The organism is Azospirillum soli (genome assembly GCF_017876165.1).
GTDB lineage: Bacteria > Pseudomonadota > Alphaproteobacteria > Azospirillales > Azospirillaceae > Azospirillum > Azospirillum soli.
The window spans coordinates 1-222158 of the sequence record NZ_JAGINQ010000007.1 but is presented as its reverse complement, the minus strand read 5'-3'; the positions used below and the strand labels follow the sequence as shown (position 1 = coordinate 222158).

Here is a 222158-nt window from a genome sequence, read left to right as displayed (position 1 = left end):
AACATCGACGACGGGATGATCAAGCGCCAGGAGGCGATCATCTCCTCGATGACCAAGGCGGAGCGCAAGAACCCCGACATCATCAAGGCGTCGCGCCGCAAGCGCATCGCCGCCGGCTCCGGCACCAGCGTGCAGGAGGTGAACAAGCTGCTGAAGCAGTTCGACTCCATGCGCGGGATGATGAAGCAGGTGCAGAAGATGGGCAAGAAGGGCCTGATGCGCGGCGGCTTGCAGAATCTTCTGCCGAAGAATTTCCGGGGGTTCCAGTGACCCCTGGCTTTTTCACCGCGCGATAAGCGCGATCACTTTTAACGTCTAACCAGGAAAGCAGTTCGACCCATGTCCCTGAAGATCCGTCTCGCCCGTGGCGGCGCCAAGAAGCGCCCGTTCTACGCCATCGTCGTCGCCGATGCGCGCAGCCCGCGCGATGGCCGCTTCATCGAGAAGATCGGCACCTACAACCCGATGCTGCCGAAGGATCACGAGCAGCGCATCGTCCTGAACGCCGAGCGCGCCAAGCATTGGCTGTCGGTCGGCGGCCAGCCGACGGACCGCGTCGCGCTGTTCTTCGCCAACGCCGGCCTGATCGCCAAGCCGGAGGTCCGCGAGACCCCGAAGAAGTCCGCCCCGAAGGCGAAGGCCCAGGAGCGTCTGAAGGCCGAGGCCGCCGCCAAGGCCGCCGCTGAAGGCGCCGAGGGCTGATAAGGCTTCCGTGGGTTGGGTGGCGCCGACGGCAAAACCCGACCCATGGGCCCGAGCGATTCTCTCATGTCCGCAAAAGTCTGTGTCGGTCAGTTCGCGGGGTCGCACGGCGTCCGGGGCCTGGTGAAGCTGAAGAGCTTCACCGGCGATCCGGCGGCGGTGGCCTCCTACGGCCCGCTCTCCGACGAGCGGGGCGGGCGCCTGTTCCGTCTGTCGCTCCAAGGCATGGCCAAGGATCTGTTCCTGGTCCGCGTCGAGGGTATCGCGACGCGCGAACAGGCGCAGGAGCTGGCCGGCGTACGCCTGTACGTGGACCGCTCCGCCCTGCCGGAGACGGAGGACGAGGACGAGTTCTACCACGCCGACCTGATCGGTCTGCGCGCGGAACTCGCCGACGGGTCCGTCTACGGCACGGTGAAGGCGCTGTATGACTTCGGGGCTGGCGACGTGCTGGAAATCCGCACGGAGTCGGGCTCGCTGGAAATGCTGCCCTTCACCAAGGCGTGCGTTCCGGTTGTCGATGTGAAGGGCGGCCGCGTCGTGGTCGACCTTCCGGCGGTGATCGAAGCGCGCGAAGGGAACGAAGACGCTGAGGAAGGGGAGGTCCAGCCGTGAATCACGGCGCGACCGGCCCGCTCGTCTGGACGGCCAAGGTCCTGACGCTGTTTCCGGAAATGTTTCCGGGCCCGCTGGGTCACAGCCTTGCGGGGAAGGCGTTGGAAAATGGAGTCTGGGCGCTGGAATCAGTGGACATTCGCTCTTTCGCGCGCGATAAACACCGCTCCGTCGATGACGCCCCCTTCGGTGGAGGGGCCGGCATGGTCATGCGGCCGGATGTGCTGGACGCGGCTTTGGCCGCGACGGCGGGTCCGCCGGATGCTCCGGGACGCGGCAGGGCGATCTACTTGTCGCCGCGCGGCCGGGTGCTGGACCAGGAACTGGTCAAGGAGCTGGCGGCCACCCCGGTGGTCACGCTGCTCTGCGGCCGGTACGAGGGGGTGGACGAGCGGGTGCTGGATGCGCATGGCCTTGAGGAAGTCAGCCTCGGGGACTTCGTGCTGTCCGGCGGCGAGGTCGCCGCGCTCTGCCTGATCGACGCCGTGGTGCGCTTGCTCCCCGGTGTCATGGGCAACGTGACGACGGCGGACGAAGAGAGTTTCGAGAGGGGATTGCTCGAATATCCCCACTACACCCGGCCGGCGGTCTGGACCGATGGGCAGGGTGTGGAGAGGTCGGTTCCGGACGTTCTTCTGTCCGGCCACCACGAGAAGGTTCGTGCCTGGCGGCTTGCCGAGGCGGAGCGGATCACACGGGCCCGGCGGCCCGACCTGTGGTCCCGCTACGAGGCGGTCCGAAAGGCCGAGGGTCAGAATGTTGGGAAACAGGGTCGCCGGCGCGGCCCAAAACCGGAGTGACGGTCCGCCGCGAGGCGCACCGATGGAAAGGGGTAGTGTCATGAACCTGTTGCAGCAGCTCGAGCAGGAGCAGATCGAGAAGGCCCTCGGCGGCAAGACCATTCCGGAGTTCTCGCCGGGCGATACCGTCCGCGTGAACGTGAAGGTGGTCGAAGGCACGCGTGAGCGCGTCCAGGCCTACGAGGGTGTCGTCATCGCCCGCAAGAACGCTGGCGTGAACTCGTCGTTCACGGTCCGCAAGATCAGCTACGGCGAGGGCGTGGAGCGCGTGTTCCCGCTGTACTCCCCGCGTCTGGAGTCGATCGAGCTGGTCCGCAAGGGCGCCGTTCGCCGCGCCAAGCTGTACTACCTGCGCGACCGTCGCGGTAAGTCGGCTCGTATCGCCGAGCGCACGACCGGCCGCGGCATGAACGAGAAGGCCGCCGCGGAGTAATCCGGCGCCCCTTTCGTCAAGAAGGTTTCCAGCACCCGCCCGGAGTGATCCGGGCGGGTGTTTGGCGTTGGGGGCGGCGCAAAGCCCCTCACCCCACAAGGGGAGAGGGGTAAACGCTGACGTGGCAACATCCCTTTGGCCTGCGGCCACCCCCTCATCCCAACCCTTCTCCCACACAGGGGGAGAAGGGCTTTAAGCCCGCATGGTCGTGACGATGCCGGCGCCGATCAGGGCGACGGCGATCAGCACGCCGGCGGTCAGCGGTTCGCCCAGGAAAGCGGCGCTGAGGAGAAGGGCGGTGATGGGGACGAGGCAGGCGATCTGCCCGGCCTGGCTGGCCGGCATGGCGGTCAGCGACTTGGCCCACCACCAGTAACAGAGCCCCGTCGCGACCAGCCAGTTGAAGGCCAGCACCGTGGACAGGGCGGGCGTCCAGTGGATGGGGCGCGCGTGCTCCGTGCCCAGGGCGAGCGGAGCGGTCACGACGGCGCTGACCGCGATCATCCAGAAGGTCTGGGTCCAGAAGGAGGTCTGCCAGCGGCCATGGCGGCGGTAGAGCGTCGCCCCCAGCGCCCAGCTGACCGCGCAGGCCAGCAGCAGGCCGTTGCCGAGCAGAACCTGGGTGTCGCTCCAGTCCAGTAGGGCCGGGTTGAAGAACACCAGCACGCCCGCGAACGTCAGCAGCGCGCCGGCCACCCGCCATTTGGTGAAACGCTCGCCGGCCAGCAGGACACCCAGCGGCAACGCCCACATCTGCATGGTGTAGGCCAGCACCGCCGCGCGACCCGGCGGTACGACCCGCAGGCCGATGGCGCTGAGGTCAAGCATGCCAGCCACCTGCAACAGCCCGATGATGGCGAGCGGCCAGCGCTCCCCACGCTGGGGCAGCAGTGGGAAGCGCAGCACGGATGACAGCAGGGCCAGCACCGCCGCTGCCCCCGCGAAGCGCAGGGTGCAGAAGGTCAGCGGCCCGATGTCGGCCAGCGCCGTCTTCATCAGCGGCCAGTTGGCGCCCCAGAACAGCACCATTCCAGCAAGTTGCGCGTACACCGCCGCTCCGGGGGCGGGGCGCGTCATGGCTTCATTTGCCATGGGTCCTCCCAAGTTTGCCGGCATGGTAGGGCGCCAAATGGTTGGGGAGGTCTGCTTTCCTTTGACAGCAGCCGCGCGTGTCGGCACCATCGGTTCCGTTCCAGGGGGGTCCCGTAGGGGGCTGAGATACCACCGGCTGATGCTTCGATCCGAAGGCGGCGACGTGGTGACCCTTAGAACCTGATCCGGGTCATACCGGCGAAGGGAGGAATTTCGCACGGGCAATCCGTATTTTCGGGCGCCCCAGGACCGTCATGGGTCTGCGTTCCATCGCCTCCGTCCGCACAGTCCCGGGTTTGTCCGGCAACATCGTGACGGAGAAACCCCGTGCCCAAGGACCCCAACTTTCAAGATATTGGCCAAGCCTCTATCCGTATCTCGACCGGCCCGCTGCCCGCCTCGCGCAAGGTGCATGTGCCGGGACCGCGCACCCCCGACCTGCGCGTCGCCATGCGCGAGATCTGCGTCGGCGGGGGCGAGCCGCCGCTGCGCGTCTATGATTCCTCCGGCCCCTACACCGACCCCGACGCCGCCATCGACGTGCATGCCGGCTTGCCAAAGCGGCGTGAAGCCTGGATCGAGGCGCGCGGCGACGTGGAACCGACCGCCAGCGGCGCTCTGCGCGCCAAGCTTGGCAAGGCGGTGACGCAGATGGCCTACGCCCGCGCCGGCATCGTCACGCCGGAGATGGAGTACATCGCCGTCCGCGAGAATCTGGGCCGCTTGGAAGCGGCGAAGACGGAGCGCGACGGCGAGGATTTCGGGGCGGCCATTCCCGACCTCGTGACGCCGGAGTTCGTGCGCGACGAGGTGGCGCGCGGTCGGGCCATCATCCCGGCCAACGTCAACCACCCCGAATCGGAGCCGATGATCATCGGCCGCAACTTCCTGACCAAGATCAACGCCAACATCGGCAACTCCGCCATCACCTCCTCCATCGAGGAAGAGGTCGAGAAGATGGTCTGGTCGATCCGCTGGGGCGCCGACACCGTGATGGACCTGTCCACCGGCAAGGACATCCACCAGACCCGCGAGTGGATCCTGCGCAACGCGCCGGTTCCCATCGGCACCGTGCCGATCTATCAGGCGCTGGAGAAGGTGGGCGGCAAGGCCGAGGACCTGACCTGGGAGCTGTTCCGCGACACGCTGATCGAGCAGGCGGAGCAGGGCGTCGATTACTTCACCATCCACGCCGGCCTGCGTCTGGCGCACATCCCGCTGACCGCCAAGCGCGTCACCGGCATCGTGTCGCGCGGCGGCTCGATCATGGCGAAGTGGTGCCTGACCTATCACCGCGAGAATTTCCTCTACGACCATTTCGAGGAGATCTGCGACATCTGCCGCGCCTACGACGTGGCGCTGTCGCTGGGCGACGGGCTGCGGCCGGGCAGCCAGGCCGACGCCAACGACGCCGCCCAGTTCGCCGAGCTGGAGACCCTGGGCGAGCTGACCAAGATCGCTTGGGCGAAGGACGTGCAGGTGATGATCGAGGGGCCGGGCCACGTCCCGCTGCACAAGATCAAGCACAACGTCGATATCCAGCTGAAACTGTGCGGCGAGGCGCCCTTCTACACGCTGGGTCCCATCGTGACGGACATCGCCCCCGGCTACGACCACATCACCAGCGCCATCGGTGCCGCGATGATCGGCTGGTTCGGCACGGCGATGCTCTGCTACGTCACGCCGAAGGAGCATCTGGGCCTGCCGGACCGCGACGACGTGAAGGCGGGCGTGATCGCCTACAAGATCGCCGCGCACGCCGCCGACCTCGCCAAGGGGCACCCGGCGGCGCGGGCGAGGGATGACGCCATGTCGCGGGCGCGCTTCTCCTTCCGCTGGAAGGATCAGTTCGCTCTGGCGCTCGACCCCGACACGGCGCAGGCGTACCACGACGAGACCCTGCCGGCGGAAGGCGCCAAGACGGCGCACTTCTGCTCCATGTGCGGGCCGAAGTTCTGCTCGATGAAGATCACGCAGGAGATCCGCGATCAGGCGGAAGCCGGCATGGCCGAGATGTCCGAACGCTTCCGCGAGGGCGGCGGGGAAATTTACCGGCCGCAGGCGTAAGTCTGTTGGGTTTCGCTTTGCTCAACCCGACCTACGACGTCCTGTAGGTTGGGTTGAGCCGCAGGCGAAACCCAACATCACCTCACATGAACAGGATCTGTGCGCCCAGCCATCCGACCACCACCAGCACGACCAGCATCACCAGCGCGGTCGCGATGGCGATGTTGGACTGGCGGATGCGCCGGCAGTTCGGGCAGGACGGCTCGCTCGCCGGGTAGCGTTTGTCGCAGCGTTCACAGCGGACGGTCTGGTCCGACACGGGAATTCCCCTCGTTTCAAGAGTGGCGGGACGCTAGCACAGGGTGGCTCCGGCTTCCACCGGCGGCATGGTGTCGCTGTGACGGATCGCGCCTTTGCGGGGCAGGGTTGCAGCGGCACAAGCGATGGGCGTTCTACCTCATAGGGTGAGACCCATGCTCCGCAAGTTTCTGCCCCTGTCCGCCGTGCTCCTCGCCGGTGCCTGTGCCGCCGGCCAAACCATCGAAGTGCCGGTGACCGGCTCGCTCGGCGAGAAGGCTCCGTTCAGGGGCGTTGCCCGTGCCAGCACCAACAGCCCGCTCGGCGTCTATCTGGTGCAGACCGCCGATGAGCGGCTGACCTGCCACGGCTCCTACAACGCCGCCGACGTGACGCCGCGCATCATCGTCGCGGTGTCCTGCCAGGACGGTCGGTACGGCGCCATCGAGCTTCTGCGCAGCATCGACCTGATGTCCGGCACGGGCAAGGGCATGCTGAACGACGGCACGCCCGTGCGCGTGGCCTTCGGTGAGAAGGCCGGCGGTGAAAAGGCGGGCGGCGAAAAGACAGGCGGCTGAGAGATACTTTCTTGCGGGCTAGGCCCCGGTTGCGGAAGACGGTTAGCCATACTTGTCCCCCGCGCGACACAACGCTATTGTGCCGCCTCCGGGCCGCCCACCCCGTTCGTCCGTTTGGCCCGACGCCTGTGAGAGAGAGCTTACGATGTCCAAGCCGCGCACCCTCTTCGACAAGATCTGGGACAGCCATGTCGTCCACCGCCAGGACGACGGCACCTGCATCCTCTACATCGACCGCCATCTGGTCCACGAGGTGACCAGCCCGCAGGCGTTCGAAGGGCTGCGCGTCGCCGGCCGCAAGGTGCGCCGTCCGGAGGCCACTCTGGCCGTGCCGGACCACAACGTGCCGACCACCGACCGCTCCAAAGGCATCGTCGAGGAAGAGAGCCGCGTCCAGGTCGAGACGCTGGACAAGAACGCGCGCGATTTCGGCGTCCGCTACTTCCCGATGGACGACATCCGCCAGGGCATCGTCCACATCGTCGGGCCGGAGCAGGGCTTCACGCTGCCGGGCTGCACCATCGTCTGCGGCGACAGCCACACGGCGACGCATGGTGCCTTCGGCGCGCTGGCCTTCGGCATCGGCACGTCGGAGGTGGAGCATGTGCTGGCCACCCAGACGCTGCAGCAGAAGCCGGCCAAGAACATGCTGGTCCGCGTGGACGGTGAACTGCCGCCGGGCGTGACCGCCAAGGACATCGTGCTGGCGATCATCGGCAAGATCGGCACCGCCGGCGGCACCGGCCACGTCATCGAATTCGCGGGCGACGCCATCCGCTCGCTGTCGATGGAAGGCCGCATGACCGTCTGCAACATGGCCATCGAGGGCGGCGCCCGCGCCGGCCTGATCGCGCCGGACGAGAAGACCTTCGAATACATCAAGGGCCGCCCGCTGGCCCCGAAGGCCGGCGCCTGGGAGCAGGCCGTCGAGTATTGGAAGACCCTGCCGTCGGATGAGGGTGCCGTCTACGACACCACCGTCGTGCTGAACGCCGCCGACATCGCCCCGCAGGTCACCTGGGGCACCAGCCCCGAGGACGTGCTGCCGATCACCGCGACCGTCCCGAACCCGGCCGACGTGGCCGACGCCGGCAAGCGCGCCGCCGTCGAGCGCGCGCTGGAGTACATGGGCCTGACGCCGGGTCAAAAGCTGACTGACGTGAAGGTGGACACGGTCTTCATCGGCTCCTGCACCAACGGCCGCATCGAGGATCTGCGCGCCGCCGCTGACCTCGCCAAGGGCCGCAAGGTCGCCGAGGGCGTGCGGGCGCTGGTCGTCCCCGGCTCCGGCCTCGTCAAGGAGCAGGCGGAGGAAGAGGGTCTGGACAAGGTCTTCACCGAGGCCGGCTTCGAATGGCGCGAGCCGGGCTGTTCCATGTGCCTGGCGATGAACGCCGACCGCCTGTCGCCGGGCGAGCGCAGCGCCTCCACCTCGAACCGCAACTTCGAGGGCCGTCAGGGCCGCGGTGGCCGCACCCACCTCGTCAGCCCGGCCATGGCCGTGGCGGCGGCGGTGACCGGCCATCTGGCCGACGTCCGCGAGCTGTAAAAGAAACGAGGGGGCCGAAAGGCCCCCTCGGTTTTTCTGGGGAGTTCAATCCCCCCGCGAGCGGTCCTTGCCCAGAAGGCCGTTCGGCCGGTAGATCAGGAACAGGGTCAGCAGGCCGAAGGCCACGATGTCCTTGTAGGCGATGGCGAAATAGGCCGACCAGAAGGTCTCGACCAGCCCCAGCAGCGCGCCGCCCAGCATGGCGCCGGGGACCGAGCCGATGCCGCCCACCACGGCGGCGGCCAGGGCTTTGAAGCCCACCAGATAGCCCGTGTAGAAGTTCACCCCGCCGTAGTAGAGCGCGATCACCGCACCCGCCGCCGCTGCCAGCGCGCCGCCGACCGCGAAGGTGGTGGCGACCGTGCGGTTCACGTCCACGCCGACCAGTTCCGCCGCCTCCACATCGTCGGCGCAGGCGCGGTGGGCGCGACCATAAGCCGTGCGCTGCATGATGGCCCAGAGAAGAGCGTAAAGGCCGGCGGTCATCAGCAGGATCACCGCCTGCGAGGTAAGGGCGGTGACGGTGAAGGAGCCGTCGCTCAGCAAATCATGCCGCTCGGCCAGGATTGGGGCGGGCCACCAGTCGCGGGCGCCGTGCAGCAGGCGCACGCCCTCCTGGTAGGCGAGCGACAGGCCGATGGCGGCGATCAGCGGCGTGTGGCTGTGCACGTTGCGCAGCCGGCGGAACACCAGCCGGTCCATGGTCCAGCCCTGCACGGCGGTGAGCGCCATGACGGTCGCCAGAACCCCGAGCACGGCCAGCGGCAGCGAGCCCAGCCCGGCCATGCCCAGCGCCGCCGCCCCCATGGCGGTCACCATGGCGCCGATCATGGTCAGCTCGCCCATGGCGAGGTTGATCTGGCCGAGGATGCCGTAGACCAGCGTGTAGCCCAGCGCCAGAAGCCCATAGACGCAGGCGACCGTCGCCGCGTTGATGACCTGCTGCACGAAGAAGAGAAGGGGCGCCCAGTCGGTGGGGCCGGACGGCTTTGCTCCAACGGCTTCCGGCGGCAGGCCGATGCGGGCGGCGGGCAGACCGGCCCAGACCCGCAGCATGATGAACTGCATCTCGGTCAGCGGGCCGGTGCGGTCGGTGGTCACCGCTTCCAGATCGTGCCGGCGCGCGTCGAAGTAGCGGCCGCCGAAGCGGCAGTCAATCCAGTGCGGCTCGGCTCCGGCGCGGTAGGTCAGGCGGACGGTCTGGGCGTCGGCGGACGCCTGCGCCGCCTCGACCAGGGTGATCGGGGCGGATTCGAAGGCGGGGATCAGCTTGCGGCACAGCGCCACCTGCTCCGTGTCCACGCCGCCGCAGCCGGCCAGAAACAGCAGCGCGGCAGTCAACAGCAGGATCGGCAGGGCGATTCGGCGCACGGACAGCGGCCACCGGCCAATGGTTCGTCAGCCAGTCAATCCTAGCCGCAAATCGTAAGCCTGTCAGTAGCGCGCGGCGACGAAGTAGAGGCCGTCCGGCGGGGCGGTCGGTCCGGCCTTGGAGCGGTCGCGCGCCTCCAGCGCCCGGCGCACATCCTCGGCGGCCCATTTGCCGGCCCCGACCAGCTCCAGCGTGCCGACCATGTTGCGCACCTGATGGTGCAGGAAGGAGCGGGCGGCGGCGTGGATGCGGATTTCCTCGCCGATGCGCTCCACGTCCAGCCGGTCGAGCGTCTTCAGCGGCGACTTGGCCTGGCAGAGCGCGGCGCGGAAGCTGGTGAAGTCGTGCTGGCCGACCAGAACCTGCGCCGCGACGTGCATGGCCTCGGCGTTGAGCGGGCGCTGCACGTGCCACGCCCGGCCGACGTCGAGCGCCAGCGGGGCGCGGCGGTTGACGATGCGGTAGACGTAGGAGCGGCCGATGGAGGTCAGGCGGGCGTGGAAGTCCTCCGGCACCTCTTCGGCCAGCAGCACGGCGACGGGCGCGGGCTTGAGGTGGAAGTTCAGCGCGTCGCGCAGCTTCAGGCCGGTGAAGGGCTTCTCCAGGTCGACGTGGCAGACCTGGCCCAGCGCGTGTACGCCCGCGTCCGTACGTCCCGACGCGTGGACGCGTACGGTCTCGCCGGACAGGCGCTGCACCGCTTCTTCCAGCGTTTGCTGGACGGAGGGGCCGTTGTCCTGGCGCTGCCAGCCGACGAAAGGCCGGCCGTCATACTCGATGGTCAGCTTCCAGCGCTGCATGCCGCGTTTTCAAGAACGGTGCCCACGGGCAGCGCGCCGTGCAGGCCGCGCAGGTAGTCCGCGCCGCCGACCGGCGCCTTGCCCGGCCGCTGCACGGTGGTCAGGCGCACGGCGCCGTCGGCGCAGGCGATGGTCAGCCGGTCGTCCAGCAGGGTGCCGGGAGCGGCTTTGGAGGCATCCGCCACCACCGCTTTCAGCACCTTGATGCGTTCGTTGTTGGCGTCGAACCAGCAGCCGGGCCAGGGGGTGAGGGCGCGGACCTGCCGTTCGACGAAGGCCGCGTCCCTGGTCCAGTCTAGCCGGCCGTCCTCGCGGGTCAGCTTGGCGGCGTAGGTCACGCCCTCCTCGGGCTGCGGCTCGGCAGTCAAGCGGCCGGCGGCGAGGCCGTCCAGAGCCTCCACGATCAGGCGCGCGCCGATGTCGGCGAGCTGGTCGTGCAGGGTGGAGGAGGTGGTCTCCGGCGTGATCGGCACCGCGCCCTTCAGCAGCATGGCCCCGGTGTCGAGCCCGATGTCCATCTGCATGATGGTGATGCCGGTCTCGGCGTCGCCAGCGAGGATGGAGCGCTGGATGGGGGCCGCACCGCGCCAGCGCGGCAGCAGCGAGCCGTGCACGTTCAGGCAGCCCAGGCGCGGCGCGTCGAGGACCGGCTGCGGCAGGATCAGGCCGTAGGCGGCGACCACGGCGGCGTCGGCCTTCAGCTCGGCGAACTCGGCCTGGGCCTCGGCGTTGCGCAGGGATTTCGGCGTGCGCACGGGGATGCTGCGCTCGTCGGCGAAGCGGTGGACCGGCGATTTCTGCACCTGCTGGCCGCGCCCGGCGGGGCGGGGCGGCTGGCTGTAGACGCAGAGAACCTCATGCCCCGCCTCGACCAGCGCGCGGAGGCTGGGCACGGCGAAGTCCGGCGTGCCCATGAAGACGAGGCGGAGCTTGGTCATGTCGGTCGGTTCGTCCCGGTCAGGCGTTCTGGCGCTGCATCTTCTGCACCTTGCGCAGAATGATGCCGCGCTTCAGCGAGGACAGGTAATCGACGAACAGGACGCCGTTCAGGTGGTCGATCTCGTGCTGGATGCAGGTGGCGAGCATGCCGTCCGCGTCCATCTCCCGAACCTCGTTCTTCTCATCGAGGTAGCGGACGCGGATCGCCTTGGGGCGGGTCACCTCGGCGTACTGCTCGGGCACCGACAGGCAGCCTTCTTCGCAGACGGACTTTTCGTCGGACGTCCAGACGATTTCCGGGTTGGCGAGGCGAATGGGGTTCGGTGCCTCCCCCTTTTCGTGCACGTCCACGACGATGACGCGCTCCAGCACGCCGATCTGCGGGGCGGCGAGGCCGATGCCCTGGGCGGCGTACATGGTTTCCACCATGTCGTCCATCAGCTTGGCGACGCGCGCGTCAACCTTATCGACGGGCTTCGCCTTCTGCTTCAGCACGGGGTGCGGGGCGACGAGGATTTCCAGAACGGCCATGGGTGCTCGGCAACGGTGCGGGGGAGGTTACAAAATTCCAAAATATGCAGGGCGGGCCGTCCGGTCAAGGAAGGCCAATGGCCCGCCGTTGCAATCGATCAGAGCGGCGAGCGGGTAATCGACTTGATGGGGCCGCGCGGGTTGCCGGACATCTCGGCGATCTTGCGGTCCTGCTCCTCGATGAAGGCGCGGGCGGGCTCGTCGCCGTCCAGGCCGCCGACGAGGTTGCTCGGCACCTTGCGGTTGGAGGTGCGGGCGCCGTCCTGGTAGAAAACGTCGAACAGGATGAAGCCGTTGTCGGCGGGCTGCTTCTTGCGGGCCATGGGGGAATTGCTCCGGTGGCTGGGGTGGCTGGGAAACGCGCAACGGAAAGGGGCACCGGTTTCCCGGTGCCCCCTTCGTTCGGAACGGGTTCGGCGGATCAGACCGCCTTCAGGTTCTCCGCCGAGGTCTTGCCGCGCTTCGGGTCGCGCTGCTCCTCATAGGAGATCTTCTGGCCCTCGTTCAAGGTGCCGAGACCGGCACGCTCGACGGCGGAGATGTGGACGAACACGTCCGGGCCGCCGTTGTCCGGCTGAATGAAACCGTAACCCTTGGTGCTGTTGAACCATTTGATCGTGCCGACGGGCATGATGGTCCTCCGTTTCGTGTGAATGGCGCCGCATCGAACGGTACGGCGCATCAGACTGTGTCCAGGCATAGCGACGATCTGGGCACCCGAAGGCGTAGCAGGCCGGCAGTCCGAAGCAGAATGACGGAAGGAACGTGGGGACCCGGCCAGCCTTTGCAAGGCTAAAAAAGGGGCAGGGGATCCCACTTACGCTTCCACCCTCGCCCGAAGCTCCGGTGCCTGGAGGTGGCGCGGGGCGTGGTCGAGCGGCTCCAGCAGCGGGATCTCGGCGCCGTCCGGGGCGACGTGCAGGTCGCGGAAACGGCGCGCGCTGACCAGCACGCGGGCCTCCAGGCTGCCGACCGCGCCGTTGTAGCAGCCGACCGCCTTTTCCAGCTGGTGGCCCAGCCGCTCCATGTGGCCGCCAAGGTCGCACAGGCGCTTGTAGAGTTCGGCGCCGAGGCCGCTGATCTCGCGGGCGTTGTCGGCCAGCCGTTCCTGTCGCCAGCCGTAGGCGACGGCGCGCAGCAGGGCGATCAGCGTCGTCGGCGTGGCGAGGATCACGCGATGGTCGATGCCCGCCTCGATCAGGGTCGGGTCGTGCTCCAGCGCGGCGGAGAAGAAGTTTTCGCCGGGCAGGAACAGCACGACGAATTCCGGCGTGTCCTCGAACTGGTCCCAATAGGCCTTGGCGCCCAGCTGCTTCATGTGGTCGCGCACGTGCCGGGCGTGGCGGGACAGGCCGTCCCGGCGGGCGTCGTCGTCGCCCTGGATGCCGTCGAGGTAGCCTTCCAGCGGCGTCTTGGCGTCCACGACGATGGTCTTGCCGCCTGGCAGCCGGACGATCAGGTCGGGGCGCAGCTTGCCAGTGCCGGTCTCCATGCTGGTTTTGTCCACGCTGGCCTGCTCGAAGAAGTCGCAGTGGTCGAGCATGCCGGCCATCTCGCAGACCCGGCGCAGCTGGATTTCGCCCCAGCGACCGCGCGCCGCCGGGGTACGCAGGGCACGAACGAGGTTGCCGGTCTCGGCGCGCAGTTGGGTCTGGGTTTCGAGCAGGGAAAGCACCTGCTGCTTCAGCCCCTCGTAGGCGCCGGCCCGGGTGCGCTCCATTTCCTGGATCTGGCCGTCCATCTTCTCCAGCGACTGGCGGACCGGGGCGACGATTTCGGAAATGGCCGCCTGCCGCTTGTCCAGATCGCCCTTCGCCTGCTCCTGGAAGGTCGCCAGCGTTTCCTTGGCGAGGTCGAGGAAGCTCTGGTTGTTGGAGCGCAGGGCCTCGGCGGACAGGGCCTTGAAGCTGTCGGCCAGCGCGGCCTGGGCCTGTTCCAGCAGGGCCAGCTTCTCGGCGTGGGCGGAGCGTTCCTTGGCGATGGTGGTGGTCAGTTCGGCCTGACGCTCGCGGGCGGCGGCCACCTCGCCGGTCAGGCGGGCGATCTGATGGTCGCGCGCCTCAATATCGTCGCGGAGATCCCCCTCGATCCGCTCGGCGAGGTCGAGTCGGGTCGCCAGCTCCGCGTGGAGGGCGCGTGCCTCGGCCTCCGCGCGTGCGGCGAACACGCGCAGGATCGCGCCGGCGAGCACCGCCCCCAGCAGAAGCCCGAGCGCCACCGACATTCCGTCGAACGCGAACTGCATGAAATACCCCGAGGTTTTCAGACTGGAGGCGGAGGGTACAGGAACGAAAAGCGAAAGAGAACAGGTGATGAACATAAGCGCGGCTGTTCGGGTCACCTGCCGGGACGCTTGCCGGGTTCGGCCGTTCGCGCCATATCGGACGCATGTCCGAGGAGAACTCCCCGCAAGAACAATCCCCACAGGGCCCCCGCGTCCGCGGCATCCCGCCCGGCGAGGACCGCGAGCGGCTGATGTGTCCGGACTGCGGCTACATCGCCTACCAGAATCCGCTGATCGTGGTCGGGTCGGTGGCGGTGTGGGAGGACCGCATCCTGCTGTGCCGTCGCGCCATAGAGCCGCGCAAGGGCTTCTGGACCCTGCCCGCCGGCTTTATGGAGGAGCGCGAGAGCACCATGGAGGGTGCGGCCCGCGAGGCGTGGGAGGAGGCGCGGGCGAAGATCGAGATCGACTCGCTGCTCGCCGTCTACGACATCCCGCGCATCAGCCAAGTGCAAATGATCTTCCGCGCGCGGCTGGTCTCGCCCGACGTGTCCGCCGGCCCGGAAAGCCAGGAGGTCGGCCTGTTCCGCTGGGAGGAGATCCCGTGGGGCGAACTGGCCTTCCCGACCGTGCATTGGGCGTTGCGCGAACACCGCGCGCGACTGGGGCGCAGCGACTACGCGCCGGCCGTGAACCCGACGCCCGACGTGCTGGCGCAGTGGGAGCGGATGCTCTGACGGCGGATCGCCGGAAGCTTGTGTTTCCTATTCCACACGTCCGTGCACTAGGATGCCGCCCCCAAACGGCTCCCCGAAAAGGCAAGGACGGCGATGGACAGCGAGTTGAAGTGCCCCCAGTGCGGCTCCGAACATGTGTATCAGGATGGCAGCCTGTGGATCTGCCCGGAATGCGCGCATGAGTGGAACCCGGAAGCGACCGCCGAGTCCGGTGCGGAGGGCTCACAGGAGCAGGGCGTGCGCGACGCCAACGGGAACATGCTCGCCGATGGCGACAGCGTGACCGTGATCAAGGACCTGAAGGTCAAGGGCTCGTCGCTGGTCGTCAAGGGCGGGACCAAGGTGAAGAACATCCGTCTGGTGGACGGCGCCGACGGGCACAACATCGCCTGCAAGATCGACGGCATCGGCGCGATGAACCTGAAATCCGAGTTCGTGAAGAAGGCCTAACGGCGGATCGATATCCGCCAAGGAGCGGCCGTCAGAACTCAGCGAGGCGCGCCGCGACGAGAACGATGCAAGCCGCTGTGGGAAGCGCATCGATGATGGCGTCCAACCGGTCCTTGGCGGCGATCCCAACGCTTGTTCGCGAGCAACACAGCGGTGGCGTGCTCCACGCTCAGTTGCGGCATCTGGCCGAAATTCAGACAACGCAACCGCATCGCCGTACGCAATGCGGATTTCCCACAACCAAAACGGCTTTAACTCAACCTCAAGGTTCACGACCTACTCTGTATACAGTTTAACGCCTCGGCGGAATCGACAAATACGTACGATGGGGATAAGGATGGCGGCCAATAGAAACAAAGCGCAAATAGCTTCCGCTGCTGTCATTGCGGTCATTTCCATACATTCTCAGGGCTATGCGCTGCCGAGCGAACAGAGCGCCGTACCTTTCAAGTACGATCATGAAAGGGAGAAAAGCATCCGTGAAGAGGTCGCACGTTTACAAACCCAGTCGCCGCTATCGGAGGCGGACATTCGGGAAATTTCAAAAAGCTCCTGCTTTTTTGGCGCGATCTCTGCCCGAGAAAAAGTGCTCTCAGAGATAGTGAGCAACGCGCACAAGAAGGTGAATGGCGACCTGTCCAAGCTTTCCAAACAAGAGAAGGACGGATATGATTGGGCGGTGGTTCGCGTCGAGCTTTTAAAAAAGACAATCGATACGAACAACACGGCTATTACCGAAAAGCTGAACCAACTTGCCGCGTCGGGAGTTGATGCTGATGAGGTAAACAGCTCGGCCGGGGTTTGGGTGTCCAACGGATTTAATAAGGCGCTTGAGGTTGTTCAAAGCCAGAACCGAAACGTTGATGCCTATAGCGCAAGCAATGTTCCTGAAATTTGTAGCCAGCAGTTTGCGGCTAAACAGCATCCTCTTTGGAAGTATACAAAGGAGGGACAGGGTTCTAGGATCCGGATGATCGCCAGCAATCCTGAGATGAGGCAGATTATCGACGAGGAATCTCTTGGCAGTGCCAAGGGATTTGGTTTTATCGGGCTACTGGGAAGCAATACAAGCGCTGGCGATGTTTGCGTATTCAAGGCGAAAAGTGATGTGGTAAAAAGCCTATCGAGTGATTATGCAGACTTTTTAAACGGCAATGCATACTTCAGGAATGTGAGTGAACTTGACTATCTCGAAGAGTATGTATTTGGAAGCGATTTCAGGAATCTCAGCCGCTCCGATTTTGCCAAGCGCTATTTGGAAGAAGGAAACACGCGCTCTGAATGCTCGGTGGTTGTGGCGAGTGGCGGAAACCTCAATGTCATAAAGAGGATGATAGACAACAAGGGCATTAATTCTTACGTCCAAATCAGGTGGATTCCTATCGATAAATATGCCAGCGAGGAACAGAAGCAGGAGAACGAAGCAAAGCGAAAACAGGCGATCCGTGATCGTGAAGCGGAAGAATATAGGGCTGAACGTAAGATCGGCGAGTCTACTCCGATCGACGACGGCGCTGCGCAGAATCGATGCAAGCGTGAGTTGATCGATTCGACGAAAGGTGTGAGAGACATAAACCCCGGCGTGGACCTAAGTTTCAATCACGTAACGACCTTCAACATAGGTCTTGAGAAGACTGTGGTTTATAAAATCGTATCCAAATACGATGGCAGAGTGGTCGCGTCGAAGGATCATCGCTGCACCTTCAAAGGACGGTATCTGGACTCTATTGAAATGGAAGGGGCGCCGGGCCGCTGGGTTAAGATACAATAGAGTGTATCGATGGATGTGATGGGGTTGAGGTGGCGTTTCCTGGTGAGGACTGCTTTTCGATCATCCGTCCAGCATCAGACATAATGTATGATGGCTTGGGGCAACTGTCGGAAACCTTGAAAGGGGTTCAGGTGGTCGTCCTCCCGTAACGATTGCCGTATCGGTTATTTTCGTCCTCGCAAACCGCTTTGGCGGGTTCTGAAAGGCACGCCTAAGGAGCGTCGGCGGGGAACTTGGCGACCAATTCCTGGGTGCCCTTGGCGCGCTTGACGGTCAGGGGCAACCACGTGCCGGGAGCTTGGCGCTGCACTACGGCGGTAAGGTCGGAGGCTTGGCGCACCGGGGTGCCGGCCGCCGCGACGACCAGATCGCCGGCCGTCAGGCCAGCGGCGGCGGCGACGCTCCCCTCCATGACGGAGCGGACCTGCACGCCGCCTTGCCCCGGCTCCAGCATCACGCCCAGACGGGGACGCGGGACTTCGGCGGTCTGGATGCCGGTGCCGAGTCCGTACACCGCATCGGCCAGCTTTCCGTCCAGCGAGTCGCAGGGGCGGTCGGCATCCCAGGGCAACAGGACCAGGGCGTCATCAATGCCCAGCGCAGCCAACTGGTGGGGCACGCCGTCACGGCCTTCGACATGGCCCATGCCGAGGATGGCGACCACGGTACGGCCGGTGTCGCGGTGGGTGTCGGCGATGCGTTCGGCCATCGCGCGGTCCCAGACCGACTGCGCCTCGACGAAGCGCTGGAAACCCTGGGATTCGCGCTGGTTCGGGCCGTGGGCGGCCATGGCCTCCTGAAGCCGCTCCAAGTAGGAGGGCGGCGGCGGGGCCGGTTCACCGACGCCTTCCCGCTCGGCCGGCGGGATGGCGGCCCAGCCCTCCCGGGCGGTGCGGGAAACGAGGCCGCGCTCCACGTTCAGGGCAACCACAGGAATGCGGTTCATGCGCGCGAAGTGGAGGATGGGAAGGTAGAGCTGCGCGTCGTAGCCCCAAACCTTCTGCCACTCGCTTTCCTTCAGGAATTCCGACTCGGTGGTGGTCCCGGCGGTCCAGCGGTCGAGCGCCGGCTGGACGCGGCGCGGGAACATCTCCATGCCGATGGCGAGGTGCGGGTTCAGCGCGTACAGGGCGGCCAGCGTGTGCAGCTGCCAGCGGTGATGCTCCGGGCTGTCGTGCCGCTCGCCCAGCAGGACGGCGGGGGCCTGGGCGGCGCGGCGCAGCAGGTCGCTCGTGTCCACGGGGCGGGCGGAGGCGTTGGCCCAGCCGCCCGGCGCCACGCAGATGCCGGCGGGCAGCGGCTCGCCGGGCGGAGTGCCGGCCGGGGTGCTGGTCGGGGCCGCGTTCAGGGCGTGCGGCGCGGCGGCACAGCCGGCGAGCAGAAGCATGGCCATCAGACGGGGGAGCACGTCGCGGATCCTCCTCATAACCCTTCAGCCCGACATCTTACCCGAAGCCCTGAAGGTTGGGCGCGCATCGGTGAGCGTCAACCTCACGGGGCCGCTGGCGCCGCGCGGGGAAGCGCGCTATCGTGCGCGTTATGCCGCACCGTAAGACCGTCATCCTGACCGGCGCGAGCCGGGGCATCGGCCACGCCACCGTCGAGCGCTTCAGCGCCGAGGGCTGGCGCGTGATCTCCTGCTCGCGCGAGGACGTGCCCGCCCATTGCCGGCGCGATCCCAACTGGACCCACCACATCCCGACCGACCTGTCGGACCCGGAAAGCCGCGCCCACTTTGTCGAGGAGGCGAACCGCGCGCTGGACGGCGAGCCGCTGCACGCGCTGGTGAACAACGCCGGCATCTCGCCCAAGACGCCGATCAAGGAGCGGCTCGGCTGCCTGAACGGCGCCATCGAGGGCTGGCACCGGGTGTTCGAGCTGAACTTCTTTGCGCCGCTGGTGCTGGCGAGGGGCTTCGCGGCGCCGCTGTCGAAGGCCAAGGGGGCGATCGTCAACGTGACCTCCATCGCCGGGCACGCGGTTCACCCCTTCGCCGGGTCGGCCTATTCGACCTCGAAGGCGGCGCTGTCGGGCCTGACCCGCGAGATGGCCGTGGAGTTCGCCGAGATCGGCGTGCGCGTCAACGCCGTGGCGCCGGGCGAGATCGAAACCGCCATGACCGGGCCGGAATACGACGTGCTGATCCCGCGCATCCCGCTGAAGCGCATGGGCACGCCGGAGGATGTGGCGGCGGTGATCTTCTACCTGTGCGGGCCGGATTCGGGCTACGTCACTGGGACCGAGATGTTCATCACCGGCGGCCAGCATCTGTTCTGACGGGGTGGTTGCTCCTTGACGGGCAACAGGGATACACGGATTTCGCGGATTAAAGACACAGATTACACGGATTTTTTGATGCTCGGCCAGTCGTGACCTTTTGAAAAGGCGTGTGCTGAGCGAGCTCAAAAGAAAAATCCGTGTAATCTGTGTCTAAATCTGTGAAATCCGTGGAAAGTTGGTTGCCCGCCGAGAATCCAGCACTCAGCCGAGATTGTACTTCGCCACCACCGCCGCGAAGTCCTCGCTGAAATGCTCGCCGACGCGGATGACCGACACGCCGTGCGGGATTTCCTTCAGCGCTGGGTTGTCCAGGTTCATCGAGGTCAGCAGGGCCATCGGCACGTCGCGGGTCACGCTCATGGCGCGCAGGCCCCGGATGAGGTCGAGGCCCGACAGGCCGTCCATCACCATCGACGCGATCAGCATGTCCGGCGGCACGCGCACGGCAAGGCTGATCGATTCGATGGGGTCGTTGACGGTCATGGTGCGGAAGCCGCAGGCGCCCAGCTCCGTCCCGACCTTCTTGGCGACGACCTTGGACGGGGTGACCAGCATGATCTCGACGTTGCGAACCTCGACGTCGGTGACCTCGAACTGATAGCGCACCGGCAGGGCGCGGATGATCTGGTTGGTCTCGGCCAACTGCGGCTGGTCGGGGCGGTCCACCAGCTCGGCGATGCGGTCCACGAAGATCTGCGCGTCGGAGAGCTGCTTGGCGTTCAGCTCCTTCAGGCCAGCCAGATAGTCTTCCAGGCGGTGCGCGACGAGGCTGACGGTGGGGTAGCCGAAGCTCGTCCCCATGCCCTTGAAGTTGTGCGCTTCCAGCCGCAGCACGCCGATGACGGAGGCTTGGTCGCGGGTGCCCTTGGCCGCGCCGTCCAGGGCGTGGTTCATGACCTCCAGCCGGTCGCGCGCATCGTCCATGAACTCGACGCGCAGGCGGTCTTCAAGATCGTCGGACGACAGCACAGAAGCCATGGGACGTTTCCGGGTTGGTGTGATGGAATTCGTTACAATCCCAACGGTACACCAGAACCCGAACGCGAAACAAACGCTCGCGTATGAGCGGGATAAAACGCCGCGCCGGCTGCCGGTTGAAATGAACGCGTCGGAAACTACAGGCGGGACAGCAGGCCGTTGAACCAGGCCAGCCGTTCCTCAGCCTGCGCGATGTCGTGGTCGAGCCAATCGGCGAAATGGCCCTCAGTGTTCGCGTTGGCGCGCTTCAGGTCGCCCAGCCGGGCCAGTTCGGTCTCACACAGGGAGGCGAGGTGGTCAATCTGGTCCTTCTGCGACTCGGTATCCAGCAGATGCAGGAAACGCAGCTTCAGCGCGATGACCAGTTTGTTCAGCCCGTCGGCGGACGGAGCGCGCACGTTGGCGCGCATCAGCGTGCCGAACTCCGCACGGCCGGCCTCGGTCGCGCCGAGCAGGGCGTTGTCCTCCATGCCCGTGCCATCCAGAGCCTCGATCAGGCCCTCGTAGCGCAGCATTTCCAGCGAGGTGCCCATCAGGTCGAGCGACGGCCCGACGATTCGGTCGAGGAAGTGGCGGAGCGAGCCGGCCAGATCGGCGTAGCGTTGCGGCCCCGCCTGGATCAGCGTGCCCAGGACGGCGAGGCGCACGGCCTCCTTCGGCATCAGCGAGTTGTCACGGTACATGGCAATCTCCTGGGCGAACAAACCCTGAGCGTTGACGGACTGCCCTTAAGGTAAGGCCATGTGGGGGCGAAGTCCAGGAGGCTGGTTGGGATATCCGGAGGGGAGCGGTTTCCGGGGGAACGGCGGTACCAAAGGGCCTGTTGGTCCCGGCATGCGTTCCGTCCGTACAAGAGGGAAACTTACCGTGATCAAGCTTGCAGCAATCGCCGCCGTGCTGGCGTTGGCCTCCGCGCCGGTGGCGCTGGCGCAAAGCCAGGGGCAGCTCGAAGTTCAGCAAGGGCAGATGCCGCGCACCCCGGCCGACGCCACCCACGGCACCGACCGGAGCTACAGCGGGGCGGAGAAGGGCGTGGGCGAGCAGCATGGGCAACCAGCCGGCGACCGGCTAGCGCGGCCGGCCGATCCGTCCAAGCCGACCCAGGGCGACCCGACAAAGCCTTCGACCGAGCGCGGCAGCACCGCCGCGACGAACGCCAAGCCGGGCGAGGTGTTGACGGACGACAGCCGGACGCGGCCGCAGTCGGCCGAACGCCCGCCGTCCGCCGGGCAGCCGACCCTGGATCGTAGCCACAACGTCGATCCGGGCGGGCGCACGCCGATCAAGCGCGCGGATGACGGGCGGAACAACCCGCCGCCCGATCCGAAGAAGTGATCTGCTTTTGGAAAGGTGGTTGGGGTGGGCCCCCACCCCGGCCCTCCCCCATCTTCGACGGGGGAGGGGGAGATGAAAAGCCCTCCCCCGCCGTCAAGTGGGGGAGGGTTGGGTGGGGGCTCTCCGTGTGACTGTTACGCCGCCAGACGCAGGTCCAGGCGGCTCCACACGTCGAGCATGGCGTCGACGAGGCGGGCCATTTCGGCGTCGCCGTGCAGCGGGGTCGGGGTGAAGCGCAGGCGCTCGGTGCCGCGCGGCACGGTCGGGTAGTTGATCGGCTGCACATAGATGTTGTGCCGCTCCAGCAGCTCGTCCGAGGCGCGCTTGCAGCGGTGGGCGTCGCCGACCATCACCGGAACGATGTGGCTGGCGCTGGGCATCACCGGCAGGCCAGCCTCGGCCATCAGGCGCTTCAGCGTGGCGGCGCGCTCCTGGTGGCGGTCGCGCTCGGTCTGGCTCTGCTTCAGGTAGCGGATGCTGGCCAGCGCGCCGGCCGCGAGCACCGGCGACAGCGAGGTCGAGAAGATGAAGCCCGCCGCGAAGCTGCGGATGCAGTCCACCAGCGCGGTCGAGCCGGTGATGTAGCCGCCCTGCACGCCGAAGGCCTTGCCCAGCGTGCCCTCGATGATGGTCAGGCGGTCCATGGCGCCGTCGCGCTCGGCCACGCCGGCGCCGCGCGGGCCGTACATGCCGACCGCGTGCACCTCGTCCAGGTAGGTCATCGCGCCGTACTTGTCGGCGACGTCGCACAGGTCATGGATCGGGGCGATGTCGCCGTCCATGGAATAGACGCTCTCGAACGCCACGACCTTGGGCCGGTCCGGGGCGATCTGCGACAGCAGCTCGTCCAGGTGCTTAGGGTCGTTGTGGCGGAAGATGTGCTTCTCGGCGCCGGAATTGCGGATGCCGGTGATCATGGAGTTGTGGTTCAGCGCGTCGGACAGGATGACGCAGTTGGGCAGCAGCTTGCCCAGCGTGCCCAGCGTCGCGTCGTTCGACACGTAGCCCGAGGTGAACAGCAGCGCCGCTTCCTTGCCGTGCAGGTCGGCCAGCTCACGCTCCAGCAGCACATGGTAGTGGTTGGTGCCGGAGATGTTGCGCGTGCCGCCGGCCCCCGCGCCGACGCCGTCGATGGCGTCGTGCATGGCCTTCAGGACGGCCGGGTTTTGGCCCATGCCGAGATAGTCGTTGGAGCACCAGACCGTGACCGCCCGCTCCTTGCCGGAGGCGTCGCGGTAGGTCGCCTTCGGAAAGTTCCCCGCGTGGCGTTCCAGGTCGGCGAAGACCCGGTAACGGCCATCCTGCTTGAGGGTCGCGATCTGGGTGCGGAAGAAGCTTTCGTAATCCATCGCGCGTGTCCGTTCGCGGTAGTCTGGTGATCGGGGTGCCCGGATTGGCCAGCGTGCTCGGCCATCAGTCCTAGCACAACGGGAAGATGGCATGATTGACAGCGTCTTGCCACCCGCCATGCCATTCCGGCATTGACCGAGGTCAAAAAACGGGACGGGGATGTAAGTGGCCGGGCGGACAACTTCCGCCGCCCGGCCACCGTGAACAGGGCTGTGTTTAACGTCTCAGCACATTACCCTTTCAACACGGGCAGGGCCGCGTCCAGGGACTTGGTCAGACGGTCGAACATCGCGTTGATGTCGGCCTCGTCGATGATCAGCGGCGGGCACAGCGCGAGGCTGTCGCCCATGGCGCGGGTGATCAGGCCGTTCTCCTGCGCCAGCGCGCTGACCATGGCGCCCGCGCGGCCCACCGGGTCGAACGGGGTCTTGGCCGCCTTGTCGGCCACCAGCTCGATGGCGCCGATCAGGCCGACGCCGCGCGCCTCGCCGACCAGCGGGTGATCGGCCAGGGCCTTCAGCCGGCGCTGGAACAGCGGGGTGACGCTGCGGACATGGCCGACGATGTCGCGCTCCTCGTAGATCTTCAGCGTCTCGATGGCGACCGCCGCCGCCACGGGATGGGCGGAGTAGGTGTAGCCGTGGCCGAAGGTGCCGATCTTCCGGCTCTCGTCCACGCAGGCCCGGTAGACCGCGTCCGACACCAGCACGGCGGAGATCGGCAGGTAGCCCGAGGACAGCTGCTTGGCGCAGGTCAGGATGTCCGGCTGGATGCCGAAGGTCTGGCTGCCCCAGAAGTTGCCGGTGCGCCCGAAGCCGCAGATCACCTCGTCGGCGACCAGGAGGATGTCGTACTTTTTCAGGACCGCTTGGATCTTCGCGAAGTAGGTCGCGGGCGGGACGATGACGCCGCCGGCGCCCATCACCGGCTCGGCGAACATGGCGGCGATGGTGTCCGGCCCCTCGGCCAGGATGAACTTTTCTAGGCTCTCGGCGAGGCGGGTTGCGAAGGCCTCCTCGCTCTCGCCGGCCTCGGCGAAGCGGTAGTGGTGCGGGCAGTCGGTGTGCAGGATGCGTGCGATCGGCAGGTCGAAGTCGCGGTGGTTGTTGGGCAGGCCGGTCAGGCTGGCGGTCGCCACCGTGACGCCGTGGTAGCCCTTCACGCGCGAGATGATCTTCTTCTTCTCCGGCCGGCCGAGCGCGTTGTTGTAGTACCACAGCAGCTTGACGACCGTATCGTTCGCCTCGGAGCCCGAGTTGGCGAAGAACACCTTGGACATCGGCACCGGGGCCAGCTTGATGAGGCGCTCGGCGAGGTCGATGCCCGGCTCGTGGCTCTTGTGGCCGAAGACGTGGTAGGTCGGCAGCTTGCGCATCTGCTTGGCCGCGGCCTCGACCAGACGCTCCTCGCCCCAGCCAAGCGACACGCACCACAGGCTGGCCAGGCCCTCAATGTACTCCTTGCCGCTGTCGTCGAAGACGCGCACGCCCTCGCCCCGCTCGATGATCAGCGGACCCTGGGTCTCGTGCAGATCCAGGTTGGTGTAGGGGTGCAGGAAGTACGCCTTGTCGCGGCTTGCCGCCGAGTTGCCGAGTTCGGTCATCGTTGCCTTATTCCCTGTTTCGTTTCCTGGCCAATGTTCGCCGATGTGTGTTGAAAATGTTAAACGGCCGCCCCGATCATACGCACACCGGAGCGTTGCGACAAACCCGCAGAGCGGGCATCCCCGCTATGCGCCCCACGGGTGCCGCTGGACAGCCGGGCAGACGCGGGCTATCCGGAAGATGCGCCATCAGAGGGGGTAAGGGGGAGTGATGATTACGCTCTACGGCATGCCGAGCACCGCCAGCATGGCGCCGCACATCCTGTTGCGTGAGATCGGGCTGCCGTTCGACCTGAAGCTGCTGAGCCGCGAAAAGGCCGAGCACAAGTCCGACGACTATCGGCGCCTGAACCCCAACGGCCGTGTGCCGACGCTGGTGGACGGCGATCTCGTGCTGTTCGAAGCGGCGGCCATCTGCCTGCATCTGGCCGACTCGTACCCGGCGGCCGGCCTCGCCCCGGCGCTGGGCACGGCGGAACGCGCGCATTTCTACAAGTGGCTGGTCTACCTGACCAACACGGTGCAGGCCGACATGCTGGTCTACTTCTACCCCGAGCGCCATGCGGAGGGGGAGGCGGCCCAGGCCACGGTGAGGTCCATGGCCGAGGAGCGGCTTTTCGGGCAGTTCGTGCTGCTGGACCGGGAGCTCGGCGGCAATCTCTGGTTCCTGGGCGAGCGCTACAGCGCGGTGGACCCGTACCTGTTCATGCTGGCGCGCTGGACCCGCTTCATGACGAAGCCAGCGCGGACCTTGCCGAACCTGGGGCCGTATCTTGCCCGCGTGCTGGCCCGTCCGGCGGTGCAGGCGGTTTTCGCGGCCGAGGGGCTGAGCGACCCGTATTACTGACGGGGGCAGGGAGGCTCAGGCCGGTTCGGCCAAGGCCCGGTGCAGGGCGCCGACGAGCGTGCGAACGGCCAGTTCCTGGCGGTCGAGCGACAGGCCGACGCGGCGGGGCTGGCCGGCGACCTGCTCCGGCAGGGGAGGCATGTGGACGAAGCCCATGGGCAGGTCGAGGCCGCGCGTCTCGATCAGGTGCCGCGCCCGGAAGAACAGGTGGTTGCAAACGAAGCCGCCCGCGAAGTCGCTGAAGGTCACCGGCAGGCCGGCGAAGGCCAGTTCCTGCATCAGCTTCGGGATCGGCAGGCCGGAGCCGTAGCAGGTCGGCCCGTCCGGCACGATGGGAGTATCTTCGCGCACCACGCCAGCGTTGTCGGGCTGCTCGCTCTCGTCGCGGTTCCAGGCGATGCGCTCAATCTGGATGAAGTCGGTGCGCACCGACAGGCCGAAGCAGACGGTGGCGAGCGGCTGGTGCCGGTCCACCAGAGCTTCGAAGACCTCGCCGCAGACGTCGTATTCGACCGGCAGAACCGCCGTGACGACCCCCGGCGACCCGGCCAGCCGTTCCATCAGCGCCGCCGTCGGGTTGATGGCGTGCTCGCCGAAGGGCTGAAAGCCGGTGAGCAGGATCGGGGGTGTCACGGGAGGACTCCTGTCTTACGGACGGAGGAGGCCGATGATGTCCTTCACGTCCGACAGGTTCTTCTCGGCGATGGCCGCCGCGCGCTCCCCGCCCTTGCGCAGCAGGCGGTCGATCTCGGCCTTGTCGGCGAGAAGCTCCTTCATGCGCGTGGTGATCGGGGCGAGCTTGGCGACCGACATGTCCACCAGCGCGGCCTTGAAGCCGGAGAACTGGGCACCCGCGAACTGCTGCACCGTCTGCTCGCGCGTCTGGCCGGCCAGCGCGGAGTAGATGGTGACGAGGTTGTCGGCCTCGGGACGCTTTTCCAGGTCGGCGACGGTGTCCGGCAGCGGCTCCGGATCGGTCTTGGCCTTGCGGATCTTGGTCGCGATGGTGTCCGCGTCGTCGGTCATGTTGATGCGCGAATATTCGGACTCGTCCGACTTGCTCATCTTCTTGGTGCCGTCGCGGAGCGACATGACGCGCGTCGCCTCGCCCAGGATCTGCGGCTCGGGCAGCGGGAAGAACTCGGAGTCGTAGCGGCGGTTGAAGGCGCCGGCGATGTCGCGGGCCAGCTCAAGATGCTGCTTCTGGTCCTCGCCCACCGGAACGTGGGTGGCCTTGTACAGCAGGATGTCAGCGGCCATCAGCACCGGGTAGGAGTACAGGCCGAGGTTGGCCATGTCCTTCTGCTTGCCGGCCTTTTCCTTGAACTGCGTCATGCGGTTCAGCCAGCCCAGCGGCGTGTGGCAGGACAGGATCCAGCCCAGCTCCGAATGCGCCGGGACGAAGGACTGGTTGAAGAGGATGTTCTTCTCCGGGTCGATGCCGGCGGCGATGTAAGCGGCCGTGACCTCGCGGATGTTGTTGCGCAGGACCTCGGGGTCCTGGTCGATGGTCAGCGCGTGCAGATCGACGACGCAGAAGATGCATTCGTACGCGTTCTGCAGATCGACCCAGTTCCGCAGCGCCCCCAGATAGTTGCCGAGGTGAAGCTGCCGGGTCGGCTGCATGCCGGAGAAGATGCGGTTCACGGGTTTCTCTCGCTCGAAACTTCTGGACGGGCGGTGTTATCGCCCCTGGATCGGGGCGGGTCAAGACGCGCGCGGCGCCGATTCCGGGGTGTCCTTCTTCAGGAACGTCTTGATGTCGGCCAGTTCGGTCGCGCCCAGCAGTTGCGCCAGACCGGCGAAGGCCGCCATGCCGCCGCTGACCAGAAGGCCGAGTGCGGCAAAGCGCGTCAGCGTGGCGGGGGCTTCCAGCCAAGGCGCAAGGGCCGCCGCCCCGAAATAGAGGCCCGCCCCCATGCCCAGCGCCGCCAAGGCGATGCGCGGGGCGCGGCGCTGGAAACGCTCGTCGAGGTGCAGGAAGCCGCGCCGCCGCAGGGCCAGCACCAGCAGGGCGAGGTTCAGCCACGCCGTCAGGCCGGTCGCCAGGGCAATGCCCACGTGCTCAAGGACGGGCATCAATGCGAGGCCGATGGCGAGGTTGGCGACGGTCACGACGATGGCAACACGTACCGGAGTCGTCGTGTCCTGGCGGGCGAAGAAGGCGGCGTTCAGCGCCTTGACGATCACATGGGCGGGAATGCCGATGGCGTAGGCGGCCAGCGCCATGGCGGTCGCCTGCGCCTCGGCCGGGCCAAAGGCACCGCGTTCGAACAGGACGGAGACGATAGGCGCCCCGGCGACACCCAGCGCAACGGCGGCCGGCAGGCCGAGCAGAAGGCTGAACTCCAGCGCGCGGCTGAGATAATGGCGGACCATGCGCTCGTCCCCCCCGGCCGCGTGGCGGGCCAGCACGGGCAGGAGCGCCGTGCCGATGGCGATGCCGATGACGCCCAGCGGCAACTGGTTCAGCCGGTCGGCGTAATAGAGGAAGGACACCGCCCCGGACGGCAGCAGCGAGGCCAGGACGATGTTCAGGAACAGGTTGATCTGCATGACCCCGGCGCCGAGCGCCCCCGGCCCGACCAGCCGGAACAGGCGCCGCATCCCCTCGGTCATACGCGGCGGGGTCAGGCGCAGGGTCACGCCGGCCGCGCGGCAGGCCCAGACCATCCAAACCAGTTGCACGACGCCGGACAGCGTCACCGCGGCCGCCATGGCGTTGCCGGGCTCGAACCCTAGGCGGGGGGCGGCCAGCAGAGCGGCGATCAGCGTCAGGTTGAAGGCCACCGGCGCCGCCGCGAAGGGGCCGAAACGGTCCAGCGCGTTCAGGATACCCCCGAACAGCGCCACCAGAGACACCAGCATCAGATAGGGAAAGGTCAGCCGCGCCATGTCTACGGCGAGGTCGAACTTCGCCGGTTCGTCCGCGAAGCCGGGGGCGAGGCCGTGCATCAGCCAGGGCATGGCCGTCATCGCCAGCACGGTGAAGGGCACCAGCACCGCCAGCAGCACCGCCATGGCCTGTTCGGCGAAGGCGATCGCGGCGGCCCGCCCGTTTCGCTGAAGCTCCGCCGCGAACAGGGGCACGAAGGCGACGCCGAAGGCGCCCTCGGCAAAAAGACGGCGGAAGAAGTTGGGCAGCTTCAGCGCCACGAAGAAGGCGTCCGCCACCGGCCCGGCGCCGAGCACGGCGGCGGTCAGGATGTCGCGGGCGAAGCCGGCAAGGCGGCTCAGCAGGGTCAGGCTGCCGACGGTGGCGATGGCGCGGGCGAAACTCATCGAACGGCGTATACGCGCCTGAAACGTCGCTGGGAAGAGTGTCGAAAGCGCATGCAAAAACTGTTTAGAACCAATCCAATCGGGCGAGTGGCGTCACAGGGCATATCCATTGCGTGGATTTGCCCATTATTGCATGCTGCCCACGCGGCAGAGGTCGAGGACGGATGTGGGAAAGGGCTCGGGCTTTTCGCGAGGCGTGGACGCTTGGCTGATCCTTCCCGCCGTGGCGGTGGCGATGGGCATCGCGGCGCTGTGGTGGAACCTGTTCGACCGCGTGCAGCGGGAGGAGCGTTTCCTGGAAACGAACACGCTCCAGAGCACCGCCGTCATGGCCCAACTGGTGGAAGAGCACGCGATCGCCACCTTCCGCCGGCTGGATGATCTGCTGTTCGACATTGAAGCCCATGTGGAACGGGACATTCCCCTGCTGGTCCCGGCCCGGCGGTCGTTCGAAGAGGGGCTGACCGCCGCCATCCGCGTCTATGACGCGAACGGCGTGATGACGATGGCGCTGGGGCGGTCCACCGCCCGCGATCCGGCCGTCGAGCGCGACGAGTTCGGGCTGCACAAGGCGAAAAACCACAAGGACGGGGTGCGCGACAGCTTCGTCATCGGCCTGCCCTTCATCACGCCCGGCACGCGCGACGTCTTTATTCCCGTGTCGCGGCGCCTGAACGGGGCGGAGGGTGCGTTCCTCGGTGTCGCCGTCGCCGACGTCCCGGTCGACACCTTCGCGCGCTTCTATGGCGGCCTGAACCTGCCGCCCGGCAGTTCGGTGACCCTGACCCGGACCGATGGCCCGGTTCTGGCGCGGCACGCGTTGCAAGAGCGGATGATCGGGCACACTTACGCGGCCTCCCCGAATTGGCCGACGGTGTCCAGGTCACCCATTGGCCAATATCGCGGGACCAGCGCGATCGACGGGGTCGAGCGCCTTTTCTCCTACCGGACCGCCGGCAGCTATCCTGTGATCACCGTGGTGGGCGCCTCGACCGAAGCGATCTTCGGTCCCTGGCGGCGGCACTCCCGCGTCTACGTCGCCTGGACCGCCGGCACGACCGTGGTGGTCCTGCTGTTCACCACCGCTTTCATCATCGAGTTGCGGCGGCGGCGCATCCGCGACCGCGCCTTGCGCATCCGCGACCGCGCCATGGGGTGGAGCGGCGACGGCATCCTGATCGCCGACGCCGTTCGGCCGGGCATGCCGGTCGTCTACGCCAACCCGTCCTTCGAACGGCTGATGGGCCTGGCACCGGACGAGGCGATGGGGCGGGACGTGCTGCGCATCCTGGAAGGCCCGATGCCCGACCCGGCGATCTTCCATCCCTTGCGCGACGCCATCGGTGCGGCCCGCGACGTCCGTGTGGAATTCCTGCGCCCATGCCGCGACCGGGGGCCCCAGGCCATGCTGGGCAAGGCCGGCGGCGTATGGCTGGAACTGCGCGCCTCGCCCGTGCGGGATGAGGTCGGGCGTCTGGTCAGCGTGATCGCCATTGTCCGCGACATCTCCGCCCACAAGAACGCCGAGGCGGCGCTGGCCGAGGCGCGGGGCGAGGCGGAGCGCGCCAACATCGCCAAGTCCAAGTTCCTGGCTGCCGCCAGCCACGACCTGCGCCAGCCGGTGCAGTCGCTGATGCTGCTGATGGAGGTGCTGTCGGGCCGCACGAAGGACGACGCCACGCGCAACGTGCTGGGCACCATGGACCGGGCGCTCAGCGCCTTGAAGATGTTGCTGGACGGACTGCTGGACGTTTCCCGCCTTGACGCCGGAGCGGTGCAGCCGGCGGTGTCCGTCTTCCCGGTCTCCGATCTGCTGGAGCGCACCGCCGCCGCGAGCCGGCCCGTGGCGGTGCGCAAGGGCCTGATCCTGCACATCGTGCCGTGCCGGGCGCACGTTACCAGCGATCCGATGCTGCTGGGCCGCATCCTGCAGAACCTCGTCGAGAACGCGCTGCGCTACACCGAGAAGGGGCGGATTCTGGTGGGTTGCCGGCGGCGCGGTGCCCATCTGCGGATCGAGGTGTGGGACACGGGCATCGGTATCCCAACCGACCGTCAGGAGGACATCTTCCAGGAATTCGTGCAGGTCGGCAACGCCAGCCGCGACCGCGACCAGGGCATGGGCCTGGGGTTGGCGGTGGTGCGCCGGCTGGCGGAAATGCTGGGGCATCCCCTGTCCCTGCGCTCCGAACCCGGCCGGGGATCCATCTTTACGGTGGAGGTCCCGCTGGCCGAAGCGCCCGCCCAGGCCGAACCGACCGTTCAGCACGACGACGCGCGCCGGGCCACCGTTCTGGTGATCGAGGACGACGTGATCGTGCGCGAAGGGCTGCGGGTGATGCTGGCCGAACGGGGGCACCGGGTACTGGCCGCCGGGTCCTGCGGGGAGGCGCTGGCCTTGCTGGGAGACGGCACGGTTCCGGATGTCATGGTTGCCGACTATCGCCTGCGCGACGGAGAGACCGGTACGGAGACCATCCGCGAGGTCCGCCGCCGGCTGGGGCGTGCGCTGCCCGGCATCCTGGTGACCGGCGACACCGCGCCGGAACGGCTGGCCGAGGGGGAGGCCGGCAACTTCCGCGTCCTGCACAAGCCGGTCGTCGCCCAGGATCTGCACCGCGCGATCGCCGACGCGCTGGATACGATGGAGCGGCAGCCCGCCCTCAACTGACGCCCTGCCATGCGCCGCACGGCCGGCAGCCCCGAGACGTTTCGCCTTGCATGGGACAGAAACGTTTGATGGTGTGCGCGCCTCCGACGGTTCGGTGGCTTGACCGCCGTCCGATAAGAACGATTGTTGCTCAACAAAAAACGAGGAGACAACCACATGATGCGCGCGAAATTGGCGATGACCGTCGCCGCCGTGAGCCTCGGCGCCGGCCTGTGGACCGGAACCGCCCACGCCGACATCACCATCGCGCTTGCCGGCCCGATGACCGGCGCCGCCGCCGCCTATGGCGAGCAGACCCGCGCGGGCGTCGAGGCCGCCGTGGCCGACATCAACGCCAAGGGCGGGCTGCTGGGTCAGAAGCTGGTGCTGACCGTGGCCGACGACGCTTGCGACGCCAAGCAGGCGGTGGCCGCCGCCAACAAGCTGGTCGGCCAGAACGTCGCCGCCGTGATCGGCCATGTCTGCTCCGGCGCGTCCATCGCCGCGTCGAACGTCTATGGCGAGGAAGGGATCGTCATGATCTCCCCCACCGCCACCAGCCCGCAGCTGACTGAGCGCGGCCTGAAGAACGTCTTCCGCGTCTGCGGCCGCGACGACCAGCAGGGCGAGGTCGCCGCGAAGCTGATCGCAGACCGCTTCAAGGGCAAGAAGGTCGCGATCATCCACGACAAGCAGGCCTACGGCCAGGGCCTCGCCGAGGATGTGAAGCGCCGCCTGAACGCCGCCGGCATCACCGAGACGGTCTTCACCAGCATCAACGCCGGTGAGAAGGATTATTCGTCGTTGGTCACGCGCCTGAAGTCCGAGGGCGTCGACGTGCTCTACTACGGCGGTTACGACCAGGAGCTGGGACTGATTGTCCGGCAGGCGGCCGACCAGCAGTTCCGCCCGCAGGTCATCGGCGCGGACGGCATCCAGCCGCAATCCTACTGGAACATCGCTGGCGACACGGCGGAAGGCACGATGTTCACTTTCTCCCCCGACCCGCAGCGCAACCCCAGCGCCAAGCCGGTGGTGGAGGCCATGCAGGCCAAGAACATCCGCACCGACGGCTTCACCCTGTTCGCCTACGCCGCCGTGCAGACCTACGCCCAGGCGGTCCAGAAGGCCAACAGCACCAAGTCGGCGGACGTGGAGAAGGCGTTGCGCGCGAACCCGTTCGACACCGTCGTCGGCAAGCTGGAGTTCGACGGCAAGGGCGATCTGAAGCAGCCCGGCTACGTCGTCTGGGCCTGGAAGGGCGGCGACAAGGTCCAGATGGACTGATAGGTCCATCCGGCGTGTGTGGAAAAGAAAAAGGCGCCGCAAGGCGCCTTTTTTGATTCCAAGGGCCGAGAGCCCCTGGCGGGTGGGTGTGGGAGGGTGGAGCCCTCCCACGATCCCTTTTTAAAATCAGACGTCCAGCAGGAGCCGGCGCGGATCCTCGATGCACTCCTTGATGCGGACGAGGAAGGTGACCGCTTCCTTGCCGTCGATGATGCGGTGGTCGTAGGAGAGCGCCAGGTACATCATCGGGCGCACCTCGACCTTGCCGTTGACCACGACCGCGCGGTCCATGGTCTTGTGCATGCCGAGAATGGCCGACTGCGGCGGGTTGATGATCGGCGTGGACATCAGCGAGCCGTAGACGCCGCCATTGGAGATGGTGAAGGTGCCGCCGGTCAGCTCCTCCATGGAGAGCTTGCCGTCACGACCCTTCTTGCCCAGCTCGGCGATCTTGCCCTCGATCCCGGCGAAGCTCAGCTTGTCGGCATCGCGGACGACGGGAACCACCAGACCCTGCGGCGTGCCGACGGCGACGCCGATGTCGTAGTAGTTCTTGTAGACGATGTCGGTGCCGTCGATCTCGGCGTTGACGGCCGGGATCTCCTTCAGCGCCTGGATGGCGGCGCGCACGAAGAAGGACATGAAGCCGAGGCGCACCTTGTGGCGCTTCTCGAAGTAGTCCTTGTACTCGGCGCGGAGCGCCATCGCCGCGCTCATGTCCACCTCGTTGAAGGTGGTCAGCATGGCGGCGCTGTTCTGCGCTTCCTTCAGACGCTCGGCGATGCGCTGGCGCAGGCGGGTCATGCGGACACGCTCTTCCTGCGCGGCGCGCGGACGGTCACCGGCGGTGCCGGCGGCCCACTGGTACTTCTGCGGGGCGGCGGCTGGAGCCGCAGCCGGGGCCGCGGCGGGCTTCGCAACATGGTCGATCACGTCACCCTTGGTGACGCGGCCACCCTTGCCCGATCCTGCGATCTGCGAGGCGTCGAGGCCCTTTTCCTCGATCATCTTGCGGGCGGCTGGACCGGCGTCGGCCACGGCGGCACCAGCACCGGCGGCAACCGGGGCAGGAGCGGCGGCGGCGGGAGCCGGGGCAGCGGCAGCCGGAGCGGCGGCCTTGGCCGGGGATGCTGCAACGGCACCGCCCTCGCCGATCACGCCGAGCAGGGCGCCGACGCCGACGTTGGAACCGTCCGGAGCGACGATCTCGGACAGCGTGCCGGCGGCCGGCGCGTTGACCTCAAGCGTGACCTTGTCGGTCTCCAGCTCGACCAGCGGCTCGTCGGCGGCGACCGGCTGGCCGACCTGCTTCAGCCAGCGGGCGACGGTCGCTTCGGAGACGGACTCGCCCAGCGTGGGGACCTTGATTTCCGTAGCCATGGATTCCTCGTTTCCTTTTTCTTCTACGCTTGGGCGTTAGCGGACGGTCAGTGCATCGTCCAGGAGCTTGGCCTGCTCCTGGTTGTGGCGCTTCAGCAGGCCGGTGGCCGGCGACGCGGCGGCCGGGCGGCCGGCGTAGCTGGGGCGGCGCGCCTTGTGGTCGATCGCGGTCAGGCAGCCTTCCAGGCGACGGTCGATGAAGTACCAGTAGCCCTGGTTCTCCGGCTCCTCCTGGCACCACACGACGTCGGCGTTCGGGTACTTGGCGAACTCCTCAGTCAGAGCGGAGCGCGGGAACGGATAGAGCTGCTCGACGCGGATGATCGCCACATCCTTGGCGCCCCGGCTGGTGCGCTCCTGCAGCAGGTCGTAATAGACCTTGCCGGTGCAGACCACGACGCGCTTGATCTGGTCGTTCGGCAGCAGGTCGGTCGCCGTCTCCGGCAGGACGCGGCGGAAATGCGTGCCCTCGGCCATCTCCGCCAGGTTGGAGACGCACAGCTTGTGGCGCAGCAGCGACTTCGGCGTGAACAGGACCAGCGGCTTACGGAACGGCCGGCGGATCTGACGGCGGAAGGCGTGGAACAGGTTCGCCGGGGTCGTCAGGTTGCAGATCTGCCAGTTGTCCTCGGCGGACATCTGGAGGAAGCGCTCCGGACGGGCCGAGGAGTGCTCCGGACCCTGGCCTTCGTAGCCGTGCGGCAGCAGCATCACCAGGCCGGACATGCGCAGCCACTTCGACTCACCCGACGAGATGAACTGGTCGATGATGGTCTGGGCGGTGTTGGCGAAGTCGCCGAACTGCGCTTCCCACAGGGTCAGAGTGTGCGGCTCGGCCAGCGAGTAGCCGTATTCGAAGCCCACCACGGCGGCCTCGGACAGCGGGCTGTCGTGCACCTCGAACGGACCCTGGTCGGGGCGCAGGTGGTTCAGCGGGATGTACTTTTCCTCGGTGTTCTGATCGTACATCACCGCGTGGCGGTGCGAGAAGGTGCCGCGGCCGGAGTCCTGGCCGGACAGGCGGACGCCGTTGCCCTCGACCAGCAGCGTGCCGTAGGCGAGCGCTTCCGCCGTGGCCCAGTCGATGCCCTCGCCGGACTCCAGGGACTTCTTCTTCGCCTCAAGCTGGCGGGCGATCTTGGAGTTGATCGCGAAGTCCTTCGGGTACTCGCAGAGCTTCAGGCCGACGTCCTTGAGGATGTCCAGCTTGACGCCGGTGTTGCCCTTGCGCTCGTCGTCGGTCTTGGCGGCCTCCAGGCCCGACCACTTGCCTTCCAGCCAGTCGGCCTTGTTCGGCTTGTAGGTCGCCGACGCCTCGAACTCGCCCTCCAGCTTCTTCATGAAGTCCTGGACGATCTGGTCGGACTCGGCCTGGGTGACGACGTTTTCCTCGACCAGCTGCTTGGCGTACAGCTCGCGCGTGGTCGCGTGGCCACGGATCTTCTTGTACATCAGCGGCTGGGTGAAGCCCGGCTCGTCGCCCTCGTTGTGGCCGTGGCGGCGGTAGCAGACCATGTCCACGACGACGTCCCGCTTGAACTTCTGGCGGAACTCGATGGCGATGCGGCTGACGTGCACGACCGATTCCGGATCGTCGCCGTTCACGTGGAAGATCGGCGCCTGCACCATCTTCGCCATGTCGGAGCAGTAGATGCCCGAGCGCGAGTAGTGCGGGTTCGTGGTGAAGCCGATCTGGTTGTTGATGATGAAGTGCATGGTGCCGCCGGTGCGGTAGCCGCGCAGCTCCGACAGGCCCAGCGTCTCGGCCACGATGCCCTGGCCGGCGAAGGCCGCGTCACCGTGGATCAGCACGCCCATGACCTGCTCGCGCTCCTGGTCGTGGCGCTGCGCCTGCTTGGCGCGCACCTTGCCCAGCACGACCGGGTTCACCCACTCCAGGTGCGAGGGGTTGGCGGTCAGCGACAGGTGGACGATGTTGCCGTTGAAGTCGCGGTCCGACGAGGTGCCCAGGTGGTACTTCACGTCGCCCGAGCCCTGCACGTCCTCCGGCGAGGACGGGTTGCCCTGGAACTCCGAGAAGACGGCGGCGAAGGGCTTGCCCATGAAGTTGGTCAGCACGTTCAGACGGCCGCGGTGGGCCATGCCGACGACGACTTCCCGAAGGCCGAGTTGGCCGCCGCGCTTCAGGATCTGCTCCAGCGCGGGGATCATCGACTCGCCGCCCTCAAGGCCGAAGCGCTTGGTGCCGGTGTACTTCAGTTGCAGGAACTTCTCGAAGCCCTCGGCGGCGACGAGGCGCTCGTAGATGGCGCGCTTGCCGTTCACCGTGAAGTCGGTGTGGTTGCGGCCGCCCTCGATGCGCTCCTGAATCCAGGCCTTCTCTTCCGGGTCCTGGATGTGCATGAACTCGACGCCGATGTTCCCGCAGTAGGTCTTCTGCAGGATGTCGAGGATCTGGCGAAGCGTCGCCGTCTCCAGGCCCAGCGAGTAGTTCAGGAAGATCGGGCGGTCCATGTCGCCCGGACCGAAGCCGTAGGTCGCCGGATCGAGTTCCGGGTGCGGCTCGCGCTTCTCAAGACCCAGCGGGTCGAAATGCGCGTTCATGTGGCCGCGCACGCGGTAGACGCGGATGAGCATCAGCGCGCGGATGCTGTCCAGCGTGGCCGCGCGGAGCTGCTGGTGGCTGATGCCGCCGTACACCTGCTGGGCGTGGGCGACGAGGCCGGCGCTGCCGTTGCCGCCGGCGGCCGGAGCACCGCCTTCGAGCGACGCCGCGACGGGATCGAGCGCGCCGTTGCCCAGGAGGCCGTCCTCCAGGCTCCAGGACGGCCCGTTCAGCTCGTTCAGCACGGCGCGCGAGTCGTCGTCCAGCTCCTTGAAGAAGCCGTTCCAGCTCGAATCCACCGAGGAGGGGTCCTTCAGGAAGCGCGCATACAGCTCGGCCACATATTCGGCGTTCGAGCCGAACAGGAACGAGGTCTTCTCCAGATTAGCCGACATGTCCATTGCCTCGGGCGCGTTTTCGCCCGGTTCCCTCTGAGAATTTTTATCGTTCTGCCGGAGCGGGATGGGGCACGGGGGGCCGTGAGGCCCCCCGCGCTTACCCATCAGCCCTTGAAGATCTTGAGCATGGTGGAGCCCAGGCTGGCCGGGCTGTCCGCCACGGCGATGCCGGCACTCTTCATGAACTCGATCTTGTAGTCGGCAGTGTCGTTGCCGCCCGAGATGACCGCGCCGGCATGGCCCATGCGGCGGCCCGGGGGAGCGGTACGGCCGGCGATGAAGCCGACGACCGGCTTCTTGGTGCCGGAGTCCTTGATGAACTCCGCACCCTTGACCTCGGCGTCGCCGCCGATCTCGCCGATCATGATGATGCCCTCGGTCTCCGGGTCCTTCAGGAACAGCTCGAGGCTGTCCACGAAGTTGGTGCCGTTGACCGGGTCGCCGCCGATGCCGATGCAGGTGGTCTGGCCGAGGCCGGCCGCCGTGGTCTGCGCGACGGCCTCATAGGTCAGCGTGCCCGAACGGGACACGATGCCGATCTTGCCGCGCTTGTGGATGTGGCCCGGCATGATGCCGATCTTGCACTCGTCCGGGGTGATGATGCCCGGGCAGTTCGGACCGATCAGGCGAGTCTTGGAGTTGGCCAGCGCGCGCTTGACGCGGACCATGTCCAGGACCGGGATGCCTTCGGTGATGCAGACGACCAGCGGGATCTCGGCGTCGATCGCTTCCAGGATCGCGTCGGCCGCGAACGGGGGCGGGACGTAGATCACGGAGGCGTTGGCGCCGGTCTTCTCGACGGCGTCGGCGACGGTGTCGAACACCGGCAGGTCGAGGTGCTTGGTGCCGCCCTTGCCCGGGGTGACGCCGCCGACCATCTTGGTGCCATAGGCAATGGCCTGCTCGGAGTGGAAGGTGCCCTGGGCTCCGGTGAAGCCCTGGCAGATCACCTTCGTGTTCTTATCGACGAGAACAGCCATCTTACGCGGCCTCCTTCACGGCCTTGACCACCTTCTCGGCGGCGTCGGCGAGGTTGTCGGCCGACAGGATCGGCAGACCGGACTCGCTGAGGATCTTCTTGCCCAGCTCGACGTTCGTGCCTTCCAGGCGGACGACCAGCGGAACGTGCAGATGGACTTCACGGGCGGCGGCGACAACGCCTTCGGCGATGACGTCGCAGCGCATGATGCCGCCGAAGATGTTGACCAGGATGCCTTCGACGTTCGGGTCGGACAGGATCAGCTTGAAGGCCGCGGTGACGCGCTCCTTCGTGGCGCCGCCGCCGACGTCGAGGAAGTTGGCCGGCTCGCCGCCGTACAGCTTGATGATGTCCATGGTGGCCATCGCGAGACCCGCGCCGTTCACCATGCAGCCGATGTTGCCGTCGAGCTTGACGTAATTGAGGCTGTGCTTGGCCGCCTCGATCTCCGCCGGATCCTCTTCGGCCTCGTCGCGCAGCTCTTCCACGTCCTTGTGGCGGAACAGCGCGTTGTCGTCGAAGCTCATCTTGGCGTCGAGCGCCAGGATGTCACCCGCGCCGGTGACGATCAGCGGGTTGATCTCGACGATGGCGCAGTCCAGGTCCACGAAGGCCTGGTAGGCGGCCACGATGAACTTGGCGGCGGCGCTGACCTGCTTGCCTTCCAGGCCCAGGCCGAAGGCGACCTTGCGGGTGTGGTAGCCCTGCACGCCGGTGACCGGGTCGATGGAGACCTTGATGATCTTCTCGGGGTGCTTGGCGGCGACCTCCTCGATCTCCATGCCGCCTTCGGTCGAGGCGATGATGGTGACGCGGCCGGTGGCGCGGTCGGTCAGCAGGCCGAGGTACAGCTCGCGCTTGATGTCGGCGCCTTCCTCGACGTAGATGCGCTTGACTTCCTTGCCCTCGGGACCGGTCTGCTTGGTCACCAGGACATGGCCCAGCATCTCGCCGGCGTTCTTGCCGACCTCTTCGATGGACTTGACGACGCGGACGCCGCCCTTGCCCTCGGGGTTGTCCTTGAAGCGGCCAGCGCCACGGCCACCGGCGTGGATCTGGGACTTCACGACCCACACCGGACCGCCGAGTTCACGGGCGACGGTCTCGGCTTCCTGGGGGGTGTAGGCGACGCCGCCGCGGGGAACCGCGACGCCGTACTTCTTCAGCAGGCCTTTGGCCTGGTACTCATGGATATTCATCGGGCGTCCATCTGTTTTTTTGGTCGGCTGACGATGGGCGGATTAAGGGCAGGCGTTTCCTGCGTGGCCGTGCGCCGCGGCGAAAGTCTTTGGGAAGTCTTACGCCGACAGGCGCATGGCGGCCGCGGCTACTGTACCACCTGGGGCGGGCGGTTCAACCGTCCGCCCCAGGCAATAAAGCCGCAGGCCGCGCGCAGGAAAGACCGGTCGCCTCTTAGGAGGCGGCCTTGTCGGCCTGCTGCTTCTTGACCACCTCGACGAGCTGCTTCACAGCGTCGACCGAGTGATCGAACATCTTCTTCTCTTCGGCGGAGAGATCGATCTCGATGATCTTCTCGACGCCACCGGCGCCGATGATCGTCGGGACGCCGACGTACAGGTCGTTTTGGCCGTACTGGCCGGTCAGGTAGGCGGCGACCGGAACGACGCGCTTCTGGTCCTTCAGGTAGGACTCGGCCATCTGGATGGCGGAAGCGGCCGGGGCGTAGAAGGCCGAGCCGGTCTTCAGCAGCTTGACGATCTCAGCACCACCGTCACGGGTGCGCTGAACGATGGCGTCGAGCTTCTCCTGCGTGGTCCAGCCCATCTTGACCAGATCCGGCAGCGGAATGCCGGCGACGGTCGAGTAGCGGACGAGCGGGACCATGGTGTCGCCGTGGCCGCCCAGCACGAAGGCGGTGACGTCCTCGACGGAGACCTTGAACTCTTCGGCCAGGAAGTAGCGGAAGCGGGCCGAGTCGAGCACGCCGGCCATGCCGACCACGCGCTCCGGGGGCAGGCCGGACGCCTGCTGCAGCACCCACACCATCACGTCCAGCGGGTTGGTGATGACGATGACGAAGGCGTTCGGGGCGTACTTCTTGATGTTCTCGCCGACGGTCTGGCAGACGCCGGTGTTGATGCCGATCAGGTCATCGCGGCTCATGCCCGGCTTGCGCGGCACGCCGGCGGTGACGATCACGACGTCGGCACCTTCGATCACCGAGTAGTCGTTGCCGCCGCTGAGCTTGGCGTTGAAGCCTTCGACCGGCGAGGTCTCTGCCAGATCCAGGGCCTTACCTTCCGGCATGCCTTCCGCGATGTCGAACAGGACGACGTCGCCGAGTTCCTTCTGGGCAGCGAGCAGAGCCAGCGTGCCGCCAATCTGGCCGGCGCCGACGAGCGCAATCTTCTTGCGAGCCATGGAGCGTTTCCCTAAGCGTGAGCGTCCCCCATTCAGCGGAGGACAGAACCGATTGAGTCTAGCGTCCTAGGGATCCAGCGCCCTGAGATTTCAGGGCGGTTCCTAGCGCGATTCCAGGCCGAGGGCAAGCGTGACCGCAACCACGGCCCGGAACTCTGCATCGATTACGGCGAAAGGGCGGAACCGCAAACAAGAATCGTGCGTTCCCCGTCCGGCGTTTTTGCGATGTGGAATGGGGAGAAGGCGCGCATGGTCCGCTTTGCACGGGCGTTTTGCCCAGCATTTTGCCTGTCCGCGACGCTGGTCTTCGGCGGCGGCGGGACCGCTCTGGGACAAACCGTCGCAGACTATCAGGCGGCCCTGGCGGCTGCCCCGATCACCCAGAACCAGCCGCTGGTGAGCGAGGCCTATTGCCGGCCGGTACTGAACTACGTCTTCACCTCGGTGCCGTCCGGCGAGCGGTACGGGCTGGTCCTGCCTCTGGTGGCGCTGGGCGGCGCCGGCGACCCGGCGGTGGAGCAGAAGCGGGCGATCTGCGAACAGGTGCGCCGGCAGGCGGTGATCCAGTTCGACGCGGGAACCGGCGAGGAGATCGTGACCCCGCCGCAGGCGACCGATGGGTCGGGGTCGTCGGGTCCGTACTATCCGGACCTGCCGCAGATGGGCAGCGACCGTCCGCCCGTGCCGGGCTCGCCGGCGCAGAGGCAGCGGCAGCGGAGCGTGGAGCCGGTCGAGGTGCGGTAGCGTGCCTTACGCTCTCACCCCATAGCGGGCCAGATGGCGCGCCATGTCGGAGGGGGTGAGGGGGAAGGCCGTGCCCTCGCGGGCGTTCAGCATGGCGCGCGGCGGGATGCCGGCGGCGCGCGCCTGCACCTGCATGGCGCAGCGCATTGAGAAGCCGGCGCGCCAGACCAGGGCCGTCACGGCGCGGGCATCGAGGGAGGCCAGGATCTCGTCCACCAGGACGGGCCGAACGGCGGAGCGGAGCGCCAGGGCGGCGCGGACGAAGCCCACCTCGTTCCAGGACAGGGCGTCGCCGATGGCGGTCTCGTCCAGCGTGCCCTGGCGGTGCAGGCGCACGGCGCGGCGCTCCGGCGTTTCGCCGGGGGCGCAGGCTTCGATCCAATCGACGCGGCGGCGGGTGGCGGCGGCGATCTCCGCGACGGTGGCGTCGTCGAAATCGGGGCGGGTGCGCAGAACCTCGACCACCGAACTGTCCACGAAGTCGGCGAGGCGGACCGCCAGACGGCGGGGCAGGGCCGGGCGGTGGGCGAGCTTGGCCTGCCAGTCGCGGTTTTCGGCCGCGTCTTCGACCAGCTTTTCCAGCGTGTCCTCGGGGATCACCGCGCCGTTGTTGTCGAGCAGGACGCCGCTCGCCTGGGTGTCGCCAGCATCGACGATGGCGGAGGACACCGGCGCGCTGACCTGATGGCGCCGGGCGATGGCCGACAGCGCCCAACTGGTGGGCTGGTTGGCGATGATCGCCAGCAGGTCGGCGTCGGTCAGCGTCGCGCAGTAATGCAGAACCGGTTCGGCGACGGAACGCTCCACGTCCCGGGCGAGTTTCTTCACCACGGCGGGCGGGGCGCAGGCGATGTCCTTGACGGCGGTGGCCAGCGCCTCGCGCACATGGGTGACGTGGTCGCGGGCCAACTCCTCCAGCGCGCGCAGGGCGACGGTGGTCACCTTGTCGCGTCCGTCCGGGGGAAGGTCGGGGAGCAGGCGGCACAGCTTGCGCGCCAGCATCGCCCGCACGCCCGCGTCGCCCATGCCGGCCAGCCGCGATTCCACGAGCGCGTCGCCGACACGGCGGCCGATGTCGGCGGGGGGCTCTTCGAAGAGATAGCCAAGCAGTTCGGGGGCGACACCGTCGTCCGGGCCGTGGAGGGTGGAGGAATTGGGCAGCAGCCGTTGTGGATGAGTCGGCGCGCGACCGGTGTCGCGGGGGGGCGACTCGGCGGAGGCTCCGGCCATCGGTTGGGGGCGCGGCACTTGTGCCTTGCGTGGCTGCATGCGGTCATTCAACGCGCGCGCGGTTAACGGGCGGCTAATTCGGGTGCCCAACTCGGGCGCGTTGTCACGGGAGCCGCTGACCGGCGGGGGCGATCCGGGCAAGAAAAAAGGCCGCTGCCCACACGGGGCGCGGCCTTGAGAGTTTAGGGAGGAAACGCACTGCAAAAGCAGTAACGAGAACAGACATTACGCCTCGGATTACGACCTTGGTATTACCAAAACCGAATTGGTGCGGTGCGATATGCGCATGGCAATAGGAGACTTTGGGGGTTGAATGCCTAGGTGATGGGCAGGAATTCGGGGGTATGCACGGTTCCGGGCACAGAAGATAAATGATGGATTGGCTGATGATCTGTTGCGGAAGCCGTAACGGCGAGGCGGAGACTGGGCGATGACCGGACGAAGTGAGAAGGACAAGATGCTGGCGGGCGAGTTGTACCGCGCCACCGGACCGGAGATCGTCGCGGATCAAAGGCGGGCCGGCCGGCTGCTTCACGAATACAACGCGACGACCGTGGACGAGGCGGAGCGGCGGAGTGCCATTCTGCGGGAACTGCTGGGTGCGGTCGGCGACGACACGGTGATCCGGCCGCCGTTCCACTGCGACTACGGCTACAACATCCGCCTGGGGCGCGGGGTGTTCCTGAACTTCGGCTGCGTGTTTCTGGACGTGGTGGGGATCGAGGTCGGCGACCTCTGCCAGATCGGGCCGGGCGTGCAGGTCTATGCGGTCGACCATCCGCGCGACCCGGCCTTGCGGCGCGATGGCTACGAGTTCGGCCGGCCGGTGCGGATCGGGCGGAACGTGTGGATCGGCGGCGGCGCGATCATCCTGCCGGGGGTGACGGTGGGGGATGACGCCGTGATCGGCGCAGGCAGCGTGGTGACGCGCGACGTGCCGGATGGCGCGACGGTGGTGGGGAATCCGGCGCGGGTGGTGAATTCCCCTCTCCCGCCCCCGGCGGGAGAGGGAGGGGCCCGCGAAGCGGGAGGGTGAGGGCTGGGTTTATCGGACAGACCTAACCCTCACCCTCCCAAGGCTTTGCCTTGGGTCCCTCCCTCTCCCAGCGGGGCTGGGAGAGGGGATTTTCGTTACGCCGCCAGCTTTTCGCGGATCAGGGCCTTGGTCTCGTTGAGGCCGTAGAGCTGGATGAAGGAGCCCATGCGGGGGCCGGTGGTCTGGCCCAGCAGCACTTCATACAGGGCCTGGAACCACGCGCGCAGCTCGGTGAAGCCGTGCTCCTTGCCGACCGCGAAGACCTCGTTCTGGATGACGTCGGCCGCAGCGTCGGCGGGAACGGTGTCCAGACGCTTCAGCAGATCCTCCAGCGCGGCGCGCTCGGCGTCGGTGGGGGCGCGGTACTGCTTGGTCGGCTTCACCTGATCCTGGTAGTAGCGGACGGCGTAGCCGACCAGTTTGTCCAGGAACGGGCTGTTGGCCGGCGTCGCCTCGGGCGCGTAGCGGCTGATGAAGCCCCACATCACGTCCTTGGTCTCGGCGTTGGCGGCACCCGCGAGGTTCAGCAGCAGGTTGAAGGACACGTCGGAGCGGACCTCCGGCGCCTTGCCGTTGTGGATGTGCCAGGCCGGGTTCTCCAACTGCTTGGACGGCTCCTCCACGGGGAGCTTGGCGACGAAGGCCAGATACTCGTCCACCGCGCGCGGGATCACGTCGAAGTACAGGCGCTTGGCCGACTTCGGCTTCTGGAACATGTAGAGCGCGAGGCTCTCCGGCGGGGCGTAGGCCAGCCATTCCTCCATGGTCAGGCCGTTGCCCTTGGACTTGGAGATCTTCTGACCCTTGTCGTCCAGGAACAGTTCGTAGTTGAAGCCCTCCGGCGGGGGGCCGCCGAGGATCTTGACGATCTTGCCGGCCAGCTCAGCGGACGGGATCAGGTCCTTGCCGTACATCTCGTAATCGACGCCCAGCGCGTACCAGCGCATGCCCCAATCCGGCTTCCACTGCAGCTTGACGTGGCCGCCGGTGACGGGGACCTCGACCTTCTTGCCGTCCTCATCCTGGAAGACGATGGTGCCGGCGTCCACGTTGCGCTCCAGCACGGGGACCTGGAGGACGCGGCCGGAGGTCGGGGAGACGGGCAGGAACGGGCTGTAGGTTGCCTGCCGCTCCTCGCCAAGGGTCGGCAGCATGACCGCCATGATCTCGTCGTAGTTGCGCAGGACGCCGAGCAGCGCCTCGTCGAAGCGGCCGGACTTGTACCAGTCGGTGGAGGACTGGAACTCGTACTCGAAGCCGAAGCTGTCGAGGAAGGCGCGCAGGCGCGCGTTGTTGTGCGCGCCGAAGCTCTCGTGCGTGCCGAACGGGTCGGGGACCTGGGTCAGCGGCTTGCCGAGGTTGGCGGCGACCAGTTCCTTGTTCGGGACGTTGTCCGGCACCTTGCGCAGGCCGTCCATGTCGTCGGAGAAGCAGAAGAGCTTGGTCGGGATGTCGCTCATCCGCTGGAAGGCTTGGCGCACCATGGTGGTGCGCGCCACCTCGCCGAAGGTGCCGATGTGCGGCAGGCCCGACGGGCCGTAGCCGGTCTCGAACAGGACGTAGCCTTTGGCCGGCGGCGCTTTTGCGAAGCGCGCGACCAGTTTGCGCGCCTCCTCGAACGGCCACGCCTTCGCCTGCAACGCCAAATCCCGCTCGCCGGTCATGGTTGGAGCCCCTTCAACAAACACACGTGTCGGAAAGGCCGGACCCTAGGGCGGGCGGGGAAAAAACGCAACTAGTCGAGCGATTCGTCGCGGAAACGGCGCTGAATCTCCTCCACCGCCTCCATCTGGGCGGCAAGCGCCTCGACACAGGCGGGGTCGAACTTGGACCCGGCCTTCTCGCGCAGGAAGGCCAGGGCGTCGGCGTTGCTCCAGGCGGTCTTGTAGGGGCGCACGCTGGTCAGCGCGTCGAACACGTCGGCGACCGTGGTGATGCGGCCCTCGATGGACACCGCGTCGCCCGAGAGGGCGCGCGGGTAGCCGGAACCGTCCACCGTCTCGTGATGGTGGGCGATGATGTTGGCGAGGAGCTGGCCGTAAGGGAGCCCTTGCAGGCCGTGGTCGCGGCGCATGCCGTCCACGATCTCCAGCCCCTTCTGGACGTGGGTCTGCATGACCGCGAATTCCTCCGGCGTCAGGCGGCCGGGCTTCAGCAGGATGTGGTCGGGCACCGCCACCTTGCCGATGTCGTGCAGCGGCGCGTACTGGAACAGATACTCCAGGAAGGCGTCGGACAGGCCGTGCGGCACGGCAAGGCGCCGGGCGATCAGCTGGGCGAAATGGGCCATGCGCTCCAGATGGCCGCCGGTCTCCTCGTCGCGGTGGCGGCTCATGGTGCGGGCGGTGTGGACGGCGCCGAGCATGGCGTGCATCAGCGCCAGTTCCCCCGCCACCATCAACGTGATGACGCGCCGGTGGGGGACAAGGCGGGCCAGAACGTCCGGCGTGAAATAGCCGGGCTGCGTCGAATTGAAGAAGAGGAACCCGTACAGCACGCCCTGCCGCCGGATGGCGGTGACATAGCGCGAGCGCATGCCGAGGTCCGCGAGGCGGCGGGTCTGCTCGCCGCCGGTCGCCGCGGCGCGCAGATCGCCGACGATCAGCGGCCGCCCGGTGCGGGCCACCGAGGACAGGCCCGGCAGATCGTGGAGGTGGGCGGTGTAGCGACCAATGGCGTTCGGGCCGTCGCTGGCGTGCAGGAACGTCTTCACCGTGTCGTTCTTCGGGTCGTACACGGCGGCGGCGATGCGGGTGATGCCGGCCAGCAGCGGGTCGGCACGCATCTCCCGATACAGCGCGTTCAACTTTTCGGCGAGGTCGCCGTCGCCGAGGACCAGATCGTCGTCGCTGAAGGATGCGCCGTCTTGCACGCCGTTTGGCTCCGGCCGGAAGGGAAGGGGGGCTAGCGCCATGGCGGGATTTCTGGTCCGGAGGTTTGGAGATGCGCTTCTCATTCATACATCGGGACTACTTCCTTGTGCATAGCGCATTCTGACGCGGGGCGGGTGGTGCAAGCCGGCGCTTGCCCGTTTGGGGATGAGCGCGCACATCTGAAGGGCATTTTCCCGAGGACCGGAATGAGCTGGCTCTACCTGACCATCGCCATCGTCTTTGAAATCGTCGGCACCACCGCCATGAAGATGTCCGACGGCATGACCCGGCTGTGGCCGGGCGTGACGGTGGTGGTCTGCTATCTGGCAGCCTTCGTGCTGCTGGCGCAGGCGCTGAAGGACATCGAGGTCGGGGTCGCCTACGCGATCTGGTCGGCGGTCGGCACGGCGGCCATCGCGGCCATCGGCATCTGGGTGTTCGGGGAGTCGGCCAGCCTGCTGAAGCTGGCGGGGATCCTGCTGATCGTCGCGGGCGTGGTGAGTCTGCGGATGGCCGGGGGTAGCGCCTAACGCACGCACCCCGCCAGCCCTTCCCGCTCCACCACCGCCATGCGGCGTTCGATGACGCTCGCGCGGCGAGCGACGTAGGCGCTGGGGGTGGACGGCGACCAGCGGCGGGGGCTGGGAAGGACGACGGCGAGAAGGGCGGCTTCGCGGCGGGTGAGGGACGAGGCCGGCTTGTTGAAATGGTGGCGTGATGCTGCCTCCGCGCCGTAGACGCCGTCGGCCCACTCCACGATGTTCAGGTAGACCTCCAGGATGCGGCGCTTGGGCCAGAGAGTTTCGATCAGCAGGGTGAAGTAGGCCTCCACGCCCTTGCGGACCCAGGTACGGTCGGGCCAGAGAAAGGCGTTCTTGGCGGTCTGCTGGCTGATCGTGCTGCCGCCCTTCAGGCGTCCGCCCTCCTCGTTGTCCTCCAGCGCCTCGCCGATGGCGGCCCAGTCGAAGCCGCCGTGGCCGCAGAACTGCGAGTCCTCCGCCGCGATCACCGCGCGGGCGAGGTGGGGGGAGATGGTCGACAGCGGCACCCAGTCCTTCTCCAGGCCGCTGCCCCCGGCGGCGCGGATCAGCATGAGGGGCGTGGCGGGGACCGGCGCAACGCGGTAGAGCGCCGCCCAGCCGACGCTGAAGGCGGCCAAGGCAAACGCGATCGCGACCGCCAAGCGCAGCAGACGCCGTACCGAAAACCGCATGCCGTTCGTCTCCCTCCATGTGGGGTTGGGGCGGGGTTGGGGCCGGGGCGCCACTTTCGGGTGGGACAAGCGGATCGGTCAACACGGCTGTGCTCGCTTTGCGCGGGCGGGGGCCTTTATACTGCGCCGCATGGATATGACTGCGGTCCCAGCCAACAGCTTCCGCCTCGACGACGCGCCGACCCTCGTGGCCGGCGCGCGTCATGTCGTGGCGCTCAGTCCCGACGGCGAGGTGGAGGAACTGTCCCGCGACGCGGCCGTCCGTCTGGTGCGCCGGCAGCCGCCGCTGGTCTGCCATGCGCGGGCCATGGCGCGGCGGCTGGGGATCGAGCCGTTCGCGGCCTTCGACGTGCTGGAGCTGTTCGCCTTCGTGAAGCCGGCGAGCTTCTGCGTGCCGACCCCGCGCGGGCTGGCCGAGGCGCTGGACGTGCCGACCCCCGATGGGCTGGAGGCGGACGCCGTCGCCCTCCAGCGGGCGGTGCGGCGGTTGCTGGGGCTGCTGGGCACGCCAGGGCGGGAGGAGGCGTCCGATCCCGTGGCTTTCGCCTGGGAGATGGGGCGCGCGGGCTGGCCCTGGGCGCCGGCCGTGCTGGCGGCGTTGGGCAAGCCGGAGGGGCCGGACAAGGGGGCGGCGCGGGCGGGGCTGCGCGTGTGGATGCGCATCAAGGAATGGCAGGACGGCCCACCGGAACCGCCGCCCGCGCATCACCCTGTGGAGCCGGATGAGGCACGGCGGCGGCTGGCCGAGATGCTGTCGGCGACGGTGCCCGGCAAGCAGGCCGAACCGCGCCCGCAGCAGGCCGACTATTCCAGCGCGGTGTCGGCGGCCTTCGCACCCCGGCCCGCACCGGACACGCCCAATGTGGTGCTGGCGGAGGCGGGAACGGGCGTCGGCAAGACGCTGGGCTACCTGGCGCCGGCCACGGTCTGGGCGGAGAAGAACGGCGGGCCGGTGTGGATCTCCACCTACACCCGCAACCTCCAGCACCAGATCGACGCGGAGCTTGATCGCCTCTACCCCGACCCGGCGACCAAGGCGCGCAAGGTCGTGCTGCGCAAGGGGCGCGAGAACTATCTGTGCTTGCTGAACTTGGAAGAGGCCGTGCGCGGCATGCCGATGCAGCCGCACAACGCCGTGGGTGTAGGCCTGATGGCGCGCTGGGCGGCGGCGACGCGCGACGGCGACATGACCGGCGGCGACTTTCCGGGATGGCTGGTGGACATCGCCGGGCGGGCGCGGACGCTGGGCCTCGCCGACCGGCGGGGTGAGTGCATCTATTCGGCCTGTGACCACTACGCCCGCTGCTACATCGAGAAGAGCATCCGCCGCGCCCGCAAGGCCGACGTGGTCATCGCCAACCACGCGCTGGTCATGGTCCAGGCGGCGCTGGGCGGCGGGGAAGAGCCGACCTTGCCGACGCGGTACGTGTTCGACGAGGGGCATCATGTGTTCGATGCGGCGGACAGCGCGTTCGCGGGGCATCTGACGGGGCGGGAGACGCAGGAGCTGCGGCGCTGGCTGCTGGGCGCGGAGGAGACCGGGCGCAGCCGGGCGCGCGGGCTGAAGCGGCGGCTGGAGGATCTGGTCGCCAACGACGACAAGGCGCTGGAACTTCTCGATGCCGTGCTGCTGGGCGCGCGGGTGCTGCCGGCGGACGGCTGGGCGGCGCGACTGGCCGGCGACAACCCGCAGGGGCCGACCGAGCGCTTTCTGCTGACCGCGCGGCATCAGGTCTACGCGCGGACGGCGGGGCAGGGCGGGCCCTACAGCCTGGAGGCCGACAAGGCCTATCCGGTGGACGGGCTGCTGGAGGCGGCGCAGGCTTTGGAAGAGGCGCTGGTCCGGCTGTCGGAACCGCTGGAGGGGCTGTCGCGGCGGCTGGCGAGCCGGCTGGAGGACGAGGCGGCGGAGCTGGACAGCGACCAACGGCGGCGCATCGACGCCATGGCGCGCAGCCTGCACCGGCGCGGCACGCTGACGGTGGAGGCGTGGCGGTCCATGCTGAAGACCCTGCCCGTGGAGACGCCGCCGCAGTTCGTGGACTGGTTCGCGGTGGAGCGCATCGACGGGCGCGATGTCGATGTGGGCCTGTACCGGCACTGGATCGACCCGACCGTTCCGTTTGCGGAAGCGCTGGCCGGACCGGCGCACGGGATGGTCGTCACCTCGGCGACGCTGACCGACGGCACGGGCGACGTGGAGCAGGACTGGCGCGCGGCGGAGGACCGCTCGGGCGCGTCGCATCTGCCGAAGCCGGCGGTTCGGGCGCAGGTGCCTTCGCCGTTCGACTATCCCAACCGGACGCGGGTGATGGTGGTCACCGACGTGCGCAAGGACGATCTGGGGCAGGTGTCGGCCGCCTATCGCTCGCTGTTTCAGGCGGCGGGCGGCGGGGGACTCGGGCTGTTCACGGCGATCAGCCGGCTGCGCGCCGTCTACGACCGGATCGTGGAGCCGCTGGATGGGGCGGGCGTACCGCTTTACGCGCAGCATGTGGACCCGCTGGACGTGGCGACCCTGATCGACATTTTCCGGGGTGAGGAGCACGCCTGCCTGCTGGGCACCGACGCCGTGCGCGACGGGGTGGACGTGCCGGGGCGGAGCTTGCGGCTGATCGTGTTCGACCGCGTGCCGTGGCCCCGGCCGGACATCCTGCACCGGGCGCGGCGGGACGCCTTCGGGCGGCGGCGCTACGAGGACATGATCGCGCGGCTGCGGCTGAAGCAGGCCTTTGGGCGCTTGGTGCGGCGGGCGGACGACACAGGCGTGTTCGTGCTGCTCGACCCCATGATGCCGAGCCGCCTGTTTGGCGCTTTCCCGGAGGGCGTCGAGGTGCGGCGCGTCGGCATCAAGGAGGCCGTGGAGGAAACGGCGGAGTTTTTGCGGGGCTGGTAGGGGGAGGCGGTCGGCTGCCGTCAGGCCGCGTCCGCTTGCCCGATCCGCGCGATGTCGAACGGCGTCGTCTGGTAGATCTGGTTGATCCAGTTCGCGAACAGCAGATGGGCGTGGCTCCGCCACCGGTTCTCGGGCGGGCGGGTCGGGTCGTCGTCCGGAAAATAGCCGTGGGGAAGCGCCGTGGTCTCGTCCTTAGCGGCGTCCCGCACATACTCGTTCCGCAGCGTGTCCGAATCGTATTCGATGTGGTTGAACATGTGCAGGGAGCGGTGGGCGGGATCCTCCAGCAGGCAGAGGCCGATCTCCGGCGAATCCATCAGCACGCGCAGGCCGCCGTCGGGGGGAAGATCCTCGCGGCGCACCTCGGTCCAGCGCGAGACCGGGATGGAGAAATCGTCCGAGAAGCCCCGCAGATAGGGTGACGCGGGCGCCAGATTGCGGTGCCGGTACACGCCGAAGGCCTTCGCCGGAAGGATGTGCTTCGGCACGCCGTGGAAGTGGTGGACGGCCGCCTGCGCCGCCCAGCAGATGTTCAGGCAGGAATGGACGTGGCTTTGCGTCCAGTCGAAGACCGCGCACAGCTCGTCCCAATAGGAGACCTCCTCGAACGGCATCTTCTCGACCGGCGCGCCGGTGACGATGAAGCCGTCGAACGTCTCCCGGCGGACGTCCTCCCACGCCCGGTAGAAGGCGCCCATGTGGTCCGTGGAGGTGTTGCGCGGCACATGGTTGGTGATCCGGATCAGCGAAAGCTCCACCTGGAGCGGCGTGGCGCCCAGCAGGCGGGCGATCTGCGTTTCGGTCCGGATCTTGTCGGGCATCAGGTTGAGCAGCCCGAACCGCAGGGGGCGGATGTCCTGCCGGACGGCGTCGGTTTCGCGCATGATCACGACGCCTTCGGCCTGAAGTGCCGCGCAGGCGGGGAGATCGTCGGGTATCTTGATGGGCATGTGCCGTTCTGCTCCGCTGTCCAACGCATCGAGCGGAGCAAAGATTATGGCGAGACCCGTTTGGTTGCCGGTTCGGCCACATCCCCCTTCGGGACGCCACCTTGCTCGGGAAGCAGGTTGGCGTTGAGCGTCCGCTCAACTCTTGATGCGCGGCGCAGTCTATACGGCGGGCGGAGCCTTGACAAGAACCGCGGGCGGGGCGGTTTCGCCCGAGCGGCGTGACGGAAAGCGCCGGTTCATTGCGCGGGTGCGTAGATCGCCAGCAGCGCCGACAGCGTCACCACGCTGAGGATGGTGGAGGCCAGGATGGCGGAGGAGGTGCGCTCCACGTAGATCTGGTACTGCGAGGCGACGACGAAGGTGAGCGCGCCGGTCGGCAGGCCGGCCAGGATGATCGCCGAGCCGGCCCAGAACGGGTCCAGCGGGAATAGGGTTTGGATCAGCAGCCACGCCAGGGCCGGCTGCACGACAAGCTTCAGCGCGCTGATCCAGCCGACCTCGATCAGGTTTGCCTTCAGGCTCTGCGTGGCGAGGAACAGGCCGATGGCGAACAGGGCGCAGGGGCCGGCCGAGGCGCCCATCAGCTCGCAATAGGTGGCGATGGGGCGCGGCACGGGGACGCCGGGCAGGAACACCGACCAGCCGATGCCGACCGCCGTGGAGACGATCAGCGGATTTTTCGCCAGCGCCCGGCCCACGTCGCGCAGGGCCTTGCCCAGCCCGTGGCCGTGATTGTTGGCGAATTCCAGCCAGATCACCGCGATGCCGACCATGATCGCGCTCATGATCACGGTGGCGAGGATGGTGGGGGCGAGGTGGTCCGGGCCGAAGGCGGCCAGGAATAGGGGAATGCCCATGTAGCCGGTGTTGGAGAAGCAGGCGTTCAGCCCCTGCATGCACAGGATCTGCGACCGCTCCCGATGGATCAGCCACCCGAGCAGCGCACCCAGCGCGTAGACCAGCAGCATGGATCCCAGGAACGCGCCGATGAAGGGGCCGTTGAAGATCTCCGGCAGGGAGCGGCGCGCGGTGCCCAGGAACAATACCGGCGGCAGGGCCATCCAGTAGACGAACTTGTTCAGCGCCTCCGACGAGGCGGGGCCGAGAATCTTCGCCTTACCGGAAAGGACGCCCGCCAGGATGATGGCGAAGACGGGGAGCGCCACATTGAGGACAACCGACATGGGATGCGACCTTACGGGGTGGCCGTGCCCCCTGTCGAGCGGGGCACCTCCCCGTTTGCGGCATGGCTCCCTTGACGGAGCGATGGCGGCGGGCAAGATTGGCAGTGGCTTTGCCCAAGGAGATTCGATGATCAACCATCACAGCGCGCTCATCTACGTCATGGTGCTTGTGTCGGCCTGCGACGGCGACATGACGGACGCGGAGCTTGAGGCGATTGGCGAGAACGTTCGCTACCTGCCGGTCTTCCAGGATTTCGACATCGAACGGCTGACCGACGTGACACGTGAGTGCACCGGTCTGCTGTCCGACGCGGACGGGCTGGAGACCACCTTGCAGATCATCAAGGAAGCCATCCCGCACAAGCTGGCCGAGACGGGCTACGCGGTCGCCTGCGACATCGCCGCCGCCGATCCCTCCGCCTCGCAGGAGGAACTGCGCATGCTGGAGATGATCCGGCACAAGCTGGGGGTGGACCGGCTGTGCGCCGCCGCCATCGAACGCGGCGCCCGCGCCCGGCACATGCGCCTGTGATCGTGGAACCATGATGGACGATCTCACGGGACGGACGGTCGGCTTCATTGGGCTCGGCCTGATGGGACGGCCGATGGCGCGCAATCTGGCGAAGGCCGGCGCGTCGTTGGTCATCCACAGTCGCAGTCCGGGGCCGATCGAGGAACTGGCGAAGGAAGGCATGAGCCCCGCCGCCAGCCCGGCCGAGGTCGCGGCCCGCGCCGACGCCGTGATCCTGATGCTGTCCGACACGGTGGCGGTGGAAACGGTCGCGGAGTCTCTGCTGGAGTCGCTGCGGCCGGGTCACCTCATCGTCGACATGGGGACGACGGCGGTCGCGGCGACGCGGCGGATCGCGGAAGCCGTGCGCGCCAAGGGTGCCGAGTGGGTGGACGCTCCGGTGTCCGGCGGGACGGTGGCGGCGGAGGCCGGCACCTTGACCATCATGGCGGGCGGCGGCGAGGATGCCTTCGCCCGCGCCCTGCCTCTGTTCGGCGTGCTGGGGCAGCGCATCACCCATGTGGGCGATGTCGGGGCCGGGCAGGTCGCTAAGACTGCCAACCAGGTGATCGTCGCGCTGACCATCGGGGCCGTGGCGGAGGCCTTGGCTCTGGCGAAGGCCGCCGGGGTGGACCCGGCCAAGGTGCGCGAGGCGATCCGCGGCGGCTTCGCGGAGTCGCGGATTTTGGAACTGCACGGACAGCGCATGGTGACCGGCGACTTCACGCCGGGCGGGCGCGTGGCCACCCAGATCAAGGATTTGCGGCAGGCGGAAGAGCTGGCCGAACAGGCGGGCATCCAACTGCCGGCGCTGGGCTTGAGCTTGGAACTGTTCGAGATGCTGGCCGAGCAGGGCGACGGCGGTTTGGACCACGCCGCGCTGTATCGGCTGTTCGTGCGATAGGTGTTGTTGCCCCCCTCCCGTCCATGGCCCAGCCGCGGACGGGAGGGGGGCCGCATTCCTTACTTCAGATAATCCTGGGCCAGCAGTTCCGCGATCTGCACCGCGTTCAGCGCGGCGCCCTTGCGCAGGTTGTCGGACACGCACCAAAAGGACAGGCCGTTGTCCACGGTGTAGTCCTCGCGGATGCGGCTGACGAAGACCGGATCGTCGCCGGCCACCTCGACCGGGGAGACGTAGCCCTCGTTGGCGCGGTGGTCGATCACCGTCACGCCGGGGGCGTTGCGCAGAACCTCGCGCGCCTCGTCGGCGGTGATGGGCTCCTCGCATTCGATGTTGATCGATTCCGCGTGGCCGATGAAGACCGGGACGCGCACGCAGGTGGCGGTCACCTTGATCTTGGGGTCGAGAATCTTCTTCGTCTCGACGTTCATCTTCCACTCTTCCTTCGTGTAGCCGTCGTCCATGAACACGTCGATGTGCGGGATGACGTTGAAGGCGATCTGCTTGGTGAAGGCCTGCTTCTCCACCGGGTCGTTCACGTAGATGGCGCGGGTCTGGTTGAACAGCTCGTCCATGCCGTCCTTGCCGGCGCCGGACACGGATTGATAGGTGGAGACGACCACGCGGCGGATCTTGAAGCGGTCGTGCAGGGGCTTCAGCGCCACCACCATCTGAATGGTCGAGCAGTTCGGGTTGGCGATGATGCCCTTCTTCTCATAGCTGGCGATGGCCTGGGGGTTCACCTCCGGCACGACCAGCGGCACGTCCGGATCCATGCGGAAATGCGAGGTGTTGTCGATCACCACGGCACCGGCCGCCGCCGCGCGCGGGGAATGGATCGCCGACACCTTGGCGCCCGGCGAGGACAGCACGATGTCCACACCCTTGAAATCGAACTTGGCGAGATCCTGGACCTTGAGGATGTCGTCCTCGCCGAAGGAGACCTCCTGGCCGATCGACTTCTCCGACGCCAGCGCGATCACCTCGTCGACGGGGAAGTTCCGGTCGGCGAGCGTGGTCAGGATTTCCCGTCCGACGTTGCCGGTGGCGCCGACGACCGCGACTGTGTAGCCCATGGCGGTGAATCCCTGTCCTGAAATGCTGTGAAGAGGGCTTCAGGTATGCGGTTTCCAATGGAATTGCAACGCCGCCCGCGATGTGACACGGTGCGGCGGCCGTTCCATTGACCGTGACCTTGTGCATTGGGCCATGCCGACCCCCCTGGAAGACATCATCGCCAAGGCGATCAAGGATGCCGACAAGTCCTTCTTCAACGAGGACTACACGAAACAGGCGCGGTCGGTGATGAGCGCCCTGAAGAAAGCCGGCTATGAGGTCGCGCCCATCAAGCCGCCCGAAGGGCTGGTGGAGTGGGCCAAGGAGAACATTCCCTTCGGCCGCCTGCGCCCAGCGGAACTGATCACTCAGATGTACTCGATGATGGTTGAGAACGTTCGTCGATTCGACAAGTAGGCGTTTTTAATCAGAAATTTTCCTCATCGCTACAGAAGCGCTCTGGCGTATTCGATCCATTTGTAAAGCTCGTTGCCGGCCGCACCCGATACCGATCCTTTTCCGAGGATGTCGAGGAGGTGGGTGAAGACCGATGTGTCTTTGTTTTTGATCTCGATAATCGCCTTCTTGATATCTTCTATGTTGTTGTGGTCGACGCCATTTTTGATAGTGTCCTTGATGTCTTCGACAAGCTGGGAAACCGAGGGGGAAAGCTGCTGCGTCGCCGTCCTTTCCAGCAAGAGGACGACCTTGTCGGTCACGTTGACGACACTGGATAAATTGTGCCCCATGCTTCGGTATTGTTCGCTGACGATGTTTTCGAGATTTGCGACGCGATCCTCCAAGGCGCTGCGCTGTCGCTCGGAAATCCTCAGTATTTCTTCCTTCTGCCGGATTTCAAGTTTGGCTATCTCCAGCTTGTGCTTCAATTCCATGATGTGAAGCGGGTTTTCGAAAAAATCCTCCGGCTTGATCTTGTCGGTTACGACCTCAACGTACCCTTCTAGCGTTTTCTCGACGATCTCTTTCGAGCCTTCCGGCGTTTCGATGATCATCCTTATCACCGATTCGGATTGCTCGATCTTGATGCAGGCAATGACCGAGGGCTGCTTCTGCTTCAGCACGTTCGCGAAGTAGGAGAGAATGGAGATGCCGGCCTGCTTGTGCGTCTCGGAAAATTCGAGCTGCCGAATGATGGAGGTTGCCGATGCGGCATCGATTTTCGCTTGGAGGTGGTTTCTGTAACGGGCTTGGGGCATGCCGTATGATGACAAAAAATCAATGGCCTCTTGGAGGTAAAGTTCGGAAAGGTGCAATATAATCAAGCTGGTGGTGTCGTAATCTTCATCAGAGAGCTTCTCCCCCAAATTCCTGAAGAATTCCTGATAGGTTTTTCCTAAAGCGTGTTCTTTGCTCCCGTTGTGGCTTTGATCTTCGATTAGGTTTATGATATTCATGAAGTGTGTCAGGACGACCTTCGAGCAGATCGAGAACACCGAATTCGCCCGATCGATGGTGTGGGGGCGAGCGTTCCTGGCATATTGTCCCTTGATTGCGGACAGGGCGACAACGGCGCGGGCGAGGCTTCCGTCCGATTTGCCGGGGCTGATCGCCGGGCGAACGCCGTCGAGCATTGCGCGGAGGGTTCTGTCGAACTCGCTCGCGAGCCGCTCGGCACTGAGGTGAAAATCGATCACCGGGGCCGATTCCGCTATGGGAATCATGTGCAGCCCATACATCAGGCTGACGGCTTCGGCCATGACGCTGATCGGAGCCCGTTTCGTGAAAAGGGTGCACGGTTCCCCGGACTCCTGGTCGCAGCCTTCGTTCCAATGCTTGTTCATGGTGTGGCGTATCGAGGTTGTTTGATCGGCGCGGCACACCCGAATGGGTTGACTGTTTCTCTTGATTTTCTCCTGATTGGTTGTTGGCCGTCCAGATCAATCGTATGGGGCGGTGTGTCGTGGGGGACTTGCGACGATCGGCGCGGACCACCGGTGGCGGAGGTCTGGCATCGCGCCAACGGAAACAATGGGTGGATTGCATGGTGTGACGTCGGAGGGACGATTGTCGTCGGGTCAGGCGTCGTTCCGGCGTTGACCGTAAAAACACCATGGCGCCTCTGGTAATACCAGATTTTGTAATCGCCCTTTGTTTTCAGCGACTTCCCGCAATGCGCCAAAATTCTCACGGCCCAGCCCCCGCCGTTGACTCGTGTGCGGGAGAAGCGTAATTCAATCCGCCAATCAAAGTAGGACCCGAACCTTCGGTCTCGCTCCACCCGCCGGCGCGGCAGCAGCCCTCCCTTGCCGAACCGGCCGCCGAACAGAGGACGACGCAATGGCAAACGGCAGCGGTCGGCCGCTCTCCCCGCACCTCCAGATCTATAAGTTCGAATGGACCATGGCGCTGTCCATCACGCACCGCATCACGGGCGTGGGGCTGGCCGTGGGCACGCTGCTGCTGACGTGGTGGCTGGTCGCCGCCGCCGCCGGGCCGGACGCCTTCGCGCGCGCGCAGAAGTTCATCGGTTCGGGCATCGGCCTGCTGCTGATGTTCGGCTGGACCTGGGCGCTGTTCTACCACCTCGCCAACGGCATCCGCCATCTGGTGTGGGACGCCGGCTATTCGTTCGAGCTGAAGAACGCCGAGAAGGGCGCCTACATCGTCGCCGGCGCCTCCCTGGGCCTGACGATCCTGGCCTGGATCGTCGGTCTGGCCGTGTGGTGAGGAGAGAGACCATGTCCGCCAACCTGTCCAACAAGTCCCTGCGCACGCCGCTGGCCGAGGTCCGTGGTCTCGGTTCCGCCAAGTACGGCACCGAGCATTGGTGGCACCAGCGCCTGTCGGCCATCGCGCTGATCCCGCTGACCGTCTGGTTCGTGTTCGGCGTGATCCGCCACTTGGGCGCCGACCACGCCGCCTTCACCGCCTGGCTGCAGTCGCCCTTCTCGGCCCTGATGATGGTTCTCACGATCGGCGTCACCTTCCACCACGCGGTGGGCGGTCTGCAGGTCGTCATCGAGGATTACGTCCACAATGAGTGGGCGAAGCTGGCGGCCATCATCGCCGTGAAGTTCCTGGGCTTCGCGCTGGCCGCTGCCGGCATCATTGCCGTCCTCAAGATTTCGTTCGGAGCCTGACGAGCCATGGCCGCCTACGATATTATCGATCACTCCTATGACGTCGTCGTCGTCGGTGCCGGTGGTGCGGGCCTGCGCGCCACCTTCGGCATGGCCGAGAAGGGCCTGAAGACGGCGTGCATCACCAAGGTCTTCCCGACCCGCTCGCACACCGTCGCGGCGCAGGGCGGCATCTCCGCCGCGCTGGGCAACATGAGCGAGGACGACTGGCGCTTCCACATGTACGACACCGTGAAGGGGTCGGACTGGCTGGGTGACCAGGACGCCATCGAGTACATGTGCCGCGAGGCAATCCCGGCGATCATCGAGCTGGAGCACTACGGCGTGCCCTTCTCGCGCACGCCGGAAGGCAAGATCTACCAGCGCGCCTTCGGCGGCATGACCGCGCATTACGGCAAGCAGCAGGCCTACCGCACCTGCGCGGCCGCCGACCGCACCGGCCACGCCATCCTGCACACGCTCTACCAGCAGTCGCTGAAGCACGAGGCGGAGTTCTTCGTCGAGTATTTCGCGCTCGACCTGATTATGGAAGACGGCGTGTGCAAGGGCGTCGTCGCCTGGAACCTGGACGACGGCACCATCCACCGCTTCCGCGGCCAGCTGGTCGTGCTGGCGACGGGCGGTTACGGCCGCGCCTACTTCTCCGCTACCTCGGCCCACACCTGCACGGGCGACGGCGGCGGCATGGTGCTGCGCGCTGGCCTGCCGCTGCAGGACATGGAGTTCGTGCAGTTCCACCCGACCGGCATCTACGGTTCCGGCTGCCTCATCACCGAGGGCGTGCGCGGCGAGGGCGGCTATCTGACCAACTCCAACGGTGAGCGCTTCATGGAGCGCTACGCCCCGTCGGCCAAGGACCTAGCGTCGCGCGACGTCGTGTCCCGCTCGATGACCATCGAGATCCGCGAGGGCCGTGGCGTTGGTCCGCAGAAGGACCACATCCATCTGCACCTGGAGCACCTGCCGGCCGAGATCATCCACCAGCGCCTGCCCGGCATCGCCGAGACGGCCAAGATCTTCGCGAACGTGGACGTCACCAAGGAGCCGATCCCGGTTCTGCCGACCGTGCACTACAACATGGGCGGCATCCCCACCAACTTCCGTTGCGAGGTCGTCAACCCGACCGCCGACAACCCGGACGCCGTGGTGCCCGGCCTGATGGCGATTGGCGAGGCGGCCTGCGTGTCGGTGCACGGTGCGAACCGTCTGGGCTCCAACTCGCTGCTCGACCTCGTGGTGTTCGGCCGTTCGGCCGCCATCCGCGCCGCCGAGATCGTCGAGAAGGGCAAGTCGGTGTCGGTGTCCGCCGCCGGTACGGACCTCGCGCTGGAACGCTTCGACCGCATCCGCAACGCCAAGGGCTCGATCAAGTCGGCCGACCTGCGTCTGGAAATGCAGAAGACCATGCAGAACAACTGCGCGGTGTTCCGCACCGGCGAGGTGCTGGAAGAGGGCGTCAAGCTCATCGACCAGACCTTCGCCAAGAAGGACGACGTCGCGATCACCGACCGGTCGCTGGTGTGGAACTCCGACCTCGTCGAGGCCATCGAGCTGGACAACCTGCTGTACCAGGCGGTCGCCACGCTCCACTCGGCCAAGAACCGGCCGGAAAGCCGCGGCGCGCATGCCCGCGAGGACTATCCGGACCGCGACGACGAGAACTGGATGAAGCACACCGTCATTTCGGTGTCGGACAAGGGTGAGACGAAGATCGGCTACCGTCCGGTCCATCTCTACACCCTGACCGACGAAGTGCAGGTGTTCCCGCCGAAGGCCCGCGTCTACTAAGGCGCAAGAGAGCAAGGCAAGGATACGAACCATGGTCGAATTCAACCTGCCCGCCAATTCCAAGGTCGGCGTCGGCAAGACCATCAACGCCGCCAACGGCGCCAAGCGGGCCAAGACCTTCAAGATCTACCGCTGGTCCCCGGAAGACGGCCAGAACCCGCGGGTCGACACCTACATCGTCGACCTCGACAAGTTCGGCCCGATGATCCTGGACGCGATCATCTACATTAAGAACAACATCGACTCGACCCTGACCTTCCGGCGCTCCTGCCGCGAGGGCATCTGCGGGTCCTGCGCGATGAACATCGACGGCACGAACACGCTGGCCTGCCTGAAGGCCATCGAGGACGTGAAGGGCGACGTGAAGATCTACCCGCTGCCGCACATGCCGGTGGTGAAGGATCTCGTCCCCGACCTGAAGCACATCTACGCCCAGCTGGCCTCGATCAAGCCGTGGCTGCAGACGCAGTCCCCGGCCCCGAGCCGCGAGCGCCTGCAGTCGCCGGAGGACCGCGCCAAGCTGGACGGCCTCTACGAGTGCATCCTGTGCTTCTGCTGCTCGACCTCCTGCCCCAGCTACTGGTGGAACGGCGACCGTTACCTCGGTCCGTCGATCCTCCTGCAGGCCTACCGCTGGATCGTCGACAGCCGCGACGAGATGACGGGCGAGCGCCTCGACAACCTCGAGGATCCGTTCCGTTTGTATCGCTGCCACACCATCATGAACTGCACCAAGGCGTGCCCGAAGGGTCTGAACCCCGCCAAGGCCATTGCCGAGATCAAGAAGCTGATGGTCGTGCGCCGCTGATACGCGGATCGCAAGGACAGCAAGAAACGGCGAGGCGCCCCACTGGGGCGCCTCGTTCGTTTTTGGGGCTGGTGTTTTGAAGGTTACGCGAAGTCCGGGTCGGTCGGCCGCGACGGCGCGATGTCGGAATCCGGAGTCGGCGGGATGCCGCGATCCTGCGGGCCGGGGGTGGGCAGGTCCGGGTTGTCGGTGGTGGGCGCCGGCGTCGGCAGATCCTCGTGCTGCGGCGGCTGCGGGCGGGGCGGGGCTGCGCGAAGCGGCTGCGGAGCGGGCGTCGGGGAAATCCAACCCATGGATCGAACCCTCCTCACTTTGTTTGCGGTGCGGAATATCAACCATCCACATGGCCCATCCGCGCCCGTTGACCGAGCGCGATGAGGGGGTATGCTTTTTGAGGGAGCAATCGACCCGATTGCGGCACACCGAAACGGAGAAGGTGATCATCATGGGGAACACGGCCGGTCAGGCGCTGAGCTACATCAATGGCGAATGGATCGCGGGCAACCCGCCGATCATCGGCCCGATGACGCACGCGATCTGGCTTTCCTCGGTCGTTTTCGATGGGGCGCGGGCCTTTCAGGGCGTCGCTCCCGACCTGGATCTGCACTGCGCGCGCGCCGTCCGGTCGGCGCAGGCCCTGGGGCTGGCGCCGATGCTGACCGCCGGCGAGATCGAGGAGCTGTGCTGGGACGGCATCCGCCGCTTCCCCAAGGACGCGGAGCTGTACATCAAGCCGATGTTCTACGCGGAGGAGGGCTTCGTCGCGCCCTCGCCGGAGACCACCCGGTTCGTGCTGACGCTGAACGAGGAACCGCTGCCGGGCATCGGCGGCTTCACCGCCTGCATCTCGACCCGCCGCCGGCCGGCCCCGGACATGGCGCCGACGCTGGCGAAGGCCGCGGCGCTGTACCCGAACGCCGGGCTGGCGCTGATTGAGGCGAAGGCGCGCGGCTTCGGCAACGCGATTATGCTGGACCCCATCGGCAACGTGGCGGAGTTCGCCACCTCCAACCTGTTCATCGCCAAGGACGGGGTGGTGCGCACGCCGGTCCCCAACGGCACCTTCCTGAACGGCATCACACGCCAGCGCGTGATCGCGCTGCTGCGCGACGATGGGGCCGTGGTGGAGGAATGCACGCTGAGCCCCCGCGACGTGCTGGAGGCGGACGAGGTCTTCTCCACCGGCAACTATTCGAAGGTCGTGCCGGTGACGAAGGTTGAAAACCGGGAGAAGGAAGCCGGACCCTTCTTCAAGCGGGCGCGTGCCCTGTATTGGGAATTCGCCTTCCGCTGAGATGGCCACTGAGGAGGTATGCGGCCCGGTATCGGGCTTGATGTGCGGCCCATCTGTGGGCATGATGATTCCGGATTGGCGGTGCCGGCGAAGGGCCGGTGCCGCCCTGAGGGGAAAGGACGAGGGTCATGCAGTTTCGCGAGCGGCGCCGGGTCATCCAGGTCATCCGGACCACCTACGACCCGGATTTGAAGCGGGGGCGGTCGGAGGTTGTCGGGAAGATTGACAAGGCGGCGCCCGCCGTGACCGACAAGCTGCAAAAGGCCTGCACGCCGGAAGAACTGTCGGAAATCGCCACCTACTTGGCCAACCGGCGGAACAGCCTGCGCAACGAGGCGGTGCGCGCCGGGGCGGAGACCCTGCCGGCGCAGATGCGCGCCGCCGCCGAGTATTTCCGCACCCATCGGGACGGCGAAGCGAAGATTTTCGCCACCGAGATCCGTTTGGCCTGGGACGAGCTGAAGGGCGCGCTGCGCAAGGCCGGCTTTTCCAAGAGCAAGGTGCTGAAGAAGGGCGGCGAGAAGGCCGCGCTGGTCGACGCGGAGACGGTGGGGGTGAACGAGGCGAAGCCCGCCGCTGCCCCGACCCCGAAGGCGGAGGTGGCTTCGAAGCCCGCTCCTGTGAAGAAGGCTGCGCCGGAGAAGAAGCCGGCGGTGAGAAAGGCTCCGGTGTCGAAGCGCACGGAGGCGGCGCCGGTCGCGCTGGCCGCGCAGTCGCCGGCTCCGGTGGTGACGGTCGATGCGGCGGCGATCAAGGCGGAGAAGCCGGCGTCGGGGGATTGAGGTTTGGGGTGGAGTGGTCGCGACGAGCCCCCACCCTAACCCTCCCCCACCTTGCGGCGGGGGAGGGGAGGCCCACCGCAGGAACAGGCGGCGTTGCGATGGTGCGCCAGGGTGGCCGACAGGCGGGACAGCCAGGGATCGGCCGGGGCACTGGAGGCGGGGAGGGTGGCGCGGCGGCGGGCGGTGCCGAGTCGCGCTTCGGCGGCCAAGCGAGAATGCAGGGCGAGACGGGCGGCGTGGGCCAGGGCCGCGCGGCGGGTTGCTCCACCCAGAATGGCGGTTTGCAAAGCCTCGGGCGGCAGTGGGCCGTCGTGGGAGCGGTGCAGGTCGTCGAGTTGGGTAATGGCCGAGCGATCCATGCGGAAGACGGTAGTCGCTTCCGCTGGATCAATCAAGGATAATTGTCCTAGGACAGGCTGCCCCTGCTGGGTTTGCCTTACTGGCTGGCCCAGACGATGCGGGCGATCCAGGCCACGTCGGTGCGCGGGATGCTGCGGTCGGGGTGGGCGCGGTTGATGGACAGCAGCTCGATCTTGGTCGCGGTTTCCCGAGCCAGTTGCTTGGCGAGAACCTCGCCGCCCTTGGTGCGCACCACGACGCGGTCGCCACGGCGGATCTGCGCGGCCGGCGAGACGATGATGGTGTCGCCGTCGCGGTAGACCGGGTCCATGCTGTCCCCGGAGATTTCAAGCGCGTAGGCGTGCGGGTCGCCGATGCTGGGGAACAGAAGCTCGTCCCAGCCGCTGCCGGCCGGGTAGCCGGCATCGTCGAAATAGCCGGCGCTGCCCGCCTGCGCGTAGCCGATGACCGGGACGCGCTGCACCGAACCGCCGGTGCCCGAATCGCCGATCAGGCTGACGAATTCCGATAGGGAGGCGTTCGTGGCCTCAAGGACCTTGGACACGCTCTCCGTCGAAGGCCAGCGCAGCTTGCCGTCCCCGGTGGTCCGCTTGCTTTTGTTGAACGTCGTCGGATCCAGCCCGGCGCGCCGCGCGAGTCCGGAGGCCGACAGCCCGTTCTGGGCCGCTAGGCGGTCGATGGCCCGCCAGATATCCGCGTGTTTTAGCATGGGACGATAATCTCATAAACGCCGCGCCCCGTCCCTAGGAAGCTTTTCATATTTTCCTTGACGGAGGAATATAATCAGAACATAACGCGAACAGATGTTCGCCGTGCCCGTGCATCGCCACCGCCGCAGGGCGGGAAAGGCGAAGGATGGCCGGCCGGCGAACCCTCGCGTGCATAAGCTTCCGGGAGACCCAGCATGGCCTGTCACCGCAATTACTCCATGGTCCTCGCCGACGCCGACGGGGTGCCTTTCGGCAGCGCCGAGGAGGCGTGGTTCTGGTCGGTCCAGGCGCAGGAGGCCAAGGCGGCCGGCGCGCGGGTGCAGGCGGGGCGGGGGCTGGTGCAGCGCCCGTGCGAACCCGGCGACGTGCTGCGCGCCGTGGACCGGCTGTACCGCCGCCGGCTGCTGGTGCGCGATCACCTGCATGTGCTGGTCCATTACGGCCGCCGCCTGCTGCCGCCGGACCCGGAGCGCCACCGCGAGCAGCGCGCCCACATCCTGTGGCGCGAGGCGTTCGACCGCATCAACCCCGTGCTGCGCGAAAAGGGCATCGTGCAATGAGCCGGATGCCCGCCGTTTCACCCGAGACCCCGCGCGCCTGGGTGGTGTTCCGGGGCGACGCGGAGCTGTGGTGGCTGCGGCTGCTGAAGCCCGGCTTTCGGCACTGCCTGGCGCTGCTGAACGATGGGCGGCGCTGGGTGATGGTCGATCCGCTGGCGACCTTCATGGACGTGGCGGTGCTCGACGTGGCGCCGGGCTGGGACCTGCCGGGTTGGTTCCGCGGGCAGGGGATGGAAGTGGTCGCGGCGCCGGTGCGCCGTGGCCTGACCCGCCCGGCGCCCTGGGGACCCTTCACCTGCGTCGAGGCGGTCAAGCGCGTGCTCGGCCTGCACGCTCCCTTCGTGGTGACGCCCTGGCAGCTGTACCGCCGCCTGACCCTTTCCCCATTCCGACAAGCCCCGATTCGAGAAGAAAGACCCGCCCATGGCCAATCTGTTTCAGACGCCGCGGCCGTCGTCGCCGCCACCTCCACCCCCGCCGCCGCTTCCTCCGCCGCCTCCGGTGGTAGCGCTGCCTCCACCTCCTCCCCCACCGCCACCGCCCCCATCGCCTCCTCCGCCACCTCCTCCGCCACCGCCCCCGCCGCCTCCACTTCCACCGCAGTACGACCCGCCGTGGTGGGTGACCTACCAGCCTCCACCTCCTCCTCCGCCGCCACCTCCCCCGCCGCCGGCCCCACCGACACCCACGAACCCGGCGCCGGAGGAGCAGGATCCCGCGAAGGTGGCCGAGACGGCCATGCAGCGGCGCACGCGCAGCCGCGCGGGTACGGTGCAGACCTCCTGGCGCGGGGTGCTGGACACCAACGCGGCGGCGCCAACGCGCAAGCGCCTGCTCGGGGAATGACGCGATGAGCGAGAAAGACAAATCCGTTGGGAAAGCGCTGTCGGAACCGACGGCTCTGCTGGAACGCTACCGCGTGGCGCGGGAGCGCCGGTCGGTCTGGGAAAGCCACTGGCAGGAATGCTACGACCACGCCCTGCCCAACGCCCGGCCGTTCCATGGCACCGGGACTCCGGGGGAGCGGCGCGTGGACCGGCTGTTCGACGGCACGGCACCCGATGCCGTGGAGCAGTTGGCGGCGAGCCTGCTGTCCCAGCTGACCCCGCCCTGGTCGCGCTGGTTCGGGCTTCAGCCAGGGCCGACCCTGTCGGATGCCGAGCGGGACCGGGTCGCCCCGATGCTCGACCGCGCGGCCGGCATCGTGCAGGCGCATTTCGACCGGTCGAACTTCGCGGTCGAGATCCATCAGGCCTTCCTCGATCTGGTGACTGTGGGCACCGCCTGCCTGCTGATGGAGGAGGCACCGCCGGGGGCCGCGTCCAGCCTGCGCTTCACCGCCGTGCCGCTGGCCGAGGCGGTGCTGGAGGAAGGGGCGGACGGGCGCCTGGACGGCACCTTCCGGCGCAGCGAGGCGACGCTCGCCCAGATCGAACGGCGCTTTCCCGGCGCCGAGATCCCCGAGGAGGTGCGGCGGCGCGGCAGGGACGAACCGGACAGCCGTTTCCCGGTGGTCGAGGCCGTGCTGCCGGACGGTGCCGCCTACCGCTGGGCGGTGGTGCTGGACAGCGGGCTGGCCGAGCCGAGCCGGCTGGCGGAGGGGCGCTTCGCGCAATCGCCTTTCGTCAATTTCCGCTGGCTGAAGGCGCCGGGAGAGGTCTATGGGCGCTCCCCGGTCATGAAGGCGCTGCCCGACATCAAGACCGCCAACAAGGTCGTCGAGCTGGTGCTGAAAAACGCGTCGGTCGCGGTGACCGGCATCTGGCAGGCCGACGACGACGGGGTGCTGAACCCGGCGACGATCCGGTTGGTGCCGGGGACGATCATCCCCAAAGCGGTCGGGTCGGCCGGGCTGACGCCGCTCGCCAATCCGGGGCGGTTCGACGTGTCGCAGCTGGTGCTGGACGACCTGCGGGCGCGCATCCGCCACGCGCTGCTGGCCGACCGGCTGGCGCCCCTGGACCAGCCGCGCATGACCGCGACCGAGGTGCTGGAGCGCTCCACCGAAATGGCCCGGCTGCTGGGCGCCACCTACGGGCGCTTGCAGGCGGAGTTGCTGACCCCGCTGGTGCTGCGGGCTGTCGGCATTCTGCGGCGACGCGGCGAAATCCCGGACATTACGGTGGACGGGCGGCTGGTCGAACTCCAGCACCGCTCGCCATTGGCCCAGGCGCAGGCACAGCGCGACGTTCAGGCGACGCTGCGCTGGCTGGAGACGGCCCAGCAGCTGGGGCCGGAGGCGCTGGCCACCGTGGACGCGGCGGCGACCGCGCGCTGGCTGGGCGAAGCCTTCGGCGTGCCCGCCAAGCTGGTGCGGGCGGAAGCACCGCCGCAGCCGGCCATGCCCCTGGGGGAGGCCGGTCATGGCTGAGCCCGCCGGTTGGGACTGGCTCGACGGCGTTGCGCCCGCGTCGAAGGAGGATGGTCCGGCGCCGAGCGACCCGGCATTGAGCTTTGGCCGCTGCTTCGCCGGGGCGGACGGGGCGCGGGTGCTGGGCGTGCTGAAGGCGATGACGCTGGAACGCACGCTCGCCCCCGACGCGCCCGAGCCGGCGCTGCGCCACCTGGAAGGCCAGCGCGCGCTGGTCGCCCTCATCCTCGCCCTGGTCGCGCGCGGCCAGGCGAACTGAATTTCATACCGAATGGAGACCCTGATGGCCGAAAATCTGCTGACTTCCTCTTTTCCGGGTCCGGACGGCCTGCCGCCGGTGCCCGAGAAGTTCCGCGATCCGGAGACGGGCGCGGTGCGCGTGGACGCCCTGCTGAAGTCCTATCTGGAGCTGGAGCGCAAGCTGTCCGCCCCCGCTTCCGTCCCTCCTTCCGCACAGGAGCCGGCGGACCGTCCGAGCCTGCTGAAGGCGCTGGGCGTGCCGGACGGTCCGGACGGCTACTGCATCGCCTGCGACCACGGCATGTTCCAGCCCGACCCGGACATCAACAGCCGCCTGCACGGCGCCGGCTTCACGCCGGATCAGGCGCAGCTGGTCTACGACCTCGCCGCCGAGCGGCTGGTGCCGCTGATCCAGGAGCTGGCCGCGGAGTTCCAGGCCGAGCGCGAGGTCGAACGGCTGGTCGCCCATTTCGGTGGCGAGGAACGCTGGCGGGAAGTGTCGCGCCAGCTGCTCGCCTGGGCCGGCAAGAACCTGCCCCCGGCGGCGGTGGAGGGGCTGTCCACGACCTATGAAGGCATCATGGCGCTCCACCGGATGATGACGGGCAACGAGCCCGCCGCCCTGTCCCTGCCGGCCGGCCGCGCGCCCGGCGGCGGCGAGGCGGAGTTGCAGACGTTGATGCGCGACCCGCGCTACTGGCGCGACCGCGACCCGTCGGTGGTCGCCCGCGTGACCGAAGGGTTCCAGCGCCTCTATCCTGGGCAATGATGGCGTGACGAAAGCCCCGGAACGGCGTCTGTTCCGGGGCTCTTCCGGCTTGGGGTCAAAATGTCGCAGGCCGTGCGGGAAAGCGCGAACAAGACGTAAGCTGAACCAATTGGGCGTTGCGCATTTGAAATAAAAAGGCGACGCTCCGTTTCCGATTGATAACCGGCCTTGCGTGACGCGGGGCCGGCTCGGGAGTGTCACTCAAGCGCCCATGATTCCACGCCGATGACCTTGCGCCGCAAGATCCGCTGGCTGACCTGGATCGGCCTGATCGGCTGCCTGATGGCGGCGATCCCGGCGCTGTACCTGCTGCGGCACGGGCTGATCACGGAGCGCGAGCGGCTGACCATGGCGCTGGTCCAGTCGGCGCACGCCATGCTGGGCGAGATGAACGCCGCCATCGACGCCGGGGCGCTGACGCGCGACGACGCGCAGTCGCAGGCGCGGCTGGCCTTGCGGGCCCTGGGGCGCGATCCTTTCCACGTCAGCGTCTTTACCGACGGGCAGGTTCCGGCGGGCTGGCCGGAGCCGTCGCACACCATCCGCAGCATGGCGATGTTCGAGCCCTGGGGCTGGGCCGTCGCCGCCGCCAGCGACACCGACGATCTGGACCGGGAATTCGCGATGGAGGCGCTGGCCTTCTCATTGTTCATCGCGGTTCTGCTGGTGCTGAGCTGGCCCCTGTCGATCTTCCTGTCGGAGCATGTGCTGGGTCCCATCGAGACGCTGTCCGCGCGCATGGAGCAGCTGACCCACGGCAACACCGACATCGACATTCCCGGCCGGGAGCGCAGCGACGAGTTCGGCGCCATGGCCCGCGCCATGGAGTATTTCCGCCGCGCGGCCGGCGCGCTGATCGAGCGGGACGAGCGGCTGTTCGGCATCATGAACAACGTCGGCGAGGCCATCGTGCTGGTCGGCGAGAACGGGCTGGTCGAGGAGCACAACCCGGCCGCCGTGGCGCTGTTCGGGGTGGCGGGCTCCGACCTGCCGGGGCGGCGCTTCACCGAGCTGTTCGCCGAATCCGACCGCGAGCGGGTCGAGCAGCTTCTGGGCGACCAGCATGACGACGCCGGCCGGACCGAACGGGCAGAGGCGCTGGGCATCGACCGCGCCGATGGGCGGGTGGAGGCGTCGTTGAGCGTGTCGTGCCTGGACGTGCACGGGCAGCGCAGCTACGTCTGCGCGCTCGCCGACATGACGCAGCGGCTGCGGCACGAGCGGGAGCTGCTGCGGCTGGCCACCCGCGACCGGCTGACCGGGTTGCCCAACCGGGCACTGGTCGAGTCGCTGCTTCAGTCCGCGATCGAGCGGGCGCGCCGCCACGCCCGGCACTTCGCCGTTCTGTGCATGGATCTGTCGCGTTTCAAGCTGATCACCGACACGTTGGGCCACCGCGCGGGCGACCTGCTGTTGCAGGAGGTGGCGGCGCGGGTCACCGCGACGGTGCGGGCCAGCGACACGGTGGGCCGCATCGGCACCGACGACTTCGCGGTCATCCTGGAGGAGGTCAACGACGCCGAGGAGGCGGCGATGATCGCCCAGCGCGTCCTGGCCGCCTTCGAGGAGCCGATCCTGCTGATGGGGACCGAACATTACGTCCGCCCCAGCATCGGCATCGCGGTCTTCCCCAAACACGCCGACGACGCGCACGAGCTGATCCGCGCCGCCGACACGGCGCTGTACGCGGCCAAGCGGATGGGCGGCAAGCGCTACGCCTTCTTCCGCAAGGAGCTGGCCGACCAGGCGCACCGCCATCTGGCGCTCGACCGCGACCTGCGCTCCGCCCTGGTCGGGCGGCAGTTCCGGCTGCACTACCAGCCGAAGGTGTCGCTGGTCGATTTCGCGCTGGAAGGGTTCGAGGCGCTTCTGCGCTGGGATAAGCCGGGGCACGGCATGATCCCCCCCGGCGAGTTCATCCCGGTGGCCGAGGACACGGGCTTCATCGTGCCGCTCGGCGACTGGGTGCTGGACGAGGCCTGCCGGCAGATGCGGGAGTGGCTGGACGCCGGCATGGAGCCGGTGCCGGTCGCCGTGAACATCTCGCCCCGCCATCTGCGCCACCGCTCGGCTGAGGATTTCCGCCGCATCATCGACCGGCACGGGCTGCCGCCCGAACTGGTCGAACTGGAAATCACCGAGGGTGCGGTGATGCAGGACATGGATCACGCGCTGTCGGTGCTAGCCGCGCTGAAGGCCATGGGCATCCGCGTGGCGGTGGACGATTTCGGCACCGGCCATTCGTCGCTGAGCTATTTGAAGAAGCTGCCGATCACGACACTGAAGATCGACCGCTCCTTCGTCAACGGCGTGCCGTCCGAGCGCGAGGACAACGGCATCGTGTCCACCATCATCGCCATGGCCGACATGCTGGGCCTGGACGTGGTGGCGGAGGGGGTCGAAAAGCCGGAGCAGGCCAATTTCCTGCGCCATCACAACTGCACGCTGGTGCAGGGCTGGCTGACCGGCCGCCCGGTCCCGGCGGAGCAGGCGACCGACCTGCTGGCGAAGCGCATCAAGCAGTTGGCGTGACATGCGGAAATCCCCTTCCCGGAGGGGAAGGGGATTTCCCCGGTTTCCCGAGGCGCTTACTGCACGGCGCCCTTGACGTCCTCGTACTTGCCCTGCTGCCACTTCTCCAGCTTGTTCAGCTGGCTCTTGCTCATGTCCAGGGTCAGCCGGTCGCCCTTCATGTGGAACTTGTCGAGCGGCAGGACGACGTCCTTGTTGCTGATGTCGGCGACGTGATCGACGTCGAGCACGGCGTAGGTCCGGTTGCCCTTACGGACGACGCCCTCGATCTCCGCCATGTCCTTGCCGTCGCGGCCATAGACGTTCTTGCCCTTCAGATCGCTGGCGTTCATGCGCGCCAGGGCCGGGTCGATGTGCTCGTTGGTAGCGGCGACCTGGGGCGAGGCCTTGGTGGCCGTCTTCGACACGTTGTCGGCGGCGAAGGTTGGAGCGCTGATCAGAAGCGCGGCAACGCCGCAGGTGGTCATCAGCATTTTCATGGTACGAACTCCCGAAAAGAGCCGTGGTGTATCGCCATCAACAGCTTGCATAGCGGACTATTCCGCGTCCCAGGCCGCATAGCCCCTTTGCGAAGGGAAATGCCGTTTTTAAAGGAAAATAATCTTGACAATGTTGGCGTAAAGTCCTAAATACCGTCTTGTCAACGCCCGACGTGTGTCTCCCCTCCGGCGGGCGCTGGCAACTCCCGAACTCCCCTCACGCCTGTCCTGAAAAGGGCTGGCCGGACAACCGAAACGCTCGCCGGTGTAACGCCGACGGGTGTCGAGGCCCGGCCAGCCCTTTTCTTTTTCGCGCTTCGCCCGCGGCCGGGCGCGCCGTTCCGCGCGCCTGACAACCGGGTGGCGGAATGCTCCCCGCCGGACGGGATCCCGCAAGAACGCGAAAGGAATTCTCTCACATGGCCACGACGGTCGCGCAGGCTTTCGTCAAGCAGTTCGAACGCGAAGTGCACGAAGCCTACCAGCGCATGGGCTCCAAGCTGCGCAACACGGTGCGCACCAAGAACAACGTCCAGGGCGCCTCCACCATCTTCCAGAAGGTCGGCAAGGGCACGGCCTCCACCAAGGCGCGCCACGGCGCGGTCCCGGTCATGAACCTGGACCACACGCCGGTCGAATGCGCGCTGTACGACTTCTACGCCGGCGACTGGGTGGACCGGCTGGACGAGCTGAAAACCAACATCGACGAGCGCCAGATCATCGCCAACGCCGGCGCCTACGCGCTGGGCCGCAAGACGGACGAGCTGCTGATCGCGGAGCTGAACAAGTCCACCAACTTCGCCGGTACCGACGCCGACGGCCTGACCAAGGCCAAGGTGCTGGAGGCGTTCGAACTGCTGGGCGAGGCCGACGTGCCGGACGACGGCCAGCGCTACGCCGTGGTCGGCTGGAAGCAGTGGAGCCAGCTGCTGGGCATCGAGGAGTTCGCCAGCACCGATTACGTCGGCGCGGACGAGCTGCCCTGGCGCGGCACCCAGGCCAAGCGCTGGCTGGGCACGCTGTGGATCCCGCATTCGGGGCTGAAGGCCACCGGCGGCGTGCGGCTGTGCCACTGGTACCACAAGACGGCGGTCGGCCACGCGGCCGGCGCCGACGTGAAGACCGATATCAGCTGGCATGGCGACCGCGCCGCGCACTTCGTCAACAACATGATGAGTCAGGGCGCCTGCCTCATCGATGCCACGGGTGTCGTCACGCTGCGCTGCCTTGAGACCTGATGCCTTGAGGCGCTGCATCGCAGCGTGACCGACGGTGGGGCGCCTCCGTCCAAATCCCTGTGCCGTGCCGGCCGTTCCATCCCTCCGGCCCTGGCGCGCGGGGGCGCCCCCGATCATCGACACGACACCCATTTTCACGGAGTTCCGTCCCATGGCTTACGCCTCGAAGGACCTGAGCGTGCTCGCCTACGCGAACGGCTTCACGCTCTGGCACTATACCACCACCGACCTTGCCGGCGAGGTGGACACCACCGGCTATTTCAACGGCGCGTCGGACCTGCTGCGCGTCGGCGACATGATCCTGGCCAACACCGACACGGACGGCACCGCCGCCGGTGGCGTGTTCGTGGTCGCCTCCAACGCCGCGGGCGTGGTGGACGTGACCAACATCGCGCCCTTCGGCGCGGCCAACACCGACTGAGGATCCGTCCCATGAGCGTGCTCACGACGGACAGCCGCGTCGCCCATGCCGCCGATGGCGTGGCGAAGGCGTTCGCGTATCGCTTCAGGGTGCTGGAGGCCGGCGACCTGAAGGTGGCCTTGCGCGACGCCGGCACGGGCGCCGAGACGCCGCAGACGCTGAACACCCATTACACGGTAACCGGCGTGGGCGCGCCCATGGGCGGCACGGTGGTGTTTCCGGCACCGCCGCCGATGGGGAAGCTGGTGGTCGTCGCCCGCGCCATGCCGGCCGGCGACCATGGCTACCCGGACCAACCGGCGGAAGCGGCCTTCGACCGGCTGACCCTGCTGGCCCAGCAGATTCAGGATCAGGCCAACCGCGCCGTGCGCTTTCCGGAGGGCGACAGCCCGTCGCTGTCCGCCCAGCTGCCGGCCAGTTCGGCGCGCGCCGGCAAGGCGCTGGCCTTCGACGGCTACGGCAACGTCACGCTGGTCTCTTTGGCCTCGCCGACCTTCGATTCCGGTATGGTGGAGTGGGCGGAGGTGCACAACACCCCGACCACGCTCGCCGGCTACGGCATCGCCGACGGCGCGCCGCTGAACCATGTCGGGGCGGGGGGCGGGGCGCACGCGCTGGCCTCGGCCAAGGGCGCCGGCTTTATGGCGGCGGCGGACAAGGCGAAGCTGGACGGCATTCCGGCCGGCGGCGGGCCGCATGTTTCCGTGAAGGCGTTCGGCGCGATCGGCAACGGGGCGGCCAACGACTTTGCCGCCATTCAGGCCGCGCTGTCCTCGGTCGCGGGCGGCGGTACGATTTTCTTTCCGGACGGCGTCTACCAGATCGGCGCCGCCCTGTCGGTGCCGGCCGGCGTCACGCTGCTGGGCGCCGGCGGACGGGCGGTGATCCGCCCCGCCGCGGCGCTGGAATCGCTGCTGCGCGTCACCGGCGACGGGGTGCGGCTGATCGGGCTGGGCTTCGCCAATGTGACCGGGCGGGCGCCGCGCGCGGTCCGGCTGGGCGACACGGGATCCCCGCCGGGGCGTCCGGCGACGGCGCGCGACGTGCGCATCCGGGACTGCCGGTTCCAGGACTTTGGACAGGCCATCGTCGTCTGGGATGTGGAGGACGTGTCAGTCGACGGCTGCTTCTTCACGGGCTGCGGAACGGCTTTCCGGGCGCTGGATAACGGGTCGGGAACGCGCTTCGTCGGCAACCTGATCCGGGGCGGGGCTCCCGGCATCGCCTTCGAGCGGTCGGTGGACGGCGGGCAGGCGGCGGAGGGCGTGGTGATCGCCCACAACCGCATCGAGGCCGGTGGCGGTGCGGGTGTGCTGGTGAAAGGCGGACATGGCTTCGTCATCGCCGCCAATGCCATCACCGAGGTCGGCGGTTGGGCCGTCGAGCTGGACGGTTCGGCCTGCGCGGTTGCCTCGATGCGGGTTGCCGACAACTGGATCGTCGGTGGGGGGGCCGGCGGCGGATCGGGCGGTGTCCTGCTGAGGGGCGACTGCCGGGGGGCGCGAGTCACCGGCAACAGCGTCGCCGGCTTCGCCGGGCACGGCCTGTCGGCGGTGGGGGCCGGCGTGGTCGATGCGCGCATCCTTCACAACGTCTTCGACCGCATCGCCACGGCCGACATCGACCTGGACGGCGCGCTGCGCACGGTGGTCAGCGGCAACGAGTGCCGGGCCAACGGCGGCGTGGCGGCGCGACCGCTGGTCGAGCGCGGCGACGCCACCCGCTCCATCGTGACGCACAACAGTTTCGGCGGGGCGGGGCCGCTGCGCTCGGCCGGCAGCCTGTACGCCGACAATTTCGGCGACGACTGGGGAGACGGCCCCGTCGGCGGGGTCGGGCGCGTGCGCGGGTGCCGGCTGTCGTTCGGCGGCAACCAGCCGGTCGAGCCGGGCGCCGACGTTCGGCTGGCCTGGACCGCCGTCGAGTGGGACAGCGACGGCGGACTCGACCCCACGCGGCCGGAAAGGATCCGCGTGCCCGCCTGGGCGCGGCTGGCCCGCGTCACGGCGCGTCTGGAGTTCCAGGGCGGCGGTGTGGTCGGCGGGCGGATCCTCCGCTGCAACGCCGAGGGCGAGAGCCCGGTCGGGGTGACGGTGTCGCGGGCGATGCCGTGGATTCCCGTCGCGCCCGGCGACTGGTTCGAGATCGGCGTGCGGAACGACGGGGAGGTGGCGCTGGAACTCGCCGGCTCCGGCGTCGGCTGGGTGCAGGTCGAGTTCGCCTGATCGTTCGCGTTTTCCCCATTCTGAAAGGATCATCCGATGGCACTGACCGCGATCGGGCTGTGCAGCCGCGCGCTCATCAAAATCGGGGCGACGGCGATCACCGCCTTCGACGAGGGCACGGCCGAGGCGGAAGTCGCGGCCTCCCTCTACGGGCCGGCGCGCGACGCGCTGCTGTCGGCCAACGCCTGGAGCTTCGCCACCCGGCAGGCCACCCTGCCGAGGCTGGCTGAGGAGCCGGTGGCCGACTACGCCAACGCCTTCCAGCTGCCGGCCGATTTCCTGCGGGCGCTGGGGGCGGGGGGAAGCGGGCGAGGTCGGGGGCTGGAGTACCGCATCACCGGCCGCACGCTGCACGCGGCGCCCGACACGCTGGTGCTGACCTACGTCGGCCGCCCGGCGGAGGAGGACTTTCCGGCCTTCTTCGACCAGGTGCTGATCGCCCGGCTGGCGGCGGAGTTCTGCATCCCGCTGACCGAAAATTCCAGCCGGGCGGAGCTGCTGTCGCGGCTGGCCGAGACGGAATTCCGCCGCGCCCGTCTGATCGACGCCCAGCAGGACAGCCAGCCGGGGTTCGAGGACTTCACCCTGATCGACGCGAGGGCGTGATGAGCCGGGTCCGTCAGGTCAAGACCAACTTCACGGCGGGCGAGATCGCCCGCCGGCTGCTGGGGCGCGGGGACCTCCGCGCCTACGACAACGGGGCGCTGTCCTTGCGCAACCTGTTCATCCACCCGACCGGCGGGGTGACGCGCCGCTCCGGCCTCGCCTTCGTGGACGAGGCGCGGGGCAACGGGCGGCTGGTGGCGTTCGAGTTCAACTCGGAGCAGACCTATCTGTTGGCCTTTTCCGAGGGGAAGATCGACGTCTATGAGGACGACGGGCGCGTCGCCACCGTGGACGCCCCCTGGACCGCCGCGCAACTGACGCAGATCACCTGGACGCAGAGCGCCGACACGCTGCTGGTCTGCCACCCGGACGTGACGCCGCGCAAGCTGACGCGCAGCGGGGCGACGGCGTGGAGCCTGTCCGACTGGTCCTACGTGACCGAGGACGAGCGGGTGCGCATGCCCTTCTACCGCTTCGGCGATCCGGAGGTGACGCTGACCCCGTCCGGCACCACGGGGGCGATCACCGTTACCGCCTCGGCCGCCGTGTTCGACCAACGCCACGACGGGTGCCGCATCCGCATCCAGGGCAAGCAGCTGCTGGTCACGGGCGTCGTCTCGGCCACGCAGGTCAACGCCACGGTGAAAGAGGCCCTGCCCAACACCAACGCGACGGTGAACTGGGACGAGCAGGCCTTCTCGCCCTTGCGCGGCTGGCCGGTGTCGGCGGCCTTTCACCAGGACCGGCTGGTCATCGGCGGGTCGCGCGACCTGCCGAACCGGCTGTGGCTGTCGCGCTCGGCGGACCTGTGGAACTTCGACCTGGGCACCGGCAAGGACGACGAGGCCATCGAGTTCGGCATCCTGTCGGATCAGGTCAACGCCGTCCGCGCCGTGTTCTCCGGCCGCCATCTGCAGGTCTTCACCTCCGGCGCCGAATACATGGTGTCGGGCGATCCGCTGACGCCGCAGAACATCCAGGTGAACCGGCAGACGCGCATCGGCTCCCCCGTGGACCGGGCCATTCCGCCGCGCGACGTGGACGGCGCCACGCTGTTCGTCTCGCGCAACGGCAAGGAAATCCGCGAGTTCCTCTACACCGACACCGAGGCCGCCTATCAGGCCAACGACCTCGCCCTGCTGGCCCGGCATCTGGTGGCGAGTCCGCGCGATCAGGATTACGACCAGAGCCGGCGGCTGCTGTTCGTCGTCATGGGCGACGGCTCGCTGGGCGCGCTGACCGTCTACCGGATGGAGCAGGTGACCGCCTGGACCCGGCTGGAGACGGACGGGGCGGTGCGCTCCGTCGCGGTGGTCGGGGACGAGGTCTACGCGCTGGTGGACCGCGCCGGCACCTGGACCATCGAGCGGTTTGACGACTCGCTGAACCTCGACTCCGCGCTGGTCGGCGATCACGACACGGCCACGGCGGTGTGGTCGGGGCTCGACCATCTGGAAGGGCGCAGCGTTGCGGTCGTGGCCGATGGCGTGGTGCGGCCGAACGTAACCGTGCAGGCGGGCAAGATCACGCTGAACCCGCCGGCCAAGCGGGTCGAGGCCGGGCTTTCCTACACTCATCTGGTGGAGCCGCTGCCGGCCAGCCTGCTGGGGCAGACGGGCGGGGCGGACGTGGTCCGCCTCGTCGCCGTGACCTTCCGGTTGGAGGACACGGCGGCCCTGCGCGCGGATCTGGGGCGGGGGCTTCAGGACTTGCCGCTGCACCGGGCCGGGCCGCAGCCGGCGGGCGGCGTGCCGCCGCGCGTGTCGGGCGACCGCAAGCTGCGGGCGCTGGGCTGGCGGCGCGACATCGACCGGCCGCTGTGGCGCATCCAGCAGGACGCGCCGCTGCCCTTCACGCTGCTCTCCGTGACCATGGAATTGAAGGTGAACGACTGATGGGTGGAATCACTCCCCTCTTTACGACGGTCCTGCCGGCCGCCAGCTCCCTCGTCAACGGCGTCAACCGTTTCGGTGGTTCGGCGGCCAACGGTTCGGCGGCCAGCGCGCAGCAGGACGCCGCGCGCCTGGAGGCCGAACGGCAGGCGCTTGAGCGCAAGTACCAGGAGGAGCGCGGCGCCGAGGAACGGCGCTACACCTACGAACAGCAGGGGCGCCAGGAGCAGGCGCGCGCGCAGCAGGACGCGCAGGCCCGCGAGTGGGCGCGCCAGGACGAGCTGCGCCGGCAGGAGCTGGAGCTGCAATACCGGAAGGACGAGCAGGCCCGCGCCCGCGAGATGGAGTGGCTGAGCCGTGGCCAGAATCAGGCGGGCGGGGACCTGCGCGCCAATCAGGAGGCGGCCTTGCGCGCCCAGGAGGCCGACGCGCAGAACCGGCTGGCCCAGCTGGCCGCGACGGCGGAGGCCGACGAGAAGCGGCGCGTCGATGCGCTGCGCCGGACCATGGCGCGCACCCGCGCGGCCATGGGCGCCAACGGCGTCAGCGCGGCCGACGGTTCCGGCGAGGCGATCCTGCTGGGGCTGGTCAACGACACCGACAGCGAACGCCAGGACGCGCAGAAGCTCGACCAGATCAAGCGTCAGGCGATCCAGCAGGAGGTGGACAGCGTCCGCCGCCGCAACCTGCTGGAACAGGCGCAGCTCGCCGAGCGGCAGAGGTTGGAGTTCCTGAGCAAGTTTTACTGAGAGAAGGGCTTTTGCCACAAAGACACGAAGACACAAAGACCGTCACGAAGGAGTTCGGCGCATCCCGCATCTGCGGGCGGCGTCGGCGCGTCTTAAAGCGAACTGTCGTTCGCTTTAGATTCACATGGCCTCACTTGCCGGCCGGGCTTCGGACGCATGAGCGTCCGGGCCCGCCGTCGCGGTCCAAAGCGGATTGAAATCCGCTCTAGTGAAATTCTTTGTGTCTTGGTGGTGAATCCCCGGCTCAGCGACACCTTTCCGGCCTTGCGGCCGCCCCCTCATCCCAAACCCTTCTCCCGCACCGGGGAGAAGGGCTTTTTGCTTTGGGGGTCATTGCGGGAGCCTTCCATGCCCACCCCGATCCAGATCCCGCGCGGAAACCCGCGCGTGCAGTATGTCGCCGACGGCGCGCAGACCGCCTTCACCTTTCCGTTCCCGATCTTCGCGGCGGAGGATTTGCAGGTCTTTCTGGGCGCCGCGCTCCAGTCCACCGGCTACACGGTGGCGGGGGCCGGGGCGATGGCCGGCGGGACCGTGAGTTTCGACACGGCGCCCGCTGCCAACACGGCGGTGCTGCTGCGCCGCCGCCTGCCCATCGAGCGCACCAGCGATTTCCTGGAAAGCGGCCCGCTGCCGGCCTCGTCCCTGAACCGGGAGTTCGACCAGCTGACCGCCGCGCTCCAGCAGGTGGCCGGCGATCAGGAACTGATGCTGCGCTACGCGGAGACCGACCTTCCGGCCTCCAACCTGCTGCCGGCGCGGGCGGCGCGGGCGGGGAAGCTGCTGGCCTTCGACAGCGCGGGCAGCCCGACCGTCCGCCCGCCGGTGGACGAGGAGGCGCTGTCCACCTACGTCCCGCCCGGCGCTGGCGCGGTCAGCCGGCCGGTGCGCGACAAGCTGGCCGACAGCGTGTCGGTGAAGGATTTCGGTGCGGTCGGCGACGGTACGGTGGACGACACCGTGGCGATCCAGGCGGCGCTGACCTCGGCCAAGGCGGTGTACGTGCCGCCAGGGACCTACCGGATCAGCAACACGCTGACCGTGGCCTATGGCAAGACGCTGGTCGGGGCGGGGCAGTCGTCCGTCATCGCGGGCGCGTCCGGGGCCTTCGACCTGATCCATCTGCCGGACGGCTACGCCACCGTGGCGCGGCTGCGGCTGGAGAACGGCCGGGCCGGGGTGCGGCTGTTCGGGCGCGACGGACCCTGCGTGCAGAACACGCTGGCGGACCTGACGCTGTGGGAGGCGCGGTATGGGCTGGTGCTGGACGGCTACGACGATCCGAACCGCCCCTGCTACTGGAACCATGTCGAGCGCGTGCTGGTCGCGCGGCCCGCCGTGCACGGCGTCTGGCTGACGCGCAGCGGGGCGGGCGACACGCCGAACGCCAACCGCTTCACCGGCGTGCGCGTCTACTCGCTCTCCGCCCCCATCGAGGGCAGCGGCTTCTATGTGGAGCAGGGCAAGTACAACAACGCCTTCGTGGACTGCGAGGCGAACCTGTCCACCATGGCGGAGGCCTGCTTCCGCGTCGGGGCGAACACCGACAAGACGCTGTTTGTGAACGTCTACGCGGAATCGCTGGGCGCCGTGCCGAACGTCCAGCTGGACGCGGGGTCGACGGAAACGGCGATCCTGAACCTGCTGTCCATGTCGGCTGGGCCGGCGATCCACGACCTGTCGGGCGGGCAGTACACGGCGCTCAACGCCGGTTATCCGGACAAGAACCGCCTCCAGCGCAGCCGCGTCACGCAGCTGACCGTCGAGGCGTTGCGCTTTGACACCGACTATGTGGAGCCGGAAGGCGGCGGGCTGGTCGAGCTGGATCTGTCCAGCTCCGTCTATTTGGTCAGTGCCTACGGCGGCGACGTGGAGGCGCGGCTGCCGGCGGCGGGGGCGGCCAACGGGCATTCGGTCACCATCAAGCGCACCGACGCCTCGGCCCACGTGCTGTCGGTGACGGAGGACGGTGGCCCGGGGCCAGATGGGCGCAAAGTGGCGCTCGGTAACCGCTACGACTTCGTCACGGCGGTGTCGAACGGCGCCAACTGGTGGATCGTCGGCGGCAACAGCCTGCCGGGCAACGCGCACCATCACGACAAGCCCGGTCTGTTCGAGCCGGACCTGAACCAGTCGCTCTATCTGGTCAGCGCCTATTCGGGCGCCGTGACCGTGCGCCTGCCGGCGCCCAGCGCCGCGCACGCGGTCGGGCGCACGGTGACCATCAAGAAGTCGGACGTTTCCGGCAACCCGGTCACCGTGACCCGGCAGGGCGGCGGCGGGCCGGACAACGAGGCCATCGCGCTGACCGGCTACGGCCACGCGCTGACGGTGATGTCGAATGGCGCCGGCTGGCATGTGGTGGGGCGGAACCCGTGACGGAAAAACCCAGAAAGGGCTTCTTCGCGTTCGTCCACGACTGGAACAAGCTGTCGGAACTCGCGACGCCGCGCCATCACCGGAAGATCGCGCTGTGGCTGGAGCGGCAATGCGCCGGCCCGGAAAAGCGCATGCTGCTGATGGCCTTTCGCGGGGCGGGCAAGTCGTCGCTGGTCGGGCTATTCGCGGCGTGGCTGCTGTACCAGGACCCGAACCGGCGGCTGCTGGTTCTGGCGGCGGACATGAAGCTGGCCAAGAAGATGGTGCGCAACGTCAAGCGGATCATTGAACGCCACCCCGACACCAAGGCGCTGAAGCCCCCGGCGAAGGAGCGCGACCAGTGGGCCGCCGACCAGTTCACGGTCCTCCGTCCGCAGGAACTGCGCGACCCGTCGATGATCGCGGCGGGCATCGGCGGCAACGTCACCGGCAGCCGCGCCGACGTGGTGATCTGCGATGACGTGGAGGTGCCGCGCACCGCCGACAGCGCGGGCAAGCGGGCATCCCTTCGCGAGAAGCTGTCGGAGATCGAATACCTGCTGGTGCCGGGCGGCGTGCAGCTCTACGTCGGGACGCCGCACAGCTACTACTCCATCTACGCGGGCGAACCGCGTGAGGAGGTGGGGGAGTTCCGCCCCTTCCTCGACGGCTTCGAACGGCTGGTCCTGCCGGTCTACGAGGAGGGGGCGGACGGCAAGCGCGTCTATGCCTGGCCCAAACGCTACGACGAGGCGCACGTCAACCGCATCCGCAAGGCGACCGGCCCCAACAAATTCACCAGCCAGATGCTGCTCCAGCCGGTGAACGAGGCGGACGGGCGGCTCGACCTGGAGAAGTTGGGCCGCTACGACGCGGAACTGGACTACCGGGAATCGCTGGGCAAGGCGGTGCTGACGTTGGACGGGGTGCGGCTGCTGTCCGCGTCCTGCTGGTGGGACCCGGCCTTCGCGCGGCCGGCGACGGAGGGTGGGAAGCCCGGTGATTCCAGCGTCGTCGCCGTGGTCTTCGGCGGGGATGATGGGCGCTTCTACCTGCACCGGGTGCTCTACCTGCGGGTCGATCCGAAGCAGGAGGTGAACGAGGCGGAGCAGCAGTGCCGTCAGGTCGCCCGCTTTCTGGAGGAGCACCACCTGCCGTCCGTGCATCTGGAGACCAACGGCATCGGCAAGTTCCTGCCGGGCCTGCTGCGCGACGCACTGAAGAAAGCGAATGTGGCGGCTTCGGTCATCGAGCAATCGAGCCGCACGACGAAGTCCGGCCGCATTCTGGAGGCCTTCGACGCGATCCTCGCCGGCGAACGTCTGCTCGCGCACGCCAGCGTGTGGAGCACGCCCTTCGTCCGCGAGATGCGCGAGTGGTCGCCCGACGCCGCCTACAAGGGCCGCGACGACGGTCTCGACGCCGTGGCGGGCTGCCTGCTGAGTGAACCGTATCGCTTTGACCGGGCGCCGTCGCCCGAACGCCGCCCCGACTGGCGGGCCACCGCCCCGGTGGTCGCCCCGGCGGAGTGGGATGTGTAGGGCGGGGCTTCGGCTCCGCCTTTTTCTTTTGCCTTTATCCGGAGAACCCCAATGCACGAGACCATCGATGTGGCCTGGTGGATCACGGCCGTGGAGCTGCCCGTCATGGGCGGGCTGTTCTGGCTGATCGCCCGGCTGCGCAAGGACGCGGAAACCGCGCTGGAGACCGTCCGCGCCCGCGCCGAATCCGCCCAGGCGCAGGTGCGCGAGAGCCTGGCCGCCTACAAGCTGGAGGTCGCCAAGACCTACGTCTCCTTCTCCACCTTGAAGGACGTGGAGCAGCGCCTGACCGACCATTTGCTGCGCATCGAGAACAAGCTGGAAGGCGGCTGCATCTCCTGCGCCGAGGGAGGTCGGCGATGAGGGCGCGCGCGCTCAAACCCGAACCGGACGCCGCCAACAGGACCAACGTCGCGCCCGCCGCCTTATCCGATGACGCGGTGGACACGCTGGCCCGCACCCTGTGGGGCGAGGCGCGCGTGGAGCCCGTGCGCGCGATCGAGGCGGTGGCCGCCGTGGTGATGAACCGCGTCCGCCGGGCGCGGGAACGCGGCGGCTGGTGGTGGGGCGGGGACGTGGTGTCCGTCTGCCGCAAGCCGTTCCAGTTTTCCTGCTGGAATCCGGACGACCTGCGCCGGGCGGATCTGCTGGCCGTCACGTCCGCCGATCCGGTCTTCGCCATCTGCCTGCGCACCGCGCGGCGCGCGGTGGCCGGCCTGCTGCCGGATCCGACCGAAGGGGCGACGCACTATCACCGGGCCGGAATCGATCCCTCCGTCTCCGATGTCTCGTGGGCGCGGGGGCGTTGCGCCTGCGCGGAGATCGGGGGGCTCCTATTCTACAACGACGTGGAATGAACCGCTGTCGCCGGAAAGGATCGGGGGAGGGAGGCTCAGGCGGCTTCGTTGATCATCGCCAGATAGATCTTCCAGGCGGTTTCGACCGACACGCCGCCGGCGCGCGAACCGGCGGCCAGCATCACGGCGGTCGGTTTCAGCGGGACGGGGGTGTGGCTCGGCTCGCTGAGCGTGCCGCGCGCCGCAACCGAAGAGTCGAGCGTGTGCTCGGCGGTCGGACGTTCATTCAGCGTCATGGCGAGAGCGTTCATGGTGGGTCCTCCTTTGGTCCCACTAACACAGCAAACCCGATGCCAAAGCGTGGTGACCTTTTGTTGTGCTGCCGTTTCCTTGCGGTTGCAGGGTTTCCCAGGCCGGCGCGGCGGCCGGAAGCCGGTGGATATGTGCAAAATGCCGTCCAGCGCCCGAGGACGCGTTTGCAAAATGCGAAGCATCCGGCGACGTGACCCGCCTTTCGGCTCCGATTGCTTTCGGGTAATGTCCGGACGCCATGACCGATCGGATCATCTTCCATATGTGCCGGGCCGAGGAGTGGGAGCGGGCGCTCTCCACCGGCTCCTACCCTGGTTCGTCGCAGGACGCGGCGGACGGTTTCATCCACTTCTCCACGGGGGCCCAGGTGGAGGAAAGCGCCGCCAAGCACCGCGCCGGGCAGGACGGGCTCGTCCTGCTCACCGTGGACGGTGACGCGCTGGGTGAGGCCCTGTGGTGGGAACCGTCGCGCGGCGGCCAGCTGTTCCCGCACCTCTACGGCGCGCTACCGGTCGCCGCCGTCCTGCGCGCCGACCCGCTGCCGCTGGGGCCGGACGGCCGCCACATCTTCCCGCCCGATTTCAAGGCCCCGAATTTTAAGGACATCGCCCCGTGATCGACCTGTTTCCCGTCGTCGGCCCGATCCTGCGCAGCCTCGATCCGGAGACCGCGCACGGCCTGACCGTCAAGGCTCTCCTCATGATGGAGAAGGCCCCCGCGCTGATGCCGGGTGGTGGGAAGGACGATCCCATTCTGCGAAGCCGGGTGTTCGGGCTGGACTTCGCCAATCCGGTCGGGCTCGCTGCCGGCTTCGACAAGAACGCCGAGGTGATCGATCCCATGCTGCGCCTGGGCTTCGGTTTCGTGGAGGCGGGCAGCGTCACGCCGCGCCCGCAGTCCGGTAACCCCAAGCCGCGTCTGTTCCGCGTGCCGGAGCAGGGTGCCGTCATCAACCGCATGGGCTTCAACAACGAGGGGCTTGATGTCTTCGCCCAGCGGTTGGAATGCCGGCTGGCGAGTGGCCGCAAGGCGCCGGGCATCGTCGGCGCCAACCTCGGCAAGAACAAGGACACGGCCGAAGCCGCCGACGACTATGTTCTGGGCGTGAAGCGGGTTGCCGCTCTGGCCGACTATCTGGTGGTCAACGTCTCCTCGCCCAACACGCCCGGCCTGCGCACCTTGCAGGGGCGCGACCCGTTGCGCACGCTGCTCGGCCGCGTGCTGGACGCGCGGGCGGACTGCAAGCTGTCGAAGACTCCCCCCGTCCTGCTGAAGATCGCCCCCGACCTGACGGACGAGGACAAGGCGGACATCGCCGCAGTTGCGCTGGAGTCGGGCATCGACGGGCTGATCGTCTCCAACACCACCATCGCCCGCCCGGCCGAAATTCCGGAGCCGCTGCGGTCGGAGGCCGGCGGCCTGTCGGGCAAGCCGCTGTTCGCGCCCTCCACCGCCGTGCTGGGGGAGATGTACCGGCTGACCGGCGGCAAGCTGCCCCTGGTCGGGGCCGGCGGTATCGCGTCCGGCGCCGACGCCTACGCCAAGATCCGCGCGGGCGCCTCGCTGGTGCAGCTCTATTCCGCGCTGGTCTATCACGGGGCGGGGCTGGTGGGGACGATCAAGACGGACATGGCCGCGCTGCTGCGCCGCGACGGGTTCGCATCGCTGGCCGATGCGGTGGGCGCGGACCACCGGTAAGGCGCGGGCGCATGACGATCCTGACCCACCTCGTCTACGCGCTGGCCTACATCGTCACGGGCGTTTCCATCGGGGCGACGCTGCCCTACATGCGGCCGGAGTCGGACGCGCTGACCGGGTGGCTGGTCGGCGCCGTCATCGTGCTGACCGGCGGCCTGATCCACGAGGCGGTGACCCGGCTGGAGCGCGAGCGCACCGCCGCCCGCCGCGTGGAGTCCCTGGAGGAAACCGTCGAGTCCCTGACCCAGGAGGTGGCCCGCCACCGCGCGATCATTGAGGAGACGCGGGGTGCCGGCGGCGGGCTCGCCAACTACGACACGGTGGTGCAGGAGGTGAAGCTCCTGCAATCCTTGGTCAGCCGCCTGACCGAAAAACGCCGCCCGTCCGCCGAACCGCCGCGCCCGCCAGCCGCCGCTCCGCGCAAGACGGTGGAAAGCGGCGCGCCCGTCGTCGCCCCGCAGGCGCCGCAAGCGGCGGCGACCACAAGCGCAGTGCCGCGCCCGATGGACGACGCGCTGGTGCTGGAGGCGGTGCGCGACGCGTTGCGGGCTGACCGCATCGACATCTATCTCCAGCCCATCGTCAGCCTGCCGCAGCGCAAGCACCGTTTCTACGAGGTGTTCTCGCGCGTGCGGGCCGGCGACGGCGCGCTGATCATGCCCGACCGCTATCTGGACATTGCCGAACGCGAGGGGCTGATCGCCACCATCGACAATTTGCTGCTGGTCCGCTGCATCCAGCTGATCCGCGAGACGGAGCGGCGCCAGCACGCCATTGGATTCGTCTGCAACATCTCGGCGGCGACGCTGAGCGACGCCGATTTCATGAAGCAGTTCCTCCAGCTGATGGCGCAGAACCAGGCGCTGGTGCCCAAGCTGGTGTTCGAGCTGAGCCAGCACGACCTGCGGGCGGGCGGGGCGGTGACCATGGGCATCCTGTCGCAGCTGGCGCGGCTGGGCTTCCGCTTCTCCATGGATCAGGTGGCCGATCTGGACATCGACGTGGACGCGCTGCTGCGCCACGAGTTCCGTTATCTGAAGCTGGACCGCGGGCTGGTGCTCGACCCCGACATGGCGCCGCGCATTAACGACCTGCGCCGCAAGATCGAGGGCGCACCTATCGACATCGTCGTGGAGAAGATCGAGACCGAGAGCCAGCTGATCGAGATCCTCGATACCGGCTTCGACTTCGGCCAAGGCTACCTGTTCGGGGAGCCGCGCCTGTCGCGCAAGCCCATTTGATGGTGCGAAACCGGGCCCGCCGCCCTTGACAGGGACGGCATTCCCATTAGAAGTTTCGCCTTCCGGCATTGGTCCGGTGCAACGCAACACAGTTTCATGGTGACTTCGGTGACGTCCAACATCGCCATCACGTTGCCCGACGGCAGCGTGCGGGAGTTCGACCGGCCGGTGACGGGGCTTGAGATCGCTTCGTCCATCGGGCCGCGCCTTGCCAAGGATGCGCTTGCCGTCAAGATTGACGGCGAGGTGAAGGACCTCACCACCACCGTCACCACCAACGCCAAGATCGAGATCGTCACGCGCAATCACCCCGATGCGCTCGACGTGATCCGCCACGACGCCGCCCACGTGCTGGCCGACGCCGTTCAGAAGCTGTACCCCGGCACGCAGGTCACCATCGGCCCGTCGATCGCCAACGGCTTCTATTACGACTTCGCCCGCGATGAGCCGTTCACGCCCGACGATCTGGAGAAGATCGAGGCGAAGATGCGCGAGATCGTGGCGAAGGACGTGCCCATCGTCCGCGAGGTGTGGAACCGCGACGACGCGGTGACCTACTTCAAGGACCTCGGCGAGCATTACAAGGCCGAGCTGATCGAGGCCATCCCGCAGGGCGAGGCGGTCAGCGTCTACCGGCAGGACGACTGGCTCGACCTGTGCCGCGGCCCGCACGCGCCGACCACCGGCAAGGTCGGGCAGGGCTTCAAGCTGATGAAGGTGGCCGGCGCCTACTGGCGCGGCGACAGCCGCAACCCCATGCTCCAGCGCATCTACGGCACCGCCTGGCGCGACGAGAAGGAGTTGAAGGCCTACCTGCACCAGCTGGAAGAGGCCGAGAAGCGCGACCATCGCCGCCTGGGCAAGGAGCTGGACCTCTTCCACATCCAGGAAGAGGCGGTCGGGTCGGTGTTCTGGCACCCCAAGGGCTGGACGCTGTTCCGCACGCTGGAAAACTACATCCGCACCAAGCTCCAGGCCGCCGACTATGTCGAGGTGAAGACGCCGCAGCTGATCGACAGCTCGCTGTTCAAGGCGTCGGGCCACTGGGACATGTACGGCGACAACATGTTCAAGGTCGAGGCGGACGGCGGCGAGAAGCAGCTGGGCGTCAAGCCGATGAACTGCCCCGGCCACGTGCAGATCTTCAAGCACGGCCTGCGCTCCTACCGCGACCTGCCGATCCGCATGGCGGAGTTCGGCGCCTGCCACCGCAACGAGCCGTCGGGCGCCCTGCACGGCATCCTGCGCGTCCGCGCCTTCACCCAGGACGACGCCCATATCTTCTGCACGGAAGATCAGGTGCCGACCGAGGCGGCGGAGTATTTCAAGCTCCAACTCGGCGTCTACAAGGATCTGGGCTTCGACCAGATCAACGTGAAGCTGGCGCTGCGCCCCGACGTGCGCGCGGGCACCGACGACGTGTGGGACCGCGCCGAGAACGGCCTGCGCCAGGCGCTCCGCTCCGCCGGCCTGGAGTTCGAGGAACTGCCGGGCGAGGGCGCCTTCTACGGTCCGAAGGTGGAATTCCACCTGACCGACGCCATCGGCCGGACCTGGCAGTGCGGCACGCTGCAGCTCGATTTCGTGTTGCCGGAACGGCTCGACGCCACCTACATCGGCGAGGACGGGTCCAAGCACCGTCCGGTGATGCTGCACCGGGCCATCCTCGGCTCGCTGGAGCGTTTCGTCGGCATGCTGATCGAGCATTACGCCGGCAAGTTCCCGATGTGGCTGGCCCCGGTCCAGGCGGTGGTGTGCACCATCACCAACGAGGCCGACGGCTACGCGGCGGAAGTCGCCAGCCTGCTGAAGCGCAAGGGGATCCGCGCCGAACTCGACGTCCGCAACGAGAAGATCAATTTGAAGGTGCGCGAGCACAGCCTTCAGAAGGTCCCCGTGCTGGTCGTGGTGGGCAAGCGCGAGGCGGAGGAGCGGACGGTCGCGCTCCGCATCCTCGGTGGTAAGGATCAGGAAGTTCTTGCCCTTGACGCCGCGCTCAATAAACTATCTGACGAGGCGAGGTCCCCTGCGGGCCCCGCCGTCTTCGATTCGCCGTTTTAACCGACCGCACCGTCGGGCGGACCCTTCCTCAGGGAGGCCGCGCCCCGGTGGGTTTCTAGTCATGGAGAAGCGTCCATAGCCAGGATTCCGTCCGAAGCCGCTCCGACCCGCGATGGACCGCGGGTGAATCGGGAGATCACGGCACGCTCCGTCCGTCTCGTCGGCGCCGATGGCGAGATGGTGGGCGTCGTTTCGTTGCGCGATGCGCTGCTTGCCGCCGAAGATGCGGGTCTCGACCTCGTCGAGATCGCCCCGCAGGCGGAACCGCCTGTCTGCAAGATCCTCGACTACGGCAAGTACAAGTTCGAGGCGCAGAAGAAGGCCAACGAAGCGCGCAAGAAGCAGAAGATCATCGAGGTCAAGGAGATCAAGCTCCGGCCGAACATCGATGACAACGACTACGACGTGAAGATGCGCGCGGCCCGCCGCTTCCTTGAGGACGGCGACAAGGTCAAGGTGACCATGCGCTTCCGCGGGCGCGAGATGGCGCACCAGGATCTCGGCATGAACGTGCTGGTCCGCGTGCGCGACGAGCTGGATGAACTGGCGAAGGTCGAGCAGATGCCCAAGCTCGAAGGCCGCCAGATGGTGATGGTCCTGGCCCCGAGGTGAGTCTCGGGGTCATGCGACCGCCTCTTCAAAAAGGCCCGCCGTAACCGGCGGGCTTTTTTGTTGGCTGATGACGTTCGTTGTGCTGGCGGCGTCCGTCGGTCTGGCCGTCTGGTGGGTTCCCGGCGGCTTTCGCGTGACGCCGCCCCGCCTTATTGCGGCAAATCGTTGAGGTGGACGACGCGGCATTGGGTCTTGGCGAACTTGGCGCAGCCTTCCAGGACGGCGGCCCGCGCCTCCTCCTCCGTGCGGCGGCCGGTGCGCCAACTGTAGGCACCGTCGCCGGACACCGCGAAGGCCTTGTTGGGCGCCGCCGCCAGATAGTCCTGGAAGGCCGCGCGGGCGCGCTCGGACAGGCCGGGCGGAGGCTCGACCTTCGGCAGCGCGATCAGGGTCTTGCGCGGGGTCAGCCCCTGCTCGGCCAAGAACTGGTCCACATAGGGCGTCCAGTGGGGAATGCCCGCCCCGGAGAACAGGTTGTGCCCGTCCTCGCCGAAGGCCGGGGCGGCGACGAAGCGGGCCTTGCCGCCGGCCTGGGTGAAGGCCGTCACGAACTCCTTCGCCAGGGGCGGCGCGAAGTAATGGTCGTTCTCCGTGTAGACCCACAGCGTGGGCAGGCGGGAGGTCTTGCCGAAGCGCCCGAAGGCGCCGATCAGGGCGGAGGGCGTGCACACCTCGTTTTCCGCCAGGGAGCCGCGACCGCCCGCGAAGCTGATCGCCGCGACCAAGCCGGGTGGCGGGTCGGCGGTCAGCGCCACAGTGGCGAAGCCCCCGGCCGACTGGCCGACGCTGATGATCCGCTTGGGATCGGTGTAGGGCCGGCTTGCCATGTAGCGGATGGCTTGGCGGATGTCCTCGGCGCTGCGCTCGCCGGACTGGACGTAATCCGGGCTCTTACAGGGGCCGCTGCTCTCCGCGTACTCGCCCTCCGACCCGCCGTAGCCGCGCCGCATGACGATCAGCACCGCCCAGCCGCGCCGGGCGAATTCGCGGGCCTGCGGCACGTAGGTCAGGGGCGTCATGGTCTCGCGCCGGGCGGCGTCGCGCGGAGCGCCGTGGTTGATGATGGCGATGGGGAAGGGGCCGGGACCGTCCGGCCGAACCACCAGCCCTTCCAGCGTCACCGCCCGGCCGCCGAACAGGCCGGCGAAGGTGGCCGGCACGCGCACGGCCTCCTGCATCAGCCCGTCGGCCCACGCGACGGAAGGTAACGCGACGGCCAGAACCAAGAACAGTCCCGCCAGAAAACGCGCAAGCATGCCGGCCTCACTCGAAAGACAATGTGCCTAAGTGGTAGGCGCGCAACCGGCGCGGGGCAAAGGGCAAAACGGCCGTCATGAAATTAGGTGGTATAGGATTGTGCACGGACGGCGGCGGGCCGACCTGTGGCGCGTCTCGCGCTCAACGAACGGCCTATGCCCCGACCTTCCTCCCTCCGCCGCATCGCTCTTTCGCTGACCCTTGGCCTGTCGCTGCTGGCCGCCGCTCCCGCCCAGGCGGTGGAGCTGTTCGGCGAGCAGTTCCGCACCGTGGACGACGTGCTGGCCCACAACCGGGGGCAGGGGGTGCGCTTCCTCGACCGGAAGGGGCGCTTCATCGGCTCGGCCGGGGAGGCCTACGGCGACACGCTGCCGCTGGAGAAGCTGCCCAAGCATCTGATCCAGGGGCTGATCGCCAAGGAGGACCGGCGTTTTCTGGAGCATGACGGCATCGACTACCAGGGGTTGGCCCGCGCGCTGGCCGTGGCGGTGACCTCCGGACGCTTCAGCCAGGGCGGCAGCACGCTGACCCAGCAGACGATGAAGATCATCTTCCTCAACGACTACGACCGCTGGTCGCGCAAAGCGTACGAGCTGTACAGCGCGAACGACTTCGAAGAGAAGATCGGCAAGAAGAACGTCCTCTATCTCTACCTGAACCGCGCCTATTTCGGGTCCGGCGCCTATGGCGTGGATGCGGCGGCGCGCGTCTATTTCGGCAAGCCGGCGACGCAGCTGTCGTTGAAGGAATCGGCGATGCTGATCGGGCTTCTGCCGGCGCCGTCGCGCCTCAACCCCTTCGCCGACATCGAGAAGGCGGAGGCGAAGGCGGCCATCGTGCTGGACGGCATGGCCGATGCCGGCTTCATCACCAGACGCACCGCGGAGCTGACCAAGCGCCAACGCCCTATGCTGGCCGTGGCGAACAAGGCGGCGGCGCAGGCGACCGGCCATTTCCGGGGAACCGCCAAGGCCCGTTTCGACCGCTTCGCCGGTGATCGCTACGCCGACGCGACGCGCCCCGGCCCGACCTTCACCGCGCGCACCACGCTCGACCGTGATCTCCAGGCCGCCGCCGTCCGCAGCGTGGACAGTGTGCTGAAGCGGCGGGAGAAAGCCACCGGAGACGCGGAGGTCGCGCTGGTCGCGCTGGACGGCGACGGCGAGATCCTGGCGATGGTCGGCGGGCGCGACTTCGCGGCCCGGCGCGACCACTTCAACCGCGCGATCCAGGCAGAACGGCAGCCGGGCTCGGCCTTCAAGCTGTTCGTCTTCCTGGCGGCGCTGGAACGGGGCATGACGCCCGGCTCGGTCGTGGACGGTTCGCGCATGGAGTTCGCCGACGGCCGGGCCATCCGCAACTTCGACGGCAAGTATCCGGACAAGCTGACGCTGGCCGAGGCCTTCGCCCACTCCACCAACACCGTCTCGGCTCGGCTGACTCAGGGCCATGCGAGCGAGGTCGTCGCCGTCGCTAAGCGGCTGGGCATCGAATCGCCCTTGGAACCCGACCTCGGCCTCGCGCTGGGGGTGAGCGAGACGACGCTGCTGGAGCTGACGCAGGCCTACGCGGCGGTCGCCAACGGCGGGCTGAAGGTGAACGCGCATCTGTTCCAGCGCATCGCCGACCCGCGTGGCCGCGAGATCTACAGCTATGGCCGCCGTGCGCCGGAGCGGGTGATCGACCCGCAGCACGCGGCGGCCATGAAAACCCTGCTGGCCGGCGTGATGAAGGAGGGCACCGGCAAGCTCGCGCGCGTGCCCGGTGCGGCGGGCGGCAAGACCGGAACCACCAACGACTATCGCGACGCTTGGTTCGTCGGCTTCGCGAACGGGATGACGGTGGGCGTGTGGGTCGGCAACGACGACAACAAGCCCATGAAGGGTGTCAGCGGCGGCAACGTGCCGGCGGAGATCTGGCGCGCCTTCATGACCCAGGCGGCGAAGGCGAAGCGGTGACGGAAACTCAGCGCTTCGCCGCGCCCAGCAGCGCGGCGCCGACGTAGCCCAGCGCGCGGCCCCGGCGGCCCACCTTGTACCAGCTGCCGGACACGCCCATGACCGTGACGGTCTCGCCATCCTCCAGCACGTCGCGTACCTTGGCGTCGCAGGCCGGGGCGACGCGCAGGTTGGCGTCGGCCAGCACCCGCGCGGTCGTGCCGACGGCGATGGAGGGGCGCCGGTTCTCCGGAATATCGTCGGGCAGCGCGCAGCCGCGATCCTCCTTCGAGGCCTTGGCGTAGGAGCCTTTGGCCGGCGCCGTGTCCGTCAGCAGCTTGGCCGACACGTAGCCCAGCACCGTGCCGCCGCGCGCCACGCGCACCCAGCCATCGGGCGCTTCGCCGACGACGTCCAATTTCTCGCCGTAGCTCAGCGCGTCCACCGCGCGGGCGGAGCGGGTGGGGCCGGTGCGGACATACACATCGTCCTTGACCCAGACCGTGCGTTGGCCGGCTTTCGGTTTTCCGGTCTGCGGTTCTTCGGCCTGGAACTTTTCCGGTTCCGGCGCGGGCTTTACGGCGGCGGGCGGCGGCTCAGCCTCCCGTTCCGGTTTGCGCGGGGGCAGCGGTGCTGTGATGGCCGCCACGTCGGCGGGCGCCACTTCGGCGGGCGGGGGCGCGGCCGGTTCCGGCTTGGTTGGTGGGATCACCGTCGCGGGCGCCGGCGGCGGGGCCGAAGGGGGCGGTGGTGCCTCCACAATGACCGGGATGGGCTTCGGCGGGGCCGGCGGCTGGCCCGGCACCGTCACGGGCGACAGCGGCACGGGCACGACCGGGGCGGGCCGCAGCGCGTCCCTCGCCTGCGGCGCGTTCTTGGCCGGTCCACCAACCGGGGCCAGCTTGGGCAGCACGGCGTTTGGCGCGGCGCGCGGGGTGAAATGCTCCGGCTCCTTGCCCGGCTGGGCCAGAGCCTCCGGCATCAGCGGCAGCAGCAGCGCCAGACCGGTGAGGAGCCTCCACGGCAGCTTGTGACGCCGCATCGGGTGCCTCAATCCAGTGTGATGCGCGCGATCAGCGTCGGCAGCGTCTGGCAGCGGAACAGCCCATCCATGGTCTGGTGCTCGGTCAACCGCAGGGTCAGCACGCAGCCGTAGGAGTTCACCGTCAATTCGGTCTGGGCCAGCGTGCCGACGGCGACGGACGGCTTGGCGATGCTGTAGCCGGGGGCGCCCATGCGGCCGGCGACGGCGCCGTTGACCGCGTTGAAGGACTCGATCTCCAGCGTCAGCGGGCCGAGGTTGTGCAGCACCGTTTCGGAATTGCCGTCCTCCTTCGTGGCGAACAGCAGCACGGGCAGCGCCTTCTTGCGGGCCAGCCAGTCCTTCAGCGCGAGGTTGGCGACGACCGGGTCGCGGCTCTGCAACGCCGCCTCCATGGCGATCTGGCGCAGCGCGGGGTCGTTGCCGCCCAGCGCCGCCTCGTAGGCCGCCAGCCGCGCCGTGCGGTCGCTGCCCAGCAGCTTGCCGCGCAGGTCGGTCACCTGGGCGACGCGGGCTTCGACCAGACGGCGTTCCCGGTCGGCGCGCTCGGCCTCGGCCTTGGCGGTCGCCGCCTGCTGGGCCATCAGCTCTTCCTCGCGCTGGCGGCGGGCCTGTTCCTCGGCGATGCGCTGCCTGGCGTCGCGGTCGATCTGCTCGCGCAGCTTCTTGGCTTCTTCCGAGCCCGCCACGACGGTGCGGCCGGGCAGTTCGCCGGCCGGCTTGCCGACGCCCTCCATCACCTCGGGGTTCTGCAGCTCGATCCGCAGCGTCCAGCCGGTGCCGGCGCGGGTGGCGAGCGCGGTCGCGGTCAGCGTCTTTTCCAGGCTGGTGTCGGCGGCCGGGCGGATGAAGGTGACCGGCCCTTCGCGGCTTTCCACGGTGAAGGTCGGCTTGGCCAGTTTCAGGCGCGCGCTGATCCGCGCGGCGGCCCGTGAATCGGGATCCTTTGGGGCGGGCTTGCCTTCGGGGACAGGGGCCGGCATCGGCTCGACCGTTACGTCCTGCACGGTCCACAGTGGCGGAACGAGGCGGGCGACCTCGGCACGGATCTGGTCGGCCGGGAGCTGGCTGGCCGGAGCTTCGGCCGCGCGCGTGGCGCCGGCCGCCGCCAATCCGGCCGTCAGCACCACCGCGAATCGCCAAAGACTGCGCCTGCCGGCCGGCCGCACCATACACTCGCTCTCCACCGGAAATCCCCAGATGAGTCCGTGCCCAGATGAGCATCTTTGGGGGCACTGGTATAGCGAACGACCCCAGATGTGAAGCGGGTTTTGCTGGGCGGGCGGTGGGATTTTCCGGGCCGGCCGGCTGCGCGTCCGGGGTTTTGGCGCCGCGCGCCGCGACCCCCGGTCGAAATTGGCTTGGAGCGCACACGCCGCTTGCAATATCTTCATACAAATGGATGTATGTACGCCGCAAAGGCGAATGGTTTTCTGCAACGGCTGAGGATCAGGCGGCACATGGCGCGTGAAGGCAGAAACAAGGAAGGGCCAGTCCTGGTCTGCCGCAACGTGAAGGTGAGCGGCCGGCGCACCAGCCTGCGCATGGAGCCTTACATCTGGGACTCGCTGAAGGAAATCTGCGAGCGTGAGGAACTGAGCCTCAATCAGATCTGCACGGAGATCGACCAGCGGCGTGGCGAGGCCAACCTGACGGCCTCCATCCGTGTCTTCATCGTCAGCTATTTTCGCAACGCCATCGGCAGCCAGGGCTTTTCCGAGGACGGGCCGTCGCCCATCCTGCGCAAGGCGATGGACGACGCGATCCCCCTCTTCGACGACGAAGACCAAGCCTCCTGAGATCCCGTCGTCCTGGGATCACCAGCGCAGGCTGGGCAGCGCGTAGGTCGGGCGGTGGCCGTTGGCCTCGGCCGCCGCGGCCAGCCTGACCGGATCGACCGCCTCGCCCCAGGCGCCGCCCAGCTCCTCCTTGTGAATGCCGCAGGTGACCAGCGCCACGTCGATGCCGGCGGCGTTGGCCCCCGCCACATCGGTGCGCAGGCTGTCGCCCACCGCCAGGATGCGGCGCTTGTCGGTGATGCCCATCAGCGTCAGGCAGCGGTCGTAGACGGGGGCGTGCGGTTTGCCGTGCCACGCCACGTCGCCGCCCATCGCCTCGTAACGCTGGGCCAGCGTGCCGGCGCAGATGACCATCTGCGGACCGACCATCACGATCAGGTCGGGGTTGGCGCAGATCATCGGCAGGCGGCGGCGAGCGCAGGCCTCCAGCGCCGGTTCGTAGTCCGCCAGACTCTCGCTGAAATCCACGATGCCGGTGTTCATCACAAAGTCGGCCTCGTCCGGCGACGGCACGGGCGTGTAGTCGAGCCCCTGATAGACGTCCACGTCGCGGTCCGGGCCGATGTGGTAGAGCCGCCGGCCGAGCGCCGCGTGCCACGCGTCGTCGCGCTGGCGCAGAGCCTCGTAGGTCGCCTCGCCCGAGGTCATGACGTGGTGGTAGCGGTCGCGCCCGAGGCCCATGCCCTCCAGCTTGGCGATCACGCCGCCGGTGCGGCGCGGCGCGTTGGACAGCAGGCAGATGACCTTGTCGGCCGCCTTCAGCCGTTCCAGGCAATCCGCCACGCCGGGATAGGGCTGTTCGCCGTCGTGGATGACACCCCACAGGTCGAGAATGACCCCGTCATAGCGGTCGATCACGGAGGCGATGCCGGGAAGCTGGGCGATGTCGGTCATGATGTCCGGAAGTCTTGAGGCTTAGCGGGCGTTTTGGCGGGGGGCGGGCTCGGCCAGCAGCTCGGCGTAAACGGCGAGCGTGTCGGCGCACATGCGCTGCTTGGTGTAGCGGTCGGCGACGAAGGCCTGGGCGCGGGCGCCGATGGCCTCGCGCTGCTCCTGCGTCAGGGACAGCGCCTCGTCCAGCGCCTTGGCCAGCGCGTCGGCATCGTCCGGGGGCACCACCCAGGCGGTCTCGCCGGGGATGACGGTTTCCTGATAGGCGCCGATGGAGGTGATGATCACCGGCTTGCCCATGGCCTGCGCCTCGACGATCACGCGGCCGAAGGCTTCCGGCTCGCGCGAGGCGGAGACGACCACCGTGGACAGCAGGTAGGCGGCAGCCATGTCGCTGCAATGGTCGGTCATGAGCACCGCACCGGCGAGGCCGGCGCGCTTGGCACGCTCCTCCAGCTCCTGCCGGTAGCCGGTGCGGCCCTGGTCGGAGCCCACCAGCAGGGCGCAGACGTCCTTGCGGCCCAGCTTCTCCAGCGCCTCGATCAGCACGGTCTGGCCCTTCCAGCGGGTCAGGCGGCCGGGCAGCAGGATGATAGGCTTGTCGTCGGGAAGGCGCCATTGCCGCGCCAGCTGGATCATGCGGGCCGAGCTGACCCGGTCCGGCGAGAAGACGAACGGGTCGATGCCACGGTGGATGGTGCGGATGCGCGCCGGATCGACGTCGTAGCTGTCCAGGATGTGGCGGCGGATGAAGTCGGAAATGGCGATGATCCGCTCGCCCCGCGCCATGACCGAATTGTACCAGCGCTTCAGCCCGCTGTTGAAATTGTAGGGGGCGTGGAAGGTGGTCATGTAGCGGGCGCCGGTGCGCTGGCAGGCCATCCAGGCGCTCCAGGCCGGCGCGCGGGAGCGGGCGTGCACGATGTCCACGCCCTCCTCCTTGATGATCGTCTCCAGCCGCTTGGCGTTCTTGCGGATCACCAGCGGGTTCTTGGAAGCCAGCGGCAGGGTGATGTGGCGGATGCCGGCGCGGTCCAGCTCGCGCACCATCTGCCCCCCCTGCGACGCCACCAGCGGCACGCCCCCGGCGTCGGCCAGGGCCAGTGCCATGTCGATGCAGCCGCGCTCCGCCCCGCCGGTGACCAGGGTCGGCACCACCTGCAGCACCACCGGCGGCTTGGGCCGCCCGGCAAAGCTTGGAGCCGGGCCATGGCCAGGGGCCGGGTTGCGCGTGGCATCGTCAGTGTTAAGGTGGGCGTCCAATTCCATATCCGTGCACTTCATCCTACCGTCCAGGCCACGAGGTAACCAACCATGACCGGACCCGCTGCCACCCCCACCTCTCCCGAGGGCGGCGCGCACCATAGCCTAGCGCGCGGCGCCGCGACCATAGCCTATCGCCACACCCCCGGCAGCGATCCGGAGGGCCGCGCCCCCGGCGTGATGTTCCTGGGCGGCTTCATGTCCGACATGACCGGCACCAAGGCGACCTCGCTGGAAGCCTGGGCGGTGCGCGAGGGGCTGGAGTTCACCCGATTCGACTATCAGGGCCACGGGGCCAGCAGCGGTCGGTTCGACGAGGGCACCATCGGCCTGTGGGCCGACGACGCGCTGGCCGTGCTGGACAAGGTGACCAGCGGGCCGCAGATCCTCGTAGGATCCTCCATGGGCGGCTGGATGATGCTGCTGACCGCGCTGCGCCGGCCGGAGCGGGTGGCCGGGCTGGTCGGCATCGCTCCGGCCCCGGACTTCACCGAAGACCTGATGTGGGACCTCTTCGACGAGTCCGTCCGCCACGAGATCACCGAGACCGGCCGCTGGCTGCGCCCGTCGGAATACGGGCCGGAGCCGCAGCCGATCACCCGCGCCCTGATCGAGGACGGCCGCAACCACCTGCTGCTGCGCGGACCCATCGCCTTCGACAAGCCGGTGCGCCTGCTGCACGGCATGAAGGACCCCGACGTGCCCTGGCAGGTCAGCCTGAAGCTGGCGGAGGCGCTGACCACCGACGACGTGCGCATCACGCTGATCAAGGACGGCGACCACCGCCTGTCCCGCGACCAGGACATCGACCTGCTGTGCCGCACGGTGGGCGATCTGGTGCGCGAAGTGGGTTAAAGCGGATTTCGATCCGCTTTGGACCGCGACGGCGGTCCCGGACGCCCATGCGTCCGAAGCCCGGCCGGCAAGTGAGGCCATATGACGCTAAAGCGAATGCAAATTCGCTTTAGCGGCGCCGCCTTCCCAGCATCCCCAGCACGACCAGCAGCAGCCCCAGCCCGCCCAGCACCAGCACGGCGGGCTGGAGCAGCACGGCGACGATTCCCGGATCCCACAGCTCCGGCCAGATGTACCGCTCCGTCACCGCGCGGGAGAGGTCGAGCGTGTAGGGCGACAGACGGAACCACAGTTCCCCCAGCGCCGACAGGCGAAAGCCCGAAGCCGGCGCGTGCGTCGCGTCCCAGGCCAGCGCGCCCAGCGCGGCGAGCAGGAAAACCGCGCCCAACAGCCGAAGCACCGCCATGTCAGCCCCCGAAATGCCTTTCGTATAAAATCGACATATAGGGTTTTTATGGGGCTTGCGCAGCGGCTTCGAGATGGCTATAACGCCGTCCTCCGCGGAGGGGTGGCCGAGTGGTCGAAGGCGCACGCCTGGAAAGTGTGTATACCCCAAAAGGGTATCGAGGGTTCGAATCCCTCTCCCTCCGCCATCTTCCCTTTCAGTAGGGAAGGATGTATTTGCCGCTTTCCTCTTAAAGCGGCAATAAGCATTTATGCGTGAGAGTGTCTTGCGCTTAAGAATGGCGATTTTGGGCGGTTGTGAGCGCGCTGAATGGTCATTGGAAAGCTGATGGATGCGGCGAGGGCCGGAGCCCTCGCCTTGGAGTGTCACTCAGCGGGAACCGTGTCCTTTTTGACCGCGGCTAATTCCTGCTGAAGGTGCAACACCACATCCGTTAATCGCTGTTTCTCGGCCATAAGCTTAAGCAACTCGAACTGGAGGTTGCCAAGCGCTTGGGCGAGAAGTGGGGAGAGATTGTCCTCCGGCATTAGACGTTAACCCAGCCGACCAATCCGTCAGCGCGGGCAACAAACCGCTTCAGCGAGCCGCCGATCGGGAACAGCACGTCCGTCTCGGTTACGGCGAAGATGTTCATTCCAGTCTTGGACGACTGCATGACGGTTTGCCCGTCCGCGAAGATGAAGCGATGAGCGCCGGTGGTCGTGTCGGAGCGGATGACGCCGCCGGGGCCGCCCGAGAACTTGATGCCGCCGGCGCCGCCGATCATGTTGATGTTGATGGCGCCGTTGATGGCGTGGTCAATCTGGATGCCATACTTGAAGCCCACCGCGTCAGCGGAGGTATTGTTTGTCTGACGTCCGACGACAATGCCGGCGTCCATGAAGGTGCCACTTCCCTTGCTGTTCAGAACGTCGATGACCTGAAGGCCGACCTTGCGCGTCACGTTTTGGCGGGCGTCAGTGTTCATCTCGGCGGCGACGATTTCCGCAGACGCGTGAGCACCCGCTAGAACCGCCGCCACGGCGTTCATACCGAAGGCGCTGCCCGAAGAGTTCTGGAGCACCGTGGCCTCGCCCATCACGCCGACCTGCATTGAGCCGGCAGCGGCGTTTACCACGTCCTGCTTGCCCTTGATCACCTCGCGGTGGGACCTGGACGGGCACTGGATGCCAGCAACCCCAGGGGCCGGCTGAACACCAATGCGAGAGTAGACCAGGAACGGGAAGCTGAAGCGATCCTCGTTTGGATTGTCAGTCGTTGTATCGTCATAGACTTGGATCCGCAATGCGCTGGGATAATTGGAAATGGGGCCGGTCGGCTGATAGGTGATGGCGACCGGCGGAGTGAGGTTTGTGGTCATTTTCTTCCCTTTCCTATGGTAGAGCCGTCGTTTGGCAAGACGCATTGATTTGAATGGCAACGCGGAACTCCCGCCGTCGAGGGTGCCGACGGGTGTGCCGTTGTGTCGTGTCGTCAATGCAGGATGCGAAGCGCGACCATTCGCAGTCACCCCCTCCGCCAGCTTTGAGCGGATGGGGTGTTGCGTCGGTTGTCTTCGCGAGGCGGGTGGAGCGTCAGCGGAACAGCGTTTTTGCCTGCGCTGTCGTGGAGGTGAGTCTTGCTTGGGTTGATGGGGGCCCAAAGCGACAAAACCCGCCGAGCAAATGCCGGGCGGGTTTCGTTTTGGATATAGCGGCTTCAGTGCGGACACACTTCTGGCGCTTCCGCCTCCTTATTTGCCTGAACTGGTGGTGCCTGTCAAGCCGTATTTTTTGTGGGCAAAGCGGGGGGCTCTCAAAGGTTCTTCGCCAAGGCCTGTCCACCGGTGTCGGGCTGGTACCCGAATCGGTCTGCGGTATGGCCTTCCTTGCTGGAGCGCGGGCGGGGGATCCGGCGCGCCTCTTAACGTGAACTCCCGGTGCCGGTTCCTAGGATTTCGTGGTGATGGGCCATCCGGTCCAGCAGGGCCGTTTGAAAGTTATGGTTGGCGAGACGTATGCATAAATCCGGGTAATCAAGTGGAAGCGCCGTTGGTCGTGGGATTGGCAAATGGCAGGTAACCGGGCCGATCCGGGCTGATGAAGCTCCTCCGCCCGACTCAGGTCACTGCCTCCAACTCGTTCATCGGATCGGCGGCGCCTTTACAGGACGGTCGCGCCGCTCCTGATGCAGACTCGGGCGACCTTGATGGCGGGATGGCACAATCGGCCTCAAGCCTCAGTGGCGAAACGTGTCATTCATGAATAGTCGTTATACGCGATTCCGATTGAAACCGTTTTCATGAGAATGGTCCAAGGTGCTCTGATTGGTTGCAGAAAATTTGTGCGCATACAGGAAAATAATCCGTCTTCAATGCGGCATTTCCACCTCACCCTGACTTTTCGTCGCATGTCGGTGGAGAAAGATAAAATGCTATATTTCCCGTAAATCAACCGCACCGTTCCGGGCTGCCGGCCGCTTCGGCGGCTTTCCTTGACCTCGTTCCTGAGGAGGTGCGGATCATCCTTGTGATTGGGCCAAGGACGCCATGCGCTTCTGTGACATCCGTGTGAGCCTGCGGGTTCATCTGCCGACCGTGTTGGCCATGCTTGGGCTGGTGCTGGTTCTTCTGATGGTGTTGTCCACCATTCACGGCCGCATGATGGAGGACCGGCGCACCAAGCTGCGCAACCTCGTGGAGGTCTCCACCGGCATCGCCGCCAATTTCGAGGCGCAGGAGCGCGCGGGCAAGATGACCCGCGATCAGGCCCAGCAGCTTGCCAGGGACACCATCGCCGCACTGCGCTACGAGGGTGACGAGTATTTCTGGATCAACACCGCCACCGACGCCACGCTGGTCGCCCATCCCAAGCGGCCGAAGGACGTCGGCAAGAGCATGTGGGACTTTAAGACGCCGGATGGCGACCACGTCTACCGCATGTTCGTCCAGGCGGCGAACGGGCCGGGCAAGGCCGGCTTCCTGTCCTATTCGCAGAAGCTGCCGAACAGCGACGAGCGGATGGAGAAGGTCTCCTACGTCAAGCTGTTCGAGCCGTGGGGCTGGGTCGTCGGTTCCGGCATCTACTTCAACGATGTGGAGGCGGCGCTGTGGTCCACCGGCTGGTCGGTCGGGCTCGGCATCGTGGTGATCGGCATGATTCTGCTGGCGGCGGCCACGCTGATCGGGCGCAGCATCACCGTGCCGCTGGCGCACTTGGTCGGGGCGATGAAGGAACTGGCGAACGGTAACCTGTCCGCCGCCGTGCCCGACCGCGACCGCCGCGACGAGATCGGCGCCATGGCCGAGGCGCTGGAGACCTTCCGCGAGCACGCCCAGGAGCGCGCCCGGTTGGAAGAGGTGCAGCAGCGCGAGGCCCAGGCGCGGGAGGAGCGCGCCACCCGCATCGACCGCATGACCGCGCAGTTCGAGGCGCAGATCCGCTCGTTGCTGGAAGAGCAGGTGAGTGCCGCCACCCGGCTGCGCGACACCGCGCAGTCGCTGACCGGCATGGCCGAAGACACCAGCCAGCGTTCGTCCGCCGTGGCGGCGGCGACGGAACAGGCCACCGCCAACGTGCAGTCGGTCGCCTCCGCCGCCGAGGAATTGAGTTCCTCCCTGCGCGAGGTCAGCCACACCGCCGGCGTCTCGCGTCAGATCGGCGTGGAAGCCATGGAGCGCGCCGCTCGCACGACCCAACTGGTCCACGGGCTGGAGGGCGTCAGCCGAACCATCGGGGACGTCGTGAAGCTGATCTCCTCCATCGCCGAGCAGACCAATCTGCTGGCGCTCAACGCCACCATTGAGGCGGCGCGGGCGGGTGAGGCCGGCAAGGGCTTCGCCGTCGTGGCCGGCGAAGTGAAGACGCTCGCCAACCAGACCGCCCAGGCGACCGAGCAGATCGTCCAGCAGATCGTCGAGGTGCAGCGCGTCGCACAGGAGACGGGCGAGGCCATCCGCGACGTGTCCGACATCATCCGCCGCATGGAGGAACTGTCCACCGATGTGGCTGGCGCGGTCGAGCAGCAGTCCGCTGCCACCCAGGAGATCGGCCGCAACACCATCGAAGCGGTGGCCGGCACCGAGGAAGTGGCGCGCAACGTCACCAGCATCCACGACGGCGCCAAGACCACCAGCGGCGCGGCCGGCGACCTGCTGAACGCCGCCCGCATGCTGACGCAGCAGTCGGAAACCCTGCGCGCGCAGGTCGGGCGGTTCTTGGAGGACGTGCGGGTGGCGTGAGAATTTTCACCACCAAGACACCAAGGCACCAAGATCCTGATGGGCAAGTTCAGGCCGCCGGGCTTGGGCAAGAGTTCCAAAACTGACGTTGGAAAGCTTGGTGTCTTGGTGGTGATTACGCCCTGAGCTTTCGCTGCCTCTTCGCCGTGATCTCCGCCAGGGTGATGGGGCGAAAGTTCCAGACGTCCACGCCGACGTCGATCTGGCGGGGCATGCCCTTCAACTGGCCGTGGCTGTGGCCGTGCAGGTTCAGGGCGCCCTTGTACATGCCGTTCCAGGTTCGGAAGGCGTAATGGCACATCACCAGATGCGTGTTCTCCACCATGATCTCGGCGTAAGCCTGCACGCTCGCCCAGCCGGGCAGGCGCAGGGTGGCAGGGCCGTCGTTGTTGCCGGTGATCAGGTGCTTGGTGCCGTTGAGGCGGCCGAGCAGAGCCGCCATCGCGTCCGGCTTCAGCCGAAGGGCGAAGTCGCCGAGGTGCCAGACCTCGTCATCGGGGCCGACCGTGGCGTTCCAGTTCGCCACCATGGCCTCGTCCATCTCGGACACCGAGGCGAAGGGGCGGCGGAAGCGGCCGAGCGCGCCGGTGTGCCCGAAATGGGTGTCGCTGGTGAAGAAGACCGCCATCGGTGGTCCTCAACGGAGCCCGCGCGCCGGGGTTCCCCCGCGCGGGCTCCGACGAAGCAGGCGTCAGTCGTGCTTGTGGCTGTCCGAGGTCGGGTCCAGGAAGCGGTGCAGGTGCACGATGAAATAGCGGGTGTGCGCGTCGTCGATGGTGGCGCCCGTCGCGCCGCGCCACGCCTTGTAGGCCTCCTCGTAGCCGGGGAAGATGCCGACGATGTGGAGCTTGGACGGATCGACGAACTGGTCGGTGTCGGGGCGCACCAGTTCACCGCCGAAGACGAGGTGGAGCAGCTGCTTGTCGGGCATGACGCTGAGATCCTTGTAGCGGGTTTTGCGGAACACATATCCGCCGTCCGGGCGATACTTCAAGTCCAATAACCAAGGTGTGACGCCTTGCCCATGCCGCATGGCCGCATTTCCACGGAAAGGCAAGCCAAATGCCCGAAATTCGGGCATAAAGAAGAGAAGAACAAAGCAAGCGAGGGCTGATCGATGGCTGGTGGTAATACCACAATTCGGGGCGCGGCCGTGCGCGATGTGCCGGTCTGGGACTTGCCGACCCGCGCTTTCCATTGGAGTTTGGTGGTTTTGGTGGCGGCTGCGATCGTCACGGCGAAGCTCGACCGGATGGACGTGCACATGCTCGCTGGCAAGGCGATCCTGGCGCTGCTCCTGTTCCGGCTGGTCTGGGGGCTGATCGGCAGCCAGACGGCGCGCTTCAACGATTTCGTGAAGGGGCCGCGCGCGGTGCTGGCCTACGCCGCCGGGCTGCTCCGGCCGGGCAAGGGCCGCCCCGTCCTGGGGCACAACCCGATGGGCGGGCTGATGGTGCTGGTCCTGCTGGCCGTGCTGATGGCGCAGGCGATCAGCGGGCTGTTCACCTCCGACGACATCCTGGTGGACGGGCCGCTGGTGCCCTTGGCCACGTCGGCGACGGTGAAGGGGCTCAGCACGCTGCACCGGCTGGTGGCCGACGGCATTCTCGTGCTGATCGGCGTCCACGTGGCGGCGGTGCTGGTTTATCTGGTCGTGAAGAAGGAGAACCTGATCCGGCCGATGATCACCGGGCGGAAGACGGTGCCGACAGGGGCGGACGTGGCGGCTCCGAAGCGCACGCCGACCGCTGTGGCGGTGGCCGTGCTGGCTGCCGCGGCCGGCGTGGTCGCGGCGGTGGTGCAGGCGGGGTAAAAAAAGCCATTCCCCGCGAGCGACCTCGCGGGGAATGCCGGGCGCCTTAATCGGCGCGGTAGCGCTCGTGGCAGGCCTTGCAGGAACCGCCTAGAGCGGCGAACTGCTTGGCCGTCGCGGCCTTGTCGCCGGTGGCGGCAGCGGCTTCCAGATTCTTGGCGGCGGTCTCGAAGTCCTTCGCCTTGGCGGCGAAATCGGCGGAGTTGGTCCAAATCTCGGCCTTGGCCTTGGTCTCGCCCTTCTCGCTGCCCGCCGGGAACAGAGTCGGCACCGACGCGGCGAACGCGCTGACGCGCTGGGCCACGGCGCCCACCGGGGCGACCTTGTCGGCTTCCAGCAGGCCCTTGATCTCGGCCATCGCCTTCTTGCTGGCGTCGAAGCCATCCTTGCGGGCCTTGATCGAATCCTGGGCCACTGCCGAACCGGCGACGAGCAGAACGGCGGCCGTCATGGCGATCGTGATGCGGGTAAGCATAAAGTCCTCCAGAAGCCCAGCGTATGGATTAGGTATTGCTGTCATACACACAAGGCTGATCGTACTGTCAAGCTCAAGCCCCACCGCGCGCATCGATGGTTGCGATACGGCTGCTTTCTGTTCGCCGGACAAATGAATGGCTGGCCGCTGGCACCGCCTGCGGCGTCGTCGTCCGCAACGTTGACCGGGGAGGGCGGGGGGATGGAACTTCGGCGCCATCGGCGGTTTCAGCCGCTTGCAAGGCCGTTGATGCGGAAGTAAGGTCCCGCGTCGCGTTAGAGCGAACCCATTTCGACCACCATCGCCATAAGGGCCAGCCCGCCATGTCGATCATCGCGTCCCGTCTGTCGCGCATCAAGCCCTCGCCGACCATCGCCGTCACCAACAAAGCCCGCGAGCTGAAGGCGGCCGGTCGCGACGTCATCGGCCTCGGCGCCGGCGAGCCGGACTTCGACACCCCGGACAACATCAAGGCCGCCGCCATCAAGGCCATCGAGAGCGGTGACACCAAGTACACCGCCGTGGACGGCACGCCCGCGCTGAAGAAGGCCATCTGCGCCAAGTTCGAGCGCGAGAACGGCCTGAAGTACGCGCCGGAGCAGATCTCGGTCGGCGTCGGCGGCAAGCAGGTGCTGTACAACGCCCTGATGGCGTCGCTGAACCCCGGCGACGAGGTCATCATCCCGGCCCCCTACTGGGTGTCCTACCCGGACATGGTGGAGCTAGCCGAGGGCACGCCGGTGTTCGTCTCCTGTCCGGCCGAGCAGGGCTTCAAGCTGCAGGCGGCCGACCTGGAGAAGGCGATCACGCCGAAGACCAAGTGGCTGATCCTGAACTCGCCCTCCAACCCGTCGGGCGCCGCCTACACCTTCGACGAGATGAAGGCCCTGACCGACGTGCTGGTGAAGCACAGCCACGTCTGGATCATGACCGACGACATGTACGAGCACCTGCTGTACGACGGTCTGAAGTTCGTCACCCCGGCCCAGGTCGAGCCGAAGCTGTACGACCGCACGCTGACCGTGAACGGCGTGTCGAAGTCCTACGCGATGACCGGCTGGCGCATCGGCTACGCCGGTGGTCCGAAGGATCTCATCAAGGCGATGGGCGTGATCCAAAGCCAGTCCACTTCCAACCCGACCTCGATCTCCCAGGCCGCCGCCGTCGAGGCGCTGAACGGCCCGCAGGACTTCATCAAGGAGCGGGCCGAGGTGTTCCGCCAGCGCCGCGATCTCGTGGTGTCGATGCTGAATCAGGCCAAGGGCATCAAGTGCCCGACGCCGGAAGGCGCCTTCTACGTTTACCCGTCCTGCGCCGGCACCATCGGCAAGAAGACTCCGGACGGCAAGGTGATCGAGACCGATGAGGATTTCGTCACCTACCTGCTGGAATCGGAAGGTGTCGCGGTCGTCCAGGGTTCGGCCTTCGGCCTCGCCCCGCACTTCCGCATCTCCTACGCCACCAGCACGGAAGCCCTGGAAGAGGCGTGCAAGCGCATCCAGCGCGCCTGCGGCAACCTGCGGGATTGATCCCACAGGGCTTTGCCGGTGTGATGTGAGCGTGATGTGACGAGCGGGGGAGCCGAAAGGCTTCCCCGCTTTTCGTTTTACGCGACCGGCGCCGGGGCGAACAGTTCCGCCAGATCGGCGGCGGTGTAGGTTGGGGCCTGGTACTCCTTCAGGTCGCCGCTCGCCGCGCGTTCGTCGATGATGTCGAGCGCGGCTTCCACGGACTCGAAGGGAACGCCCGCCATATCGTACAGCGAGTAGCGCCACCAGCGCGTGGTGAGCAGGCGCTCGATCACCGGGTCGGGGAAGCGTTTGCGCAGGGGCTTGGCCGGCGTTCCGCCGACGATGGTGTAAGGCTCCACGTCCTTGACGACCACCGAGCGTGCCCCGATGACCGCGCCGTCGCCGATCTTGACGCCGGACTTGATGAACACGCCTTGCCCGATCCACACGTCGTTGCCGATCTCGGTGATCGGGCACGCGCCGCTGTAGGGACGCCGCAGGGCGGAGGTCACGGCCGGGCCGCCGTCGCCGCAGAACTCATGCCATTCGTGCATCTGCGGAAAATGAGTGATCCGCGACGTGCTCAGCCAATCGACCGGGTGGTTGTGCATCCCGATCATCACCCCTGCGGCGATCGAGACGTAGCGGCCGATCCGGACATTTCCCATGGACCCGCCGGCCAGCGACGCGAAGGCGCCGACCTGAATGAGGGTGCCCGAGCTCAGCGTCGGCTGCGTCGAGCCGGGCGCCTCGAAGTGGCTGTCCGCCCTGAGCGACAGTTCACCCCGCGCCGCCGCGATCTTCAGGCCAAGCGGTCGGAGTTTCGCGGCGCCCGACGGGCCGAAATTGATTTTGATGACACTCATCCAGCACCCCTGGACAATAAACGGCAAAGCCGCTTCTTGAAAAAATCACCATCAGGCAGAATCCTCATCCCCGGCCTTCCACCTTGGCGCCACTGCTTATGGTGGATGGATGCAGCAGTGGGAAAATGATAAAGTTGTGACCGCAAAGGTATGGCTGTTGTGTCGCGCCATTGTTTGCAGGGAAGGCGCTAATTTGTTCGGGTCGTCCCGACAATAAACCATGAAATTAACGGTTTTATCGCCAAGGCCGCTCTTTCGATCGATGTGGCATCGGAGACAGGAGCGAGCTGCAATTACCCCGTATTCCTAAGGGTAGCACGACCTTTTCTCGCAAGCGGACTCAGCGGAAAGAGGACAAAATCCCATCACGCCGCTCTGGCGAAGATGCGAACGATGCCGGGTTCCAGCAGCGAGGACGACGGGCATGTCCAAGAAACAGAAGACCTTCGAAGACGTGGAGTTCACGCCATCCAAGCTCAAGCGGCGGGACTACGAAGCCGCGCTCGCGGAGCTGCATGTCGAACTGGTCAAGCTGCAACAATGGGTCGTCCACAAGGGCAAGAAGGTCTGCGTCCTTTTCGAAGGGCGCGACACCGCCGGGAAAGGCGGGACCATCAAGGCCATTACGGAGCGCGTGAGCCCGCGCGTGTTTCGGGTCATCGCCCTGCCGAGTCCGACCGAGCGCGAGAAATCGCAGATGTACATCCAGCGCTACCTGCCGCATCTGCCGGCGGCTGGGGAAATCGTCATCTTTGACCGGAGCTGGTACAACCGCGCCGGTGTCGAGCGGGTAATGGGCTTCTGTACGGAAGAGCAGGCCAAACGGTTTCTCGACACCGTTCCAAGCGTGGAAAAGGCGATCATCGAATCCGGCGTGATTCTGCTGAAATACTGGCTTGAGGTCAGCCCCGAAGAGCAGACGCGCCGATTGGAAGCACGCATCAACGACGGGCGGAAGATCTGGAAGCTGTCGCCGATGGACTTGAAGTCCTATGGCCGCTGGTATGACTACTCGCGCGCCCGGGACGACATGTTCGCGGCGACCGACAGTTCATGGGCGCCGTGGTTCGTTGCGCGCTCGGACGACAAACGGCGGGCGCGCTTGAACATCATCCAGCATATGCTGGATCACATTCCCTACGAAGAAGTGCCGAGGGACAAGGTGAAGCTGCCCAAGCGGCAGGACCCGGACGGTTACGAGGAGCCGGCCTATCCGTTCAAGTTCATACCGGAACGCGAATGGCCCACCGGATGAGGGCCGTCGCAGCGCGCGGAATCGAGAAAGGGTCGAATGTGGTCGCAACCATCCGCCCGCCGAGCGGGCGGATGGTTGCGTGACTTCTACTGTGCCGCCAGCATTTCCTTGCGGATCTCAACCGCCTTGTCGGCGGCCTTGCCGGTCAGCTCCTGCAGGCGCTCGAAGGTCCAGGTGAAGGTGCCGACGCCGAGCGACAGGCTGCGCAGCTCGACGATCAGGTCGTGCATCTCGGCCTGCGGCAGATAGGCCTTCACCTCGTCCCAGCCCTGCCAGCCGGGGCGCGCGTCATAGCCCAGGATCTGGCCGCGCCGCCCGCTGATCAGGCGCTGCACCTTCGAGGTGAAGTCGCTCGGCACCGCGATGGAGACGTTCAGGATCGGCTCCAGCAGCACCGGCTCGCAGCCCGGCAGCGCCTCGGTCATCGCCTGCCGCGCCACGGTCTTGAAGGCCATTTCGGAGCTGTCCACCGCGTGGAACTGGCCGCTGGTCAGCCGCACCGCGAAATCCACCACCGGGAAGCCGAGCGGACCGCGGACGGAGAACTCGCGCACGCCGGCCTCGACCGCCGGAATGAACTGGCGTGGAACGACGCCGCCGACGATGGCGTCCTCGAACTGGAAACCGCTGCCGCGCGGCAGGGGCTTCACCTCCACATGGATGTCGGCGAATTGCCCGTGCCCGCCGGTCTGCCGCTTGTAGCGGGCGTGGTGCGCGGTGCCCTTGCGGATCGTCTCCTTGTAGGGGACCTGCGGGGCGTGCCCCTTCACCGCCACGTTGAACTTGTTGCGCAGGCGGTCCATGGCGATCTGCAGATGGATGTCGCCCTGACCCCACAACACCAGCTCGCCCGTGTCGGTGGACTGCTCCAGCTTCAGGGCGGGATCCTCCTCCACCAGCTTCTGGATGGCGGCGGTCAGCTTGACCTCGTCGTTGCGGTTCTGGGCGTGCAGGGCAAGGCCGAAGACGGGCGGCGGCACCTCCGGCCACAGCTCCGGCTTGCCCAGGTTGCCCTTGTCGGTCAGCAGGTCGCCGGTCGCGGCCTTCTCCAGCCGGCCGAGCGCCACCACCTCGCCGACGTCGGCGCTTTGCAGCTTTTGCTGCTCATGCCCCATCATGCGGTAGACGCCGGACACGCGCTCCCCGCCCAGAGTCATGCCGTCGGCGACCGTGCCGCGCCAGACGCGCGCGAAGCTCAGCTTGCCGGCGTGGGAACCGTTGAAGGTCTTGAACACCTGGGCGGCGACCGTGGCGTCGGCCGGGATGCCGACACGCTCGGCGGAGGTGGCGACCTCCGGCCCCTCGTGGCGCAGGGCCTTCAGCAGGCGGCGGATGCCGTTGTCGTTCTCGGCGGAGCCGAAGAAGACCGGGACGATCAGGTCCTCCGCCAACTCCTTGGCAAGGCGGTCGTAGACCTCCTGCGTTTCGGGGGCCACGTCCTCCAGCAGCTTTTCCAGCAGGGTGTCGTCGTAGTCGGCGACGGCCTCCAGCATCTCCTGCCGCGCCTCGTGCTCGCGGTCCTTCAGGCTGTCCGGGATCTGGACGAGGTTGGAGGGCTTGTGCGGGTTGAAGTGCCAGGCCCGCTCGCTGACCAGATCGACGAAGCCGGTGATCTTGTCGCCCTCGCGGATCGGCACCTCGCGCAGCACCAGCTTGCGCTCCGACACCGCCTGATAGGCCTGGACCACGTCGCGCACCCGCAGGTCGCCCAGCGTGTCCACCTTGTTGATGAACAGCAGATGCGGGATCCGGTTGTCGTCCAGGAACTTGAACAGAGGGGCGAGCAGCACGGCCTTGTCCGGCGCGGCCTCGGCCACGATGACGGCGACGTCGGCGGCCATCAGGGCGTTCTGCGTCTCGCAGGACAGTTCCACCGACCCCGGACAGTCGAGGATGTTCCAGCGCTCGCCCAGGTACTCGAAGGAGGCGAGGTTGACCTCCACGCTCATCTGCCGGGCCTTGGCCTCGGCGGAGCTGTCGCCGACGGTGTTGCCGTCGCGCACGCTGCCCTTGCGCGTGGTGGCCCCGGCCGCGAACAGCAGGCTTTCCAGCAGCGTCGTCTTGCCGCTGAGATAGGGGCCGGCCAGCGCGGCGCATCGGGCCGTCTGGATCTGTGTATGGGGCATGCACACCTCCCGTTCGAATTCGGTTTTGGTGCCCGAGACTTTGGAGCCTTGGTCTTCTGGAGCTTGGAAAACAGCGCTCTTTCAAGGCGATGGTCCTCCCGCTCCGGGGGACCTGTCGATGGAAAAAAGGGGCGGCATGTCGTCACGCCGCCCCCTTGGGGAACCTCGTTCAGGGCGGCCCGCCGGCGTAGGGCGCCAGGGCCGCCGCGATCACCCGGTGGACGGGCGTGGGCACTCCGGCGTCCGCCCCCAGCTTCACCGCCGCCCCCGACAGCCAGGGCAGTTCCAGCCGCCCGCCGCGCTCTAGGTCGTTGAGCATGGAGGACTTCATCTCGGGCACGAGGCTGTCCATCAGCGTCTCGATCCGCGCCACGATGTCGAGGCCGAGGTCGATCTCGCGGGAGCGGGCCAGCCGTGCCACCTCGGCGACCGCGTCCAGGAACAGGGCGCGCGTCTCCGGCACGCGGCGGATCACGCCGACCGGCTGACGGGTCAGGGCGGTGACGCCGCTGAAGGGAGCAAGGAAGGCGAACTTCTCCCAGATCACCCGCAGGATCCCGTCGGACAGGATGGCGTCGAAGCCCGCCCGCGCGGCGAGACCATGGAAGGCGGACAGGCGAGCGGAGGCGGCTCCGTTCAGCTCTCCATAGGTCATGCGGGCCAGCGTGCCGGTGTGGCGGATCAGGCCGGGCTCCGCGATGGTGGCGGCGATGTGTGCCACGCCGCCGGCCACATGCTGCTCCCCCAGCGTGCGGCACAGCGTGTCCACGCTGGTGACGCCGTTCTGCAGGGAGATGACGACCGTGCCGGGCTTCAGCAGCGGCCGGCAGGCCTCCGCCGCCGTTTCGGTGTCCCACAGCTTGACCGCGAACAGCACCACGTCCACCGGCCCGATCCCGGTCGGATCGTCGGTCGCCTGAACGTCGGTCAGGCGCAGGTTGCCGGCGGGGCTTTCGATGAACAGCCCTTGCTTGCGGATGGCCTCCAGATGCCGGCCCCGCGCCAGGAACAGAACTTCGGCCTTCTCTCCGGATGCCGCCGCGATGCGGGCGCCGAAATAGCCCCCGACCGCGCCCGCACCGATCACCGCGATGCGCATGCGCTTCGTCCTCCCTTTTGTTGCCGGGTGTGGTGCGCTCCGTTCGGGTGGGCGCGCCTTTGTCGTCCCGTGGCGTTGAAACACAGTGTGGCGCGGAGCGGCCGTTGCGGCAATAGGCCGCATATTGTGCGTCTGCGAACAGAAAGGCCCGTTACAGCATTCATATGTGCTTCATTCTGCTGGCCTTTTGGTCCCATGCCCTTGATTGTTTGTGCAGATAGTTTTGTTGCGCTGCGGCAATTCATGATGACAGGGACGAAACGGTCCGGACAAACTCCCGCAATCTTTTGATAGTAGTGTCTCCAACAGAGCACCTCCTTTGGGGCATGAAGGGCGGTGCCAAGAACAACGGGATGGACCCGGCCTTTGCTGTCGGGGCATCAGCTTTGGGGGAATCTCTATGCGCACGTTCATCCGCACCCTGTTCGCCGGACTGCTGGCCATCGGTCTCGTCGGCACCGCCGTCGCTCAGGACAAGAAGCCGACCCAGGACGAGGCGAAGGCCATCACGCTGAAGGCCGCCGGCCTGATCGCGGACAAAGGCCTCGACGACGCGGCGAAGCTCTTCAACGCCGACGGCGAGTTCAAGCAGGGCGAAATCTACGTCAACGTCGTCGATTTCACCGGCGTCTGGAAGGTCTACCCGCCGCGTCCGACCGGCGTCGGGCAGAGCGTCATCAACGTCAAGGATCCGGACGGCAAGTTCATTGTCCAGGACATCCTGGCCGTCGCCAAGGACAAGGGCGAGGGCTGGGTCGAGTACCGCTGGCTGAACCCCGCCAGCAACAAGATCGAGCCGAAGGTCACTTACGTGAAGCGCGTGCCGGGCCAGGAACTGGTCGCCTACGTCGGCATCTACAAGTAGGCGGCATCTACAAGCAACCGGCATTCCCGGTTCGATCCGGACGAAGGGGGACGGCGATGAGCGGTGGGGTCTTCGCGCGCCTGACGGGCGCGTCCGTGGCGGCGCGCGTCTTCGTGGCGCCGCTGATGGGCATCGTCCTGACGGTCGGGGCCTTGTGGCTGGCCGACCGCCAGTCGGAACAGGCCATCGCCTCGGTGGACCGCATCCATGAATCGGCGGGCGACCGGCGCGAGCAGATCGACCGGCTGGCCGCCACCGCCTACCTCATCCACTCCGACGTGTCGCGGCATCTGGCGCTGGCCGGCTCGGGCATCGAGGACGCCAAGCTCCAGGCGATGCGCGACGCCATCGCCGCCAATCTCGGCCGGGCGCGCAAGGCCATCGCGACCTTGCGCGACCTGCCGCTGACCGACGCCGAACGGGAGATGCTGGCCGACATCGCCAAGCGCGTGGACGCCTACGCCAAGGCGGTGGACGAGATGAACCAGATGGCGGCCATCGACCGCCTGATCGGCATCCCGATGATGGCCCATGTGGACGACCAGTTCAAAGGGCTGACCGACAAGATCATCGCCGCGCAGGAGGCCATCGCGCGTTCGACGGATCAGGCCACCCAGGCGACCCGCGACGCGACGGCGGCGGCGCGCCTGAACTTCGCTCTGGTCATGGCGGCGCTGCTGGCCGGCATGATGGCGGCGGGGCTGGTGCTGGCCCGGTCGATCACGCGCCCCCTGCAGCGCTTGTCGCACGCCACGACCGAACTGGCCGACGGCCGCCTCGACACGGAAATCCACGGCACCTGGATGAAGAACGAGATCGGCGCCATGGCCCGCGCCCTTCAGGTCTTCCAGAACAACGCCCGTGAGGTCGAGCGCCTGAAGGTCGAGCAGGAACGCCAGAAGGCCGAGGCCGAAGCGGAGAAGCATCGCGCCATCCACGAACTGGCCGACCTGTTCGAGGCCCGCGTCAGCGAGGTGGTGCAGCAGGTGGGGGCGGGCGCCCATCAGGTGCGCACCAACGCCGCCGGGATGCTCCAGCGCGCCAACGACACCAACGCGCAGGCCAGCGCCGTCGCCTCCGCCAGCCAGCAGGCGGGGATGAGCGTGCAGACCGCCGCCGCCGCGACCGACGAGATGTCGGCCAGCATCGCGGAGATCGGGGATCAGGTCCGCCGCTCCTTCGACATGGTGCGGGGTGCCGTGCAGGCGGTGGAGCAGACCAACGGCCACGTCGTCGGCCTGTCGGAGGCCGCCGGGCGCATCGGCGAGATCGTCGGGCTGATCAACTCCATCGCCGCGCAGACCAACCTGCTGGCGCTGAACGCGACCATCGAGGCGGCGCGCGCGGGCGAGGCCGGAAAGGGCTTCGCCGTGGTGGCGTCGGAGGTCAAGAACCTCGCCAACCAGACGGCCAAGGCGACCGAGGACATCTCCGCCCAGATCGCCGCCATGCAGCAGGTCACCAACGCCGCCGTCGCCGCCATCAAGGGGGTGGGGGATACGGTGGTGTCCATCGACGAGATCGTCGGGACCATTTCCGCCTCCATGGAGCAGCAGGCCGCCGCGACTCACGAGATCGCGCGCAACGTGCAGGAGGCCGCCGCCGGGACCAGCGAGGTGTCGCACAACATCGCCGGTGTATCGCACACCGCCAGTGAAACCGGCAGTGCCGCCGGTGAAGTGCTGCACGCCGCTGAATTGCTTGACGGTCAGGCCGTTGCCCTCAACAATGAGGTCAAGCAGTTCATAGGCCGGTTGCGGCAGGGGTGATTCCCGGCCGATCCGCCGGCGCCCGATACGCGGAGTCAAGGCCACGGACACCGTCGAGCAGGACGTCGAGAAGGACAGACCGGCACCGGCTTCCGAAGTCCGGACTTCGACCCGGAGCGCACCCCCACCGGCGTCCGTACCCACTTCCAATCCCACTCCCACGGCCCGCATCGCCGGGCTGCTGTCCTTCGCGCTGGCCGTCGTCGCCTTCCTGTTCCTGACCGGAGCGGGGGCCGCGCTTTACCAGGCTTGGACCGGCTTGCCGCCCGGCCCCGACGGCGCGCTGCCCGGCTGGTCCGATACCTTCCGCGCGCTCGCCTTTCCGATCTTCATGACGGCGCTGGCGCTCGTCTCCGTGGTCGGCGCCTTTCTCTTCGTGCAGCAGCAATTGCTGGCCCCGCTGGGGCGGCTGACCGGCGTCATGGACCGCTTGGCCTCCGGCGACCCGGCCGTGGAGGTGCCCGACCTCGACCGTGACGACGAGGTGGGCGCCATGGCCCGCGCGGTCGATGTGTTCAAGCGCAACGCCCTGGCGCTCGACCGCGAATCCGCGAAGCGGGCACGGCTGGAGGATCGGGTGCTGACCCTGTTCGGCGCCGTGGAGCACAGCCCCGTCCCGATCCTGATCACCGACGCCAAAGGGGTGATCGAATACGTCAACCCCCGCCTCTGCGCCAACAGCGGCTACACCCCGGACGAGGTCATCGGCGGCCGGCCTTCCATGTTCAAGAGCGGCCACACCCCGCCGGAGACCTACACCGACCTGTGGCGCACGATCCTGGCCGGCAAGGAATGGAAGGGGGAGTTCTACAATCGCCGCAAGAACGGCGAGTGCTATTGGGAAAAGACCTCCATCGCGCCCATCACCGGGCCGGACGGCCGCATCCTTCACTTCGTCGCGGTCAAGGAAGACATCACCGAGGTCAAGGACGCGGAGCGGCGCGCCTGGATGCGCGCGCATTACGACCCGCTGACCGAACTGCCCAACCGCGTGCTGTTCGAGGACCGGCTGAATCAGGCCATCGCCCGCTCCACCCGCTCGGGCAAGCTGCTGGCGCTGATGTTCGTTGACCTTGACCGCTTCAAGCAGGTCAACGACACGCTGGGCCACGCGGCGGGCGACGAGTTGTTGCAGGAAGCGGCGTTGCGCCTAAGGGCCTGCGTGCGGGAAAGCGACACGGTGTCCCGCATGGGCGGTGACGAGTTCGTCGTGCTGCTCTGCGACCTGAACAGCGACGACGAGGCGGCCATCGTCGCCTCGCGCATCAACACGGAACTGGCCAAGCCCTTCGACCTGGACGCGGGCGAGGCGCGCATCGGCGTGTCCATCGGCATCGCGATCTACCCGCGCGACGGCCACACGGCGGCATCCCTGATGAAGAACGCCGACGCCGCCATGTACTGGGGCAAGGAAGGCGGGCGGAACACCTACCGCTTCTTCACCAAGGATCCGGTCGCCTACCTCGACTGCCTGTAGGGGCCTTGACGTGCCACCGGCTCGGCCAAGCTTGTCGGGATGGGCTTGTGGGGGCGGGTTTTTTGGCAGTGAGGCGATCCGCCGCATGTCGGCCGTGCGGATCTGTTGCTTAGAATAGTTCTAATTAAGGGGCTGGACGATTGGCCTGCCCACGCTTAGCCTTCGTGCAGACACGAACGCAAAACCGCCAGAGACGGAGGATATGGGAACCATGCAGATCGACATCGGGATTGCGGAGAACGACCGGAAGGCCATCGCCGAGGGCTTGAGCCGCGTGCTCGCCGACACCTTCGCGCTGTACCTGAAGACGCACTCCTTCCACTGGAACGTCACCGGGCCGATGTTCAACACGCTGCACACCATGTTCATGGAGCAGTACACGGAGCTGTGGAACGCCCTGGACGAGGTGGCGGAGCGCATCCGGGCACTGGGATACCCGGCGCCGGGCAGCTTCTCGCAGTTCACCAAGCTCGCCTCCATCGGCGAGGAGGCGGGCGTGCCCAAGGCGCAGGACATGATCCGGCAGCTGGTGGAAGGCCACGAGGCGGTCGCCCGCACCGCCCGCAAGGTCATCGTCACGGCCGAGGAGGCCAACGACCAGCCGACCGCCGACCTGCTGACCCAGCGTCTGCAGATCCACGAGAAGACTGCCTGGATGCTGCGCAGCCTGCTGGAGTAGGCCGCTCACCGGTCTGTGACCGGACGTGACTGGACGGGGCCCCCTTCGCGGATAGATGAGTATCGGATATCCGCGAGAGGTGCCCCGATGCTGATTTGTTCGAAGCGCGGCTGGGAGTTGCCGGAGTCCGCCGCCACGCCGGAAGGCGTCTATCTGAACCGCCGCGCGCTCCTGCAAGCCGCGGCGGCCGTGCCCCTGCTGGTGGGGCCGTTTTCCCAAGCCTTTGCCCAGCAAAACTCTGCCCAGCAAACTTCGGTTGGAGGGGCGGCGCGCAACCCGCGCTACACGCTCGACCGGCCGGTGACGGGCGAGGACTACGCCACCACCTACAACAACTACGTCGAGTTCGGCTCGCAGAAGAGCATCTGGAAGGCGGCGCAGAAACTGCCGGTGCGGCCCTGGACCATCACCATCGACGGCATGGTCGAGCAGCCGATGACCATTGGCATCGACGACCTGCTGGCCCGCATGCCGATGGAAGAGCGGCTGTACCGCCACCGCTGCGTGGAGGCCTGGGCCATGGCCGTGCCGTGGACCGGTTTTCCGCTGAAGGCGCTGGTGGAGATGGCCCGGCCGCTGGGGTCGGCCAAGTACCTCGTCATGACCACTTTCCAGAAGCCGGAGGTGGCATCGGGCCAGAAGCAGTTCTGGTACCCCTGGCCCTACGTCGAGGGGCTGACCATGGCGGAGGCGACGCACGAGCTGGCCTTCATCTCCACGGGCATGTACGGCAAGCCCATCCCCCCGCAGAACGGGGCGCCGCTGCGGCTGACCGTGCCGTGGAAGTACGGGTTCAAATCCGTCAAATCGATCGCCCGCTTCACCTTCTCCGACCAGCGGCCGAAGAGCTTCTGGGAAGAGATCCAGGGTAGCGAATACGGCTTCTGGGCCAACGTGAACCCCGAGGTGCCGCACCCCCGCTGGAGCCAGAAGACCGAACGGATGCTGGGCACCGACGAGCGGCGGCCGACCCTGATCTACAACGGGTATGGGGAATTCGTGGCCAGTCTGTACCGGGATATGGAAGGCGAAAAGCTGTTCATGTGACCGAACGGAAGGGACGGTGCCATGGCTTCTTACGATTACGACCGGACGCGGGATGGCTGGGTGGACCGCACGGCGGTCGGCAGCCAGGATGTTCTGCTTCTGCTGGGGCGGGTCCTGCTCGGGGCGATCTTCGTGCAGAGCGGCTGGGGGAAGCTGATGAACCTCGCCGGCTTCGCGGCTAGCCTGGAGGGGCAGGGGCTGCCCTTCGCCTTCGGGCTGGCGATCATCGGGGCGCTGGTGGAGTGCTTCGGCGGGCTTGCCGTGGTGCTGGGCGCCTGGACGCGGGTCGCGGCCTTCCTGGTGGCCGGCTTCACGGCGGTCGCGACGCTGATCGCCCACCGCTATTGGACCTATCCGCCCGAGCAGCAGATGATGCAGCACATCCAGTTCATGAAGAACCTCGCCATCATCGGCGGCTTCCTGACGCTGATCGCCGCCGGGGCTGGGCGGTTCAGCGTGGATGGGTGGAGGAGGCGGTAGCGTATGCCTCCTCCGTAACCTTTCTTACCAGGCAGCCGGGCTCGGTTCGCCTTCGTGGTGGGCGAGCCAGCGTTCGGCTTCCAATGCTGCCATGCAGCCCATGCCGGCGGCGGTGACCGCCTGGCGGTAGATCTTGTCCTTCACGTCGCCGGCGGCGAAGACGCCCGGAATGTCGGTCGCGGTGCTGTCCGGAGCGGTCAGGATGTAGCCGCTCTCATCCGTCTTCACCTTGCCCTTGAAGACGCCGGTGGCGGGCTCGTGGCCGATGGCGACGAAGACGCCGGCCACGGGGATGGTGCGAAGCTCGCCCGTCTTGACGTTCTTGATGCGCACGCCGGTCACGCCGCGTGGGTTGCCGAGGCTGCCGTCGCCCTCGCCGACGATCTCATCGACAGCGCTGTCCCAGACCACCTCGATCTTCGGGTTGCGGAACAGGCGGTCCTGCATGATCCGCTCGGCCCGGAAGCTGTCGCGGCGGTGGATGATGGTGACCTTGGTTGCGTGGTTGGTCAGGTACAGCGCCTCCTCCACGGCGGAGTTGCCGCCGCCGATCACCGCGACCTCCTTGCCCCGGAAGAAGAAGCCGTCGCAGGTCGCGCAGGCCGACACGCCGAAGCCGCGGTAGGTCTCCTCGCTGGGGATGCCCAGCCAGCGGGCCTGCGCGCCGGTCGCGATGATGACGCTGTCGGCGGTGTAGGTGTCGCCGCTGTCACCCTTGCAGACGAAGGGGCGCTGGGTGAAGTCCACGTCCACGATCAGGTCGAAGACCATCTTGGTCCCGACATGCTCGGCCTGCTTCTGCATCTGCTCCATCAGCCAGGGGCCCTGGATGGGCTCGGCGAAGCCGGGGTAGTTCTCCACGTCGGTGGTGATCATCAGCTGGCCGCCGGGCTGCATGCCCTGGACCATCAGCGGCTCCAGGTTGGCGCGCGCCGCGTAGATGGCCGCCGTGTAGCCGGCCGGGCCGGCGCCGATGATGAGGACCTTGGTGTGGTGGGTGGTGGGCATCGCTGCTGTGTCCCTGGGGTCTCTAGAAACCGAACATATGGTCAAGGCTGAAGGCGCTGTCACCGTTGACGCAGCCGTGATAGCCGAACAGGCGGCAGGTGGTGTCGCGGATCAGCACGTAGGCGTGCTCGCCCGCCGCGATCCGCTCGGCCTCGGTGAAGGTCTCCCGATAGCGGAAGAAGCGCGAGCCGCCGCAGGGAATGGCGATCTTGCGCCGCGCCACCTCGGTCCCGTCGCGCCGGGTCAGGACCAGCTGGGTCTCCGACGACTCGTGCCAGGGGGTCGAGGCCGGGTAGATCAGGTGGCAGATCGTGTCCCAGGGCTCGGTGCCCAGCCGCAGGAACAGGCGGGTCGAAAGCCCCGGCGGCTTGCCGTGGTAGCTCTGCGGTTCGTCCCGGTAGACCAGCGCCGTGTTGAAGATGTGGCTGCCGAAGCTGGTTTCGGCGGCGTGACCGTTGCGGACATCCTCGTACCGGACCAGCGCGTGCAGCCAGCCGTCGGCCTCCGTGCCCGCGTCGAAGTCGTAGACCAGCTCCACATGGCCCCAGCCGCCGGGCAGGGCGGCGCCGGAGGCAAGCCCGGTCACGTCCAGCGCCACGCTGTCGGAACGCTTCAGATTGCCGAAGCGGTGGCGGGCGACCTCGCGGCCGGTCGCGTCGTAGACGACCGCCTGGACGGGCAGGGTCTGCTGACCGGTGCTCATCGGCGTGGGCAGCAGGATGGTGCGCCAGCGCTCCGGCGGCAGCAGCGGGGCGGGGAGGATGTGGCCTTTGCCCAGAAGGCCCCCGGTGAGGGCGGGAAGCTTCGGGTCGGGCTTCAGGTCGGAGCGCTCCACGTTGGCGTGGGCGATGCGGCGTCGGCCGTTGGCGGCGATGACCTCGTAGCGCGGGCGCACGAAATGCTTGCCGGCCTGAATCTCGATCTGCTGCGGCCAGCGGGCGCCCGGCAGCAGGTCGCGCGTGTCGATCACCGTCGTCGCGAAGGGTGCCACGGAGCGGTCCAGACGCGCGACCTCCGGGGAGCCCATCAGGTTCAGGCCGATGGCCCCGGCCGGAATCGGGGTGGGGTGGCTGTTCTGGATCCAGAGCAGGACGCGCTCGTCCTCCTTCGGCGCCGGCAGGCCGGCGTAGACCTCGGCCGGCCAGGCGTTGGCGTCGTGGGTGCAGGAGAGGTCCGTCTCGGAGTCGCCGTAGGTGTCCAGCGCGTACTTCACCACGTCGTGGCCGGCGGCACCGATGATGTGCAGGAACAGCGAACCGCAAAAGTCCTTCAGCCCGAAGCGAGCGCGCACCAGACGGCTGTCGATGACGACGGTGCCGTTGGCGGGCGGCATCGGCTCGGTCCATTCGGCGAGCGCCGTGCCGTTCGCGTCGAACAGGCGCGCCCACAGGCGGGTGCCCTTGGCGCCGTAGTTCGGCCAGTAATTGGCGGAGACCACGCGGGTGTGCTGGCCGCTCTCATCGCGGAACCAGGCGAAGTTGGTCGCCCAGTTGAACTTGGACAGGTAATGGCCGTGGTCGCTCAGCATGTCCTCGGGGATGCGCATGGCGTCGAGTGAGACGACCCGCGCGCCGGCCGGGATCAGGTGCGCGATGTGCCCTTCCAGGCGCTGGCTGTCGAAGGCGACCACGAAGACGGTCGCAGCACCGCTGGAGGGCAAGTCGGTGACCGGGCGCGCGGCGTGGCCGAAGGATTCCTTGCCCACGGCCTCCACGTCCTGGACGTAAACGCCGCACACCGGAATGCCGGACAGGTCGTAGAACTCGGCCAGCCCCGAGACGAGCCCCAGCGGATCATAGACCGCCACCGGCCCGCCGGCCGACAGCCGCTCCACGAGGGCCACAGCCTTAGGCGCGGCCAGGGGATGGCCGACCGCCTTGAAGAAGCTGGAACCGCCGGTGACGTTGGAGAAAGTCTCGATCCGAAGAGCCATGGGTGCACGCAATGGGAAACTTGGACGGACGGTTATAGCCGTTCGGTCACAGGCGCAACAAGGATTTGTCCGAGCGGGAGCGTCGGGGGACTACGGGTGCGGGGCAATGGAGAGGAGCGAGCGATCCCATCGGCACAGAGTGAAAATCCGCCGCGGTGTGCGGCACTTCAAGAGCTGCGGTCCTAATACCACCGCATGTAAATTGCCGCACCCTCTTGTCTTGCGCACGCTATGGGTGTCACGCTGGCGGCGCCCAATGCGACACCGAAGGTCCTGCATGACGCCCGTTCTCCAGCCTTTAGCGACCCTGCCGTCGTATCTTCTTTTTGCCGTGGTGATGCTGGCCTTTCTGTTGCTTTTCATCGTCGCCTATACGGCCGTGACGCCGTATCGCGAACTAGCCTTGGTCCGACAGGGCAACACGGCCGCCGCCATCAGCTTGGGCGGTGCGATGATCGGATTTGCTCTTCCGCTCATGAGCGTCGCGTCGCACACCACAAGCCTCATCGACCTCGCGGTGTGGGGAGTCATCGCCCTCGTCTCCCAGGTCACCGTCTATGTCGTCGTGTCCCGGCTTCTGCTGCCCGATCTCCGAACCGGAATTGAAGGCGACCGAACCTCTTACGGGATCCTTCTGGGCAGCCTGTCAATCGCCGTTGGGCTTCTGAACTATGGTTCGCTGACTTACTGAGCGGAGAGGACTCCAATGAAGCGTTCCAGCGCCGTGGCGGTCCTGCTGCTGGGCGGGGCCACGCCTCTCCTGATCTCCTGCGGCGACGATGGCCCGCACGAAGCGACGGTTTACCCGTCTATCGAGGCCTGCGCCCGCGAGTTGCCGGTGGAGGATTGCCGCAATGCCCTGGCCGCTGCTCAAGAGGAGCACCGGGCCAGCGCCCCGCAATTCTCCAACCGCGACGCCTGCGAGACGGAAGTGGGCGATGGCGCCTGCACGTGGCAGACGCGGGATGTCGGTGGCCTGAACGGGACTTTTGTTCCGACGTTGGTGGGGTTCATGGTCGGCCGTGGCCTGACGGGCAGCTATGCGCAACCCGTTTACTTCGATCGCCAAGGCTATGCCCGCAGCGGAACGACACAAATCGGAAGGCCGGTGGCTCCGGAACCGCGCAGCAAGGAGGAAGAGGAGGAGCAGAGCGGCAGCGGCAGCGGTGGCGGCCATGGCGGTGGCCGATACTACACCCGAGGCGACTTGGGCTCCGCGCAAAGCGCCAAGCCGATCACCATTACGGGACACAGCGCCGGTTTTGGCGCAACAGGTTCGGTGCGCGGGTTCTCGGGGAGTTGATCGCCTTGGAGCGCATTCGGACATCCCCTCGCCCGGACTGGGTGGCTAGGCTCGAAGAGATCGGTTTTCCGTTTCACACCGAAGCCGATGGTACGGCCTATTGGGATGAAAGCGCCTACTGGCGCTTTTCCTTGGCCGAAATTGAAACCCTGGAAGCCGCCGCGGAAGACGTCTTCCGGCTGTGCGAACAGGCGGTGGACCATGTGATTGCACACGAGCTTTATGAGCCCCTCGGCATCCCCCGGTGGACGGCCCCTGCCGTGGAAGCGAGTTGGGCCGCCCGCACCACCTCAGACCTCGGCCTGTACGCACGCTTCGATTTTGCGTGGGACGGCAAGGGTGGGCCGCCGAAGATGCTGGAGTTGAACGCGGAAACGCCGACGGCGCTGTATGAATCGGCCGTCGTGCAATGGTGCTGGCTCCAGGACTGCCACCCGGACGCGGATCAGTTCAACAGCCTCGAGGAAGCGCTGGGAAGCTCGGCGGAATGCCTTTCCAGGCCTCAAGGCGGGCAGCGAGGTCGTTCATTTGGCCTGTCTCATGCCTCACCTCGAAGACGAAGCAACCATCGCCTATCTGCAGACGCTCGCGCTCAAGGCCGGGATGACCACGAAGGCCCTTCCGATACAGGCGATCCGTTACGACGATACCACAAGGCAATTCCTGGACGATGCGGGTGGCCCGATACGGCATCTGATGAAGCTGTATCCCTGGGACTGGCTGATTGAAGAGGGATCCGGCCGCGAGCTTGTCGCAAGCGCGGCGGAAGGGCGGATCGGCGTGATCGAGCCGGCATGGAAGATGGTGATGTCATCGAAGGGGCTGCTGGCATGCCTTTGGCACCTGTTCCCTAATCATCCGAACCTGTTGCCGGCCTTCTTCGACCCGACACGTTTTCCGGCCGGCAGCAAGGTGGTGGCGAAGCCTCTGTTGGGGCGTGAGGGAAGCAACGTCAGCATTGCGGTTCTCGATTCTCAAGGACAGCCGGTGGACCAGCCAGTCGCCGAAACGGACGGACCGTATGGCGATGGCGGTTGGGTGTACCAACAGTTCTCCCCGCTGGCGGAAAGCGATGGCAACCACGCAGTCTTCGGCGTTTGGATGGCGGGGGATGCCTGTTGCGGGATGGGCATCCGGGAAGACCGCAGCCTGATCACAGGCAACACAAGCCGTTTCGTCCCACATCTGTTCCGCTGAGCCGCGGGCCGCGTATGATGAGGGCTTCCACGACGAAAGGGCCGCCCCGGCGGGACGGCCCTTTCGTCGTGGAAGCAAGCCGGCTCAGTAGCTCTTCTGCTCCAGGCCGAACATGTTCTTGGCCCAGGCGCCGACGCGGTGACGCCACTGTTCGTGCCAGATGTAGACGCTGCCCTTGACCCAGTTCATCTGGACCGCGCGGCGCTGGCCCTCGAACGGGTAGTGGCCGTGCCAGCTGGTGTCGGAGCGGCGGAAGCACATCAGCGTGCCCTCGTCCGGCGGGACCTCGGCGGCGTAGTCCTCAAGATCCTGGGAACGCAGGACGCGCAGGCGGCCGCCGGAAGCCTCCCACGGCGGGTTCATGTAGATCAGGACCGTGACGACCTTGCTGGCCGAATCCGGATGGATCTTGCCGTCCGTCGCCCGGCACATGCCGCGCGCGGTGAACATGGTCGGGTACTTGGACAGGTCGATGTCGAACTTTTCGGAGAAGGCCTTGCAAACCTCCTTGCCCTTCAGCTCTTCGATCAGGGCGTCGAAGGCCGGACCCTGCGGGAAGACGCCGAGCGGGATGGAGCCCGGCTTGTCCACCTTGGGGTAGTCGCGGTGCAGCGCCTCCAGATGCTCCTTCTTCACGAAGCCGGGGACGCACAGGAAGTCGAACGGGTCGCGCTGAAGCGGGGTGGCCCGGAACTTGTCCAGATCGAGCATGGACATGGAATGTGTCTCCAGACGGGAAATCAGGCAATCGGGGCGTCGGGGAAGGCCAGCTCTTCGCGGGCGCGCCACTCGGGACCGACGTAGTTCACGATGATCGACTTGCGCACGCCGTTGATGGGGCGCTTGGCGAAGCCGTGCCACGTGTTGGTGCCGGGGATGAAGATCAACCCCTCGTTGAACGCGTAGGGCGCGCGGGCGACGACGGTCTTCGTATCGTCCAACACGTCGGTGCCCCAATCCTCGCAGTCCGGACCCTTCGAGAGGTAGATCAGCATCGTGTACTTCTTGACGCCGATGTCCGTGTGCGGCTCCAGCCAGAAGCCGTCAATGTCCTGGCAGTACTCAATGCGTAGGCTGGTGCCCGACAGGTTCACGCCGCAGGTGCGCTGGATCGCGTCGGTCACGTCCTTGCTCTGGAACGCCTCGGCGACGGCGGCGCAGACCGGGTATTTGGCCTGGTTTTCCGCGCCGAAATAGGTGCGCGACGCGTTGTTCGTCTCGCGCTTGCCGTAGGTCTCACGCACCACGGGCGGTCCCCAGGGAAGTTCGGCGATGCCGTCGGCGGCGTCTTCCGGCAGGGCCTGGGAGAGGAGCCAGTGGTTGTACGGCTCGGGGCACAGCCGGCTGTTGTCCAGGCTGCGGATGAAGCTCTGGCGCACGGCGGACGACGAAGTCATGCGGGGATTTCCGGAAGATGTCGGTACGTTGGTCCTGGCACCCTTATGACACGAGAATCGGCCGAAAGGAACGGGGACGCGACGCGGGGCAGGGGACGGAACTGGTGATACCAGAAGGCTTTCCAGAGCCTGCGGTGACGTGTCGCGCCCCCTCCACGCACAGGGGGGCTTCCGATCACGTGGCGTGTTTGTTCCGGTGGGCCAACAGACGGTGCCGCACCTCGTTCGCGACCTCGTCCGTGTCGTTGAAGGTCGGGTAGGTCCAGTGGTCCAGGTCCCCGGTGAAGGGGCGGGTGATGCCGTCCTTGACCAACCCGTCGTGGAAGGCGCGGAACTTGGGCGAGCCGCCGTCCAGGTCGATCACGTAGACCGGCTTGCCGGTGGAGCAGGCCTCCGACGTCATGGAGACGCTGTCGCAGGTGACCACGATGGCGTCGGCCAGCGACAGGTAGGCGAAGTAGGGGTTCTCGCCGGTGCCGTCCCACACCTCGGCCGGCAGGCCGGACAGGCGGGCGCGCAGGATCGCCTCGTTGTCGGTGCCGGTGCGGCGCGACGGCGTGACCATCAGGCCGGCGCCGTGGGCGCGGGACAGGGCCGCCAGCTTGTCCGCCACGTCGCTCATGATGGTCGGGGTCAGCGCGTAGACGCCGTTGTTGCCGCCGATCAGCACGGCGATGCGCGGGTGCGGCAGATGGGCGAGGCGGGCGGCGTGCCGCTCCCCGGCCTCGGCCAGGATTTTCGGCGTCACGCGGTGGAGCGCGCCGCGCGTGACCAGGACGTTGGCGCCGCGCAGCCGGTCGTGGCGCGGCACTACGACGGTGTCGAAGTTGCGCGGGCTGAGCTGCGGATCCTGGATCTGCACGGTGAAGGTGCGCCCGTGGGACAATTTGCGGGCGGCCAGCGACGGGGCGATGCTCTGCCGGCCGGTGCCGATCAGCAGGTCAGGCCAGGGCGGCCGGATCGGGTCGCCGTTCGGACCGGCGGCGAAGCGGTTGCCCAGGCGCAGGTAGGGGCTGAGCTGGCGCCAGGGGCTGCGCAGGCTCACCCGCTTGACCACGGGGGTGAGGCCCAGGGCTTCGGCGAGGCCGAGGCACTGGTTTTCCATGCCCGGCTTGCCGTCGGTTACTACCCAACAGGTGAGAGATTGCATCGCGTCACGGATGGTTGTGGGTGCGGCCGGTCGTCGCGCTTCGGCCGGAAGCGCGTGGAATGGTGTATTTCCCGCTCACGCTGGAAAGGGTTTCTTGCTTGGCGTTGCAGGCGTCACCGTGTAATATCCTTTCTTCAGATCATCCCCGGAGCCACCGAGTAAACCATGCGGCGGGTCAAACTCGACCGAATTGACCGGCGCATTCTGCGCGACCTGCAGAATGACGGCCGAATGACGAACGTAGAGCTCGCGCGGCGCGCCGGCATCTCCGCCCCTCCCTGCCTGCGGCGTGTCCGCGCCCTGGAGGAGGCGGGCTTCATCCGCGGCTATCACGCCGACATCAACCCCGACGCGCTCGGGTTCGGTGTCACCGTGTTCGCCCAAGTGGGGCTGTCGAGCCAAGCCGAAGCGGACCTAAAGAAATTCGAGGAGCTCGTCAACAGCTGGGCCATGGTGCGCGAGTGCAACATGCTGGCCGGCGAGTACGATTTCCTGCTGAAGATCGTGGCGGAGGACTGGGACGATTACCAGCGCTTCCTGACCACCAAGCTGACCGCCGCCCCCAACGTGGCGCACGTCAAGTCGGCGCTGTCGATCCGCACCTCCAAGCACACGCCGGGCGTGCCGATTGACGTGGACTCGCCCGACATCCCGGAATCCCTCCAGGATGACGAGGATGAGGACGAGGACGAAGGCACCGCGCGGGTCGTCCGCCGGTAAGCTGTCCACGCTTGCCGTACGCTGATCCTGCGCGCCTTTGGCGCGCATGGCTCCCCGTCCCCCGGCGCAAGCGCACGGTCTGGTTTCCGGACGTGATGGTGGTACACTCTCCGCCGTCGCTGTCCGGGACCGTGAGACGATGATGATGTTCCCCCTCCGCCGTTCCGTCCTGCCGGGCGTCGCTTTCGCGGCGCTGCTGCTGGCGTCCGCACCGCAGGCCCCCGCCGCGTCGCCGGGGCTGCACGCGGAGGAGATCGTGCGCTTCCCTTCCCAGGACGCCGACCTGACCAACGGGGCGCCGACGACGCTGACCGGGCGCTTCCTGCGGCCGGCCGGGACCGGGCCGTTCCCCACCGTCGTGCTTCTGCACGGGTGCAGCGGGCTCTACACCAAGAGCGGGCGGGTGTCGGCGCGGCATCTCGATTGGGCGCTGACGCTGCGCGACCAGGGCTACGCGGTGCTGATGGTGGACAGCTTCGGCCCGCGCGGCATCGATCAGGTCTGCACCCGGAACGAGCGCTCCGTCCGCGCGTCGGTGGAGCGCAAGCGCGATGCCTGGGCGGCGCTGGCCTATCTGCAAGACCGGCGGCGCGACGTGGACAATGACCGCATCGCGGTGATGGGCTGGTCGCAGGGTGCCGGCACGGTGCTGGCCGCCTATGGCCCAGGGAGCAAGGAGGACGGGAAGGGGAGCGGCTTCCGCGCGGCGGTCGCCTTCTATCCCGGCTGCGGTAAGCCGCTGAAGGATCAATCCTGGCAGCCGGAAGGGCGGTTGCTGATGCTGCTGGGCGGCAAGGACGAGTGGACGCCCGCCGAGACATGCGTGGAGCTGGCCAACCGCGAGCCGGTGAAGGAGCGCACGGAGGTGGTGGTCTATCCCGAGGCGCACCACGGCTTCGACTCCCCGGCCTCGCCGTTGCGCAAGCGCACCAATCTCGCCACCGCGCCGACCGGCGAGGCCACCGTCGGCACCAACGAGTCCGCTCGCAAGGACGCCATCGCGCGGGTCAGCGCCTTCCTGGCGCAGGAGCTGAAGGGCTAAAAGGCTTACCACTTTTTAGAGAAAATGAACCGTTATTTTCTGGAAATAGTTGTAACGAAATCGGCCGTTTCCTGAAATTCGGGAGAAATTTGGCGCGCCTACGATCCCGCCCGTAACCAAACGGCCTTTTCTCTCCGCGTGTGAGAAGGGCCGCAGCTTATGGGAGATCATCGTGACTGGATTTTCGAAGATGCTTGCCGTCGGCGCCCTGCTGGCTCCGCTCGCCATCGCCGTTCCCGCCCAGGCCGAGGATGGCCTCAACCTGAACGGCATTTCCGTGAACGGGCTGGCATTCAACGGCCTCGCGTTCAACGGGCTGGCGTTCAATGGCTTGAGCATCAACGGGGCCAACCTGAACGGCATCAGCATCAACGGTTCGGATCTGAACGGGATCAGCCTCAACGGCACGGCCCCGGGAACCGCGCAAGAGGTGACCACGCAGGGGCTGCGCGTCACCGCCGTGACCCTGCCCGAGCGGGCGCGCTGAGCGGCGCGAGAGAAAGGGCGCCGTGGCTGCGGCTGCGGCGCCTTTCCGCTGGAACAGGTGGAACCATGCGAGTGCTGAGGCTCATCGGCGCGCTGGCGGTGATCGCGGCCGGTCCGGCCTTCGCGGAACCGGCGGTGTCCGTGGTTGGCAACGAATTCCGCATCACACGGGCGGACGGCTCGGTCGCGGCGGGGGAGGGCCTCGTCGGTGCCGTGCTGTCCGTCGCCATCGGCGAAGGGCCGGTGCACGACATCCGCATCGACGCCGTCGAGACGGATCCGGACGACCCGGAAATCACGCTGTACGGGCTGAGCTACCGTGACCCGGCGAGCGGCGCCTGGGCCGACCTGTGCGAGCCCGACCCGAAGGGCCGGCGGCGCGGCTTCCCTCTGCCGGGCGCTTGGGCGGCAACGGGCGAGTACCGGCCGGACGCGCCGGGCTTTGTGTTGACCTGCACCTCCGGTGCTCAGGGCAAATGCGTGCGCTTCGGCTATAAGCCCTGGAAGGACGGGGTAAACGGCGTGCCGATGCGCGAACTCTATCAGGCCTGCACCCGCATGGTGCGCGCCGACTATTGCGGCGACGGAATCGGGACCACGCGCAACGGGATGCCGATCGATGTGTACGACCGCTTCGGCATCCAAAAGGAGGACAAGGACGCCCCGCTGAGCTTCGAGGCCGGCTGGGGTCCGGACGGGGCGGTGTGCGTCGCGCGGGTGCGCGTGCCGGAGAACACCAGCCTCGACGCGCTTCTGCATTCCTGCCCGCGGAAGTTGGCCGGGCGGACCGGCGCGGACTGCTCGGCGGAGCGGGCGCTGACCCTGCCCGGCGTGCTGATCCGCAACAAGTCCTAAAGCGAATTTGCATTCGCTTTAGATTCATATGGCCTCATGTGCCGGCCGGGCTTCGGACGCATAGGCGTCCGGGCCCGCCGTCGCGGTCCAGAGCGGATCGAAATCCGCTTTAAAGGATCTCCAGGCCAAGCCTTCTGCGCTCCTTGATGTTGGCTTTGTTCTGCTCGTCGTTGATGGCGCCCCGCGTCGGGGCGGCGCCGCTTTCGCCGTAGCGCTCGACCGTCACGCCGGGGCCCATGTGCTTGACGATCTGCTGGGCGATGTAGTCGCGGCGCTGGGCGTCGGTCATGCCGGCCGTGCGCTTCTCCATGCTCGGCCAGTCGAGCTTCGCCCCAAGGGCGTTGGTCATCTGGGATTGGCCGTCCCGCCAGACGGCGGCGATGATCTGGCCGTTCTGCCGGAACACGGTGTGCGCCTGCACGGCACGGTTCTTGGCGACCAGCACGGGGTCGGGGGGAGCTTCGGCCGCAGCCGCGACGCGCTTCATCTCGGCCATGAAGGCGCGCGCCTCCGGCGTGTCCGCCCGGATCGCCGGAGCGGGGTCAAGCTTGATCAGCCGGCTGCTGTCCACCGCGTAGCGTTGGCTGCCGGTGGCGGTCGTGAAAGGGCTGGTCATGAGCGGTCCCCCGGCTGGTGATGGCAACCACAGGTTTGCAATCGCGGTGCCAGCGGAAAAACGCTTGATTCAGGCGGGGTGGCGGAAGGGATGGGCGGCCGAACTTGCCCGGGGCGGGGCAGGAATTGCCGATGCAGCCGAAGGAATCGGGCCTTACCCGCCAACGAAAAAGGCCGCCGCGCTCCGTTGGGCGGTGCGCGGCGGCTCGTCATGGCATGCGGTGAAGTCGGACCGGAGGCCCTTATTCGAGAACGCGATCTTACTTGAACGCGACTTGGACGATCTCGTACAGCTTGGAGCCGCCGGGGGTGGAGACCTCGACGCTGTCGCCGACCGACTTGTTGATCAGGGCGCGCGCCAGCGGCGCCTGGATCGACAGCAGGCCGTTCTTGATGTCGCTCTCGTCCTGGCCGACGATCTGGTAGGTCGTCTCCTCGTCGGTGTCCTCGTCGGCCAGCGTCACGGTCGCGCCGAACTTCACGGTGCTGCCGGACAGCTTGGCCGGGTCGATGACCTCGGCGCGGCTGATCTTGTCCTCCAGCTCGGCGACGCGGCCCTCGATGAAGCTCTGCCGCTCGCGCGCAGCGGTGTATTCGGCGTTTTCCGACAGGTCCCCGTGCTCACGCGCTTCGGCAATCGCCTTGATGACGTTCGGGCGCTCAACAGACTTGAGGTGCTTCAGCTCCTCTTGCAGGCGGTTGTAGCCCGCCGCAGTCATTGGAAACTTTTCCATCGTTCAATCCATCACCATGCCGACGCAGCGCCAGAGACGGTTGACGGCGCGGGGAGGAGGTCCGCCGCGCCGTCACCATCCCTAATACGATCCGCTAAGGTACGACTGCAACGGCGCAACTTCAAGGCTGCCGTTCCGGAGTGCGGCAATCGCTTCCACCGCCGCACGCGCACCCGCCATGGTGGTGTAGTACGGAATGTTGTAGGTCAGCGCCGTCCGGCGCAGGCTGAAGCTGTCGGCCAGCGCCTGCGCACCCTCGGTGGTGTTCACGACCAGATGCACGTCGCCGTTGATCATCGAGTCGACGATGTGCGGCTGGCCTTCCACCACCTTGTTGATGACCTCGGCGGTGACGCCGGCCGTCTTCAAGGCGGCGGCGGTGCCGGTGGTCGCCAGGATGCGGAAGCCCATGCCGTGCAGCTTCTGCCCGATCTGGACGGCGGCGGCTTTGTCGCGGTCCTTCACCGAGATGAAGACCGTGCCCTGCACCGGCAGCGCCACGCCTGCACCCAGCTGCGACTTGGCGAAGGCCAAGGCGAAGTTGGTGTCCAGGCCCATCACCTCGCCCGTGGACTTCATCTCGGGGCCGAGCACGATGTCCACGCCGGGGAAGCGGGCGAAGGGGAAGACGGCTTCCTTCACGGCAGTGTGCGGCGGGTTCGGGCCGTTCAGCTTGAAGTCGGCCAGCTTCTCGCCGGCCATGACGCGGGCGGCGATCTTGGCGATGGCCGTGCCGGTGGCCTTGGCGACGAAGGGCACCGTGCGCGAGGCGCGTGGGTTGACCTCCAGGATGTAGACCGTGCCGTCCTTCACCGCGAACTGCACGTTCATCAGGCCGACGACCTTCAGGGCCAGCGCCAGAGCCTCGCCCTGGCGGCCGATCTCGGCGATGGTGTCCTGCGGCAGGGAGTAGGGCGGCAGGGCGCAGGCCGAGTCGCCGGAGTGGATGCCGGCTTCCTCGATGTGCTCCATGATGCCGGCGATGTAGACCTGACCGGCGGCGTCGGCCACCACGTCCACGTCAACCTCGATGGCGTCCTGCAGGTAGCTGTCGATCAGGACCGGGTTCTTGCCCGACACCTTCACGGCGGTGCCCATGTAGCGCTGGAGCCCGGCCATATCGTGGACGATCTCCATCGCCCGGCCGCCCAGCACGTAGGACGGACGGATGACGACCGGGAAGCCGATCTGCCCGGCGACCTTCTCGGCCTCTTCCAGCGAACGGGCGAGGCCGTTGGCGGGCTGCTTCAGGCCGAGCTGGTGCAGCAGCTTCTGGAAGCGCTCACGGTCCTCGGCGAGGTCGATGGCGTCCGGCGAGGTGCCCAGGATCGGAATGCCGGCCTTTTCCAGCGCGTCGGCCAGCTTCAGCGGGGTCTGGCCGCCGAACTGCACGATGCAGCCCAGAACCGTGCCATTGCGCTGCTCGACGCGGACCAGCTCGATCACGTCCTCGGCGGTCAGCGGCTCGAAATACAGGCGGTCGGCGGTGTCGTAGTCGGTCGAGACCGTCTCCGGGTTGCAGTTGACCATGATGGTCTCGATGCCGGCCTCGCGCAGGGCGTAGACGGCGTGGACGCAGCAATAGTCGAACTCGATGCCCTGGCCGATGCGGTTCGGGCCGCCGCCGAGAATGACGACCTTCTTCTTGTCGGTCGGATCCGATTCGCACTCGGCCTCGCCCGTGCCGTCCGCCTCGTAGGTGGAGTACATGTAGGGCGTGCGCGAGGCGAACTCGGCGGCACAAGTGTCGATGCGCTTGAAGACCGGCGTGACCTTGGCGGCGCGGCGGGCCTCGGCGACCTCGGCCTCGGTCTTGCCCGACAGCTCGGCCAGACGGGCGTCGGAGAAGCCCATCTGCTTCAGCTTCAGCCAGCCGTCCTTGTCGGTCGGCAGGCCGTTCTTGCGGATGGCTTCCTCACGGTCCACCAGGGCCTTGATCTGCTCCAGGAACCACGGGTCGTACTTGGAGACGTGCTGAACCTCGGCGACCGAGAAGCCGTGGCGGAAGGCCTGGGCGATGACCAGCAGGCGGTCCGGGGTCGGGCGGGCCAGCGCGCCACGGATGGCGGCGGCGTCCGGAACGTCGCCCTCGACCGCGTTGGGGGCGGCGATCTTGACCTCGTTGAAGCCGGTCAGGCCGGTCTCCATCGAGCGCAGCGCCTTCTGCACCGACTCCTGGAAGGTGCGGCCGATGGACATGGCCTCGCCCACCGACTTCATGGAGGTGGTCAGCAGCGGCTCGGTGCCCGCGAACTTCTCGAAGGTGAAGCGCGGCATCTTCGTGACGACGTAGTCGATCGTCGGCTCGAAGCTGGCAGGCGTGGTGCCGGTGATGTCGTTCTTCAGCTCGTCCAGCGTGTAGCCGACGGCCAGCTTCGCCGCGATCTTGGCGATGGGGAAGCCGGTGGCCTTCGACGCCAGGGCCGAGGAGCGCGACACGCGCGGGTTCATCTCGATCACGATCAGGCGGCCGTTGGCCGGGTTCACCGCGAACTGCACGTTGGAGCCGCCGGTGTCCACCCCGATCTCGCGCAGCACCGCGATCGAGGCGTTGCGCATGATCTGGTATTCCTTGTCCGTCAGCGTCAGCGCCGGCGCGACGGTGATGCTGTCGCCGGTGTGGACGCCCATCGGGTCGATGTTCTCGATGGCGCAGACGATGATGCAGTTGTCGGCGCTGTCGCGCACGACCTCCATCTCGTACTCCTTCCAGCCGAGCACGGACTCCTCGATCAGGACCTCACCCACGGGGGAGGCGCGCAGGCCGCCGCGCACGATGTCCTCGAACTCTTCCCGGTTGTAGGCGATGCCGCCGCCGGTGCCGGCCAGCGTGAAGCTGGGGCGGATGATCGCCGGCAGGCCGACGAAATCCAGCGCGTCCTGCGCCTCGCGGAAGTTCTTCACCATGCGCGAGCGCGGGCTCTCAAGGCCCAGCTTGTCCATGGCGTCGCGGAACAGGATGCGGTCCTCGGCCTTGGCGATGACGTCGCGCTTGGCGCCGATCATCTCCACGCCGAGCCGCTCCAGGGTGCCGTCGTCGGACAGCGCCATGGCGGTGTTCAGCGCGGTTTGGCCGCCCATGGTGGGCAGCAGGGCGTCGGGCTTTTCCTTTTCCAGGATCTTCGCCACCACGGCCGGGGTGATCGGCTCGATGTAGGTGGCGTCGGCGAGGCCGGGATCGGTCATGATGGTGGCGGGGTTGGAGTTCACCAGGATGACCCGGTAACCTTCCTCGCGCAGCGCCTTGCACGCCTGGACGCCGGAGTAATCGAACTCGCAAGCCTGGCCGATGACGATCGGCCCCGCGCCGATGATGCAGATGGATTTGATATCAGTGCGCTTGGGCATGGGTCCGCTTCTCGACGTTTGGGCAGCAAAAGCCCCCTCGCGCCGGTGACGGGGAGAGGGGGCGGGTAATATGTCGTTGCGAGGCCCCTTTATAGGGACTAAGGGCGTCCGGGGGAAGGGGTGGGATGATGTGTTCGCGACATGCCTGAAACCCACACCTCGGAAACATTGCGACCGCGCGGCGAGGTGGCGCTTGAACGGACACCGAAACGGCGTCATCAATCCCATAGGACGGCGGGGGAGAACCACCGCGTCCCTCCCCATTCGCCATTCCTCTGCCCCTGGAGCATCTGTTTCCCATGAGCCACGCCTTCGCCAAGGACAGCCGCGCCTGCGCCGCCTGCGTCTCGTGGGGGGGTGAACGGGCCATGTCGGACGACAACACGCTGGTGCACGTCACCCGCTACAGCGTGGAGGGGGAGTGCCGCACGGCCTCCAGCCAGGATTACCGCAAGGTCACCAAGGGCTATCACACCTGCGCGGCCTGGGCGCCGCTGCCGATGCTGAAGAAGCACGGCGGCCGGCTGGACCGCCAGCCGGTGTTCGCCACGCCGGCGGGCGCCCCGGCGTCCGCTGCCCCTGCGGCTCCGGCGGTTGCCGTAGTCGCGGCGCCGGGTGCCGCCGTGCTGGAGGCGGAACCGCCGCCCTGCCGCTCCGAACTTCTGGACATCGACAAGTCGCAGCCGGCGGCCCGCGTGCTGTACGTGTACTGGCGCCGGGTCAAGCAGACGCGCGCCATGCCGCTGGCCCGCGAGATCGACACGGCGCAGATCCGCGAGAGCGTGTCGCGCCTGTGCCTGATGGAGCCGGTGCGCGGCGGCGAGGACTTCGTCTATCGGGCCTGCGGCCGGGCGATCCAGCGTCGGCTGGGCCAGCGCCCGGTGCCTCGGCTGGTCAGCGCCTGCCACCCGCCCCAGGCGGCGGAGCGTTTCAACGCCGACCTGCGCGCCTGCCTGGAGAAGGGCGAGCCGCGCAGCCTTCTGGTGCGCGACGACCCGATGCTGCCGGGCGTGCGTTTCGTGGAACTTCTGTTGCCGCTGGCCGGTGAAGACGGCCGCCCGGCCTGCGTGCTGGCCTACCGGCACGTGCCGGGGGGCTGACGGGGGGCGGGGTGCCCTGGCGCTCGCAGCCGCGGCCCCGCGCCGCCAGCCAAGCCGACATCGTCGGCGTGTGGCCCTCGGCCGTGTGGATCGTCGTCGGCACCCATTTCTATCTGCTGAACCCGCAAGCCTTCGCCGGCTGGAAGGGCGGGCTGTATTTCGTGGTCGGCACGGCGGTGGTGGCGCTGGTCATCGGGGTGATCAGCCTGAACCTGCGCCGGGGCGTGTCCGCCATGCTGGCCGAGGTGTTTCCCAAACGCGACCGCTTCACCGATCTGGTGGGCCTCCTGCTGCGCCTGATGCTGGGCGCGGCCGAAGGGTTGCTGGTCGCCCTGTTCGCGCGGTGGACCCTGGGGGCGCTGGGGTGAGACTCCCTTTCCCCTCGGGAATGGAAGAGGGGTTGGTAACCATTCGGGCGTAGGCTTGTCCTTGGAGGCGTTTCGCTTGGGGAGGGTCCGATGGATTCCTTGACCGGCACCCTGACCGACATCCTGACCGCCTACTGGTCGCGGGCCGAGCTGATCACCAACGGCATCATCCTGCTGCACCTGCTGGGGGCGCTCGCCGTCGGCATTCTGATGGGGTACGAGCGTTCGTACCACGGGCGGGCGGCGGGCATGCGGACCTACGGGCTGGTCTGCCTCGCGTCGGCGGCGTTGACCGTCGTCAACGCCTATCCGAGCATGTGGTACGGCGGGCTGGGGGTGCAGGGCGCGGCGGGGGATCCGACACGGGTCATCCAGGGCATCGTGACCGGCATCGGCTTCCTCGGCGCGGGCGTCATCATGCGCGAGGGGATGTCGATCCGGGGGCTGTCCACCGCCGCCTCGATCTGGTCGGCGGCGGCCATCGGCGTCATCATCGGTCTCGGCTTCTACGTCGCGGCCATCGCCGCCGCCGTTCTGAGCATTCTCATCATGAGCGCATTCCGGCGGCTGGAGACGGCGCTGCCGCACCAGACGGTGATGCATCTGACGCTGGTCTTCGCGCAGGGCAAGGCGCCCACGGCCGAGGCCATCCGCATCAAGGCGCGGGAGCACGGCTACGACATCATCGACTGGGGCTATCACCTGAAGAACGGGTCGGGTCAGTTTGAATACCAGCTGGTCTTGCAGGCCGCCGGCTCGCCGGACCCAATGGAGTTGGTCAACCAACTGGCCTCCGCCGACGCGGTGGTGGAGTTCCGGCTGTCGCCGTCCCGGATATAGAGCCGATTGATTTTAATAGAGCGACTTCGGGATTCGTTCGGCCAGGGAACGGTCGTACTCCTCGCCGCCCTCGCGGCCGGCGCTGGCTTCGGCCAACAGGGCGCCGGTGGAGGGCAGGGACTTGCGGTCGATGCGGCTGGCCGGATCCCACAGGCGGGAGCGCAGCAGGGCGCGGGCGCACTGGAAGAAGACGGACTCGATGGTCACCACCAGAACCGTCTTCGGCGCCTTGCCGTCCACGGCGAAGCCGGCGCAGAGGTCGGGATCGGCGGTGATGGCGGCGCGGCCGTTGACGCGCAGCGTCTCGTCCACGCCGGGCACCAGGAACAGCAGGGCCACGCGCGGGTCGTGGATCAGGTTGCGCAAGCTGTCGATGCGGTTGTTGCCGCGCCGGTCGGGGACCAGAAGAGTGCGCTCGTCGGCCACGCGGACGAAGCCGGGACCGTCGCCGCGCGGGGAGGCGTCCAGCCCGTCCAGCCCTGAGGTCGCCAGCACGAAGAAGGGCGAGGCCTCGACGACGGCGCGGTAGCCGGGGGTCAGGCGATCGACTTCCTTCGCCACCGAGGGGCCGGCCGGCTGTCCGTAGAGGGCTTCGAGCGCGGCAACGTCGGTGATGAAGGCGGGCATGGTCACTTTCCCAGGAGGAAATAGACGAAGTCGATGCTGGGCGCCTCACGGCCGAATTGGCTCAGCAACGTGTGGGCCTGGCCGCGATGGTGGGTCTGGTGGTTGAAGATGTGTGTCAGGATTTGGATGAAGGGCAGCTCGTGCGACGTGCCGGCCATGGAGCGGTAGGCGAAAGGCTGGCCGAAGCGCCCCTCGTCCTGGGCCGAGACGACGCGGATGATACGCTCGTCCTCCGCCTCGCGGGCGGCGCGCAGGTCTTCGAAGCGGTCGGCGATGATCTCGTCCAGGGAGGACGGCACCGGGCCGGCGCCCTCGATGCGGTGGAGCCACACCCGGTCGGCGACCAGGATGTGGTTCAGCGTGCCGCGCAGCGACTTGAAGAAGGCGCCGCGATCCTCGCGGTACTGTGCGTCGGGCAGCTCGGCCACCGCAGCGTAGAGGCGGCGGTTGGCCCAGCGGTTGTAAAGGGCGAGCTGTTCGAAGTTCGCCTTCACCATCACACGCCCTCCTTTAGACGCCGGCCCGTTTCGCGGAGAGGCCGGCGGGGGAGAGCAGAACCTCGCGCTTGCCCTGGTGATTGGCGGGGCCGACCACGCGTTCGGTTTCCATGCGCTCCACGAGGCGGGCGGCGCGGTTGTAGCCGATCTGAAGCTGGCGCTGGATGAAGCTGACCGACACCTTGCCCTCGCGCACCACGAGGTTGACCGCCTGCATGTAGAGGTCGTCGCCGGTGGCGCCGGTGGCGCTGCCCTCGTCGTCCTCGATGGTGACGGTCTCGTCCTCTTCCTCGGTGATCGCGGTGACGTAGTTGGGCGCGCCCTGCGACTTGACGTACTGTACGATCTCCTCGACCTCCGAATCGGAGACGAAGGGGCCGTGCACGCGGGTGATGCGCCCGCCGCCCTGCATGTAGAGCATGTCGCCCTGGCCGAGCAGCTGCTCCGCCCCGGCCTCGCCCAGGATGGTGCGGCTGTCGATCTTGGAGGTGACCTGGAAGCTGATGCGGGTCGGGAAGTTGGCCTTGATGGTGCCGGTGATGACGTCCACCGACGGGCGCTGCGTCGCCATGATCAGGTGGATGCCGGCGGCGCGGGCCATTTGCGCCAGGCGCTGGATCGCCGCCTCGATCTCCTTGCCGGCGACCAGCATCAGGTCGGCCATCTCGTCGACGATCACGACGATGAAGGGCAGCGGCACCGGCTCGCTCGGGCCCATGTCGAAGACGGTTTCCGTCTCGCCGGGGACGGTGCGCTTCGGCATCTTCTCGCCGTTGGCGATCATCTCGGCGATGCGGGCGTTGTAGCCCTCGATGTTGCGCACGCCGAGCTTGGACATCGCCTCGTAGCGGCTCTCCATCTCGCGCACGGCCCAGCGCAGCGCCACGACCGCCTTCTTCGGGTCGGTGACGACGGGGGTCAGCAGGTGCGGGATGCCGTCGTAGACCGACAGCTCCAGCATCTTCGGATCGACCATGATGAAGCGGCAGCGCTCCGGCGGCAGCCGGTAGAGCAGCGACAGGATCATCGTGTTGATGGCGACCGACTTGCCCGAACCCGTCGTGCCGGCGACCAGAAGGTGCGGCATGCGGGCGAGGTCGGCGACGACCGGCTCCCCGCTGATGTCCTTGCCGAGCGCGATGGCGAGGTTCGCCGTCGTGTTGCGGAAGGTGTCGTGGTCGAACATCTCCCGCAGATAGACCATTTCGCGCACCGGGTTCGGCAGTTCGACGCCGATGACGCTGCGGCCGGGCACGATGGCGATGCGGGCGGTCACCACGCTCATGGAACGGGCGATGTCGTCGGTCAGGTTGATGACCGTCGCGGACTTGGTGCCGGGGGCCGGCTCGAACTCGTAGAGCGTGACGACCGGGCCGGGGCGCACGTCCATGATCTCGCCGCGCACGCGGAAGTTCTTCAGGACGGTTTCCAGCATGCGGGCGTTGCGGGCCAGCACGGTCTCGTCATGCTGCTGCGGCGGGCGCGGCGGCGGCGATTGCAGCAGCGCGATGGCCGGCAGGGAGTAGTTCGGCGGGTATTCGACCGGGCCTTCCGGGACGGCCGGCGCGGTAGCCGGAGCAGAAGCCGGAGCGGCGGCGGAGGCAGCCTCGGTCGGCTGGGGCGCGGGGGCCGCGGCGGCCAGCGCGGCCGGGGTCGGCTCCTCCACCGGGTGCTTGGCCTCGTAGGCCCACTCCACGCCCGACAGGAAGGCGAAGCCGGCGACCACGGCCAAGGCCTCGTCGCCGAGGTTGGTCGAATAGACCGTGCCGGCGCGCGGCGTGCCGGGCAGCACCTCCACATCCCACAGCACGCGGCCGTCCTGGCGCGCGTTGGGGATCAGGTTGAAGGGGCGGCCGTTCAGCGCGCACCACAGATTGAACTCGTCGGCGGTGACGACGCCCGACTGGGTGGCGGGGGCGGCAACGTGGGGCGTGCGCGGCGTCATGCCGTGGCTCCCGGAGTTTTGGCGTTGGACGAGGACGGAGACGAGGTCGCCGGTGTGGCGGGTTGGGCGACGGGCGCGCACTTCGGCAGCTCGTAGGCGGCGACCAGCAGCTTGTCGATCTGCTCGCCGTCGCTGGACATCGGCAGGACCAGCCGTTCCCAGCTCCGCCGCACCCCGCTGAAGTCGGCGGTGTAGGTGCGGGCGACCGGCAGCCCTTCGCGGCGCACCGATTCGTATTCGGGGCGCAGGATGGCGCGCTGCTCCTCCGGCAGGTCTTCCAGCGTCGCGCCAAGACGGGAACGGCCGAAGGCCGCCGCCAGGGACTTGCCGTAATAGGAGTAGACGAAGTCGTCCTCCCCTATGACCTCGAAGATGACAATATTGTCCTTCCACGGCCGCAGATCGGCCGGGGCAATCGTGCTGGGCACCGGCGGCTTGCCGCCGACGGATTTCGTGAGCCAGAAGTCCAGCAGGCCGCTGAGGTGCGACGTCGCCAGCTCGGTTCTTTCCTTGATCATCGAATGGGCGCGGATTTCACGGGCGGCGCCCCGCGGGGCTGCCCCCTGGAGCTTTCATGGACCGCCCGAACCATAGCCGGAAGGGGAGGGGGCGCGCAACCGCAAGGGCATAGGCCGCGTAAGGCGGATTGCCGCTGTCTCTCGGATGTCGCAGTCGGAGGTCGCCGTCGGCCCCCTCTCCGGGCGTCAGATCGCGCAGGTCACGCCGGTGCCGCCCAGGCCGCAGTAGCCGTTGGGGTTCTTGGACAGATACTGCTGGTGATAGCCCTCAGCGAAGTAGAATGGCGGGGCCTCTCGGACCTCGGTGGTGACGGGGCCGTAGCCGGCGTCGCCCAGCCGTTCCTGATAGGAGGCGCGGCTGGCCTCGGCGGCGGCGCGCTGGGCGTCGGTGTGGGTGTAGATGGCCGAGCGGTACTGGGTGCCCACGTCGTTGCCCTGGCGCATGCCTTGAGTCGGGTCGTGCGCCTCCCAGAAGACGCGCAGCAGATCCTCGAAGCGGACCTTGCGCGGGTCGTAGACGACGCGAACCACCTCGGTGTGGCCGGTGCGGCCGGAGCAGACCTCCTCATAGGTCGGGTTGGGCGTGTGGCCGCCCTGATAGCCGACCGCCGTCACCCAGACGCCGGGTGTCTGCCAGAACTTGCGCTCCGCACCCCAGAAGCACCCCAAACCGAAATCGGCGACCTCCAGGCCGTTGGGGTAGGGCGGGGTCATGGGATTGCCGTTGACATGATGGCGGGGCGGGACGGGCACCGCCTCCGCGCGGCCAGGCAGGGCCTCCTCGGGGCGCGGCAGCTCGGCGGGCTTGCGCAGGAACTGTCCGAGCATGGGTCTCCTCCCTCGTCGTTCGGCATCGGTCACATGGATGTTCGGATGGGCGAGTATGTCGGGTCGCGGCACCGGTCCGGCAAGGCCACCCATCCCGGAGAATGGAGTGGGGAGAGCGGAACCGGGGCGCGCGGCGGCGGGTTGCCGGAAGGTGGTTTCCGCCTCCGGAGGGACGCCGCTGAACCCGCTGCTCCACCCCCAACTGGTCAACCCGCCCTTCGGCGACCCCGGCGTCCTGGTGGACGTGCGGTTCGAGCGGCGTTGCCTGCTGCTCGACCTCGGCGACCTGTCGACGGTGCCGCCGCGCCTGCTGCTGCGGACGACGCACGCCTTCGTCTCGCACGCCCACATGGACCATTTCGCCGGGTTCGACCATCTGCTGCGGGTCTGCCTGGGGCGGGACAAGGCGCTGCACCTGTTCGGCCCGCCGGGCTTCGTGGACCGCGTGGCCGGCAAATTTGCGGCCTATTGCTGGAATCTGGCGCCGGGCTACGCCGCCGACTTCGTGGTGACCGCGACGGCGGTGGAGGAGGGCGGCAGCGGCGTCACGGCCGAGTTCCACAGCCGCCGCAGCTTCGCCCGCGAGGCGGAACGGACGGTGCAGGTCGATGGCGGGCGGCTCTGCGCGGCGGGGCGGACGACGCGGTCGTCGTGGCGCCGGGGCTGGACGGTGGGACGGTGGAGGTGCCGCTCGGCCGGCTGAAGGCGGAGGCGCTGTCGCTGACCGCCGGGCAGGCCATCGCCTATGTGGTGGACGCGGGCTTCACGGCGGAAAACGCGGCGCGCATCGTCGATCTGGCGCGCGGGGCCGACCTGTTGTTCATCGAGGCGCCCTTCCGTGCCGCCGACGCCGAACTGGCCGGCGCGCGCCGGCATCTGACGACCGCGCAGGCCGGGCAACTGGCGGCGGCGGCTGGGGTGCGGCGGGTCGTGCCCTTCCATTTCTCCCCGCGCTACGTCGGGCAGGAGGAGGCGATGCGGCGGGAGGTGGAGGACGCCTTTCTGGAAGGCAGGCCTTTGCCGTTTTAGCTTGCGCCGTTTTGAGGCGGAGCTTCCGCGCCCCATTTGCGTTTAGAGGGGAAATTCACGCGCGGAGACAAGAACCATGCCGATCGACGACGCCACCTTGCAGCGCCTGACCGAGCTTGGCCGACAGAACGGTGACCGGCTCAGCATCGAGCAGTTGGGCCGGGAAGTCCCGGTGGAAACCATGACGCCGGAGGAGGTCGCCGCCGTGGTGGAACGGCTGGAAACCGCCGGCATCGAGGTGGATCTGGAGGATGAATCGCTGAAGAAGCCCCGCGCAGCGCGGGCCTACCCGACTGGGGCCGGCGTGGTGGACATGGCCAGCCCGGCGGCCCCGGCCGTGTCGGCCCCCGGCGTCAAGCCGTCGGAGCACGGCTGGGCCGACGAGGGGCTGGGCCACGCCCACGGGGGGCACCACGCCTCGCGCAGGGCGCCGACCTGGAACCGGAACGGCGTGGACATGATCCCCATCGTCACCTTCATCGTGGTGGCGCTGGTCCTGATCGTGGCGCTGGGCGGGCACTGACGGTTTACGGCTTCACCGGCCTCGCGAGGGCATGGATGAGGATGGCGGCGGTCGCGGCGACGTTCAGCGATTGCACATGGCCGCTGCCGGGGATGGTCAGGATTTCCTCGCAGGCGGCGAGCGTGGCGGGCGGTATGCCGTCCTCCTCGTTGCCGAGGATGACGGCCACCGGCTTGTCGCCCGTCGTAAGGCCGGCCACGTCGGTCACGGCGCGCCCTTTGCCCAACGCGGTGCCGACGACGCGGTAGGTGCCGCGCAGCCGCTTCAGCGCCAGCGGCAGGTTGGCCGCCTGGTAAAGCTCCACCCACTCGAACCCGCCCTCGGCGACGCGGTAGGCGGACTCCGACGGCAGGGCTTGGCCTGGATGGTCGGAGACCACGACGCGCGGCAGGCCGAAGAAGGCTGCCGTGCGCAGGATGGCGCCGAGATTGTGTGGGTTGCCGACCCCGTCGAGGATCAGCAGCGGCTGGCCGTCCGTAGCCCAACGCTTGGCCGCCTCCGTGTCGAAGGCCGGGACCGGGCGGGGCACGATCAGCGCGACCACGCCGCCGTGCAGCACCGTGCCGGCGACCTTCGCCAACTCCTCGGCATCCACCATGCGGTAGGGCTTGCGCGCCGCCGCCAATGCCTTGCAGAAGGCGCCGACGTGAGGTTTCAGCCGCTCGTCGAAGAACAGGCGCTCGACGCGGGCGGCGTCATGTTCGAACAGGGCCGAGACGGCGGACAGGCCGGCGACGCGGAACAGCTTTTGCTGCGGCTCGCGATCCGCCTGGGGGCGCGGCGCTTGGTGGGCCGGCGCGGTTTTGCGGGCGCGAGGAGAGGCGGGCGGCGGAGAAACGAACGAACGGCCGCGCGGCGGCGCCGGCTTCGGCATGATGGGACTCGGGGGCTGACGGAACGGGCCGGCATTCTGGACCAAGCCGGACGGCAAGGCCAAGCGGGATCGCGCACCTGCAGAGAAGGGCTTGCCGGTTGCAGGTAGCCCCTCTCCCCTCGTGGGAGAGGGGGTGGGGTGAGGGGGCATACCGTCCGGCAGGACGGGGAAAGAGCCTGAATCGTGCGTGCGGCTTCGCCGCATACCCCTCATCCCAACCCTTCTCCCTCAAGGGGAGAAGGGCTTTGTGTCGCGGTCCGACGCTCTTCGGGCGGTGGCAGAGTAGTGTTGATGATGCCCGTTCCGGCGTCGGGCGTAGCCGGCGTAGGCGGCCGCCGCCGCCGCGGCCACCCCGCCCATCAGCAGCGGCGACAGCCAGCCGGGCGGCGGGGTGCGGTAGCCGCCCTCGACGCCCCGGCCTCGCTCCATCGGCTCGAACAGGTTGCCGTCGGTGACCGGGGCCGGCGGTGTGCGGCTGAAATGGCGGTGCGCGCCGTAGCCGGCGATCTTCTCCATCAGACGCGGCGCCACCGCGTGGCCGAGACGGGTCAGCGGAGTCAGCGCCCCGACCATCGCCTGCGCGCGCGGGCGCAACGCCACGGAGACGATGGTCTCGGCCACATCCTCCGGGTCGTCGTAGAGGGGGTTTTCCGGTTCCAGCGCGTGGCCGGTATAGTTGGCCCCGTGCGTCATGCCCGGCGTGTCGGTGAAGGAGGGATAGACGCCGCAGACATGGATGCCCGGCTGGTCCACCAGTTCCGCCCGCAGGCTTTCCAGCAGCCCCTCGTGCCCGAACTTGCTGGCGGCGTAGGCGGCGGCATAGGGGGCGGGTGCCCAGGCGCCGACCGACACGGTGTTGATGAGGATGCCGCGTCCCTGGCGGCGGAAAACCGGGATGGCCGCGTGGGCGCCGTAGAGCGGGCCGAACAGGTTGGTCTCGATGACCCGGCGGTGCGCCTCGATGGGGGTTTCCTCGAAACGGCCGATGGCGCCGACGCCGGCGTTGCTGACCCACACGTCGATGCCGCCGAAGGTCTTCACCGCCCGGTCGGCCAGCCGTTTCACCGCGTCGGCGTCGGTCACGTCGGTCGGCACCACGACGGCCTCGGCGCCGAGTTCGTGGCATTCCCCGGCCACCTCCTCCAGCAGCGCTTCGCGCCGAGCCGCCAGAACCAGACGCGCCCCCTGGCGCGCGAAGGCCTGGGCCGTCGCCCGGCCGATCCCGCTGGACGCGCCGGTGATGACCACCGAGGCCCCGTGCAGACTGTCCATCGTCCCTCTCCCGCTGACGCTTCATTCGCAGCGTCAACAGGAGGGGAGGCGGGGTGTCCCGTTCCGATCGGCGTGATGTCGGATCAGCGTGATGTCAGATCAGCTTAATCGCCAGGAAGCCGCCGATCAGCGCGACGGCGAAGGCGGTGGTGACGAGCGTCAGGCGCTCCTCGATGAACTTGCGGATCGGCTCGCCGAACCAGTAGAGCAGCGCCGCCACCAAGTAGAAGCGCATGGAGCGCGAGATCACCGACGCGCCGATGAACACCCACAGGTCCAGTTTCGCCACGCCGGCCGTGATGGTCAGCAGCTTGTAGGGGATCGGCGTCATGCCCTTGATGATGAGGATCTCCGCGCCGTAGTCGACGAAGGTCTGGCGCAGCACCTCGAACTGGGTGTTCAGGTGATAGAAGTCGATGACCGCCTTGCCGATGGCCTCGTACAGGAAATAGCCGATCATGTAGCCGGCGATGCCGCCCACCACCGACGCGATGGTGCAGATCGTCGCGATGCGCCACGCCGCCTGACGGTTGGCGAGCACCATCGGGACCATCAGAAGGTCCGGCGGGATCGGAAAGAACGAGCTTTCCGCGAAGGAGACGCCCGCCAGCCACGTGGTGGCGTTCTTCGAGGCCGCCTTGGCCATGGTCCAGTCGTAAAGGCGCTTCAGCATGCCGGTCGCAGCCCGTGGTTGATGCCGGGAGAGCCACTGTTTTAGCGGCCTCGCGGTGGTGCGGCTACGACCAAATCGGGGCGGCCCCGGAAAGGCTACGGCTTGGTCTCGTCTGTGGTAGGCCGCGCGATGGGATCGCAGTCGCGCTCATCGGCCGGCGAGCCGCCGGGCATGCCCCGGTCGCGCGTGTCGGGCGCCGACCCGCCGCCGCCGCTCGCCTCGTCGCACAGCGGGGCCACGTCGGTCTTGCGGATGGGGGCCGGGTTCTGCTGTTGCTTCTCCTGATCCATGGCGGACACCTCAATTCATTGGGTCCTTGGCAACAGGAGCGGGGCCGGGCGGTTCCCGGCGCTCACCCGCCGCCGCGCTGGAAGGCACGGTCGAAGCGGGCGAGGAAGGCGCGTTGCTCCGCCTCGTCCCAGCCCCGGAAGGCAAAGGACACGCGCAGGCGCGGGATTTCCACGGGGCCGAAGCGGCAGGGCGGCAGGGGTTCTATGTGCAGATCGGCGCCGGCCTCCGCGCCGATGCGGATGGTGTCGGCCTCGGCCCGCCAGGGCAAGGCGCCCACCGCGCCGGGGAGAAGGCGCAGCAGGTCGGCCCTGGTCAGAGCCATGTCCTTGACGGTCATGTCCGGTTGGTCAGCCGCCGGCCACCGGCGGCCACATGGCGACGGCGTCGCCCGGCTTCAGCGCGTGGTGGTCGAGCTGGCTCGGCGCGATGTAGACGCCATTGACCAGCACGAGGTGGCACTTTTCCCGCGCCATGTTCAGACGGTGGATGACGTGCGCCGGGGTGGCGTCCTCCGGCAGGTCCAGCCTGATCTGGTTCTGCCTGGCCCCCGGCGGCAGATGCTGGGCCAGCGTGGCGTAGAGCTTGACGACGATCTCCATGGTCCCTCCGGAAAGCCCTGGGGGCCGGCGGTCGCCAGCCCCCATTCTCATGGGCTCACGTCAGATGGGTGCGGGCGATGTAAGCTTCCATGAGGCGGTGCGGGTCCGCCTTCAGCTTCGCCTTCCAGGGGCCGAGCTTCGTGCCGGTCTGGATCAGGCCGCGCAGCACGCCGACATGCTGGGTCAGGCCGATGGCCGTGCCGCCGACCAGCACGTCGTCCTCGAACTGGAGGCTGAGGTACTTGTAGTTGTCGTTGTCCACGACCTCGATCGAATCGCCGCCGTCCACGCCGGCCCACAGCCCGAAGGAGCTGGAGATCAGGCCCACCGTGTCCAGCACGTTCATCTGAAGGCTGCCGTTGTACTGGATGTTGTGGCCGGCCATGTTCATGGCGGCGATGCGCCCATGCTCCGACGCGGTCGGCTGGATCGCGTGCACGTCGTGCGCCTTCGTCGAGAAGTCGTAGCCCTGGGCCACGTCGCCGGCGGCGTAGATGTCGTTCACGCTGGTCCGCATGTAGCGGTCCACCATGATGCCCCGGTCGATCTTGATGCCGCTGTTCTCCAGGAAGTCCACGTTCGGCTTCACGCCGGCCGAGACGACCACGAGGTGCGCGGCCATCATCTCGCCGCTGTCCAGTTCGACGTCCAGCGTGTCGCTGGCGACGGTCGGTTCCTTGCGCTTCAGGAAGCCGAAGATGCCACGGCTCTTTTCGGCGGCGACGTTCTGGAGGGACTTGATCCTGGTGCCGGTCAGGACGCGGATGCCCTTAGCCTCGCACCAGCGGCGGATCATCGTGCCGGCGGTCGGGTTCATCATGCGGGGGACCATGCGGTCGCCCATCTCGACAACCGTCAGCTGGACGCCGCGCGCGGCTAGAGCCTCGAGCACGATGCAGCCGATGAAGCCGGCGCCCATCAGCACGACGTGCGTGCCGGGCTCGGCCAGCTTGATGATGTTGCGGGCGTCCTCCAGCGTCCAGCAATGGTGCACGCCCTTGAGGTCAAGGCCCGGAATCGGCGGACGCACAGGGCGCGCGCCGGTGGCGACCAGCAGCCGGTCATACTTCAGGTGGCTGCCGTCGGCGAAGTCGATGCGCTTGTTGTCGGGCATCAGCGAGGTGGCGCGCGCGTTGGTGCGCACCTCGATTCCGCGCGCGGCGAAATGGTCGGGCGCCTTGCGCAGGTAGGTCCCAGCCTCCTGGACCTTGCCGGTCAGGACGTAGGGGATCGCCATGCGGGAATAGGGCGGCTCGTTCTCGCCGCCGATGAGCGTGATGGAGCCGTTGGGATCGGTCTTGCGCAGGGTCTCCGCCGCGACAACGCCCGACGGCCCCGCCCCGAGAACGACGTAATGCATGAGGTGCTTGCCCCTTTGAGAGGGTGGCCGCCGTGGGCCCCCTTCCTCCCACGCTGTCGCGTGGGCCCCTCCTTCCCCCATGCTGCGCACGGGGGAAGGTTGTGTTCCCTTCCCCCGCCGCGAGGTGGGGGAGGGTCAGGGTGGGGGCCCGTCGCGACACGTTTCCGTGGGCGCGGCCCCCAATCCGATCAGAGCGCCAGCCGGGCCAGCGTCTCGTTGGTCGGGATGCCGTCCGCCGTCCAGCCCCGGATCTCGTAGTATTCCGGGAGCATCTTGGACAGGTCGTTCACGCGGCCCTTGGCCGGGCCGGAGTTGGCCGGCTCGGACAGCAGGCGCTTGGGCAGCGTGTCGTCCTTGGCGGTGAAGCCAGCGGCGAGGTTGAACTGGCGCTCCAGGTTCCAGATGCGCTCGCCCGTCTCGACCAGACGGTCCACGCTCCAGCCGCCCTCGATGGCCGCGTCCACCTGCGGGGCCACGTCCTGGAGGCTCCAGGCGAAGGAGGTGAAGATGCAGATGCCGGCGCTGTCGAAGGCCGCCGTGGCGTCCTGGAAGGCCTTCACCAGACCGGCCTTGCCGTCGGTCGCCAGCGGGTCGGTCTTCTCCGGAATGCCCAGGATCTCCGAGGCCACGGTGTAGCTGCGCAGGTGGCAGGCGCCGCGGTTGGAGGTGGCGTAGGTCAGGCCCATGCCCTGGATGCCGCGGCTGTCGTAGGCCGGGAATTCCTGGCCCTTGACGCCCATGTGGAACTCCGGATGGCCGTACTTCTCGCACAGCAGCTTGGAGCCCAACCCGATCTCCGCACCGAAGCCCTCGCCCTTGCCGGTCAGCTCGGCGAGCTGGGTCAGGGCTTCCGCCGAGCCGAAGCGCAGCTCGATGCCGCCGGTCTGCTCCGTGGTGATGGCGCCGATCTCGAACAGCTCCATCGCCGCCGACACGGTGGCGCCGAACGAGATCGGGTCCATGCCCTGCTCGTTGCAGATGAAGTTGGCGAAGGTCAGCGCTTCCAGATCGTCAACGCCGGTGTTGGAGCCCAGCGCCCAAGCCGCCTCGTACTCCAGGCCGCCCGAGGCGCCCCAATACTCCGGCCGGTTCTGGACGGTGTAGTGGTTCTTGTCGATCATCGACACGCGGCCGCAGGCGATGGTGCAGCCGAAGCAGGCCTGATTGGCGACGAGGTTCGACTTGCCGTCGGTCGGACGCTTCTCGGCCATGGCTTCGGCGGAGATCTTGTGCGCGCCCTCGAACTGGATGTCGCGGTGATTGCGCGTCGGCATCGCGCCGGTCTCGTTGATGACGTTCATCAGGACCTGCGTGCCGTAGGTCGGCAGGCCCTGGCCCGTCACCGCGTTGCCGGAAAGAACGGCCTTGGCGGCGTTCGACGCCGCGAAGAACTCCTTGAAGTCGCGGACCTTCACGCCCTCCGTGCCGCGCACGGCGACCGCCTTCAGGTTCTTCGAGCCCATCACGGTGCCGACGCCGGAGCGGCCGGCGGCGCGGTGCAGGTCGTTGACGATGCAGGCGTACTTGACGCCCTTCTCACCCGACACGCCGATGGTGGAGACGCGGACCAGCGGGTCCTGAAGCTGCGCCTTGATCGCGTGCTCGGTGTCCCAGACCGACTTGCCCCACAGGTGGTCGGCGGGCAGCAGGCGGGCGGTGCCGTTCTCGACGTAGAGGAAGACCGGCGAGGGCGCCTTGCCCTCGAAGATGATCATGTCCCAGCCGGCGTACTTCAGCTCGGCGCCGAAGAAGCCGCCGGAGTTGGAGCAGGCGATGGCGCCGGTCAAGGCGCCCTTGGTGATGACCGTGTAGCGCCCGCCCGTGGACGCCATGGTGCCGGTCAGCGGGCCGGTGGCGAAGATCAGCTTGTTGTCGGGCGACAGCGGATCGACCTTCGGATCGATCTCCTCCACGAGGTACTTCGTGCCGAGGCCGCGCGAACCCAGGTACTTCTGGGCCCACTCCATGTTCAGCGGCTCGGACTTGACGGTGCCCGCGGTCAGGTTGACGCGCAGGATCTTACGTGCCCATCCCATCGGAGGCCTCCCTCAGTTGACGTGCGAGCCGGTGTCGGTCTTGGCCGCCCAGGCACGCATCTTGTCGAGCCCGGTCCAGTTCGAATCGACGTAGGTGATGGCCTGCGTCGGGCACGCCTTGGCGCAGGCGGGATCGCCCTCGCACAGGTCGCATTTCTGAACCTTGCCGGAGGAGGCGTTGTAGTTGATGGTGCCGAACGGGCAGGCGATCGTGCAGACCTTGCAGCCGACGCAGAGGTCGGCGTGGACCTCCTTCGCGCCGGTGGCGAGGTTCACCTTGATCGCATCCACGGGACAGGCCTGCATGCACCAGGCTTCGGCGCACTGGGTGCAGGTGTAGGGCACGAAACGCGCCTCGGCATCGAAGGTGAAGACCTTGATGCGAGACTTGGAGGGGTTGAAGGCGCCTTCCTTCTCGTAGGAACAGGCCATTTCGCATTGCCGACACCCGGTGCATTTGCCGGGGTCGATGTTGAGCGAGCGCTGCATCGTCGCACTCCCTAAGCGCGGTGTTCTCTGGGACCGAGGATTTGGCGGACGGCACACTCCAAGAATGGGCGGCCGTCCTTTTTCATTTTTTCGTTTTCGAGCCTATTCTTGCAGCCGAAGCGGGGCAAGGTCGGCGGTGCCGCAGGGGCTTAGACTTTAGGCGGAGATAGGGCCCTGAATTCCTTTTCCCCTCTGGGGAGAAGGGACTGTGTCTCACTTTGCGTTCTGCAGATACGCGATGATGTCCGCGCGGTCTTCCGGCTTCGCCACGCCGGCGAAGGCCATGCGGCTGTCGGGGATGACCGCCTTCGGGTTGTTCAGGTAGGGATCGAGCGTCTTGGCGTCCCACACGATGCCTGACGCCTTCAGGCCTTCCGAATAGCCCTTGAAGTCGTCCACCGCGCCCGCCTTGCGGCCGAAGACGCCGTGCAGGGTGGGGCCGACGCGGTTCTTGCCGGCCTCGACCGTGTGGCAGGACTTGCACTGGCGGAACAGCTTCTCGCCGTTGGCCGGGTCGCCTTCGGCCCGAGCGGAGGAGGCGGCGGCGGGGGTGAGCGCCAGCAGCGCGAGGGCAAGTGTGGAACCGGTCAGCAGACGGGTCGCGGTGCGCATGGTTTTGAGACCTCCCTCAATCCGCCGCGCGGGGTGGGCGGCGTCGGAGGCCAAATCTACGGATTGCCCTGGTCCGGAAAATTGGACTTTGGAACTGATTGGGAATCAGCCCCGGTGACGGCGTCCTCCTGCGGGCGCAGGGCGTCGTCCAGCCATTCCAGATGCGGGGATGCGGCCCGGCGCGCCTCCTCCTCCATCAGGCGGTAGCGGGATATCACCTCCTGTCCAAAGGGGGTCAGGCCGGTGCCGCCGCCCTCGCGTCCGCCGACGTTGGTGCGCACGACGGGGTCGCGGAAGGCGGTGTTCATGGTTTCCACCAGGAACCACGCGCGCCGGAACGACATGCCGAGCGCCCGAGCCGCCGCGGAGATGGAACCGGTGCGGTCGATCTCCTCCAGCAGCGAGATCTTGCCGGGGCCGATCGCCCCCGACGGGTGCAGGAAGCGCACGCGGATGTCGGTCGTCATGCCGGGTTTCCGTCCAAAGGTACCATTTACCCGCCAAGGGTTATTCCCGGACACTCTCATCGTCATCGCCGCCGATGCAAGTTTGTTTCGACGTCGGTCCGTTGCGGGTTCCGGCCGCAAGCCAGCCGAACCAAGAGATGCGGGAGTTCCTCTGTCCCCGGCGGACGCCCGTTTAAGCCCGAGTTCAGGCTTGATCCAAAGTCGCATTTACCGGAGACGCCGAATGCATTGATATCGGCGGTGCGCTGTGGCGGAAAACGCATATCGGGCGATATGGCAAAATCCGCACAACGCATGTGGCCATTCATTCTTGGGAGGGAATCGCTGTGATCCATCAGGCTCTGGAAACGCTGAGCAAGCAGGTTGCCATCCGGCCGCGCTACGACAACTACATCGGCGGCCAGTGGGTTGCCCCGACCAAGGGCCAGTACTTCACCAACCTGACCCCGATCACCGGCAAGGCCCTGTGCGAGGTCGCGCGCTCCACCGCCGAGGACATCGAGAAGGCGCTGGACGCCGCCCACAAGGCCAAGGACGCCTGGGGCCGCACCTCGCCGGCCGAGCGCGCCCGCATCCTGAACAAGATCGCCGACCGCATGGAAGAGCGGCTTGAGGTTCTGGCGCTGGCCGAGACGCTGGACAACGGCAAGCCGATCCGCGAGACGACCCACGCCGACCTGCCGCTGGCCATCGACCATTTCCGCTACTTCGCCGGCTGCGTCCGCGCCCAGGAAGGCACCATCGCGGAAATCGACCACACCACCTACGCCTATCACTTCCACGAGCCGTTGGGCGTCGTCGGCCAGATCATCCCGTGGAACTTCCCGCTGCTGATGGCGGTGTGGAAGCTGGCCCCCGCGCTGGCCGCCGGCAACTGCGTCGTGCTGAAGCCGGCCGAGCAGACCCCGATGGCCATCATGGTGATGATGGAGATCATCGGCGACCTGCTGCCGGACGGCGTGATCAACGTCGTCAACGGTTTCGGCATCGAGGCCGGCAAGCCGCTGGCGCAGAGCCCGCGCATCGCCAAGATCGCCTTCACCGGCGAGACGACCACCGGCCGCCTGATCATGCAGTACGCGGCGGAGAACATCATCCCGGTCACGCTGGAGCTGGGCGGCAAGTCGCCGAACATCTTCTTCGCCGACGTGATGGCCGAGGATGACGAGTTCTTCGACAAGGCGCTGGAAGGCTTCGCCATGTTCGCCCTGAATCAGGGCGAGGTCTGCACCTGCCCCAGCCGCGTGCTGGTTCAGGAAAAGATCTACGACAAGTTCATGGAGAAGGCCGTCGCCCGCGTCGGCGCGGTGAAGCAGGGCAACCCGCTCGACCCGGCGACCATGATCGGCGCGCAGGCCTCCATCGACCAGCTTGAGAAGATCCTCGGCTACATCGACATCGGCAAGTCCGAGGGTGCGAAGGTCCTGATCGGCGGCGAGCGCGCGCATCTGGGCGGCGAGCTGGAGAGCGGCTACTACGTGCAGCCCACCGTGTTCGAGGGCCACAACAAGATGCGCATCTTCCAGGAGGAGATCTTCGGGCCGGTCGTGTCCGTGACCACCTTCAAGACCGAGGAAGAGGCGCTGGCCATCGCCAACGACACCATGTTCGGCCTGGGCGCCGGCGTGTGGAGCCGCGACGGCAACCGCGCCTTCCGCATGGGCCGCGCCATCCAGGCTGGCCGCGTGTGGACCAACTGCTACCACCTCTACCCGGCCCACGCGGCCTTCGGCGGCTACAAGCAGTCGGGCATCGGCCGTGAGACGCACAAGATGATGCTCGACCACTACCAGCAGACCAAGAACCTGCTGGTCAGCTACAGCCCGAAGGCTCTCGGCTTCTTCTGATCGTTTGCTCCTCCCTGTGGACTGATGGCCGGGGGCACAACCCCCGGCCAGCTTTTCGCGAAGGTTTCTCCCATGGTCGAACGCGTTCTCGCCACACCGGCCGCCCTTGAGCTGATCGACACGCTGCGGGAGCGGCACGGCCCCCTGTTCTTCCACCAGTCCGGCGGGTGCTGCGACGGCAGCGCGCCGATGTGCTTTATGGATGGGGAGTTCAAGCCGGGCGGTCAGGACGTGCGGCTCGGCGAGATCGGCGGCTGCCCCTTCTACATGGGGGCGGCGCAGTTCGCCTATTGGGAGCACACCCAGCTGATCATCGACGTGGTGCCCGGACGCGGGGCCAGTTTTTCCCTGGAAGCGCCGGAGGGCGTGCGCTTCCTCACCCGCTCGCGCCTGTTCACCGACGCCGAGCTGGACGAGCTTCGCCGCGATGGCTCCATGGGCGGCGATATGGCGAAATCAGCATAGCGCCGCTTCGCAATTCGCGGTATGAAGGTGCCGGCTTTGGGAATTTTCCTGTGGGATTTTCCCGGTCGGCACAGCCGCCATAGTTTCCGCACTCCTGGCGGCGGTGCACTCTGGAACCGAAACTCGGCGCCGCCCGCACTTACGGGCGGCGCCTTTTTATATGGCTTCAGCTGACCGATCATTGCCGCACGGCAGTCGTTCCTCTCACGGTGCCAACTGCAAACTAAAATGGTAGGCCATCCGGCAGCGAGCGAGGCATCCGCGAAGGCTTCTTGGCTCCTCGGAATCTCAGTGCAACGCTTGATGCGTGGTAAATGTCGTGAGCCTCTTCTCGTATTCTTGCCAAAGTTTGAACAAGATCTTTTGAAGCTTCAAAAAGGTCTGTTTTATCGGTGTTTATTTGCTCCAAGAATCTTTCTCGGCTATATGACAGGTCTCGCTGAGAAAAAGAAATTTCTCTGGCTCTCAAGAAAAATTCTTCACCAGCAAGCGAAAGTCCACGCCAATCATCATTAAGTGGCTTCGGCAATGCAATTTCTTGTCTTGCGCATTCGATGACGTTTTGGAAGGCGCCAGAGAACTCCAGGGATACTTTCTGGCGTAACTCATCGCGATTTCTGGTCTCTACCCACTCTTCGACGGTCGTCGGATGCCGACCGCCGGGCGTGGCTTTCTCCTCGGGAATTGCAGAGAGTTGGCGGCGCAACTTTTCGGCCCTCGCGACGGCCTGTTCAAGCTTGTGGAGGGACGAAGAGATTTGTAATCGGTAAATTTCCGAATGGTGGAGGAGAGAAGAGAGATACGCCTTTCTCTCAATTTCAAGCAGATGATTGAACTGCCGTGAGCTTGAGCGGGTTTGCATTATTAGAATGTAAAATGTAATGGCGCCAATAAAGAGCGGAAGAAGTTGCCAATGGAAAAATATGGATACGATCTTTTCCAGCCAGTCTTGTTCCGGGAGGCCAAAGATGTCATCCGGCTTCGTGGCTATTGCGGATCGAATCGCTTCGAGCTTTTTTGCGGCATCCTGGCTGATGTTGGACGACGAGGAGGGCTCTGCTCCACCGCTGGGGGCGGATTGGTTAATGCAAATGCATTCCTCCTGGGCGGTGGGCGGGAGTTCCTGAGCGGTAACGATGGCCGCCGTCAAGCATCCAGCGAAGGCGACAGCCGATAGAAAAAAGGGCATATGCATCAGAGTGCGATATCAAAGGCGAGAAATGCATTCAACGTTTTCGTTGAATCGGCGAGATCGGTGATGGCGCCACAACGGTGTTTCGGAGGTTCGCAGTTCGTTGGCAAGGCATTCCGCCGCTTTGACGCCAGTTCCACAACCAAGCAAGCCTGCCTTCTTAGACGATGGTCGCATGCCCGCCGGTCCCCATCGCCTTTGCCCGCCGTGCGGCGGTGCGGTAACCTGAGCGCCTAACGTAAAGGTCACCCCAGTCCCGGCGGTGAACGCGATGCCGATGCTGTCCACGAACCGTCACCCACACGCAGACACCGACGCTCCGGCCCGCCCGCCGCTGCCCCGCGCCGTCTCCATGGCCGAGGACGCGCGCACGGCGGCGCGGGAACTGTTCGAGGCGCTGGGCCGGGCCGAGCTGGAAATGGCGCTGGTCTTCTGCTCCCCCCACCACGACCGGGAGGAACTGGCCGCCGCCCTGGCCGAACTGTTCGGGCCGGTGCCGGTGGTCGGCTGCACCACGGCGGGGGAGATCACGCCCTTCGGCTACGCCGCCGGATCCCTGGTCGGCATCGGCTTTCCGCGCTCCGACTTCGCCATCGCGACGGAGCGGATCGACGACCTCGACCGCTTTTCCATCGCCGACGCGCCGCGCGTGCTGCGCGGGCTGATGGAGCAGCGCGACGGGGCGCTGGCCGCGCGCGGCGACGGCTTCCGCGACTACGGCAGCTTCGCCTTCCTGATGATCGACGGCATGTCGCGCCGGGAGGAGATGGTGGTCAGCGCGCTGCACAGCGTTCTGATGGACATCCCGCTGTTCGGTGGCTCCGCCGGGGACGAACTGCGGTTCGAGCGGACCTTCGTCCTGCACGGCGGGCGGTTCCAGTCGAACGCCGCGGTGCTGATGCTGGTCACCACCACCCGCCATTTCGTGGTGTTCCGAACCGAGCATTTCGTCAGCTCCGACCGCAAGATGGTGGTCACCGGCGCCGACCCGCAGCGCCGCATCGTCACCGAGATCAACGCCGAGCCGGCCGGGCGCGAGTACGCCCGCATGGTCGGGCTGGAGGGCGAGCCGCTGACGCCGATGATCTTCGCAGCACACCCCGTCGTGGTGCGGGTGGGGGGCGAGTATCACGTCCGCTCCATCCAGAAGGTCAACGAGGACGAGAGCCTGACCTTCTACTGCGCCATCGACGAGGGGATCGTCCTGACCGTCGCCCAGGGCGTCGATCCGGTGGAGAATTTCGAGGCGATGATGCTGCGGCTGGCCGCCGAGATCGGCGGGCCGCCGGACCTCGTGCTGGGCTGCGACTGCATCCTGCGCCGGCTGGAGCTGGAGCAGCGGCAGCTGAAGCGCGTCATGTCGGATTCGCTGGCGCGCCACAAGGTGGTCGGCTTCTGCGCCTACGGCGAGCAGTACAACGCCATGCACGTCAACCAGACCTTCACGGGCGTTGCCATAGGTGCCCGATGACGCTTGTCTTTTCCGACCGCCCCGATCCCGAACGCCGGGAGGATGCACCCGTAACGGCGGATGAGCGCGCGCGCCTGGCCGAGCTGGAGCGCGAGAACCAGAAGCTGAAGCGCATCAATCAGGTGCTGATGGACCGGGTCGAGCGGTCCATGGACGTGCAGGGCGGCGCCTTCTCCCTGTTCCAGACCGCCATCGTGCTGGAGCAGAAGGTGCGCGAGCGCACGCTGGAGCTGGAACGGGCGCTGCGCGAGCTGGAGGACAGCCACCGCGACCTCGCCCGCGCCAAGGAACTGGCGGACACCATGCGCACCCGCCTGTCGGAAGCCATCGAGTCGGTGAACGAGGGCTTTGCTATCTTCGACGGCGACGACCGGCTGGTGCTGTGCAACAACAAGTATCTGGCGCTGTGGCCGGAAATCCGCGACCGCATCGTGCCCGGCGTGCGGTTCCGCGAGATCGCCGAGCTGGCGGCGTCGAGCCGCTCGGTCGCCGACGCCTACCCCCGCCCGGACCTGTGGCTGGCGCAACGGCTGGCGCAGCATCGCGAACTGAAGGGTCCCTACATCTACCGCCTGTCGGACGGGCGCTGGGTTCAGGTGAACGAGCGGCGCACCCGCGACGGCGGCGTGGTCGGCGTCTACACCGACATCACCGACATCAAGGAGCACGAGACCCGGCGGCGCGAACGCGAGCTGGCCGAGAAGTCGGCCCTGCTGCAATCCACGCTGGACAACATCGTCCAGGGCGTCTCGGTGTACGACCGCGAACAGCGGCTGGTCGCCTGGAACGAGCGCTTCGCCAGCCTGCTGCGCCTGCCGGAAACCGTCGCCCAGAAGGGGGCGAGCTTCGCCGACTTCGTGCTGCACCACGCGGCGCTGGGGGATCGCGGGCTGTCGCTGAGCGCGCTGATGATGCCGAGCTGCCTCGTCGAGCAGCGCTGGCAGGACGACACGGTGCTGGAGATCAGCCGCAACCCCATGCCGGGCGGCGGCTTCGTCATGACCTTCACCGACATCACCGGGCGCAAGCGGGTGGAGGAGGCGTTGCGCGACAGCGAACAGCGCATCCGTCTGGTCACCGACGCGGTGCCGGCGCTGATCGCCTATGTGGACGCCGACCAGCGATTCCGCTTCGTCAACAGGGCCTACGAGGACTGGTTCAACCGCACCCGCGAGGAGATCGAGGGCCAGCACATGTGGGCGGCGCTGGGCGACGCCTATTACGAGGTGCGCAAGCCCTATGTGGAGCGCGCGCTGGCCGGCGAGGACGTCACCTTCGAACTGGAACTGCCCGGCGACAACGGCGCGCCGCGCTACGCCGTCGCCACCTACATCCCGCATTTCGGCGAGAAGCACGAGGTCCTGGGCTATTTCGGCCTGATCCACGACATCACCGAACGGCGTCTCGCCGCCGAGGCGCTGGCCGACGCCAAGGACAGCCTGGAGCGGCGCGTCGTCGAGCGCACGGCGGAGCTGACCCACCTGAACGAAAAGCTGCGGCGGGAGGAGGAGGCGCTTCGCCTCGCCAAGGCGGAGGCGGAACAGGCCAACCTCTCCAAGACCAAGTTCCTGGCGGCGGCCAGCCACGACCTGCTGCAACCGCTGAACGCGGCGCGGCTGTTCGTCTCGGCGCTGGGCGACCTGGAGCAGCCGGCGCCGAACCGGGGGCTGGTGGACAACATCGACGTGGCGCTGGCCTCGGTCGAGGATCTGCTGTCGGCCCTGCTGGACATCTCCAAGCTGGACGCGGGCGCGGTGCGGCCGGAGGTCGCCGATTTCCCGATCAAGAGCCTGCTCGGCGCGCTGGCCACCGAATACGCCGCCGTGGCGCGGGAACGCGGGCTTGAGCTGCGCGTCGTCGGCAGCCACGCGGTGGTGCGCAGCGACATCCGGCTGCTGCGCCGGATCCTTCAGAACTTCCTGTCCAACGCGCTGCGCTACACGCCGTCGAAGGGTGGGGCGGGCCGCGTGCTGGTCGGCTGCCGCCGCACCAAGGCGGGCCTGCGCATCGAGGTGTGGGACACCGGTCCCGGCGTGCCGCGCGACAAGCTGGGCGAGATCTTCGAGGAGTTCCGGCGGCTCGACACGCCCTGCGCCAACGAGCGGGTGCGCGGCATGGGCCTCGGCCTCGCCATCGTGGACCGCGTGGCGCGGATGCTCGATCACCCGATCACCGTGCGGTCGGAGCCGGGGCGCGGGTCGGTCTTCGCCGTCACCGTGCCCTTCGGAACCTACGCCCGCCCGCCGCGCGTGCTCGACAGGCCGGTGCGTTCGGCGACCAACCGGCTGGCCGGGACGCGCGTGCTGGTCATCGACAACGAGCCGGCGGTGCTCGCCGGCATGCGCGCCCTGCTGGAAGGCTGGGGCTGCTCGGTGGCGACGGCGGCCTCCGGCGACGAGGCGCTGGCCGGGCTGGCCGAGGTGTCTCCGGACGTGCTGATCGCCGACTATCACCTCGACAACGGCGTGATCGGCTTCACCGAGATCGCGCGGGTGCGGTCGCGCTGCGGGCCGGACCTGCCGGCCGTGCTGATCACCGCCAACCGCACGGCCGAGGTGGTGGAGGAGGCGCAGGCCCTGTCTTGCCAGATCCTCAACAAGCCGGTGCGCCCGGCGCAGCTGCGCGCGGTGATGACGGGGTTGGTGGGGTGATACCCGCTGCCTCCTCCCCAACCCTCCCCCGCTTCGCGGGAGAGGGGGCCTCATTCCCTCCACCGCCAAAGGCGGGGGAGGGGTAGGGAGGGGGCAACGCGCTACTCCGCGCCGGCACCCCGCCGCGCCAGGAAACCGCGCGCCGGGTTGTAGCCGAAGATCGCGCCGCCCAGGAACGCCGCCAGCGCCAGCACCGTCCAGGCCAGCGCCTGGGCGTTGAGGCTGAGGTAGAGCGCGTGGCGGATCAGCTCCACCGCCTGGCTGAAGGGGTTGACGAGGCAGATGGTGTAGAGCAGCTCGCTCGACTCCTGCATCTTCCACAGCGGGTAGAGGGCGGTGGACAGGAAGAAGGTCGGGAAGATGACGAAATTCATCACGCCCGCGAAGTTCTCCAGCTGCCGGATCGCCGAGGACAGCAGCATCCCCAGCGCCCCCAGCATCAGCCCCGTCACCACCAGCGCCGGCAGCACCGTGACGTAGCCCAGCGGCGGCGCCTGCACGCCGTACAGCCAAGCGATGGCCAGGAACGCGTAGACCTGGAGGATCGACACCGCCGTCCCGGCCAGCAGCTTCGCCGTCAGCAGGAACCAGCGGGGCAGGGGGCTGACCAGCAGCATGCGCATGCTGCCCATCTCGCGGTCGTAGACCATGGAGAGCGAGCTTTGCATCCCGTTGAACAGCTGCACCATCCCGACCAGGCCGGGGACGATGTAGACCTCGTAGGGGATGTAGGTCTCGTAGGGCGGGGTGATGGCGATGCCCAGCGCCGCCCGGAAACCCGCCGCGAAGACGAACAGCCAGAGCAGCGGGCGGACCAGCGCCGACAGGAAGCGTTCGCGCTGGTGCACGAAGCGCAGCACCTCCCGCCCGACGATGCCGCCCAGCGCGCGGGCGTAATGCGCGGCCGTCGTCATGCCGCCTCCTTGGCGATCAGCCGGTTGAAGCTGTCGGTGAGGGTGTCGGCCCCGGTGTCGCGGTTCACGTCGGCGACCGGCCCGGATGCCCGGATCTGCCCCTTGTGGATGACCACGACGCGGTCGTCGGGGGCGATCTCGTCGATCAGGTGGGTGGCCCAGAGCACGGCGATGCCGCGCTCCCGGCACAGGGAATGGACATGCTCCACGATGGCGCGGCGGGCCGGCACGTCGAGGCCGACGGTCGGCTCGTCCAGCACCAGCAGGGCCGGTTCGTGCAGCAGCGCGCGGGCCAGCTCCACGCGCCGCCGATGGCCCCCGTTCAGCGTGCGCACGGTCTCGTCGATGCGCTCCGCCATGCCGAGCTGTTCGAGGGAACCGAGCGCGCGGGCCTGCGCGGTGCGGCGCGGAATGCCGTGCAGCGCCGCGAAGTACAGCAGGTTCTGCCGCACCGTCAGGTCGAGGTCGAGCGTCGGCTGCTGGAACACCACCCCCATGCGGGCGAGCGCCCTGGTGGGCTCCCGCCGCAGGTCCGCGCCGCCGATGCGGATGGTGCCGCCCGGCGATTCGAACAGGCGTGTGATGAGGGCGAACAGCGTCGTCTTGCCGGCGCCGTTGGGGCCGAGGAGGGCCGTGAAGGACCCCGCCTCGACCGTCAACGCCACGTCCTTCAAGGCAAAGGCGCCCCGCCCGTAGGCGTAGCTGAGCCCTTCGATGGAGAGCGCCGGCGCCGCCATTCCCTTACCCCTTGACCGCCACGCCCCAGGGATAGCGGCCGACCTTGATGGACTTCACCACCTTCAGGCTGTCCACGTCGATCACCGACACGTCGCCCGACACGCCGTTGGTCGTGTAGAGCCGCTTCTGGTCGGGCGACAGGTCCAGCTGCCAGACGCGCCGGCCGACCAGCAGATAGTCCTTCACCTCGAAGGTCTTGGCGTCCACCACCGCGACGTGGTTGGCGGGGCCGAGGGCGACGAAGGCGTAACGGCCGTCGTCGGTCAGCTTGACGCCGACCGGCTGGATCTTGTCCTTGGCGACGCCCTTGATCTTGAAGCCGATGGTCTTGGCGACCTGCCGCGTGGCCGTGTCGATCACCGACACCGTGCCGCCGATCTCCGCCGACACCCACAGGCGGCTGCCGTCCTGGCTGAACTGAGCGTAGCGCGGGCGGGCGTCGACCAGCGTGTTGTCCACGATGGACCGCTTCTCCGTGTCGATCCAATGGACCATGTTCGTCGTCTCCGACGTGTTCACGGCCCACTTGCCGTCCGGGCTGACGGCCATGCCCTCCGGCTCGACGCCGACGTCCACCTGATAGGCGACCTTGCGCCCCGGCACGTCCACGACGGTGACGACGTTGCTTTCCTCGTTCGCGATGAACAGCTGCTTGCCGTCCGGATGCAGCGCGAACAGCTCCGGATCCTCGCCGGAGGGCAGGTCGTGCAGGATCTTCTTCGTCGCCAGATCCATCACCTGCACCGTGTCGTCGTCGCTGGCGCAGATGTAGAGAAGCTTGCCGTCGGTGCTCAGCGTGATGCCGCGCGGGCGGCGGCCGACCTTCACGGTCTCCTTCACCGTCAGCGTCGCGCCGTCGATGATGGACAGCGTGTTGTCCTTCTCGTTCGACACATAGATGGTCTCGGCCCAAGCGGGAACGGCGGCGGGGATGGCGCAGCCGGCCAACAGGGCGGCAAGCAGGAAAGTCCTCATGAAACGTCGTGCGTCCTTTCAGCGCTGGCGGCAGCCCGTTTCGGGCTGGTCGTAGCCGAGTGAGTCGAGTTCGGTTTTCGGGTGCAGGAAGCCTTCCTGCGGCGACACCGTGACCAGGGAACGGTCGGCGGCCACCAGCACCGGCTGGCGCAGCTGCCCGTCCCAGGAACGGAAGGAGAGCGGCACGCCCTTGAAGGCGGCGAGGTTGAAGTCCGGCCCCTTGATGTAGGCCGTCAGGGCCGACGGATCGGTGGAGCGGGTGCGCGTCGCCGCCTCGCCCACCGCGCGGATCGCCGCCCAGACGGCGTGATCGCGCGGCAGCATGAGGCGCTGGGCGGAGGTCTTGAAGCGGGATTGCAACTGCGCCGCGCCCCACGCCTCGTGCGCGCGGTGCCAGTTGGTCGGGACGAGGCCCTGCGTGCCGGCGACCGGGCGCGGTTCCCAGGTGCGGTACATCATGTAGTCGCCGAAGTCGCCGATCTCGTCGGCGACGATCACCACGTCGTGGCGCTTGCCCTGGGTCAGCACGGGGATTTCCGCCTGCGCGGTGCGGCGGGCGTCATGCTCCCCGGTCCAGGTCTTTTCCTCCACGACCTCGGCGCCGAATCGCTTGGCGGCGCGCTTCACGGCGGCGGCGTAGAGCTTGTCCTCCGGGCGCGGGCCGGTGACCAGCAGCCACTTGGTCCAGCGCTTCACCGCCAGATACTGCGCCAGCGCGTCGGCCAGCATGGCGCGGCTGGGCATGGTGTGCAGCAGGTTGGGCGCGCAGGCCTCGTTGCGCAGCGCGTCGTCGGTGGAGCCGGCGTTGAACAGCAGCAGGTTCGCCGCCTCGGGCAGCCTGGCGAGCTGGCCGGCGGCGTCGCCGGGCAGGTCCAGAACGACGATGCGGTGGCCCTGGCCGGCCAGCTCGCGCAGGGCATCGGCCGGGTCGCCGTCGATGGGAACGGTGACGGCGTCCAGCTCGAACCGCTGCTTCAGGAAGCGGCCGGTGCTGTCGTTGTCGGCGATGGCCAGCCGGGCGCCGGCCAGCCCTTCGTCGGACGGCGGCTCGTCGAGATTCGACAGGGCGGGCGGGTGCTCGACCTCCTGCGTCAGGTAGGCGATGCGGACGGTCGCCACATCCTGGGAAAAGGCGGCCGGCGTGGCGGCGAGCCAGCCGGCCAGCAGGGAGGGGATAAGGAGGAAGAGGCGCATCGCGGTTGCGGAGCTCTCCTAGTTACGGGAATTCAGGTTAGCTCCGGTGGGTGATCGTTTGTAATGCAACTTTGGTACGATACGCGGTGGGAAAGGGCCGGAAGCCAAGCGGTTCGAAGCGGTTGCGGGGCGGCTGCTACCAAAGTCCAATTAAGCGGGGTGGAGGCGGCGGTTATGCTCGGGGGCAACAAAACTCCCCATTCGCTCGCTTAGGAAAGAGGACGCCCACCATGAACGCTCGGCTTCTCCGGCTTGCGGCCGCAGGTCTTATTTTCGGCGGTGTCGCGGCCGCTTCGGCGGTGGCCTTCGCCCATGGCGACGTGACGCCCCAGGCCGTGGACACCACCGGCCTCGAAAAGCTGGGCGAGGCGTGGCGCGACAGCAATCCCTACCGCGGCAACGCCCGCGCCATCGAGATCGGCGCCTCGGCCTTCAACCAGAACTGCGCGCGCTGCCACGGGTTGGGCGCGGTGTCGGGCGGCATCGCCCCGGACCTGCGCTACCTCGACCTCGGCGACGTCGGCGACGAGTGGTTCAAGGAGCGCGTCATCAACGGCTCGATCCGCAACGGCGTGACCTACATGCCGAAGTTCGGCGAATCCCTGGGGCAGGAAGCCCTGTGGGCGATCCGGTCCTGGCTGGAGACGGTGCACACGGAATGACCGTGGCGGAATGGGTGACGGAACGATGGTGATCGAAGAATGAGCCTGCTTGGACGGCGCCATTTCCTCACGCTGACCGCCGCCGCGCTGGCCGCCGGGGTTGCCCCCCGGCGCGCCAGCGCGCGGCCGTTGGACGACGTGATGGCGGACGGGCGGCTGCGTGTCGCGGTCTATCGCGACAACCCGCCCTTTTCCTATCGCGACGGCGGCAGGCTGACCGGCGTGGACGTGGACCTCGGCCGCGTCATCGCCGAACGGCTGGGCGTCAAGGTCGATTACATGGAGTTGACGGCCGGCGAGACGGTCTTCGACGACCTGCGCAACGCCGTCTGGAAGGGCCATTACCTCGGCGGCGGCGTCGCCGACGTGATGATGCATGTCCCCTACGAGAAGGAATTCGGCCTGCGCAACCCGGAGGCCGTACTGTTCGGCCCGTACCAGCGGGAAAATTTCGCGCTGGCGCGCAACCCGATGCGCGTGACCCAGCCCCTGCTGGCCGCCCTGCCGGACGAGCCGGTGGGGGTGGAGGTCGACAGCATCCCCGACTTCTTCCTGCTGGGGGCCTTCGGCGGACGCCTGCGCGAGCGGATCGTCCATTACATGACGGTGCCCGAGGCGGTCGATGCCCTGGTGAAGGGCGACGTGTCCGCCATCGTCGCGACGCAAAGCCAGATCGAAGGCGCGCTGGGCGAGCGGGTGAAGAACTTCCCGGTCACCCCGGTCAGCTTTCCCGGCATGATGACGTCCAGCTGGGACATCGGCATGGCGGTGAAGGAGAACTCCCGCGACCTTGCCTACGCGGTGGGCGACGTGATCACGGCGACGATCGAGGACGGGACGCTGGACAAGATTTTCCAACGGTACGGGGTGACGCGCAACGCCGTACCGACGGAGTAAAAATCAAAAAGGGGAGGACCGAATGACGCCGAGGCTTCTCGCAACTGCGGTCATCGCTGCCGCGCTGGCCGGGCCGGCGCTGGCGGCGGAACCGGCGCAAGAACCGCTGGATCCCTTGGGCTCCGTGATGTGGGACGTGCTGCGCGCCGACCTGTTCGGCAAAGCCCCCATCGTCTTCGACGAGCGCGTCACGGTTTCTGCCCCCGACAACGCCGAGAACGCCACCGCCGTGCCGGTTTCGGCCGACGCCTCGGCGCTCGGCGTGGTCGAGGAGATGGTGCTGATCACCGACCTCAACCCCTTTCCGGTGGTGCTGCGCTATCACCCGGTCGCGGCCAAGCCGGTGATCGGCACGCGCATCCGGGTGCAGCAGGCGACCCCCGTCCGCGCCGCCGCGCGCACGCCGGACGGCGTCTGGCACATCGGCGGCAAGGTTGTCGATGCGGCCGGCGGCGGCTGCACCGCGCCGCCCGTCACCTACGCCGCCCCCGACTGGGCCGACCATGTGGGCGAGGTGCAGGCCCGCGCCTGGGCGCCCACGGGAGAAGACAAGACCTCCCGCGTGCGCTTCCGCGTGCGGCACCCCATGGACAACGGGCTGATCGCCGGCATCCCCGCCTACTTCATCGAAAAGCTCAGCCTGCGCGACGCCGACGGCAAGGAACTGGCCCGGCTGGAAACGCTGGAGCCGCTGTCCGAAAACCCGGTCTTCACGCTCGACGTGAAGCCGGGCGCGTCGTCCCGCGCGCTGACGCTGACCGGGCGCGACACGCAGGGCGGCGAGATCGAGGCCGTCATCTCGCTGCCCTGGGTGCAGGGAGCCGTGCAATGAGAGCGCTGCTCGCGTTCGTCGTCGTCCTGTTCGGCACTATCTCCACGCAGGCCGCCGGGCCGCTGACCTACAATCTGAAGCCCGTGCCCATCGCCCCGGACACCTATGTGTTCGAGGGCACGCGGGAGCATTTCCACCGTTCCAACGGCGGCAACATCCTGAACCCCGGCTTCATCGTGACCGACGACGGGGTGATCGTCATCCAGACCGGCCCGTCCCGCCGATTCGGCGAGGAGATGCGCGCCGCCATCAAGACCGTCACCGACAAGCCGATCCGCAAAGTCTTCATCAGCAACCTGCACCCCGACTACTGGCTCGGCAACCAGGCCTTCGCCGACGTGCCCATCGCCGCTCTGCCCGGCACCATCGAGGGCATCAAGGCCGAGGGCAAGGGCATGACCGAGAACATGTACCGCATGGTCGGCGACTGGATGCGCGGCACCGAACCGGTCGCCCCGACCGAGCCGGTCTACGGCTCCACGGTCGTGTACGGCTCGCACCGGCTGCGGCTGATCCCGCTGGAGGGGCACACGGCGGCCGACCTCGCCATTTTCGACGAGACGACGGGCGTGCTGTTCGCCGGGGGCGTGGTCTTCTCCGACCGCACCCCGACGACTCCGCACGCCGACGTGCCGAAGTGGCTGAAGGCACTGGACGAGCTGGAGCCGCTGGGCGTCACGGTGCTGGTGCCCAACCACGGCCGCATCCGGACCGACAAGGCCGCCATCGCCCAGACCCGCGACTGGCTGGGCTGGCTCCACCGCACCCTGCACGACCGGATGGAGGCCGGCGCCGACATGGCCGAGGTGCTGAACCTGCCGATCCCGGAGCGCTTCGACAGCCTGGGCGTGCTGCGGGAGGAGTACCAGCGCTCCGTCGCCCACCTCTGGCCGGCGATGGAGCAGGCGGCGTTGCCGCGCGTGAACTGAAAGACATGGTCCGAATAAACCCCGCCGATCATCCTACTATTTGACAATGGACGGTGGGCGGGGCGTCGGTAGACTGCTCTACATTCAAAAGGATATGTGCTTCGCGGTGCAGCATTGCGCCGTGTCATCCCCCTGACTTTGCTGAAGAAAAAGCCGAGGTTGGGCGGGCAAGGGGCCGAGCGAGAAATGGTGGCCCCTCGGTTCGTCTGTCAATTTTCCTGGGAGGTATCCGCACCATGAAGCGTCTCTTCCGCACCGGCCTGCTTGCCAGCGCGATGGCGGTCGGTCTCGGCCTTTCCGTCGCGAACGCGGCCGGCCCGACCAACGACGACCTGCTGAACGACGCGAAGTCCACGGGCGACGTGCTCACCTACGGCATGGGGCACCAGGGCCAGCGCTTCAGCCCGCTGACCGCGCTGAACCCCGACACGGTCAAGAAGCTGGTGCCGGTGTGGTCCTTCTCCTTCGGCGGCGAGAAGCAGCGCGGCCAGGAATCCCAGCCGATCGTCCATGAGGGCATGATCTACGTCACCGGCTCCTACTCGCGCCTGTACGCGGTGGATGCGAAGACCGGCGAGAAGAAGTGGCAGTACGACCACCGCCTGCCCGAAGGCATCATGCCCTGCTGCGACGTGGTGAACCGCGGCGCCGCCCTCTACAAGGATAAGATCTACTTCTCCACGCTGGACGCCCGTCTGGTCGCGCTGAACAAGGACACCGGCAAGGTCGTCTGGTCGAAGAAGACCGCCGACTATCAGGCCGGCTATTCGGCGACCGCGGCACCCCTGATCGTCGACGGCAAGATCATCACCGGCAATTCCGGCGGTGAGTTCGGCGTCATCGGTATGGTCGAGGCGCGCGACGCCGAGACGGGCGAGCTGATCTGGCAGCGTCCGACCATCGAGGGCAACATGGGCACCCTCAATGGCAAGGAATCGACCATGACCGGCAAGCTGAACGCCAGCTGGCCGGGCGACCTGTACAAGACCGGCGGCGGCGCCACCTGGCTGGGCGGCACCTACGATCCGGAGACCAAGACGCTGTTCTTCGGCACCGGCAACCCGGCGCCCTGGAACTCGCACCTGCGCCCCGGCGACAACCTCTATTCCTCGTCCACGCTGGCGATCAACCCGGAGAACGGCGAGATCAAGTGGCACTACCAGACCACGCCGCACGACGGCTGGGACTTCGACGGCGTGAACGAACTGGTCGCGTTCGACCTGAAGAAGGACGGGCAGACCATCAAGGCCGGCGCCAAGGCCGACCGCAACGGCTTCTTCTACGTGCTCGACCGCACCAACGGTAAGCTGATCAACGCCTCGCCCTTCGTGAGCAAGATCACCTGGGCCAAGGAGATCGACCTGAAGACCGGCCGCCCGGTCTACAACGACGACAACCGTCCGGGCTCGCCCGAGGCAGCCGAGAAGGGCAAGTCGGTCTTCGCCGCTCCGGCCTTCCTGGGTGCGAAGAACTGGATGCCGATGGCCTACAGCCCGGCGACCGAGCTGTTCTACGTCCCGGCCAACGAGTGGGGCATGGACATCTGGAACGAGCCGATCACCTACAAGAAGGGCGCGGCGTACCTGGGCGCCGGCTTCACCATCAAGCCGCTCTACGACGACTACATCGGCGCTCTGCGCGCGGTCGATCCGAAGACCGGCAAGATCGTGTGGGAGTACAAGAACAAGGCGCCGCTGTGGGGCGGTGTGCTGACCACGGCCGGCAACCTCGTCTTCACCGGCACGCCGGAAGGCTATCTGAAGGCGTTCGACGCCAAGTCGGGCCAGGAAGTCTGGAAGTTCAACACCGGTTCGGGCGTCGTCGGTTCCCCGGTCACCTGGGAGCAGGACGGCGAGCAGTATGTCGCCGTGGTCTCCGGCTGGGGCGGTGCGGTCCCGCTGTGGGGCGGCGACGTCGCCAAGATGGTCAAGGACATCAACCAGGGCGGTTCGCTCTGGGTCTTCAAGCTGCCGAAGGCCTGAGGCTTCCCGGTGGTGTGACCGAAATAGGATGGGCGGGCCGAGTGATCGGCCCGCCTTTTTCTTGGCCCGTCATGATCAAATCAGGACCCCGGCAGTCCGAAATGAAATTTCGGATAACCTGTTACTTCCGCAAAGTAAGCGTCCCATCCTTGCACATTCTTGTACGGTCCGGCATGATGGTTCCTGGAAACGCCCTGGATTGATGAGCGTGGAAAACACGCCATGAGCAGAATACTCATCGCTGACGATCACCCGCTGGTGCGCGACGCTCTGCGCAGCGCCGTCCTCTATTCCTGCCAAGCGCAGGAGATCCACGAGGCCGGCTGTCTCGACGACGCCGTCAGCACGCTGCGGGAAAAGGGGGAGCTGGACCTTGTCCTGCTCGACCTCAACATGCCCGGCATGAACGGGCTGACGGGGCTTCTTGCCCTGCGCAGCCAGTTCCCGGCCATTCCCATCGCCGTCGTCTCGGCCCACGAGGATCGCAAGGTGATGCTGGAGGCCGTCCGCTGTGGCGCCGCCGGCTTCATCCCCAAATCGACGCCGCGCGATGCCATCGCCGGCGCGCTGCGCCAAATCCTGGCCGGGGAGGTCTATTTGCCGCCCTCGGTGGAGGAAGGCGAAGCGGCCGAGGACGACGAAACGGCGGAAATCGCCCGCCGCCTGTCCACGCTGACCGCGCAGCAACTCCGCGTGCTGGAGATGCTGGGGACCGGCAAGCTGAACAAGGAAATCGCCTACGAGCTGAGCATCACCGAAACCACGGTGAAGGCGCACGTCTCGGCGATCCTGCAAAAGCTGAAGGTCTACAGCCGCACCCAGGCCGTGGTTTTCGCCAACCGGCTCCAGCTGGAAAAGGCCCGCTTCGGGGCCTGACCTTCACTTTTTCTGAACCCGCATGCGGTGCGCGTCGTTGGCGGCGCGCGCCGCCTCGTGCCCGACGTCTCCCGGTGCGGGGCTGAACAGCGTTTCGGCTTCCAGCGACAGGGGCGGCGGGGATTTCGTGCGCTGCCGGCGCGCTTCGCGTGACGCCCGTTTGGCCTCCCGGCCCGGATCGCGGCGGCCAAGCTCCTCCTCCCGCGAGGGGCGCTCCAGGATGATGAAGGAATCGCCGGTCAGGGGATCGTGAAAGATGACGGAGTCCCGTGCCCTGTCAGCGTGATGGGGCGCGCGCGTCCGGCTTTCCGAAGCGCCGGAATCGAGGATGACGATCTCGCCGGCCACGGCGGTTCCCGACCACAGGGCGGCGACGCTGAGAAGCAGGGCCAGGGTGCGCATGTCCACCTCCGGGGAGGGAGGATGGCGGCGTTTGGTGTCGAGTGCTGTGGGCTGGTTCACAAACCGCTGAAGTATTGCCCCCACCCCCCCCTCCCCCGCTTGTCGCAGGGGAGGGAGGGGACCCATCCGCAGCATGGGGAGGGTGGGGGCAAGTGTCCTCGTTATGCCAGCACCCGGAAGGCCGCTTCCGGACGTGCCAGCAACTCCGCCCGGAAGGCCTCCACCATGGCGTCGTCGCGCGCCGGGCGAGGCAGGGGCACGGGCACCTCGGCCACCACGCGCGTCGGGCTCGGCGCCAGCACCAGGATCCGATCCGCCAGTTGGATCGCCTCGCGCAGATTGTGCGTCACGAACAGCACGGTGGCCGGTCGGCGCTCCAGCGTGTCGGCCAGCAGCGCGCGCAGCCGTTGCGCGGTCAACTCGTCCAGCGACACGAACGGCTCGTCCATCAGCAGCAGGTCCGGCTGCACGACGAAGGCGCGGGCCAGGGCGACGCGGCGCGCCATGCCGACCGACAGGCGGGTCGGGTACTGGTCGGCGACCTCGCTCAGCCCCATGGCGGCCAGCCACTCGTCCACGAGACCACCGCCACGCAGGGGCTTGGGCAGCACCAGCGCCACGTTCTGCCGCACGGTGCGCCAGGGCAGCAGGCGCGGATTCTGGAAGACATAGCCGAGCACCGGATCGCGCCCGCCGAAATCCACCGACCCCTCGAAGGCGCTGTCGAGGCCGGCGGCGATGGTCAGCGCGGTCGTCTTGCCGCAGCCGGACGGGCCGACCAGCGCCACGAATTCGCCGGCAGCCGCCTCCAGCGACAGGCCGCGGATGGCGTCCCGCTCGCCGAAGCGCTTGGCGCGGATCTCAAGCTTCAGCGCGCACCGGCCGCCAGCGGGTGAGCCGGCCTTCGACGGGTTGCAGGACGCAAAGCTCAAGGAGCTGGATGACGGCCACGAAGGCCACGGTGTACGCAAGAATGCCGGCCACATCGAACATCTGGAAGTAGAGGTGGATCTGGAAGCCCACGCCGTCGCTGCGGCCCAGCAGTTCGACCACCAGCACGATCTTCCAGATCAGCGCAAGGCCGGACCGCGCCGCCGCGGCGAAATAGGGGGTGAGCTGGGGAAGCAGCACATGGCGCAGCACGTCGGACCGCGCCATGCGGAAGCTGCGGGCCATCTCGACATACTGCTCGTCGATAGCGCGCGCGCCTTCGCGCAGCACGACGACCACGTTGGGGATCTTGTTGACGGCGACCGCGCCGACGGCCGCCGCCTCGGTCAGGCCGAACCAGACGTAGGCCAGCACGATCACCACCAGCGCCGGGATGTTCAGGAACACCGTCAGCCACGGCCCGAACAGCCGGTCGGCCCCGATGGAACGCCCCAGCAGGATTCCCAGGGCCGATCCGATGGACATGGCGATCACGAAGGCGGCGGCCATGCGCGCCAGCGTGATGCCAAGGTGATGGAACAGCGCGCCGCTCGCCGCCTCGCGCTCCAGCACGGCCAGGACGGCGGCGGGGGTGGGGAAGGACCGGCTGGCGGCCAGATCGGCGGCGACCGCCCACAGCCCCACCAGCAGAGCCAGCGAGACTAACGGGGCTATGCGTCGCCATATCGGCATCAGAACCGCACCCCCGGCCAGAAGGTGCCCTCGGGGATTGCCGGCACGTCGCCGACGAGGTCCCGCCCGCCGAGCGCCGCCATCAGGGCGTAGAGGCGCGCGGCGTCGGCGCGCTCCTCCCCGGTCCAGCGCTGCGGGATGCCGGCGCGGAAATGGTCGCGCAGGGCGCGCCACGTCGCGTCGTCCTCCGCCTGCATCAGCGGGCGCAGCCGGTCCCACTCGGCGTCGGAACGGGCCATGATCTCCTTGGCCTTGCGGGAGGCGGCGACGAAGCCCTCCAGGGTCTTCGGGTTCGCCTCGGCCCAGCCCTGGTGGACGACGAAGCCGACCGCCGGCACGTTGGTCTTCAGGCCGAGTGCCCGCATCATATCCTCCACCCCCATAACGGAGCGCAGGCCGCGCGCCTCCAGCCGGGCGGCGTAGGGCCAGAAGTTCAGCACGGCGTCCAACTCGCCCGCCGCGATCTTCTGGTTCAGCAGGGGCGGGGCGGCGAAGGTCGGCTTGGCCTCCGTGTCCAGGTTCATGCCGTGACGGTCGCGGGCCAGCGCCTTCAGCAGAAGCCAGCTCTTGTCGATGGGGCTGCCGGCGACGCCGATGCGTTTGCCCCGCAAATCGGCGACCGATGTGATGGCCGAGTCCGCCGGAACGACCAGCGCGCCCACGGCGGAGGAATGGGGGATGAAGGTCAGGTCGGCCCCGGCCCCGCGTTGGCGCGCCACCCACAGCCAGTCGCTGGCGATCACGTCCACCGAGCCGCTTTGCAGAGCGATCTGGGTCGCCTGACTGCTGGCCAGTTCGACCAGCTTCAGCTCGAAGCCGGCGGCCTCGTCCAGCCGGTGGTGCTTGATGACGTCCAATTCCCAGCTGACCGTGCCGAACTTCAGCACCGCCACGGTGACGGTCGGGCGCTCGGCCGCAAAGGCGGCGGCCAAGGGGGCAGAAGTCAGCGCCAGAACGACGACGGCCAGGATGGCGGCAACGCGGCCAAGGGTGTTCGTCAGACCCATGGTTCCTGTCTTCCTCCCCTGCCGGCGTGCTGGCTGGCGGCTTGTCGGTGCGCCCATTATAGCATGCAGGGTATTCCCCGGTTCTCCCGCGCCGGTATTCGACTATCGGGCAACTTGACCCCACAAGCCCCCGGCGATTTCGTGGACGCCCAAGAAATAACGGAGGGAGGAGCCGGTGCGGACGCATCAATGCTGCGCCCTGTTGGCGCTTCTGTTGACCGGCTTGCCGTCCGGTGGCTCATCGGCGGCGGACGCGGTTCCAGTGCCGGAGGGCTACCGCATGACCGAATACCGCGCGCCGACTCCGGCGGCGCTGCCGGGAGCGGTGACCGTGGACACGGCCGAGGCCCGCGCGCTGGTCGAAGGCGGCAAGGCGGTGGCGATCAACGTGCTGAAGCTCGACCGCAGCACGCTGCCCGGCGGCCCCTGGATCGTTGCCAAGCCGTTCCAGCAGATCCCCGGCGGGGTGTGGCTGCCCAACGTCGGGCTCGGCGCGCTGACGCCGGAACTGGACGGCTATTTCCGCGCGAATCTGGACAGGCTGACCGACGGCAGCCGGGACCGGGGCGTGCTGTTCTACTGCCTCGCCGACTGCTGGATGTCGTGGAACGCCGCCAAGCGGGCGCTGGAGATGGGCTACCGTCAGGTCTACTGGTACCGCGACGGCATGGACGGCTGGGCCGAAGCCGGCCTGCCCACCGAAGAGGCCAAGCCGGTGCCGGTGGCCGTTCGGTGAGCGTCCAGCGCCGAAGAGGGGCTTACTGCTTCAGCGACTTCAGAAAGGCGATCAGATAGTCCTGCTCGGCCTTGTCGGTGATGGCGATGTGGCGCATGCGGGTGCCGGGGACGAGCTTTTCGTTGTCGGCGATCCACTTGCGCAGATTGTCTTCGGTCCAAGTGATGCCGGACGCCTTGATGGCGTCGGAATACTCGAAGCGCGGCACGCTGCCCGCCTTGCGGCCGACGACGTTGTACAGGCTGGGGCCGAAGGCGTTCTTGCTGGAGTCCAGCGAGTGGCAGGCCGCGCAGTGGGTGAAGACCTGCTTGCCGGCCGCTTCTTCGGGTGTCTTGGGCTCCGGGCCCACGGCGAAGGCGGCACCGGACGCGAGCAGCGTGGCGGCGGCCACGGCGATTCGGATGAGGTTCATGAGACGGATTCCCCTGGCGATGGCCGCGCGGCGCGGAAGCGTCGCGGGCGTCGAGGCGCATGATAGGAGCCCGGAAGGAACCGCCTAATTGGACTTTAGAACAAGATCATGGACGTCGTGGGGTGATGCGGTGCGCCGCCGATGATCCCAGTGATCGGCTGTACCCGTGATGCGCCAGGAGTCTTTGGAGGGCGAGCCGCGTCGGAGGCGGCTTTGATACCATACGAGAATTTGGTGCGGGCGGTCGGACTCGAACCGACATATCCGTAAGGACGGCGGATTTTGAGTCCGCTGCGTCTACCAATTCCGCCACGCCCGCACTGTGCCGCCGGCTCCCGTCGCCACGCTCCGCGCTTACTGTGCACCGAGCGCCTTCGGGACCTTTCTCGACGACGCTTCCCTTACCACGCTAACGTGTTAAAGCACAATGGATTTCCAGTACGCCGCAACAAACCGCCGAACGCTGGAAGTCAGCTTCGCCACTCTCGCAACGCCGCTGTCGCGCTATATAGAGGGGAAATGGGGTTTCGACAAAGTGTTTTGTGCCCCTATTTGCAATGGGCGTATGGTCACCCTCCCGCTCGCGCGCTAATCTCCGGACCCATGATGGACCGTTTCCCCCTCGACGACCCGCGTTTCCCCGCCGCCTTCCTGGGCCTCGCCAGCGCCGGCGTGCTGGCGGCGGCGCTGTTTTTCCAGTTCGTGCTGGGCTACCAGCCCTGCATCCTGTGCCTGTGGCAGCGCGTGCCCTATGGGGCGGTGATGGCTTTCTCCGTCGCCACGCTGCTGTTCCGGCAATGGAAGGGGCTGGGCGACGCGCTGCTGGTGGCGAGCGGATTCGCCCTGCTGGCCGGCGCCGGAATCGCCGCCTACCACGTCGGGGTGGAACAGCATTGGTGGGCCGGCACCTCGGCCTGTGGCGCCACGGGCGGTGCACCCCAGACGCTGGAGCAAATGCGCGCCCAGGTCATGGCCGCCCCGGTCACCCGTTGCGACGAGGTGGCGTGGTCGCTGTTCGGCGTGTCCATGGCCGGCTACAACGTGGTGATCTCGCTGGCGCTGGCCGGCTTCGCCTTCCTGGCGGCGCGCGCCGCCTACCTTCGGAACTCGGCATCCAGGACCTTCGCATGACCCCGCTCGACGAACGCTCCGATACCGCCACGGTCACCGCCGCTCAGCCGGCGACCCAGACTGCGTCCAAGGCACGGCCGCGCGGCCGTCTGCCCGGCGACCCGACTCCGGAGGAGCGGCTGGCCCGCATCGTCCGCGTGGACCACGCCGGCGAATACGGGGCCAAGCGCATCTACGAAGGCCAGATCGCCGTCATGGGCAAGGGCAGGCACGGCCGCATGCTGCGCCACATGGCCGACCAGGAGCTGGAGCATCTCCAGTATTTCGAGAAGCAGCTGAATGCCCGCAAGGTGCGCCCCACGGCGCTCCAGCCCTTCTGGCACGTCGCCGGCTTCCTGCTGGGCGCCGGCACGGCGGTCCTGGGCGAGCGCGCGGCGATGGCCTGCACCGTGGCGGTGGAGGAGGTCATCGAGGGCCACTACGAGGCGCAGATGAAGCACCTCGGCCCCGAGGAGGCGGAGCTGAAGGCGGCGATCCTGAAGTTCCAGGCGGAGGAGGTCGAGCACCGCGACATGGGCCTGACCCACGGCGCCGAGCAGGCGCCCGCCTATCCGGTCCTGTCCGCCGCCATCAAGGCCGGGACCAAGGCCGCCATCTGGCTGGCCGAGCGGGTGTGACGGCCTTTACGCCGGCGGGGCCTCAGCGGACTCCGCCGGCACGCCGTAAATCTCGTCCTCCGTGCGTCCGCAGCCCTCGCACCGGCCGTCCTCGCCGATGACGCAGATGCCGATGCACAGGTTCTCTTCGTCTTCCATCGTTCCTGCCGCTGCTCAGACGGGATCCAATTCGGTGTCCCAATAAAGAAAATCCCGCCAACTTTCGTGAAGGAAGTTTGGCGGGAATGCACGTCCGTTCTCTTGCAGCTCGTAGGCGGTCGGCTGGAAGGGGGGACTGAGGGGTATCATGCCGCAGGCGTGCGGCAGCCAGTTGCCCTTCGCCAGATTGCACGCCGAGCAGGAGGTGACGACGTTGTCCCAGGTGGTGCGCCCGCCGCGCGATCGTGGGACGACGTGGTCGAAGGTCAGTTCCTGCGTGGGGAACGGCCGGCCGCAATACTGGCAGGTGAAGCGGTCGCGCAGGAACACGTTGAAGCGGGTGAAGGCCGGCCGGCGCGTCGCGGGAATGAACTCTTTCAACGAGATGACGCTGGGCAACCGGATCTCGAAACTGGGAGAGCGGACGACGCGGTCATATTCGGAGATGATGTTCACCCGGTCCAGGAACACGGCCTTGACCGCCTCCTGCCAGGACCAGAGCGACAGCGGGAAATAGCTGAGCGGACGGAAATCCGCGTTCAGCACCAGAGCCGGACAGTGATCGGGTGGTGGAGCCAATGGCCACTCCCTTGTCTGGATCGTTGCTAGTCTGGTTCGTTTCTGGGTCTGGGTCGTTTCTGGCTGTTCGCCTCCCCCTGAATGGGGAGGGCGGAACACCAGATACATAGATGATCGGTACCGCAAACTCAATATCTCGACGCCGCGCTGCGGCATTCTTCATCAAGCCGTAACCATTCCGGATGAGCGGACACCCTCACGAAGGGTGGGGTGGTGCTCCTCCCTGGCACCCGTTGTGACATTCGTGGCCCCGGCCGCATTCCCCGGCGAGTTGGCGCGTTTTTTGGCGTCATGGTTACTTCGCGTTAACCATGGTCTGCGATGGTGGCCCCGCATTCAAGGGGGAGCATCCATGAGCGCCACGATCATCAGCCTTGCCGAAAAGCGCGCCGAACGCGAGGAGCGGGAGCGTCAGCGCCGCATCGACGCCTTCGACCAGGAACTGCGCCGCCGTCTGGCCATGTATCTGGAAGGCGAGGACATCCCGGTCGAGCCGATCAAGGACAATCCCTACATCTAAGCGGGCCGTTCATCTACGTTCACCCGATCCGTTATAAGAGCGGGATGACCGATACCGTCACCCGCTTCGCGCCGAGCCCGACCGGCCATCTCCATCTCGGGCACGCCCATTCCGCCCTGTTCGGCTGGCGGGCCGCCATGGACGCTGGCGGCCGTTTTCTGCTGCGCATCGAGGACATTGACCCGAACCGCTGCCGGCCGGAGTTCGAGCGCGACCTGATCGAGGATCTGGCGTGGCTCGGGCTGACCTGGGAACGGCCGGTGCGCCGCCAGTCGGAGCATCTGGACGATCACCGGGCGGAACTCGTCCGGCTCCAGACCATGGGCGTCGTCTATCCCTGCTTCTGCACCCGCAAGGACATCGCGGCGGAAATCGCTCGTGCCGGCCATGCCCCGCACGGTCCAGACGGGCCGCTCTATCCCGGCACCTGTCGCGATTTGCCGGAGTCCATCCGGCGGGAACGCATGGAGGCCGGCGCCGCCTACGCGCTGCGCCTCGACGTCGCGAAGGCCCGCGCGATGACCGGACCTCTGCGCTGGCACGACCGCGCCAAGGGCTGGCAGGAGGCGACTCCGGAAATCCTCGGCGACGTGGTGCTTGCCCGCAAGGACACGCCGACCAGCTACCATCTGGGCGTCACGGTGGACGATCACATCCAGGGCGTCACGCTGGTGACCCGTGGCGAGGACCTGTTCTTCGCCACGCACCTGCACCGGCTGTTGCAGGCTCTGCTGGGCTACGATCCTCCCGACTACCACCACCACGGGCTGCTGCGGAACGAACGGGGCGAGCGGCTCGCCAAGCGCGATCAGGCCAAATCGCTGCGTTCCCTGCGCGAGGCTGGCCACAGCCCGGCGCAGGTGCGCGCCATGGCAGGCTTTTCCGACGGGGTGTGAGGCGTCAGCGCCGCAGGCTGGTCACGATCTCCAGATAGTCCGGCTCCTCCGGTGTCAGCCAGCCGTGGCGGACCAGAAAGTCGATGACCACGAGGTTCACGTTGAACTTCCAGTCCGTCGTCGTCCGCACCGACTCGGCGACGCGGTCCAGCGGCCACAGCTCGAACGTCTCGACCTCGCCGTCGGTATTTTTCGGCTCGAATTCGGGGTCGAGTTCCAGGTCGTAGAGGAACAGCGTGTCCGGCTTCAGCCCGGCCTTGGTCTCCATCGTGTAGGTCACGGCCCCCACGGGCACCGCGCGGGAGGCGAGGGCGGCGTCGATGCCCGCTTCCTCCTCCGCCTCCTTGATCAGGTTTTCGGCCAGCGACAGGCCGATGGGCTGGCCGCCGGCGATCAGGTTGTCGAGCTGCCCCGGCGCCACCTCGCGGTCGCGTGCGCGGCGGCCGATCCACAGGGACAGGCTGCCGTCCGGCTGGCGGACGAAGCCATTCACATGCAGGCCGTAGGCGCTGATGCCGAACTGCGCCACCACGGCGCGGTCGATGCGGGCCAGCGGCTCCGCCCCCCATTTCGGCAGCACCGGGTAGAACTCGTTGCGCAACGCCTTGACCGCGCCCTGTTCCACGAGGAACCGCGCGGCGTGCTCCAGCACGGCGGAGCGCGCCTCGAAGTCGCGCACCTCCGGGGCGATGGTCACGCGCTCGGGCGTTACCACAAAGCCCGGATCGACGTCGGGCAGCTGGTCGGCCAGGGCCGGGCGAATCCAGCCGATGCGGTGCCCCTCCACCTCGAACGGACGGAAGTGGGAGAGGTCGTGCGCGTTGCACGCGCGGATGCGGTCGAGGAAGCTCATGATTCCCGTGTAACCGCCGGGTGGGTGCGGCGCAATGGGTTCTTCCGCCATACCTATCCCTTGCGGTTGATTCCCCGCGGTCGGGCGTTGCCGTGTAGCTCTGCGGGCGGCTTCGCGAGTGGGTTGCAAAGGCGCGCGTCGCGTCGTACATCACAGACAGGGCGTTCGGGGGATAAGGCGATGACGGCAGCGGCGTTCGGAGACTTTTCGGTGCTGGTCATCGAGGACGAAAAGTTCACCCGCATGGTGCTGGCGAAGATGCTCGGCACGCTCGGCTTCAAGGCCGTGCACCAGGCCGAGGACGGCGAATCCGGTCTGGCCGCCGTCGCCACGCATGACCCCGACGTGGTCGTCTGCGACGTGGAGATGCAGCCGCTCGACGGGCTCGGTTTCCTGAAGGCCCTGCGCGTCAGCGACAACGCCCGTCACCGTGGCCTTCCCGTCGTGTTCATGACCAACCGCGCCGACAAGGACCGTATGGCCGAGGCCGCCGCCCATGGTGCCGACACCTTCATCGTGAAGCCGGCCACCCCGGACAATCTGCGCGAAAAGCTGAGCGCCAAGCTGGGCTGACGAGTCGTTGCCGGCGCTGGCCGGGAGAAAAATTTTTCGCCCGACTTTCGTGGCCGCCAACCCTGGTCCCATCCCTTCTCCCCTCAAGGAAGAGGGGCGAGAAACGCCCGCTGCCCCCGTCACACTTTTTGCCCCCACCTGTTGCAAGACTGCCAAGATCTTGATTCGGTTGATGTCTTCGTCGAGCGCAGCCGGGGTCCGCCATGGGGGCACCCCTCAATCACCCAAATTCCGCCTTGTTGATGTGGCGGCATGAGCTTCACCATCTCTCTTTGGAGTGGGTGGATCATGGGCGCCGTCCATGCGTTAATATCTCCAGGGATGTCAGCGTTTTGATTGGCAGGGAGCTGTTGACGATTGGTGGGCACCCGTCTTGTTAACCGTAGCGCCGTGCTGGGTTAACGGCGCTTGGATGCACTGGAGGTCGATGGCGTGATCGGCATTGTCCAGCAAGTCCCCGAAAAATGGCGCCAGGGCCAAGGCCTGGACGCCGGCTGGCAGCCCCCGTCACGCGCAAGACTCCTCCCGATCAGCCGGCCTACAGTCCTAGTACTGATGGGGGATGTGGCGGCCCGGGCGAGCTTTCCGGTTATTCAGACAATGTGCCTGGAAAGCTCTAGGTCGAGCATTACATTCAGATTTGACACGTTCGAGTTTGGTGATCCGTTTGGCGATCCTTGGGGAGCGCTTCATTTGAATGGAAACCGCATAAAAGGTTTGGCTTTCGACGGTGAGCGGGGTCGGTGCGAGAGCGTTTCTCCCGCAGCACCCCACCTTTCGCGGCTTGCGCCGCCGCCCCCGCCGGTCGGGTCCCCCGCCGGCAGCCCCGACGCATCGGACTAAGAGATACGGAGCGAGGAATGTTCCCGGCCGACGAACTGTTCACGCGCTACACGCAGTCCTACGAGGGGCGCCGTGAGGTCGAGATGAGCCTTACGGAATACCTGCAGGCCTGCCGCGACGACCCGATGATGTATGCCTCCGCCCCGGAGCGCATCCTCGCCGCCATCGGCGAACCGGAGATCGTCGACACCGCCAAGGATCCGCGCCTTGGCCGCATCTTCATGAACCGGACGATGAAGGTCTATCCGGCCTTCGCCGACTTCTACGGCATGGAAGAAACGATCGAGCGCATCGTCGGCTTCTTCCGCCACGCCGCGCAGGGGCTGGAGGAGCGCAAGCAGATCCTCTACCTGCTGGGCCCGGTGGGCGGCGGCAAGTCGTCGCTGGCCGAGCGGCTGAAGTCGCTGATGGAGAAATGCCCGGTCTACGTCCTGAAGGCCGGCAAGGAGATCAGCCCGGTCTTCGAAAGCCCGCTGGGCCTGTTCAACCCGGACGAGATGGGCGAACTGCTGGAGGACCGCTACGGCATCCCCCGCCGCCGCCTGACCGGCCTGATGAGCCCGTGGGCGGTCAAGCGCCTGGACGAGTTCGGCGGCGACATCTCGCGCTTCAAGGTGGTGAAGCTGCACCCCAGCAAGCTGCGCCAGATTTGCGTGACCAAGACCGAGCCTGGCGACGAGAACAACCAGGACATCTCGTCCCTGGTCGGCAAGGTCGATATTCGCAAGCTGGAGATCTACAGCCAGAACGATCCCGACGCCTACAGCTTCTCCGGCGGCCTGAACCGGGCCAGCCAGGGCCTGCTGGAATTCGTCGAGATGTTCAAGGCGCCGATCAAGATGCTGCATCCGCTGCTGACGGCGACCCAGGAGGGCAACTACGTCGGCTCGGAGAACATCGGCGCCATCCCGTTCCAGGGCATCATCCTCGCCCACTCGAACGAGGCCGAGTGGCAGACCTTCAAGAACAACAAGAACAACGAAGCCTTCATCGACCGCATCTGCGTGATCAAGGTCCCCTACTGCCTGCGCGTGCAGGAGGAGCAGCGGATCTACGAGAAGCTGGTCAAGGGCTCCGACCTCGCGACGGCACCCTGCGCGCCGTCCACGCTGGAGATGCTGGCGAAGTTCTCGGTGCTGTCGCGCCTGCGCGAACACCCGAACTCCAGCCATTTCTCCAAGATGCGCGTCTATGACGGCGAAAGCATGAAGGAGACCGATCCCAAGGCCAAGTCCATGCAGGAGTACAAGGACCAGGCCGGCGTGGACGAGGGCATGGACGGCATCTCCACCCGCTTCGCCTTCAAGGTTCTGGCGGCCACCTTCAACTACGACAGCACCGAGATTTCGGCCGATCCCGTGCATCTGATGTATGTGCTGGAACAGTCGATCAAGCGCGAGCAGTTCCCGGACGACACCGAGAAGAAGTACATCGAGTTCATCAAGGCCGAGCTGGCCCCGCGCTACGCGGAGTTCATCGGCAACGAGATCCAGAAGGCCTATCTGGAGTCCTACAGCGACTACGGCCAGAACCTGTTCGACCGCTACGTCGATTACGCCGACGCGTGGATCGAGGACCAGGACTTCAAGGATCCGGACACCGGCCAGCTGATGAACCGCGAGCTTCTGAACCAGGAACTGACCAAGATCGAGAAGCCCGCCGGGATCGCCAACCCGAAGGACTTCCGCAACGAGGTCGTCAAGTTCGCCCTTCGCGCTCGCGCCGCCAACGCCGGCCGCAACCCGTCCTGGACGTCGTACGAGAAGATCCGCGAGGTGATCGAGAAGCGCATGTTCTCCCAGGTGGAGGATCTGCTTCCGGTCATCAGCTTCGGGTCGAAGAAGGACAGCGAAACCGAGAAGAAGCACAACGAGTTCGTCTCGCGCATGATGTCGCGCGGCTACACCGAGCGGCAGGTCCGCCGGCTGGTCGAGTGGTACATGCGCGTGAAGCAGGCCGGTTGATCCGGCCTGTCTTCCACGACGAGCTGAACGGGTAGGAGGGGCTCCCCCTTGATGAACATCATCGACCGCCGCCTGAACCCGCAAGGCAAGAGCCTGGCCAACCGCCAGCGTTTCCTGCGGCGCGCCAAGGAACAGGTGATCAAGGCGGTCCGGGATGCCTCGGGCAAACGCGGCATCCAGGACATCGAGAACGGCGAGAAGGTCACCATCTCGACCGGCGGCGTGCGGGAGCCCTCCTTCCACCGCTCCCAGTCCGGCGGCGTGCGTGACTACGTCGTGCCGGGCAACAAGGAGTATGTGGAAGGAGACACCATCGCGCGGCCCGAGGAACAGGGTGGCGGGCGTGGTTCGGAAGGCAGTCCGGACGGGGAGGGCGAGGACGATTTCCGCTTCGTCCTGTCCCGCGAGGAGTTCCTGGACATCTTCCTGGAAGACCTGGAGCTTCCCGATCTGGTCAAGCAGAAGGTCAAGCAGTCCGAATCCTACTCGCTGACGCGGGCGGGCTATTCGGTGACCGGCTCGCCGGCCAACCTGAATCTGGTGCGCACCATGCGCAACAGCCTGTCGCGCCGCATCGCGCTGAAGCGGCCGAAGCCGGCCGACATGACCGCGCTGGAGGCCCTGCTGCGCGAGGCGGAGGAGCGCGGCGATGATCCGGAGCATCTGCGGGACCTGCGCGAACAGCTGGAGCGGCATTATCTCCGGTCCAAGCGCATTCCCTTCATTGACCCGATCGACGTCCGCTACAACCGCTTCGAAACGGTGCCCAAGCCCATCGCGCAGGCGGTCATGTTCTGCCTGATGGACGTGTCCGGCTCCATGACCGAGCACATGAAGGATCTCGCCAAGCGCTTCTTCATGCTGCTGTACCTGTTCCTGAAGCGGCGCTACCGCTCGGTGGACATCGTCTTCATCCGCCACACCCACGAGGCCAAGGAGGTGGACGAGGACACGTTCTTCTACTCCACCGAAACCGGCGGCACTGTGGTGTCCACGGCGCTGGAGGAGATGCAGCGGGTCATCAAGGAGCGCTACCCGGAGAACGAGTGGAACATCTACGCGGCCCAGGCGTCGGACGGCGACAACATGTCTTCGGACAACGCGCGCTCGGCAGCCCTGCTGCGTGAGGTGATCCTGCCGATGTGCCAGTACTTCGCCTACATCGAGGTGGCGGCGGAGCACAACATGGGCCTGTCGGCTCTGGGCCGCGAGACCGAGCTGTGGCGCACCTACAAGATGGTGCAGCGTCCCGACCTGCCGCTCGCCATGCGGCGCGTGCGGTCGCGGCGCGAGATCTTCCCCGTCTTCCGCGAGCTGTTCGCCCGCGAAAAGGCCGGGGCGTAACCGAAAATAAGGGTCGTAGGTCGGGCCGGGCGCAAGCGCGGCCCGACACTCCCCGCCAGGGTATCGAGAGGATTTGAGGCATGGCCGCTGTGATCACCAAGCCCGACAGCCTGCTCTACGACGGGGCGGACTGGGACTACGACAAGATCAAGCGCGTCTACGACGCCATCGAGGACATCGCGGTCAAGGAGATGGGCCTCAGCGTCTATCCCAACCAGATCGAGGTCATCACGGCCGAGCAGATGCTCGACGCCTATTCCTCGATCGGCATGCCGCTGATGTACAAGCACTGGTCCTTCGGCAAGCATTTCGCGCGCGACGAGATGCTCTACCGTAAGGGCTATCGCGGCCTCGCCTACGAGATCGTCATCAACTCCAGCCCCTGCATCAGCTACATCATGGAAGAGAACACCATGACGATGCAGACGCTGGTCATCGCCCACGCGGCCTTTGGCCACAACCATTTCTTCAAGAACAACCAGCTGTTCCAGCAGTGGACGGACGCCGAGGGCATCCTCGACTATCTGGAATTCGCCAAGGCCTACATCGCCCAGTGCGAGGAACGCTACGGCCACCACGCGGTCGAGCGGGTTCTGGACGCCGCCCACGCGCTGATGAACCAGGGCGTTCACAAATACCCGAAGAAGCGCACGCTCGATCTGCGGCTTGAGCAGAAGCGCGAGCGCGAGCGGCAGGAATACCAGGAGCAGACCTTCAACGACCTGTGGCGCACCGTGCCGAAGCCGGCCGGCGGCCCCGCCCGCCCCTCCAAGAGCGTGTCGGAGCGCAAGAAGCTGCTCGGCTTGCCGGAGGAGAACCTTCTCTATTTCCTGGAGAAGAAGGCGCCGCGCCTGGAGCACTGGCAGCGCGAAATCCTGCGCATCGTCCGCCACATCGCGCAGTATTTCTATCCGCAGAAGCAAACAAAGCTGATGAACGAAGGGTGTGCCACCTACACCCACTACACGATCATGAACCGGCTGCACGAGAAGGGGATGATCAGCGAAGGCGCGATGCTGGAATTCCTGCACTCGCACACCTCGGTGGTCTTCCAGCCGGAATTCGACGACCAGCGCTTCTCGGGCATCAACCCCTACGCGTTGGGCTTCGCGATGATGCAGGACATCGTCCGCATCGCCGAAAACCCCACCGACGAGGACCGCGAATGGTACCCGGACCTCGCCGGCAAGGGCGACGGCATGGGTGCGGTGCGCGACGCCTGGGCCAACTTCCGCGACGAGAGCTTCGTGCTCCAGTACCTCAGCCCGCACCTGATCCGGAAGCTGAAGATGTTCAGCGTGCGCGACGACGCGGAAGACCCCTACCTGCTGGTCGAGAACATCCACAACGAACGCGGTTACCGCCACATCCGCAAGCTGCTGGCCCGGCAGTACGATCTGGCCTTCCTGGAGCCGGACATCCAGATCGTGGACGTGGACTTGGCCGGTGACCGCAAGCTGATTCTGCACCACCGCGTGACCAACGGCGTCCTTCTGGACGAGAGCGACGCCAAGGCCGTGCTGCGCCACATCGCCAACCTGTGGGGCTACGAGGTGCAGCTGGTCGAGGTCTCGGCGGTGTCTGAGGCGATCCTGAAGGAACACGCGGTTACCGCGCCGAGCGGCGTGGGGGCGTAACAACCCATTGCCCCCTCCCTAACCCTCCCCCGCTAACGCAGGGGAGGGAAGGGGCCCATGGCGGAGCCATGGGAAGGGTGGGGGCAAGTGCGCGGGCTTACCGCTCCGGCTCCGGATGAATGCCGATGTCCTTCATCGCGTGCACGAGGTCCAGCACGACGGTGCTCATTTCCGGGAAGGTCACGGCCAGCGTGTGGCGATCGGAGTCGACGCGCACAGCATGGGCCACTTGCCGGCCGCCACCCCCTGGAACCTCAGCGCAGTGGATGTCCAGGCGCAGCTTGTCACCCGTCGCCACACCCAGTTCGCCGTGATAGGGCTCCAGCAGGAAGCCACGGATCGACCAGTTGACGGTGGTGAAGCGTCGGCCGTCCACCTCCACCGTCAGCACCGGGTCCATGTAGCGGATGGCGCGGCGGCGCTCGATGCCGTTCGGGGGCTTGGCGCCGGTGTCGTGCTGTTCCAGCTTGCGGGCGTTGGCCTGCTTGGTGCGGTCGTCCACGCCGTCCTTGCTGGTCAGCAGGGCGGCCTGGACACGGCGTTCCACGGCGTGGCGGAACTCGTCGTCGGCGCCCAGGCGAATGGCCTTGCCGAAATGGTCCTTGGCCTTGGTCAGCCACTCGTTGCGGCCTTTGTCGTCGCCCTTGTGGCCGCATCGTTCGGCCTGGAACAGCAGCGCATCGACGCTGCGCTGGTAGCTGTTGCGCTGGATGGATTTGGTCAGGTCCCGGAACTCGCCGGCGCGGACGGACGGAAACTCCCGGCTTTTCAGAAGCTCCGTCATCGTCGCGGCCTGGGCGTCCACCCGGTCGGGGGCGCCGGTCTCCGCCTCCGCGCGCAGCCGCCGCACGAGTTCCTCCGCCTTGCGCATCAAGGCGTCCTCGGCTTTCTTGCGCTGGTTGGCATCCATGACGGGCATGGCGCTCTCCGCGATGTAACGACGGAATGATACGCCACTTTTTCTACAATGAACAGCGCCCGCTTCTTTGCCTTTCTTGTGCGGCGCACAAGGTTATCGGATGCTTTTATTCCGAATTTTCCCCGAACGTTTCCGCCGTGAAACGGCACGCCTCAAGTCCCGGCAGGGGGCCGTGTGCCGGCAGCCCCGCCTTGCGCCGCAGCTGCGCCACGAAGTCGCGTGGGTCGGGCAGCATGTCCCAGACCTTGGGCAGGAACAGCGCGCCGTTGCGCCCGTCGCGCAGGATCAAGCCGTCGATGCCGGGGCGCAGCTTCGCCAGCAACTCCTCCTCGTCGCGGAAGGGCAGGGGACGGTCGTGGCTGAGGATCGAGACGGTGATGTGCACGCGCGGCAACTCCGCCGCCGTCAGCGGGCCGAAGCGCGGGTCCTGCATCGCCGATTTCAGCGTGTTGGTCACCACATCCTCGACCAGCGGGCGGTTCGCCTGGATGGTGCCGATGCAGCCACGCAGATCGCCGTCCATCTCCAGCGTCACGAAGGTGCGGCGAATGGCGCGCAAGGGGAGGGGGAAGTCCTCTGCCCGGATGTCGGGGGTGCGACCGGTCTCCACGACCTCGGCCAAAGTGTGCTTGGCCGTTTCCAGCAGCAGTGCGCGATGCGCGTGAGACAGGCGGGCTTCGGTCGCCGGCTCGACGCTGTAGGCGCCATAGCCGACCACGCGGCGATGGTCGCCGGCCGTGTCACCGGAGTTGCGCAGGTCGCGCGTGGTGACGCGCAGGTCCAGCGCCTTGGCCCGCATCAGCAGCCCCGATACGGGCAGATAGCCGCAGGCGCGGTCCCCAGACAGCCGCTCCGCGTCGGCCGCCTCGATGGCCTGCGAGGTCTCCAGATCCAGCCCGCACGCCGTCGCGTAGTCGTGGAAGTGGCTAAGGTCTGAACTGACGACGATCATCGTCTCCGGCCCGCCCCACAGCCGTTCCAGCACCGCGTCCACCTGCGCCAGATCAGCGTTGCCGACGACCAGCGGCACAACGGACGCGCGCGGGAAAATGCGCTGGATGAAGGGGAGATGCACCTCCAGCGAATGTTCGCCGTCGAAGGCGTCGTCCAACTCGCGCACGCCCGGCAGACCGCGAATCGCCGCGAGGCCCTGCACGTCCACCGGCACGACGCCCAGCGGAGTCGCCAGCCCGTCCGCCGAAGGGTAGGCGATGCCCCGGAACCCGAAGCGGTGCGCCGGCCCCAGCAGCACGACCCGCGTCACCCGGTCGCCCATGTGCTGGACACCGGCATAGGCGGTGCCGGCGATGGGGCCGGAATAGACGTAGCCGGCGTGCGGCGCGATGATCGCCTTGGCCGGCAGCGATTCGGTGTGGGCCTCGGCCAGGCAGTCGCCCACCATGCGGTCGAGGGCAGCGGGGTTGGCGGGATAGAAGGCCCCCGCCACGGCCGGCGCGCGCAGGTTCATGATCATCAAAAGGCCAGTGGCAAAAGGATAGTGGCTGAGAATGGCTTTGCCGCCTCGGGCGGCCTACCCCACATGTGGGAACACAGTCCGGTGTTTTACAAGCGCGCGACAACGGCGCCTCTACCGGATGGACAGGTATAGTCTGGGAATAGTCTGTCATGTCTCACATCGTCTCTGCCCGCTACTGGCATCAACTGGACGACGGCCGCCTGCAATGCGACGTCTGTCCGCGTCACTGCAAACTCTCCGATGGGCAGCAGGCGCTCTGCTTCGTGCGCCAGCGCCAGGGTGACCAGATCGTGCTGACCACCTACGGGCGGTCGTCCGGCTTCTGCGTCGATCCCATCGAGAAGAAGCCGCTGAACCACTTCCTGCCCGGCACGCCGGTGCTGTCCTTCGGCACGGCGGGCTGCAACCTGACCTGCAAGTTCTGCCAGAACTGGGACATCTCCAAGTCCCGCGAGTTCGACACGCTGGCCGACAGCGCAGCACCCGAGACCATTGCGCGGGCGGCGAAGGAAACGGGCTGCCGCTCGGTGGCCTACACCTACAACGACCCGGTCATCTTCCTGGAATACGCGGTGGACGTGGCGCAGGCCTGCCACGAGCAGGGGGTGAAGAACGTGGCGGTGACCGCCGGCTACATCTGCCAGGAGCCGCGCACGGAGTTCTATCGCCACATGGACGCCGCCAACGTGGACCTGAAGGCCTTCACGGAGGATTTCTACCACAAGGTCACCGGCAGCCATCTCGCCCCGGTGCTCGACACGCTGAAGTATCTTCGCCACGAGACCAACGTCTGGTTCGAGATCACCACCCTGCTGATCCCCGGCGAGAACGACAGCGACGCCGAGCTGCACGAAATGACCGGTTGGATCCGCGAGAACCTCGGCCCCGACGTGCCAATCCACTTCACCGCCTTCCACCCCGACTACAAGATGCGCGACAAGGGCTGGACCCCGCACGCCACACTGCTGCGCGCCTGGGCCATCGCGAAGGCGAACGGGCTGCATCACGTCTACGTCGGCAACGTCCGTGATCTGGACCATTCCAGTACCCGCTGCGCGGGGTGTGACGAGGTGGTGATCGGCCGCAGCGGCTACACGCTCAGCGACTGGAACCTGGACGAGACAGGCGCTTGCCAGTCCTGCGGCACCAAGCTGCCCGGCGTGTTCGAGGCGGAGCCGGGCGTCTGGGGCTCGCGGCGGATGCCGGTGCGGCTCAGGGACTTTGCTGCGGCGTGAACTCCGGGTCGAGCGTGAACAGCTCCTGCGGACGGCCGACGCCGCGCAGCAGGTAGCGGCCGACCGAGATCAGCCGCTCGCGGCAATCCGGCGCGGACTCCGCGAAGGCCGAGGACAGCAGCACGTTCTGGTCCAGTGAGCGGCACATGGCGGCGATCCGGCTCGCCTCGTTGACGGCGGGGCCGACAACGGTGAAGTCCAGCCGGTCCACCCCGCCGATGTTGCCGTAGAACACCTCGCCCACATGCAGGCCGAGGTAGAAGCGCGTCACAGGCAACCCCTCGGCTGAGCGCCGGGCGTTCAGGTCCAGGCAGCGCGTCCGCGCCTCCGCCGCCGCGTCCAGTGCGGCGCGGCAGGCGTCCTCGGCCCTGGACCGGTCGAACATCGCCAGGATGCCGTCGCCCATGAATTTCAGCACCTGCCCGCCGTGGCCATGGACGGCGGTCACCACCAGTTCCGCATAGTCGTTCAGCAGCGGGATGATGGTTTCCGGGGGCGCGGTGTCGGTGATGCGGGTGTAGCCTTGCAGGTCGCTGAACCACAGAACCGCGTCCAGCCGGTCGGCGACGCCCCGGCGGATGTGCCCGCCGAGCACCCGAGCCCCCGCGTCGCGGCCGAGGTAGGTTTCCACCAACGTGTTGGCGATGCGCGTCACCGCGTGCCCCCACAGGGCCAGCGCCAGCGTGCCGACCAGCGATGCCAGCGCGTCCAGATGCGCGTCCTCGAACCCGCCCGGATGGTCCGTCGCCCAGGATGAGAAGAAACCGTCCAGATCGCCGATCACCGCGCTGGGGCCGAGGCGGTGAACCAGCGCGACATAGTCGGTGGCACCTTGCGCGCGCAGATCGTCCACGATGGGGAACTCGCCCGTCGGCGTGCTTTCGTCCAGGCGGCGGCGCAGCATCGTCCCGCCGGACTCGTACAGCTGGTAGAAGGGGCTTTGCAGCCACTTGTCGTCCAAATCCGGGTCCGCCAGGGTGCCGTAGTCGGTCAGGCGCGTCTCGCCGCCGTCGGTGCCTAGAATCGACCATGTGATGACCCGTCCGACGATGACCGGGTGCAGCGTGTCCGCCCCCACCACCGCCCGCGTCAGCGGTACGCCGGCCGCCACCAGCCGTTCGCAGAAACCCTGGACAAGCTCCGTCTCCGGCACGCCCTGAAGGCCCGCGTCGGTGATCCACTGGGCAAGCTGAAGGATGCGCTGTGCGTCCATGGCGGCCATGGTAACAGAAACGCGGCTGAGCCGGGGCGGTTCACTGGGAAGAGGCCTCGTCTAAGGCTTTTTAACCTTTCCGTCATCCCCGTGAAGGCGGGGATCCAGAGCAATTCGGATACTCGACGGGGTGCCCTGGATTCCCGCCTTCGCGGGAATGACAGTGAGAGGTTGTTGCTACCATGCTCCCTCAAGCAAGAAGGGTTTTGGAACGCTACTTCCCTCTGGGCTTCGCCCTTGCGGTCGGTTCCGCCTCCAGCGGGTTGTCGGGCCAATAGTGCTTCGGGTACTGGCCCTTCAGGTCGGCCTTCACCGCCTTGTAGGCGTTGGCCCAGAAGCTGGCGAGGTCGCGGGTCACCTGCACCGGGCGCCGCGCCGGGGACAGCAGATGCAGCAGCAGCGACGTCCGCCCACCGGCGATGCGCGGCGTTTCGGCCAGTCCGAACATTTCCTGCAACCGCACGGCCAGCACCGGCTCGTCGCCGGAATAGTCGATGGGCACGCGCGATCCGCTGGGCACCTCCACATGGGTCGGCGCCTCCTTGTCGAGCCGCTGCTGCATCGCCCAGGGCAGCAGGCCGCGCAGCGCGTTCGACAGTTCCACCCGGTCCAGATGCGCGCGGCGCGACACGCCGTCGAGGAAGGGCGTCAGCCACTCCTCCATCGTGTCGAGCAGGGCGGCATCGGAGACGTCCGGCCATTCCTCCCCTTCCATGCGGCGCAGGAACAGGACGCGGGACTGCCATCGGCGCAGCTCGTCGGACCAGGGCAGGCAAGACAGACCCATCTCTCGGATGCCCTCCAGCATCGCCGCCGCGATCCGGTCGGCGGGGGGCTTGGACAGCCGTTCGTCCTTCAGCACCAGCGCGAACAGCATCCGGCGGCGGCGCGCCAGCACGGCCTGCTCGCGCCCGTCCCAGGCGACGATGGTTTCCGTCCGGATGTGATCGGCGAAGGCGTCTTCCAGTTCGACCAAGGTGACTGGTGCTGCCAGGAAGATGCGGGACTCGCGCGCGGCACCATCCAGGTCGGCGACCGCCAGCCAGTCCTCGGCGGTCAGCGGCTCGGCCTCCTGGAAAAAGGCGCCGCGTCCGCCCGACAGGCGGTATTGCGCGGCGGCACCGCCGGCATTCCCGCCCGGCCGGCGCTGGCCGATGCGGTCGGGGTAGGCCAGCGCCACCAGAAGGCCCGTCGCCCCGATGTCCGCCGATCCGCCCTTCACGCCCAGCTGCCGCTTCCACTGACGGGACTGCTTCAACGCCTGCTGCGCGCCGCCGCGCTCCACGGTCAGACCGCGCCCGGCGCCGCGCACCCGCCCCTCGTCATCGAGCCCGCGCAGCAATTCCACCCGCAGCCGCAGGTCGGCGTCGCGGAAGCCCGGCTGGGTTCTGATAATGTCGCGCTCGCCGAGCAGCGCCGCCACCTCGCAGGCGAGGTCGCCGAGGCCCAGCTCCTTGCCCTTCAGCATCATGTGCGCCAGACGCGGGTGCACACCGAAGCCGGCCATGCGACGCCCATGCGGCGTGATCTGCCCATCCTCGCCCAGCGCCCCCAACTCGCGCAGCAGTTCGCGCGCCTGCGCCATGGAGGCGGCCGGCGGCGGGTCCAGCCACGCCAGCGTGTTCGGGTCGGCCACACCCCACACCGCCAGTTCCAGCGCCAGCGGGGCGAGGTCGGCGTCCATGATCTCCGGCGCGGTGAAGGCGGCCAGCGCCCTGTGCGTCGCTTCGGGCCACAGGCGGTAGCAGACGCCCGGCTCCAGTCGCCCGGCGCGGCCCCGGCGCTGTTCGGCCGAGGCCTGACTGACCTTCACCGTGACCAGCCGCGTCATGCCGCTGCGCGGGTCGAAGCGGGGAACGCGCATCTGGCCGCCGTCCACGACGATGCGGATGCCCTCGATGGTCAGGCTGGTTTCGGCGATGGGGGTCGCCAGCACGATCTTGCGCATGCCCGGCGGGCTGGGCGCGATGGCGCGGTCCTGCGCGTCCGCCGTCAGGTCGCCGTAGAGCGGCGCGATCAGCACGTTGGGGCCGAGGTCGGCCTGTTCCAACAGGCTCTGCACGCGGCGGATCTCACCCGCACCCGGCAGGAAGACCAGCGCGTTGCCCGCCTCCTCGCGCAGGGCGCGGCGGACGGTGGCGGCCACGGCGTCCTCGATCCGCGTGCCGGGGGCGGGGGCGTCGAGGTGGCGTGTTTCCACGGGAAAGGCGCGGCCCTCGCTGGTCACCATGGGCGCTTCGTCCAGCAGCGCGGCTACCGGCGCGCCGTCCAGCGTCGCCGACATCACCACCAGCCGCAGGTCGTCGCGCAGCGCGCCGCGCGCCTCCTGCACCAGGGCCAACGCCAGATCGCTGTCAATGCCGCGCTCGTGAAACTCGTCGAACAGCACGGCGCCCACGGCGGGCAACTCGGGGTCCTCCTGAAGCTGGCGCAGGAACAGGCCGTCGGTCACCACCTCGATGCGGGTCTTCGGGCCGACCTTGGTGTCCAGCCGCACGCGGTAGCCGACTGTCTCGCCCACCGTTTCCCCCAGCATCGCGGCCATGCGGCGCGCGGCGGCGCGGGCGGCCAGCCGGCGCGGTTCCAGCACGATGACCTTGCGCCCCTCCAGCCAGGGCTGGTCCAGCAGGGCCAGCGGCACGCGCGTCGTCTTGCCGGCGCCCGGCGGAGCCTGAAGCATGGCGACCCCGCGCGCGGACAGGGCCTGCAACAGCTCCGGCAGGACGGGATCAATCGGGAGGGCGGGGATGCTCATGCGGAAGTCAGGCGTTCGATGGCGGTGGAGCCGCGTTCTTGGCGGTCGCGAGCGCGGTGGTCAAGTCCTCCACCATCCTCGTCAGGCGGGCGATCTCCTGCTCGCGCAGCAGGTCGATCTTCTGGTGCAGCAGTTCGATCTCCAGTTCGGCCTTCAGGTTCACGTCGTAATCCTGGGTGGCCCTGGCCCGGTCGATGTCGGCCTGCCGGTTCTGGCTCATCATGATGATGGGGGCCGTGTAGGCGGCCTGGAAGGACAGGACGAGGTTCAGCAGAATGAAGGGGTAGGGGTCCCAGGCGTGCACCCAGCCCAGCACGTTCGCCGCGATCCACAGGCCCAGCGCCACCGACTGGCCGATGATGAAGGGCCAGGACCCGACCAGGGCGGCCACGCCATCGGCGATGCGCTGGCCCGCCGTGCGCGGCTGCTTCTCGGCACCGCGCGCGGCCCGGCGGCGCTGGCGCAGGTGGTGCAGGCGGTCCAGGTCCTCGCTGCCGAAGACGGAGCGCTGGCCGTTCAACGCGTTCATGACGGACCCCTTCGCTGATTGCGGGTGAGGTAAATTGTCGCACATCACCGCCTTCCGCCATATGCGCAAGATCCTTTCCCGGCGAGGCGTTATGGTGTGAAAGGCCCTACTTTTATTGTGACTTAAGGATTTCCACGACCCCATGCCCGACATCCACGACCCCGCCCTGTTCCTCGCCCACGCCTGCGCGCTGGAGCAGGACGCCGCATCCCGCTTCGCCGACCTGTCGGAGGCCATGAAGACCTACGGCAACCAGGACGTGGCGGACTTCTTCGGCAAGATGGCCGAATTCTCCCGCCTGCATCTGGCCGAGGCGCGCAAGCGTTCCGGCTTCCGCGAAATCCCGGCGCTGGCCCCGGAGGATTTCCAGTGGCCGGACGGGGAAAGCCCGGAGGCGGCCTCCATGGAAGGCTCGCACTACATGATGACGGTGGAATACGCGCTGGAACTGGCGCTGGACAGCGAGAAGCGCGGTCAGGCCTTCTACGCCGACGTGGCGAAGACCACGACCGACCCGGAGGTCCGCATGATGGCCGAGGAGTTTGCCTCCGAAGAGGCCGAGCATGTGGCCGAACTGGAGTGCTGGATCGAGCGCTTCCCGAAGAGAGCCTGAGGTTCGAAACGAGCCCCCACCCTAACCCTCCCCCATGCTCCGCATGGGGGAGGGGACCAAGCTCCTTCCCCCGTGCGGAGCATGGGGGAAGGCTGGGATGGGGGCTCGCGGCCGGCGCTTAGCCCTTCAGCTCGGCGAAGTCGTATTCGTACTTCTTGTCAGACGGCTTGAAGGTCTTGAAGGCGGCGATGACGTCATCGACGGTCACGTCCGTGGGGACGTTCAGGATTTCGTAGACGACCGAGCTGCCGCTGGTCGGACCGACGTCCGCGTTGCGGTGCGCCTGGGTAATCAGGCCCTCGCCGGCCTTCTTGATCATGATGGAAGCCATATCCGTTCCGTCTCCTGTTGATCCGCGCCCGACGCAATATCCATAACCCGAATAGGGGCTTAGAACCAACGGATAAAATTTGACGGGTCCGACTGTTCTGCTTCCGCAGGGCGCATCAGTCGTCGATGGTGAACATCTTGTGGAACTTCGCGACCGTGATCAGGCGCCGCACCTCGTCGCGGGCGCCGCGAATGGCGAAGTCCAGGTTCTTCTTCTGCGCGGTGTCGCGGGCGATGATCAACATGCCAAGGCCGGAGCTGTCCACGAAGTCCAGCTTCGACAGGTTGAACACCATCCTGTGACCGGCCGGCCGGTCGAAATGGCTGATGATGGTGCGGAATGTCTCATGGTCGGCGAAGGTCATGCGACCGCTCAGCAGAATTTCGGTGCTGGCCGGGGCGTTGCGGATCGAGAAATCCATGACGGCACTCTGCTGTTGCGGCCGAATCTTCGGCGCCGAGCGCGGCGTCGGGGATGCGTTGGACATTAGCATGTGATTTCCAATTCCGTCATGTTTGGAAAGATTTCACTTTGATGACAGCGGTATTTCATCGTGATTACAAAGAAATTTGGCTGTCCTAAACTTGTGTTCTTATCCACGATGCCGTGGATGGATGCAAGCATCCTTTGCTGCGCCGCAATGTGAGCACAATTTTAGAGGATTTTTCAGTAAGTCGGCGCGGCGAGAACTTCGGCCTGCCGTGGAGCGAGCCCTGCGGCTATTGCAGGGCAGCCTCTTCCACGCGCGGTTCCGACAGCGCCTGGGCGATGCTGCCGGCCAGCCACGCGGAGTAAAGCTTGCGCCCGTCCGGCCCCAGCATCGCGTTGTGGCAATACAGATCGGCCTTGTGCGCGGTGTCGGGGGAACGCCACAGCGGCAGGCCGGGCTGGTCATTCAAGCGAGCAAGCGCGGCCGGAACATGGCTGTTTCCAGGCCCATACAGCCGTTCTTCCAGCGCTGGCGGGCGGCGGAGGTGCAGCAGCGCCACCCGCGAGCCGGCCGCCCGCGCCTGATCGGCGAAGCGCCGCACGCGCTCGAACATGGGCGATTCGGGGCGGGAATCGACCACCTCGCGCCACGCTTCGATGCGCCGGTCGATGTCCTCGGCCGTCATTCCCTCGCGGCCGACGGGCTTGCAGCTCTTGCCGTACTGGATGGCGATCTGGTCGCGCAGGTAGGGCTTGCCGTCCATCGCCACGCCGGTCAGCGTGGTGCCGTAGCGGCGCAGATCGACGAAGGCCCGTCGTTCCGCGAACAGCAGGTCGAGGTCGATCAGGACGACCTCCGGCTTCAGGTCCAGGATGGCGTCCAGCATGGGCTCGAAATCGGCGAACTGCGCGTGGTCGTGGACGATGCGCAGGAACTGGAGATCCTTCACCCCGTGCTTTTCAGCCAGCCTGGCCATGCCCTCCTCGTCCAGGGTGGCGTGGCGCAGGGCCGTGTCGCCGAGCGCCACCACCGTGACGGCGTTCGCCGCCCGCGCCGCGCGGTCGGCCGTGGCGGCGACGCGGTTCAGGTTGTACCAGACGAAGGGCTTGTCGTAGAGCCGGTAGCCGGTCCAGAAGGCCCCCGCCGTCCCGGCCAGGAACAGCACGGGAAGGGCGCACAGCACCGCGATGCGGAGCCAGCGCCGGGGGGCCTTCGTCTCGTCCGTCATGGGGTCTGCTCCTTCGGCAGCGCGCGCTGCTTCAAACACGCGACTCCAACACGCGATGGCGGCTCTTGGGTCCGCGTTTTCGGCCCGCTTCGCCAAAGTCGGCGCCTGTCCGCCGCCTCCTGCCTGTCGGGGTATCCCCATCGCCCGCCGGCCCCTCGCCGTCCTCGTGCGGGTGGGGCTCCGCGCCACCGCCCATGTGAAGGGCATGAGCCACACACTCTTGTCCCGGCGTGCCCTGCTTGGCGGGTTCGCCGCCGCCCTCGCCCTGAGCGTGGCGCCCCCGGTGCAGGCCGCCCCCGCGCCCGCGCTGGTCCGCCGTCTGGTGCGAGCCTTGCCCGATCCGGCCGGCGCGCGGGCCGTGGGGGCCGCCTATCTCCGCGCCAAACCGGCCGAGGCCGACGCCGCCCGGCTGCTCCGTGCCGTCGCTCCGCGCAACCCGGCCGGGGCCGATGTGGTCAGCCTGCGCGCCCACCTGCGGGACCTCCGCGCCCGCGACTTTGCGGCCGGCGAGACGATCCGCATTGGCGCACGCACTTACGCGCGCAGCGAAGCCCGCGTGTGCGCGCTGTCCGTGCTGGTGTAGCGGCCCTCCTCCGGTTCGTGTAGGCTGACGTTCCTGGCGGCGACCTAACCGCCCAGGCATCGAACGTCAGGCACTGACCGAGGATTGGGATGAGCACGGAAATCCGCACCTTCATAATCCCCGATGCAGACGCGGAGGCGCAGTCCCATCTGTCCGCCTTCCTGCGCACGGTGGAGGTGCAGCGCATCGACACCGCCTACAAGGACGGCGCCTGGCGCGTGCTGGTCCTCTATCAGGATCTGAAGCGTAAGGAAGAATCGCAGCAGATCGAAGCGGCGATCAGCGCCGCGCTGAACGGCTGGCGCGACCGCGCCGCCCTGCGCGAGGGGTTGTCCCGCGACGCCATCCTGCCCGACGAACTGGTGCCGGAAATCGCCCGTTTCGCCCCGACGACCGAGCGCGAGCTGTCGATCATCGTCGGCGCCCGCGACCTCGACGTCGGCCACTACGGCGCGGAGATCGTTCAGGTCGTCCGCTCGACCCTGGATGAGCTGATCGACTGAGGACCGCCGCAAGGTTGGGCCGCGCCGGCGCTCGGCCCAACCGACGAATCGATGCTCATGCCTTGCCGCGCGCCGGAACCAGCAGCACCAGCCCCAGCGCCGCGACCACCAGCACCAGCGCGGCCAACTCGCCGAAGCCCAGCTTCTCGCCGAGCAGAAGGGCGCTGGAGAACACGCCGACCACCGGGATCGCCAGCGTGCCGATGGCCGCCACGTTGGCCGGGAACAGGGCGACCACCCGGAACCACGCCCAGTGGCAATAGATCATCGGGATCAGCATGGCGTAGACCGCGCCGGCCAGACTTTCCCAGCTCGCCGTCAGCAGCGTTTCCGGATGCCCGGCCACCAGCGTGCCGAGCAGGACCGGCACCCCGCCCAGCGTCAGCTGCCAGCCGGACAGTTGCAGCGTGTCCATGGTCCAGCGCCGCGCCTTCAGCGCCACGGTGCCCGCCGCCCAGCTGACCGCCGCCGTCAGCATCATCACCACGCCCCAGGGCGCGGCGCGCAGGCGCTCCAGCTCCGGCGCCAGCAGGAAACCCATGCCGGCCAGCCCCAGCAGGAGGCCGCCGATGCGAGCCGCGTTCATCCGTTCGCCCAGCACAAGCACACCCAGGACCGAGGCCCACAGCGGCATGGTGAAGGCGATGATGGCGGCGCGCCCGGCGCCCATGTAGGTCAGCCCGAAGGCGGAGAACAGCTGCCAGCCGGTGACGTTCAGCAGCGACACCAGGATCAGCGGCTTCCAGTCTTCGGCCGGGATGGCGAGGCTTCGCCCGGCGATCCGCGCCGCCAGCAGCAGCCCGCCGCCCCCGGCCGCAAGGCAGAGCGTGCGGAAGACCCACGGGTCGATGTGCGACACGGCCAGCTTCATCGCTGGCCAGTTGGTCCCCCAGAACAGCGCGAGGCTGGCCAGCAGGATCAGCCCCTCGCGCGGGGAATTGCCGCCTGTCGAATTGCCGGCTGTCGAATTGCCGGAGTTCGGGCCGCTCGTGCTGGCGTTCCGGTCGAGGGTGGCGGTGTCGCGCATGGATGCTCCGGCGGCAATGGTGGCCCACCCAGCAATACGGCAGTCCAGGGTCGCGGCCAATGGCCCCGCCTTGCCGAACGGCGCATGACCGCTATGCGGGTGGCCTAGGCGGATCGGATTCCCCCATCCCGGCCGGACTTCACCGAATTGAAGGCCATTTCCCGCCGTAAGCGCGATACTCGCGCCACCGCGACCGTGTCAGCATGCCATCGGTAATTGCGGCATTGCAGCATGGCGAGGGGCCATGGATGGACGAGACGCACCGGACCGGAATCGAGTCCCCGACTACCGCGCCTTCGCGCGCCAGCTTGAGGCCTTGAGCCGGGAAGCGGCGGAGCGCGCGCGGTCGTCGGGCGACGACGGTCTGGACGGGCTGTCCGAACGGCTGGGCCAGTACGCCGGCCGGATGCGCGACGATCTGGACGGCGCGTCCGAGCGGCGGTTTGGCTGGCGCCTAGGCCTTTTCGACCTTGAGCCGGGTGCCGTCCGTGCCGACGACGCGGACGGTCGTTCCGGCGGGGAGGTCCGGCCCTTCCACCGTCCAAAACCCGTCGCCGACCAGTGCGCGCCCGCGCCCGTCGACGATCGGGCTTTCCAGCCGGTGCAGCGTTCCGATGTACTGTTCGGCCCGGCGGTTGAGCCCGGTCGTGCGCGTCGTGTCGGCTGAGCGTTCCGCCAGCATCCGCACGCCGACCACCGCAACGATGGCGAGCACGGCGAACAGCAGCCCCTGAAGCTCCCACGACATCGCCGGCCACACCAGCAGAGCCAGTCCGACGATTCCCGCCGCCCCGCCCAGCCACAGAAAGGCGGCCCCCGGCGCCACCGTTTCGATGGCGCCCAGAACCGCCGCCAGAACCCACCAGTGCCAGAACTCGATCATGGATTGCCCTTCACGTCCCCTTGGCTCCACGGCCCACGCGGCGGAGCGGAGGGGGCGGCCGGCGGGGCAGGGTGGTTTGGGGCAGGGCGGTTCGGGAAGGCGTCGCGGGCGATCTCGGCGATGCCGCCGATGGCGCCGATGAGGCTCGCGGCCTCCAGCGGCATGAACAGCACCTTCTGGTTCGGCGCCGCCGCCACCGCCGTCAGCGCCTCCACATAGCGCTGGGCGACGAAGTAGTTGATGGCCTGCACGCTGCCGTTCGCAATGGCCTCCGACACTTGGCGAGTCGCCTCGGCTTCGGCCTGGGCGGCGCGCTCGCGCGCTTCGGCGTCGCGGAAGGCGGCCTCGCGCCGGCCCTCGGCCTGAAGGATGGCGGCCTGCTTGGCACCCTCGGCGCGCAGGATGGCCGCCTGGCGCTGGCCTTCCGCCTCCAGGATCGAGGCGCGGCGGTCGCGCTCGGCCTTCATCTGGCGGGCCATGCTGTCCACAAGGTCGCGCGGCGGCTGGATGTCGCGGATCTCGATGCGCGTCACCTTCACGCCCCACGGGCTGGTCGCCTCGTCCACCACCGTCAGCAGGCGCGCGTTGATCTGGTCGCGCTGCGACAGCAATTCGTCCAGATCCATGGAGCCCATGACCGTGCGCACGTTGGTCATGGTCAGATTCAGGATGGCGAGTTCGAGGTTGTTGACCTCGTAGGACGCCTTGGCCGCGTCGATCACCTGAAAGAAGACGACGCCGTCCACCGTCACCATGGCGTTGTCGCGCGTGATGACCTCCTGCGAGGGCACGTCGAGCACCGTCTCCATCATGCTCTGCTTGCGCCCGATCCGATCGATCAGCGGGATCAGCAGGTGCAGGCCGGGTTGCAGCGTGCGGGTGTAGCGACCGAACCGCTCCACCGTCCATTCCTGCCCCTGCGGCACCGTCCGCACGCCCAGCAGCACCAGCGCCAGCGCGAAGACGAGCAGCGCGATCACGAACAGGGTGAAGCCGCTGACGATCATGCCTCAAGACCTCCCAACGCCACGCTCAAGACCATGCCATGGCGACCGGGGCCGGACCAGCCGCACCTTTTGCCATATTGTCTCACCCCAGCAGGGCGCCGATGGGCTTCAGCGGCTCGTGCGCGTCGAACAGGATCTTCAGGATGGCGAGGATCGGCACGGCCAGCAGCGCGCCGGGGATGCCCCACATCCAGCCCCAGAACAGGATCGAGATGAACACCGCGATGGGGTTCAGCGCCAGCCGCCGCCCGACGATCATCGGCGTCAGGAAGTTGCCCTCCAGCGTCGTCAGCGCCACGAAGGTCAGCGGCGGTCCGAAGATGTTGAACGCGCCTTCGAAGGTCAGGGCGGAGACGAGGAACAGCACCGCTGTCATCACCGCCGGCCCGATGAAGGGGATGTAGTTGATGAGCCCGACCATCGTCCCCCACAGTGCGGCGTTGGGCAGCCCCCACAGCCACATGGCAAGCGCCGTCGCCGCGCCCAGGAAGAAGTTGATGACGGTGATCGTCGCCAGATAGACGGCGATGTTCTGCTGCACCGTCGCGGCCACCATGGCGTAGTGGATGCGGTCGTCCACGCTGCGCATGGTGCCGATCAGCGCCTCCAGGCTCTGCCGCCCGCGCGCCAGGAAGAAGTAGAGCAGCACCTGCAGGATCACGACGTTGGCGATGAAGGCCTCGGCTTGTTGCAGGACCTGCTCGGCGAGCGAGGGGCCCCGCACCACCACCTCGCGGGCCGGGCCGCTCTGGTCGCTGGCGATCTTCTCCAACTGGCGGGAGGCTTCGCGGGCGCGCTCGATCCCCTCGCGGATGTCGCCCAGCTTGAACTCCAGCTCATGGACCACGCGCGGCATGCGGTTGACCCATTCGGCCGCCGGGGCCGCCAACTTGTAGACGGCGAAGCCGCCCAGTCCGAACACCATCACCACCATCACCGCCGCGCCCAGCCCCTCCGGCAGGCCCAGCCGGTATAGGCCGCGCACGCAGGGGCGCAGCAGGAAGCTCAGGATCAGCGCCAGCATGATGGGCAGCAGCACGTCCCGCCCGAAATACAGCGTGAACAGCACCGCGATGACGAACAGCCCCATCACGGCGACCTGTGTCGGGTCGCGCGGGGTCTTCGCCGGGGGCAGCGGTTCGGTCACCGGCTCCGGCGGTTCGGACAGGGGTGGGTCGATGGTGCGGTCGCTCATGCGCGGTGTCGGCTCCGGGGTCGGCGTGCTTGACGGACGAGCACACCCATCCGATCTAGGGCTATTCCGGGACCGCGTCGGCGGCTCCGGTCCGTCATGCCCGGAGTTCATTCGCGATGCGCAGCCCGTTTCCCTCGATTAACGTTTGCGGCGGCCTGTTGGTCCTCCTGCTGTCGGCGCTGGCCCCAGCCTCGGCCTCGGCGGCCGACGCGGTGGTCGGGCGCTTCTCCAACGACTGGACCGGGAACGGGCTGGAGGTGCAGGCCGTCGAAGACCCCAAGGTGAAGGGCGTCACCTGCCATCTGGTCGATTTCGACCGCAGCATGCTCGACCGCCTGACCAAGGGGAACTGGTTCGAGGACCCGTCCAATGCCTCCATCGCCTGCCGGCGCACGGGTCCTGTCGTGATCGGCGACATCGACGTGTCGGCGAAGGGGGAGGAGGTCTTCTCCGAACGGAAAAGCCTTATTTTCAAGTCCATCGCCATCCGGCGCATCTACGACCGGCCGAACGACACGCTGGTTTATGTGGTCTACAGCCGGCAGGTGAAGGACGCCTCGGCCAAGATGTCCATCTCCACCGTGCCGCTGATCGACACCAACGCGCAGTGGTCGAAGGGCAAGCCAAACGGGTAATAGGGGCGGCGTCTTGCAATTCGCCGCGCGAAACATCACTATCAGGCTTGGGAGAGCGGGGCCCTATCCCCGCCCTCCCGGCCCGATCCTTACCGGTTCAGGTAATCAAGGAACGCCTTGACCACCTGAAGCAGCAGGATCAGGAGACTGAGGAGCTCTTTCATCCTTCATGCCTCCGTTGCAGCGGCGGGGTGGTGGCCGATCCACCGCCCGTCCGCGCCGCCACATCACACGGGAAAAGAGCAAGGCGCAAGAATTGGATTGTGCGCGCGTGTATTGGGTCGCCGCGCGGCAACCTATGTGCGACCGCGCCGCGCCATCCACTTGCGCCACAGCAGAAAGATCGCCGGGGCGAGCGTCACGATCAGGATGATGCGCACCATGTGGTGCGTGGCGACCAGCGCCACGTCGATGTTCAGCGCCAGCGCGACCAGCGTCATCTCGGCCAGCCCGCCCGGCGCGTAGGCGAGGATCAGCGCGGCGATGCCCAGGCCCGTCGCCTCGTCCACCGTCCAGGCCGCAGCCGTCGTCACCCCCAGCATCAGCGCGGTCAGCCCCACCGCCGTCAGTCCGTCGCGCCCGATGCGGCGCACGTCCAAGCCGGTGAAGCGGCACCCCAGCGAGGCGCCGATGACCACCTGGGCGGCGGCCACCAGAACGCCCGGCGGCTTGCCCTCGGTCAGGCCGGCGAGGTGGATGGCCGCCGACAGGAACATCGGACCGACGATCTGCGCCGCCGGGATGCGCAGCAGTTTCGCCACCGGATAGCCGACCGCGCAGGCGCTCAGCAGCGCCACGTCCCGCAGGCTGAGCGACAGCAGCGCCGGCCCCAGCGTCCCGCGCCGTGCCGGGTCGTAGAGGCCCAGCGCCTGGAAGGCAAAGGGGATCGTGATGACCACCAGCATGACCCGGAGCGCGTGCGACAGTGCGATGGTCCGGGTGTCGCCGCCCATCTGCGTGCCGACCATGACCATCTCGTTCAGCCCGCCCGGTGTGGCCGTGAAGTAGGAGGTCGCCGGGTCCAGCCGGGCGGCGCGGCGCAGGTACAGCACCCCGGCCGCCGTCACCACCACCATGTAGACGGCAAGCCCGCTCAGCGACACCGACCATTCGCCGAGCCGGTCGAGGATGGACGGCGTGAAGCCGCTGCCCAGCATGACGCCCAGGATCATGATCATCACGTCGCGCAGCCGCTTCGGAATGCGTTGCGGCACACCGGCGACGGCCGCCGCCGTGGTGAACAGCATGGCCCCGATCATCCAGGCCAGCGGCAGGTTGAAATGGTTGAACAAGGCCCCGCCCGCCGTCCCGATGGCCAGAGCCAGCGCGAACGGCGTGAAGCCCGCCGGACTTTTCGCGGCGTTCATGGCGCCAGCCGGCCCAACCGTACGGCGGTCTGTCCGGGCTTCGGCCGGCGCGCGGGCATGATCAGCACGCAGTCGTCGTAGGGCGTGACGACCGTGCGCCCCCCGTCGTGACCCAGCACCGTGCCAGCGTGCGGCAGGATCTCCAGCCCCACATAGGGCGCATTGAAGGCGAAATCCTCCGTCTCGGCGGTCACGGTCTGGGTGACCTCCACCACGCGCTGCGGCGCGTCGTGCCGGCGCAGGTGCCGGTCCGCCAGCGCCGGATCGACCATGTCGTGCAGCAGCAGGAAGCGCAGGCAGCTTTCCAGCGCCACCATGGCCGTCTCCGCCCGCCAGTGCTGGCCGCATTCGACCAGCAGGGCGATGCGCGCGCCGTAGGGGTCGGCGAAGTCGGCATAGTCGATCAGGCGGCGCCCGGCCGCGTGCCCCTCGTCCGCGACGATCCATGCCGGATAGCCGAGCCAGCGGGCGAGGTCCCGCCCCCGCTCGGTGTGGCCGCACAGGATCAGCGGCGCCGTGTCCGCCGTCATGGAATGCAGGTCCAGGATCAGGTCGGCCGCGTCGAACACCGGGCGCAGCTGCCGGGCGCGGCGCAGTTCCAGGCTGTCGCGCGGGCCGTCCAGCACGTCGGGCGACCACAGCCGGTTGAAGTCCTCGTCCACGAAGCGGGAGGCGAAAGGCCGGTCCGGGTCGAAATGGCGGTAGGCGGCGGTGTTGGCGAAGACCAGCGTCAGCCGCCCGCGCATCGGCTTCAACCCTATGCGGAACAGCCTGTCCAGCGCCACCGCCCCGGCGATCTCGTTGCCGTGGACCAGCGCGGTGATGACCACATGCGGCCCCGGCCGTCCGCCATCCAGTGTGGTGACGTGGTCGATCCCGGTGTTGCCGCGCCGGTAGGGCCCGATGTCCGGCGGCGTCAACTCTATGGAGGGCAGGGATTCGGTCAAGCGGGTCTCGCGATTCGGGCAGCCGGCCAAGCGCCTCTCGTCTTGCCCTACAGTATGGCGAAGACCAGGACGGCACGCCAGCCCCGCCGCTTGGCGGGCGACCTTGGCCCTACTCGTGTATGACGGTTTTTGGTCGACGCTCGCCGATCCTTCGTCTATATCCGAATTCTGTGCGTGGCGGTAAGTGGTCATCCTTTTGGATGAAAGAGCCGTGGCGCCATCCACGCGTCGGGGCATCTGGAACACCGGGGTCAGCCATGAGCTTCGTGATCGAGGACGTGCTCGTCCGCAACGATCCGATCGGCCGCCGCCTGCCGGTGCTGTTCGACTCCCCCCACAGCGGCGTGTCCTACCCGCGCGATTTCGCCTTCACCTGCCCGCTGGCCACCCTGCGGCAGGCCGAGGACACTTATGTGGAGGAGCTGTTCGCCCAGGCGCCGGAGCATGGCGCGACGCTGCTCTGCGCCTTGTTCCCGCGCAGCTACATCGACGCCAACCGCGCCATCGACGACATCGACCCGACCCTGCTGGACGGCCACTGGCCGGAGCCGCTGAATCCCACGGAAAAGAGCGCCCTGGGCATGGGCCTGATCCGCACCATGTGCCGGCCGGGCCTGCCGCTCTACGATGGCAAGCTGAGCGTGGCCGAGGTGTCGGAGCGGATCGACCGCTATTACCGTCCCTACCATTTCCAGGTCGCCAGCGTCCTCGACGGTCTGGCCGCGCGCTTCGGCGCGGTGTGGCACGTCAACTGCCACTCCATGCCCTCCACTGTCAGCCCGGCTTCATCCAGATCCATGGGCCGGAACATGGGGGTGGACTTCGTCATCGGCGACCGCGACGGCACCACCAGCGAGCCCGGCTTCGTCGCCCTGGTCGTCGATGTGTTGCAGGGCTTCGGCTATTCGGTGGCGGTGAACGACCCCTACAAGGGGGTGGAGTTGCTGTCCCGCTACGCCAACCCGGCGCGCGGCCGCCATTCGATCCAACTGGAGATCAACCGGCGCCTTTACATGAACGAGGAAACGCTGGAGCGGCACGAGGGCTTCGCCCGCCTGCAACAGCATCTGGGCGCCCTGATCCGCCGCATCTGCGCCCACGCCGAAGTTCAGACCGCCCGCCGCGCGGCGGAGTAGGGGAGCAGCCGCCCTACGGCGTGAACTGCTCCTTCAGGATCCGCTCCTCGAAATTCAGCTCCGGGTCGAACAGCAGCGTCAGGAAGACGTCGCGCGCCTCCTGCACGTCCACGCGGATGGCCTCGCGGACCTCGGTGGAATCGGCGACGGCGCTCACTGGGCGCTTGACCTCCTCCAGAATGTCGAAGGTGATCTTGGCGGTGTGCGGCAGCAGCGCGCCGCGCCAGCGCCGGGGCCGGAAGGCGCTGATCGGCGTCAGGGCCAGCACGCCGGCCCCCAGCGGCACGATGGGACCGTGAGCCGACAGATTGTAGGCGGTGCTGCCCGCCGGCGTCGCCACCAGAACGCCGTCGCAGATCAGTTCCGGCAGGCGGACGACCCCGTCCACGGTGATGCGCAGCTTGGCCGCCTGCCGCGTCTCGCGCAGCAGCGACACCTCGTTGATGCCCAACGCCTCCACCCGCTCGCCGTTCGTGCGGGTCGCCAGCATGCGCAAGGGGTGCAGGGTCACGCGCTGGGCGGTCGCCAGCCGCTCCGGCAGGTCGTCCTCCTTGAAGGCGTTCAGCAGGAAGCCGACCGATCCCCGGTTCATGCCGTAGACCGGCGGCGGGTTCTTCCCGTCGCGCCGCAGCGCCCGGTGCAGGGTTTCCAGCAGGAACCCGTCGCCGCCCAGCGCCACGACGATGTCGGCGTCCTCCAACGCCACGTTGCCGTAGCGATGCACCAGCCGCGTGCGCGCCCGGCGCGCCTCCTCGGTGTCGGCGCAGCAGAAGGAAATGCGCAGGTCTTCCGGATTCCGGGCCGGCGGGAGCGGGGCCAGCGGATCGGGCGACGGATCGACGGGCGTCTTGGCGGAGGTCTCGGTCATGACGACAGGACCATAGCGCAGGACAGCGGTCTTAAGAAGCCCGGTGCGGTCATAGCGGCTAATCTCCCTCTCCCGCCCCCGGCGGGAGAGGGAGATTAGCAATCTCACCCGCCGGTCACGCTCATGTGCCGGGGGACGGCCGGGGCCTTGTGGCGGCGGTCGATGATGAAGTCGTGGCCCTTGGGCTTGCGCGCGATGGCCTCGCGCACCGCCTGCACCAGCAGCTCGTTGTCGTCGCTGAGGCGCAGCGGGGTGCGCAGGTCGGCGGAGTCCTCCTGGCCCAGGCACATGTAGAGCATGCCGGTGCAGGTCAGCCGCACGCGGTTGCAGCTTTCGCAGAAATTGTGGGTCAGCGGCGTGATGAAGCCGACGCGGTGCCCGGTTTCGGCCACGCGCACATAGCGCGCCGGCCCGCCGGTGCGGTAGTCGATCTCCTCCAGCGTCCAGCGCTTGGCAAGCTCCGCCCGCACCATCGACAGCGGCAGATACTGGTCGAGTCGCGCGCTGTCGCCGATCTCGCCCATCGGCATGACCTCGATGAAGGTGAGGTCGAAGCCCTGCTCGCCGCACCATTCGACCAGCCGGTGGTGTTCGTCGTCGTTCACGCCTTTCAGCGCGACGCAGTTGACCTTGATCTTGAGGCCAGCCTCCTTGGCCGCCTGCATGCCGCCCAGCACCTTGTCCAGCCGGCCCCAGCGGGTGATGGCCTGGAACTTGTGCGGGTCGAGCGTGTCCAGCGACACGTTGATGCGCTTGACGCCGGCCTCCACCAGATCGCCCGCATACTTGAACAGCATGGTGCCGTTGGTGGTCAGCGTCAGCTCGTCCAGGTCGCCGGCCTTCACGTGGCGGCCCAGGCTGTGGATCAGCTCACGGATACCCTTGCGCACCAGCGGTTCGCCGCCGGTCAGGCGCAGCTTGCGGGTGCCCAGCTTCACGAAGGCGGAGCAGACGCGGTCGATCTCCTCCAACGTCAGAACCTCCGCCTTGGGCAGGAAGCTCATGTCCTCCGCCATGCAGTAGACGCAGCGAAGGTCGCAGCGGTCGGTCACCGAGACGCGCAGGTAGTTCACCGTCCGTCCGAACGGATCGACGAGAGGCGCTGTGGACGTCGCCTCTGGCGCGGTCGGCGGCACGGTCGTCATCGTCTGGCTCCTCCCCCTGGGGATCCGGTTCGTTCTGGCTCGGACCCGCGATCATGACGCTTCGTCCGTCGAACGAATATAGGACCTTGGAACGAAAAATGCGCCCCTTTGATCATCACCATCAGGAGAACACAGGCCGCCAAGCCGTGGCTTGACGGCGATCAAGCCTCCCGCATCGCGCCTCCGACATCGAACGTCAGTGACGGCTGCCCGTGTCGTCCGGATCCCGGCCGCCATTGCCTTGGCCGCCACCCGCCTGCGCCGCCCGCGCCAGCTCGCGGTCGCGCAGGTCGTCGTCGGTCGTACGCGGCACGCGCGGGGCGCCCAGCGCGAAGGGGGCGTCGCCCTGCTCGAACTGGTCCACCACGCGGCAGTCGCCGCACATGCGCATGCGGTTGGCCGCCTCCGGCGTGGCGAACATCGCGTGCTTGCCGGCCAGCGCCGCCACGATCTTCTCGATGGAGGACTTGGTGGCGAAGGGCTTGCCGCACTTCACGCAGCAGAAGGGTTCCTCCTCCTTGATGACCTTGGCGCCGCGCGCGCTGTCGCGGAAGTCGATCTCCGGCACCAGGGCGATGACCTTCTCCGGGCAGGTGTTCTTGCACAGGCCGCACTGCACGCAGGCGTCCTGGGAGAAGGACAGCATCGGCTTGTCGGCGTTGTCCAGCAGGGCGCCGGTCGGGCAGGCGCCGACGCAGGACAGGCAGAGCGTGCAGCCCTCGACATTCACCTGAAGCCGGCCGAACGGCGCGCCCGGCGCCAGCGGCAGGACCTCCACCGGCTGCGGCGCGACCTTGTGCAGGTGCCGCAGCGCCAGCATGGTCACCGTGCGCTTGCCGCCCATCGGCAGGAACATGCCCGCCGCCGGCCCAGCCTGACGGGGCAGCCCCCACAACTCCGCCTCGACCGCCTCCGGGTCCATCGCTTCGATGATCGACACGCGCCCCGACCCGTAGCCGAGGCCCGACAGAGCCGTCTCCGCCAGCCCGATCTGGCTCGCCAGCCCCGCCGTCTCGCCCGCGTTGCCCGGCCCGGTCAGCACGCGCACCTGCGTCGCGCCATAGGCCAAGGCGACCGCGAAGAAGTCGAAGCCCAGCTGTGTCACCTCGTTCACCGCGAAGGGCAGCACGCGGGCCGGCAAGCCGCGCCCGTGCCGCGCCATCAGCGAGATGACCTCGTCGCCGTGGCGCGGGTCGTGGACCAGCAGGACCGCCTCCGTCCCGCCCGCCTTTGCATAGGCGGACATCAGCGTGCGCAGCCGCTCGTACACCGTCTGCATGGGCGGCAGGGCGTAGGTGCTGGCCCCGGTCGGGCAGACCGCCGCGCAGGAACCGCAGCCGGCGCAGATGTGCGGGTCGATCGCCACATGGTCGCCGTTCGGCGTGATCGCGCCGGTCGGGCAGACGTCCAGGCAACGGGTGCAGCCGGTCTTGCGGCTGCGCGAATGGGCGCAGAGGTCGGCCTTGAAATCGACGTAGCGCGGCTTCTCGAATTCGCCGACCAGATCGGCGGCCTCGAACAGCGCCTTGGCGACCTGGGCCGGGCTGTCGGGATCGGGGCGCAGATAGCCGTCGCGCTTGCCGTGGGCCGGGAAGAGCGGTGTGCCGCCGGTCAGGTCCACGATCACGTCGCACCGCGACGAGGCCCCCTGACGCGCCGGCTCGAACTGCAACACCGCGCGGGAAGCCGGGTTGGCCGGGGCGTAGTCGTCCACCACGACCTCGAAGTTGCCGAGCCAGCCCTTCACGGCGCGCAGCGTGCCCTTGAACACCGGCACGTCCATGACGCGCGGCGGGGCGACGTCCTTGGGGTTCTTCAGCAGGACCGTGACGTCCAGGCTGGAGGACAGCTGCTTGGCTGCCTCGATGGCCCGCTCGTCGGTGCCGTAGACGAGGCAGACGCCTTCGGATTTCAGGGTGATGGTCCCGGTCGGCGGAATGTCCATCGCCGCTTCGGCCAGCAAGGCGGCGATCTTCGACAGGGCCTTGTCGCCCTCCGCCGACCAGCCGGCGCGCTCGCGGATGTTGGTGAAGGAGAGGGGGAGGTCCGGGTTGTCCTCACCGGCGACCTCGGCGAACAGGGGGGCTTCCTGCGTGCAGGCGACCAGCAGGGGGGAGGCGGCGCCCTTCACCCGCGCCTCGAACCGTTCCAGCTGGCTGCGGCACAGCTGGGTCGCCACTCCGGCGTCGCCTTCAGCCCCGCAAGCGTGAGCCAGCGCCTTCCCGTCGAGCGCCATCGTGTGGGCGCAATCGCAGACGAGCACCGTCCGGCCGTTGATCTTCATCCCCAAAACCCTCTTCCCTCAGGCTCGTGGCCTTGTTCCTCATCCGTACATATCCATACAGCGCGGGCGTTGCGACCCATATTTTTCGGGGTCAAACGTTTCAAAAGGATTCGAGGGAAAAGGGAGGCCCGCTCGGCGCGTGTTGAGTGGCGCTACGCTCCGGCGAGGCCGGCGCGCTGCGTCTCCAGCATGGCAAGCGCCGGGGTGAAGGCGTCGTCCAGTTGCCGGCGCAGGGCCGCCGCGTCGCCGTCGCCCGTCTCGACCGCCCGCTCCAACTCTTGCGCGGCGGCGCGCAGGGCCATGCAGCCGTAGATCCCCGCCACCCCGGCGATCTTGTGCGCCATGGAGCCGACCGTTACGCTGTCGCCGGCCGCCCAGGCGTCGGCCAAGGCGGCTTGGTATTGGCGCAACGTGGCGACCGTGCCGCCGATCAGGGCGGAAACGCGCTCGGCCGGCAGGTGTTCGCGCATCTGCCGGATGGCGTCCAGATTGAAGTCCGGCGGGGCCGTCCCGGCCGGTTCCCGCTGCAGGAGTGGCCCGTCGATGGCGAACAGCCGCTCCAGCACCGGTTGCAGAGTGTCGAGCCGCAAGGGTTTTTCCACCACCGCGTCGGCCCCGGCGGCATGGCAGAGGTCACGGTCCTCGGGGATGGCGCTGGCGGTCAGCATGACGATGCGCACGCGCGCTCGGTCGGGCAGGGCGCGGATGCGCCGCGCCGCCTCGGCCCCGTCCATCTCCGGCATGCGCAGGTCCATCAGCACGAGGTCGAAGCGCTCGCCCCGCACCGCCTCCAGCGCGGCGCGGCCATCGCCGACCACGGTCACCGCGTGCCCGGCGCGGCCCAGCAGCATCGCGGCGACCCGCTGGCTTACCGGCTCGTCCTCGGCCAGCAGGATGTGCAGCGGCGGAAGCTCGTCGGTCACAATCTCGCCCTCGTCGATTCCGTCATCACGGCATCGGCTATACCGGTCCCTGGCGTCCTGTCCACGGGCGTTCGGTCGCACGCCTTCAATTCATACCGGAGTGTCGCTTTGCGTGAAGGCGGGGTCTTCAAGGCGGTGCAGCCGCCCGGCTCCGGTCAGGGCTGCGCGCAGGATCAGCGTCTTGCGCCGGGCTGGAGCCAACTTGCACTCCGGCGCTTCGCGCAGCACCTCCGCGCCATAGGCGTCGGCGACCATCAGGCCGCAGTCCTCGGGGATCAGTTCGGTCGGGAAGGCGTCGTCCACGGCGAAGTAGAAGGCGTCGCACCAGTCCCGATACTCCGGCCATTTCTGGTCGGAGCGGAAGTCGGCGACCCCGCTCTTCACCTCGACGATGACGATGGTGCCGGCCTCGTCCATTGCCAGCACATCGGCGCGCCGGCCGCAGGCGAGGCGGAATTCCACCATGCTGGCAAAACCGCGCGCGGCGAGCGCCCGCCGCACGCCGCGAAAGATCGGTGGGGCGCCGCCGATGTTGAGTTCTGAGGGAAGATCGTCGGTCATTCTGATCGGAACGCTTCATGAACGAAGCGGCCACCATGAACCGCCTCCGCCTCCGCGCCAAGAGGCAATTCAGGGATGGCATTTCAGGGACGGCCATTCGGCAACCGCGCGTCACCGCCGCTGCCGTTGCTCCGGTCTGGCCTGCTGCGGGAAGGGTGCGATGGCGGTGCGGGGGATGCCGCGCTCGGCCGGGAAGATCAGGATGGCGGTGGTGCCGACGCCGGGCTCGCTTGCCAGATCCAGCCGGCCGCCGTGCAACTCCATCAGCCGCTTCACGATGGGCAGACCGAGGCCGGTGCCCTCCGACTGGCGGGCGGTGGCGATGTCGCCGCGCCCGAACGGCTCCAGCACGCGGGCGATGTTTTCCTCGGCGATGCCGACGCCGGTGTCCGCGACCATCAGGCCGATGCCGCCGTCGGGCAACTGGCTGGCGGTCAGCAGCACCTGCCCCCCGGCGGGCGTGAACTTGATCGCGTTGGACAGCAGGTTCAGCAGCATCTGCTTCAGCGCGCGGGAGTCGCCGAGCAGCAGCGGCATGTCGTCGGACAGATCGGAAGCCAGGATCACGCCGCGCTCGATCGCCTGTTCGGCGACCATGGCCGTGGTCTGGCGCGCGGTCTCCGCCACGTCGACGCCTTCCTCCCGCAGCTCCATCCGCCCGGCCTCGATGCGCGACAGGTCGAGGATGTCGTTGATCAGCGCCAGCAGATGCGCCCCGCTCTGGTGGATGTCCTCGGCATAGGCGCGGTAGCGGGCGGAGCCGAGCGGCCCGAAGGTCTCGTCCAGCAACAGTTCCGCGAAGCCCAGCACCGCGTTCAGCGGCGTGCGCAGCTCGTGGCTCATGTGGGCGAGGAATTCGCTCTTGGCGCGGCTGGCGCGCTCCGCCTCGCGGCGGGCGGCGCGGGCTTCGGTCTCGCGGGCGCGCAGCTCCGCGATCAGCGCGGCGGGCGAGCCGCCCTCCGTCTTTTCGGGGCCGAGGTCGATGATGGTGGCGCCGACTCCGTTTGCCGAGGGTCCAGCCGCGATGCGCCAGCGGGAATTCCCCACCGTCAGCACGCGCTGCACGCTCCGGCCGCTCGTCATGCACTCCATCAGGCAGGCGAACAGGCCGACGCAGCCGCCGTTGGCGCCGTCGCCGCGCAACCGCCGTCCGGCCAGCCGCCCGCCGAACATCCGCAGCGCCGCCGGATTGGCCGTTTGCCACTCGAAATCCGTCACCGCTCCGTTTCCGGACCGCACCGCCGCCAGAGAAACGACCGCGTCGGGCAGGCTGGCGAGAAGAGTCGTGGCGAGAAGCGCCGTCTCGCCCGGACTGGACGCGTCCGGCGTTTGAATCGGGGGAGGGGCGAGGAGTCCGGCGGCCATGCCGTCAGAATCCAAAAACAATCACTAACAATCAATAAATGATTTGTCGCGATTGTGCCGGTTACTTGGCGTGCCGTGTCCGAGCGGTATCCGGCTCTCCTCAAATCTTCATTGCCTTTGCGTAAAACTTTATGGAATGCTGACGGCGGCCTGATCTCGGCGCGGCGTCTCCCGGGGCTCTGTCCGGTCTCTGTCCAATGGCCGGCTTGATCCCGCCCCAAAGACCCGTAGCCTGTGCATGAGGAACCGAGCATACCGGGGGATGCGCGGCACACGATGTCCGAGGGAACGAGCACTCACGGAGGGCCGCAAATGGGCGGCCATGAGGGCGGCGCGACGCTGGTCTTCGACTCCCAAGGCCGGCTTGCCGCCTGGGACGAGGCGGCGGCAGCCCTGCCCGGCGCCGCCGGACGGCTGGCGAACGGCGCGCCGTCCGACGCGCTGGCGCCGCTGTTCGCCGATCGTGCGGTGACGGACCTGCCGCTGTCCGGCGGCGGTTTCCTGCGCCGCGTGGGTGCCAGGCCTGCGAGCGGCCCGCCCGAGAACAGCCCGCCCGAGAACAGCCGGATGGGCGCCGACCTGTCCGGCCGCCTGTTTGCCGCCGCCAGCCACGACCTGCGCCAGCCCCTGGCCGCGCTGTCGCTGCTGCTGGGCGCCCTGGAAGGGCGGATCACGGAAGGTCGAAACATGGATGGCCGGGCCGGCGGGGTCGGCAGCGACCCGGTGACCCGCGACCTGCTCGCCTCCATGGGCAACGCCATCCAATCCATGAAGGGCATGGTGGACGGCCATTTCGATCTCGTACGGTTGCAGGCCGGCCTGATGCAGCCGGACGTCGGCTCGCCCGTGCTCAACGGCATCCTGATGCGGCTGGCGCTGGACGCCGCCCCCCGTTTCGACGCGCAGGGGCTGCGCTTTTCAGTGATGCCCTGCTCGGTCCGCGTGCGCACCGACCCCACGCTGCTGGAGCGCATCCTTCAGGGTTTCGTCGCGGACGCCCTGCGCCGCACCGTGCGGGGGCGGATCGTGATCGGGGGGCGGCGGCGCGGCGGCGACCTGCGCATCGAACTGTGGGACACCGGCCGCGTCCTGCCGCCCGAGCAACTGCGCGCCTTGCGCGAGGAATTGCAGCGCCCCGACGGGGATGGCCCGCTCGACCTCGGGCTTCGGCTGGCGCGCGGGCTGGCGCGGCGGCTCGGCCATCGGTTGGAGGTGGATTGGGTGGAAGGGCGCGGCACCATGTTCGCCGTGGTGGTCCCGCAGGCGGACGAGAGCGAGGACGATCCCTCCGCCTTTCCCGCCCAGGACTCCGGCGCGCCGGAGCGGAATCCGGACGTCAGCCTCGCCCGCGTGCTGGTGATTGAGGACGACCCGATGGTGCTCGACGCGCTGGGCGCGCTGCTCGGCCAATGGGGCTGCGCGGTGATCGGGGCGGAGTCCTACGACGCGGCGCTCGACCGGCTCGGCCCATCCCCGCAAGCGCCCGATCTGGTGATTTCCGACCTGCGGCTGAAGGGCGCAGCCAACGGAATCGTCGCCATCCGGCAGATCGCCAAGGCGCTGAACGCCGATCTGCCGGGCCTGATCCTGACCGGCGACACCGATCCCATGCGGCTGCGCGAGGCGCGGCTGTCCGGCTATCCGCTGCTGCACAAGCCGGTGGCGCCGCTGGCGTTGCGCGCCGCCGTCGCCCGCCTGCTCGGCCGCGAACGCCTGAAATCCTGAGTAATCAAATGAATCGGATCAACCGTCCAGGATGACGATGCATTCATGGGTGTTTCCGAATTGACATGAAGGAATCGACAAAAATTTACCTTTAGGAAAGGAATGCAGAGACCCTAACCTGCTTTTGCGCTTTGTATTCCAATCGGAAGAGGGGGTGGCTTTCCCCTTTTCGATTTATTCAACGGTTTGTATAATTCTGGGGTGGCATTCCCCGGTGGATTGGTATGGCGTTCTGGGCCAAGCAAAGAAAAGGCGGTTCTCTGGCGGTTCCGGTTCTGGTGGCCGCCGGTCTGGCGCTGTCCGCCGGCGCCTTCGTTCAGATGCGCCAGGCCAGCCGGGAGGTCGAAGGCGCGCTTCTGGAACGGCAGGCGATCCAGCTGCACGATGCCCTGAAGGAGCGGATCGACAGCCACGCCCTGCTGCTGCGCGCGATGCGCTCGCCCTTTTCCGGGACGATGCCGGTCAGCCGTGAAGGCTTCGCCGACGCGACCCGGCCGATGCTCCCCCTGTTCCCCAGCCTGCGGGCGGTCGGCTGGGCGCGCCGCGTCACGGCGGTCGAGGCGCCGGGGCTTGAGGTGGAGATGCGTCTGGCCGGCCTTCTCGACTTCGCCGTGCGCAACGTCGCCGGGCCGCCGCCCTCCGCCATGGCTCCGGGGGAGGATCTGTTCGTCAACGTCCTGCTGGAACCGGTGGAGCGGGCCTCCTTCGGCTTCGGCATCAACATCGCCTCGGTGCCCGACCGGGTGCCGGTCCTGGGCAAATCCTGCGCGACCGGCGCGATGGTCGCGGCCGACGCGCTGACCCCGCCGGGGCGGGAAGGGCTCGGCCGTGGCTTCATCCTGTACCTGCCGGTCTATCGGCGCGGCGCCGAACGCGACGACCCGGCGCAGCGATGCGCGGAAATGGCCGGCTTTCTGTGGGCGGTGTTCGGCGTCGATCAACTGCTGAAGGAAGCGGTGGATCGGGTGCGGCCGGCGCACGGCGACGTGTATGTGCTGGATACGGTGGCGCCGGAAGGAAAGCGGGTCCTGTCGGCCTGGTCCGAAGGCGGCGCGGTGGTGCGTCCGCCGTCCCCCGCGGAATCGGTTCTCACGGGCGTCAAGACCTTTCGGCATGACCTGGATGTCGGCGGGCTGCGCTGGCAGGTGGTGCTGGCGGTGCCGCCGGCCCCACTGATCGCCCGCACCGACTACGCGGCCTTGGCGGTGCTGGCGATGGGAATTTTGCTGACGCTGGGGCTCGCCGGCTACACCCGGCGCGAGGCCCAGGCCAAGCGCCTGCTGCAGACCGAGGCGCGGGCCCGCGCCGCCATGGCCCGTGCGCTGCGGGAAAGCGAGGAGCGGTTTCGGCTGGCGCTGCGCCATTCGCGGGTGGCGGTGTTCAGCCAGGACCGCAACCTGCGCTACATCTGGATGTACAACCCCCAGACCCCGCGCCCGGCGGAGGTCTACATCGGCCGCACCCACGCCGACCTCTATTCGCCGGAGGACGCGGCCAAGCTCGACGCGGCCAAGCGCCCAGTGCTGGAAACCGGCATCGGCAGCCGGCAGGAGGTGCGGGTCACCTCACTCGGGCGCGAGCAGGTCTTCGACCTGATCGTGGAGCCGTTGCGCGACGACACCGGGGTGGTCACCGGCGTGATCTGCGCTTCCATCGACATCACGGAAGGCGTCCTGATCCGCGAGGCGCTGGCCGAGGCGCACGCCGAGGCGGAAAGTGCCAACCTCGCCAAGTCGCGCTTCCTGGCCGCCGCCAGCCACGACCTGCGCCAGCCCTTCCAGGCCATGAGCCTGTTCCACCACATCCTGTCGGCTAGGCTGACCGACCCCAAGCAGCAGGAGGTGGCCGTCAAGTTGGGCGAGGCGCTGGCCACCGGCAACACGCTGCTCAACAACCTGCTCGACACCTCGGCGCTGGAGTCGGGAACCGTCAAGCCGCGCCCGCAATCCTTCCCCTTCCAGGAGATCGCCGACCGGCTCGCCACCGAGATCGCCGATCAGGCGACCGGCAAGGGGCTGTCGCTGCGCATGGTGCCGACCTCCGCCATCGTGCACAGCGACCCGGTGCTGTTGGAGCGCATGGTGCGCAACCTGCTGGTCAACGCGCTGCGTTACACGGTGTCCGGGCGCATCCTGCTGGGGTGCCGCCGTCGCGGCGGGCAACTCGCCATCGAGGTGTGGGACACCGGCCCCGGCATCCCCGCCGACCAGCAGCAGCGCATCTTCGAGGATTTCTACCGCTGCGGCGCCGACCAGCCCGACGCCGGGCGCGGCCTTGGTCTCGGCCTGTCCATCGTCCGCCGCACCGCGCAGATTCTGGGCCACCGGGTCGGCGTCCGCTCCACGGTGGGCAAGGGGACGGTCTTCTCCATCGCCGTGCCGCTGGTCGGCGACCGCCACAACCCGCCCGAGCCCGAATCGGAGCCGGCCGTCGCGTCGGCGTAGGCGCCGTTCCGCTCCTCCCCCTTTTCCGTATCTCTGCCGCAGCACGGAATCCGTTGTCCGCTGTTGGGATAACATTGTGCGCTGCACTTCATTGCTGCGTTGCGATGGGTGCAGGGCTTGTCTGTATTCGCGAAAGACCAAGCCGCGCTGCACCTGCGCAATGCCCCAATACGGAGGCAGTATGAAATTATTAATGAAAAGTAAACGCCAGTCGAGTTCCATGCCGCTTGATTTAGGTCATTCGGCAAAAACTTGGCCTGCTGTATGACTGTCTTCGGACGGCACCTCCGCCAAAGGGCAAAGTCGACCGGCATTGGGCGCAATCGCGAAGGATGTGCGACGCGCCGGACTTGGGTTGGCGGCGGGAGCCGGACGATGGGGCGAATGGGACAACGTGGGGGTGCGACACTGTTGCACCGCAATATTTGCGCGAAAGACCCGACACTGTCACATTCGTTTCACGGCGCCGCGCTATGCAGGGCGCCCAACCAACGGACCGCGGCGACGAACAAGCCGACGGCCGGGAGGATTCGGCCAAGGATCATGCGGATTCCGAGCCGCTATCCGACTTAGGAGCTTTTTATGGACACCGCCATCGTCTCCGACAAGATCGACTTCGGGAAGAACGGCTCAAGCGCCATGATCGAAAACGTCACTTTCGAAGAAATCCGGATCGGCCAGCAGGCCAGCCTGTCGCGGCGTCTGACCATGTCCGACATCGAGCTGTTCGCCACCGTGTCGGGCGACATTAACCCCGCTCACCTCGACGAGGAGTATGCGGCGGACAGCCTGTTCCACAAGGTGATCGGCCACGGCATGTGGTCGGGCTCGCTGATCTCGGCCGTGCTCGGCACGCTGCTGCCGGGTCCGGGCACGATCTACATGGGCCAGGATCTGCGCTTCAAGCGCCCGGTCGGTCTCGGCGACGTCATCACCGTGACGGTGACCGCCAAGGAGAAGCGCGACGACAAGAACATCGTCGTCTTCGACTGCGTTGCGCTGAACCAGGATGGCAAGGAGGTCGTCTCCGGCCAGGCCGAGGTGATCGCGCCGACCAAGAAGGTCCGCCGCGCCGCGCACGAGCTGCCGCAGGTGCAGGTCATCCGCCATGATGGGCATGAGCTTCTGCTGAAGAAGTGCGAGGCGCTGCCGCCGGTCCCGACCGCCGTCGTGCACCCGTGCGACGAAAGCTCGCTGAAGGGCGCCGTCGAGGCCGCCGAGGCGGGCCTGATCGACCCGGTGCTGGTCGGCCCTGAGTCGAAGATCAAGTCGCTCGCCGACACCTATGGGCTGGACATCTCCCGCTACCGCATCGTGGACGTGGCGCACAGCCATGCCTCGGCCGAGACCGGCGTGAAGCTCGCCCGCGTCGGCGAGTGCGAAGCGGTGATGAAGGGCTCGCTGCACACCGACGAGCTGATGGCCGAGGTGGTCCGCAAGGAAACCGGCCTGCGCACCGGCCGTCGCCTGTCCCACGTCTTCGTGATGAACGTGCCGACCTACCCGCGCACGCTGCTGATCACCGACGCGGCGATCAACATCTACCCGACGCTGGAAGACAAGGTGGACATCGTCCAGAACGCCATCGACCTCGCCAAGGTCCTGGGCGTCGAGACGCCGAAGGTCGCCATCCTGTCGGCGGTGGAGACGGTGAACCCCAAGATCGCCTCCACCCTTGAGGCGGCGGCGCTCTGCAAGATGGCCGACCGTGGCCAGATCAAGGGCGGCGTCCTCGACGGCCCGCTGGCCTTCGACAACGCCATCAGCCTTGAGGCCGCCCGCACCAAGGGCATCGTCTCCGAGGTCGCGGGTCAGGCCGACATCCTGCTGGTTCCCGACCTGGAGGCCGGCAACATGCTGGCCAAGCAGCTGTCCTTCCTGGCGAATTCGGATGCCGCCGGCATCGTGCTGGGCGCCCGCGTTCCGATCATCCTGACCAGCCGCGCCGACAACGTGCGCACGCGTCTCGCCTCCTGCGCGGTGGGCGCGCTGGCTGCGGCGTCCCGCCGCCGTGGCGCCGCCAGCGCCGCCGAGTAAGGGGCCCTTACCATGTCCACGGACAAATCCAAGGGCGGCAACGCCATCCTGGTCATCAACGCCGGCTCATCCAGCCTGAAATTCTCGGTCTTCCGGGAAACGGGCAAGGAGCAGGTGGCGGTGGTGATCAACGGCCAGATCTCCGGCATCGGCACCGAGCCGAAGTTCGAGGCCAAGGACACCCAGAAGCGCCTGATGGCCGAGCGCGCCTGGACGGCGTCCGAGCCGTCCGACCGCACGGCCCTTCTCGGCTTCCTGCTCGATTGGGTGGAGGAGCATCTGGAGGGCGCGAAGCTGGTGGCCGCCGGCCACCGCGTCGTGCACGGCGGCACGCGCTATTCGGCGCCCGTGCTGCTGACGCCGGAGGTCATGGCGGAGCTTGAGAGCTTCGTCCCCCTGGCCCCGCTGCACCAGCCGCACAACCTCGCGGCCATCCGCGCGCTGGGCGAGGCGCATCCGGAGCTGCCGCAGGTCGCCTGCTTCGACACGGCGTTCCATCGCGGCCAGCCGTGGCAGTCGCAGACCTTCGCCATCCCGCGCGAGCTGACGGAGGAGGGCGTGCGCCGCTACGGCTTCCACGGCCTCTCCTACGAGTACATCGCCCGCCGCCTGCCGGAACTGGCCCCGAACCTCGCGGACGCCCGCGTCGTCGTGGCCCATCTCGGCAGCGGCGCCAGCATGTGCGCCATCCACGCGGGCCGAAGCGTGGACAGCACCATGGGCTTCACCGCTCTGGACGGTCTGCCCATGGGCACCCGTTGCGGCAACATCGACCCCGGCGTGCTGATCTATCTGATGCGCCAGAAGGGCATGGACGCCGGCGCCATCGAAAAGCTGCTCTACAACAAGTCGGGCCTGCTCGGCGTGTCGGGCGTGTCCAACGACATGCGTGCCCTGCTGGAGAGTGTGGATCCGCACGCGGCCGAGGCGGTGGAGCTGTTCTGCTTCCGCATCGCCAAGGAAACCGGCGCCCTGTCCGCCTCCATGGGCGGCATCGACGCGCTGGTCTTCACCGCCGGCATCGGCGAGCGCTCCGCCCCGGTGCGCCAGCGCGTCGGCGACAAGCTGGCGTGGCTGGGCGTGGAGATCGACCCGGCCGCCAACGAGGCGAACCGCTCGACCATCTCGACGCCGGGCAGCCGCATCCCCGTCTACGTCATCCCGACCGACGAGGAGCAGATGATCGCCCTGCACACCCAGGAACTCCTGGGCCAGGGCACGCACTGACCGCCAGGGTTCCGGCATGAAAAAGGCCCGCTTCCCTCGGGAGGCGGGCCTTTTTGTTGGTCGTGTGTCGGACCGCGCCGGCGCTTGGCCCAACCTAGGACGGTGCGATCTTAGGACGGTGTGATCTTCACAGCCCCTTCCAGGCGCGCAGATATTCGATCAGCTTGCGCTCGTAGAAAGGCTGCGGCGGCTGATAGCGGGCGACCAGCCCTACCTTGTCGTCCATCTTCACGACCATGCCGTGGCAGGCGAACTCCACCGGGTCGCCGTTCAGCTGGAACGCGATGCGGAAGTCGAACTGCTGCTTGGCGATCAGGTCGCCATCGTAGGGCCGGATGCGGAACGAGCCCATGGCGAACTCTTCCGGCGCGTATTCGTGGCGGTCGATCACGATGTTCGGCGGCGCCGACGGGCGCTCCTTCGGGGCCGTCGCCGCAGGGGCAGAGCCACCCTTGTCACGTCCGCTCAGTTTCGACAGCCACGACATGGCGGTACACGCCCTTTCCGAACAGACCCGTTAACCGAAATCCTATTTCCGACATTTTTCAGGGCATTTCGTTTAGCAATGGTTAACGGCCCGTTTTGCGCCATTCGGGTCCACTTTTTCATGCCAAATTCTGCTTGGCCCGCCAGTTTTGGGCGGATTTGTCGCATGTGGCGGCAGCATGGCAACCATGCCGATGATTTCGGGCCGAAGTCCTCGTCTGAAAAAATGAAAGGGGGTACCCTTTTCCAACCTCAAATATTTACTGTCCGCAAGGAAAGTTCCGCGCCAATGCTGTTAGCGCATGCGGAATTTTATTGTGCGCCTGCGAAGAGGAAGCAAAAACAAGAAGTTTGGTCCGTTCTCGCCTGTCGAAGGAGGGCAGCCATGATGCACCGCAATGTCGGGGAACTTCTGAACCATCGCCGTGTCGTCAGTCTTCCACCGGGAGCCTCGGTGCGGGAGGCCGCGCGCCGGATGAAGGCCGCGCATGTGGCCTCCGTCGTGGTGACGGCATCGGCCGACGACCACATCGAGGGCATCTTCACCGAACGCGATCTGACCGACCGCGTGGTCGCCGACGGTCTCGACCCCGACGCAACACCGTTGTCGGCGGTGATGACGCCGTACCCGGTCACGGTGAGCCCGGACACCAGTGTGCGCGAAGCGTTGCGCAACATGTTCCAGAACGGCCTGCGCCACCTGCCCATTATCCAAGACAACCATGTGATCGGCATCGTCTCCATGCGCGATTTCATGGGCGAAGAACTGGCGGCTCTCGACCGCGAAAAGGAACTGATGGAAAGCCTCACCGAAGCGCTTTGATATCGAAGGCACCGCCGCAGCGCCGCCCCCACCTGGCTCGGGGGCGGCACCTTATTTTGCGCTCCGCTCCCGCGCCCGCGCGGCGTAAACTCGACCCCAATCCCCCTGCGCCGGAGGGTTCGAGGTGCGCCTCCCGTCCATCCACGACTTCGCCGCCGAGGCGACCGATCCCGGCCGCTACGCCGCGCTGGGCGGGGACTGGGCGCTGGCGGTCGCCGACGTGGTGGGCAGCACGCGGCTCGCCGCCGAGGGGCGCCACCGCGACGTGAACTTCGTCGCCGCCGCGGTGGTCGCCGTCCTGTCGGAGGCGGTGCGCGAGGCCCCCGATCCCGCCGCCTGCCAGTTCGGCGGCGACGGCGGCATCGCCGCCGTGCCGCCCGGCCGTGCCCAGGCCGCGCACGAGGCGCTGGCGGCGCTCGCCCACTGGTCCGCGACCGACATGGATGTGCCGCTCCGCGTCGGCCTCATCCCCGTCGAGGCTTTGCTTGCCGAAGGGCTGGAGGTTCTGGCCGCCCTGCATGATTTCGGCAACGGCAACGCCTTCGGCCTGTTCCTCGGCAGCGGGGTCGCGGCCGCCGACGCCTGGGTGAAGGCCGATCCGCGCTGGCGCATCGACCCGCAAGCTGGCCCGCTTCCCGGCCTGGAAGGCGTGTCCTGCCGCTGGAACCCCGTGACCACGAAACGCGGCACCATCCTGTGCGTCATCGTGGATCCGCTGGCCGGTGGCGCGGAGGGCTTGGCGACGCTGGCCCGCGTGCAGGCGGACATCGAGCGCGTCGTGTCGACCTCCGTCGCCGCCCCGCTGGGCATGGGGGAGCGGCTGGTGGCGAACTGGCCGCCCTCCTGGCGGTCCCTCCGGCTGGAGGCCCGCACGCGTCCGCGCGGCCGGCGTGCCATGACCGTCCTTGCCGCGCTGGCGAAATCCGCAATCCTCAGCACCCTGCTGAAGCTCGGCCGAAGACTGCCCGCCTTCGACCCGGAACAGTACCGCCGCAGCATGGCGGAGCGGTCGGACTTTCGCAAATCGGCGGGCGGCCCGCGCTTCGTGCTGGACGTGACGGAGGCGGAGGCCGGGGCCATCGACGCCCTGCTGCGCGCCCACGCCGACGCCGGCCGCATCCGCTACGGCACCGCGCGGGCGCGGGCGACGACGGTGACCTGCCTCGTCGGCGATCTCGCCGCCGACCGGCACGTCCATTTCGTGGACGGCTCCGAACTCGGCTTCTGGCGGGCCTCGGTGATGCTCAAGGAGATGAAGGCGACGGTGCCGGTGTAAAGAGCCCTATTGCGCCTGGGTCTGCTGCACTCTGAACGTGTTGCGCAGGGTGCCGTCGGCGTTGACCATCTGGTAGGTCCCGTCGCCGACCCGGTAGATGTCCATGCACTGCTGCCGCTGGTCTTCGTCCAGGGTCAGGCAGTAGCGGTCGCCGACCACGGCCCACCGTCCGCTCTGGTTTGCCTTGGAACCGGAAACCGTCACCCGGCCGTCGGGGGTGAAGGTGTTGGTGTAGGACCGGCCGCGCGGGTTCGACAGGCTGATCGTCTTGCCCGACAACAGGCTGGACACCTCGGCGCCGTTCAGTTGCTGCGCGCCCGCCTTCTTGTAATCGGGTTGCAGCCCGGCGCAGGCCGGCAGGACCAGCAGAACGGCAAGGGCGGCAAAACGGGCGCGCGCAAGATGGGTTCGCATGATTAGGCCCCCGGCAGCGATGATGATGTCACCGCACCAATGGTGACGGGCGCGCGGCCGGGATCAAGGCTGTTACCGTTGCATACGCGGACAGGCTCGCCGGGGCGCTTGTCTACGCCCCGCGCCCGAACATCGCCCGCCGCCGGCTCTCCGCCTCGTCCGTGGTGACGATCTCTGTCCCGATGGGCCACAGCGCCAGCAGGGCCAGCTTCAGGTGCGCCCAGGCGAAGGGCAGGCCGATGATGGTCAGGGCAAGGCCGATCGCCGTCGCCACATGGCCGATGGCCAGCCACCAGCCGGCGAACACGAACCACAGGATGTTGCCGACGGTGCCCAGCGCGCCGGTGCCGAGATCCTCGCGGCCACGGAACTCATCCCGGCGAACGGCGGTTTGTCCAAATGGCAGCAGCGTGTACCAGGCGATGGTGAATGCCGAACGGGCCCACGGAATGCCGACGATGGTGAGCACCATCACCAGCGCCGCGAGCAACCAGCCCGCGGCCATCCAGATGCCGCCGGTGAACACCCACAGGATGTTGAGGATAAGGCTGATCACGGGCATTGGGGCAGTCTCCTTCGGCATCGGATGTGGGGATACCGGGCCGCTCCGTCGAGAGGGCGCCGGTCGGAAAGTGGCGCACCGAAAGAGGTGCCCGGAGGCCGCCTTCGCTCGCTTGAAGGCGAATGCCTCCATCCATAGATCGGAGTAGCGCCCCGACGACGGGGCGAAGACACGCCGCAAGCCGTCCACGGTTTCACCGTTTCGGAGGCCGCATGAACGAGGTCCTGAACCACGAAGAGTCCACCGGCGTCCCCACGGGGGCCGAACAGACCGTCACCATGGCGCCCGTCGTGAACGCCATTCTCGGCACCGCCGTCGCGGCGGCCGTGAAGCGCGCCGAACCCTCGGACGTCGCGCACGGCCTGATCGCGGGCTTGCGCCTGCTGCGGTCGGCGGCGGAGCAGGAGGCCGGCTACACCATGGCGACGGCCATCGACACCGCCATCCGCACGCGCCTGCTGGTCGAGAACCTGTCGGCCCTGCGCACCACCGGTCAGGCGCCGAAGGCCGTCGCCTTGCCCCCGCCGGGGCCGGGCGCCGCGTTGGCCGCTGCCATCTTCGTCAGCGCGGCGGAATCCTGCCTGACCGTCAACGCGCACGCGTCCGACAACGGCCCGCTGGAGCTGGCGGTCTTCGCTTTTTCCACCCAGCTGGTCCAGCAATTGGGCGGCGCCCCCGACTGGCGCGCGCTGTGCGACCAGCTTCACCGCCCCTCCGAAAAGCGTGACGCGGCGCAGGCGGCGGCGCTCCCGGCCGGCGGCGGCACGGTGCATTAGCGGCCTTTTAGTACTACTGTGTCATAAGTTTGGTTTCTGAAGAGGGCAGGCCTGAAGGCAGCACGGGCATCTTGGCAGTCGGCGGGCCAAACGGACGGCGATCTGG

217 protein-coding genes, 2 tRNA genes, 1 pseudogene and 2 riboswitches (1 of these 222 running past the window's edge) are annotated in these 222158 nt (G+C 67.5%); of the genes and pseudogenes, 109 read left to right on the top strand and 111 right to left on the bottom strand.

From position 1 onward, the window contains the following. The 5 genes from ffh to rplS form a co-directional block, all read left to right on the top strand. Positions 1-270 carry the final stretch of a signal recognition particle protein gene (ffh, locus tag J2852_RS13755; protein ID WP_209876312.1) on the top strand. 1098 nt of this gene lie to the left of the window's left edge, so 270 of the gene's 1368 nt are visible here — the last part of the coding sequence; its start codon lies beyond the left edge, outside the window; its stop codon occupies positions 268-270. 69 nt (positions 271-339) lie between these two features. Next, positions 340-702, top strand: coding sequence for a 30S ribosomal protein S16 (rpsP, locus tag J2852_RS13750; RefSeq protein ID WP_209876310.1), 363 nt, complete (start codon positions 340-342; stop codon positions 700-702). 66 nt (positions 703-768) lie between these two features. Continuing rightward, complete coding sequence (rimM, locus tag J2852_RS13745; protein WP_209876308.1) at positions 769-1317, top strand: ribosome maturation factor RimM; 549 nt, start codon at positions 769-771, stop codon at positions 1315-1317. A gap of 59 nt (positions 1318-1376) precedes the next feature. Further along, positions 1377-2117, top strand: a complete 741-nt coding sequence (trmD, locus tag J2852_RS13740) for a tRNA (guanosine(37)-N1)-methyltransferase TrmD (RefSeq protein ID WP_246499622.1) — start codon at positions 1377-1379, stop codon at positions 2115-2117. A 40-nt stretch (positions 2118-2157) separates the two neighbouring features. Next, positions 2158-2550 (top strand): 50S ribosomal protein L19, encoded by a 393-nt coding sequence (gene rplS, locus J2852_RS13735; RefSeq protein WP_209876497.1) that lies wholly within the window; start codon positions 2158-2160, stop codon positions 2548-2550. Between the two features lie 192 nt (positions 2551-2742). Here the strand turns inward: rplS and J2852_RS13730 are convergent, their stop codons facing one another. After that, complete coding sequence (locus tag J2852_RS13730) at positions 2743-3642, bottom strand: DMT family transporter (protein WP_209876304.1); 900 nt, start codon at positions 3640-3642, stop codon at positions 2743-2745. 92 nt (positions 3643-3734) lie between these two features. Further along, positions 3735-3866: riboswitch (TPP riboswitch) on the top strand. 103 nt (positions 3867-3969) lie between these two features. Here J2852_RS13730 and thiC point away from each other — a divergent pair. Next, positions 3970-5709 carry a phosphomethylpyrimidine synthase ThiC gene (thiC, locus tag J2852_RS13725; protein ID WP_343206738.1) on the top strand — a complete coding sequence of 580 codons (1740 nt, stop codon included), beginning with the start codon at positions 3970-3972 and terminating at the stop codon, positions 5707-5709. Positions 5710-5791: 82 nt separating this feature from the next. On the opposite strand, the gene J2852_RS13720 is transcribed toward thiC, so the two are convergent. Beyond that, positions 5792-5968: a hypothetical protein gene (locus J2852_RS13720; protein WP_209876302.1), complete on the bottom strand. Its 177-nt coding sequence runs from the start codon at positions 5966-5968 to the stop codon at positions 5792-5794. A gap of 154 nt (positions 5969-6122) precedes the next feature. On the opposite strand from J2852_RS13720, the gene J2852_RS13715 reads away from it, so the two are divergent. Both J2852_RS13715 and leuC read left to right on the top strand, forming a co-directional pair. Continuing rightward, a complete protein-coding gene (locus J2852_RS13715) occupies positions 6123-6524 on the top strand; it encodes a hypothetical protein (protein WP_209876301.1) in 402 nt (133 codons plus the stop codon). A gap of 145 nt (positions 6525-6669) precedes the next feature. Beyond that, positions 6670-8073: a 3-isopropylmalate dehydratase large subunit gene (gene leuC, locus J2852_RS13710; protein ID WP_209876299.1), complete on the top strand. Its 1404-nt coding sequence runs from the start codon at positions 6670-6672 to the stop codon at positions 8071-8073. A gap of 45 nt (positions 8074-8118) precedes the next feature. On the opposite strand, the gene J2852_RS13705 is transcribed toward leuC, so the two are convergent. The 7 genes from J2852_RS13705 to J2852_RS13675 all read right to left on the bottom strand — a co-directional run bounded on the left by J2852_RS13705 (position 8119) and on the right by J2852_RS13675 (position 13960). Then, the gene (locus J2852_RS13705; RefSeq protein ID WP_209876297.1) at positions 8119-9444 is read right to left on the bottom strand and encodes a branched-chain amino acid ABC transporter permease; all 1326 of its coding nucleotides are present in this window, start codon (positions 9442-9444) and stop codon (positions 8119-8121) included. A gap of 63 nt (positions 9445-9507) precedes the next feature. Further along, positions 9508-10245, bottom strand: coding sequence for a tRNA pseudouridine(38-40) synthase TruA (gene truA / locus J2852_RS13700; RefSeq protein WP_209876295.1), 738 nt, complete (start codon positions 10243-10245; stop codon positions 9508-9510). Continuing rightward, a complete protein-coding gene (gene fmt, locus J2852_RS13695; RefSeq protein WP_209876293.1) occupies positions 10227-11183 on the bottom strand; it encodes a methionyl-tRNA formyltransferase in 957 nt (318 codons plus the stop codon). Before fmt ends, truA begins: the two co-directional genes overlap by 19 nt. A 19-nt stretch (positions 11184-11202) precedes the next feature. Further along, positions 11203-11715 carry a peptide deformylase gene (gene def / locus J2852_RS13690; protein WP_209876291.1) on the bottom strand — a complete coding sequence of 171 codons (513 nt, stop codon included), beginning with the start codon at positions 11713-11715 and terminating at the stop codon, positions 11203-11205. A gap of 98 nt (positions 11716-11813) precedes the next feature. Continuing rightward, positions 11814-12038, bottom strand: coding sequence for a hypothetical protein (locus J2852_RS13685; protein ID WP_209876289.1), 225 nt, complete (start codon positions 12036-12038; stop codon positions 11814-11816). Positions 12039-12136: 98 nt separating this feature from the next. After that, positions 12137-12346, bottom strand: coding sequence for a cold-shock protein (locus J2852_RS13680; RefSeq protein WP_209876287.1), 210 nt, complete (start codon positions 12344-12346; stop codon positions 12137-12139). Positions 12347-12532: 186 nt separating this feature from the next. Then, a complete protein-coding gene (locus J2852_RS13675) occupies positions 12533-13960 on the bottom strand; it encodes a DNA recombination protein RmuC (protein WP_209876285.1) in 1428 nt (475 codons plus the stop codon). A 143-nt stretch (positions 13961-14103) separates the two neighbouring features. On the opposite strand from J2852_RS13675, the gene J2852_RS13670 reads away from it, so the two are divergent. The 3 genes from J2852_RS13670 to J2852_RS13660 all read left to right on the top strand — a co-directional run bounded on the left by J2852_RS13670 (position 14104) and on the right by J2852_RS13660 (position 16897). Further along, positions 14104-14676, top strand: coding sequence for an NUDIX hydrolase (locus tag J2852_RS13670; protein WP_209876283.1), 573 nt, complete (start codon positions 14104-14106; stop codon positions 14674-14676). A 93-nt stretch (positions 14677-14769) separates the two neighbouring features. Continuing rightward, the gene (locus tag J2852_RS13665; RefSeq protein ID WP_209876281.1) at positions 14770-15126 is read left to right on the top strand and encodes a zinc ribbon domain-containing protein YjdM; all 357 of its coding nucleotides are present in this window, start codon (positions 14770-14772) and stop codon (positions 15124-15126) included. 337 nt (positions 15127-15463) lie between these two features. Then, positions 15464-16897: a hypothetical protein gene (locus J2852_RS13660; RefSeq protein ID WP_209876280.1), complete on the top strand. Its 1434-nt coding sequence runs from the start codon at positions 15464-15466 to the stop codon at positions 16895-16897. A gap of 211 nt (positions 16898-17108) precedes the next feature. Here J2852_RS13660 and J2852_RS13655 read toward each other — a convergent pair whose 3' ends face one another. After that, the gene (locus tag J2852_RS13655; RefSeq protein WP_343206737.1) at positions 17109-18305 is read right to left on the bottom strand and encodes a ChaN family lipoprotein; all 1197 of its coding nucleotides are present in this window, start codon (positions 18303-18305) and stop codon (positions 17109-17111) included. 131 nt (positions 18306-18436) lie between these two features. On the opposite strand from J2852_RS13655, the gene J2852_RS13650 reads away from it, so the two are divergent. Beyond that, the gene (locus tag J2852_RS13650) at positions 18437-19174 is read left to right on the top strand and encodes an SDR family NAD(P)-dependent oxidoreductase (protein ID WP_209876491.1); all 738 of its coding nucleotides are present in this window, start codon (positions 18437-18439) and stop codon (positions 19172-19174) included. 204 nt (positions 19175-19378) lie between these two features. Here the strand turns inward: J2852_RS13650 and J2852_RS13645 are convergent, their stop codons facing one another. Next, positions 19379-20155: an Hpt domain-containing protein gene (locus J2852_RS13645; protein WP_209876277.1), complete on the bottom strand. Its 777-nt coding sequence runs from the start codon at positions 20153-20155 to the stop codon at positions 19379-19381. 137 nt (positions 20156-20292) lie between these two features. Then, complete coding sequence (locus J2852_RS13640) at positions 20293-20838, bottom strand: hypothetical protein (protein WP_209876276.1); 546 nt, start codon at positions 20836-20838, stop codon at positions 20293-20295. Positions 20839-21022: 184 nt separating this feature from the next. Between J2852_RS13640 and J2852_RS13635 the strand changes: the two genes are divergently transcribed. Next, a complete protein-coding gene (locus tag J2852_RS13635; RefSeq protein WP_209876274.1) occupies positions 21023-21490 on the top strand; it encodes a hypothetical protein in 468 nt (155 codons plus the stop codon). Positions 21491-21624: 134 nt separating this feature from the next. Here J2852_RS13635 and hemA read toward each other — a convergent pair whose 3' ends face one another. Together hemA and J2852_RS13625 are read right to left on the bottom strand one after the other, a co-directional pair. Continuing rightward, positions 21625-22839 carry a 5-aminolevulinate synthase gene (gene hemA / locus J2852_RS13630; protein ID WP_209876272.1) on the bottom strand — a complete coding sequence of 405 codons (1215 nt, stop codon included), beginning with the start codon at positions 22837-22839 and terminating at the stop codon, positions 21625-21627. 233 nt (positions 22840-23072) lie between these two features. Further along, positions 23073-24443, bottom strand: a complete 1371-nt coding sequence (locus tag J2852_RS13625; RefSeq protein WP_209876270.1) for an aspartate aminotransferase family protein — start codon at positions 24441-24443, stop codon at positions 23073-23075. A gap of 211 nt (positions 24444-24654) precedes the next feature. Here J2852_RS13625 and J2852_RS13620 point away from each other — a divergent pair, with 211 nt between their 5' ends. Beyond that, the gene (locus J2852_RS13620) at positions 24655-25290 is read left to right on the top strand and encodes a glutathione S-transferase family protein (RefSeq protein ID WP_209876264.1); all 636 of its coding nucleotides are present in this window, start codon (positions 24655-24657) and stop codon (positions 25288-25290) included. Positions 25291-25305: 15 nt separating this feature from the next. Here the strand turns inward: J2852_RS13620 and J2852_RS13615 are convergent, their stop codons facing one another. From J2852_RS13615 to murJ, 3 genes are read right to left on the bottom strand one after another with little or no spacing between them, the layout of a single operon-like run. Beyond that, a complete protein-coding gene (locus tag J2852_RS13615; RefSeq protein WP_209876263.1) occupies positions 25306-25923 on the bottom strand; it encodes a pyroglutamyl-peptidase I in 618 nt (205 codons plus the stop codon). 15 nt (positions 25924-25938) lie between these two features. After that, positions 25939-26937, bottom strand: coding sequence for a tryptophan--tRNA ligase (gene trpS, locus J2852_RS13610; protein WP_209876261.1), 999 nt, complete (start codon positions 26935-26937; stop codon positions 25939-25941). A gap of 60 nt (positions 26938-26997) precedes the next feature. Then, on the bottom strand, positions 26998-28572 hold the full coding sequence (gene murJ, locus J2852_RS13605) for a murein biosynthesis integral membrane protein MurJ (protein WP_209876259.1): 1575 nt from the start codon (positions 28570-28572) through the stop codon (positions 26998-27000). A gap of 196 nt (positions 28573-28768) precedes the next feature. Here murJ and J2852_RS13600 point away from each other — a divergent pair, with 196 nt between their 5' ends. Further along, positions 28769-31243: an ATP-binding protein gene (locus J2852_RS13600; protein ID WP_343206736.1), complete on the top strand. Its 2475-nt coding sequence runs from the start codon at positions 28769-28771 to the stop codon at positions 31241-31243. Between the two features lie 156 nt (positions 31244-31399). Next, entirely contained in the window at positions 31400-32509 is a 1110-nt protein-coding gene (locus J2852_RS13595) for an ABC transporter substrate-binding protein (protein ID WP_209876255.1), read from the top strand. A 126-nt stretch (positions 32510-32635) separates the two neighbouring features. Here J2852_RS13595 and odhB read toward each other — a convergent pair whose 3' ends face one another. The 5 genes from odhB to mdh form a co-directional block, all read right to left on the bottom strand. Next, positions 32636-33889: a 2-oxoglutarate dehydrogenase complex dihydrolipoyllysine-residue succinyltransferase gene (odhB, locus tag J2852_RS13590; RefSeq protein ID WP_209876252.1), complete on the bottom strand. Its 1254-nt coding sequence runs from the start codon at positions 33887-33889 to the stop codon at positions 32636-32638. Positions 33890-33925: 36 nt separating this feature from the next. Further along, positions 33926-36850: a 2-oxoglutarate dehydrogenase E1 component gene (locus J2852_RS13585; RefSeq protein WP_209876250.1), complete on the bottom strand. Its 2925-nt coding sequence runs from the start codon at positions 36848-36850 to the stop codon at positions 33926-33928. A gap of 107 nt (positions 36851-36957) precedes the next feature. After that, positions 36958-37833, bottom strand: a complete 876-nt coding sequence (gene sucD, locus J2852_RS13580) for a succinate--CoA ligase subunit alpha (RefSeq protein WP_209876247.1) — start codon at positions 37831-37833, stop codon at positions 36958-36960. A gap of 1 nt (position 37834) precedes the next feature. Next, the gene (gene sucC / locus J2852_RS13575) at positions 37835-39031 is read right to left on the bottom strand and encodes an ADP-forming succinate--CoA ligase subunit beta (RefSeq protein ID WP_209876245.1); all 1197 of its coding nucleotides are present in this window, start codon (positions 39029-39031) and stop codon (positions 37835-37837) included. A gap of 214 nt (positions 39032-39245) precedes the next feature. Then, positions 39246-40214 (bottom strand): malate dehydrogenase, encoded by a 969-nt coding sequence (gene mdh, locus J2852_RS13570; RefSeq protein WP_209876244.1) that lies wholly within the window; start codon positions 40212-40214, stop codon positions 39246-39248. Positions 40215-40463: 249 nt separating this feature from the next. On the opposite strand from mdh, the gene J2852_RS13565 reads away from it, so the two are divergent. Then, positions 40464-40958 (top strand): hypothetical protein, encoded by a 495-nt coding sequence (locus J2852_RS13565; RefSeq protein WP_209876241.1) that lies wholly within the window; start codon positions 40464-40466, stop codon positions 40956-40958. A gap of 6 nt (positions 40959-40964) precedes the next feature. Here J2852_RS13565 and J2852_RS13560 read toward each other — a convergent pair whose 3' ends face one another. Continuing rightward, positions 40965-42227: a DUF2336 domain-containing protein gene (locus J2852_RS13560; RefSeq protein WP_246499594.1), complete on the bottom strand. Its 1263-nt coding sequence runs from the start codon at positions 42225-42227 to the stop codon at positions 40965-40967. Positions 42228-42618: 391 nt separating this feature from the next. Between J2852_RS13560 and J2852_RS13555 the strand changes: the two genes are divergently transcribed. Then, positions 42619-43224 (top strand): sugar O-acetyltransferase, encoded by a 606-nt coding sequence (locus tag J2852_RS13555; RefSeq protein WP_209876239.1) that lies wholly within the window; start codon positions 42619-42621, stop codon positions 43222-43224. Positions 43225-43319: 95 nt separating this feature from the next. Here J2852_RS13555 and J2852_RS13550 read toward each other — a convergent pair whose 3' ends face one another. Both J2852_RS13550 and J2852_RS13545 read right to left on the bottom strand, forming a co-directional pair. Beyond that, positions 43320-44888, bottom strand: a complete 1569-nt coding sequence (locus J2852_RS13550; RefSeq protein WP_209876237.1) for a lysine--tRNA ligase — start codon at positions 44886-44888, stop codon at positions 43320-43322. 71 nt (positions 44889-44959) lie between these two features. Further along, positions 44960-46096, bottom strand: coding sequence for an HD-GYP domain-containing protein (locus J2852_RS13545; RefSeq protein WP_343206735.1), 1137 nt, complete (start codon positions 46094-46096; stop codon positions 44960-44962). Positions 46097-46303: 207 nt separating this feature from the next. On the opposite strand from J2852_RS13545, the gene J2852_RS13540 reads away from it, so the two are divergent. Then, positions 46304-46627: a DMT family transporter gene (locus tag J2852_RS13540; protein ID WP_209876235.1), complete on the top strand. Its 324-nt coding sequence runs from the start codon at positions 46304-46306 to the stop codon at positions 46625-46627. Here the strand turns inward: J2852_RS13540 and mtgA are convergent. After that, a complete protein-coding gene (gene mtgA, locus J2852_RS13535; protein ID WP_209876234.1) occupies positions 46624-47310 on the bottom strand; it encodes a monofunctional biosynthetic peptidoglycan transglycosylase in 687 nt (228 codons plus the stop codon). The two genes, J2852_RS13540 and mtgA, sit on opposite strands and share 4 nt — an antisense overlap. A gap of 130 nt (positions 47311-47440) precedes the next feature. Here mtgA and J2852_RS13530 point away from each other — a divergent pair, with 130 nt between their 5' ends. Then, positions 47441-50206, top strand: coding sequence for an ATP-dependent DNA helicase (locus tag J2852_RS13530; protein WP_209876233.1), 2766 nt, complete (start codon positions 47441-47443; stop codon positions 50204-50206). Positions 50207-50226: 20 nt separating this feature from the next. On the opposite strand, the gene J2852_RS13525 is transcribed toward J2852_RS13530, so the two are convergent. After that, positions 50227-51156, bottom strand: a complete 930-nt coding sequence (locus J2852_RS13525; RefSeq protein WP_209876231.1) for a homoserine O-succinyltransferase — start codon at positions 51154-51156, stop codon at positions 50227-50229. A 50-nt stretch (positions 51157-51206) separates the two neighbouring features. Beyond that, a riboswitch (SAM-I-IV-variant riboswitch) is annotated at positions 51207-51310 on the bottom strand. Between the two features lie 82 nt (positions 51311-51392). After that, positions 51393-52340 carry an AEC family transporter gene (locus J2852_RS13520; protein WP_209876229.1) on the bottom strand — a complete coding sequence of 316 codons (948 nt, stop codon included), beginning with the start codon at positions 52338-52340 and terminating at the stop codon, positions 51393-51395. 127 nt (positions 52341-52467) lie between these two features. Between J2852_RS13520 and J2852_RS13515 the strand changes: the two genes are divergently transcribed. Beyond that, positions 52468-52872 carry a tellurite resistance TerB family protein gene (locus tag J2852_RS13515; protein ID WP_209876227.1) on the top strand — a complete coding sequence of 135 codons (405 nt, stop codon included), beginning with the start codon at positions 52468-52470 and terminating at the stop codon, positions 52870-52872. A gap of 10 nt (positions 52873-52882) precedes the next feature. After that, a complete protein-coding gene (locus J2852_RS13510; RefSeq protein WP_246499592.1) occupies positions 52883-53755 on the top strand; it encodes an NAD(P)-dependent oxidoreductase in 873 nt (290 codons plus the stop codon). 59 nt (positions 53756-53814) lie between these two features. Here J2852_RS13510 and J2852_RS13505 read toward each other — a convergent pair whose 3' ends face one another. Continuing rightward, positions 53815-54831 carry an aspartate-semialdehyde dehydrogenase gene (locus tag J2852_RS13505; RefSeq protein ID WP_209876225.1) on the bottom strand — a complete coding sequence of 339 codons (1017 nt, stop codon included), beginning with the start codon at positions 54829-54831 and terminating at the stop codon, positions 53815-53817. 133 nt (positions 54832-54964) lie between these two features. Between J2852_RS13505 and J2852_RS13500 the strand changes: the two genes are divergently transcribed. Beyond that, on the top strand, positions 54965-55228 hold the full coding sequence (locus J2852_RS13500) for a hypothetical protein (RefSeq protein WP_209876217.1): 264 nt from the start codon (positions 54965-54967) through the stop codon (positions 55226-55228). Positions 55229-55257: 29 nt separating this feature from the next. Here the strand turns inward: J2852_RS13500 and J2852_RS13495 are convergent, their stop codons facing one another. Then, the gene (locus J2852_RS13495; protein ID WP_209876215.1) at positions 55258-56529 is read right to left on the bottom strand and encodes a hypothetical protein; all 1272 of its coding nucleotides are present in this window, start codon (positions 56527-56529) and stop codon (positions 55258-55260) included. Between the two features lie 580 nt (positions 56530-57109). Between J2852_RS13495 and sdhC the strand changes: the two genes are divergently transcribed. The 4 genes from sdhC to J2852_RS13475 are packed head-to-tail and all read left to right on the top strand — an operon-like array spanning position 57110 to position 60508. After that, positions 57110-57499 (top strand): succinate dehydrogenase, cytochrome b556 subunit, encoded by a 390-nt coding sequence (gene sdhC / locus J2852_RS13490; RefSeq protein WP_209876213.1) that lies wholly within the window; start codon positions 57110-57112, stop codon positions 57497-57499. 11 nt (positions 57500-57510) lie between these two features. Then, positions 57511-57912 (top strand): succinate dehydrogenase, hydrophobic membrane anchor protein, encoded by a 402-nt coding sequence (sdhD, locus tag J2852_RS13485; RefSeq protein WP_209876211.1) that lies wholly within the window; start codon positions 57511-57513, stop codon positions 57910-57912. Between the two features lie 6 nt (positions 57913-57918). Continuing rightward, on the top strand, positions 57919-59700 hold the full coding sequence (gene sdhA, locus J2852_RS13480; protein WP_209876208.1) for a succinate dehydrogenase flavoprotein subunit: 1782 nt from the start codon (positions 57919-57921) through the stop codon (positions 59698-59700). A gap of 31 nt (positions 59701-59731) precedes the next feature. After that, complete coding sequence (locus J2852_RS13475; protein WP_209876207.1) at positions 59732-60508, top strand: succinate dehydrogenase iron-sulfur subunit; 777 nt, start codon at positions 59732-59734, stop codon at positions 60506-60508. 83 nt (positions 60509-60591) lie between these two features. On the opposite strand, the gene J2852_RS13470 is transcribed toward J2852_RS13475, so the two are convergent. Beyond that, a complete protein-coding gene (locus J2852_RS13470; protein ID WP_209876205.1) occupies positions 60592-60801 on the bottom strand; it encodes a hypothetical protein in 210 nt (69 codons plus the stop codon). 152 nt (positions 60802-60953) lie between these two features. On the opposite strand from J2852_RS13470, the gene J2852_RS13465 reads away from it, so the two are divergent. Together J2852_RS13465 and J2852_RS13460 are read left to right on the top strand one after the other, a co-directional pair. After that, a complete protein-coding gene (locus tag J2852_RS13465) occupies positions 60954-61802 on the top strand; it encodes a branched-chain amino acid aminotransferase (protein ID WP_209876485.1) in 849 nt (282 codons plus the stop codon). 128 nt (positions 61803-61930) lie between these two features. Further along, positions 61931-62584 carry a hypothetical protein gene (locus J2852_RS13460; protein ID WP_209876204.1) on the top strand — a complete coding sequence of 218 codons (654 nt, stop codon included), beginning with the start codon at positions 61931-61933 and terminating at the stop codon, positions 62582-62584. A gap of 35 nt (positions 62585-62619) precedes the next feature. Here J2852_RS13460 and J2852_RS13455 read toward each other — a convergent pair whose 3' ends face one another. Both J2852_RS13455 and J2852_RS13450 read right to left on the bottom strand, forming a co-directional pair. Next, complete coding sequence (locus tag J2852_RS13455; protein ID WP_246499590.1) at positions 62620-62979, bottom strand: hypothetical protein; 360 nt, start codon at positions 62977-62979, stop codon at positions 62620-62622. A gap of 41 nt (positions 62980-63020) precedes the next feature. Beyond that, positions 63021-63653, bottom strand: coding sequence for a LexA family transcriptional regulator (locus J2852_RS13450; RefSeq protein WP_209876203.1), 633 nt, complete (start codon positions 63651-63653; stop codon positions 63021-63023). 195 nt (positions 63654-63848) lie between these two features. Between J2852_RS13450 and J2852_RS13445 the strand changes: the two genes are divergently transcribed. The 6 genes from J2852_RS13445 (at position 63849) to J2852_RS13420 (ending at position 70126) form a co-directional block, all read left to right on the top strand. Continuing rightward, positions 63849-64214: a hypothetical protein gene (locus J2852_RS13445; RefSeq protein ID WP_209876202.1), complete on the top strand. Its 366-nt coding sequence runs from the start codon at positions 63849-63851 to the stop codon at positions 64212-64214. Then, positions 64211-65068, top strand: coding sequence for a hypothetical protein (locus J2852_RS31535; protein WP_246499588.1), 858 nt, complete (start codon positions 64211-64213; stop codon positions 65066-65068). The genes J2852_RS13445 and J2852_RS31535 overlap by 4 nt, the downstream gene beginning before the upstream one ends. Further along, positions 65065-66585: a portal protein gene (locus J2852_RS13435; RefSeq protein ID WP_209876201.1), complete on the top strand. Its 1521-nt coding sequence runs from the start codon at positions 65065-65067 to the stop codon at positions 66583-66585. Before J2852_RS31535 ends, J2852_RS13435 begins: the two co-directional genes overlap by 4 nt. Further along, complete coding sequence (locus tag J2852_RS13430) at positions 66578-66844, top strand: Bbp19 family protein (RefSeq protein WP_209876200.1); 267 nt, start codon at positions 66578-66580, stop codon at positions 66842-66844. Before J2852_RS13435 ends, J2852_RS13430 begins: the two co-directional genes overlap by 8 nt. A 24-nt stretch (positions 66845-66868) precedes the next feature. Further along, positions 66869-67594 carry a capsid assembly protein gene (locus tag J2852_RS13425; protein WP_209876199.1) on the top strand — a complete coding sequence of 242 codons (726 nt, stop codon included), beginning with the start codon at positions 66869-66871 and terminating at the stop codon, positions 67592-67594. A 225-nt stretch (positions 67595-67819) separates the two neighbouring features. Then, complete coding sequence (locus J2852_RS13420; protein WP_209876198.1) at positions 67820-70126, top strand: EAL domain-containing protein; 2307 nt, start codon at positions 67820-67822, stop codon at positions 70124-70126. 56 nt (positions 70127-70182) lie between these two features. On the opposite strand, the gene J2852_RS13415 is transcribed toward J2852_RS13420, so the two are convergent. Continuing rightward, on the bottom strand, positions 70183-70605 hold the full coding sequence (locus tag J2852_RS13415) for a PRC-barrel domain-containing protein (protein ID WP_209876190.1): 423 nt from the start codon (positions 70603-70605) through the stop codon (positions 70183-70185). 419 nt (positions 70606-71024) lie between these two features. Here J2852_RS13415 and J2852_RS13410 point away from each other — a divergent pair, with 419 nt between their 5' ends. The 10 genes from J2852_RS13410 to J2852_RS13365 all read left to right on the top strand — a co-directional run bounded on the left by J2852_RS13410 (position 71025) and on the right by J2852_RS13365 (position 82492). Continuing rightward, positions 71025-71843, top strand: a complete 819-nt coding sequence (locus J2852_RS13410; RefSeq protein WP_209876189.1) for a phage capsid protein — start codon at positions 71025-71027, stop codon at positions 71841-71843. Positions 71844-71994: 151 nt separating this feature from the next. Then, positions 71995-72264: a hypothetical protein gene (locus J2852_RS13405; protein ID WP_209876188.1), complete on the top strand. Its 270-nt coding sequence runs from the start codon at positions 71995-71997 to the stop codon at positions 72262-72264. Between the two features lie 11 nt (positions 72265-72275). Further along, on the top strand, positions 72276-74489 hold the full coding sequence (locus J2852_RS13400) for a right-handed parallel beta-helix repeat-containing protein (protein ID WP_209876187.1): 2214 nt from the start codon (positions 72276-72278) through the stop codon (positions 74487-74489). 36 nt (positions 74490-74525) lie between these two features. Then, positions 74526-75095, top strand: coding sequence for a phage connector family protein (locus tag J2852_RS13395; protein ID WP_209876186.1), 570 nt, complete (start codon positions 74526-74528; stop codon positions 75093-75095). After that, positions 75095-76990 carry a phage tail protein gene (locus J2852_RS13390; protein ID WP_209876185.1) on the top strand — a complete coding sequence of 632 codons (1896 nt, stop codon included), beginning with the start codon at positions 75095-75097 and terminating at the stop codon, positions 76988-76990. Before J2852_RS13395 ends, J2852_RS13390 begins: the two co-directional genes overlap by 1 nt. Then, positions 76990-77736: a hypothetical protein gene (locus J2852_RS13385; protein ID WP_209876183.1), complete on the top strand. Its 747-nt coding sequence runs from the start codon at positions 76990-76992 to the stop codon at positions 77734-77736. The genes J2852_RS13390 and J2852_RS13385 overlap by 1 nt, the downstream gene beginning before the upstream one ends. A gap of 348 nt (positions 77737-78084) precedes the next feature. Beyond that, positions 78085-80115: a glycosyl hydrolase family 28-related protein gene (locus J2852_RS13380; RefSeq protein WP_209876181.1), complete on the top strand. Its 2031-nt coding sequence runs from the start codon at positions 78085-78087 to the stop codon at positions 80113-80115. Further along, complete coding sequence (gene terL, locus J2852_RS13375) at positions 80112-81635, top strand: phage terminase large subunit (protein WP_209876179.1); 1524 nt, start codon at positions 80112-80114, stop codon at positions 81633-81635. The genes J2852_RS13380 and terL overlap by 4 nt, the downstream gene beginning before the upstream one ends. Before the next feature lie 51 nt (positions 81636-81686). Continuing rightward, positions 81687-81998 carry a hypothetical protein gene (locus J2852_RS13370; RefSeq protein WP_209876177.1) on the top strand — a complete coding sequence of 104 codons (312 nt, stop codon included), beginning with the start codon at positions 81687-81689 and terminating at the stop codon, positions 81996-81998. Next, on the top strand, positions 81995-82492 hold the full coding sequence (locus J2852_RS13365) for a cell wall hydrolase (protein ID WP_209876175.1): 498 nt from the start codon (positions 81995-81997) through the stop codon (positions 82490-82492). The genes J2852_RS13370 and J2852_RS13365 overlap by 4 nt, the downstream gene beginning before the upstream one ends. A 35-nt stretch (positions 82493-82527) precedes the next feature. Here J2852_RS13365 and J2852_RS13360 read toward each other — a convergent pair whose 3' ends face one another. Beyond that, entirely contained in the window at positions 82528-82743 is a 216-nt protein-coding gene (locus J2852_RS13360) for a hypothetical protein (protein WP_209876173.1), read from the bottom strand. Positions 82744-82982: 239 nt separating this feature from the next. Here J2852_RS13360 and J2852_RS13355 point away from each other — a divergent pair, with 239 nt between their 5' ends. The 5 genes from J2852_RS13355 (at position 82983) to infC (ending at position 88356) form a co-directional block, all read left to right on the top strand. After that, complete coding sequence (locus J2852_RS13355; RefSeq protein WP_209876171.1) at positions 82983-83360, top strand: DUF952 domain-containing protein; 378 nt, start codon at positions 82983-82985, stop codon at positions 83358-83360. Further along, positions 83357-84442, top strand: coding sequence for a quinone-dependent dihydroorotate dehydrogenase (locus tag J2852_RS13350; protein WP_209876169.1), 1086 nt, complete (start codon positions 83357-83359; stop codon positions 84440-84442). Before J2852_RS13355 ends, J2852_RS13350 begins: the two co-directional genes overlap by 4 nt. Positions 84443-84453: 11 nt before the next feature. Then, positions 84454-85683 carry an EAL domain-containing protein gene (locus tag J2852_RS13345; protein WP_209876167.1) on the top strand — a complete coding sequence of 410 codons (1230 nt, stop codon included), beginning with the start codon at positions 84454-84456 and terminating at the stop codon, positions 85681-85683. A 96-nt stretch (positions 85684-85779) separates the two neighbouring features. Beyond that, on the top strand, positions 85780-87744 hold the full coding sequence (gene thrS, locus J2852_RS13340; RefSeq protein ID WP_209876164.1) for a threonine--tRNA ligase: 1965 nt from the start codon (positions 85780-85782) through the stop codon (positions 87742-87744). Between the two features lie 84 nt (positions 87745-87828). Continuing rightward, positions 87829-88356, top strand: a complete 528-nt coding sequence (gene infC / locus J2852_RS13335; protein ID WP_209876481.1) for a translation initiation factor IF-3 — start codon at positions 87829-87831, stop codon at positions 88354-88356. A gap of 149 nt (positions 88357-88505) precedes the next feature. On the opposite strand, the gene J2852_RS13330 is transcribed toward infC, so the two are convergent. Further along, a complete protein-coding gene (locus tag J2852_RS13330) occupies positions 88506-89612 on the bottom strand; it encodes a CocE/NonD family hydrolase (RefSeq protein ID WP_209876162.1) in 1107 nt (368 codons plus the stop codon). Between the two features lie 156 nt (positions 89613-89768). On the opposite strand from J2852_RS13330, the gene J2852_RS13325 reads away from it, so the two are divergent. Continuing rightward, positions 89769-91571 (top strand): transglycosylase domain-containing protein, encoded by a 1803-nt coding sequence (locus J2852_RS13325; RefSeq protein WP_209876160.1) that lies wholly within the window; start codon positions 89769-89771, stop codon positions 91569-91571. Between the two features lie 7 nt (positions 91572-91578). Here the strand turns inward: J2852_RS13325 and J2852_RS13320 are convergent, their stop codons facing one another. Next, the gene (locus J2852_RS13320; protein ID WP_209876158.1) at positions 91579-92592 is read right to left on the bottom strand and encodes an SH3 domain-containing protein; all 1014 of its coding nucleotides are present in this window, start codon (positions 92590-92592) and stop codon (positions 91579-91581) included. Positions 92593-92600: 8 nt separating this feature from the next. Next, positions 92601-93764: a hypothetical protein gene (locus tag J2852_RS13315; protein ID WP_209876156.1), complete on the bottom strand. Its 1164-nt coding sequence runs from the start codon at positions 93762-93764 to the stop codon at positions 92601-92603. Positions 93765-94052: 288 nt separating this feature from the next. On the opposite strand from J2852_RS13315, the gene J2852_RS13310 reads away from it, so the two are divergent. Continuing rightward, complete coding sequence (locus J2852_RS13310) at positions 94053-94391, top strand: ribbon-helix-helix domain-containing protein (RefSeq protein WP_209876154.1); 339 nt, start codon at positions 94053-94055, stop codon at positions 94389-94391. 18 nt (positions 94392-94409) lie between these two features. Here the strand turns inward: J2852_RS13310 and J2852_RS13305 are convergent, their stop codons facing one another. Further along, positions 94410-95285, bottom strand: a complete 876-nt coding sequence (locus tag J2852_RS13305) for a TIGR01459 family HAD-type hydrolase (RefSeq protein WP_209876152.1) — start codon at positions 95283-95285, stop codon at positions 94410-94412. 21 nt (positions 95286-95306) lie between these two features. Further along, the gene (locus J2852_RS13300) at positions 95307-96545 is read right to left on the bottom strand and encodes a glycosyltransferase family 4 protein (RefSeq protein WP_425514376.1); all 1239 of its coding nucleotides are present in this window, start codon (positions 96543-96545) and stop codon (positions 95307-95309) included. Positions 96546-96596: 51 nt separating this feature from the next. Between J2852_RS13300 and J2852_RS13295 the strand changes: the two genes are divergently transcribed. After that, on the top strand, positions 96597-97400 hold the full coding sequence (locus J2852_RS13295; protein WP_209876149.1) for an alpha/beta hydrolase: 804 nt from the start codon (positions 96597-96599) through the stop codon (positions 97398-97400). Positions 97401-97509: 109 nt separating this feature from the next. Here the strand turns inward: J2852_RS13295 and J2852_RS13290 are convergent, their stop codons facing one another. Then, positions 97510-97806, bottom strand: a complete 297-nt coding sequence (locus tag J2852_RS13290) for a hypothetical protein (protein WP_209876147.1) — start codon at positions 97804-97806, stop codon at positions 97510-97512. A 96-nt stretch (positions 97807-97902) separates the two neighbouring features. On the opposite strand from J2852_RS13290, the gene J2852_RS13285 reads away from it, so the two are divergent. Beyond that, a tRNA-Ser gene (locus tag J2852_RS13285) sits at positions 97903-97993 on the top strand. A gap of 178 nt (positions 97994-98171) precedes the next feature. On the opposite strand, the gene J2852_RS13280 is transcribed toward J2852_RS13285, so the two are convergent. Together J2852_RS13280 and J2852_RS13275 are read right to left on the bottom strand one after the other, a co-directional pair. Continuing rightward, positions 98172-98333, bottom strand: coding sequence for a hypothetical protein (locus J2852_RS13280; RefSeq protein ID WP_209876145.1), 162 nt, complete (start codon positions 98331-98333; stop codon positions 98172-98174). After that, positions 98333-99166 (bottom strand): hypothetical protein, encoded by an 834-nt coding sequence (locus tag J2852_RS13275; RefSeq protein WP_209876143.1) that lies wholly within the window; start codon positions 99164-99166, stop codon positions 98333-98335. The genes J2852_RS13280 and J2852_RS13275 overlap by 1 nt, the downstream gene beginning before the upstream one ends. Positions 99167-100333: 1167 nt before the next feature. Between J2852_RS13275 and J2852_RS13270 the strand changes: the two genes are divergently transcribed. Beyond that, on the top strand, positions 100334-102025 hold the full coding sequence (locus J2852_RS13270; protein WP_209876141.1) for a methyl-accepting chemotaxis protein: 1692 nt from the start codon (positions 100334-100336) through the stop codon (positions 102023-102025). Between the two features lie 115 nt (positions 102026-102140). Here the strand turns inward: J2852_RS13270 and J2852_RS13265 are convergent, their stop codons facing one another. From J2852_RS13265 to J2852_RS13255, 3 genes are all read right to left on the bottom strand, one after another. After that, positions 102141-102653: a metallophosphoesterase gene (locus tag J2852_RS13265; RefSeq protein WP_209876139.1), complete on the bottom strand. Its 513-nt coding sequence runs from the start codon at positions 102651-102653 to the stop codon at positions 102141-102143. A gap of 63 nt (positions 102654-102716) precedes the next feature. Continuing rightward, positions 102717-102992 carry a DUF4170 domain-containing protein gene (locus J2852_RS13260; RefSeq protein ID WP_343206734.1) on the bottom strand — a complete coding sequence of 92 codons (276 nt, stop codon included), beginning with the start codon at positions 102990-102992 and terminating at the stop codon, positions 102717-102719. A gap of 23 nt (positions 102993-103015) precedes the next feature. After that, positions 103016-103261 (bottom strand): hypothetical protein, encoded by a 246-nt coding sequence (locus J2852_RS13255; protein WP_209876513.1) that lies wholly within the window; start codon positions 103259-103261, stop codon positions 103016-103018. Here J2852_RS13255 and J2852_RS13250 point away from each other — a divergent pair. After that, the gene (locus J2852_RS13250) at positions 103242-103838 is read left to right on the top strand and encodes a cytochrome b/b6 domain-containing protein (protein WP_343206733.1); all 597 of its coding nucleotides are present in this window, start codon (positions 103242-103244) and stop codon (positions 103836-103838) included. The two genes, J2852_RS13255 and J2852_RS13250, sit on opposite strands and share 20 nt — an antisense overlap. Positions 103839-103884: 46 nt before the next feature. On the opposite strand, the gene J2852_RS13245 is transcribed toward J2852_RS13250, so the two are convergent. Beyond that, positions 103885-104313 carry a c-type cytochrome gene (locus J2852_RS13245; RefSeq protein ID WP_209876135.1) on the bottom strand — a complete coding sequence of 143 codons (429 nt, stop codon included), beginning with the start codon at positions 104311-104313 and terminating at the stop codon, positions 103885-103887. Positions 104314-104636: 323 nt separating this feature from the next. Between J2852_RS13245 and J2852_RS13240 the strand changes: the two genes are divergently transcribed. Then, complete coding sequence (locus J2852_RS13240) at positions 104637-105842, top strand: aspartate transaminase (protein WP_209876133.1); 1206 nt, start codon at positions 104637-104639, stop codon at positions 105840-105842. Positions 105843-105919: 77 nt separating this feature from the next. On the opposite strand, the gene J2852_RS32370 is transcribed toward J2852_RS13240, so the two are convergent. After that, positions 105920-106690, bottom strand: a complete 771-nt coding sequence (locus J2852_RS32370) for a CatB-related O-acetyltransferase (RefSeq protein ID WP_425514374.1) — start codon at positions 106688-106690, stop codon at positions 105920-105922. 424 nt (positions 106691-107114) lie between these two features. On the opposite strand from J2852_RS32370, the gene ppk2 reads away from it, so the two are divergent. After that, entirely contained in the window at positions 107115-107945 is an 831-nt protein-coding gene (gene ppk2, locus J2852_RS13230; protein ID WP_209876131.1) for a polyphosphate kinase 2, read from the top strand. 86 nt (positions 107946-108031) lie between these two features. Here the strand turns inward: ppk2 and J2852_RS13225 are convergent, their stop codons facing one another. Both J2852_RS13225 and J2852_RS13220 read right to left on the bottom strand, forming a co-directional pair. Beyond that, positions 108032-110071, bottom strand: coding sequence for an elongation factor G (locus tag J2852_RS13225; protein WP_209876128.1), 2040 nt, complete (start codon positions 110069-110071; stop codon positions 108032-108034). 169 nt (positions 110072-110240) lie between these two features. Then, positions 110241-111170: a ketopantoate reductase family protein gene (locus tag J2852_RS13220; protein ID WP_209876126.1), complete on the bottom strand. Its 930-nt coding sequence runs from the start codon at positions 111168-111170 to the stop codon at positions 110241-110243. Between the two features lie 400 nt (positions 111171-111570). On the opposite strand from J2852_RS13220, the gene J2852_RS13215 reads away from it, so the two are divergent. From J2852_RS13215 to J2852_RS13190, 6 genes are all read left to right on the top strand, one after another. After that, positions 111571-112035, top strand: coding sequence for a cache domain-containing protein (locus J2852_RS13215; RefSeq protein WP_209876124.1), 465 nt, complete (start codon positions 111571-111573; stop codon positions 112033-112035). Between the two features lie 56 nt (positions 112036-112091). After that, on the top strand, positions 112092-113804 hold the full coding sequence (locus J2852_RS13210) for a methyl-accepting chemotaxis protein (protein WP_209876122.1): 1713 nt from the start codon (positions 112092-112094) through the stop codon (positions 113802-113804). A gap of 259 nt (positions 113805-114063) precedes the next feature. Continuing rightward, positions 114064-115281 carry a diguanylate cyclase domain-containing protein gene (locus J2852_RS13205; protein WP_209876120.1) on the top strand — a complete coding sequence of 406 codons (1218 nt, stop codon included), beginning with the start codon at positions 114064-114066 and terminating at the stop codon, positions 115279-115281. 211 nt (positions 115282-115492) lie between these two features. After that, positions 115493-115960 carry a Dps family protein gene (locus J2852_RS13200; protein ID WP_209876113.1) on the top strand — a complete coding sequence of 156 codons (468 nt, stop codon included), beginning with the start codon at positions 115493-115495 and terminating at the stop codon, positions 115958-115960. A gap of 87 nt (positions 115961-116047) precedes the next feature. Further along, the gene (msrP, locus tag J2852_RS13195; protein ID WP_209876111.1) at positions 116048-117007 is read left to right on the top strand and encodes a protein-methionine-sulfoxide reductase catalytic subunit MsrP; all 960 of its coding nucleotides are present in this window, start codon (positions 116048-116050) and stop codon (positions 117005-117007) included. 21 nt (positions 117008-117028) lie between these two features. Beyond that, positions 117029-117487, top strand: coding sequence for a DoxX family protein (locus J2852_RS13190; protein WP_209876109.1), 459 nt, complete (start codon positions 117029-117031; stop codon positions 117485-117487). Positions 117488-117511: 24 nt separating this feature from the next. Here J2852_RS13190 and trxB read toward each other — a convergent pair whose 3' ends face one another. Both trxB and J2852_RS13180 read right to left on the bottom strand, forming a co-directional pair. Then, complete coding sequence (gene trxB / locus J2852_RS13185; protein WP_209876107.1) at positions 117512-118495, bottom strand: thioredoxin-disulfide reductase; 984 nt, start codon at positions 118493-118495, stop codon at positions 117512-117514. Between the two features lie 22 nt (positions 118496-118517). Next, the gene (locus J2852_RS13180; protein ID WP_209876105.1) at positions 118518-120428 is read right to left on the bottom strand and encodes a hypothetical protein; all 1911 of its coding nucleotides are present in this window, start codon (positions 120426-120428) and stop codon (positions 118518-118520) included. A gap of 277 nt (positions 120429-120705) precedes the next feature. Here J2852_RS13180 and J2852_RS13175 point away from each other — a divergent pair, with 277 nt between their 5' ends. From J2852_RS13175 to J2852_RS32030, 3 genes and pseudogenes are all read left to right on the top strand, one after another. Next, on the top strand, positions 120706-121119 hold the full coding sequence (locus J2852_RS13175; RefSeq protein WP_209876103.1) for a DUF350 domain-containing protein: 414 nt from the start codon (positions 120706-120708) through the stop codon (positions 121117-121119). Positions 121120-121134: 15 nt separating this feature from the next. Beyond that, positions 121135-121731 carry a DUF1190 domain-containing protein gene (locus tag J2852_RS13170; protein ID WP_209876101.1) on the top strand — a complete coding sequence of 199 codons (597 nt, stop codon included), beginning with the start codon at positions 121135-121137 and terminating at the stop codon, positions 121729-121731. 41 nt (positions 121732-121772) lie between these two features. Further along, positions 121773-122928 (top strand): annotated as a pseudogene (locus J2852_RS32030) (glutathionylspermidine synthase family protein). A gap of 84 nt (positions 122929-123012) precedes the next feature. On the opposite strand, the gene J2852_RS13160 reads toward J2852_RS32030, so the two are convergent. From J2852_RS13160 to J2852_RS13150, 3 genes are all read right to left on the bottom strand, one after another. Continuing rightward, positions 123013-123645 carry a 2OG-Fe(II) oxygenase gene (locus J2852_RS13160; RefSeq protein ID WP_209876099.1) on the bottom strand — a complete coding sequence of 211 codons (633 nt, stop codon included), beginning with the start codon at positions 123643-123645 and terminating at the stop codon, positions 123013-123015. A gap of 23 nt (positions 123646-123668) precedes the next feature. Then, positions 123669-124325 (bottom strand): 2OG-Fe(II) oxygenase, encoded by a 657-nt coding sequence (locus tag J2852_RS13155; RefSeq protein WP_209876097.1) that lies wholly within the window; start codon positions 124323-124325, stop codon positions 123669-123671. A 175-nt stretch (positions 124326-124500) separates the two neighbouring features. Further along, on the bottom strand, positions 124501-125430 hold the full coding sequence (locus tag J2852_RS13150; RefSeq protein WP_246499586.1) for a mitochondrial fission ELM1 family protein: 930 nt from the start codon (positions 125428-125430) through the stop codon (positions 124501-124503). 210 nt (positions 125431-125640) lie between these two features. Here J2852_RS13150 and J2852_RS13145 point away from each other — a divergent pair, with 210 nt between their 5' ends. The 4 genes from J2852_RS13145 (at position 125641) to J2852_RS13130 (ending at position 128578) form a co-directional block, all read left to right on the top strand. Further along, entirely contained in the window at positions 125641-126195 is a 555-nt protein-coding gene (locus J2852_RS13145) for an Lrp/AsnC family transcriptional regulator (RefSeq protein ID WP_209876092.1), read from the top strand. 139 nt (positions 126196-126334) lie between these two features. After that, positions 126335-127237: a dienelactone hydrolase family protein gene (locus J2852_RS13140; RefSeq protein WP_209876090.1), complete on the top strand. Its 903-nt coding sequence runs from the start codon at positions 126335-126337 to the stop codon at positions 127235-127237. A gap of 172 nt (positions 127238-127409) precedes the next feature. Beyond that, the gene (locus J2852_RS13135) at positions 127410-127724 is read left to right on the top strand and encodes a hypothetical protein (protein ID WP_209876088.1); all 315 of its coding nucleotides are present in this window, start codon (positions 127410-127412) and stop codon (positions 127722-127724) included. 65 nt (positions 127725-127789) lie between these two features. Beyond that, positions 127790-128578, top strand: a complete 789-nt coding sequence (locus J2852_RS13130; protein WP_209876085.1) for an ADYC domain-containing protein — start codon at positions 127790-127792, stop codon at positions 128576-128578. A gap of 109 nt (positions 128579-128687) precedes the next feature. On the opposite strand, the gene J2852_RS13125 is transcribed toward J2852_RS13130, so the two are convergent. The 3 genes from J2852_RS13125 to carB form a co-directional block, all read right to left on the bottom strand. Next, complete coding sequence (locus tag J2852_RS13125) at positions 128688-129194, bottom strand: hypothetical protein (RefSeq protein ID WP_209876084.1); 507 nt, start codon at positions 129192-129194, stop codon at positions 128688-128690. Between the two features lie 259 nt (positions 129195-129453). Further along, positions 129454-129927 carry a transcription elongation factor GreA gene (greA, locus tag J2852_RS13120; protein WP_209876082.1) on the bottom strand — a complete coding sequence of 158 codons (474 nt, stop codon included), beginning with the start codon at positions 129925-129927 and terminating at the stop codon, positions 129454-129456. Between the two features lie 81 nt (positions 129928-130008). Next, on the bottom strand, positions 130009-133275 hold the full coding sequence (gene carB / locus J2852_RS13115; protein ID WP_209876080.1) for a carbamoyl-phosphate synthase large subunit: 3267 nt from the start codon (positions 133273-133275) through the stop codon (positions 130009-130011). Between the two features lie 299 nt (positions 133276-133574). Here carB and J2852_RS13110 point away from each other — a divergent pair, with 299 nt between their 5' ends. The 3 genes from J2852_RS13110 to J2852_RS13100 all read left to right on the top strand — a co-directional run bounded on the left by J2852_RS13110 (position 133575) and on the right by J2852_RS13100 (position 135583). Further along, on the top strand, positions 133575-134375 hold the full coding sequence (locus J2852_RS13110; protein WP_209876072.1) for a PAS domain-containing protein: 801 nt from the start codon (positions 133575-133577) through the stop codon (positions 134373-134375). An 11-nt stretch (positions 134376-134386) separates the two neighbouring features. Then, entirely contained in the window at positions 134387-134743 is a 357-nt protein-coding gene (locus J2852_RS13105; RefSeq protein ID WP_209876070.1) for a hypothetical protein, read from the top strand. Between the two features lie 90 nt (positions 134744-134833). Continuing rightward, positions 134834-135583 (top strand): MgtC/SapB family protein, encoded by a 750-nt coding sequence (locus tag J2852_RS13100; RefSeq protein ID WP_209876068.1) that lies wholly within the window; start codon positions 134834-134836, stop codon positions 135581-135583. Positions 135584-135595: 12 nt separating this feature from the next. Here the strand turns inward: J2852_RS13100 and J2852_RS13095 are convergent, their stop codons facing one another. The 5 genes from J2852_RS13095 to msrA all read right to left on the bottom strand — a co-directional run bounded on the left by J2852_RS13095 (position 135596) and on the right by msrA (position 139998). Further along, complete coding sequence (locus J2852_RS13095; protein ID WP_209876066.1) at positions 135596-136210, bottom strand: pyridoxamine 5'-phosphate oxidase family protein; 615 nt, start codon at positions 136208-136210, stop codon at positions 135596-135598. A 2-nt stretch (positions 136211-136212) separates the two neighbouring features. Beyond that, complete coding sequence (locus J2852_RS13090) at positions 136213-136707, bottom strand: DinB family protein (protein WP_211112208.1); 495 nt, start codon at positions 136705-136707, stop codon at positions 136213-136215. Positions 136708-136720: 13 nt separating this feature from the next. Further along, entirely contained in the window at positions 136721-138652 is a 1932-nt protein-coding gene (locus J2852_RS13085) for a DNA translocase FtsK (RefSeq protein WP_209876062.1), read from the bottom strand. Beyond that, positions 138649-139170 (bottom strand): PAS domain-containing protein, encoded by a 522-nt coding sequence (locus J2852_RS13080; RefSeq protein WP_246499585.1) that lies wholly within the window; start codon positions 139168-139170, stop codon positions 138649-138651. The genes J2852_RS13085 and J2852_RS13080 overlap by 4 nt, the downstream gene beginning before the upstream one ends. A gap of 186 nt (positions 139171-139356) precedes the next feature. Further along, positions 139357-139998: a peptide-methionine (S)-S-oxide reductase MsrA gene (msrA, locus tag J2852_RS13075; protein WP_209876060.1), complete on the bottom strand. Its 642-nt coding sequence runs from the start codon at positions 139996-139998 to the stop codon at positions 139357-139359. A gap of 106 nt (positions 139999-140104) precedes the next feature. Here msrA and J2852_RS13070 point away from each other — a divergent pair, with 106 nt between their 5' ends. From J2852_RS13070 to J2852_RS13060, 3 genes are all read left to right on the top strand, one after another. After that, positions 140105-140701: an MBL fold metallo-hydrolase gene (locus J2852_RS13070; protein ID WP_209876057.1), complete on the top strand. Its 597-nt coding sequence runs from the start codon at positions 140105-140107 to the stop codon at positions 140699-140701. Then, positions 140650-141027, top strand: coding sequence for an MBL fold metallo-hydrolase (locus J2852_RS13065; RefSeq protein WP_209876055.1), 378 nt, complete (start codon positions 140650-140652; stop codon positions 141025-141027). The genes J2852_RS13070 and J2852_RS13065 overlap by 52 nt, the downstream gene beginning before the upstream one ends. A gap of 76 nt (positions 141028-141103) precedes the next feature. Further along, positions 141104-141550 carry a hypothetical protein gene (locus tag J2852_RS13060; RefSeq protein WP_209876053.1) on the top strand — a complete coding sequence of 149 codons (447 nt, stop codon included), beginning with the start codon at positions 141104-141106 and terminating at the stop codon, positions 141548-141550. A gap of 4 nt (positions 141551-141554) precedes the next feature. Here the strand turns inward: J2852_RS13060 and J2852_RS13055 are convergent, their stop codons facing one another. From J2852_RS13055 to J2852_RS13005, 11 genes are all read right to left on the bottom strand, one after another. Then, entirely contained in the window at positions 141555-142424 is an 870-nt protein-coding gene (locus J2852_RS13055; RefSeq protein WP_209876051.1) for a TrmH family RNA methyltransferase, read from the bottom strand. A gap of 228 nt (positions 142425-142652) precedes the next feature. Continuing rightward, positions 142653-143696, bottom strand: coding sequence for an SDR family oxidoreductase (locus tag J2852_RS13050; RefSeq protein ID WP_209876050.1), 1044 nt, complete (start codon positions 143694-143696; stop codon positions 142653-142655). A gap of 94 nt (positions 143697-143790) precedes the next feature. Beyond that, positions 143791-144369 (bottom strand): YqaA family protein, encoded by a 579-nt coding sequence (locus tag J2852_RS13045; protein ID WP_209876048.1) that lies wholly within the window; start codon positions 144367-144369, stop codon positions 143791-143793. Between the two features lie 95 nt (positions 144370-144464). Continuing rightward, entirely contained in the window at positions 144465-144659 is a 195-nt protein-coding gene (locus J2852_RS13040; protein ID WP_209876046.1) for a hypothetical protein, read from the bottom strand. 62 nt (positions 144660-144721) lie between these two features. Beyond that, entirely contained in the window at positions 144722-144997 is a 276-nt protein-coding gene (locus J2852_RS13035; RefSeq protein WP_209876044.1) for a class II glutamine amidotransferase domain-containing protein, read from the bottom strand. A 10-nt stretch (positions 144998-145007) separates the two neighbouring features. Then, positions 145008-145259, bottom strand: a complete 252-nt coding sequence (locus tag J2852_RS13030; RefSeq protein WP_209876042.1) for a MoaD/ThiS family protein — start codon at positions 145257-145259, stop codon at positions 145008-145010. A gap of 55 nt (positions 145260-145314) precedes the next feature. Continuing rightward, positions 145315-146619 carry an NAD(P)/FAD-dependent oxidoreductase gene (locus J2852_RS13025; RefSeq protein ID WP_246499583.1) on the bottom strand — a complete coding sequence of 435 codons (1305 nt, stop codon included), beginning with the start codon at positions 146617-146619 and terminating at the stop codon, positions 145315-145317. A gap of 188 nt (positions 146620-146807) precedes the next feature. Further along, a complete protein-coding gene (locus J2852_RS13020; RefSeq protein ID WP_209876038.1) occupies positions 146808-148655 on the bottom strand; it encodes an aldehyde ferredoxin oxidoreductase family protein in 1848 nt (615 codons plus the stop codon). A gap of 12 nt (positions 148656-148667) precedes the next feature. Continuing rightward, positions 148668-149144: a 4Fe-4S dicluster domain-containing protein gene (locus J2852_RS13015; protein WP_209876036.1), complete on the bottom strand. Its 477-nt coding sequence runs from the start codon at positions 149142-149144 to the stop codon at positions 148668-148670. 213 nt (positions 149145-149357) lie between these two features. Next, complete coding sequence (locus tag J2852_RS13010; RefSeq protein ID WP_209876034.1) at positions 149358-149756, bottom strand: c-type cytochrome; 399 nt, start codon at positions 149754-149756, stop codon at positions 149358-149360. 56 nt (positions 149757-149812) lie between these two features. Further along, entirely contained in the window at positions 149813-150223 is a 411-nt protein-coding gene (locus J2852_RS13005) for a winged helix-turn-helix domain-containing protein (RefSeq protein WP_209876032.1), read from the bottom strand. A 326-nt stretch (positions 150224-150549) separates the two neighbouring features. Here J2852_RS13005 and adh point away from each other — a divergent pair, with 326 nt between their 5' ends. Next, complete coding sequence (gene adh, locus J2852_RS13000) at positions 150550-152070, top strand: aldehyde dehydrogenase (protein WP_209876030.1); 1521 nt, start codon at positions 150550-150552, stop codon at positions 152068-152070. 72 nt (positions 152071-152142) lie between these two features. After that, a complete protein-coding gene (locus J2852_RS12995) occupies positions 152143-152535 on the top strand; it encodes a DUF779 domain-containing protein (RefSeq protein WP_209876028.1) in 393 nt (130 codons plus the stop codon). Between the two features lie 223 nt (positions 152536-152758). Here the strand turns inward: J2852_RS12995 and J2852_RS12990 are convergent, their stop codons facing one another. After that, entirely contained in the window at positions 152759-153685 is a 927-nt protein-coding gene (locus J2852_RS12990) for a hypothetical protein (RefSeq protein WP_209876027.1), read from the bottom strand. Positions 153686-153998: 313 nt separating this feature from the next. Here J2852_RS12990 and nosP point away from each other — a divergent pair, with 313 nt between their 5' ends. Next, positions 153999-155198 (top strand): nitric oxide-sensing protein NosP, encoded by a 1200-nt coding sequence (nosP, locus tag J2852_RS12985; RefSeq protein WP_246499581.1) that lies wholly within the window; start codon positions 153999-154001, stop codon positions 155196-155198. Next, complete coding sequence (locus tag J2852_RS31525) at positions 155195-157849, top strand: NahK/ErcS family hybrid sensor histidine kinase/response regulator (protein WP_209876026.1); 2655 nt, start codon at positions 155195-155197, stop codon at positions 157847-157849. Before nosP ends, J2852_RS31525 begins: the two co-directional genes overlap by 4 nt. A 101-nt stretch (positions 157850-157950) precedes the next feature. Here J2852_RS31525 and J2852_RS12975 read toward each other — a convergent pair whose 3' ends face one another. From J2852_RS12975 to J2852_RS12960, 4 genes are read right to left on the bottom strand one after another with little or no spacing between them, the layout of a single operon-like run. Next, positions 157951-158763 (bottom strand): ABC transporter permease, encoded by an 813-nt coding sequence (locus tag J2852_RS12975; protein WP_209876025.1) that lies wholly within the window; start codon positions 158761-158763, stop codon positions 157951-157953. Beyond that, a complete protein-coding gene (locus J2852_RS12970; protein WP_209876024.1) occupies positions 158760-159500 on the bottom strand; it encodes an ABC transporter ATP-binding protein in 741 nt (246 codons plus the stop codon). The genes J2852_RS12975 and J2852_RS12970 overlap by 4 nt, the downstream gene beginning before the upstream one ends. Before the next feature lie 4 nt (positions 159501-159504). Next, on the bottom strand, positions 159505-160476 hold the full coding sequence (locus J2852_RS12965) for a YVTN family beta-propeller repeat protein (RefSeq protein ID WP_209876023.1): 972 nt from the start codon (positions 160474-160476) through the stop codon (positions 159505-159507). A gap of 18 nt (positions 160477-160494) precedes the next feature. Continuing rightward, entirely contained in the window at positions 160495-161670 is a 1176-nt protein-coding gene (locus J2852_RS12960) for an ABC transporter substrate-binding protein (RefSeq protein ID WP_209876022.1), read from the bottom strand. Positions 161671-161900: 230 nt separating this feature from the next. On the opposite strand from J2852_RS12960, the gene pedF reads away from it, so the two are divergent. The 6 genes from pedF (at position 161901) to J2852_RS12930 (ending at position 167848) form a co-directional block, all read left to right on the top strand. Further along, entirely contained in the window at positions 161901-162332 is a 432-nt protein-coding gene (pedF, locus tag J2852_RS12955; protein ID WP_209876020.1) for a cytochrome c-550 PedF, read from the top strand. Between the two features lie 39 nt (positions 162333-162371). After that, positions 162372-163229, top strand: a complete 858-nt coding sequence (locus J2852_RS12950) for a substrate-binding periplasmic protein (protein ID WP_209876018.1) — start codon at positions 162372-162374, stop codon at positions 163227-163229. Positions 163230-163251: 22 nt separating this feature from the next. Then, on the top strand, positions 163252-164061 hold the full coding sequence (locus J2852_RS12945) for a quinoprotein dehydrogenase-associated SoxYZ-like carrier (protein ID WP_209876016.1): 810 nt from the start codon (positions 163252-163254) through the stop codon (positions 164059-164061). Next, on the top strand, positions 164058-164990 hold the full coding sequence (locus tag J2852_RS12940) for a quinoprotein relay system zinc metallohydrolase 1 (protein WP_209876013.1): 933 nt from the start codon (positions 164058-164060) through the stop codon (positions 164988-164990). The genes J2852_RS12945 and J2852_RS12940 overlap by 4 nt, the downstream gene beginning before the upstream one ends. A 236-nt stretch (positions 164991-165226) precedes the next feature. Next, positions 165227-166972 (top strand): methanol/ethanol family PQQ-dependent dehydrogenase, encoded by a 1746-nt coding sequence (locus J2852_RS12935; RefSeq protein ID WP_209876011.1) that lies wholly within the window; start codon positions 165227-165229, stop codon positions 166970-166972. Between the two features lie 222 nt (positions 166973-167194). Further along, a complete protein-coding gene (locus tag J2852_RS12930) occupies positions 167195-167848 on the top strand; it encodes a response regulator (protein ID WP_209876009.1) in 654 nt (217 codons plus the stop codon). Positions 167849-167851: 3 nt separating this feature from the next. On the opposite strand, the gene J2852_RS12925 is transcribed toward J2852_RS12930, so the two are convergent. From J2852_RS12925 to J2852_RS12910, 4 genes are all read right to left on the bottom strand, one after another. Then, on the bottom strand, positions 167852-168250 hold the full coding sequence (locus J2852_RS12925; RefSeq protein ID WP_209876007.1) for a hypothetical protein: 399 nt from the start codon (positions 168248-168250) through the stop codon (positions 167852-167854). Positions 168251-168411: 161 nt separating this feature from the next. Then, positions 168412-169182, bottom strand: coding sequence for an ABC transporter ATP-binding protein (locus tag J2852_RS12920; RefSeq protein ID WP_246499579.1), 771 nt, complete (start codon positions 169180-169182; stop codon positions 168412-168414). Beyond that, positions 169112-169873 carry an ABC transporter permease gene (locus tag J2852_RS12915; RefSeq protein WP_209876003.1) on the bottom strand — a complete coding sequence of 254 codons (762 nt, stop codon included), beginning with the start codon at positions 169871-169873 and terminating at the stop codon, positions 169112-169114. Before J2852_RS12915 ends, J2852_RS12920 begins: the two co-directional genes overlap by 71 nt. Beyond that, complete coding sequence (locus tag J2852_RS12910; RefSeq protein ID WP_209876001.1) at positions 169873-170880, bottom strand: ABC transporter substrate-binding protein; 1008 nt, start codon at positions 170878-170880, stop codon at positions 169873-169875. Before J2852_RS12910 ends, J2852_RS12915 begins: the two co-directional genes overlap by 1 nt. A 175-nt stretch (positions 170881-171055) precedes the next feature. Here J2852_RS12910 and J2852_RS12905 point away from each other — a divergent pair, with 175 nt between their 5' ends. After that, positions 171056-171616 (top strand): PQQ-dependent catabolism-associated CXXCW motif protein, encoded by a 561-nt coding sequence (locus J2852_RS12905; protein ID WP_209875999.1) that lies wholly within the window; start codon positions 171056-171058, stop codon positions 171614-171616. Positions 171617-171638: 22 nt separating this feature from the next. On the opposite strand, the gene J2852_RS12900 is transcribed toward J2852_RS12905, so the two are convergent. Further along, a complete protein-coding gene (locus J2852_RS12900; protein ID WP_209875997.1) occupies positions 171639-172028 on the bottom strand; it encodes a c-type cytochrome in 390 nt (129 codons plus the stop codon). 232 nt (positions 172029-172260) lie between these two features. After that, positions 172261-172347 (bottom strand) — tRNA-Leu (locus J2852_RS12895). A 287-nt stretch (positions 172348-172634) separates the two neighbouring features. On the opposite strand from J2852_RS12895, the gene J2852_RS12890 reads away from it, so the two are divergent. Together J2852_RS12890 and J2852_RS12885 are read left to right on the top strand one after the other, a co-directional pair. Further along, positions 172635-173159 (top strand): disulfide bond formation protein B, encoded by a 525-nt coding sequence (locus tag J2852_RS12890; protein ID WP_246499577.1) that lies wholly within the window; start codon positions 172635-172637, stop codon positions 173157-173159. Next, entirely contained in the window at positions 173156-173776 is a 621-nt protein-coding gene (locus tag J2852_RS12885) for a demethoxyubiquinone hydroxylase family protein (protein ID WP_209875993.1), read from the top strand. The genes J2852_RS12890 and J2852_RS12885 overlap by 4 nt, the downstream gene beginning before the upstream one ends. A 6-nt stretch (positions 173777-173782) precedes the next feature. Here J2852_RS12885 and J2852_RS12880 read toward each other — a convergent pair whose 3' ends face one another. Both J2852_RS12880 and J2852_RS12875 read right to left on the bottom strand, forming a co-directional pair. Continuing rightward, positions 173783-173914 (bottom strand): DUF1289 domain-containing protein, encoded by a 132-nt coding sequence (locus J2852_RS12880; RefSeq protein ID WP_209875991.1) that lies wholly within the window; start codon positions 173912-173914, stop codon positions 173783-173785. A gap of 15 nt (positions 173915-173929) precedes the next feature. Next, positions 173930-174493, bottom strand: a complete 564-nt coding sequence (locus J2852_RS12875) for an HNH endonuclease (RefSeq protein WP_209875989.1) — start codon at positions 174491-174493, stop codon at positions 173930-173932. Between the two features lie 352 nt (positions 174494-174845). Here J2852_RS12875 and J2852_RS12870 point away from each other — a divergent pair, with 352 nt between their 5' ends. Together J2852_RS12870 and gluQRS are read left to right on the top strand one after the other, a co-directional pair. Continuing rightward, complete coding sequence (locus J2852_RS12870) at positions 174846-175013, top strand: hypothetical protein (protein ID WP_209875987.1); 168 nt, start codon at positions 174846-174848, stop codon at positions 175011-175013. A 44-nt stretch (positions 175014-175057) separates the two neighbouring features. Beyond that, on the top strand, positions 175058-175909 hold the full coding sequence (gluQRS, locus tag J2852_RS12865; RefSeq protein WP_209875985.1) for a tRNA glutamyl-Q(34) synthetase GluQRS: 852 nt from the start codon (positions 175058-175060) through the stop codon (positions 175907-175909). A gap of 4 nt (positions 175910-175913) precedes the next feature. On the opposite strand, the gene J2852_RS12860 is transcribed toward gluQRS, so the two are convergent. Further along, entirely contained in the window at positions 175914-176762 is an 849-nt protein-coding gene (locus J2852_RS12860) for a DUF4743 domain-containing protein (protein WP_209875983.1), read from the bottom strand. 180 nt (positions 176763-176942) lie between these two features. Here J2852_RS12860 and J2852_RS12855 point away from each other — a divergent pair, with 180 nt between their 5' ends. The 4 genes from J2852_RS12855 to J2852_RS12840 all read left to right on the top strand — a co-directional run bounded on the left by J2852_RS12855 (position 176943) and on the right by J2852_RS12840 (position 183123). After that, positions 176943-177335 (top strand): response regulator, encoded by a 393-nt coding sequence (locus J2852_RS12855; RefSeq protein WP_209875981.1) that lies wholly within the window; start codon positions 176943-176945, stop codon positions 177333-177335. Positions 177336-178195: 860 nt separating this feature from the next. After that, positions 178196-180142 carry a PrkA family serine protein kinase gene (locus tag J2852_RS12850; RefSeq protein WP_209875979.1) on the top strand — a complete coding sequence of 649 codons (1947 nt, stop codon included), beginning with the start codon at positions 178196-178198 and terminating at the stop codon, positions 180140-180142. A gap of 51 nt (positions 180143-180193) precedes the next feature. Beyond that, positions 180194-181486: a YeaH/YhbH family protein gene (locus J2852_RS12845; protein WP_209876464.1), complete on the top strand. Its 1293-nt coding sequence runs from the start codon at positions 180194-180196 to the stop codon at positions 181484-181486. A gap of 80 nt (positions 181487-181566) precedes the next feature. Next, positions 181567-183123, top strand: a complete 1557-nt coding sequence (locus J2852_RS12840; protein WP_209875977.1) for a SpoVR family protein — start codon at positions 181567-181569, stop codon at positions 183121-183123. A 97-nt stretch (positions 183124-183220) separates the two neighbouring features. Here J2852_RS12840 and J2852_RS12835 read toward each other — a convergent pair whose 3' ends face one another. Continuing rightward, positions 183221-184042, bottom strand: a complete 822-nt coding sequence (locus J2852_RS12835) for a hypothetical protein (RefSeq protein ID WP_209875976.1) — start codon at positions 184040-184042, stop codon at positions 183221-183223. A gap of 106 nt (positions 184043-184148) precedes the next feature. After that, complete coding sequence (gene amrB / locus J2852_RS12830) at positions 184149-185510, bottom strand: AmmeMemoRadiSam system protein B (RefSeq protein WP_246499575.1); 1362 nt, start codon at positions 185508-185510, stop codon at positions 184149-184151. A gap of 158 nt (positions 185511-185668) precedes the next feature. Between amrB and amrS the strand changes: the two genes are divergently transcribed. Further along, positions 185669-186754, top strand: coding sequence for an AmmeMemoRadiSam system radical SAM enzyme (amrS, locus tag J2852_RS12825; RefSeq protein WP_209875974.1), 1086 nt, complete (start codon positions 185669-185671; stop codon positions 186752-186754). On the opposite strand, the gene J2852_RS12820 is transcribed toward amrS, so the two are convergent. From J2852_RS12820 to J2852_RS12810, 3 genes are all read right to left on the bottom strand, one after another. Further along, entirely contained in the window at positions 186732-187976 is a 1245-nt protein-coding gene (locus J2852_RS12820; protein ID WP_246499573.1) for an adenylate/guanylate cyclase domain-containing protein, read from the bottom strand. The two genes, amrS and J2852_RS12820, sit on opposite strands and share 23 nt — an antisense overlap. A 205-nt stretch (positions 187977-188181) precedes the next feature. Next, positions 188182-190722: an ATP-dependent helicase HrpB gene (hrpB, locus tag J2852_RS12815; protein ID WP_209875973.1), complete on the bottom strand. Its 2541-nt coding sequence runs from the start codon at positions 190720-190722 to the stop codon at positions 188182-188184. A 7-nt stretch (positions 190723-190729) separates the two neighbouring features. Next, positions 190730-191251 (bottom strand): DUF1003 domain-containing protein, encoded by a 522-nt coding sequence (locus J2852_RS12810; protein ID WP_209875972.1) that lies wholly within the window; start codon positions 191249-191251, stop codon positions 190730-190732. Between the two features lie 142 nt (positions 191252-191393). Between J2852_RS12810 and J2852_RS12805 the strand changes: the two genes are divergently transcribed. After that, positions 191394-191864, top strand: a complete 471-nt coding sequence (locus J2852_RS12805; protein ID WP_209875971.1) for a ferritin-like domain-containing protein — start codon at positions 191394-191396, stop codon at positions 191862-191864. Positions 191865-191982: 118 nt separating this feature from the next. Here J2852_RS12805 and J2852_RS12800 read toward each other — a convergent pair whose 3' ends face one another. The 3 genes from J2852_RS12800 to J2852_RS12790 form a co-directional block, all read right to left on the bottom strand. Then, entirely contained in the window at positions 191983-192195 is a 213-nt protein-coding gene (locus J2852_RS12800) for a hypothetical protein (protein ID WP_209875970.1), read from the bottom strand. A 115-nt stretch (positions 192196-192310) separates the two neighbouring features. Continuing rightward, positions 192311-192682: an STAS domain-containing protein gene (locus J2852_RS12795; protein WP_246499571.1), complete on the bottom strand. Its 372-nt coding sequence runs from the start codon at positions 192680-192682 to the stop codon at positions 192311-192313. A gap of 232 nt (positions 192683-192914) precedes the next feature. Further along, positions 192915-193853 (bottom strand): hypothetical protein, encoded by a 939-nt coding sequence (locus J2852_RS12790; protein ID WP_209875968.1) that lies wholly within the window; start codon positions 193851-193853, stop codon positions 192915-192917. A gap of 205 nt (positions 193854-194058) precedes the next feature. Here J2852_RS12790 and J2852_RS12785 point away from each other — a divergent pair, with 205 nt between their 5' ends. Both J2852_RS12785 and J2852_RS12780 read left to right on the top strand, forming a co-directional pair. Beyond that, the gene (locus J2852_RS12785) at positions 194059-194436 is read left to right on the top strand and encodes a hypothetical protein (protein ID WP_209875966.1); all 378 of its coding nucleotides are present in this window, start codon (positions 194059-194061) and stop codon (positions 194434-194436) included. Between the two features lie 89 nt (positions 194437-194525). Next, on the top strand, positions 194526-194939 hold the full coding sequence (locus tag J2852_RS12780) for an HRDC domain-containing protein (RefSeq protein ID WP_209875964.1): 414 nt from the start codon (positions 194526-194528) through the stop codon (positions 194937-194939). A 55-nt stretch (positions 194940-194994) separates the two neighbouring features. Here the strand turns inward: J2852_RS12780 and J2852_RS12775 are convergent, their stop codons facing one another. The 4 genes from J2852_RS12775 to J2852_RS12760 all read right to left on the bottom strand — a co-directional run bounded on the left by J2852_RS12775 (position 194995) and on the right by J2852_RS12760 (position 199051). Then, positions 194995-195966 carry a DMT family transporter gene (locus J2852_RS12775; protein WP_209875962.1) on the bottom strand — a complete coding sequence of 324 codons (972 nt, stop codon included), beginning with the start codon at positions 195964-195966 and terminating at the stop codon, positions 194995-194997. A 454-nt stretch (positions 195967-196420) separates the two neighbouring features. After that, positions 196421-196849: an NfeD family protein gene (locus J2852_RS12770; protein ID WP_209875960.1), complete on the bottom strand. Its 429-nt coding sequence runs from the start codon at positions 196847-196849 to the stop codon at positions 196421-196423. Next, complete coding sequence (locus tag J2852_RS12765) at positions 196846-197856, bottom strand: SPFH domain-containing protein (RefSeq protein WP_209875958.1); 1011 nt, start codon at positions 197854-197856, stop codon at positions 196846-196848. The genes J2852_RS12770 and J2852_RS12765 overlap by 4 nt, the downstream gene beginning before the upstream one ends. Before the next feature lie 82 nt (positions 197857-197938). Further along, complete coding sequence (locus J2852_RS12760; protein ID WP_209875956.1) at positions 197939-199051, bottom strand: AI-2E family transporter; 1113 nt, start codon at positions 199049-199051, stop codon at positions 197939-197941. A 116-nt stretch (positions 199052-199167) separates the two neighbouring features. On the opposite strand from J2852_RS12760, the gene J2852_RS12755 reads away from it, so the two are divergent. Then, entirely contained in the window at positions 199168-199686 is a 519-nt protein-coding gene (locus tag J2852_RS12755; RefSeq protein WP_209875954.1) for a CreA family protein, read from the top strand. 296 nt (positions 199687-199982) lie between these two features. On the opposite strand, the gene J2852_RS12750 is transcribed toward J2852_RS12755, so the two are convergent. Both J2852_RS12750 and J2852_RS12745 read right to left on the bottom strand, forming a co-directional pair. Next, positions 199983-201053: an AbrB family transcriptional regulator gene (locus J2852_RS12750; RefSeq protein ID WP_209875952.1), complete on the bottom strand. Its 1071-nt coding sequence runs from the start codon at positions 201051-201053 to the stop codon at positions 199983-199985. Continuing rightward, a complete protein-coding gene (locus tag J2852_RS12745) occupies positions 201050-202000 on the bottom strand; it encodes a M14 family metallopeptidase (RefSeq protein ID WP_246499568.1) in 951 nt (316 codons plus the stop codon). Before J2852_RS12745 ends, J2852_RS12750 begins: the two co-directional genes overlap by 4 nt. A 257-nt stretch (positions 202001-202257) precedes the next feature. Here J2852_RS12745 and J2852_RS12740 point away from each other — a divergent pair, with 257 nt between their 5' ends. After that, positions 202258-203136 carry an N-formylglutamate amidohydrolase gene (locus J2852_RS12740; RefSeq protein ID WP_209875948.1) on the top strand — a complete coding sequence of 293 codons (879 nt, stop codon included), beginning with the start codon at positions 202258-202260 and terminating at the stop codon, positions 203134-203136. 13 nt (positions 203137-203149) lie between these two features. Here J2852_RS12740 and J2852_RS12735 read toward each other — a convergent pair whose 3' ends face one another. The 6 genes from J2852_RS12735 to J2852_RS12710 form a co-directional block, all read right to left on the bottom strand. Beyond that, a complete protein-coding gene (locus J2852_RS12735) occupies positions 203150-204004 on the bottom strand; it encodes an NAD kinase (protein WP_209875946.1) in 855 nt (284 codons plus the stop codon). A 104-nt stretch (positions 204005-204108) separates the two neighbouring features. Continuing rightward, entirely contained in the window at positions 204109-205149 is a 1041-nt protein-coding gene (gene moaA, locus J2852_RS12730) for a GTP 3',8-cyclase MoaA (protein ID WP_209875944.1), read from the bottom strand. A gap of 196 nt (positions 205150-205345) precedes the next feature. Further along, a complete protein-coding gene (locus tag J2852_RS12725) occupies positions 205346-207433 on the bottom strand; it encodes a 4Fe-4S binding protein (protein WP_209875942.1) in 2088 nt (695 codons plus the stop codon). A 152-nt stretch (positions 207434-207585) separates the two neighbouring features. Continuing rightward, positions 207586-208356, bottom strand: coding sequence for a response regulator (locus J2852_RS12720; RefSeq protein WP_343206731.1), 771 nt, complete (start codon positions 208354-208356; stop codon positions 207586-207588). Between the two features lie 90 nt (positions 208357-208446). After that, the gene (locus tag J2852_RS12715) at positions 208447-208917 is read right to left on the bottom strand and encodes an MmcB family DNA repair protein (protein WP_209875940.1); all 471 of its coding nucleotides are present in this window, start codon (positions 208915-208917) and stop codon (positions 208447-208449) included. 111 nt (positions 208918-209028) lie between these two features. Then, positions 209029-210282, bottom strand: coding sequence for a sensor histidine kinase (locus J2852_RS12710; RefSeq protein ID WP_209875938.1), 1254 nt, complete (start codon positions 210280-210282; stop codon positions 209029-209031). 312 nt (positions 210283-210594) lie between these two features. On the opposite strand from J2852_RS12710, the gene J2852_RS12705 reads away from it, so the two are divergent. From J2852_RS12705 to J2852_RS12690, 4 genes are all read left to right on the top strand, one after another. After that, positions 210595-212007: an ATP-binding response regulator gene (locus tag J2852_RS12705; protein WP_209875936.1), complete on the top strand. Its 1413-nt coding sequence runs from the start codon at positions 210595-210597 to the stop codon at positions 212005-212007. 224 nt (positions 212008-212231) lie between these two features. After that, positions 212232-214451, top strand: a complete 2220-nt coding sequence (locus J2852_RS12700; protein WP_209875934.1) for a sensor histidine kinase — start codon at positions 212232-212234, stop codon at positions 214449-214451. A gap of 639 nt (positions 214452-215090) precedes the next feature. Next, on the top strand, positions 215091-216488 hold the full coding sequence (locus tag J2852_RS12695; protein WP_209876455.1) for a bifunctional enoyl-CoA hydratase/phosphate acetyltransferase: 1398 nt from the start codon (positions 215091-215093) through the stop codon (positions 216486-216488). A 12-nt stretch (positions 216489-216500) separates the two neighbouring features. Next, positions 216501-217715: an acetate/propionate family kinase gene (locus J2852_RS12690; protein WP_209875932.1), complete on the top strand. Its 1215-nt coding sequence runs from the start codon at positions 216501-216503 to the stop codon at positions 217713-217715. 127 nt (positions 217716-217842) lie between these two features. Here J2852_RS12690 and J2852_RS12685 read toward each other — a convergent pair whose 3' ends face one another. Further along, complete coding sequence (locus J2852_RS12685; protein ID WP_209875930.1) at positions 217843-218202, bottom strand: hypothetical protein; 360 nt, start codon at positions 218200-218202, stop codon at positions 217843-217845. A 165-nt stretch (positions 218203-218367) separates the two neighbouring features. Here J2852_RS12685 and J2852_RS12680 point away from each other — a divergent pair, with 165 nt between their 5' ends. Both J2852_RS12680 and J2852_RS12675 read left to right on the top strand, forming a co-directional pair. After that, entirely contained in the window at positions 218368-219024 is a 657-nt protein-coding gene (locus J2852_RS12680; RefSeq protein WP_209875928.1) for a CBS domain-containing protein, read from the top strand. A gap of 124 nt (positions 219025-219148) precedes the next feature. Then, complete coding sequence (locus J2852_RS12675) at positions 219149-220300, top strand: DUF3095 family protein (protein WP_209875920.1); 1152 nt, start codon at positions 219149-219151, stop codon at positions 220298-220300. Between the two features lie 6 nt (positions 220301-220306). Here J2852_RS12675 and J2852_RS12670 read toward each other — a convergent pair whose 3' ends face one another. After that, positions 220307-220714 (bottom strand): hypothetical protein, encoded by a 408-nt coding sequence (locus J2852_RS12670; protein ID WP_209875918.1) that lies wholly within the window; start codon positions 220712-220714, stop codon positions 220307-220309. Between the two features lie 112 nt (positions 220715-220826). Beyond that, positions 220827-221276 carry a YccF domain-containing protein gene (locus J2852_RS12665; protein ID WP_209875916.1) on the bottom strand — a complete coding sequence of 150 codons (450 nt, stop codon included), beginning with the start codon at positions 221274-221276 and terminating at the stop codon, positions 220827-220829. A 212-nt stretch (positions 221277-221488) separates the two neighbouring features. Here J2852_RS12665 and J2852_RS12660 point away from each other — a divergent pair, with 212 nt between their 5' ends. Beyond that, entirely contained in the window at positions 221489-222052 is a 564-nt protein-coding gene (locus J2852_RS12660) for a hypothetical protein (RefSeq protein WP_209875914.1), read from the top strand. The last annotated feature ends 106 nt before the right edge of the window (positions 222053-222158 follow it).

What these genes read in the sequence shown, in the direction of transcription:
- J2852_RS13090 (WP_211112208.1), bottom strand. Translation starts at nt 136,707, where the DNA reads ATGGTGAAGGCGAACTTCGAACAGCTCGCCCTTTACAACCGCTGGGCC.
- J2852_RS13320 (WP_209876158.1), bottom strand. Translation starts at nt 92,592, where the DNA reads ATGCGGCGTCACAAGCTGCCGTGGAGGCTCCTCACCGGTCTGGCGCTG.
- J2852_RS13045 (WP_209876048.1), bottom strand. Translation starts at nt 144,369, where the DNA reads ATGCTGAAGCGCCTTTACGACTGGACCATGGCCAAGGCGGCCTCGAAG.
- J2852_RS12790 (WP_209875968.1), bottom strand. Translation starts at nt 193,853, where the DNA reads ATGACGGACGAGACGAAGGCCCCCCGGCGCTGGCTCCGCATCGCGGTG.
- J2852_RS13085 (WP_209876062.1), bottom strand. Translation starts at nt 138,652, where the DNA reads ATGACGCCGCGCACGCCCCACGTTGCCGCCCCCGCCACCCAGTCGGGC.
- J2852_RS12740 (WP_209875948.1), top strand. Translation starts at nt 202,258, where the DNA reads ATGAGCTTCGTGATCGAGGACGTGCTCGTCCGCAACGATCCGATCGGC.
- J2852_RS12800 (WP_209875970.1), bottom strand. Translation starts at nt 192,195, where the DNA reads ATGGCTTCCATCATGATCAAGAAGGCCGGCGAGGGCCTGATTACCCAG.
- J2852_RS12860 (WP_209875983.1), bottom strand. Translation starts at nt 176,762, where the DNA reads ATGAGCTTCCTCGACCGCATCCGCGCGTGCAACGCGCACGACCTCTCC.
- J2852_RS12930 (WP_209876009.1), top strand. Translation starts at nt 167,195, where the DNA reads ATGAGCAGAATACTCATCGCTGACGATCACCCGCTGGTGCGCGACGCT.
- J2852_RS32370 (WP_425514374.1), bottom strand. Translation starts at nt 106,690, where the DNA reads ATGAGTGTCATCAAAATCAATTTCGGCCCGTCGGGCGCCGCGAAACTC.
- J2852_RS12855 (WP_209875981.1), top strand. Translation starts at nt 176,943, where the DNA reads ATGACGGCAGCGGCGTTCGGAGACTTTTCGGTGCTGGTCATCGAGGAC.
- J2852_RS12780 (WP_209875964.1), top strand. Translation starts at nt 194,526, where the DNA reads ATGAGCACGGAAATCCGCACCTTCATAATCCCCGATGCAGACGCGGAG.
- J2852_RS12975 (WP_209876025.1), bottom strand. Translation starts at nt 158,763, where the DNA reads ATGACGACGGCCGCGCATTACGCCCGCGCGCTGGGCGGCATCGTCGGG.
- J2852_RS13200 (WP_209876113.1), top strand. Translation starts at nt 115,493, where the DNA reads ATGCAGATCGACATCGGGATTGCGGAGAACGACCGGAAGGCCATCGCC.
- J2852_RS13265 (WP_209876139.1), bottom strand. Translation starts at nt 102,653, where the DNA reads ATGGCGGTCTTCTTCACCAGCGACACCCATTTCGGGCACACCGGCGCG.
- J2852_RS13495 (WP_209876215.1), bottom strand. Translation starts at nt 56,529, where the DNA reads ATGGCCGAAGCCGTCAGCCTGATGTATGGGCTGCACATGATTCCCATA.
- J2852_RS13585 (WP_209876250.1), bottom strand. Translation starts at nt 36,850, where the DNA reads ATGTCGGCTAATCTGGAGAAGACCTCGTTCCTGTTCGGCTCGAACGCC.
- J2852_RS13515 (WP_209876227.1), top strand. Translation starts at nt 52,468, where the DNA reads ATGATCAACCATCACAGCGCGCTCATCTACGTCATGGTGCTTGTGTCG.
- J2852_RS13520 (WP_209876229.1), bottom strand. Translation starts at nt 52,340, where the DNA reads ATGTCGGTTGTCCTCAATGTGGCGCTCCCCGTCTTCGCCATCATCCTG.
- J2852_RS12685 (WP_209875930.1), bottom strand. Translation starts at nt 218,202, where the DNA reads ATGTCGTGGCTGTCGAAACTGAGCGGACGTGACAAGGGTGGCTCTGCC.
- J2852_RS12885 (WP_209875993.1), top strand. Translation starts at nt 173,156, where the DNA reads ATGACCCCGCTCGACGAACGCTCCGATACCGCCACGGTCACCGCCGCT.
- amrS (WP_209875974.1), top strand. Translation starts at nt 185,669, where the DNA reads ATGTCTCACATCGTCTCTGCCCGCTACTGGCATCAACTGGACGACGGC.
- J2852_RS13310 (WP_209876154.1), top strand. Translation starts at nt 94,053, where the DNA reads ATGGCGCGTGAAGGCAGAAACAAGGAAGGGCCAGTCCTGGTCTGCCGC.
- J2852_RS13420 (WP_209876198.1), top strand. Translation starts at nt 67,820, where the DNA reads ATGACCTTGCGCCGCAAGATCCGCTGGCTGACCTGGATCGGCCTGATC.
- J2852_RS12805 (WP_209875971.1), top strand. Translation starts at nt 191,394, where the DNA reads ATGCCCGACATCCACGACCCCGCCCTGTTCCTCGCCCACGCCTGCGCG.
- J2852_RS13625 (WP_209876270.1), bottom strand. Translation starts at nt 24,443, where the DNA reads ATGACCGAACTCGGCAACTCGGCGGCAAGCCGCGACAAGGCGTACTTC.
- J2852_RS12665 (WP_209875916.1), bottom strand. Translation starts at nt 221,276, where the DNA reads ATGCCCGTGATCAGCCTTATCCTCAACATCCTGTGGGTGTTCACCGGC.
- J2852_RS13170 (WP_209876101.1), top strand. Translation starts at nt 121,135, where the DNA reads ATGAAGCGTTCCAGCGCCGTGGCGGTCCTGCTGCTGGGCGGGGCCACG.
- J2852_RS12700 (WP_209875934.1), top strand. Translation starts at nt 212,232, where the DNA reads ATGGCGTTCTGGGCCAAGCAAAGAAAAGGCGGTTCTCTGGCGGTTCCG.
- J2852_RS13100 (WP_209876068.1), top strand. Translation starts at nt 134,834, where the DNA reads ATGGATTCCTTGACCGGCACCCTGACCGACATCCTGACCGCCTACTGG.
- J2852_RS13325 (WP_209876160.1), top strand. Translation starts at nt 89,769, where the DNA reads ATGCCCCGACCTTCCTCCCTCCGCCGCATCGCTCTTTCGCTGACCCTT.
- J2852_RS13465 (WP_209876485.1), top strand. Translation starts at nt 60,954, where the DNA reads ATGGGGAACACGGCCGGTCAGGCGCTGAGCTACATCAATGGCGAATGG.
- J2852_RS13295 (WP_209876149.1), top strand. Translation starts at nt 96,597, where the DNA reads ATGACCGGACCCGCTGCCACCCCCACCTCTCCCGAGGGCGGCGCGCAC.
- J2852_RS12995 (WP_209876028.1), top strand. Translation starts at nt 152,143, where the DNA reads ATGGTCGAACGCGTTCTCGCCACACCGGCCGCCCTTGAGCTGATCGAC.
- J2852_RS13365 (WP_209876175.1), top strand. Translation starts at nt 81,995, where the DNA reads ATGAGGGCGCGCGCGCTCAAACCCGAACCGGACGCCGCCAACAGGACC.
- J2852_RS13005 (WP_209876032.1), bottom strand. Translation starts at nt 150,223, where the DNA reads ATGACGACCGACATCCGCGTGCGCTTCCTGCACCCGTCGGGGGCGATC.
- mdh (WP_209876244.1), bottom strand. Translation starts at nt 40,214, where the DNA reads ATGGCTCGCAAGAAGATTGCGCTCGTCGGCGCCGGCCAGATTGGCGGC.
- fmt (WP_209876293.1), bottom strand. Translation starts at nt 11,183, where the DNA reads ATGACCAAGCTCCGCCTCGTCTTCATGGGCACGCCGGACTTCGCCGTG.
- J2852_RS13410 (WP_209876189.1), top strand. Translation starts at nt 71,025, where the DNA reads ATGGCCACGACGGTCGCGCAGGCTTTCGTCAAGCAGTTCGAACGCGAA.
- J2852_RS12965 (WP_209876023.1), bottom strand. Translation starts at nt 160,476, where the DNA reads ATGAGGACTTTCCTGCTTGCCGCCCTGTTGGCCGGCTGCGCCATCCCC.
- J2852_RS13060 (WP_209876053.1), top strand. Translation starts at nt 141,104, where the DNA reads ATGCCGATCGACGACGCCACCTTGCAGCGCCTGACCGAGCTTGGCCGA.
- sucD (WP_209876247.1), bottom strand. Translation starts at nt 37,833, where the DNA reads ATGGCTGTTCTCGTCGATAAGAACACGAAGGTGATCTGCCAGGGCTTC.
- J2852_RS31535 (WP_246499588.1), top strand. Translation starts at nt 64,211, where the DNA reads ATGAGCCGGATGCCCGCCGTTTCACCCGAGACCCCGCGCGCCTGGGTG.
- J2852_RS12950 (WP_209876018.1), top strand. Translation starts at nt 162,372, where the DNA reads ATGAGCCTGCTTGGACGGCGCCATTTCCTCACGCTGACCGCCGCCGCG.
- rpsP (WP_209876310.1), top strand. Translation starts at nt 340, where the DNA reads ATGTCCCTGAAGATCCGTCTCGCCCGTGGCGGCGCCAAGAAGCGCCCG.
- J2852_RS13560 (WP_246499594.1), bottom strand. Translation starts at nt 42,227, where the DNA reads ATGCAGCCACGCAAGGCACAAGTGCCGCGCCCCCAACCGATGGCCGGA.
- amrB (WP_246499575.1), bottom strand. Translation starts at nt 185,510, where the DNA reads ATGAACCTGCGCGCGCCGGCCGTGGCGGGGGCCTTCTATCCCGCCAAC.
- J2852_RS12660 (WP_209875914.1), top strand. Translation starts at nt 221,489, where the DNA reads ATGAACGAGGTCCTGAACCACGAAGAGTCCACCGGCGTCCCCACGGGG.
- J2852_RS13125 (WP_209876084.1), bottom strand. Translation starts at nt 129,194, where the DNA reads ATGACCAGCCCTTTCACGACCGCCACCGGCAGCCAACGCTACGCGGTG.
- J2852_RS13510 (WP_246499592.1), top strand. Translation starts at nt 52,883, where the DNA reads ATGATGGACGATCTCACGGGACGGACGGTCGGCTTCATTGGGCTCGGC.
- J2852_RS13290 (WP_209876147.1), bottom strand. Translation starts at nt 97,806, where the DNA reads ATGGCGGTGCTTCGGCTGTTGGGCGCGGTTTTCCTGCTCGCCGCGCTG.
- trmD (WP_246499622.1), top strand. Translation starts at nt 1,377, where the DNA reads ATGTTTCCGGGCCCGCTGGGTCACAGCCTTGCGGGGAAGGCGTTGGAA.
- J2852_RS12775 (WP_209875962.1), bottom strand. Translation starts at nt 195,966, where the DNA reads ATGCGCGACACCGCCACCCTCGACCGGAACGCCAGCACGAGCGGCCCG.
- J2852_RS12680 (WP_209875928.1), top strand. Translation starts at nt 218,368, where the DNA reads ATGTGGCGGCAGCATGGCAACCATGCCGATGATTTCGGGCCGAAGTCC.
- J2852_RS13225 (WP_209876128.1), bottom strand. Translation starts at nt 110,071, where the DNA reads ATGCCCCATACACAGATCCAGACGGCCCGATGCGCCGCGCTGGCCGGC.
- msrP (WP_209876111.1), top strand. Translation starts at nt 116,048, where the DNA reads ATGCTGATTTGTTCGAAGCGCGGCTGGGAGTTGCCGGAGTCCGCCGCC.
- J2852_RS12850 (WP_209875979.1), top strand. Translation starts at nt 178,196, where the DNA reads ATGTTCCCGGCCGACGAACTGTTCACGCGCTACACGCAGTCCTACGAG.
- J2852_RS12960 (WP_209876022.1), bottom strand. Translation starts at nt 161,670, where the DNA reads ATGCGCCTCTTCCTCCTTATCCCCTCCCTGCTGGCCGGCTGGCTCGCC.
- J2852_RS13430 (WP_209876200.1), top strand. Translation starts at nt 66,578, where the DNA reads ATGGCTGAGCCCGCCGGTTGGGACTGGCTCGACGGCGTTGCGCCCGCG.
- J2852_RS13095 (WP_209876066.1), bottom strand. Translation starts at nt 136,210, where the DNA reads ATGCCCGCCTTCATCACCGACGTTGCCGCGCTCGAAGCCCTCTACGGA.
- J2852_RS13010 (WP_209876034.1), bottom strand. Translation starts at nt 149,756, where the DNA reads ATGCGCACCGCGACCCGTCTGCTGACCGGTTCCACACTTGCCCTCGCG.
- truA (WP_209876295.1), bottom strand. Translation starts at nt 10,245, where the DNA reads ATGCAGCGCTGGAAGCTGACCATCGAGTATGACGGCCGGCCTTTCGTC.
- J2852_RS13620 (WP_209876264.1), top strand. Translation starts at nt 24,655, where the DNA reads ATGATTACGCTCTACGGCATGCCGAGCACCGCCAGCATGGCGCCGCAC.
- J2852_RS12940 (WP_209876013.1), top strand. Translation starts at nt 164,058, where the DNA reads ATGAGAGCGCTGCTCGCGTTCGTCGTCGTCCTGTTCGGCACTATCTCC.
- murJ (WP_209876259.1), bottom strand. Translation starts at nt 28,572, where the DNA reads ATGAGTTTCGCCCGCGCCATCGCCACCGTCGGCAGCCTGACCCTGCTG.
- sdhA (WP_209876208.1), top strand. Translation starts at nt 57,919, where the DNA reads ATGGCCGCCTACGATATTATCGATCACTCCTATGACGTCGTCGTCGTC.
- J2852_RS12755 (WP_209875954.1), top strand. Translation starts at nt 199,168, where the DNA reads ATGCGCAGCCCGTTTCCCTCGATTAACGTTTGCGGCGGCCTGTTGGTC.
- J2852_RS12705 (WP_209875936.1), top strand. Translation starts at nt 210,595, where the DNA reads ATGGGCGGCCATGAGGGCGGCGCGACGCTGGTCTTCGACTCCCAAGGC.
- carB (WP_209876080.1), bottom strand. Translation starts at nt 133,275, where the DNA reads ATGCCCAAGCGCACTGATATCAAATCCATCTGCATCATCGGCGCGGGG.
- J2852_RS13380 (WP_209876181.1), top strand. Translation starts at nt 78,085, where the DNA reads ATGCCCACCCCGATCCAGATCCCGCGCGGAAACCCGCGCGTGCAGTAT.
- J2852_RS13680 (WP_209876287.1), bottom strand. Translation starts at nt 12,346, where the DNA reads ATGCCCGTCGGCACGATCAAATGGTTCAACAGCACCAAGGGTTACGGT.
- J2852_RS13110 (WP_209876072.1), top strand. Translation starts at nt 133,575, where the DNA reads ATGAGCCACGCCTTCGCCAAGGACAGCCGCGCCTGCGCCGCCTGCGTC.
- J2852_RS13505 (WP_209876225.1), bottom strand. Translation starts at nt 54,831, where the DNA reads ATGGGCTACACAGTCGCGGTCGTCGGCGCCACCGGCAACGTCGGACGG.
- J2852_RS13660 (WP_209876280.1), top strand. Translation starts at nt 15,464, where the DNA reads ATGGCGGCCAATAGAAACAAAGCGCAAATAGCTTCCGCTGCTGTCATT.
- rimM (WP_209876308.1), top strand. Translation starts at nt 769, where the DNA reads ATGTCCGCAAAAGTCTGTGTCGGTCAGTTCGCGGGGTCGCACGGCGTC.
- J2852_RS13400 (WP_209876187.1), top strand. Translation starts at nt 72,276, where the DNA reads ATGAGCGTGCTCACGACGGACAGCCGCGTCGCCCATGCCGCCGATGGC.
- J2852_RS13035 (WP_209876044.1), bottom strand. Translation starts at nt 144,997, where the DNA reads ATGACCGTCAAGGACATGGCTCTGACCAGGGCCGACCTGCTGCGCCTT.
- J2852_RS13215 (WP_209876124.1), top strand. Translation starts at nt 111,571, where the DNA reads ATGCGCACGTTCATCCGCACCCTGTTCGCCGGACTGCTGGCCATCGGT.
- J2852_RS13470 (WP_209876205.1), bottom strand. Translation starts at nt 60,801, where the DNA reads ATGGGTTGGATTTCCCCGACGCCCGCTCCGCAGCCGCTTCGCGCAGCC.
- J2852_RS13305 (WP_209876152.1), bottom strand. Translation starts at nt 95,285, where the DNA reads ATGACCGACATCGCCCAGCTTCCCGGCATCGCCTCCGTGATCGACCGC.
- J2852_RS13345 (WP_209876167.1), top strand. Translation starts at nt 84,454, where the DNA reads ATGACGATCCTGACCCACCTCGTCTACGCGCTGGCCTACATCGTCACG.
- J2852_RS13315 (WP_209876156.1), bottom strand. Translation starts at nt 93,764, where the DNA reads ATGGTGCGGCCGGCCGGCAGGCGCAGTCTTTGGCGATTCGCGGTGGTG.
- J2852_RS13525 (WP_209876231.1), bottom strand. Translation starts at nt 51,156, where the DNA reads ATGCCCATCAAGATACCCGACGATCTCCCCGCCTGCGCGGCACTTCAG.
- J2852_RS13175 (WP_209876103.1), top strand. Translation starts at nt 120,706, where the DNA reads ATGACGCCCGTTCTCCAGCCTTTAGCGACCCTGCCGTCGTATCTTCTT.
- J2852_RS13395 (WP_209876186.1), top strand. Translation starts at nt 74,526, where the DNA reads ATGGCACTGACCGCGATCGGGCTGTGCAGCCGCGCGCTCATCAAAATC.
- J2852_RS13595 (WP_209876255.1), top strand. Translation starts at nt 31,400, where the DNA reads ATGATGCGCGCGAAATTGGCGATGACCGTCGCCGCCGTGAGCCTCGGC.
- sucC (WP_209876245.1), bottom strand. Translation starts at nt 39,031, where the DNA reads ATGAATATCCATGAGTACCAGGCCAAAGGCCTGCTGAAGAAGTACGGC.
- J2852_RS12880 (WP_209875991.1), bottom strand. Translation starts at nt 173,914, where the DNA reads ATGGAAGACGAAGAGAACCTGTGCATCGGCATCTGCGTCATCGGCGAG.
- J2852_RS12725 (WP_209875942.1), bottom strand. Translation starts at nt 207,433, where the DNA reads ATGAAGATCAACGGCCGGACGGTGCTCGTCTGCGATTGCGCCCACACG.
- J2852_RS13565 (WP_209876241.1), top strand. Translation starts at nt 40,464, where the DNA reads ATGGTCCGCTTTGCACGGGCGTTTTGCCCAGCATTTTGCCTGTCCGCG.
- J2852_RS12785 (WP_209875966.1), top strand. Translation starts at nt 194,059, where the DNA reads ATGAGCCACACACTCTTGTCCCGGCGTGCCCTGCTTGGCGGGTTCGCC.
- J2852_RS13500 (WP_209876217.1), top strand. Translation starts at nt 54,965, where the DNA reads ATGCCGACCCCCCTGGAAGACATCATCGCCAAGGCGATCAAGGATGCC.
- J2852_RS12870 (WP_209875987.1), top strand. Translation starts at nt 174,846, where the DNA reads ATGAGCGCCACGATCATCAGCCTTGCCGAAAAGCGCGCCGAACGCGAG.
- J2852_RS13555 (WP_209876239.1), top strand. Translation starts at nt 42,619, where the DNA reads ATGACCGGACGAAGTGAGAAGGACAAGATGCTGGCGGGCGAGTTGTAC.
- J2852_RS13025 (WP_246499583.1), bottom strand. Translation starts at nt 146,619, where the DNA reads ATGCATTACGTCGTTCTCGGGGCGGGGCCGTCGGGCGTTGTCGCGGCG.
- J2852_RS13405 (WP_209876188.1), top strand. Translation starts at nt 71,995, where the DNA reads ATGGCTTACGCCTCGAAGGACCTGAGCGTGCTCGCCTACGCGAACGGC.
- J2852_RS13675 (WP_209876285.1), bottom strand. Translation starts at nt 13,960, where the DNA reads ATGCAGTTCGCGTTCGACGGAATGTCGGTGGCGCTCGGGCTTCTGCTG.
- J2852_RS13190 (WP_209876109.1), top strand. Translation starts at nt 117,029, where the DNA reads ATGGCTTCTTACGATTACGACCGGACGCGGGATGGCTGGGTGGACCGC.
- J2852_RS12670 (WP_209875918.1), bottom strand. Translation starts at nt 220,714, where the DNA reads ATGCGAACCCATCTTGCGCGCGCCCGTTTTGCCGCCCTTGCCGTTCTG.
- J2852_RS13450 (WP_209876203.1), bottom strand. Translation starts at nt 63,653, where the DNA reads ATGCTAAAACACGCGGATATCTGGCGGGCCATCGACCGCCTAGCGGCC.
- J2852_RS12890 (WP_246499577.1), top strand. Translation starts at nt 172,635, where the DNA reads ATGGACCGTTTCCCCCTCGACGACCCGCGTTTCCCCGCCGCCTTCCTG.
- J2852_RS13730 (WP_209876304.1), bottom strand. Translation starts at nt 3,642, where the DNA reads ATGGCAAATGAAGCCATGACGCGCCCCGCCCCCGGAGCGGCGGTGTAC.
- J2852_RS12770 (WP_209875960.1), bottom strand. Translation starts at nt 196,849, where the DNA reads ATGATCGAGTTCTGGCACTGGTGGGTTCTGGCGGCGGTTCTGGGCGCC.
- J2852_RS12795 (WP_246499571.1), bottom strand. Translation starts at nt 192,682, where the DNA reads ATGTCCAACGCATCCCCGACGCCGCGCTCGGCGCCGAAGATTCGGCCG.
- J2852_RS13360 (WP_209876173.1), bottom strand. Translation starts at nt 82,743, where the DNA reads ATGAACGCTCTCGCCATGACGCTGAATGAACGTCCGACCGCCGAGCAC.
- def (WP_209876291.1), bottom strand. Translation starts at nt 11,715, where the DNA reads ATGGCCGTTCTGGAAATCCTCGTCGCCCCGCACCCCGTGCTGAAGCAG.
- J2852_RS13160 (WP_209876099.1), bottom strand. Translation starts at nt 123,645, where the DNA reads ATGTCCATGCTCGATCTGGACAAGTTCCGGGCCACCCCGCTTCAGCGC.
- J2852_RS13540 (WP_209876235.1), top strand. Translation starts at nt 46,304, where the DNA reads ATGAGCTGGCTCTACCTGACCATCGCCATCGTCTTTGAAATCGTCGGC.
- hemA (WP_209876272.1), bottom strand. Translation starts at nt 22,839, where the DNA reads ATGGATTACGAAAGCTTCTTCCGCACCCAGATCGCGACCCTCAAGCAG.
- J2852_RS12760 (WP_209875956.1), bottom strand. Translation starts at nt 199,051, where the DNA reads ATGAGCGACCGCACCATCGACCCACCCCTGTCCGAACCGCCGGAGCCG.
- J2852_RS13355 (WP_209876171.1), top strand. Translation starts at nt 82,983, where the DNA reads ATGACCGATCGGATCATCTTCCATATGTGCCGGGCCGAGGAGTGGGAG.
- J2852_RS13475 (WP_209876207.1), top strand. Translation starts at nt 59,732, where the DNA reads ATGGTCGAATTCAACCTGCCCGCCAATTCCAAGGTCGGCGTCGGCAAG.
- msrA (WP_209876060.1), bottom strand. Translation starts at nt 139,998, where the DNA reads ATGCTCGGACAGTTCCTGCGCAAGCCCGCCGAGCTGCCGCGCCCCGAG.
- gluQRS (WP_209875985.1), top strand. Translation starts at nt 175,058, where the DNA reads ATGACCGATACCGTCACCCGCTTCGCGCCGAGCCCGACCGGCCATCTC.
- ppk2 (WP_209876131.1), top strand. Translation starts at nt 107,115, where the DNA reads ATGTCCAAGAAACAGAAGACCTTCGAAGACGTGGAGTTCACGCCATCC.
- J2852_RS12915 (WP_209876003.1), bottom strand. Translation starts at nt 169,873, where the DNA reads ATGCCGATATGGCGACGCATAGCCCCGTTAGTCTCGCTGGCTCTGCTG.
- J2852_RS13280 (WP_209876145.1), bottom strand. Translation starts at nt 98,333, where the DNA reads ATGCCGGAGGACAATCTCTCCCCACTTCTCGCCCAAGCGCTTGGCAAC.
- J2852_RS12715 (WP_209875940.1), bottom strand. Translation starts at nt 208,917, where the DNA reads ATGACCGACGATCTTCCCTCAGAACTCAACATCGGCGGCGCCCCACCG.
- J2852_RS13330 (WP_209876162.1), bottom strand. Translation starts at nt 89,612, where the DNA reads ATGCTTGCGCGTTTTCTGGCGGGACTGTTCTTGGTTCTGGCCGTCGCG.
- J2852_RS13080 (WP_246499585.1), bottom strand. Translation starts at nt 139,170, where the DNA reads ATGATCAAGGAAAGAACCGAGCTGGCGACGTCGCACCTCAGCGGCCTG.
- J2852_RS13270 (WP_209876141.1), top strand. Translation starts at nt 100,334, where the DNA reads ATGCGCTTCTGTGACATCCGTGTGAGCCTGCGGGTTCATCTGCCGACC.
- J2852_RS12735 (WP_209875946.1), bottom strand. Translation starts at nt 204,004, where the DNA reads ATGACCGAGACCTCCGCCAAGACGCCCGTCGATCCGTCGCCCGATCCG.
- J2852_RS13685 (WP_209876289.1), bottom strand. Translation starts at nt 12,038, where the DNA reads ATGGCCCGCAAGAAGCAGCCCGCCGACAACGGCTTCATCCTGTTCGAC.
- thrS (WP_209876164.1), top strand. Translation starts at nt 85,780, where the DNA reads ATGGTGACTTCGGTGACGTCCAACATCGCCATCACGTTGCCCGACGGC.
- J2852_RS12710 (WP_209875938.1), bottom strand. Translation starts at nt 210,282, where the DNA reads ATGGCCGCCGGACTCCTCGCCCCTCCCCCGATTCAAACGCCGGACGCG.
- odhB (WP_209876252.1), bottom strand. Translation starts at nt 33,889, where the DNA reads ATGGCTACGGAAATCAAGGTCCCCACGCTGGGCGAGTCCGTCTCCGAA.
- J2852_RS13140 (WP_209876090.1), top strand. Translation starts at nt 126,335, where the DNA reads ATGATGATGTTCCCCCTCCGCCGTTCCGTCCTGCCGGGCGTCGCTTTC.
- J2852_RS13220 (WP_209876126.1), bottom strand. Translation starts at nt 111,170, where the DNA reads ATGCGCATCGCGGTGATCGGTGCGGGCGCGGTCGGGGGCTATTTCGGC.
- sdhC (WP_209876213.1), top strand. Translation starts at nt 57,110, where the DNA reads ATGGCAAACGGCAGCGGTCGGCCGCTCTCCCCGCACCTCCAGATCTAT.
- J2852_RS13020 (WP_209876038.1), bottom strand. Translation starts at nt 148,655, where the DNA reads ATGGGATGGGCACGTAAGATCCTGCGCGTCAACCTGACCGCGGGCACC.
- J2852_RS13130 (WP_209876085.1), top strand. Translation starts at nt 127,790, where the DNA reads ATGCGAGTGCTGAGGCTCATCGGCGCGCTGGCGGTGATCGCGGCCGGT.
- J2852_RS12925 (WP_209876007.1), bottom strand. Translation starts at nt 168,250, where the DNA reads ATGCGCACCCTGGCCCTGCTTCTCAGCGTCGCCGCCCTGTGGTCGGGA.
- J2852_RS13670 (WP_209876283.1), top strand. Translation starts at nt 14,104, where the DNA reads ATGTCCGAGGAGAACTCCCCGCAAGAACAATCCCCACAGGGCCCCCGC.
- J2852_RS13245 (WP_209876135.1), bottom strand. Translation starts at nt 104,313, where the DNA reads ATGCTTACCCGCATCACGATCGCCATGACGGCCGCCGTTCTGCTCGTC.
- mtgA (WP_209876234.1), bottom strand. Translation starts at nt 47,310, where the DNA reads ATGCGGTTTTCGGTACGGCGTCTGCTGCGCTTGGCGGTCGCGATCGCG.
- J2852_RS13370 (WP_209876177.1), top strand. Translation starts at nt 81,687, where the DNA reads ATGCACGAGACCATCGATGTGGCCTGGTGGATCACGGCCGTGGAGCTG.
- J2852_RS13055 (WP_209876051.1), bottom strand. Translation starts at nt 142,424, where the DNA reads ATGCCGAAGCCGGCGCCGCCGCGCGGCCGTTCGTTCGTTTCTCCGCCG.
- rplS (WP_209876497.1), top strand. Translation starts at nt 2,158, where the DNA reads ATGAACCTGTTGCAGCAGCTCGAGCAGGAGCAGATCGAGAAGGCCCTC.
- J2852_RS13445 (WP_209876202.1), top strand. Translation starts at nt 63,849, where the DNA reads ATGGCCTGTCACCGCAATTACTCCATGGTCCTCGCCGACGCCGACGGG.
- J2852_RS13155 (WP_209876097.1), bottom strand. Translation starts at nt 124,325, where the DNA reads ATGACTTCGTCGTCCGCCGTGCGCCAGAGCTTCATCCGCAGCCTGGAC.
- J2852_RS13145 (WP_209876092.1), top strand. Translation starts at nt 125,641, where the DNA reads ATGCGGCGGGTCAAACTCGACCGAATTGACCGGCGCATTCTGCGCGAC.
- J2852_RS13550 (WP_209876237.1), bottom strand. Translation starts at nt 44,888, where the DNA reads ATGACCGGCGAGCGGGATTTGGCGTTGCAGGCGAAGGCGTGGCCGTTC.
- sdhD (WP_209876211.1), top strand. Translation starts at nt 57,511, where the DNA reads ATGTCCGCCAACCTGTCCAACAAGTCCCTGCGCACGCCGCTGGCCGAG.
- J2852_RS13530 (WP_209876233.1), top strand. Translation starts at nt 47,441, where the DNA reads ATGGATATGACTGCGGTCCCAGCCAACAGCTTCCGCCTCGACGACGCG.
- greA (WP_209876082.1), bottom strand. Translation starts at nt 129,927, where the DNA reads ATGGAAAAGTTTCCAATGACTGCGGCGGGCTACAACCGCCTGCAAGAG.
- J2852_RS12935 (WP_209876011.1), top strand. Translation starts at nt 165,227, where the DNA reads ATGAAGCGTCTCTTCCGCACCGGCCTGCTTGCCAGCGCGATGGCGGTC.
- pedF (WP_209876020.1), top strand. Translation starts at nt 161,901, where the DNA reads ATGAACGCTCGGCTTCTCCGGCTTGCGGCCGCAGGTCTTATTTTCGGC.
- J2852_RS13275 (WP_209876143.1), bottom strand. Translation starts at nt 99,166, where the DNA reads ATGACCACAAACCTCACTCCGCCGGTCGCCATCACCTATCAGCCGACC.
- J2852_RS12910 (WP_209876001.1), bottom strand. Translation starts at nt 170,880, where the DNA reads ATGGGTCTGACGAACACCCTTGGCCGCGTTGCCGCCATCCTGGCCGTC.
- J2852_RS13385 (WP_209876183.1), top strand. Translation starts at nt 76,990, where the DNA reads ATGGGTGGAATCACTCCCCTCTTTACGACGGTCCTGCCGGCCGCCAGC.
- J2852_RS12690 (WP_209875932.1), top strand. Translation starts at nt 216,501, where the DNA reads ATGTCCACGGACAAATCCAAGGGCGGCAACGCCATCCTGGTCATCAAC.
- J2852_RS13715 (WP_209876301.1), top strand. Translation starts at nt 6,123, where the DNA reads ATGCTCCGCAAGTTTCTGCCCCTGTCCGCCGTGCTCCTCGCCGGTGCC.
- J2852_RS31525 (WP_209876026.1), top strand. Translation starts at nt 155,195, where the DNA reads ATGACGCTTGTCTTTTCCGACCGCCCCGATCCCGAACGCCGGGAGGAT.
- J2852_RS13650 (WP_209876491.1), top strand. Translation starts at nt 18,437, where the DNA reads ATGCCGCACCGTAAGACCGTCATCCTGACCGGCGCGAGCCGGGGCATC.
- J2852_RS13015 (WP_209876036.1), bottom strand. Translation starts at nt 149,144, where the DNA reads ATGCAGCGCTCGCTCAACATCGACCCCGGCAAATGCACCGGGTGTCGG.
- J2852_RS12820 (WP_246499573.1), bottom strand. Translation starts at nt 187,976, where the DNA reads ATGGCCGCCATGGACGCACAGCGCATCCTTCAGCTTGCCCAGTGGATC.
- J2852_RS12750 (WP_209875952.1), bottom strand. Translation starts at nt 201,053, where the DNA reads ATGAACGCCGCGAAAAGTCCGGCGGGCTTCACGCCGTTCGCGCTGGCT.
- J2852_RS12840 (WP_209875977.1), top strand. Translation starts at nt 181,567, where the DNA reads ATGGCCGCTGTGATCACCAAGCCCGACAGCCTGCTCTACGACGGGGCG.
- J2852_RS13665 (WP_209876281.1), top strand. Translation starts at nt 14,770, where the DNA reads ATGGACAGCGAGTTGAAGTGCCCCCAGTGCGGCTCCGAACATGTGTAT.
- J2852_RS13460 (WP_209876204.1), top strand. Translation starts at nt 61,931, where the DNA reads ATGCAGTTTCGCGAGCGGCGCCGGGTCATCCAGGTCATCCGGACCACC.
- leuC (WP_209876299.1), top strand. Translation starts at nt 6,670, where the DNA reads ATGTCCAAGCCGCGCACCCTCTTCGACAAGATCTGGGACAGCCATGTC.
- J2852_RS13040 (WP_209876046.1), bottom strand. Translation starts at nt 144,659, where the DNA reads ATGGATCAGGAGAAGCAACAGCAGAACCCGGCCCCCATCCGCAAGACC.
- J2852_RS13050 (WP_209876050.1), bottom strand. Translation starts at nt 143,696, where the DNA reads ATGGACAGTCTGCACGGGGCCTCGGTGGTCATCACCGGCGCGTCCAGC.
- J2852_RS12845 (WP_209876464.1), top strand. Translation starts at nt 180,194, where the DNA reads ATGAACATCATCGACCGCCGCCTGAACCCGCAAGGCAAGAGCCTGGCC.
- moaA (WP_209875944.1), bottom strand. Translation starts at nt 205,149, where the DNA reads ATGACGACCGTGCCGCCGACCGCGCCAGAGGCGACGTCCACAGCGCCT.
- J2852_RS13030 (WP_209876042.1), bottom strand. Translation starts at nt 145,259, where the DNA reads ATGGAGATCGTCGTCAAGCTCTACGCCACGCTGGCCCAGCATCTGCCG.
- J2852_RS13425 (WP_209876199.1), top strand. Translation starts at nt 66,869, where the DNA reads ATGGCCGAAAATCTGCTGACTTCCTCTTTTCCGGGTCCGGACGGCCTG.
- J2852_RS12810 (WP_209875972.1), bottom strand. Translation starts at nt 191,251, where the DNA reads ATGAACGCGTTGAACGGCCAGCGCTCCGTCTTCGGCAGCGAGGACCTG.
- J2852_RS13435 (WP_209876201.1), top strand. Translation starts at nt 65,065, where the DNA reads ATGAGCGAGAAAGACAAATCCGTTGGGAAAGCGCTGTCGGAACCGACG.
- nosP (WP_246499581.1), top strand. Translation starts at nt 153,999, where the DNA reads ATGCCGATGCTGTCCACGAACCGTCACCCACACGCAGACACCGACGCT.
- J2852_RS13390 (WP_209876185.1), top strand. Translation starts at nt 75,095, where the DNA reads ATGAGCCGGGTCCGTCAGGTCAAGACCAACTTCACGGCGGGCGAGATC.
- J2852_RS12835 (WP_209875976.1), bottom strand. Translation starts at nt 184,042, where the DNA reads ATGCCCGTCATGGATGCCAACCAGCGCAAGAAAGCCGAGGACGCCTTG.
- J2852_RS12970 (WP_209876024.1), bottom strand. Translation starts at nt 159,500, where the DNA reads ATGGCGGCGCCGGCGCTCTCCATCGAAGGGCTCAGCTACGCCTACGGG.
- J2852_RS12900 (WP_209875997.1), bottom strand. Translation starts at nt 172,028, where the DNA reads ATGAACCTCATCCGAATCGCCGTGGCCGCCGCCACGCTGCTCGCGTCC.
- J2852_RS13415 (WP_209876190.1), bottom strand. Translation starts at nt 70,605, where the DNA reads ATGAAAATGCTGATGACCACCTGCGGCGTTGCCGCGCTTCTGATCAGC.
- J2852_RS13180 (WP_209876105.1), bottom strand. Translation starts at nt 120,428, where the DNA reads ATGGCTCTTCGGATCGAGACTTTCTCCAACGTCACCGGCGGTTCCAGC.
- J2852_RS13645 (WP_209876277.1), bottom strand. Translation starts at nt 20,155, where the DNA reads ATGGCTTCTGTGCTGTCGTCCGACGATCTTGAAGACCGCCTGCGCGTC.
- J2852_RS13240 (WP_209876133.1), top strand. Translation starts at nt 104,637, where the DNA reads ATGTCGATCATCGCGTCCCGTCTGTCGCGCATCAAGCCCTCGCCGACC.
- J2852_RS13640 (WP_209876276.1), bottom strand. Translation starts at nt 20,838, where the DNA reads ATGTACCGTGACAACTCGCTGATGCCGAAGGAGGCCGTGCGCCTCGCC.
- trxB (WP_209876107.1), bottom strand. Translation starts at nt 118,495, where the DNA reads ATGCCCACCACCCACCACACCAAGGTCCTCATCATCGGCGCCGGCCCG.
- J2852_RS12695 (WP_209876455.1), top strand. Translation starts at nt 215,091, where the DNA reads ATGATCGAAAACGTCACTTTCGAAGAAATCCGGATCGGCCAGCAGGCC.
- J2852_RS13150 (WP_246499586.1), bottom strand. Translation starts at nt 125,430, where the DNA reads ATGGAAAACCAGTGCCTCGGCCTCGCCGAAGCCCTGGGCCTCACCCCC.
- J2852_RS12765 (WP_209875958.1), bottom strand. Translation starts at nt 197,856, where the DNA reads ATGATCGTCAGCGGCTTCACCCTGTTCGTGATCGCGCTGCTCGTCTTC.
- J2852_RS12945 (WP_209876016.1), top strand. Translation starts at nt 163,252, where the DNA reads ATGACGCCGAGGCTTCTCGCAACTGCGGTCATCGCTGCCGCGCTGGCC.
- hrpB (WP_209875973.1), bottom strand. Translation starts at nt 190,722, where the DNA reads ATGAGCATCCCCGCCCTCCCGATTGATCCCGTCCTGCCGGAGCTGTTG.
- J2852_RS13210 (WP_209876122.1), top strand. Translation starts at nt 112,092, where the DNA reads ATGAGCGGTGGGGTCTTCGCGCGCCTGACGGGCGCGTCCGTGGCGGCG.